This window comes from Pantoea sp. USHLN298 (assembly GCF_037149395.1).
Lineage (GTDB): Bacteria > Pseudomonadota > Gammaproteobacteria > Enterobacterales > Enterobacteriaceae > Pantoea > Pantoea astica.
Window position 1 is genome coordinate 229,264 of record NZ_JBBCRO010000002.1, and the last position, 230,686, is coordinate 459,949.

A 230,686-nucleotide genomic window follows, 5' to 3' on the forward strand; every position below is an offset into this window, starting at 1 on the left:
GCTTAGCAGGCAGTCTACGTTTTGCAGGAATTCCTCAGCCTTTGAATGAATGCCGGATGCCGCAACGTAATGGCAAAATTGCCCGATTAATCCCGCCAGGGATCACAAATTGCTCTTTGTCAGATTGCCGGACGCTTTTCGGGCTAAGTCGCTTATTATTCAGTGTTTTTTGTGATTTTGCTGTGTGGCGCAGCACATTATCAGCCTGGCTGCCATGCGCGCGATCATTTTGGCAAAAGAACAAAGAAGCCTTTCCTTACGGCGGCGAGGTTCGTATAAACTGGGGGAAATTGATCGGATTCAGGGATTAGGATGACGACGAAGTGGTTAACGCTGTTTCTTTCACGCGCAGTCAGCCAGGTGATGCTGGATGATCTGCGGGCGATTTTGCCCGCAGATGCCATGAAGGTTTTTGTCAACGGGCTGGATGAAACGCACTACGCCACCATTGAATGCGTGCAGGCTGAACAGCATTGTGCCTTGATCGCCGCAGCCATCGTCGTCTGGCGTCAGCTGGGACATGTTGAGCATATTGTGTTTAAAAAAGGGGAACTGCTGCGTGAGGTTAATGATGCGACGCAGTTTCAACTGTTTACCCTGTTGAAAACCCACCGCGCAGTGTTACAGCTGTCGTGATAAGATCGCCCGCCTTACCCTCTCTGTTATCAGCAGGAAAATAATGAGAATTGGCATCCTCTTTCCTATCGCCATTATCGTGGCGGGCGTAGGCTTTCTGGCCTGGTTTATTGGCAGTGGCCTGGCGATGCCGGGCTCCTGACGCCTAGCGCAGCTGGCTGTCTTTACTGCCCCGCCGGTTATATAAGCTGCTACTCTGCTGCTGCTTGTCCAGCTTCTCCTGACAGGATACGCAGTAGCGTACGCCTTTTAACGCTTTACGGCGCGCCTCGGGAATGGGTTCGCCGCAGAGTTCGCATTCGGTGGCGCTTTCGCCCTGACCGATTGACTGCCGGACACGTTCAATGCCGTCGTTGACGGTGCTGTCGATCTGCTCCTGTACTGCGCCTTCCGACGCCCATCCGTTTGCCATGATGTGATCCTCCTGTTACGGCTTCTCTCCTTTAAATCTATAACAATTTGCGGTTTTTGCCGTAAAACGCGCCGATTTCTGTGATTGGTTGCCAGCAGTTCTTCACGCCTGGCAATCAGGAAAAGGTAGACCCGCCGGATCTGTTTCACCCTGCTATCACATTATTGCAACGTACCGTTAGCGGAGAGTCCTGCGAATGACAACACATCATCAACATTACATCAATGGCGAGTTTATCGCCGATCACAATGATAAGTGGATTGAGGTGATTAATCCCGCCACTGAGGCGCTGCTGTCGCGCATCCCGCAGGGCAGCAAAGAGGATGCACAGCGCGCTATCCTCGCCGCCGAAGCGGCGCAGCCAGCCTGGGAAGCGCTGCCCGCAGTGGAGCGGGGTCGCTGGTTGCATAAGATCGCCACGGCGATTCGCGCACGCGAACCGCAGCTTACCGGGACCATTGTGGCGGAAGGAGGAAAAACGCAGGGGCTGGCGCAGACCGAAGTGCTGTTTACCGCAGACTATCTCGACTATATGGCTGAATGGGCCCGCCGTTACGAAGGTGAAATCATCAACAGCGACCGCGCCAACGAGAATATTTTCCTGTTTAAAAAAGCGATTGGCGTCACCACCGGTATTCTGCCGTGGAACTTCCCGTTCTTCCTGATTGCGCGTAAAGCCGCGCCAGCGCTGATCACCGGCAATACCATCGTTATCAAACCCAGTGAACTGACCCCGAATAACGCCGCTATTTTTGCTGAGATTTTACAGCAGATTGAGCTGCCCGCCGGAGTGATCAACTTTGTTTATGGCTATGGCCCGGAAGTGGGACAGGAGCTGGCGGCGAACCCGAAAGTGGGGCTGGTCAGCCTGACCGGCAGCGTGGGTGCCGGCATTGCGACCATGCAGGCAGCGGCGAAAAATGTCACTAAGGTGTCACTGGAACTGGGCGGTAAAGCACCGGCTATCGTGATGGAGGATGCCGATATCGATCTCGCGGTGCGGGCAATCGTCAGCTCCAGGATGATCAACAGCGGCCAGGTCTGTAACTGTGCAGAACGGGTCTATGTCCAGCAGGGCATCTACGATAAATTTATCACCGCCCTTACCGCCGCGTTCCGCCAGGTGAAACTGGGCGATCCGGCTCAGCACAGCGATATCGATATGGGCCCGCTGATTAATGCTGCGGCTCTGGCGCGTGTCGAACAGAAAGTGGCGGATGCGGTAGCGGCAGGCGCAACGGTGGTGCTGGGCGGCAAACGGGCTGGCGATAAAGGCTTCTTTTTTGAGCCAACGCTGATCACCGGTGTGCGTCAGGAGATGGAGATTATGCAGGAGGAGATCTTTGGTCCGGTGCTGCCGGTGATGGCCTTTAACACGCTGGACGAGGCGATCGCGCTGGCTAATGACTGCCAGTATGGCCTGACCTCCTCGCTCTATACTCAGAATCTGAACAACACGATGAAGGCGCTGCATCAGCTGAAGTTTGGCGAAACCTACGTCAACCGCGAAAACTTTGAAGCGATGCAGGGTTTTCATGCCGGCTGGCGTAAATCGGGTGTTGGCGGTGCCGACGGCAAACATGGGCTGGAAGAGTATCTGCAGACTCACGTCGCCTATCTTCAGTTCAGCTAAACAGCAAAAACGGGCCGTGATAGCGGCCCGTTTTGTTATTCCAGATGCTTACGGCTGCGCGACAGCGCCACACCGCTCAGGACGGCGACCGCCATCAGATAATAGCCTGGCGCCAGGCTGCTGCCGGTAGCGGCGATCAACATGCTGCAAATCAACGGCGCAAAACCGCCGAACACCGTCACCGCCACGTTATAACTGATTGCCATACCGCTGGCCCGGGTGGTGGCAGGAAACAGATCGGCCATCACCGACGGCACCGTCGAGAAGTAAACGGACTTCAGCAGCGCCATCCAGGCCACCAGCAGAATCAGCGTGGTCGGCGTGGTGTGATCGACCATGCCTTTAAAGGCCGGATAGATGGTCACCATCAGCAGTAACAGCGATCCCCACATCAGCGGCAGACGGCCAATACGCTCTGCCCACAACCCCATTACTGGCGTGACGACCGTCAGGATGATCCCCGCCACCAGCGTAGCGGTGAAGGCTACCGATCCCGACAAGTGCAGCGTCTTGGTGGCATAGGTCGGAATGTAGTTCAGCATGTAGTTGATGGCCGTTGAAATAACCATCACCCCAATCGCCAGCGTGATCAGCGCCTTCTGCCGACCGAACAGGGTTTTAAGCGGCGCACTGTGCTTCTCCTGCGCCACAAAACTGGCAGGCTCGTGAACGTGGCGGCGAATCCAGGCACCCAGCGGACCAATCAGTAAGCCAAAGGCAAACGGGATCCGCCAGCCCCACGCCTGAATTTCACTTTCACTCAGCCACTGCGTCAGCCCCAGCCCAAACGCCGACGCCATCAGCGTGCTCGCGCCCTGGGTGGCAAACTGCCAGCTGGCGATAAACGCTTTCCGTTCCGGAAAGTGCTCCACCAGAAAAGCGGTGGAACTGCCAAACTCGCCACCGGCTGAAAATCCCTGTATCAGCCGCGCCAGGATAATCAGCAGCGGCGCAGCCAGCCCAATGGTGGCGTAACCCGGCATAAAGGTGATGATCGCCCCGCCCAGCATCATCAGATTGATCGACAGCAGCAACGCCTTTTTACGACCGTGGCGATCGGCGTAGTTACCTAATACCAGCGCACCCAGTGGGCGGATAAGAAACGCAATACCGAAGCTGCCAAACGTCAGCAGCAGCGACACCGAGGGATCGCTGACCGGAAAGAAAGCGTGGGCGATATAGCTGGCGAAAAAGCCATAAACCGCGATATCAAACCACTCCAGCGCGTTACCAATACAGGTGGCAAACAGGGTTTTATGCAGGCTGGGCGTGATCCGTGGCGTGCTCTGCGCGATGCTGCTCATTGTCCACTCTCCTGCCAGTCACGGTGGCGGGCGATTAACAGCTGGCCCTCTTCACCCAGTTGCCAGAACAGCCGGGTCATGATCTCCAGCCCTTCGCGTGCGATTGAAGTCAGCATATGCTCATTGACCCCGTGCTGCCCGCAGGCCGGATAGGAGTGCGGCACCCACAGCGTTGGCAGGCCGAGGATATCGGCAAACACCTCATTGGGCAGCGATCCGCCAAGGTTGGGCAACAGCGCCGGTTTTTTACCGCTGCTGCGGGCCAGGCTGCTGAGCGCCCATGCCACCAGCGGGTCCTGCGGATTCAGCCGCGTCGCCGGCGAGCCGCGCATAAACTCCACGCTGACATTATCGAAACCGTGCTGACGCAGATGCTGGTCGATGTGCTGCGTCAGATTCTGCCAGTCGGTGCCGACCACAAACCGCAACTGGCAGACCGCCGTGGCGCGGCCCGGAATGGCGTTCATCGGCCGCGCCGGGTGACCGGTTTCAAACGCCAGCACCTCCAGCGTATTCCAGCCATATAACCGTTCGGCCGCGGTTAAACCCGGTTCACCCCAGTTTTCAGCCAGCGCCGGATCGCCCGGCATGCCCCCTGGCTCGATGTCACTGAGGATGTCGCGCACCGCTGGCGTCAGTGAGTCAGGCTTTAGCGCCGCCACCTGTAACACGCCCTGCGCATTCACCAGACAGGCCAGCGCATTCGCCAGTTGCGTGCCCGGATTGCTTAATAAGCCGCCCCAGTTTCCTGAGTGATAGGCGTTGTCGCGCGCCGTAATAGTCAGACGAAAGTTAGCGGCTCCGCGTGAGCCGAGGAACAGCGTCGGCCGCTCAGCATTAAGCCGCGGGCCGTCGGAGGCGATAAACAGATCGGCGGCCAGCAGCGCCTGCTGCTGCTGGCATATCTGCGCCAGTCCCGGCGAGCTGATCTCTTCCCCCATCTCAAACAGGATCTTGCAGTTAAAGCCCAGCCGGCCGCCGCGTGCCGCCATCACCTGTTCCAGCGCCGCCAGATTGATGCAGTGCTGGCCTTTGTTATCCGCGCTGCCCCGGCCATACCAGCGATCGCCTTCCGCGGTCAGTTGCCACGGTGATAAGTCCTGGCGCCAGTTCTCTGCATCGCCTGACACCACATCCCCATGACCGTAGCAAAGCAGCGTGGGCTGCGCCGGATCTTCTATCCGCACAGCGATCAGAAACGGTGGGCTCTGCGGCTGAGGATTATCAAAAAGGTGAAGCGTAAAACCGAGTGCCTCAAGCTGAGGCCCAATCTCAGCCTGCAGATAGTGCTGCAGTTCCGCCTGACGACCGGGATGCTGACTCTCCGTGATACAGGCAATGCGTCGGGCCAGCAGTTGCTGAAACCCCCCGCTGTCGAAATAGCGCATCGCCTGATTTACCGCCTGTTGCTCTGTCATGTTTGCCCTGTTTGTTTTTTTAATGGTCAGTTATCTTTGACAAACTTCGGGCTTTGCCACAATTATCAATTTATCGAGTGAGCTTTGCTTTTAAAGCAAAACCAGCCTGCCCCTTTTTAATGCGTCCGGTCGGTAAGGAGTGACCATGTTGAGCAGTGAAATCCGCTATTTTCTGGCGGTGGTGAACGGTGGTTCGCTCAGCGCGGCCAGTGAGCAGCTCTATGTTGCCGTCTCGGCCATCAGCCGCCAGATTCAGCGGCTGGAGGCGCAGGTGGGCGTTCCGCTGTTTGAACGTCATGCGCGCGGAATGGTGTTGAATGAGGCCGGGGAAATTTTCGCGCACCATGTGCGCAAGAGTCAGCTGGATATGGAATATGCGCTGGCGGAGATCAAGGGACTGAAAGCGGTACGCCGCACCCGCATCCGTATCGCCTGTACCGATGGCATGGCATTCAGCCTGCTGCCAGGCCTGCTGTCTGAGTTTCGCCTCGCCAATCCGGGCGTGCTGTTTGCGCTGAATGTCACTCACTCGCAGGGCGTGGCTGAAGCAGTGCGGGCCGGTGAATGCGACGTTGCGCTGCAGTTCAGCCTGCATCCGGAACGCAGCGTAGAGGTGCTCGGCTCATGGCCAGCGCCGGTGCTGCTGGCGATGCATCAGAGCCATCCGCTGGCGTCACGCCAGGTGACGCTGGCCGATCTCCATCGCTGGCCGCTGGCATTGCCGGGTCAGCACACCACGGTGCGGCAACTGTTTGATCTCACCTGTCAGATGAACGGCAGCGTGGTAGAGCCGGTGCTGACCTGTGATTATTTCGCCATGCTGTATCACTTTTTGCTGCGCACGCCGCAGGCGGTCACCATCTGTAGCGCGTTTACCCTGCTGTTTGAGCGCGAGTCGCAAAATCTGGTGTTGCGGACGATGGGGGTCGATCAGCTCAGCCAGCGTACCCTGCAACTGCAAACGGTATCAGGCCGCCAGCGTTCGGCGGCCCTGTCGCTGTTTCTGGATTTTTTACAGCAGCGGTTAAGCGAAATCGATCGGCAACTGCGGCAGGAATAACCGGTTAAAGCGCCCTGTTGTCCCGCTTGCGGTGGGCAACAGGGTCTCTGTTACTGCCTGATGTCGACCTGATAAAAGAGGTGTTTACCGAACGGATCGACCTGATAGCCGCTGACTGATTTACGTACCGGCTCGAAAATGGTCGAGTGCGCGATCATCACGGCCGGCATTTGATCGTGCATCATCTGCTGCGCCTGCAGATAGAGCGCGGTACGTTTGCCCTGATCCGGTTCGGCGCGGGCGGTGGTAATTAACTTTTCAAACGGCTGATAGCACCATTTTGACGAGTTCGAACCGCCCTGGGCCGAGGTACAACTATAGAGCGGGCCAAAGAAATTATCCGGATCGCCGGTGGCGGTGGTCCAGCCCATCAATGCCGCCTGATGCTCGCCGCTGCGGACCCGTTTCAGGTATTCGCCCCACTCATAGCTGACGATATTGGCTTTGATACCCACCTTCGCCCAGTCCGACTGGATCATCTCGGCCATGCGACGGGCATTGGGGTTGTAGGGCCGCTGGACCGGCATCGCCCACAGCGCAATCTCGGTGCCCGGTTTCACCCCCGCCTGTTGCAGTAACGCTTTGGCTTTTTCCGGATCGTAGTCGTAATCCTTCAGATCCTTGTCAGCGCTCCAGACGCCCGGCGGCAGAATATTTTTTGCCACCGTGCCGGTGCCTTTAAAAATCGCGTCGATGATGGCCGGTTTGTTGATCGCCATCGCCAGCGCCTGACGCACCTGGACATTGTCAGTGGGCGCTTTGGTGGTATTAAACGCCAGGAAACCGGTATTCAGTCCGGCTTTCTGTTCCAGCGTAATGTCCGGATTGGCGCGCATTTTCTCCAGATCGGCCGGATTGGGGAACGGCATCACCTGGCATTCGTTCTTCTCCAGCTTGGCATAGCGCACCGAGGCATCCGGCGTGATGCTGAACACCAGCCGATCCAGCTTCGCCTTGCCCTGCCAGTAATCCGGGAAGGCGCGGTACAGAATGCGCGAATCTTTCTGATACTGCACCAGCTCAAACGGACCGGTGCCGATCGGGTTCATATCCACTTTCTCCGGCGTACCGGCTTTCAGCATCTGATCGGCATATTCAGCGGAATGAATCGAAGCGAAATACCAGGCGAGGTCGGCCAGGAACGGCGCCTCGGGATGCGACAGCGTGAAGCGCACCGTATGGTCATCTACCCGATCAATCTGTTTGATCAGCGTCGACAGCTCCAGGCTTTCGAAGTTGGAATAGGTGCCGCCTGAGACGTTGTGGTAGGGATTCTTCGGGTCCATCTGGCGCATGAAAGAGAAAATGACATCGTCGGCGTTAAAGTCGCGGCCCGGTTTAAACTGCTTGTTGCTCTGGAATTTAACGTTTTTGCGCAGATGGAAGGTGTAGACGGTGCCGTCCGGAGTGATCTCCCAGCTTTCCGCCAGGCTGGGCACCAGCTCAGTGGTGCCCGGTTTAAAATCCACCAGGCGGTTAAACACCGGTACGGCGCTGGCATCGACGCTGGTGCCTGAGGTATAGAGTTGCGGGTTAAAATTCTCTGGCGATCCTTCAGAGCAGTAGACCAGCGTTTTAGCGTTAACGCTGGCCGCCAGCGTCATCCCAGCCGTAACAAGCGCTAAGGTGGCTATCTTCATTTTCATTATCATCCTCGCTTTGTATTGACTTCCGGTGATCAGAATACCTAAATGAATCATTCAGATGCTTCATTGATAGCACGATTCGGCACCATAGCGAACCCCGCACGTAGCTGACTAATAAGGAATAGTGATGACCGACAAACTTGAGACCCAACTCACCGAGCGTTTTTTCCGTTACCTTGCCGTCAGCAGTCAGAGTGATGCGAAATCGACCAGCCTGCCCAGCACGCCGAGCCAGCACGCCATGGCGGAACTGCTGGCGGCTGAGCTGCGTGAACTGGGGCTGGAACAGGTGGTAATTGATCAACATGCTACGGTAACGGCGGTGAAACGCGGTAACCGTCCCAACGCGCCACGCATCGGGTTCATTACCCATATCGATACCGTTGACGTTGGTCTCTCACCCGATATCAAACCGCAAATTCTGCGCTGGCAGGATGAAGATCTCTGCCTGAATGCCGGGGAGGATATCTGGCTGCGCCGCGACCAGCATCCGGAGATCGCCCCCTATATCGGTCAGGAGATCATTTTCAGCGACGGCACCAGCGTGCTGGGCGCCGACAACAAAGCGGCGGTAACCGTGGTGATGACGCTGATGGAAAACCTGCACGGCGATCATGGCGATATCGTGGTGGCGTTTGTCCCCGATGAAGAGATTGGCCTGCGCGGGGCCAAAGCGCTCGATCTGGAAACGCGATTCAATGTGGACTTCGCCTGGACCATCGACTGCTGCGAACTGGGCGAAGTGGTTTATGAAAACTTCAACGGCGCCGCTGCTGAGATTCGCTTCACCGGCGTGCCGGCGCATCCGATGTCAGGTAAAGGGGTGCTGGTTAATCCGCTGCTGATGGCCCATGACTTCATCAGCCAGTTTGATCGTCAGCAGACGCCGGAACAGACCGAAGGGCGTGAAGGCTATATCTGGTTCAATGAGATGCAGGCCAATGCCAGCCAGGCGATTGTGAAAGCCTCCATCCGCGACTTTGACCTCGCCAGCTTTGCCGACCGCAAGCAGCAGCTTCAGCAGCAGGCGCAGGAAATTGCCGCTCGCTATCCAACCGGTAAGGTCGAGATTACCCTCACCGATATCTACAGCAATATCAGCAATGCGCTGGGTGAAGATCGTCGGGCGATTGACCTGATTTTTAAGGCGCTTAGCGCGCTGGATATTGAACCGAAGGTGATTCCGATGCGGGGTGGCACTGATGGTGCGGCGCTGTCAGCTAAAGGCTTGCTGACGCCGAACTTCTTCACCGGCGCGCATAACTTCCATTCGCGTTTTGAGTTCCTGCCGCTGCCGTCGTTTGTAAAATCCTACCAGGTGGCCGAGAAGCTCTGTTATCTGGCGGCGGAGTAACAATCAAATCGGGCGCACTCTGCGCCCGATTCTGGCTTATGGCTTCACGCTGACATCAATGCCCGGAAAGTATTTCTCCGCCAGCTTTTTCAGCGTGCCGTCGGTTTGCACTTTGGCGATCGCCGCATCCAGCGACTGCTTGAGCTGGGTGTCATCTTTACGCAGACCAAAGCCGATCCCCGATCCCCGATCCCAGAATGGCATCATCTTCGACCGGCTTACCGATAAAGCCGAAGCCTTTACCCTGTGGTTTATCGAGGAAGCCCGACTGACCGGCAGCTGACATCACCAGCGTGCCATCCAGACGCCCGGCGACCATATCGTTATAGACCTGGTTCTGATCCTGATAGGAGGTGACGGTCACGCCCTGGGATTCCCAGTGCTTTTTGGCATAGGTTTCCTGAATCGAACCCTGCAGCACCCCGATATTCTTGCCCTTCAGTGATTCAGCGGTCGGTGCCAGCTTCTCGCCGGTTTTCGCCACCAGCATGGTGGGAATACGGTAGATGGGCTGGGTGAAACCGATGCTTTTGGCCCGCGCTTCGGTGATGTTCATCGCCGAGTTGATGGCATCAAACTTCTTCGCCTGCAGCGCCGGGATCAGCGCGTCGAAGCTGCTTTCCACCCAGTGACAGTTAAATTTACCGGCCTGACAAATGGCATTGCCCAGCTCGATATCAAAACCTTCCAGTTCCCCTTTGGCGTTGCGGCTTTCAAAAGGCGGATACTGCGACTCCAGGCCATAACGTAAATCCTGCGCCAGTGCCTGTACTGAAGCCATCATGCCGAGTGCCAGAAAGAGTGCGTTGCGTTTTTTCATTACTTACCCCGAAATTATTGTTTTAACCGATCGCTGTCCTGCTTCGCAGTGCGGCCGTCAGGCAACGTTTCCCGTTACTGCGGGAAGGCACACAGCGCCGCAGCGCCAGCCTGTAACGTCGCCTCATCTTTGGCAAAGGAAAGACGGATCAGTTTGTTGTCGGTGCCATCCATATAAAACGCCGACAGCGGGATAGTGGCTACCCGATGATCGACGATAAGACGTTTTACCATTTCGCTGTCCGGTTCGTCACTGAAATGTCCATAGCTGGCCAGCATAAAAAAGGAACCGGCGCACGGCAGCAGTTCAAACGGTGAATCCTGCAGCAGCGCAATCAGCCGATCGCGCTTTTGCTGATAAAACGCCGACAGCGACAGATAGTTTTCCGCGTTCTGCAGATATTGCGCGAAGCCGACCTGCATCGGTGTGTCGGCGGCATACATCATAAACTGATGGACTTTCACCAGCTCCGTCATCAGCTCTGCCGGTGCCAGACAGTAGCCGACCCGCCAGCCGGTAACGTGAAAGGTTTTGCCAAACGAAGAGACAATAACGCTGCGCGCCGCTAGCTCCGGATGGGTCGCCATGCCGCAGTGCCTGCGCCCATCAAACAAAATATGTTCATAAACTTCATCAGAGAGCACCACAATGTCCGTGTTACGCGTCAGTGCCGCCAGCTGATTAAGATCCTCTGGCGTCAGCACCTGAGCGCTGGGGTTATGCGGCGTATTGATGATGATCATCCGGGTGCGTGGCGTAATCGCAGCGCGCAACTGCTGCCAGTCAATGGCAAATGACGGCACCTGAAGTTTGAGGCCAATCGGCTTGCCGCCCTGCAACCGCACCACCGGTGCGTAGCTGTCAAAGGCTGGCTCAAAGAAAATCACCTCATCGCCCGGATGCACCAGCGCGGTAATCGCCATATAGATGCCCTGACTGGCGCTGCCGGTGATCAGCACTTCGCTGGCCGGATCATATTTCTGACCGTAGAGCGTCGCCACCTTGCTGGCTAAGGCTTCACGCAACGCCGGTAAGCCGGTCATCGACGCATACTGATTTTGGCCGTCACGCATCGCCTGACTGACCGCCTCGACCAGCGCCGGATCGCAGGGGAAATTGGGTGCGCCCTGCGACAGGTTAATCGCCTGATGCTGCGCTGAGAGCTGACCGATAACGCTGAAGATGGTGGTGCCAACATCTGGCAACTTTGAGTGGATGGCGACAGGCGTGTTCAGGGACATGATCTCTCCGTCAGAAGCATAGATAAGCGAATACGATAAATAGCTATTCAACGGGCTGTGACTTGAGTCGGCAAGCGAAATGTCGTCATAATAGCCATGATAAAAATGCATAGCTGAGGTTCTCTGTGTCGCGTTCAACCCTGCCGCTTAACGCCATTCACGCTTTTCTGGTGACGGCCCGCCACCTCAATCTGACCCATGCCGCCCGGGAGCTGTGCATAACCCAGGGCGCGGTCAGCCGCAAGATCGCGGCGCTGGAGCACTGGCTCGGCCTGAGTCTGTTTGATCGCCACGCCCGCGGCCTGCGCCTGACGCCGCAGGGCGCGGCGCTGCTGCCTGAATGGCGTCAGGGCTATGAACTGATCGCTCAGGCCGGCGAAAAAGCGCGCCGCACCCAGGCCAGTATTCGCCTTAAAGCGCCAACCTGTGCGATGCGCTGGCTGGTACCACGGTTGATGGCGCTGGAGCAACGGCAGCCGGAGCTGCATGTGGCGCTGACCACCACGCTGGATCATGCTTCTCAGCTTGATAACTTCGACGCCGCTATCGTTTATGGCAAACCCCGCCGTGATGCCATAACGCTGTTTGAGGAGTCGCTGACGCCGGTGATGGCGGCGGGAACGTCGCTACCCGATTCACCCGCAGAGCTGGCTGGCATGACCTTTTTGCATCCCACCGACGATATGCGCGACTGGCAATGCTGGCTACAGGGACAAGGGATCGCAGTGACGATGCAGCGCAATCAGCACTTTTCCACCATGGATCTGGCGATTAGTGCGGCGATTCAGGGATTTGGCGTGGCGATTGCTGACAGCAATCTGGTGGAGAGTGATATCGCCAGCGGCAGGCTGGTTAAACCCTTCGCTGGCGAGGTAAAAACCGGAGCGGCCTACAGTTTACTGCAGCGGCCGTCCGGAGAAGCGCCGCCGTTACTGGCGGAACTGGTGGCGTGGCTGGTTGAGGATCAGAAGGTCACCCAGTCGCCATTGTCAGCAGGCTTAGCCTGAGCGGTCGCCAGCGCCGGCGCTTTTGGCGCATTCGGCCTCAGCGGTGCGGCGGGCGCAGCCTGGCTCACGTTGCTGGAAAGGCGGAACTTCGCGACTGAGGCCTGTAACGCTTCGGTCTGCAGCGCCAGGGCGCTGGCGGCGGCCGAGACTTCCTCAACCAGCGAGGCGTTTTGCTGCGTCACGCTGTCCATTTCAGTTACGGCGGCCCCAACCTGCGAGATCCCCTTACTCTGCTCTTCCGAGGCGGCAGCGATCTGTTTCATGATCGCATCCACATCCTGCACCGATTTCAGAATGTTATTCATGGTGCCGCCGGTGGTGCCGACCAGCTCGGCCCCTTTTCCAACCCGCTGAACGGAATCTTCAATCAGAGTAGCAATCTCTTTGGCGGCGTTGGCGCTGCGCTGGGCCAGATTACGCACCTCAGAGGCCACTACGGCAAAACCGCGCCCCTGTTCACCGGCACGAGCGGCTTCTACCGCGGCGTTCAGCGCCAGAATGTTGGTCTGGAAGGCGATGCCATTAATCACGTTAGTGATCTCAGCAATTTTCTTCGAACTGCCGGAAATGCCGTTCATGGTGCTGACCACTTCGCTCACCAGCTGGCCGCCCTGTTGTGCGGTCGTGGTGGCGGTTTCCGCCAGCAGGCTCGCCTGACGCGCATTGTCGGCGTTAAATTTCACCGTCGCAGTCAGCTGCTCCATACTGGCCGCAGTCTGCTCCAGCGCCGCCGCCTGCTCTTCGGTACGCGAAGAGAGATCGTTGTTGCCCGCCGAGATTTCTGCCGCGCCGCGCGAGATGTTCTCGGTGCCGCTGCGAATCGCGCTGACCGCTTCACGCAGGCTATCCTGCATGGCACTCAGCAGTGGCACCAGTTTACCGACACAGTTGCGACCAAAATCGGCCACTGGCTGGCTCAGATCGCCGGTGGCGATAGTGGCAAAATGGTTACGGATAGTTTCCAGCGGCCTGACCAGCATCGCCACCAGATAGCGATCGGTGAACAACAGGATCAGCAGGCCGAGGATCACCGTTACGGTGATAATCATTTTGGTCAGTGCGGTTAAGCGGTCAACTTCAACCCGGGTATGATCCAGTACCTGTGCCGCGCCCTGATTGAATTTTTCAGCGCTGGCACCAAAGGCCCGGCTGAGCTGCGGCGTGACATTATTGGCCTGCTGACGATAGGCATCGGGTGAATCCTGACGGGCGAGTTGCAACTGCGGCGTGACGCCTTCATCCAGCAATTTCTGCCAGCTCTGTACCACGCTGTCGACCACATCCGGGTTCATTGGTCCCGGCGCCAGCTGTTTAAAGGTCGCCAGTTGCTGGGTCATGTTATCCAGCGCCTGCTGTACCGGCGCATAGGCATCATCGGACAGCGTTTTGCCGCCCGCCTTGCTGTCCATCACGCGCGACAGACGGGTGATAACGCGGAAATATTGATCGTTGCCTTTACTGAGCACCGTCATTTGCGCGACCAGATGACGGTCAACATCATTCCCTTCGCTCAGCGCGCCGAGAGAATGGATGCTGAATAACCCGACACCGCTCCACAGTAAGCAGAACAGGCCCAGAATGGAGAGCATCACAGCGCGAATGGTGAAATTTTTGAGCATTCCCATACCAAAATCCTATACACGTTGACCCGTAAGTGTCGGGCATAGGAGATCTATCGGCAGTGGATAGTGAAGATGTAACTCTTTTGTTATCTAAAATTTTACAGCGTCTTTAGCGCGGAGTTCTATTAATCTCTTTATTTTTCACAAAATTATGCGCGAATGGCATTGATAATCCCATTCGCGCAATTTGATGGTTAGCACGCTAATTAAAGGCGCACCATTTTGGTCATCAGCAATCGCAACAGCCGCATTCTGGCGCGCATAAAGTTCTTTTTGAGGACTAAACCACTGTGGCGCTCCTCACCCAGTGACATTGTCACATCTTCGCCGGGGTGCCAGGCTGGCCAGACAACCTCTCCTTCAAGCTGATGCTTATATTCGCTGGCATCGCAGGCGAAGCGGAACCAGTAGTCGCTGACGCGCGCGGCGAATGCCCGATCCTCCTCACTGAAGGGGCGATTTTCACTGGGATCGGGCATCTGACTCAGGGTATTAAGCACGTAGGGCACTTCATTGCCGTGCCAGGTCCCGTCCGGATAGAGATCGCGCGCATTCTCCGAAACATAATCGAACCAGTAACGCCAGCCAGGCATCCCGCTATTATGCTGGGCGCGCATCACCAGCCACGGCACCACGCTGAAGGCCATATCGCGCGCCACCGCACGACCGAGACGCCGATCGTCATGGAGGTCATACATCCACTTGAGCATCCGGTAAAGCACCCGATTTTTATCGCGCAGCTGATGCAGCACGGCGGTGCTATCGACGCCAAAATAGTCCAGCACGCTGGCTTCGTCGCTGTTACTGCCGGCCATTAACGGCAGCCGATGCTGCTTTGCCGCCAGAAAGGTTTTCAGCATCGGCTCAGGCAGCACCGCATCGCCGGAGATCGGCACCGGCTGGATCGCCAGCGCACCCTCCAGCGACCAGAAGGCATCAGCGGGTAAAGCACGCAACGCATCGGCACTGGCATCGGGCGGCAGGCCGAAATGGCGAGCCACCGCCATGCCCTGCTGGCGCGCTTTTTTCAGCGGGGTATCGGGTAAACTGTAGGCGCTCTGGACGATGCCTTTGTGAAACAGCCCTTCCGCCAGCGGCGAACAGCAGAGTGACAGCACGCTGCGCGCGCCTGACGATTCGCCAAACAGGGTGACATTACGGCGGTCGCCGCCAAACGCGGGAATATTACGCTGCACCCACTGCAGCGCGGCGATCTGATCAAGCAGACCAAAATTATTGACCGAACCGGCAACCGGATATTGCGCATCTAATGCCGGATGGGAAAAGAAGCCAAAATGGCCGAGTCGGTAATTGATGGTCACCACCACCGCGCCGCGCGAGGCCAGCGGCTTGCCGCTGTAAGGTGCCAGACCGCCCGCGCCGATGGTATATCCGCCACCGTGTAACCAGACCATCACCGGCAGCGGGGTAGCTGGTTCAACATCCGGGGTCCAGACATTCAGGTACAGGCAATCCTCACTAAATTCGCCCGGATCGCCACCCCCTACCGCCCGGCAATAATCACGGTTTTGCCAGCCTGAAGCGGCAAACTGTGTGGCATCACGCATGTTTTGCCACGGGGTTACCGGCTGCGGTGGACGCCAGCGCAGTGCGCCTTCCGGCGCGGCGGCATAAGGTATGCCTTTGAATACGAAAAGGTCGTCATCCATGCATCCACGCAACTCACCCTCTGCCGTCATGATCCGCAGACCTGTTTCGTTTTTCATTCCTGTTTCCCTGTTCAAACGTCTCTCCATTATTTGCAGGCCTTGAGACATTGTCCATGTCCGGAACAGATTTGCAGATTATGCCGAAGGTCGAAGCAAAGCACTGAACAACATTATCAAAAGGTTTGAATAGGCATCCGCCCGTTTTCTGTTTATATTTATTAACGCTTTCCAGAAAGTACCGGCATTGCTACGGTGCGGTAAAACAGGGATGGCAATATAAAAAAAGCCTGCACACAGTTAATTACAACAAATCATATCGGCGTAGCGCGGCGGTTGCGCTGCCACTTATCGCCTTTATAGTTAAATTTAATTTATTATTTTACGCCAGCATCAGGGAACACCCGTCCTACAGCAAACCTTATCTATCGCTTTGCTTATCCAGCTATTTTAACAGGGTATAACGTTGAGACTGCGCTATTCAGAGTCAGAACGAATGTGCAGATCGATTGCCGATGCGCAGCGGTTAAACGGGACAATCGACGATGGTCCCGTTTATTCCCTTCAGCGTGATCAGTTCATCACACCACATCGCAGCAGCGAACGTTGCTGACGTTGCGCATAAAGCGTCATTTCGTCTGTCACCGCACTGCCGAGCGCTGCTTCAAACGCCGCCCGGCTGGCCTGGCCGGTTGAACGCACCTGCGCGTGATCGCCGAGGTTTGACTGAAAAATGCCCGCTGCGCTGACCGGCAGAAAATCTTCGTAGATAATAGGTTCGGCAATGATGCGTCCTTGCGCGATCAGGCTGTCGAGCGTTTCGCCCCGGGCTGGCGGCGTTGCAATGCCCTTTTCGCTCAGACGATAGTGGAACCACGCCAGCGCCTGCTGCCGCAGCGTCTGTTCATCGTCGGGAAAATCCCGGAACACATCGGCAAGATGCTGCTGATGCTGCTGATTATCCTCGCCGCTACCTGCCTGTTGCAGTAACCGGTCGTACAGCGCCCGTCCCTTCGGGGTCAGCGCTGCGCCGCGCTGCTCGATTTCCCCAAAGCGTGCCGTGTGGCTGCCCTGATGACCGTCTTTAAAGATTATCGCCTCTTCCAGCGCTCTGAAGCTGGTCTGACGTAACAGAATCGGGACCTGACGACACGGCGGTCCCTCAATCAGGGTTTTGGGTTCGATTCCGCGTGATGGCATCAGTTGCTGAACCCGATCAATATCCAGCGTGCGGGGCGTCAGGTGATTAATATGGCACCCCGGGAAGCAGACGACGTCAGCAATCAGCCGGTGTTGTTGATTCAGTGCCTGGTAGGTCTGGCTATCAACGCTGCTGTGCGCGTGCCAGCGAAAGGTTTCCAGCGCTTCACTGACAAACTCTGCCGCCTGCTCAGCGGTGAATCCGCCCTGCTGCTGATGCAGTTGCAGCAGTTGCCGGCAGCGCGGTGTGAAAATGTCGCGCGCCGCCAGTATCGCTGCCGCTTTTTCACGTAATGCCACATCGTCAATCAGCTCAAGCCGCAGCAGAGAGGTAAAGACACGGAAAGGATTACGCCGCAGCGCAGCGTCATCGACCGGCCGGAAAGCGGTGGAATGCACCGGCACGCCCGCCTGTGAGAGATCGTAATAACCGACCGGAACCATTCCCATCACCGCAAATATCTGCCGCAGCGTGGTAAGTTCGCTGGCGCTACCGACGCGGATAGCGCCGTGACGCTCAATGTTAAGGCGGCTCAGATCATCGGCCGCTGTCAGGCGATCTTTTAGCGCGGGATCGGACTCCAGCGTGCGGTCATTAACCGCCATTACCAGTTGCATCAGCGTGCCGTATTGCGGCACCTCCTGCTGATACATGGCGGACATGGCCTGAGAGAAGCGGGTGCGGATTGCATCCGCACTGAGAAAGTTGTCCATCTGTTCCACCTGACACCGTGAGCGTTGTTGCTAATGTAATGCAACGCGTTGGCGCCAGCGGAAAAAATCACGAATTTGTGATCGGCTTAAAGCCGTAGCGGTTTTTCAGCACCAGCATCAGGGTGGTGATCACAGCGGGAATGGCCAGCAGCAGGAAGATAAAACTAAACGACCAGCCGAGCGACAGCATTTCTGCGCCGACAAAAGCGCTGAGAATGGCACCGACACGGCCGACGCCATGCATCCAGCTGGAACCGGTAGCACGGGCATGGGTCGGATAATAACTGGCAGATAAGGCGTTCATTCCGGTATTGGCCCCGTTGAAGCAGAAGCCGCTACAGAAAGCAATGCCGCTCATGATGCCCACTTCCGCCGGTGAAAAGCCGAGCGCCACAATGAACAGCCCACCGCAGAAGTAGATAGCGGCCAGCGCGAGGTTGGCATTGAAACGGTCCATCAGCCAGCCGGCAAACAGCGATCCCAGGGTTCCGCCGGCCTGATACATGGCGGTGATAATCGCCGCTTCGGTGACGGACATCCCCAGGGTGTTGACCAGTGACGGCAGCCAGCTGCCTATCAGATAGACCAGAAACAGCCCCATAAAATAGCCGCCCCACAGCATGGTGCTGCCAAACAGATAGCTGCGCGACAGGACGGTGCCGATGGCGCCCCGTGCCGCGACGCTGGCTTCCGGCGCATGAAAGGCGCTGTCCGGCTGGGTGGTGCCCGGCATCATCCGCTCAACGATGGCGTGAATGCGCGCGGCAGGCGCGCCACGGCTGATCAGAAAACGCACCGATTCCGGCAGACCCCGAATCAGAAAAGGCAGGATCAGTAACGGCAGAATCCCGCCGAGCAGCAGGACCGAATGCCAGTTGTAGCGAGGCAACAGCCAGGAGGCCGCAAATCCCCCACTGGCGGCACCAAAGGTGAATCCGCAAAACACCACGGTGATGATGAATGCCCGGCGTCGTTCTGGTGCGTACTCGGCTACCAGCGTCCCGACGTTTGGCATTGCTGCACCCAGCCCCAGCCCGGTAAGAAAGCGGAACAGCATCATCTGTTCGATATTGTGTGACAGCGCCGTTGCCAGCGTCCAGAGACCAAAAAAGAAGACGCTGAGAATAATCATCATCCGGCGACCATAGCGATCGGCCAGCGGCCCCGCGACCATCGCCCCGAGTGCGAGACCAATCAGCGCGGCGCTGATCACCATCCCCAGCTGATGCGTAGTCACGCCCCAGGCGGTTTTGAGCGTAGGCGCAATAAAGCCCATAATCGCGATGTCCATTCCATCGAGCGCCACCACAACAAAGCAGAGCGCAATTAACCGCTTTTGCCAGCGACTCAGCGCCTGCTGGTTAATGAGCTGGCGTACATCTACCGCCTCTACGCTGGACAATGAAAACTCCTCTCTGGCACCGGGATGTGACATCAGTTTTAGTAAAAAAAACGGCGCCAATGATAGCCGATCGTTAAGGTTATGACGTCAGATTTTTATATGATATTGAGAATTATTCAACTTTATATCGCTAAGCGGTTGATCTGACACATTCCCGATTTGGACTGCTTTCATCGCATTCTCATATGACACGTTTATTTTCAGCGGCTTACTCCCGAATCCTGTCGCCTTGCCTTATTTGTTAATATAATTTTGCAGCTAAGTTAACAAAATCCATTTTAAAAGGTTGCCTGTTAGCGGTGATTCTCATTAAGTTTGAGAGATGGAAAAAAATATCCTTTTCAATCAGCGCATTCGATTGCGCCATTTACATACCTTTGTTGCGGTCGCGCAGCAAGGCACGCTGGGCCGGGCGGCAGAAACGCTCAGCCTGAGCCAGCCTGCCCTGTCGAAAACCCTGAATGAGCTGGAAGAGCTGACCGGCGTGAGGCTGTTTGAGCGCGGCCGACTCGGCGCGCAGCTGACCACCATGGGAGAGCAGTTCCTGACTCATGCTGTACGGGTACTGGACGCTCTCAACCATGCCGGACAGAGTTTCAATGAGCAGCCTGCCGACCAGCCAGCCATCATCCGGCTCGGTGCGCTCACCACGGCCGCCATGGGGATGCTGCCGCAGATCCTCGATCGCTTTCATCAGATACAACCTAACACCACTATTCAGGTGGCAACCTTACATAATAACGTGCTGTTAGCCGGCTTACGGGCGGGTGAGTTCGACATAGGTATCGGCAGGATGGCAGACAGTGAAATGATGACCGGACTGACCTATGAGCTGCTGTTTCTCGAATCGCTGAAGCTGGTGGTGCGGCCCGAACACCCGCTTCTGAGTGACAATGTCACGCTTTCACGAGCGATGCAGTGGCCGGTTGTGATCTCACCCGAAGGCACCGCGCCCCGCCGTATTGCTCAGCAAATGCTGGACGAACAGGGCTGTTCACTGCCACCGCACTGTATCGAGACCTCTTCTACCTCACTGGCGCGCCAGCTGGCGCTGCGTTACGACTATATCTGGTTTGTGCCATCCGGCGCGATTAAGGAAGATCTTAACCACAACGCCGTCTGCGCCCTGCCGATTAACTCATCCGGGCCGGGCGAGCCGGTCGGCATTATTACCCGCACCGGCAGTCAGCTCAGCCTGAGCGCCGAAGTGCTGATGTCTACCATGCGCAAATTCCACAGCTAGCGGCTGCGTTTGGCGTGCCGCTCGCGGTTATCCAGCCGCGCTTTATCGGTCTTGCGCAGCCCGACATAGAGCGCGCCGGCACCGCCATGCTGCGCCTGGGCGACGCAAAAAGTCTGCACATCCTCAAACTGGGTCAGCCAGCGCGCCAGATAGCTGCGCACAATATTGGCGTGCGACTCATCCTCCCGGCCTTTGCCATGGATGATCAGCAGATTGCGTAATCCCTGCTTATGCGCCTGCACCATAAAGTTAAACAGCGCCTGACGACAGGTTTCGACCGGCTGACGCAACAGGTTGAGGCTGGCATCCAGCCGGTACTCGCCTTTCCGCAGTTTATCCAGCACGCCCTGCTGGATACCATCCGCCTTATACTCCAGCGGCGTGTTCAGCGGCACGATATCCAGATAGCCACGGGTCAGGAAATTCTCCTGTTCGGGATCGCACGGCGGATGGCGCGGCGCTTTGGTGGAAGGTGATTTCAGCCACAAGGTGCTGGTGGTGTCTTTTAACGGAGTGACATCTCCCATGGCGTCTCGAAAAAGATCGTTATCATCAAGGTTCATGGTTTTCTCACACCTGATTAAAATTGATGGAGGGCAAAACAGGCTCAGTCTGAAAGCGTAGCAAAAGCTGACGACACTGCGCTAATCCTCTTTTTCGCTGCTGCCGGGCAGATTAAATCCCGGTAGCAGATCATAAAAGCGGCAACTTTTCGTGACAGTGAGACGATGCGCCATTCTGAGAGCCCCGTCACATCTGCGTTTAGCGCCCTGTTGCACATCCATACTTTTTGTAAGCCTAAAACTGCTCGGATGAGTTCCCTTCAGCACAAAAAATGTTAAAATTGACCCCAGTCAATAATCGTCGAGCAAACCATTATGATCCCTGAAAAACGCAGCATTCGTCGTATTCAGTCGGGCGGTTGTGCCATTCACTGCCAGGATTGCAGCATCAGTCAGCTCTGCATCCCCTTTACGCTAAATGAACATGAGCTGGATCAGCTCGACAATATCATTGAGCGTAAAAAACCGATTCAGAAAGGGCAAACCCTTTTTAAAGCGGGTGACGATCTCAAATCGCTCTACGCCATTCGTTCCGGCACTATTAAAAGCTACACCATCACCGAACAGGGTGATGAGCAGATCACCGGTTTCCATCTGGCCGGGGATTTAGTCGGCTTTGATGCCATTATGGGTGCCAGCCATCCGAGCTTTGCTCAGGCACTGGAAACGGCGATGGTGTGCGAAATTCCGTTTGAAACGCTGGATGATCTGTCAGGCAAAATGCCGGCCCTGCGTCAGCAGATGATGCGACTGATGAGCGGTGAGATCAAAGGCGATCAGGACATGATTTTACTGCTGTCGAAGAAAAATGCTGAAGAGCGTCTGGCTGCGTTTATCTGGAATCTGTCACGCCGCTTTGGTCAGCGTGGTTTTTCCCAGCGTGAATTTCGTCTCACCATGACCCGAGGTGATATCGGTAACTATCTGGGCTTAACGGTAGAAACTATCAGCCGTCTGCTGGGCCGCTTCCAGAAATCAGGCATGCTGGCGGTTAAGGGTAAATACATTACCATTGAGAACCACGCCTTACTGGAAGAGTTAGCGGGTCAGAGCCATCAGGCTGCCTGATACCGGGCCGGATCAATAATTGTTATTTTATTGATCCGGCAGTAACTTTTTCACTTCTTCCGCTGTGCAACATAGGCTATCTTTAATCCAGTCGCTCTGGTTTAAGGAGAGTTCCTCATGTCCCAGTACCAAAATATTCTGGTCGCGATCGATGCCCAGCAAGACGACCAGCCTGCGCTGCGGCGTGCGGTCTATCTGAATCAATTCATCGGCGGCAAAATCAAAGCCTTTTTGCCCATCTATGATTTCTCCTACGAAATGACCACCCTGCTTTCGCCTGATGAACGCGCCTCGATGCGTCAGGGCGTGATCAGTCAGCGCACCGAGTGGATTCGCGAGCAGGCGCACGCCTATCTGGATGCCGGTGTTGAGATCGAAATTAAAGTGATCTGGCATAACCGCCCCTACGAAGCGATTATTCAGGAAGTATTGGCCCATCAGCATGATTTAGTGCTGAAAATGGCGCATCAGCACGACCGGCTGGAATCGGTTATTTTTACCCCGACCGACTGGCACCTGTTGCGGAAATGCCCGTGCCCGGTGTGGATGGTAAAAGACCAGCCGTGGCCGGAAGGCGGTAAAGCGATTGTGGCGGTCAACCTTGCCAGTGAAGAACCCCATCACGATGGCCTGAATCAGAAGCTGATCCGTGAAACGGTCAAGCTGGCGGAAACCGTGAATCACACCGAAGTGCATCTGGTGGGTGCCTACCCCATTACGCCCATCAATATCGCTATCGAACTGCCCGATTTTGATCCCAGCGTCTACAACGACGCCATCCGCGGCCAGCACCTGGTGGCAATGAAAGCGCTTCGGCAGAAATTCTCCATTGGTGAAGAGTTCACCCATGTGGCTAAAGGGTTACCTGAGGAAGTCATTCCCGATCTGGCCGTGCATCTGGGTGCGGGCGTGGTGGTGTTAGGGACTATCGGACGGACCGGCCTGTCTGCCGCTTTCCTCGGCAATACGGCGGAACAGGTGATTGATCATCTGCGTTGCGATCTGCTGGCGATCAAACCTGACGACTTCAAATCGCCAATCGATCTGGATGATGAAGAGGATGAGGAGGATTAACCCTCTTCAGAAAAGAATCGGGCGGCTTATCAGCCGCCCTTTTTTATTACAGCGCTTTCAGAATCGCTTCGACACTGGCTTTGGCATCACCAAACAGCATCTGGGTGTTCTCTTTGAAGAACAGCGGGTTCTGTACTCCGGCATAACCGGTATTCATTGAACGTTTAAAGACGATAACGTTGTGGGCTTTCCACACTTCCAGTACCGGCATACCAGCGATCGGGCTGCGTGGATCGTCCTGCGCGGCAGGATTCACCGTATCGTTAGCGCCAATCACCAGCACGGTATCGGTTTCGCTGAAGTCATCGTTGATTTCATCCATCTCCAGCACCACGTCATAGGGCACTTTGGCTTCCGCCAGCAGCACGTTCATGTGTCCCGGTAAACGCCCCGCCACCGGATGGATGCCAAAACGGACCTTGATCCCCAGCGCACGCAGCCGGGCAGTGATTTCGGCAACCGGATACTGCGCCTGCGCCACCGCCATCCCGTAGCCGGGCGTGATGATCACCGAAGAGGAGGCTTTCAGCATCTCAGCCGTTTCTTCCGCACTGATCTCACGGTGCTCACCTGCCGCTTCGCTCTCATCACTGCTGCCAGATTCGGTGCCAAAACCGCCGGCAATCACGCTGATAAAGGAACGGTTCATCGCCTTACACATAATGTAAGAGAGGATCGCACCGGATGAGCCAACCAGCGCACCGGTGACGATCAGCAGATCGTTGCTGAGCATAAAGCCCGCGGCGGCAGCGGCCCAGCCGGAGTATGAGTTGAGCATCGACACCACCACCGGCATATCCGCTCCGCCGATAGAAGCCACCAGATGCCAGCCAAACGCCAGCGCAATCAGCGTCATCAGCAGCAGCGCGAACACCTGTGCCACGGTACTCTCGGTGTTAACAAACCACAGCAGCAGCAGGAACGACACCACCAGCGCCAGCAGATTGAGCTTGTGGCGATGCGGCAGTGCCAGCGGCCGGGAGGAGATCTTACCGCACAGCTTGCCGAACGCCACCAGCGAGCCGGTAAAGGTCACCGCACCGATAAAGATGCCGATAAAGACTTCGCTCAGATGGATATTTTCCAGCACCGCTGGCAGCCCAGGAGCATGGTCGATGTAACTGTTGATGCCCACCAGTACCGCCGCCAGACCGACAAAGCTGTGCAGAATCGCCACCAGCTCCGGCATTTCGGTCATTTCGACTTTCTTCGCCAGACGCACACCAATCGCGCCGCCGATCACCATCGCCAGCAGGATCCACACCACGTTGCCGCTGTCGGGGCCAAAAATGGTCGCCACCAGCGCAATCGCCATGCCGCTGATACCGAAAAGATTGCCCTGCTTTGAGGTCTCATGTCGGGAGAGACCGGCGAGGCTACAAATAAACAGAATCGCAGCGACAATATAGGCTGCAGTTACTAATCCGCCAGACATGAATTACCCCTTACGAAACATTTTCAGCATGCGCTGGGTGACGGTAAAGCCACCAAAGATATTGATGCTGGCAATCAGCACTGCAATAAAGGAGATGAACGTGACCCAGCCACCGTGCCCCATCTGCAGCACGGCACCGATAACGATAATGCCGGAGATGGCATTGGTTACCGACATCAGCGGCGTATGCAGCGCATGGCTGACGTTCCAGACCACGTAGTAGCCGACCACGCAGGAGAGCGCAAAGACGGTGAAGTGCGACAGGAAATCAGCGGGCGCGACGTTGGCGAGGCAGCCGAACAGTACAATCGCCAGCGCAATCAGCAGATATTTCCGCCACGGTGAGACCGGTTTCGCCTCCACTTTTTGCACATTCTTAGCCGCAGCAGGTGCCGCCTGGGGTGCCGCCGACACCTGAATGGGCGGTGCTGGCCAGGTGACTTCGCCTTCGCGGATCACCGTGACGCCGCGCACCACAACGTCGTCAAAGTCGACCGTAATATTGCCATCTTTCTCTTTGCACAACAGCTTCATCAGGTTCACCAGATTGGTGCCGTAGAGCTGGGATGACTGGGTCGGCAAGCGGCTGGGCAGATCGGTATAGCCGATAATTTTCACGCCGTTCGGGGTAACGGTCACCTGGTTGGCGACGGTCAGCGCGCAGTTGCCGCCGTTTTGCGCCGCCAGATCGACAATGACGCTGCCCGGCTTCATGCTGGCCACCATCTCTTCGGTAATCAGCTTCGGTGCCGGTTTGCCAGGGATCAGCGCGGTGGTCACGATAATGTCCACTTCTCTGGCCTGGCTGGCGAACAGCGCCATCTCGGCCTTGATAAACGCCTCAGACATGACTTTGGCGTAACCATCACCGCTGCCTGCTTCCTCTTCGAAATCGAGTTCGAGGAATTCGGCGCCCATGCTTTGCACCTGCTCCTTAACTTCCGGTCGGGTATCAAACGCCCGGACAATTGCGCCGAGGCTGCCCGCCGCGCCGATTGCAGCCAGGCCGGCAACACCCGCACCAATCACCATCACTTTCGCCGGTGGCACTTTCCCTGCCGCCGTGATCTGACCGGTAAAGAAGCGGCCAAACTGGTGTGCCGCCTCAACGATCGCGCGATAACCGGCAATGTTGGCCATCGAGCTCAGGGCATCCAGTGACTGCGCGCGTGAGATACGTGGCACGGAGTCCATCGCCATCACCGTGACGCGGCGTGCCGCCAGTTTTTCCAGCAATGCAGGATTCTGTGCCGGCCAGATAAAGCTCACCAGCGTACTGCCTTCCCGCGTGAGCGCAATTTCCTCATCGTCCGGCGCGTTCACTTTGAACACGATATCGGATTGCCAGACCTGCTGGCTGTCGCTGAGGGTTGCGCCCGCTGCGACGTAGCTGTCGTCATCGAAACTGGCGCCCAGGCCAGCGTCATGCTCCACAGTGACGCTAAAACCCAGCTTGATCAGTTGCCCGACGGTCTGCGGCGTAGCGGCTACACGTGACTCGTTGAGCAATCGTTCTTTGGGTATTCCAATTAACATAGTGTTTCCTTTCATCGGTTAAAGGATGATGGCCTGAAGCCCGCACGTCATCAGCACAACTGAAACGCTGTTTCAGCTGCTTATGAATGAAATGCACTTATTTCAAAGTATTTATAACCTACTGAAAATGTGACAACCGATCCAGTTCGGCCTGGCAGAGTAGAGACATTCACCCAATTATTCAGTGTTAAAGATAAAAACCCGTGTTATCCCACTACTAAAGTGCGTCATCAGCAGATAATCTGCTATGCATAATCGTGTCAGGGCGCAGATCCGCTTAATAAAAACCTTTATTTAACAATGCATTAACTGTTATAGCACTATTACTTACCGGATTTAGCGATAAGCAGCCCCTTAATCGGGCCGTAAACGTCATTCGTGACAATCAGATGAATAAAGCCCGGTTGAATAACGCGATCTGACACAAAAAATCGCTGCGACAGTCTGTTTATAACATGCAATAATCAGCGGCTAATCTGTTATACATCAAGAGTCCAGCACGTTTTCGTACTCATTTTTGCGTAAGGCGAAGGATTATTTTTATGAAGCTGAAGAACACTATTCTGGCGTCCACCCTGTTATCGCTGCTGGCAGCTAACGCATTTGCCGCGCAGGAGTTAACGCCAGAAAAAGCGGCCGCGTTGAAGCCATTCGAACGTATTAATATCACCGGCCGGTTCAACGCGATTGGCGATGCTGCCGATGCGGTCTCTAAGCGTGCTGATGAAATGGGCGCGGCCTCTTACTATATTCAGGGCATTAACGACACAAACGGCAACAGCGGCAACTGGCGCGTCACCGCCGACCTGTATAAAGCCGATGCACCTGACGCGACGGTGTCAACCAGCTACCGTCGTTTCAACGGCATCAACGAGTTGCCGAAAGCCGAAGCCTATAAACTCGAACCTTTTGATACGGTGTCGGTGAGCGGTTTCTTCGCCAGCCAGCCTGACGTCAATGATGCGGTCTCCAAAGCCGCCAAAGAGAAAGGCGCGGCCTCCTTCTTTATTGTTCGCCAGATTGACGCCAACAACGGCGGCAACCAGTACGTCACCGCCTACGTCTACAAGGCCGATGCCAAAGAGCGTAAGGTGCAGACGCCAAACGCCATTCCGGCCGATTCAGAAGCGGGTAAAGCCGCATTGGCCGCCGGCGGTGCCGCGGCAGCTAACGTTGAAATCCCGGGCGTTGCCTCGTCAGAAACCCCAAGCAAAGGCGTGGGTCGTTTCTTTGAAACTCAATCCTCAACCGGCAAACGCTATACCGTCAATCTGCCAAACGGCAAATCAGTGCAGGAAGTTAACGCCATCACTGCCGCCCAGATGCAGCCGTTTGACACCGTTACCTTTACCGGACACTTTGGCACACCAACCGAGATCTCGGAAGAAGTGGCGAAGCGCGCCGCAGATAAAGGCGCCAAGTACTACCACGTCACCCGTCAGTGGCAGAACCAGAGTGGCGGTAACCTGACCGTGACCGCGGACATCTTTAAGTAATCCTGCCAGGGCGGCGCCCGCCGCCCTGCTGTTTGCATAATTCCTGTGCTGTTTTGCATATTCACGCATTGCCATCCCCTGCCGCACTTCGTAAAATCTGCCGCCTGTTTGACCGGATATTCTCATTGTTATTTGCCTGACGGCGACGATATACCTGAGATGAATACTGGTTTACCCAGCCATATATGCTAGCGGGAAGGTTGTTTTGGAGAAAAAATTAGGTCTCGGTGCCCTGACTGCGCTGGTGCTGAGTTCAATGCTCGGCGCAGGCGTGTTCAGTCTGCCGCAAAATATGGCCGCGGTGGCTGGCCCGGCCGCACTGCTGATTGGCTGGCTGATTACCGGCGTCGGCATTATTTTTCTGTCGCTGGCGATGCTGCTGCTGACCCGTCTCAAACCCGATCTGGATGGTGGCATCTTTACCTACGCGCGCGCCGGCTTTGGCGAGCTGATGGGCTTCTGTTCCGCCTGGGGTTACTGGCTGTGCGCGGTCATCGCTAACGTATCCTATCTGGTGATCGTCTTTTCCGCGCTCAGCTTCTTCACGGACAGCCCAGGCCATGTCATTTTTGGTGACGGCAATACCTGGCAGGCGATGCTCGGCGCATCCGTCCTGCTGTGGCTGGTGCACTGGCTGGTGCTGCGCGGCGTGCAAACAGCCGCCAGCATTAACCTGATGGCGACGCTGGGCAAACTGGTGCCGCTGCTGCTGTTTATTGTGCTGGCGGTGCTGGCGTTTAACTACGATCGGTTCCGCTTCGATTTCTCCGGCGTCACGCTGGGACAGCCGCTGTGGGAGCAGATTAAGCAGACTATGCTGATCACCCTGTGGGTGTTTATCGGGGTCGAAGGCGCGGTGGTGGTGTCAGCGCGAGCCCGGCAGAAAAAGGATGTTGGTCGGGCAACGCTGCTGGCGGTACTGGCAGCGCTGCTGGTCTACCTGCTGGTGACGTTATTGTCACTGGGCGTGGTGCCGCGTGCTGAGCTGGCGGAGATGCGCAATCCGTCGATGGCCGGATTAATGACCCGCCTGATGGGGAACTGGGGCGATGCGGTGATTGCCATCGGTTTGATCATTTCGGTCTGTGGCGCTTATCTGAGCTGGACCATTATGGCGGCCGAAGTGCCGTTAATTGCTGCGCAGCAAGGTGCCTTCCCGCGCAGCATTGCCCGGCAGAACAGACACAATGCGCCAGCCGCCTCACTCTGGCTGACCAACGGCAGCATTCAGCTCTGTCTGATCCTGATCGCGGTGACCGGTGCCAATTACAACAACCTGCTGACCATCGCCTCAGAGATGATCCTGGTACCCTATCTGCTGGTGGGTCTCTACCTGATCAAAGTGGTTCGTGGCCAGCATAAGCCGCTGGCAATGGCGGTGGGCATTGGTGCCAGCCTCTACGGCATCTGGCTGCTTTACGCATCCGGCCCGCTTCATCTGATGGCCTCAGTCATTCTCTATGCGCCAGGCTTATTGCTGTTTCTGTTTGCACGACGCGGCGGCCGCGCGGATATTGCGCTGACCTCACTGGAACGGATTGCGATGGGGCTGTTGATGGCGGCAACGCTGCCTGCGGTGTGGCAGCTGACGACTTAATGTGACTGTAACGGAATGGCGACGCACAGCAGGTCATCCTGCTGTGTCAGATTCAGCGGCTTGCGGTATTCCTGATGAATGGCATCCAGCTGCTCTGCAGAAAGCGGATAAGGCAGCTGAATATCAAAGCGGCTAATCTGTTGCTGTTCAGCCAGCGTAATTAAACGGGCAATGTTAATTTCGTCGCTGACCTGAGTGGAAATGATTTGTAATGCTAATTCTTTAAGCTGGTCATCACTCGCCTGTAAGCTGTGCGCAGATTTACGGGTTACCATGCCGAAAATCGGCATCACACCATAGATCGCATCGACGAAGCTCCAGCGTTTTTTGCAGGAAGCGGAAAGAAAATCACTGTAATTGAAGCAGATGCGGTCACTGTATATGGCTGATGCCAGCTCTTTATCAGACACACTCACGCTCCTCATATTAATCATTACGGTTCCGAACCTGGCGCAGAAAGGCCGCGGTTATGATGGCACATTTTGCCGGTTATATACCAGTGAGATAAGGATATTTCGTGCGATAGCGTAGAGCTCAGGACCAGGAAAAGATATGCTTTCGTTCATCCTTATTCCGCGCAGTGAACTATGAACAAAATCGTTTATGTAGAAGATGAACCCGAAGTGGGCGAGCTGATTGCCGCTTACCTGGGACGTCATGATATTGACGTCATTGTCGAGACGCGTGGCGATCGTGCCGAAGCGGTGATCGCGGAACAACAGCCGGACCTGGTGATGCTGGATATCATGCTGCCAGGCAAAGATGGCATGACCATTTGCCGCGACCTGCGAGCCAACTGGCAGGGACCGATTGTGTTGCTGACCTCGCTCGATAGCGACATGAATCATATTCTGGCACTGGAGATGGGCGCGCAGGATTACATCCTGAAAACCACTCCGCCCGCAGTGCTGCTGGCGCGCCTGCGTCTGCATCTGCGCCAGTCACTGCAGGGACAGCCGGAAGATACGCCGCCTGCCCCGGCCGCCAATCGGATGCTGCGCTTCGGCTCGCTGACTATCGATGCCCTGAATCGTCAGGTGACCCTGTTTGACGAGCAGATCGCCCTTTCCACCGCTGATTTCGACCTGTTATGGGTCCTCGCCAGCCACGCCGGACAGATCCTGAATCGCGATGCGCTGCTCAAAACGCTGCGTGGCGTCAGCTATGACGGTCTTGACCGCAGCATTGACGTTGCCATTTCGCGCCTGCGCAAAAAACTGCACGACAGCGCCACCGAGCCGTTCCGTATCAAAACGATTCGTAACAAAGGCTATCTGTTTGCGCCACAGGCCTGGGACACTCGCGTGCTATGAGAAAGCTTTTTATACAGTTCTACCTGCTGCTGTTTGTCTGCTTTCTGGTGATGACGCTGCTGGTCGGTCTGGTCTACAAATTCACCGCGGAGCGGGCGGGCCGCCAGTCGATGAACGACCTGATGGCCAGTTCACTCTATCTGATTCGCAGTGAACTGCGGGAGATTCCGCCGCGCGACTGGAATAAAACCATCAAGAGTCTCGATCTCGGGCTCTCGTTCGATCTGCACATTGAGCCTATGAGCAAATATCAGCTCGACGACGGCAATATGCGTCGGTTGCGCGCCGGTGAAATTGTCGCGCTCGACGATCAATACACCTTTTTGCAGCATATCCCGCGCAGCCACTACGTGCTGTCGGTCGGACCGATCCCCTATCTGTTCTACCTGCACCAGATGCGGCTGCTGGATATTGCGCTGCTGGTGTTTATCGGCATGTCGCTGGCGCTGCCCGTCTTTATCTGGATGCGACCGCACTGGAAAGAGATGCAGCGGCTGGAAAAAGCTGCTCAGCGCTTTGGCCGCGGTGAACTGGATGTGCGGACCCATTTTGACAGCACCTCCAGCCTGTTCCGGCTCGGCATCGCCTTTAACCAGATGGCGGAGAACATCAATACGCTGGTTGCCAGTAAGAAGCAGCTGATTGATGGCATTGCGCATGAGCTACGAACGCCGCTGGTTCGCCTGCGCTACCGGCTGGAGATGAGCGATAACCTGACGGATGGCGAGCGGGTGGCGCTCAACCGCGATATCGGCCAGCTGGAGAGCCTGATTGAAGAGCTGCTGACCTATGCCCGGCTCGACCGGCCTCGCGTCGACCTCAACCTGCGTTCGCTGGATCTGGCGAACTGGCTGCGCGAGCGGCTCGATGACTTTCGCGCCATCAATCCGCAGGTTCAGATGGATCTTGATCTGCCACAGCGGGAAAACACCGGCGTCTCCGATACCCGGCTGATGGAGCGGGTACTGGATAATCTGGTCAACAACGCGCTGCGCTATGCCAGTCAGCGGCTGCGAATTAGCCTGTGGTTTGACGGGCCAATGGGCTGCCTGCAGGTGGAAGATGATGGGCCTGGCATTCCGGCTGAAGAACGCCAGCGGGTATTCGAACCTTTTGTCCGGCTCGATCCCAGCCGCGATCGGGCAACCGGCGGATGCGGACTCGGACTAGCGATAGTGCACTCTATTGCGCAGGCGCTGAGTGGCCAGGTGACGATTGAGTCCAGCCCGCTCGGCGGGGCCAGCGTTCGCTTTTGCTGGCCGGTTGATCTACCCTTGCGGGAAATTCCGCTGCGTTAAACTATTACAAGGAGTCTTACATGGCCTCAGCGTATCAACAACTTAGCGCGACGTTTCAGCGCCTGTCGCGGTTTAATCACGTCACCGCCATCGCCGGCTGCGATATGCAAACCACCATGCCACCGGGCGGCAGCCGGGCGCGCGGTGAAGCGCTGGCTGAGATGAGCGTGTTGCAGCACCAGATTCTGACCGCCCCGCAAATCGGTGACCTGCTGCAACAGGCAGAGCAGCAATCCCTGAATGATGTGGAGCGCGCCAACCTCAATGAAATGAAGCGCGCTTATCAGCAAGCCAGCCTGTTACCGGATGCCTTTGTCGAGGCGAAGTCGCTGGCTGGTTCTGTCTGTGAACATGCCTGGCGCACCCAGCGTCCGGCCAATGACTGGCAGGGTTTTGCTGCCAACCTGAAAGAAGTCGTTCGCCTGAGCCGTGAGGAAGCGCAGTTGCGCGCAGAAGCTAACGGCTGTTCGCGCTATGACGCATTGCTGGATCTGTATGAGCCCGGCATGACCCGCGCCAGACTGGATGAGACCTTTGGCAAACTCAAACGCTGGCTGCCGCAGCTGTTACAGCAGGTGGTAGAGAAACAGGCGCAACAGCCCGTTGCGCTGCCGCAGGGACCGTTTGACCTGCCCGCGCAGCGCCAGCTTGGCCTGAGCATCATGGAAACGCTGGGTTTCGACTTTAACCACGGGCGGCTGGATGTCAGCGCACATCCCTTCTGTGGCGGCGTACCGGAAGATGTCCGCATCACCACCCGTTACAATGAGCAGGAGTTTCTCAGCGCCATGATGGGCGTGATCCATGAAACCGGTCACGCACGCTATGAGCAAAATCTGCCGCAGCAGTGGCGCGGTCAGCCGGTGGCGCTGGCCCGTTCAACTGCGATTCACGAATCGCAGAGCCTGTTTATGGAGATGCAGCTGGGCCGCAGCCGCGAATTTCTGCAGCGCATACTGCCGCAAATCATCACCACCTTTGGCGATCAGCCCGCGCTGCAGGCGGACAACTTCATCCGGCTGGCGCAGCAGGTGAAACCGGGGCTGATTCGGGTCGATGCCGACGAGCTCAGCTACCCGGCGCATGTGATTCTGCGTTATGAGATTGAGCAGGCGCTGATTGAAGGCGAGATTGAGGTTGAAGATATTCCGGCGCTGTGGGATGAGAAGATGCAGCAGTCGCTGGGCCTGGATACTCGTGGCAACTACCGTGATGGCTGTATGCAGGATATTCACTGGACCGACGGTGCCTTCGGCTACTTCCCGACCTACACCCTGGGCGCGATGTACGCCGCCCAGCTGTTCCAGGCGGTCAAAAAAGCGATTCCACAGCTCAGCGAGCTGATCCAGCACGGCGAACTGCAGCCGGTCTTCCACTGGCTGCAACAGAACATCTGGCAGCATGGTAGCCGCTTCTCAACCGATCAGTTACTGATTAACGCCACCGGCGAGCCCCTCAATCCGCTCTTTTTCCGTCAGCACCTTGAACAACGCTACCTGAATAACTAAACTTCGCGGCGGTCATCTGACCGCCCTTTTCCCGCCTTGTACAATCGGTTACACGCCGATACCAAACACCCACGGACACCCTGCATCGATTTCCCTATAGTCTCTTCACCGGCCCCGCAGTGGGCTACACATGAAAAAAAAGTCCGAGGAATTTGCAATGAAAAAATTATTTGCACTGGTTGTCGCCGCTGCTATGGGTATGTCTTCTGTTGCCTTCGCTGCTGAAACAACGGCTGCACCTGCCGCTGCACCTGCGACCACAACGACCGCAGCTGCGCCAGCAAAAACTGCACACAAAACTGAACACAAGAAACACAAAAAAGCGGTGAAAAAAGACGCAGCACAGAAAGCGCAGGCGGCTAAAAAAGTTCACCACAAAAAAGCAGTAAAACCGGCTGCGCAGAAAGCGCAGGCTGCTAAGAAAGTGCACCACAAAAAAGCCACCAAGCCTGCTGCCCAGAAAGCGCAGGCCGCTAAGAAAGTTCACCACAAAAAAGTGACTAAGCCTGCTGCACAGAAAGCCCAGGCGGCTAAAAAAGTGCACCACAAAAAAGCCACCAAGCCTGCTGCCCAGAAAGCGCAGGCAGCTAAAAAAGTTCATCACAAAAAAGTCGTTAAACCAGCGGCTAAGAACTAAGGTCGCCGTAGCGCGCCCGGCCACGCGTTAATGATTAAAAACACCCGGTTATGCCGGGTGTTTCTTTACTGGAGTGGATGAAATGGTGCGTCGCTATCGCTTCGAAATTATTCTGCTGATTATGATCCTCTGTGGCATTGTGGCAGCGAGCTTTTTTATTTAACGGTTGTAGCGTACTGATTAACCAATAAAACTCCCTTTTTTAGCGCCTAACGACTATAGTTATCGCAGTTGCCTGATAACAATAACGTTACTTTTTTCTCGCCATTGAGAGTTCTATGCGCCTGGCTATCTTGTTAATGGTTGGACTTTTCAGCTTTACCTCCTTTGCTCATGCCGATGACGACGACGACACGCCAACCGCGGCTGAAATCAAAATGCTGTTTTTCGGCAAAGATCATCGACAAGCCATCACCGATATTACCGCGGCGCCCTGGGATGCCATTGGTCAGCTGGAAACCGAAAGCGGTAACCTCTGCACCGCCACGCTGATTTCACCGCATCTGGCCCTGACCGCCGGACACTGCTTACTCGCGCCACCGGGCAATTTCGACAAGCCGGTTGCGTTGCGCTTTATGGCCAGTGATAAAGGCTGGCGTTATGAAATTCACGATATCGATGCCCGCGTCGAACCGTCGCTGGCTTCGAAGCTGAAAGCGGATGGTGAAGGCTGGATCGTGCCGAGTAATGCTGCCCCCTTTGATTATGGCATCGTGATTTTGCGCAATCCGCCCTCCGCTATTACGCCGATTCCGCTGTTTGACGGTTCACGCAGTGATTTAACCGCGGCGCTGAAGCAGACCGGCCGCAAAGTGACTCAGGCGGGTTATCCGGCCGATCATCTCGATACGCTCTATTCGCACAGTGACTGCCTGATTACCGGCTGGGCGCAGCGCGCCGTGCTGTCGCATCAGTGTGATACGCTGCCCGGCGACAGTGGCTCGCCGCTGCTGCTGAAAGGGGATAATGGCTGGCAGTTAATTGCGGTACAGAGCTCGGCACCGGCCGCCAAAGATCGCTATCTGGCCGACAACCGGGCGATTGCCGTCACCTCATTCAGAGATGAACTGGAAGCCTTAGCGCAGTAACAGTCTCTTCACGGGCAACAGAAGCCGGGGGCACGTCATCACTGACGCGCCCCCGTTTTTTATCAGCCCGCAATCTGCTCCATGGTCTGCAGAATGCGCTTGTCAGAGATCGGATAAGGCGTGCCGAGCTGCTGGGCAAAATAGCTGATCCGCAACTCTTCAATCATCCAGCGGATCGCCTTCACCTCTTCATCATCCTGGCGCTGCGGTGGCAATTTATTGCGCCACGCCTGGTATGCCTGCTCCACCGCCTGCACTTTCAACATCCGCGCCCGATCGCTGTGCGGATCGGCGGGCAATTTTTCCAGCCGCCGTTCGATGCCGTGCAGGTAGCGCAGGCTGTCGCCGAGGCGCTGCCAGCCATTGCCGGTGACAAAACCGCGATAGACCAGACCACTGAGCTGCGCCTTGATGTCGGATAGCGCCAGCGCCATCGTCATGTCGACCCGCCCTTTCAGCCGCTTATTGATGTTGAATACCGCCGTCAGGATCTGCTCGACCTGCTTAGCTATGGTCACCACGGTTTCATTCAGTTCACCGCGCACTTTATCCCGCAACGCCTCAAAGCCGGCCTGATCCCAGGCAGGTCCGCCCGCGTCGGCGATCAGCTTATCGATGCCACAGGCGATACAGTCGTCGATCAGCTCCATCACTTTGCCATACGGATTAAAGTAGAGACCGAGTTTGGCCTTGTTCGGCAGCTTTTCGTGCAGATATTTCACCGGCGACGGCACGTTCAGCAGCAACAGACGGCGCTGACCGCGCCACATCATTTTTTGCTGCTCCTGTTCGCTGTCGAACAGCCGGATGGCAACGCTCTCTTTCTCATCGACCAGCGCCGGCCAGGCTTTCACCTGATAACTGCCGCGCTTCTGCTCATAGCTGCGCGGCAAATCACCGAAGCTCCAGATATGCAGCCCGCTCTGTTCCAGCCCGTCATCCGCCACTTTCGACAACGTTTCCTGCACTTTGCCTTTCAGCTGCGCCTTGAGGGCGGTCAGATCTTTGCCTTCCAGCAGTTTGCGGTTGTGTTCATCTACCACCCGGAAGGTCATTTTCAGATGATCGGGCACCTGTTCCCACTGCCAGTTGTCCCGCTCCAGCGTGACGCCGGTCATGCGGCGAAACTCACGCGACAGCGCATCCAGCAGCGGCATCTCCATTGCGGTAACCCGGCCGAGAAACGCTTCGGCATAGTTAGGCGCCGGCACCAGATTGCGACGCAGCGGTTTAGGCAGCGACTTAATCAGCGCGATAATCAGTTCACGTCGCACGCCCGGGATCTGCCACTCAAAGCCGCTGTCATCCACCTGATTAAGCAGCGGCAGCGGAATATGCACCGTCACGCCATCGGCATCGGCACCCGGTTCAAACTGGTAGCTCAGCTTCAGCCTGAGATTGCCCTGATGCCAGAAGTTGGGATAGTCGAGCTGGCTGACCTTATCCGCGCCCTCTTTAATCAGCATCTGCTTATCAAAGTTCAGCAATTCCGCATTGTCACGGCTGGCCTGCTTCCACCAGCTATCAAAGTGCTTCGCTGAGACCACCTCTTTACCGATACGCTGATCGTAAAAGGCAAACAGGGTTTCGTCATCGACCAGAATGTCGCGACGGCGCGATTTATGCTCCAGATCTTCAACTTCGCTGCGCAGCTTCTGGTTGGTGCGGAAGAAGGCGTGACGCGTCTGCCAGTCACCTTCCACCAGCGCATGGCGAATAAACAGCTCGCGGCTCAGAGTCGGATCGATAGCGCCATAGTTAACCTTGCGCGCCGCCACAATCGGCAGGCCATACAGCGTCACTTTTTCGGTTGCCATCACCGCGCCCTGTGATTTCTCCCAGTGCGGTTCGCTGTAGCTGCGCTTGATCAGATGCTGCGCCAGCGGCTCAATCCATTCCGGCTCGATGCGGCCGGCGGTCCGGCCCCAAAGCCGGCTGGTCTCGACCAGTTCCGCCACCATGGTCCATTTTGGCGGCTTTTTAAACAACCCGGAGCCGGGGAAGATGGCGAAGCGGGTATTGCGCGCGCCGGTGAACTCCTGCTTATCCGCATCCTTCTGGCCGATATGCGACAGTAGCCCGCTTAACAGCGCGCAGTGGATCTCGCGCATGCCTGCCGGCTCGCTGTTGACCGGAATGCCCAGTTCGCGCACCACCTGCCGCAGTTGGGTGTAGATATCCTGCCATTCGCGCACCCGCAAATAGTTAAGGAAGTCACTTTTGCACTGGCGGCGGAACAGGTTACCCGACAGCGCTTTCTGCTGCTCCGCCAGGTAATTCCATAAATTGACGAAGGCCAGGAAGTCGGAATCTTTATCGGCGAATCGACGGTGTTTTTCATCTGACGCCTGCTTTTTCTCGGCGGGCCGCTCACGCGGGTCCTGAATCGATAAGCCCGCAGTAATGATCATCACTTCGCGGACGCAGCCAAATTTCTGTGCTTCCAGCACCATTCGCGCCAGACGAGGATCGACCGGCAACTGCGCCAGCTGGCGGCCTGAACCGGTCAGCCGGTAATGGCCATCGTCTTCATTCAGGGTCAGTGCGCCCAGCTCTTCCAGCAGGCGTACGCCATCCTGAATGTTGCGCTTATCGGGCGCTTCCACAAACGGGAACGCGGCGATATCACCCAGGCCCAGCGCGGTCATCTGCAGAATCACCGATGCCAGGTTAGTGCGAAGAATTTCCGGATCGGTAAACGCCGGGCGACTGAGAAAATCATCCTCAGAGTAGAGGCGGATACAGATCCCCTCTGACACGCGTCCACAGCGTCCTTTACGCTGATTGGCCGACGCCTGTGAAATCGGCTCAATCGGCAGCCGCTGCACTTTGGTGCGGAAGCTGTAGCGGCTGATGCGCGCCGTTCCCGGATCGATTACATATTTGATGCCCGGCACCGTCAGCGAGGTTTCCGCCACGTTGGTAGCCAGTACGATTCGCCGGCCGCTGTGCGACTGAAATACCCGGTTTTGCTCGGCATTCGACAGGCGGGCGTAGAGCGGCAGAATCTCGGTATGCGGCAGATCGCGTTTAATCAGTGCGTCTGCGGTATCACGGATCTCGCGCTCACCGCTCATGAAAATCAGGATATCGCCGCGACTCTCATGGCCCAGTTCATCCACCGCATCAAAGATCGCCTGCAGCTGATCGCGATCGCCATCATCCGCCTCTTCCACCACCGGCCGGTAGCGCACTTCCACCGGATAGGTACGGCCGGAAACTTCAATCACCGGCGCATTATTGAAATGCCGTGAAAAGCGCTGCGGATCGATGGTGGCCGAGGTAATGATCACCTTGAGATCGGGCCGGCGCGGCAGCAGTTCGCGCAGGTAACCCAGCAGGAAGTCGATATTCAGGCTGCGCTCATGCGCTTCATCAATAATGATGGTGTCGTACTGCATCAGCAGACGGTCCTGCTGTATTTCCGCCAGCAAAATCCCGTCGGTCATTAATTTAATCTGGGTCAGATCGCTGACCTGATCGTTAAAACGCACTTTATAGCCGACGCAGCCGCCAGGCGTGGTATCCAGTTCGTCGGCGATACGGTTGGCCACGGTACGGGCCGCCAGGCGGCGTGGCTGAGTATGTCCAATCAGCCCGGTCACGCCGCGTCCCAGCGCCAGACAGATTTTCGGTAACTGGGTGGTTTTACCGGAGCCGGTTTCGCCCGCCACAATCACCACCTGATGATCGCGTATCGCTTCAGCAATATCCTGCTGCTTCTGGCTGACCGGCAGATTTTCCGGGAAGGTGATGGCCGGCGTAGCCGCGCGGCGCTGGGCCACCCGCTGTTCGGCAGCGGCAAAATCCTGTTCCAGCTCGCTGGCGATGCCCTGCTGAGCGGCGGGATTTTTCACTTTCCTGGCGCCCTGTAAGCGGCGCTGCAGGCGCTGGCGATCGCGCAGCATTAACCCGTCAAGCCGTGACCAGAGTGAAGCCAGTGGGGAGGTATCGGGAGATGACATAATAATGACGTACCTTACTCAGACGCTGTCGCTGCTGTCGCAGCGCGCTGCAAGCCGGGATAACCGGCTGATTCAATAAAATAATTAGGCGCATCATAGCACATTTCGACCTGCGCCGGCGCGCGGCGCACGTTACGCTTATTCAATAAATTCGAACATTGACCTCGAAATATTGCGCTTTCACCGCGCCATTGATAACCGTAGAGTGTAAACCATTGAGCGGAAAGCCTTCCGCGTTACAGACAGGAAATCGCCATGAGCAAAGTTTTAGTTCTGAAATCAAGCATCCTCGCAGGCTACTCACAATCCAGCCAACTGGCTGACTTCTATGTCGAACAGGCAAAATCTCAGGGCAAAGAAGTGACCGTCCGCGATCTGGCGGCTAACCCGATTCCGGTACTGGATGGTGAGCTGGTCGGCGCGCTGCGTCCGTCTGACGCTCCCCTGTCGCCACGTCAGCAGGAGGCGCTGGCGCTGTCTGATGAGCTGATTGCAGAACTGCAGGCCCATGATGAAATCGTGATTGCGGCACCTATGTACAACTTCAACATTCCGACTCAGCTGAAGAACTATTTCGACCTGATTGCCCGTGCTGGCGTGACCTTCCGCTACACCGAAGCAGGCCCGGAAGGTCTGGTGAAAGGCAAGCGTGCGGTGGTGATCTCCAGCCGCGGCGGCATTCACAAAGATACCGCGTCCGATCTGCTGACCCCTTACGTGAAACTGTTCCTGGGCTTCATCGGCATCACCGACGTTGAGTTCGTGTTCGCTGAAGGTATCGCTTACGGTCCGGAAGTGGCCAACAAAGCCACCGCAGAAGCTAAAGACGCCATCCAGCAGATCGTTACTGCCTAATCATTTGATGCCGTTGTACTTGCCGGGCCCTGTGCCCGGCTTTTTTATGCCTGCTATTGCTCTTTTTTCAGCCACTGACCATTAATGCCGCGCACATATTCTCCTGCGGCGGCCCGGCTCACCAGCTTCTGACCGGCAATCGCGGCCACCTCGGCGGTGGTTAAATGGTTCTGCTCTGCTACCCGCTGATACTGCTGCTGTCGCCCCGCATTGATTTTCTCCGTCAGCGCCAGGGTTTCGCTGTCCTGCGCACGCGCGGCCAGATAGCCAGAAAGGGTTTCGCCGACCCGTCCCGACTGACGCGCCTCATCCAGCGTCAGCGCCCAGGCAGGCTGGGCGATCATCAGGGCAAGTAACAGGGCTACGCTGATGCGTTTCATACTCGCTCTCCTCAGAACAGATCGCTCTGGTTTTTCAATAACGCTTCCACGTCTTTATCCACTTTGATGTGAATCTCATGCTCGATTTTCACGTTCATGTTGATGGTGATCGGATCTTTCGGTGCCGTCACTTCAATGCGCGGCACGCAGCCGATCAGCGGCAGCCCGGCTGCCAGAACCAGTAATGCCCTGAGGCTCATGGTGTGGTGTCCTTGTTCGATGGCAGGGCGGCATGTTGCTCCACCCAGGATTGCAAATTATCGCCAAAGCGCAGACTGCGCCACAGCTGAAACAGATTTTCCTGATGACGATAGTTGAGATTCACGGTCTGCCGACGATTACTGAACTGGCTGACGCCCTGCACCTGGGCCTCCATGGTGAGATCGCCCACCGTATTCAGATTCAGCGTGGCCCAGGAGCGGGAGATTTCCATGTAGCGCAGCCAGTCCAGCGCCGCGCCGGTGGCGACATTATTGCGGGTGATCGCATCCGCCATATCTTTATCCAGCCGGAAGGTCAGCGGGCCACTGTTGGCGATCCACCCTTTCTCGATCAGCCAGCGCGGATGGTTCAGCCACAGCGGCAGTTCGCCGTTGATCCGGCCCGACATGGCAAACTGTTTCGGTTTAATCGCCGTCACCAGCTCACTCAGGCTGATATTGCGCAGCGACACGCGCGCCGGCTGATGCTGCGGCATCCGTAATGCCGGTAAGCTAATCTGACCGCCCAGCAGATCGAGACTCACCTCCTGTAAGGTCAGCGGCGCCTGTTCGCTCCACGGCCAGGCGCCCTGCAGATCGGCGCGTATATTCTGCATCGCAAACTGGTTTTTTATCTCAGCGATACGCAGCGATACCGGGCCATGCTGTCCAAACTGCCACTGCTGATCTTTCAGGCGGAACGGCAGCGAGAAATCGACGCCGTTAATTTCACTGTCCGGAGTCCAGAGACTGCCCGCTTTGACTATCCAGTGACCACCCGCCTGGAAACCCTGATCGCGCGCCGCCGAGAACGCCACCTGCGCCCGCAGCTCACCGCCGCGAATCTGCATTTTCAGATCCGGACTGAGTAAGGTCTGAAACACGGTCAGCGATTGCTGCGGCCACCAGGCTTCACCACGCAGCCGTTCGCCATCCCAGCGACCGTTGACCCGCACCGGACCCACCCTGCCAGCGTTGAGTGATCCTCGCCAGGTAAAGTTACCGGGATCGCGACCTTTCGCTTCGAAGTCGAGCGTCGAATCCGCCAGCCTGCCGCCATAACTGAATCGGGTGGCGCCCGCCTGTAGCCGGAAGCTGCCGTTGAAAGAGGGATTCTGCGCCGCGCGCTGCCAGTTGACCGGCGCAGTCAGCTTCAGCCGCGGCTTTTCCACCTGAACGCTGCCATAAGCGAGGTGGTTGAAGCCGGTGGAGAGCGTATCCAGATGAATCAGCGTGTCCCGCCAGCCGCCGGTGCCTTTAACATCCCAGCGCGCCTGAAGCGGCAGCATTTCACCTCCGCCCCAGTAACGCCAGTTCCATTCGCCTTTATCCGGCCAGAAATCGGTGGCGCGGCCATCCAGATGCAGCCGGAAATGACCAAAGCTGGGGTCGTGCGCATTCAGGATCGCCTGTAACCGCCCATCAATGCCCTGTGCGGAGATCCGGACGCCAGCCAGCGGCCAGCGCGCCTCATCCACCTCCAGCGTAGAGAGCAGACGACCCCGCAGGCGCAGCAGTGATTTGGGTTGTAACACCAGTTGCGGATCGAGCAGTGAGCCGCTGAGCAGACCCGGGATCGATCCATACAGCTGCAGCTCGGCCAGCTTGCTTTCGCCGGTCAGCTGAAAGGGCAAATGGCTGTCGGTCAGACTCAGATGCCCCGGACCGAGACCCAGCACCACGTTGCCTTTACCGCCGCGTCCCTGGGTTAACAGGTTAATCCGGCCGCTGATCTGGCTGGTTTCAAGGCCCGACTGCCAGTTATCCAGCGTCAGATTGATAAATCCGGAGAGCGGCTGACCGGCCAGCGGCCAGAAGTACTGGCCCTGCTCGATGCGGATCTGATCGTCGCCGATCTGCCACGGCAGTTGCAGCAGCGGCCGGACGTTATCCGGCATCGCCACACTGAGCACGCCCTGTTGCTGCTGCCAGTTAAGGGTCAGCTGCAGCGGATGCGGCAGCGCGGTCAGCGCCAGTTGCCCGGCGACTTCGCCGCTCACCGGCAGGCCGCTGGCGAAGGTCGGCAGCTCCAGATGGCCGCTGAGTGTAACCGGCTCAGGCAATGCGGGATGATTCAGCGTCAGGCGATTGATGGCGAGCTGCTGTCCGGTCAGCGTCGCCGCCAGTTGCAGATTTTCACCCTGATAACGGAGTTGCTGCTGATTTTTCTCTAAGGTCAGATCCAGGGCGCCGGCGTAAGCCTGCCACGGCGTAACAACCAGTTTCGCCAGGTGAACGTCGGCGCCCGGCAGCATCGCCTGCCACTCGGCCAGGGTTTTGGGTGCCGCCGAGGGGCCGTCAGCGGCAGGTAATTTTTGCAGGCAGTCGCTGTTCAGCGTCAGCTGTGCGGCATTCAGCTTCCAGCGGGAATTTTGCCAGCCGAGTGACACGTCATTCACTTCCGCCAGCGGACAATCCTGTGCCAGATAGCGAATAGCCGGAAACCACAGGCCGCCGTCCCGCCAGCGCGGCGAGCCGGAAAGCGCAATCCGGGTATCTGGCGGCAGCCAGATGCCGACTAACCGTGGCAGCCATTGGGTGATCGTCAGCAGTAAGCCCAGCAGCAGCAGAATCAGCGCCAGAATGGCCGCCAGCCGTCGCCGGAAAATCCGTGGCATCACAGCCATAATCCTTTTCCTTACAGTATCCTGACAATGATGATGGCATGTAACGTCCCGAAGGTGAAGGTCCCGCCCGCGCGCAAATCAGCGGTTAGAGCAAAGTCAGTCAGAAAACGTTATCCTTGTTTCACACCCGTACGCAGGAGCACAACGATGAAGATCGCGGTTTACAGCACCAAACATTACGATCAGAAGTACTTCGAACAGGTTAATCAGCAATTCGGTTTCGAACTGGTCTTTTTTGACTTTTTGCTTACCGAGAGCACGGCAAAAAATGCCGTCGGCTGTGATGCCGTCTGTATCTTTGTCAACGATGATGGCAGCCGCCCGGTACTGGAAGAGCTGGCGTCGCTGGGCGTGAAGTACATTGCCCTGCGCTGTGCCGGTTTTAATAACGTCGATCTGGCCGCCGCGGCGGAGTTTGGCCTGCCAGTCGTCAGGGTGCCGGCCTATTCCCCGGAAGCGGTGGCGGAACATACCGTGGGTATGATGCTCACCCTGAATCGTCGAATCCATCGCGCCTATCAACGCACCCGTGACGCCAACTTCTCACTCGACGGGCTGACCGGATTTAATATGCACGGTAAAACCGCTGGCGTCATCGGTACCGGTAAAATTGGTATCGCGACGATGCGGATCCTGAAGGGATTGGGTATGCACTTGCTGGCCTTTGATCCCTATCCCAGCGATGAAGCACTGGCTTTGGGTGCCGAATATGTCGATCTGAAAAGGCTGTTTGCCGAATCGCATGTGATTACGCTGCACTGTCCATTGACGTCAGAAAATTATCACCTGCTTAATGCCGAGGCGTTCAGCCAGATGCGTGATGGCGTGATGATCATCAACACCAGCCGCGGTAGCCTGATCGATTCCCAGGCGGCAATTGATGCGCTGAAACAACAGAAGATTGGGTCGCTTGGCATGGATGTGTATGAGAATGAACGCGATCTGTTCTTTGAAGATAAGTCGAATGATGTGATTCAGGACGATGTTTTCCGCCGTCTCTCTGCCTGCCACAACGTACTGTTTACCGGCCATCAGGCGTTTTTAACCGCCGAAGCGCTGACCGCCATCTCTGAAACAACCCTGAGTAATCTCAGCCAGCTCGATCGTGGCGAAAATTGTCCGAATCAACTCTCAGCCTGAACAGGCGGGCCGGAAACCTCCGGCCTGTCACTTAACGGGCGCAGCGTCCGCCGATCAACGCCTGCTCGTCGCAGCGACGACCATTCACCAACTGGCACATCCCGACCCGGGAGCCGTCCAGCTGATGTGAGAAAGCCAGCGTGCCGCCTGCATTGGAACAGGTACTTTCTGCCAGCGAGGACATCATCACCCGTGGCTGGATATGGGCGGCTGTCGCCTGTTGCGGTGGCTCGTTGTCATCACTGTTGCTGCTGCAGGCAGAGAGTAACAGAGCGGCACCGGCCAGCAATAAGGTGGCTGCTTTCATCAATCGGACTCCGGGAGTTGTGGTTAAAGGCCTGGTCAGCATATGTCAGGCAGCACAAGGGGTCGAGAGGTGAAACAGCTTTTTACAAAATTCTCCCGCGTCATTTGCAAGCAGAATTATCTTGTTTACCTGCTATCAGCGAATCGTCAGACTTCCTCTGCCATTCTTAAATCGGAGTAATGCCATGTTAATGGACATGTTAATTCGCATCGCCCTGGCAGGCATCCTTGGTGGCCTGATCGGAATGGAGCGCCAGATGCGCGCCAAAGAGGCGGGGCTGCGCACTCACATTCTGGTCGGCATCGGCAGCGCGATGTTTATGCTGGTGTCGAAATATGGGTTTGCCGACATGCTGACCAATGAGCATGTCGCGCTGGACCCGAGTCGCGTGGCGGCTCAGGTGGTCAGCGGTATGGGTTTCCTGGGCGCAGGCACCATCATGGTTCAGAAACAGGTGGTGAGAGGTTTAACCACCGCCGCAGGCCTGTGGGTGACGGCGGCGATTGGCCTGGTGATCGGTAGCGGGATGTATGAGATCGGCATCTACGGCACGGTGCTGGCGTTGGTAGTGCTGGAAGTCTTTCGCCGTCTCAGCCATTTTTTGATCGGCAAGCATCATACGCTGCTGGTGTTTCTCAAACCCAAAAGCGTGCCGCTGGTGTTACTGGTGATGCAACGCGAAGGGATTCGATACGGTAACGTGACGGTGGTCAATCGCGATGAAGAGAGCGGCCTGTGCGAACTCAGCATTCAGGTGACACTGTCACGCAAATCCAACGATGCGCACCTTTACGATAAGGTGATGGAGATCAAAGGGGTGCAGTCGCTGGAGATGATGTAGCTGCGCCTGACCGGGGTTGATGCGAGTAGAGATGTCAAAAGTGATGGGCAAAAATCACCGCGCATCAGGGTCGCGAACCGGCGGTAAAGCGCCTGCGGTTACGCAAAATTCACCTTCTCGTCACCCTTTTTCAATGACCTGAAACATGGAGCCGGGGGTAAATTGATGCCATAATTCGCCTTAATTGATCTACGTGATAATTCTGGCTGGAGACTAATGGCTTTTAATCCGGATAATGTTGACGATGCCCTGTCCGATGGCAGGCATAGAAATTACGGCATGATGCTTAAACTGATCGTCCCGGTTGCCATCGCCGTAGCGGTCGGCATCATGCTGATCGTTAACCATCGGGATTCTGTGAACAATGCGTTAGATACCGGCAACTGTCTGGTTGAGGACGGTATTCACGAATTTTTTGCCTCACTCAAGCTGTTCCTGCACCAGGCCTATCGCTGGATTTTTAAAGCCTGTGGGTAATAGAAATTAATGCAGTAAAAAATGAATTAAGCCGTGATGGTTTATCAATAGCAACACGCCAACATACATAATTGCAACATAGCATAATAGAAAAACAATCAGCGTAACGCTGAATTTGTATTTTTTGATTTTTTTTGCCTTCCCTGAATGAGTCATATTCTTTATACAGCAAAGCAGAGTATAGATTACGTTGCTGGTTATTTAACGTTTTCGTTAAAATTCTGTATTCACAAAACGTGCGCCGTGGCGTGTTTACAGATTTTTCCTGCGCCTGATGATTAAGTGACCCGTAACGGACAATATTACATACGCTATTGCAATAATGTATCCGCTCTGCGGGAGCGGGCAGCCCTTCCCTTGCGCCCAGCAGTGACGCCACCTGAACGCTGTTTAATCGCAGCATTATCGAGCACGCGGCCAGAAACCCAATTTAAACGTCATGGTCATAATTATAATTCAGGCTAATAAACAGCGTTTCAACAGCGCTGTTATATTCAACCTTACCGCTGCCCGGATATATCAGCCAGCCGGAAGTTATAGAGATACTGACTTTACCGAAAGCATGCTCTTTATAGTAAAAATATCTGTTTTTGATTTAAATCAATCCAGCCAGCTGCAGATTATTTTTTGTTGAGACCTTATTGAATGAATCTGGCGCACCCTGTTCGCTTTTATTAACGCGGTAACCGCCATGAAATACCTGTTCGTTCTGTTAATTGTTTTTATTAATGCGGGATGTGCCGCAAAAAAAACAGATGCCGTGAGCGCAGCCTGGCAGGCATCGATGCCCTCCTGCTCAGCACACAGCAGCGAGATCGATTGTCAGTGGAATAATGTGCCGGATCGCGATGGTTAACCGCGCACCTGACCCGAGAGCCGCGCTTATCCTTCAGCTGCGCTGAGCGGCTGGTGTCACCGCGACGGCTAACCTCTCTTACCTGGCGGGCGGTGCACGTTTATCTGCTGATTAGTTCACGCCAGCGCTGACAAGCGCGGCAACAATCCGTACCATACGCTGCATATTCGTGACACCGCAGAGAGTTGATCACCTGAACGCGAGCCCAGGCAGGCTGACCAGGTGCGATCTCTGGTTTTAGAGATAGGTAAAAATGCAAGATAATCAAACGGTTGAAAAGAAAGAACAGTACAACCTTAATAAGCTGCAAAAACGCCTGCGTCGCCATGTCGGCGAAGCGATCGCTGATTTTAATATGATTGAAGAAGGCGACCGCATTATGGTTTGCCTGTCCGGTGGTAAAGACAGCTATACCATGCTGGAAATTTTGCGCAGCCTGCAAAAAAGCGCGCCGGTCAATTTCAGCCTGATCGCGGTTAACCTCGATCAGAAGCAGCCGGGATTCCCGCAGCACATTCTGCCCGAGTATCTTGAATCGCAGGGGGTTGAATACCGGATTATCGAAGAAGATACCTACTCGATCGTTAAAGATAAGATCCCGGAAGGCAAAACCACCTGCTCGCTCTGCTCGCGCTTGCGTCGCGGTATTCTTTACCGCACTGCCAGCGAGCTCGGCTGCACTAAGATTGCCCTGGGCCACCATCGCGATGACATTTTGCAGACCCTGTTCCTGAACATGTTTTACGGCGGCAAAATGAAAGGCATGCCACCGAAGCTGATGAGCGATGACGGCAAGCACATTGTGATTCGCCCGCTGGCCTACTGCCGCGAAAAAGATATTATCCGCTTCTCTGAAGCGCGCCAGTTCCCGATCATCCCGTGCAACCTGTGTGGCTCTCAGCCGAACCTGCAGCGTCAGGTGGTGGCCGATATGCTGCGTGACTGGGATAAGCGTTATCCTGGCCGCATCGAGACCATGTTCAGTGCGATGCAGAATCTGGTGCCTTCACACATGGCCGATATCAACCTGTTCGATTTCAAAGGCATTAAGCACGGCGATGCGGTCGTCGACGGCGGCGATCTCGCCTTTGATCGTGAAACATTGCCGCTACAGCCTGCTGGCTGGCGCGCGGAAGACGAAGACGTGCCGGAGATCAGTGCGCGTCTGGATGTGGTGCAGATTAAGTAAGCCTTTTGCCACGATTAAGGGCGTGCTGTTAACAGCACGCCCTTTTTTTATATGTTCCGATGCGGTGGCGGGTCCATGACGGGTGGAAATTCCGGGTCCGGTGGCGGATCGGGCTGCGGTTGCGGCTGAGGAATCGGGTCAGGAATCGGGGTCGGATCCGTGGGGATAGGCTCGCTGTTAAGAATCGCGTTCATGCCGTGCTCCTTTTCTTGCGAATGGACTTTAAGCATAGGAAAGGAAACGCCTTACAGCCAGGCGGCAAAAAAAAAGCCGGCACAGTGGCCGGCGTGTTTCGAATTAAATGTGCTATGCATTAATTCTAAATCAGGAAGTAAGACAATATGGAGCGCAACGCCCATCGCTTGACGTTGCATTCACCTGCGAGAGAGATTTTGCGTCAGTCGCGGTTAAGGGTTATTGATGTCGATCAGCTTTTGTCGGCTTAGTGCCACTTTTGCACCGGATGCTGCTGCCAGCCCGCTACAGCCAGCGCCGTTTACGCAGGTAGCCTGCCACGCTGAGCGCCAGTATCACCAGCAGCAGACAGAAAATGGTGAAGCCATAATGCCATTCGCCACCCGGAATGCCGCCGAGATTGACGCCAAACAGGCCGGTCAGAAAAGTGGCAGGCAGAAAGATCATCGCCATCAGCGACATGGTATAGGTGCGGCGGTTCATCGACTCCGCCATCTGCGAAGCCACTTCATCCGCCAGAATGGCCGTGCGCGCCACGCCAGCATCGAGGTCATCCAGCCCGCGCCCGAGGCGATCGGCAATTTCCTGCATCCTTCGACGCTCGCTGTCGTCCATCCAGCCCAGCTTCTCACTGGCCAGCCGGGCATAGACGTCACGCTGGGGTGCCATATAACGCCGCATCACAATCAGCTGTTTACGCAGCAGGCCCAGTTCGCCACGCGCCGGCATCCGCTGATCGAGCAGCGCATCTTCCATTTCGATGATTTTGTCATGCAGCTCTTCGATAAACTCACTGGTGTGATCGGTCAGCGCATCGCAGACATCCACCAGCCAGCTGCCACAATCGATGGGGCCATTGCCGTTCTGCAGATCGGTCAGCACCTCATCCACCGCGAACACTTTACGCCGCCGGGTTGAGACAATCAGTTTGTCGTTGATAAACACCCGCATCGCCACCAGCTGGTCGGGACGCGCATCGCTGTTGTGGTTGACGCTGCGCAGCACGATCATAAAACCATCACCCAGCCGGCTGACGCGCGGACGCATGCTGTCACCCGCTAAGGCGTCACGCACGGCATCGGGGATCTGCGCTGTCGATTGTAGCCATTCGGCACTCTGCCGATGGGTATAGTTCAGATGCAGCCAGCAGGGACGCTCGCAGTGAATCACTTCATCTTCTGCAATCGGGATCAGACCGCCCTTTCCGTCCAGCTGGCAGGAAATGATGGCGTCCGATACCTGTAATGCTTTTCCGTCTATGACATCCACAACCGTGCCTCGCTATCAAAATCAATACGATACAGTCTAGCGTGGCGGCGTTGAGTTGCAATCATTGGGCTGTGTAGAAAGATGTCAGACAGCGGCCTGATGCCAGGCCGCATAAGGCTTAATGTTTTTCAATCCACAGTTCGCGGCTATAGGCCACATCTTCCGGGTTGGTGATCGGATAGCCTTTGACCCAGGGTTTGATCAGGCGGCCATTGGTGTACTGGTAGATGGGCGCAATCGGTGCCTGCTGAGCCAGTATCTGTTCGGCGCGATTGTAATCGCTGTTACGGGCCTGATCGCTGGACTCTTTACTGGCTTTCGCCAGCGCCGCATCGTAGTCGGCGTTGCTGAAGCGCGCAATATTGCTGCTATTGCCTGAGGTCAGCAGATTGAGGAAGGTAGAGGGTTCATTGTAATCTCCGACCCACGACGCCCGGATCACATCGAAATTACCGCTGTTGCGGCTGTCGATATAGGTTTTCCACTCCTGATTCTCCAGCGTGACATCAACCCCGAGATTCTTTTTCCACATTGAGGCCACCGCAATCGCGATTTTCTGATGGCTCTCAGAGGTGTTGTAGAGCAGTTTCAGGTGCAGCGGTTTATCCGGTCCGTATCCGGCTGCCGCCAGCAGCGCTTTGGCCTGCGCGTTCAGACTGTTTTGATCGTGCTGTTGCATAAATGACGGCAGCGGCCTGAAGCCCGCGGTGACGTCCGGTGTAAAATGCCACGCCGGTTTTTCACCGGTTCCCAGCACTTTATCCGCAATAATCTGCCGGTCGATCGACCATGTCAGCGCTCTGCGCACCCGCACATCGGCGGTAGGCCCTTTTTGGGTATTAAATGCGTAGTAGTAAGTGCCGAGCTGGTCCGGAGTATAAACCTGACCGGGCAAGGTTTTCTTCAACAGCGCATACATATTTTTCGGGAAGGATTCGGTGATATCAATGTCGTTAGAGCGATAACGTTTGGTGGCGCTCGACTCCTCATTAATCGGCACGAAGGTGACTTTGGTCAGCACCGAATGCGCATCATCCCAGTAGTGCGGGTTACGGGTCAGCACGATTTTCTCGTTCACCACCCGTTCGCTCAGCTGATAGGCGCCGTTACCCACCAGTTTACCTGGCGCGGTCCAGCTATCGCCCTGCTGTTCAATCACCTTCTGCGGCACCGGGAACAGGGCGACGTTGGCGACCAGCGCCGGGAACCACGGCACCGGCCGATCAAGCGTGACCTTCAGCCGGCTTTTATCCTGCGCCACTACTCCCAGCTTGTCGGGCGTCATCTCGCCTTTGGTGATGGCGGCCGCATTCTCAATGCCGCTTAACGCTGCAAACCAGGCAAAGGCCGAACTGTTGTTCGGATTCACCAGTCGCTGCCAGCTGTAGACAAAATCCTGCGCGGTGACCGGCTCGCCGTTGGACCAGCGGGCATTGTTGCGCAGGGTGAAAATCCAGGTTTTGTTATCGCTGCTGCTCCAGCTCTGCGCCACGCCCGGCACGATTTTGCCCTGCGCATCCTGATTGGTCAGCCCTTCAAACAGATCGCGAATGACCTGAATTTCCGGCAGCCCGACCGCTTTGAGTGGGTCAAGCGAGGCAGGCTCATCTTTGATATGGCGAACGATCTGCTGCTGGTCGGCGAGCTGGGCGCCGGCCGGCACATTTGCCGCCAGCGCGGGTGTGATGACGCTGCTCAGGCTGATCGCCACCAGCGTCATGCGAAAGGTCTTTACCATCATCACTCCTTTACCCCAAAGAGGCGCTGCCGCGGTCCGATGCCGACGCAGCTTGTCTTTTGGCACTTTATCGCAAATTGCTGATTGATAAATAGCTATTTTCCGCGCGCGGCTTTTCCGCTACTTTTAGGAAAACCCTTTCAAAGGAAATCACCATGTCGTCACTACATCCCCGACCGCTGCGCGGCAAACTGGACGTTCCGTATCAGCAATATGGCCGGTCAGTGCTGGGCGCACCGCTGCTGTGGTTCCCGGCCCCGCTGGGCGATGCCGACAGCGGCCTGATCCTCGCGGGCACCCACGGCGATGAGAATGCGGCGATCGCCACGCTCTCCGGCGCACTACGCACGCTGCCCGACGCGCTGCGTCGGCATCATGTGGTGCTGGCGGTGAATCCGGATGGCTGCCAGCTGGGATTGCGTGCCAACGCCAATGGCGTCGATCTGAACCGCAACTTTCCGGCGGCAAACTGGCAGTCGGGTGAGACGGTCTATCGCTGGAACAGCATGGCAGAGGCGCGCGACGTGGCATTATCCACCGGCAGTAATCCGGCGTCAGAACCGGAAACCCAGGCACTGTGCGCCCTGATTCATCAGCTCAAGCCGCGCTGGATTGTTTCGTGGCATGAGCCGCTGGGCTGCATTGACGATCCGCATCAGGCTGAGATTGGCGGCTGGCTGGCGGCCCAGACCGGCCTGCCGCGCGTCAGCAGCGTCGGTTATGACACGCCCGGCTCGTTCGGCAGCTGGTGCAAGGATCTCAGTCTGCCGTGCGTGACGGCAGAAATGCCGGTAATTTCAGTCGATGAAGCCACCGAAACTTATCTTGAGATGATGGTCAATCTGCTGCGCTGGCAGCAATAATCAGCTGACCGTTCTGCACTTTTATCGCCGGTTCCGCATCCACCGCCAGCCAGGTCGGGCCGTCCAGATCGGCGAAGCGGGTTTGCGGCACCAGCGGCAACGCGGCGCGAATGGCGCGTGAGGTGCAGAGCATACAGCCCAGCATCACGGCAAACCCCTGCTGCTGAGCGGCGTCAGCCAGCACCAGCGCCTCCGTCAGACCACCGGCTTTATCCAGCTTGATGTTGACCATCTCATAACGCCCGCGCAACGCAGGCAGGCTGTCACGCGTATGGCAGCTTTCATCTGCGCAGATCGGCAGCGGATGGATAAAGTTCTCCAGCGCGGCATCGTCGCCCGCCGGTAACGGCTGCTCCAGCATCGCCACGCCGATATCGGCCAGAAGCTGGCAGCGTGCCGCCAGCCCTTCCGCATGCCACGACTCGTTGGCGTCAACGATCAGCGTCGCCTGCGGCACTGCGGCGCGGATCGCCATTAACCGCTCGGTGATAAAATTATCGTCCAGTTTGATCTTCAGCAGCGTCGCACCGTGTTGCCACAGCGCCTGGGCGCTGCTGGCCATCGCTTCCGGGGTATCAATGCTGACCGTCTGGGCGGTGACCACTTCACGGGGCGCCACCACGCCGCTGAGCTGCCACAGCGTACGCTGCTGCTGTCGGGCAGCCAGATCCCACAATGCGCTGTCAATGGCGTTACGCGCCGCGCCCGCTGGCAATGCCTGTTGCAGCGCGTCACGCGTCATACCCTGCTGTAATGCGGACAGCTGGCTGGCGATTTGCGCCAGCACCGAGGCTTCGGTTTCGCCATAACGTGCGTAAGGCGTCGCTTCCCCGACACCTTTTACGCCCGCCTCTTCAATTTCAACCACCACCACTTTGACTTCAGTGCGGGTTCCACGGGCAATGACAAACGGCGTATGCAATGGCCAGGCTTCAGGATAACTTTTTACCGTTCTCATTGATTCTCCACAATGTACGACGCGGTGGCAGGCTGCCACGCTAAACTCAACAATTGAACTCGTAAACCCTTAACATTTATGTCATAAACAACGGTTATAGCTGTGGGTTAACCGTTTTAATGTCCCAACTCTTCACCATCAAAAGGAATCAGTATGTCTCAGACCGTTCATTTTCAGGGTAACGCAGTACCGGTTGCGGGTCAGTTTCCTCAGGCTGGCGATAAAGCCAAAGCATTCACGCTGGTAGCAAAAAACCTGGTCAACGTTGCGCTCTCTGAGTATGCAGGAAAACGCAAAATTCTGAACATTTTCCCGAGCATTGATACCGGCGTCTGCGCCTCCTCGGTGCGTAAATTTAATCAGGCGGCGGGCGAACTGAATAACACCGTGGTGCTGTGCATCTCTGCTGACCTGCCGTTTGCCCAGTCGCGCTTTTGTGGTGCGGAGAACCTCAGCAACGTGGTCACGCTCTCTACCCTGCGCGGTTCAGAATTTAAGTACGACTACGGTGTGGAAATTGCCGATGGTGCGCTGGAAGGCCTGACGGCACGCGCCGTGATTGTGCTGGATGAGGAAGATAAGGTGATTTACAGCCAGCTGGTGGATGAGATTACCACCGAGCCTGATTATGAAGCAGCGCTGGCGGCACTGAAGTAACACAGCAATAAAAAAAAGCGGATAACCCGGTTATCCGCTTCATGTTCGCCTCAGCAGGCAGCCTATTCGCTTTCGGTACGCTTCTGCCCCAGACCATATTCCCGTAACTTATTGGCAATGGCGGTATGGGATACGCCGAGCCGTTTTGCCAGTTTGCGGGTGCTGGGATAGGAGAGATAGAGCCGCGTCAGAATCGAACGTTCAAACCGGCTGGTGATCTGATCCAGCGTCCCTTCCAGCGCTTCATCCCCCAGCGACACATCCAGTGCCTGCTCCGGTAACACAATATCCTGAGGACGCAGTTCATAGCCCTCCAGTTGGGTTAACGCACGGTAGAGCGCATTTTTCAGCTGGCGCACGTTACCCGGCCAGGCATAGCGGGTCAGAAACGCATTGAGCTGTGGTGACAGACGCGGACGCGGCATTCCCTGTTCGTCGGCGAACCGGGCAACAAACATTTCGGTCAGCGGCAGAATATCCTGCGGACGATCGCGCAGCGGCGGCAGATGCAGGGTCAGCACGTTCAGCCGGTAAAAGAGATCTTCACGAAATTCGCCGCGCTGCACCAGTTCAATCAGGTTCTTCTGGGTGGCGCAGATGACGCGCACATTAACATGGACCTCATGCTCTTCACCGACCCGGCGGAAAGTGCCGTCATTGAGAAAACGCAGCAGTTTGGTCTGCATTCTCGGCGACATCTCCCCAATCTCATCCAGCAGCACCGATCCGCCGTTGGCCTGCTCAAAGAACCCTTTTTTGCCCTCCAGCGCGTTCGGATAGGCGCCCGCCGCATGACCAAACAGCTCACTTTCGGCGACGTCATCGGGCAGCGAGGCGCAGTTCAGCGCCAGGAACGGCTTTTTACCCCGAGCGCTACGCAGATGGCAGGCCCGGGCCAGCATATCTTTGCCGGTGCCGGTGTCACCAATGATCAGCAGCGGCGCATCGTGCATCGCCAGCTTGCGCGCCTGGTCCACCACCTGACGCATTTTTGGCGTCACCGCGACGATGTGGTCGAACTCCGATTCGTCCGTCACCACCAGGTTCTGCAACTGCTGCCCCATGCGGGCCGTGGATTTAAGCATGACCATTGCCCCGACCGGCTGGTCGTTCTGGTCCGCCTCACCTGCCAGATAGATAGGCCGCGCTTCCATCAGGAAGTCTCGTCCCTCAATCACCACATGTTGCGCCTGTGCTTCAACCCGCTCGCTCTCCAGCCAGCGCATAAAGTTAAAGCCGTTAATCAGGTTACCGGCACTGAAGTTACGCATCTTCTGTTCGTCAAGATTGAACAGGTTCTGCGCCGCCGGATTCGCCAGTTCAACTTTGCTTTTCAGATCGATCGAAAAGACCGGTTCCGGCATCGCCACCAGCAGCGCACTCAGCGCACGGTGCTCACGCTCAGACGGCATGTACGCCACGGTGCGCACATCTGTTACGCCCGGTGTACGCCGGATCTCCGCCATCAGATTACTGAAGGCATCAAATTCCAGCGCGGAGAAATTGAGATAGATACGGCCTAACGCCGCGATTTCGATACCGCGCAGATCGATGTTACGCGCAACCAACAGGTCGAGCAGCTCACGCGTCAGACCGATTCGGTCCTGACAGAACACTTCCAGACGCATTGCGATGGCCTTAATCAGGTTCAGATGAGGCGATGATACGCTAAGAAATGCGCCGGCAGAAAGGGCTCTGTCAGGAAAAGTTGACAGCCGGAAACCGTTTGGCTGGCTTTTGTACTGCCCGCTATCGGTTTCGGTAGTGAGCGGCATTGTCAGGTTACGTCAGTGATAAACTGTTGATTGCCGCCGACTTGCTGTATATTTCTCACAACCCCTTAATAATGATTAAAAAATGCTGACTTTTTTTGCAAAATACCTGACCGTTGGCGTGTTTAATACCCTGATACACTGGATGACCTTTTTTATCTGTCTCAGCCAGGGGTTATTACAATCCACCGCCAATGTCATTGCCTTTTGTCTGGCGGTCACCTTCTCGTTCTTCGTCAATGCCCGCTGGACCTTTAAGCAACAGGCTACCCCGTTCCGCTATATTCTGTATGTGCTATTTATGGGCGCAATGGCGTTTGGTGTTGGCTATCTTGCGGACCGGATCGGCCTTTACCCGCTGATTACGCTGGTCGTCTCTTCCGCATTGAGCCTGGCCTGTGGCTTTATCTTTTCCCGCTTCATCGTGTTTAAAGGAAATTAATGAAGATCTCTCTGGTGGTGCCGGTATTCAATGAAGAGCAGATGATTCCTCTTTTTTACGACGCCGTCAGGAAATATGCCGACTTTGCAGCATGGCAGGTTGAGATTGTCTTTGTTGATGATGGCAGTACGGATGCGACACGCACCCTGATCACCCAGCTTAGCCAGCAGGATCCGCTGGTCCGCTCCCTCTCTTTTATTCGCAACTTCGGTAAAGAACCGGCGCTTTTCGCCGGGCTGGAAGCCGCTACGGGTGAGGCCATCATTCCGATTGATGTCGATCTCCAGGACCCGATTACGCTGATTCCGCAAATGATCGCTAAGTGGCAGGCGGGAGCCGATATTGTGTTAGCCAAACGTATCGACAGAAGCGCCGATGGTCACCTGAAGCGTAAAACTGCCCATTGGTTTTACAAACTGCATAACTGCATCAGTCATCCCAAACTGGAAGAAAACGTCGGCGATTTCCGGCTGATGTCCCGGGAAGTGGTGGAGAACATTAAGCTATTGCCTGAAAAAAATTTATTTATGAAAGGCATTCTTAGCTGGGTGGGTGGAGAGACAGAAATTGTTGAATATGTCCGAACGGAACGGGTCGCGGGCAACAGTAAATTCAGCGGCTGGAAACTGTGGAATCTGGCCCTGGAAGGGCTGACCTCGTTTTCAACCCTGCCACTTCGGGTCTGGTCTTACCTCGGTTTTCTGGTCGCTACGCTGGCCTTCCTTTATGGCCTGTGGCTGATTATCGACAAGCTGCTGTTTGGCAATCCGGTGCCTGGCTATCCGTCGATTCTGGTTTCAGTGCTGTTTCTGGGCGGCGTTCAGCTTATCGGCATTGGCGTGCTCGGCGAATATATCGGCCGCATCTATATGGAAACGAAGAACCGCCCGCGCTACATTTTGCGAAAAAATAGTGAGCCAGGAAAGCGCCACGATTAACCACAAAGTTGGGGTGCCACAGGGCGGCAACCACCTGCAGTCTGATGATAAAAAGGATAGAAAATGATAAACAGCCAACAGGGATTAAGCCGCGGCAAAATAGTTGCGTTATTTGTGCTTGTTTTCCTTTTTGCGTACAGCCCGGCTTATTTAAGCCACTATGCCTATACCGATGACTGGACTAACCTCTACTGGGCTAATTTTGACCCGCGCAGTATTTTAAACTGGGATACGTTATCAGGGCGGCCGGTGTACGGCATTATCCAGTATGCCGCCTCTTTTATTGTGGATAGCGTTGAAAAACTGGCGCTGCTGCGCGCCGTTGCCATTATTCTGCTTATTTTTACCGGCTATTATTTCTACCGGCTGTGCCAGCAATATCACCTGTTTGAGAGTCAGGCGCAACGCATCACCTTTTCGCTGTTGCTTTGCCTGCTGCCCTCTTTCCAGGTTTACGTCGCCTGGGCCTCCTGCTTTCCCTATATCGCCGCTATTCTGCTGGCGGGTGCGAGCTACACTTTGTCGGTGAAACCGGGCGTGGCAGGACGGCTGCTGGCGATTTGCCTGCTGACGGTTGCCTTCTGTATTTATCAACCTGCCGCCATGACCTTCACCTTTTTTGCCTTACTGGATTTATCTCTCTCGGATCGCAGAATCGATAAAAAACGCGCCCTGATTTCCCTGCTGGTATTGGGTGCAGGCATGTTTGCCGCGTTGATTGCTTCGAAGGTGCTGCCCGTGCAGCTGTATGGACATACGCTACCGCGTTCTGCATTCAGCTACGATATTCCGGTCAAGCTAAAATGGTTCATTACCGAGTACCTGAAGAACGTTATCTGTCATTTTGATCTGGGGGCGAAAACCGTTTCCGTTATCGTCTCGTTAATCGTCATTGGTTTCGGATTGAAGAAAATCAAAGCGGCCGGCAACGATAAGTTTTACCTGGTCTTTATTTTACTGCTCATCGCCGCGCTGCCAAACCTGATCGTCAGTGAGAGCATGGCCGCTTACCGCACTCTGATTGCGGGGGCGCTGATCGCTGCCAGCCTGTTTATTGTCGGTCTGTTTGAAATCAGCCGTCGGTTAAAATGGAAAAAGCGCTTTTATGCCGTATTAGTGGTGATTGCCGCGTCACTGGCAATGAGCCATCTGATTAATGGCTATTCCAGACCGGCAGGTAAAGAGTTTGCTCTGCTTAATCAGGCTATCACCACTCAGGTACCAAAAGATTTTGACGGCGCGCTCTACTATCGTCTGACCGGGGAATATCTGCCGAAAGTGGCCACGTTGCGGAAGTATGATGATTTCGGCGGGCTGGGGCTCAGCATGTCATGGACCTTTGCGGGCATGGCGCATTTTGTCAGGCTGCAAAACGGAATGGCATTTACCCTGCCGGCTAATCCGGTCATCACTGATGAATCAGCCTGTCCGGGCAACTGCCGGGTGATCGATGCACAAGAAGTGCTGCGACAGCCACACTGAGGCAAAAAACAAGGCGCCAGGCCTGATGCTGGTCAGTTAAGGTTAAATTTGTAAAGGCTGTCACGGTCAGACGTGGCCGCTTTTTTTTGGGCGCGCGTGCCGCTCCGGGGCAGGCAATCCGCAGCGCTGAACATTAGCCAGGAGAGCCCGCAGGACGCGGGCGAAAAGCGGGGCGGCACAGGATGTGCCATCCCCGGCGGTCCGTCAGGCAGGCGAATGACGTGAAGGTACCGCGCAGCGGCGCGAGGACCGCCAGCCCCGGCGCGGCACCAGACTGCGTTATCACCTGCTGCTTAACTGACGAGCATTAGCAGGCCGCCTTGTGTTATTCCGTCACCACACCAGCTACGCGGGCTTGTTCCCGCCCTTCTGCAACGCCTCTTTCATCTGACTCAGCAGCTCGCGACGGAAATCGCCCAGCCGCGGCTTATCCTGCTCCAGCCACGGCAGCGGACGACAGAGTTCCATCGCCTTAATGCCCAGTCGTGCAGTCAGCAGACCGGCACCAATGCCCTGCGCGGCCCGCGTCGAGAGTCGGGCAGCGATATCCTGCGACATCCAGTCCATACCCACTTCACGCACCAGTTCCGACGCACCGGCAAACGCCATATTCAGCAGCACCAGCCGGAACAGGCGGATGCGACTGAAGTAACCCAGCTCAATGCCGTAAATCGCGGCGATACGATTGACCAGCCGCAGGTTACGCCAGGCGATAAAGGCCATATCAACCAGCGCCAGCGGACTAACGGCGATCATCAGCGTCGCTTCTGCCGCGTGGCGGCTGATTTCACGTCGCGCCTGTCGATCCAGCACCGGCTGCACCAGCTGGGCATATAACCGTACCACTTCGCTGTCGTTATGGGTTTCATGCAGCGAGGCCTGCCAGCGCTGTAATGCCGGATGCGCCTGATCCAGCTCCGCCTGCTGCGCCAGCTTCTCACAAAAAGCCCGGCCTTTGCCGATACCGTGGCTGTGCAGCAATTCGCGGCCGATATCGCGCTCTTCCGCCCGCTGACGGAGCTGGTAGAGACGACGCCACTCACCGGCCAGCGCGCCGACGCCCGCCAGCACGATCAGCCCGCCCGCCACGCCGCTGCCCAGCGAAAACCAGTCGCGCGCCAGCCAGGCGTCATGGGTCCACTGCACGCCCTGCGCGACGACGCTGACACCGAACAGGGCCACGCCGGTCATCACCAGTTTGCGCCACAAACTGCGCTTCGGTTTCAGCGCCGCTTCTACTGCACGTTCACCGGCGCCCTCTTCTTCAACGGCGGCCTCGTCATCCTGCACCGCCAGAAATGCCGCCTGCGCCTGCGGATCAAAGGTCTGCGCAGGCCGCAACGGCACCTCTGTCGCCTCATCCAGCGGGCGGGCAAAATCAATACGGGGCTTCAGCGGATCGCTCATCGCAATTTATCTCCTAACAAAAATTCCAGCGCAGCATCCATGCGGATATGCGGCAGCGGCCGGTCAACATCCAGCTGCTGTGGGCGGAATTGTTCAAACCGGAAACCCTGCTGCTGCCAGAAGGCATTGCCCGGCAGCCGCGGCGGGACGTCGCCCGGATAGACAGTCAGCGGTTCACCATCGCTCAGCCGATTACCGCGCAGCGCCGGGATCTTCTCACCCCGGTGATCCACCAGCCCGCTCTGCGTCGCCTGCACCGAGGCCAGCCCGATGCAGTCCATACTGATGCCTTCGAACGCGGCGTTCTGCCACGCATCCTGCACCAGCTGCTGCAACAGTGACACCATATTGCCGTGCTGATCGCTGGTGATATGGTCCGCTTTGGTGGCGGCAAACAGCAATTTATCGATCACCGGCGAAAACAGCCGCCGGAACAGGGTGCGCTGACCATAATGAAAACTCTGCATCAGCTGCGTCAGCGCCAGCCGCATATCATTGAAGGCTTGAGGTCCGCTGTTGAGCGGTTGCAGGCAATCGACCAGCACAATCTGGCGATCAAAACGCAGGAAATGATTTTTATAGAAGCCTTTCACTACGTGCTGACAGTAATAGTTAAAGCGCTGCTGCAGCATGCTGAAGTTACTGCCCTTGTCCGCCTGGGCCAGTTTGCTGAGCTGTGATTCGTCGATGGCCGGCCAGGGGAAAAATTGCAGCGCCGGTGCGCCAGCCATATCGCCGGGCAGGACAAAGCGGCCCGGCTGGATGAAGTGCAATCCTTCTGTTTTACAGCGGTGCAGATAATCGGTCCAGGCGGCGGCGATCTCCGCCAGCCGGTTTTCATCCGCGGGGGCGAACGGATCGAGTTGCTGGCAGAGCGTGCGCCACGGCTTCGCCCATTCAGCACGATCGCCAGTCAGCAGACCGTTCATCTGCCGCGACCAGGCGAGATAATCCTGGGCCAGCATCGGCAGGTCGAGCAGCCATTCACCAGGATAGTCCACGATTTCAAGATAGAGCGTGGCGGTTTCTTTCAGATGGCGCAGCAGCGAATCATTGGGCCGGTAGCGCAGTGCCAGTCGCATTTCGCTGACGCCGCGCGTAGGGGTTGGCCAGGCGGGCGGCGTGCTATAGAGCTGCGCCAGTCCTTCATCGTAGGTAAAGCGCGCCGTGCCCATATCGCGCTGGGGTACCCGCTTTACCCCGAGCAGGCGCTCATCCCGCACCACGGAAAACAGCGGCAAACGTGCGCCGCTGTGGACCGTCAGAAGCTGATTAACCAGCGAGGTGATAAAGGCCGTTTTGCCACTTCGGCTCAGGCCGGTGACCGCCAGGCGCAGATGACGGTCCACGCCGCGGTTCATTAATGCGATAAATTCAGTTTGCAGTCTTTTCATCTTTCTCCCTGATGAAGCGCGACGCCGCGCGGTTCATGACGCGTTTCAGTAGTGGCTCAAGCGCCAGCGCCAGTAACAGGCGTAACGGTCGACGGGCGACCGATTTCACTGCCCAGCCCGTCACACCCGCAGGCCCGTAGGTGACAGCATTGATAATGATGAATTTAGCCGCCGACTTCAACGCGGGTGCCGCGCGGTGGCGAAAAGCAGTGGATCGCGAAAAAGTCATCGACACCTCCAGAGGGTCAGCGAAAGGGCCTGCGACAGGCCCGGAGTAAGAAGAATCAAAGCTGGCGGAAGCGGCTACGCACGCTGAAGGTTTCAGACGTCACGTAGCGTTCCACATCGCGCACGCTGCGTTCGTCGCGCTGCAGTGCGCTTTCTAACTGGTCGAGCAGTTCGCTGGCGCTGGGCTGACGTGGGTTATCAGCGGCATTGGCCGGTTTAACATCCAGCACAAAGCCCAGCACGAAATAAGCGACCACGGTAAACATAAACAGGCCGAAAAACAGAGATAGCACCATGATAACGCGCAGTAAGCGCACCGGAATGTCGAGATACTCCGCCAGGCCCGCACAGACGCCCATCAGTTTACCTTCGTCAGGCTTACGCCATAACTTGCGGCCTTTCATCATGGTTGCCTCCAGTTAGGATGCTCTGCGTCCAGAATCGCCTCCAGCGCATCGATGCGTTCGCGCATCCGCTGCGCGTCCTGAGCAACGCGCTGCAGGCGCTGGATTTCGCTTTGCGACAGTTCCGAACCGCCGTTGCGTTTGTTGCTGTAATGCAGCCATAACCAGATCGGTGCCACGAACAACACGAAGATCGTTAGCGGTATGGCGAGAAAAAGTGCGCTCATTGACTCTCCTTAATCACTCATCGCAACGTCGATAATTATTCAGTGCGGTTCATTTTGGCTTTCAGCGCGTTCAGCTGCTGGCTGATTTCATCATCCGCTTTCAGGTCAGTAAACTGCTGATCCAGGGTTTTCGGTTTACCGAAACCGTGGCTTTCCGCTTCGGCTTCCATGTGATCGATGCGACGTTCAAACGACTCAAACCGCGCCATCGCTTCATCAATTTTACCGCTGTCCAGCTGACGACGAACGTCACGAGAAGAGGATGCCGCCTGATGACGCAGCGTTAACGCCTGCTGACGCGCCCGCGTTTCGCTCAGTTTCTTCTCCAGCTCGCTGATTTCACCTTTCATCCGCTCCAGCGTCTCTTCAACCTGGCTGACTTCCTGTTTCAGTGTGGCGATCAGGTCAGTGAGTTTCTGTTTTTCGATCAGCGCTGAACGGGCTAAATCATCTTTATCTTTACGCAGTGCCAGCTCAGCTTTTTCCTGCCATTCCGCCTGCTGGATCTCCGCCTGTTCAATCCGGCGTGACAGCTGTTTCTTTTCAGCCAGCGCACGCGCTGAGGTTGAGCGGACTTCGACTAAGGTGTCTTCCATTTCCTGAATCATCAGGCGGACCAGTTTCTGCGGATCTTCCGCACGCTCCAGCAGCGAATTGATGTTGGCATTAACGATGTCGGCGAAACGAGAAAAAATACCCATAATGATGTTCCTCTTTTAATGTGTCATGGCGTGTTGCGCTACATAGCTAATACAAGATGCGTGCCAATTTTATAATTATTTGATTTATAGCAATTTTTAAATTTTACAGCCCTTTAAGCTTGTTCTAATATAGTCAAAATGATTAAGGGGTGGCGAAATTCATCATGGCAGGAACTAACGATAACCTTCTCGGTGAGTCCAATAATTTCCTTGAGGTCCTGGAACAGGTGTCGAAGCTGGCACCACTGGAAAAACCGGTGCTGGTGATTGGTGAGCGCGGTACCGGCAAAGAGCTGATCGCCAGTCGTTTACACTATCTTTCCGATCGCTGGCAGGGACCGTTTATCTCGCTTAACTGCGCGGCGCTGAATGAAAACCTGCTCGACTCTGAACTGTTCGGTCATGAGGCTGGCGCGTTTACCGGTGCTCAGAAGCGCCATCTGGGCCGTTTTGAACGGGCGGACGGCGGGACGCTGTTTCTGGATGAACTGGCGACGGCACCGATGCTGGTACAGGAAAAACTGCTGCGGGTGATCGAATATGGTCAGCTGGAGCGCGTCGGGGGTAACCACTCTTTGCAGGTGAATGTGCGCCTGGTTTGCGCCACTAATGAAGACCTGCCCGCGCTGGCGGCGGCCGGAAAATTCCGCGCCGACCTGCTGGATCGTCTGGCCTTTGACGTCGTGCAACTGCCGCCGCTGCGTGAGCGGCGCAGCGATATCCTGGTGATGGCTGAACATTTTGCTATTCAGATGTGCCGTGAACTCGGCCTGTTGCTGTTCCCCGGATTTACGCCTCAGGCACAGCAGACGCTGCTGAGTTATCACTGGCCCGGCAACGTGCGTGAACTGAAGAATGTGGTTGAGCGTTCGGTGTATCGCCATAACAGCAGCGAGCAGCCGCTGGATAATGTGATTATTAATCCGTTCGCTTCACGTCCTGAACCGGTTGATGCCCTGCCGGTAAGCCGCCCGGATCACGATGGCGAACTGCCTTCGCTGCCGCTGGATCTGCGTCAGTGGCAGAATCAGCAGGAGCGCGATCTGGTAGAAACCAGCCTGCAACAGGCGCGATATAACCAGCGCCGCGCCGCCGGTCTGTTAGGCGTCACCTACCATCAATTGCGCGCCATGATGAAAAAACACGGCATTTCCAACGATAAATTATGAGGTTAAGACGGTAAGCAGCACGCCCTGTTTTCCGTCAGCCATCGTCCAGCGTCACTCCTCTTCGCCATAAAGCCTGTCGGTCATCATCGGCCTGGCCGTTAATCACCGCCAGGCCGCTCTGCACCTTTATTCCTTAATCACAGTGAAACCGAAAGGCGCTCTTTCTTTCACTTAATGCCTGTTTACTTATCAGACAGAATGACCGGTTTATTCTGTATAAATCCACACTAACAGCAGGCCTAACGGCTGGGTTATGATCTCAGCCTGCGGATGCGAAGTGGTACGACACGTTTCCTTTAACAGACCATGAGAGAAGAGTTATGGATGACGCGGATTTAGCGCAACAACTTGAACAGGCAATTATTACGGCGGCTCTGGTTAACCGCCAGCCGTCATTAACCAGCCCCGACGGGCTCTGTATCTGGTGCGAAGACCAGCCTGTGGTCGCCAGCACCGCGTTCTGCTCAGCAGAGTGTGGTGTGGATTATCATAAATATCAGCGCGAGATGCAGCAGCGTCACACAGAGAGCTGAGAGTTCAGACAGCAGCAGGTGATCGCTGCCTGAAAATAATCCTCACCCTGCTGAAGAGTGCTCTGTATTCAGGATGCGATCAGAGCGCTCTTCACTCATAACCCCCTGAGCCCATTCCCGGAAGATAAAGTGATAAAAGGACGTTGATAAAATGAAGAGTGAAAGCCAAAAAGGTTCGCAGGTTTATACGCCGCTCTCATTAAAAGCCTACGACTGGTGGGTGCTTAATATCTCAAACAGCTATGCCTGGCGGTGCGATACGGAGTCGGTGCTGCTTAAACACTTTCAACGCTTTTCCGGCGAAAAGCATATGGATATCGGCGTCGGCACCGGCTATTACCTCGCCAGGAGTCGGGTAAAACCGCGCAGTATCACCCTTGTCGATCTCAATCTTAACAGCCTGAATGCTGCTCGTGCGCGCATTGCGTCTCAATTCGAAACCCAGTGTTTACAGCACGATATATTGTTGCCGCTTCCTGATCCGATGCATAACGCTTATGACTCGGTCTCAATGTTCTATCTGCTTCACTGCTTACCCGGAAATATGACGTCGAAAGCGGCGGTGATAGCCAATGCCGCGAAGGCGTTGAAAGCTGAGGGTACACTCTATGGCGCGACAATTCTGGGCTCCGGCGTCAGCCACAATCAGTTCGGCACCGCGTTGATGAACCTTTATAACAAAAAAGGAATATTTTCAAACAGGCAGGATACGGCGGACGCGTTACACCAAATTCTCGAGACTCACTTCAGAGAAGTCGAGATCAAAGTTTGTGGCACCGTGGCGCTCTTTTCTGCAACCGGCAAAACGATGTGGTGAATAACAGGTTAATTGCTGCATCGCTGGAAGCCCGTATTCCGATCGGTCAGGCGGCTGTAGCGCTTCCCGAACGGAATACGCTACAGCCGCTGCGGCACATTCGCTGGCTCAGGTTATTTTCATTGCCAACTTAACGCAGCGTTGAGGGTTTGTTTCCCCGGCAAGGATTAACATAGCCCGCTGTGGTCCCGCCGCCAGCCCGTTATTAATTAACCATCAGAGTAAGCCGGTTTCAGGCAATAACTTGCAGCCGTTTGCGATGGCAGAATTGTTAATCGGCCACAGCTTATCGGCTTCCGCATTACACACCTGCTCAGGCTTTTTTTGCAAAGCCCTGAGTACCACGCCTGAATACCAACAGTGATGAACGCCCTCTGTTTTAAGAGAAGAATGATGAAACCGATATCCCTTTTTATTGCTTTATTTATTGTTTCAGCCTGCAGTTCTGGCGCATCACAGCGTGAAAATTCAGCAGAACACTATTGTCATCAGAAAGGCGGAGAACTGAAGGCTGAAAAAAGCCTTTTCGGTAAAACCGAATATTGTCTTTTACCTGACGGAACGCAGATCGAACACTGGCGTCTCTATCTTAAAGATCATCTGCTGCCGTAATGCCTGCCACTCCTGATGGCTATGGCTCAGGCTGGTCAGCAGAAGAGTTCGCATTATCCGTTTATCCAGAGACAGAGGTGACGACCCTTTTTTCAGCACCGGATAACTGACGTTAATATCGACAATGAGATTCCAAAGGCTGGCAGAATTGATCGGCATCAAAAAATAGCCGGTTCAAAACCTCGCTGTTTAACTGCGGTTGTCGCTGAGGCGTTAATAATGTTTTCCGTGAGTACGACCTCATCAATTAAATGTGTAAGCTAACACCAATTAAAGGCTTTCATCGGCATTCGGTGTCGCCCTGCAATCAGGGCGCTTTTTTTTTGCCATCAGATGAGAAAATGTTAATTCCGATAATTTATGCGCCGTCTGTTCTGTGATGCGTGATTAACGCTAACAGAGCGTTGATTTAGCAAAATCAACTAAAGAGCGACAGAGAAAAAAGGGTATTCAGGATGGAACTGACCGAAGAAGAAAAAGAAGCACTGGCCTTTTTTCTGTCAAAAAACTGGAGTGCGTTTTTCGAAAGCAGTCAGGATTTCATGTCTGTCGTTGCCCTGCATAAATTAGCCGCTAAATTTGCGCTCACAGAATAATTACGCTCGCCTGAATCGCTTGCTGATTCTCCGCCTTCTCCTCTTCCCGTCGATTAACCCAGGGTTCTGCGCCTGACAGGATCACATGATGCCGGCTTGTCATCAACGCCCGGCCCAACCCTTCTTAGGTTGGTAAAGCGCGCGCCAGCGCTGGCAAAAGATCCCGTTATCAAGGTACCCACAGAGGCCTGCTCTGCTTACTTCAGATCCACGCTCCTTTGTCGTGCCATTTACCCGCTATTTTCCCCTGACATCGGTAAGCCTTTTACCCGGTGCAGATGCCCACTGACCTCAGCCCTTTCCGATCGATATCGCATTGACCTGTCCCCTTCTTTCCGGATGAAAGGGGAGCCGCTGCGGTGTGATGCCGTACTCTGCGCAAAAAAAAGCGGATGACAAAAAAAAGCCCGCCAGAAGGCGGGCAACAATACTGGAAGCAATGTGAGCAATGTCGTGCTCTTCTCCGGTAGAGCCACCGTCGAAGTGCAAGGGAATAATAATCATTCTTATTATCATCTGTAAAGCGCTAATTGAGAATATTTCTCATTACCACACTCTCTGTGCGTTTTTTCTGCCGCTGTATTGATGAAAACCCGCCTGCACACCCTTTGGGATTTTGGGACATTGCCGGCTTTGCGATACACTCTGTTCAATGCCTCAAAATCGTTGAGTTCTATGTCAAAACTAATATGTTCGCTGTTGTTAAGCCTCGGCGTGTTGAGTGCGCCTGCATGGTCGGCCCCCGCCGGCGATATCCGCCAGAGCGGCTTTGTCTATTGCGTCAGCGGCACGCTTAATACCTTTAATCCTCAAATGGTCAGCAGCGGATTAACCGTCGATACCCTGGCGGCCCAGCTTTACGATCGCCTGCTGGATGTTGATCCCTACACTTATCGTCTGAAGCCCGATCTGGCGGCCAGTTGGGAAGTCCGGGACAACGGTGCGACCTATCGTTTTCATCTGCGCAGCGGCGTTCAGTTCCAGCAGACCAACCAGTTTAAACCGACCCGGCCGATGAACGCCGACGACGTGGTATTCAGTTTTGCCCGCATGTTCGATCGTCATCATCCGTGGCACAACGTCAACGGCGGTAACTACCCCTACTTCGATAGCCTGCAGTTTGCTGATTCAGTGCAGAGCGTGAAGAAACTGGATACCAATACGGTAGAGTTCCGGCTGAACAGTCCTGATGCCTCCTTCCTCTGGCATATGGCGACCCACTACGCACCGGTGCTGTCAAAAGAGTATGCTGACCAGCTGACGGCGCAAGGTCGTCAGGAAGAGATGGACCGCCAGCCGGTAGGCACCGGTCCTTATCAGCTCAGCGAATACCGCACCGGACAATACATTCGTCTGGCGCGTAATCCGCACTACTGGAAAGGCGTGCCGCGTCTGCAGCAGGCGGTGATCGATCTGGGCGCCGGTGGTACCGGTCGTTTATCTAAGCTGCTGACCGGTGAATGTGACGTGCTGGCCTATCCGGCGGCCAGTCAGCTCAGCATTTTACGCGACGATCCGCGCCTGCGTATGACGCTGCGGCCCGGTATGAATATTGCCTATCTGGCCTTTAACACCCGCAAGCCACCGCTGGACCGCCCTGAAGTGCGCCACGCGCTGGCACTGGCGATCAATAATGAACGACTGATGGAGTCGATTTACTACGGTACCGCCGAGACGGCAGCCTCTATTTTACCGCGTGCCTCATGGGCCTATGACAGTGACGCCCGTATCACGGAATACGATCCGCAGAAGTCCCGTCAGGAGCTGGAAGCGCTGGGCCTGACTGACCTGCATCTTCGACTGGTGGTGCCGTCATCCTCGCAATCATGGAATCCCAGCCCGCTTAAAACCGCGGAGTTATTGCAGGCCGATCTGGCGCAGGTCGGCGTCCGGCTGACCATCGTGCCGGTTGAAGGCCGTTTCCAGGAAGCCCAGCTGATGTCGATGAATCACGATCTCACCCTTTCAGGCTGGGCAACCGACAGCAACGATCCGGACAGTTTCTTCCGTCCGCTGCTCAGCTGCGCGGCGATTCGTTCCCAGACCAATTATGCGCACTGGTGCTCGCCCGCATTTGATGAAACTCTGCAGAATGCATTGTTAACACAGCAGCTGTCGGGACGCATCGACAGTTATGACAAAGCGCAGCAGATTCTGGCGCAGGAGCTGCCGGTTCTGCCGCTGGCGTCGTCGCTGCGACTGCAGGCGTTTCGCCATGACATTAAAGGCCTGGTGCTGAGTCCGTTTGGCAACGCCTCGTTTGCCGGGGTTTATCGTGAAGAAGGTGAGGAAAAGTAAGTGATCATCTATATTCTGCGCCGCCTGCTGCTGCTGCTGATTACGCTGTTTTTGCTGTCGCTGGTCAGCTTTAGCCTGAGCTATTTTACCCCGAATGCACCGCTGGAAGGCGCTGCGCTGTTTGACGCCTGGTGGTTCTGGTTCAAAGGCATGCTGCAGTTTGACTTTGGCGTTTCCAGCACCAATGGCCAGGAGATAGGTCTGCAGCTGCGGGAAGTCTTTCCGGCTACCATGGAGCTCTGCATTCTGGCCTTTCTGTTTGCTCTGCTGATCGGCATTCCGCTCGGCATCTGTGCTGGCGTGATGCGCAACAAATGGCCGGATAAAACCATCAGTGCGCTGGCGCTGATCGGCTTTTCAGCGCCTATTTTCTGGCTGGCGCTGCTGTTCACCCTCTTCTTCTCTCTGACGCTCGGCTGGCTGCCGGTATCAGGCCGGCACGATCTGCTCTATCCGGTGCAGAATGTGTCCGGCTTTGCGCTGATTGATGCCTGGCTCAGCCGCTCACCCTGGCGCCATGAAATGATTATCAGCGCCCTGACCCATCTGATTTTGCCGGTGACGGTACTGGCAATGGCCCCGACTACCGAAGTGATCCGCCTGCTGCGTAACAGCACCAGCGAAGTGATGGACAAAAACTATGTCAAAGCCGCTGCGACCCGAGGCCTGTCGCGCCTGACGGTGATCCGCCGCCATGTGCTGCACAACGCCTTACCGCCGGTCATTCCGCGTCTTGGCCTGCAATTTTCGACCATGCTGACGCTGGCCATGATCACTGAGATGGTTTTCAACTGGCCGGGTCTGGGCCGCTGGTTAATTAATGCGATTCGTCAGCAGGATTACGCGGCGATCTCCGCTGGCGTAATGGTGATTGGTGGGCTGGTGATACTGGTTAACGTCATCTCCGACGTGATTGGCGCCGCCATGAACCCGCTGAAACACAAAGAATGGTACGCCCTGCGATAGCGCGTTTCTGCGCTGCCTGTCGGATACTATTTTTGAACCCCATTCGCATTCGGCTGTTCAGGTCGGATGCGATATTTCTTAAACAATAGCTTTCTCTCTCTGGCCGTCGGTTATTGGGATTATCTGATTGCCTGCAGCCAGAATAGATCCTTTCCTGAGTGTCTGATGGATTTTTCAATTCACGCATCATGATGAGTCAGCATGGTTAGCCGCTTTTCGCAGAAATAAAGCAGAATCGGGCAATGTAATCTTTTTACTCTGATCGACATTAATGGCGCTAAAATAGTCAGCTTGCCAAATTGACAGCGCAGAGGCTTAGACGGTTTTTATCTGGACAATAATTCAGAAGTTAACAGCATGGGGAAACAGATATTGATAAGCCGGCACGGGATGAAAAAATAACGTCTTCAATGCGGCGATTGATTTACCAAAAAAAATATTCCTGCCGTGCGTGGCAGGAATATAAATTAATATCATGAGGGCGTGATTTTAAATTTTATGACGCTGATTATACTGCGTCTGGGATCATGCCGAAGGTGCCGTTTAACAGGCTCGCTTCAAAATCAGCCAGCAGTTGTACTGCACCAGCGGTGCTGTCCCAGCCGGTAATCAGACCAGTGAGTGCTGCGCCAACGCCACCGGCGATACCGCCGACAATACCGCCAACCAGCGCACCGAGAGAACCAATGCCTAAGATGCCGCCGCCGTTGCTGCCAACACGCGTGCCCAGCATTAAGCCGCCCCAGGTACCCGCAACGCCAAGCAGTGTTGCGCTCATTAAACCTTCAGCCAGGCCTGCACCGGAAATTGACTGACATTCATTAATAGATAATTCTCTCATCTTTTTACTTTCCTTGTTTTCCTAAAAGGAGCTTCATTATCTGTATTAGCAGAACGGGCACAATAGCAAAATATCCATACTCGGAACCATCTTAAACTTAAAATGCTATAGCTGGATAACTTAACAAGAATATTAACTTTCACTCCACATTTCATTACAATGATTGTTATTTTCCGGAATTTTTAATACTTACTTTTATCCCGTTAATGCAGGGAAATATCAGATAAAATAGCCTGAATGCTGCCCTGTCGAAAACTAAGATAAATCCCGTTAAAAATAAACCCTCCACCTGGTCAATTACGAGTGCCGACACTGAACAGCCGTGAGCGGATAAAATTAAGCTGACGTTCCGCCGGTTAAACTGAGTAGCTTTAAGCTGATGGATATTTCCCCGGATTATTTCATGGCTATTTTTTCATTTACGCCGCTACCGCCTGAATATAAGTCGCTCAGCCTGCTGTGACTGATTTTGTGCAGCAAAATTTGCTTCTGCCCTACCCGATACCCCGCCATCTGCCAGCCCACAATGCCCGGCCTGAAGTATTGATCGGCTGTTCTGGCCTGATGGGTGTCGCGGTTCCCTTGCCAGCGAATGGGAGTTAGACGGATAATCGTCACAGTGAGCGTAGGTCGCTGATGCTGTCCAGCCTGAACAACCGGAGAGTAGCCCCGCGCATTAATAATGCCTGACTGCCACAGGAAGTGGCCGTTTCTGCTGATGAGAGGCTTGTTGTCATGCGGGTTATCCTTCACCGGGCCGTTTGTAAACCCTAAGCATGCGGTAAAAGAAGTTATTCGGGCTAAAGCACGCTACACTACGTTTGAGCACAAAACAGAGCAAACCCTTGTTATGAATCAAAATTTCAATTCAGTTCCAACCTTGTCTCATCATTATCAGGCGATAATCTATGCTCTCCGATAATATCTATGCCGAAAAACGCCTGCCCAGCGCGTTTCGTCAGAGCTGGCACCATTTTTATCGCGATACCGCGGCGATGGTGGGCCTGTATGGCTTTGGCGCGTTGCTGCTGCTCTGTTTAACTGGCGCACTGATCGCGCCCTACGGTATTGATCAACAGTTCCTGGGTTATCAGCTGTTGCCGCCTTCCTGGTCACGCTATGGCGATGTGTCGTTTTTCCTCGGCACGGACGATTTAGGCCGCGATCTGTTGAGCCGCCTGCTGAGCGGTGCCGGCCCCACGGTCGGGTCGGCCATGCTGGTCACACTGTTTGCAACCTTCTGGGCGCTGGTGTTAGGCATACTGGCGGGCATGACGCACGGCGTGCGATCTGCCGTGATGAATCACGTACTGGATACGCTGCTGTCGATTCCTTCGCTGCTGCTGGCGATTATTGTGGTGGCCTTTCTCGGTCCCCGCCTGGAGCACGCCATGCTGGCGGTCTGGCTGGCCCTGATGCCTCGTCTGGTGCGGGAGATTTATAGCGCGGTTCATGATGAACTGGAAAAAGAGTATGTGGTAGCAGCCCGGCTCGATGGCGCCAGCAGTCGTAATATTCTGCGCTACGCCATCCTGCCTAACATTCTGCCATTATTGATCAGTGAGATTACCCGCGCCCTGTCGATGGCGATTCTGGATATTGCGGCACTGGGCTTTCTTGATCTGGGCGCACAGCTGCCTTCACCCGAATGGGGTGCCATGCTGGGGGATTCGCTTGAACTGATCTATGTCGCGCCCTGGACCGTCATGCTGCCTGGCGTGGCGCTAATGGTTAGCGTATTAATTGTTAACCTGCTCGGTGACGGCATTCGTCGCGCCGTCGAAGCGGGAGTGGAATAAATGCCGTTACTCGATATTCGAAATCTCACCATTGAATTTATGACTGCCGACGGGCCGGTCAAGGCGGTCGATCGCGTCAACCTGACCCTGAGCGAAGGTGAAATTCGCGGACTGGTGGGTGAATCAGGATCGGGCAAGAGCCTGGTGGCCAAAGCGATATGCGGCGTGACCAAAGATAACTGGCGCGTCACCGCCGATCGCATGGTGTTTGATGATGTGGATCTGCTGCGGCTGTCACCCCGCGATCGCCGTCGTATTGTCGGCCATAACGTTTCCATGATTTTTCAGGAGCCGCAATCCTGTCTCGATCCCTCCGAAAGCATTGGCCGCCAGCTGATGCAGGCGATTCCGCGCTGGACCTATAAAGGTCCGTGGCTGAAGCGCTTCTGGTTCTGGCGCAAAACCCGTGCCATCGAACTGTTGCATCGCGTCGGCATCAAGGATCACAAAGATATCATGCGCAGCTTTCCTTACGAGCTGACTGAAGGTGAGTGTCAGAAAGTGATGATCGCCATCGCGCTGGCGAACCAGCCGCGCCTGCTGATCGCCGATGAGCCGACCAACGCCATGGAGCCGACTACCCAGGCGCAGATTTTCCGCCTGCTGAGTCGCCTCAACCAGAATAACAACACCACGATTTTGCTGATCAGTCATGATCTGCGCACCATGAGTCAATGGGCCGATCGGATTAACGTGATGTATTGTGGTCAGACGGTGGAAACCGCCCAGAGCGACGATCTGATGACCACGCCGCACCATCCTTACACCCAGGCGCTGATTCGCGCCATGCCTGACTTTGGTCGCGCTCTGCCGCATAAAAGCCGGCTGAATACGCTGTCGGGGGCTATTCCATCGCTGGAGAGCCTGCCGATAGGCTGCCGGCTGGGACCGCGCTGCCCCTATGCGCAGCGAAAGTGCGTCGAAACGCCGCGCCTGGCGGGCAGTAAATCGCATCTTTACGCCTGTCATTTCCCGCTGAACATGGAGAGCCAGTAACATGGAAACCCTGCTGGAAGTGCGCAACCTGAGCAAAACCTTTCGCTATCGCACCGGGTTGTTTCGTCGGCAGCATGTCGAAGCGGTGAAATCGGTCAGCTTTACCCTGCGCGAAAAGCAAACGCTGGCGATTATCGGCGAAAACGGCTCCGGCAAATCGACGCTGGCAAAAATGCTCAGCGGGATGGTCGCACCGACCGAGGGCGAAATCCTGATTGACGATCATCCGCTCAGCTTTGGCGATTACGGCTACCGCAGCCAGCGTATCAGGATGATTTTTCAGGACCCGTCAACCTCACTGAATCCGCGTCAGCGGGTCAGCCAGATCCTCGATTTTCCGCTGCGGCTCAATACCGAGCTGACCGCCGAACAGCGGGAGAAACGCATTATCGCTACGCTGCGCCAGGTGGGATTGCTGCGCGATCACGCCGGTTACTATCCGCATATGCTGGCGCCCGGCCAGAAACAGCGTCTGGGCCTGGCGCGCGCGCTGATCCTGCAACCGAAAGTGATCGTGGCGGATGAAGCGCTGGCCTCGCTGGATATGACCATGCGTTCGCAGCTGGTCAATCTGATGCTGGAACTGCAGGAGAAACACGGCATCGCCTACATTTATGTTACCCAGCATCTCGGCATGATGAAGCACATCAGCGATCAGGTGCTGGTGATGCATCAGGGCGAAGTGGTGGAGCGTGGCGGAACCGCCGATGTGCTGGCCTCCCCGTTGCACGATTTGACCCGTCGGCTGATCAGCAGCCATTTTGGCGAAGCGCTGACCGCCGAAGCCTGGCGGCGAGAACACTGATAATTGCTGCCTCTCCCGCAATTTGCGGGCTGATTTACCTGATTTCAGACAGACGTGCTAGAATCCGCACGTCGATTAACGTCGGTCGCCTACTTTTTAAACAATGCGGCCGCCAACTACAATGACCATAAGGATTACAGCTATGGGTTTTCTTTCCGGTAAGCGCATTCTGATTACTGGCGTTGCCAGTAAACTTTCCATCGCCTACGGTATTGCACAGGCGATGCACAAACAGGGCGCAGAACTGGCTTTCACCTACCAGAACGACAAATTAAAAGGTCGTGTGGAAGAGTTTGCTAAAGATTTGGGCTCAGACATCGTTCTGCCGTGTGACGTTGCCGAAGATGAGAGCATCAAATCCCTGTTCACTGAACTGGCAAAAACCTGGCCGAAATTTGACGGTTTCGTTCACTCCATCGGTTTCGCCCCAGGCGACCAGCTGGATGGTGACTATGTGAATGCCGTAACCCGCGAAGGCTTCAAAATCGCGCATGACATCAGTGCATACAGCTTCGTTGCGATGGCCAAAGAGTGCCGCGCGATGCTGAACCCACAGTCTGCGCTGCTGACCCTTTCTTACCTGGGTGCTGAGCGCGCCATCCCGAACTACAACGTGATGGGTCTGGCGAAAGCGTCACTGGAAGCCAACGTCCGCTATATGGCGAATGCAATGGGTCCGGAAGGCGTTCGTGTTAACGCCGTTTCTGCCGGTCCAATCCGTACGCTGGCCGCTTCAGGCATTAAAGATTTCCGTAAGATGCTGGCTCACTGCGAAGCGGTCACCCCGATTCGTCGTACCGTGACCATCGAAGATGTCGGCAACTCAGCGGCATTCCTCTGCTCTGATCTGGCAGGCGGCATCACCGGTGAAATCGTTCACGTTGATGGCGGCTTCAGCATCGCTGCAATGAACGAACTGGAACTGAAATAAGTTTCTGAGGGCGAGCCTGGCTCGCCCTTCTCTTTCTTCTTCTCGCCCCATCCCCTTCAGACCTGATTTTCCTGTCGTTATACCGTAACGCTATTAATTATCACCGATCATTCTTTTGCCCTGGCCTGGCCTTCGGCGAGGATACCTCTGCCCTTCGGTCAGGCAATTTTTCAGATTCTGCCGCCTGCCTGCCGAACCAGAATTTTGCAAAAGGATTGATCATGGAACAACGCCGCTATCCGGGCCATAACCACTGGTTTTACGAGAGCCAGACCAGTCCACGCATCACGCAGGCCGCTCCGCTGGTGCCTGAAGCCGCTCACATTGATGACCGTTTCCTGCTGGGCTGCCTGACCGATGATGCGCAGATCGCGGCAGTGCTGCGCGCGAACCAGCCCGCTTTGCTGGCGGCGCGCGATCTGGCGCAGCTGCTGTTCCCCGACCGCATCACGACCTCGCTAACCCATACCCTGACGCTGTACGATCGCCTCAGCACCGCCCTGACCGTCGCCCAGGTGGCTGGCGTCCAGCGCTTGTGCAATCACTACTCGGCACGTCTTAATCCGCTGCCCGGACCCGATTCATCCCGTGAGAGCAACAATCGTCTGACCCAAATCACCCAGTACGCCCGTCAGCTGGCGATGCAGCCCGAGCTGATCACCGCCAGCGCCATTTCCGCGCTGGATGCCGTAGGCCTGACCGAGCCGGATATCGTTACGCTCAACCAGCTGATCGGTTTTGTCAGCTATCAGGCGCGCGTGGTCGCCGGACTACAGGCGCTGCAGGCCCAGCCGGTGCGCTGGCTGCCTGGTTCCACTCCCCCGCCGGATGCTGACCGCAGCGGCTTCGGTCAGCTGGCTGAGTGGCGTCCGGCGCTGAAACCGCTGGAGTTACGCTACGCCAGTGCCGAACAGCTGGCGGCGATCACCCGCAGTCAGGCGCTGCCGGGAATGCAGGATGCGGTGTGGCTACTGGCGCATGATGCGTCGGCGCTGTATGGCTGGGTGCAGTTGCGTCAGCAATTAGCGGCCGGTCAGCCGCTGGCTGAAGCGACCGCAGCACGGATACTCGGCAGCCGCCGGGCCTTTCAGCACCTGTCCGGCATCGAGGATTTGATTGAGGGCGTCGATGAGGCTGGCATCAGTGAGCCGCAGCGGCAGATTGTTGCGCTGGCCGCCCAGCTCACCCGTGCGCCGGAACGCTTCAGCGCGGCACATCTGCAACCGCTGGCGGAGGCAGGCTGGACCGCAGACGCCCTCTTTGGTGTGATTCAGTCAGTGGCGATCGGTAACTGGAACAGCCGGCTGTTTTATGCGCTGGGGGAAGTCAGGTAAAACCGTCAGACCGGTAGCTGCCCGCGCGCTTCATCAAAAAAGTGCTGGGCCAGCGGCGTGGCGCGTCCGGGTTCAGCTATCACCAGCGCCGCTTCGCGCGCCATCGGTTGCAGCTGGATGGGCCGCTGATGCAATCCCTGCAGCGAACCGGGCAACAGGTGACCCACCGGGGAGACCAGCAATCCCAGCCCGACCTGGGCGCACTGCATCAGTTGCATCACTGAGGCGCTTTCGACCACCACCCGCGGCACCAGCGCCGCCTCGCGAAACGCCATATCCAGATAACGCCGGAAATAACGGGTCGGCTCCGCCAGGCAGAGCGGTTGCTGCGCCAGTTCTTTCAGCGTGAGCGGAGCGCTCGCCACCAGCTGAGGAAAATGGTCGGGATGGAAGATCGCCTCAACGCCCCGATCGGCCAGCATCGCCGTCTGAAAATGGAGTTCACGCAGCGTGGCCATTTCAAAGAAGCCAATGCCGACATCCACGGTGTGGCTGTTGAGCGCCTCCAGCAGTTGATCGGCACTCAGCACCGCAATCCGGTAATCGAGCTGCGGATAACGCGCCTGCACCGCCTTTAACAGCAGCGGTAATGCCACGCTGCATTGTGGTACCACGCCGAGCCGCAATGTGCCGTTGACCCCATGCTTCAGCGACTCCACTTCCAGCTTCAGCCCCTGATAAACCGACACGATCTCCCGCGCCCACGCCAGCACGCGATCGCCTTCCGGGGTGAAACCGGCAAAGTTGTTACTGCGATTAATCAGCGACAGGCCCAGCTCGCGCTCCAGATTTTTCAGGCGCATCGAAAGCGTCGGCTGGGTGACAAAACTGGCTTCGGCGGCCCGGCCAAAATGGCGTTCGCGTTCGAGATTACACAGGTAAATTAATTGTTTTATGTCGATGTTAATGACCCGTCAGCAGGTTAGGTGAATCCACGATGTCTTATTTTATTTCGGGCGTTTACCCGATGATTCATTTCAATTTTAGCGGTTACGCGCGCATACGTCTTAACAGCAAGGATCATTCAGCCTGTCCTTGCACGCCTGACGATGGTTTTCAGCGCCAGCGCAATGAGTGCGAAACCGACCGGCAGCAAAAACCCATATCCCAGCACGCTGTAGAGCCAGATTCCTGCCACGCCGCCTGTGAGAAAGGATAACAGCGTCAGGCCGTGCAGCCGCAGGCGATCCAGATAGAGCGGCGCCTCTTTGGGAGAGACTTTGCGCCGTAACACCTCATACAGCATCGCCAGCTCAATGCCGATATCAGTCGCGGTGCCGGAGACGTGCGTAGTGCGAACCCGCGCATTTGAGATCCGGGTAACCACTGCATTTTGTAAGCCCATCAGGAAACTCAGGCTCATGATCAGCAGCACGCCAGGCGCATCCGGTGAAAAAAGGGTTTCAGCCACGCCCAGTGCCAGCAGCGCCGCGCCTTCGGCCAGGATCACCACGGCATAAATCGTGCGGATATTACGGCGACGTCCTGAATTAATGATCAGCGTTGAGATCATCGAACCGGCAATAAACAGGCAGACGATCGACAGAAAAAACAGGCCTGCCCCTAAATTGGCTTTTGCCAGATGATCGGAGAGCGAAGAGACGTTTCCGGTCATATTGGCGGAGAAAAAGCCGACAATCTCAAACGCCGCAGTGTTCAGCGCGCCTGCAGCCGCGGCCAGCGTACAGGCCAGACGACTATCCGCGCCGATACTGCGCGCATCTTCAGTGGTGATCAGCATGGAACCTACGCATCCTGGCAAACATGGCCGATATAATCCGCTGATTTTTCGTCGCAAACAAGCGGGCGACGCCGGCTAAACTCCCTCTCCTTGCGCACGGTCAGACCCGGTTCAGAAAGCTCTCTCGCCATGCAGTTCCCGCGCGGCGAGAGAGCGCGGGAGTGCCGGTTAGCGGGCTGACAGCCGGAAGGTGGAGACCGATTTCGTCAGATAGTGCACCTGCTCTTCCAGCGAAGCCGAGGCAGCGGCGGACTCCTGCACCAGCGCGGCGTTCTGCTGCGTCACGCTGTCCATCTCGGTCACCGCCTGCTCAATCTGTCCAATTCCGCGACTCTGTTCGTCCGAAGCGGTGGAGATCTGCTCCATCAGCTGATTAACCTGGCTGACCGAAGAGATGATGGCGCTCATGGCATCACCGGTGCGGCTGACCTGGTCAGAACCGGCGTGAATAATCGCCACCGATTCAGCAATCAGGCTCTCAATTTCTTTTGCCGCGACGGCGCTGCGCTGGGCCAGATTACGCACCTCACCCGCCACCACCGCAAAGCCACGGCCCTGCTCACCGGCTCTCGCCGCTTCCACGGCGGCATTCAGCGCCAGAATATTGGTCTGGAAAGCGATGCTGTCGATCACGGTGGTGATCTCTTCAATTTTTTTCGAGCTGGCATTAATCATCGCCATCGAAACCACCACCTCCTGCGACACTTTGGCACCGCTTTCGGCATTCTGCACCGCTTCACTGGTCAGGCGACAGGCCTCAAACACATTGCCGGTATTCTGTTTAACGGTAGCGCCCAGCTGCTCCATGCTGGCGGCAGTCTGGGTCAGCGCCGCAGCCTGCTGTTCGGTGCGCGAGGCAAGGTCGATATTACCCGCCGCAATCTCCTGTGACGCAGTCGAGACCGAACGGGTCGAATCACGCACCTGCAGGATAATGTCCGTCAGGGCGCTGCGCATCTGCTCCAGCGACGCCATCAGCTGCTGGATCTCGCTGCGTGAACCGGCTTTGACCGGCACGCTGCTATCCAGTACGCCGGCGGCAATCAGTTTACAGTGCGCCTGGGCCTGATTGAGTGGTGAAAGGACATAGCGTTGCATAAACAGGTAGATGGCAATAATGATGGCAAAGAACAGGATGCCAAAAACAGCCAGCAGCGTGATACCAGAGGTGAAATGGCTCTGCGCGTCGGTGTTGAGCTTTTTGGCGTAGGCTTCATGCTGGGCCAGCACCCGATCAAGGATGATTTCGTACTGCCGGTCAAGGCGCACCACGCTGGCGATCTGATTTTTAAACCGCACCTGATCATGCGCTTCGGCTGCATCAATCAACGGCTGAAGCCCCTGCTGACGGTAAGCCAGATAGGCCTGACGATAGGCATCGGCTTCCGCCTCTTCGCCCGGCAGACGCGGGGCTGCCATATAGGCTTCAAACGCAGCATCGGCCTTCGCCGCTACCGTTCTGACGCCCTCCAGAGAGGCCGCGTTTTGACCGTTGCTCTCTTCGATGGCTTTCATGTACTCCATCAGGCGCACGCGCAGCGTCCGACTGTGGTTAATCGGGTCGATGACCGACAGCACCACGCGGATCTCTTTATTGACGGCGTTTAACGACTGATTACTCTGCACCAGCAGCCAGGTGCTGATGGCTACGCTGGTCAGAAACAGCGCCAGCAGGAAAGAGAAAATCAGCAGAGAGGATTTTTTGAGTGACATAACAACTTCCGGAAAATGAACGAATGCTGTTATATCGGCCAGAAATTGTCCCCCATTAGGGTACGGCTTTTTTTAGTTACTTTAAGCCAGACGGCAGCCGGATAAAGAGATAAACAATCAGCGCCTGACAGCCCGATGGCCTCGGCCTGTCAGCGGGTTCCGAACACGGCTGCGGTTACGCCACGCCGAGCGCCATTTTCACCTGATTGGCGATCTTTTCCACCTGCGGTCCGTAAATGACCTGCACATCGTTGTCACTGACCCGGTTCACCCCATTGGCCCCGGTGCTCATCAGAGTCTGATCGACCACCTCTTTCATGTCTTTGACCCGCACCCGCAGTCGGGTAAAGCAGCAATCGACATCCTCAATATTGGCCTGACCGCCCAGCCCGCTGATGATCACCTGAGTGCGCTCATCCCCGCTGACCTGCTGGGGTTTCTCTTCATCCGACTCTCTGCCCGGCGTTTCAACGTTCATGCGGGTGATGACCAGGCGGAAAGCGTAGTAGTAGATCGGGGCGTAAACCACGCCCAGCGCCAGCGTCCACCACCAGTGGGTTTTTGCGCCGCCTAATATGCCAAATACCACCAGATCGATAATCCCGCCCTGCACGTTACCGATCATCAGATGCAGCATCGACATCAGCATAAACGAGAGACCGGTGAGAAACGCGTGCAGCAGATAGAGTACCGGTGAAACGAAGATAAAGCAGAACTCCAGCGGTTCGGTGATGCCGGTGGTAAATGAGGTCAGCGCGCCCGCCAGTACCAGCGCTTTCACCCGCTGCTTGTGCTCCGGCCGGGCGGTATGATAGATCGCCAGCGCGGCGGCAGGCAGACCAAACATCATCACCGGAATTTTACCCTGTGCCAGAAACTGAGTGGCGGTGCGCAGCGTGTCGTCCGGGATCATGCCCGGATGGGTCAGCGAGGTATTAAAGATGTTCAGCGCGCCGACAATCGTCTGCCCGTCCACTATCGCCATCCCGCCAATCGGGGTGAAGCGGACGGTTTCATTAAGAATATGGTGCAGGCCGGTTGGGATCAGGATGCGTTCAAACGCCCCAAGCAGAAAAGCGCCATACTGCCCGCTTTTGCCGATCATCTGGCCAATCCAGGCGATGCCGTTGCCGATGGTCGGCCAGATCATCGCCAGCAGCACGCCAATCAGCGGCAGGCAGACCACGGTCACGATCGGCACAAAGCGGCGGCCACCGAAAAAACTGATCGCCGTCGGGAGCTGTTGGGTATAGAAGCGATTATGCAGCGCCACCGTTACCAGCCCGGCGATGACCCCGCCCAGCACGCTCATGTTGTAGGTGAAGACGCCCAGCATCTCGATATATTCCGCCGACCGCATCATCGCGGTGGTCTGGTCCAGCCCGGCCTGCTGTAACGCCTCCGGTGTTGTGGTTGCCGCGGTAATCCCTTTCGCCGCCAGCGTGGCGTTGATGCCGACGTTCATGGCGATATAGCCGATCACGGCGGCAAAGGCAGCGGTGGGTTTTTCCGCTTTTGCCAGCCCGATGGCGCTGGCAACCGCAAAGAACACCGGCAGGTTAGCGAACAGCGCGCCAGCAACCTTGCGAATAAAACCAATAATCAACTGCGGCACCTGCATCTGGGCAAAAGCATCGCCAGTCACTGCCGGGTTTTGCATGGCTGCCGCCAGCCCGAGAAAGATCCCCGCCGCGGCGATCACCGAGATTGGCATCATTAACGCTTTGCCGAACGCATGGATCTGGCTGGTCAGCTGTTTCATCGAGTCGCGCCCTCTTCTGGTATGAACAGCAAGTATTAGCCCGTTGTGGTGAGAACTCCCGTTATCGGCAGGTTACAGGCGGGTAAAATTTGAGCAGCATCACAATTCTGGCCGATGCATGATAAACGGCAGCTATCGCACCATTAAGTCAATCAATTAGACAAGGTTTGATGATAATTGCACACTCCACTTCACCATCAGGCCATAACCTGATAACAAACTATCTACAATACTTCCTACTATAAAAAAGCCTGCACTCACTATGAAATTTAAACGCCAAATCAAACCCTATCGCGCGGCTGCGGGCGGCTGGGGTTCACTGGAAGCCACCACGCGTTTCGTTCTTGACAGCAAAGCGGCCCTGAAAAATATGCGCAACCTGATGCGCATGAATAAAGCGCGCGGATTTGACTGTCCGGGCTGCGCCTGGGGCGATGACAATAAAAGTACCTTCAGCTTCTGCGAAAACGGCGCGAAAGCAGTCACCTGGGAAGCGACCCGTCGCATCGTCGACACCGACTTTTTCGCTAAACACAGCGTGACCACGCTCTACACCCAGAGCGACTATTTCCTGGAGTATCAGGGGCGTCTGACCCATCCGCTGCGCTACAACGCCGAAACTGACCACTATGAGCCAGTCAGCTGGGACGACGCGTTTGCCCTGATCGCCCGTCACATCAAGGCGATGGATAACCCGGATCAGATGGAGCTTTACACCTCTGGTCGTGCCAGTAATGAAGCCTCCTGGCTTTATCAGCTGTTTGGCCGCCTGATGGGCACCAACAATTTCCCCGACTGCTCCAACATGTGCCATGAAGCCAGCGGTACCGGCCTGAAGCGCAGCATCGGCGTGGGCAAAGGCACTATCCGTCTGGATGATTTTGATCATGCCGATGCGATTTTCGTCTTCGGCCAGAATCCCGGCACTAACCATCCGCGCATGTTGCATAGCCTGCGTCACGCCGCCGATCATGGCGCGAAGATCGTGACCTTCAACACCCTGCGTGAGCGCGGTCTGGAACGCTTTGCCGATCCACAAAAACCGCTGGAAGTGGTGACCTCGATGTCCGGCACCATCAGCTCCTCCTACTATCAGCCGAATCTCGGCGGTGATATGGCAGCGGTGCGCGGCATGGTGAAATGCCTGCTGGAAACCCATCGCGCCCGCCTGGCGGCCGGTGAAAGCGGTCTGTTTGATCAAACCTTTATCAATGCCAAAACCAACGGTATCGAAGCCTATATCGAGGCCGTCGATAACACCGACTGGATGCAGATTGTGGCGCAGTCGGGGCTGACCCAGGCGCAAATCCGTGAAGCCGCGGCAATCTACCAGAGTGCCGATCGAGTGATCTGTACCTGGGCGATGGGCATTACCCAGCATAAGCACTCGGTTGATACGGTACGTGAAATCACCAACCTGCAACTGCTGTTTGGTCAGCTCGGCAAAAAAGGGGCGGGTCTCTGCCCGGTTCGTGGTCACAGTAACGTGCAGGGCAACCGCACCATGGGTATCGATGAGAAGCCGTCGCAGGCGTTTCTCGATGCGCTGGGTAACCACTTTAACTTCGAACCGCCACGCGCCCACGGTCACAACACCGTTGAAGCGCTGAATGCGATGCTGCGCGACGAAGTAAAAGTGCTGATTGCACTGGGTGGCAACCTGGCTGCCGCCGCGCCGGACTCACCGCGTACTGAAGAAGCGCTGTCACGCTGTGGACTCACCGTTCACATCAGCACCAAACTGAACCGCAGCCATCTGGTGCCGGGTCATGAAGGGCTGATCCTGCCGACGCTGGGCCGGACCGAACGTGACCGCCAGGCGACCGGCAACCAGTTCATCACGGTGGAAGATTCGTTCAGTATGGTGCACGCCTCTGAAGGGATTGGCATTCCGCTGGCGGAGACGCAGCGTTCTGAAACCGCGATTGTGGCCGGTATTGCTCATGCGGTGCTGGGTGATGAGAAAGTGAAATGGCTGGATCTGGCAGGCGATTACAACCTGATCCGCGAGCACATCGCCGCCACCATTCCGGGCTTTGCAGACTTTAACGCTAAATGTGATATTCCGGGTGGTTTCTATCTCGGTAACGCGGCGGCGGAACTGCGCTTCAATACCGCCAGTGGCAAAGCGGAGTTCAGCGCAGCAGCGCTGCCGTCTTCACTGTTCCCGAATCTGGATCAGGAGGTGCCCTTTACGCTGCAGACCCTGCGTTCCCACGATCAGTACAACACCACCATTTACGGCCTTGATGACCGTTACCGTGGCGTGTTTGGTCAGCGTGAAGTGGTGTTCATCAACCCGGACGATATGGCCGATCTGGGCTTCACCGAAGGCCAGAATGTCGATATTGAAACCCTGTGGAATGATGGCATTACCCGTCGCGTCAGCGGTTTCAAACTGGTGCCCTACAATATTCCGCGCGGCAATCTGGCGGCCTATTATCCGGAAACCAACCCGCTGGTACCGCTGAACAGCTTCGGCGATGGCAGCGGAACACCGACCTCGAAATCGGTGCCGGTGAAACTGGAACTGTCGTCGACGCTGGCGGACCAACGCATCGCCTGATTACGGTCATCTTAGCGCACCTGAAAAGCCGGCCTGTCCGGCTTTTTGCCTTGCCGCGCGGCGTCGATTCGCGTAAAACTGTCAGCCGCAATCAGGCAACGAAACGTAAAAATTATGTTCCAGGATAACCCGCTGCTCGCGCAGCTGAAAGAGAAGCTCCACTCGCAAACGCCTCGTGCTGAAGGCGTTGTTAAAGGCACCGAAAAAGGCTTCGGCTTCCTGGAAGTCGATGCGCAAAAAAGCTACTTCATTCCGCCACCGCAGATGAAGAAGGTGATGCACGGTGACCGTATCGTCGCCGTGATCCACAGTGATAAAGATCGTGAAAGCGCTGAGCCGGAAACCCTGGTTGAGCCGTTCCTGAGCCGCTTTGTTGGCCGGGTCCAGAAGAAAGACGATCGCCTGTCAATTGTGCCCGATCATCCGCTGCTCAGGGACGCTATTCAGTGCCGTCCGGTGCGCGGACTGACGCACGAGTTTGAGAATGGCGACTGGGCTGTCGCTGAAATGCGTCGCCATCCGCTGAAAGGCGATCGCGGTTTTTATGCCGAACTGACCGATTTCATTGTTAAAGCTGACGATCACCTCGCGCCATGGTGGGTGACGCTGTCGCGTCATAACCTGGAGCGTGAAGCCCCCGATGTCAGCTTTGGCGAGATGCTGGATGAGAATCTGACGCGTGAAGATCTGACCGCGCTCGATTTCGTCACCATCGACAGCGCCAGCACCGAAGATATGGATGATGCGCTCTACGTTGAAGCGCTGGAAGATGGCTCGCTGCGGCTGACCGTGGCGATCGCCGATCCGACTGCCTACGTGCCGGAAGGCAGCCAGCTGGATAAACTGGCGGCGCAGCGTGCGTTCACCAATTATCTGCCGGGCTTCAACATTCCGATGCTGCCGCGCCAGCTCTCTGATGATGTCTGCTCGCTGCGCCCACATGCGCGTCGTCCGGCACTGGCCTGTCGCGTCACCGTCGCGCCGGATGGTACGCCGGGTGAGGATCTGCAGTTCTTTGCCGCCTGGATCGAATCCAAAGCCAAACTGGCCTACGACGACGTTTCAGACTGGCTGGAAAACAGCGGTGACTGGCAGCCAGAAAGCGAAGCGATTGCTGAGCAAATCCGTCTGCTGCACCGTCTCTGTCTGGCCCGCAGCGAATGGCGTCAGACCCATGCGCTGGTGTTTAAAGATCGTCCTGACTACCGCTTCCTGTTGGGTGAGAAAGGCGAAGTACTGGAGATCGTGGCTGAACCGCGCCGCATCGCCAACCGCATCGTTGAAGAGTCGATGATTCTGGCTAACGTCTGCGCGGCAAAAGTGCTGCGTGACACGCTGGGCTTTGGTATCTACAACGTGCATGCCGGTTTCGATACCACCAATGCTGAACAGGCGGCCGCCGTACTGGCGACCCACGGCATCAGCGTCGATGCGCAGGCGATTACCACGCTGGAAGGGTTCCGCGTGCTGCGTCGCGAACTGGATGCCCAGCCGACGCAGTTCCTCGACAGCCGCATCCGTCGTTTCCAGACCTTTGCCGAGATCAGCACCGAACCGGGTCCGCACTTTGGTCTGGGTCTTGAAGCCTATGCCACCTGGACCTCACCGATTCGTAAATTTGGCGACATGATCAACCATCGTCTGCTGAAAGCGATCATCCGCGGTGACCAGATTGCCCGTCCGGATGAGGCGCTGACCGTCACCATGAGTGAACGCCGTCGCCTCAACCGCATGGCAGAGCGCGATGTCGGTGACTGGCTCTACGCCCGTTATCTGGCGCCGTTCGCCGCCACCGATCGTCGCTTCAGCGCGGAGATCATTGATGTGTCACGCGGCGGTATGCGTGTCCGTCTGCTGGAGTTCGGCGCGGTCGCGTTTATCCCGGCACCGTTTATCCACGCGGTGCGTGATGAACTGGTCTGCAGCCAGGAAAATGGCAGCGTACAGATCAAAGGCGAAGTGGTTTACCGTGTTACTGACGTTATCGACGTGACCATCGCCGAAGTGCGCATGGAAACCCGCAGCGTCGTGGCGCGTCCCGCCGTCTGAGTCTGAAATCCGGCGGGATAACTCCGGTTATCCCGCCGCTTCCCGCCCCGCTCTCTTTGCAAAAATGTTAAATTTGTTCCCCGCTTCACACTTCTCCATCGATTAACTTTCACTTACATTCCATTACATTAAGTTTGACTCGTTGTTTTCGATCGCATCTCTCTCGATCCTCACAAGGAGTTAGTCATGAAAAACGTCAAAACCGGCGCGATCTGGTTAGTGGTGGCGTTAATCGGCGCGGGCGCTTTCGCCATGCTGGCACTCAGCCGCGGCGAACACGTTAACGCCGTCTGGCTGGTAATTGCGTCTGTCGCCTGTTACAGCATCGCTTATCGTTTTTACAGCCTGTTTATCGCCCGAAATATTTTTGAACTGGATGACCGCCGCCTGACGCCCGCCGAGCGGCTGAATGACGGCCTCGACTATGTGCCCACCAACAAATGGGTGCTGTTTGGTCACCACTTTGCCGCCATTGCCGGGGCCGGTCCGCTGGTCGGGCCGATTCTGGCGGCTCAAATGGGTTTCCTGCCTGGCACCATCTGGATTCTGGTCGGGGTGATGCTGGCCGGTGCGGTGCAGGACTTTCTGATCCTGTTTATCTCTACCCGCCGCGATGGTCGCTCGCTGGGTGAAATGGCGCGTCAGGAGCTGGGGGCCTTTGCCGGTGTGGTCACCATGCTCGGCGCGCTCGGGGTGATGATCATCATTCTCTCCGCGCTGGCGCTGGTGGTGGTTAAGGCGTTAGCCAACAGCCCGTGGGGCCTGTTCACCATCGCCGCCACCATTCCTATCGCGCTGTTTATGGGCGTTTACATGCGCTTTATCCGTCCCGGAAAAATCGCTGAAGTGTCGCTGATTGGCTTTGTGCTGATGATGGCTGCCATCATTTACGGTGGCGACGTGGCACAGCATCCTTACTGGGGACCGTTTTTTACCCTGAAAGGCACCTCACTGACCTGGGTGCTGGTGATTTACGGCTTTATTGCCTCGGTGCTGCCGGTCTGGCTGCTGCTCGCTCCGCGTGACTACCTTTCGACCTTTCTTAAAATCGGTGTGATTGTTGGTCTGGCGGTGGGGATCGTTTTCGCCATGCCAGAGATGAAAATGCCAGCAGTTACCAAATTTATCGACGGCAGTGGCCCGGTCTTCTCCGGTGCGATGTTCCCGTTCCTGTTTATTACCATCGCCTGTGGGGCTATCTCCGGCTTTCATGCGCTGGTGTCGAGCGGCACCACGCCGAAGCTGGTGGAGCGTGAAAGTCATATTCGCTTTATCGGTTACGGCGCGATGCTGATGGAGTCATTCGTGGCGATCATGGCGCTGATTTGCGCCTCGGTACTGGACCCGGGCGTCTACTTCGCCATGAACTCACCGGCTGCGCTGATTGGTACCACGGTTGAGAGCGCTTCACAGGTAATCAACGGCTGGGGCTTTGTGGTGACGCCTGAGATGCTGAGCGGCATCGCCCGCGACGTCGGTGAAGGCTCGATTCTGTCGCGTGCCGGTGGCGCGCCGACGTTTGCCGTCGGCATGGCACACATCATCACCGACATTTTCAACAGCCGGGCGATGATGGCCTTCTGGTATCACTTCGCCATCCTGTTTGAAGCGCTGTTTATCCTGACCGCTGTGGATGCCGGGACCCGCGCCTGCCGTTTTATGGTGCAGGACCTGGTGGGCACCGTGGTGCCTTCGCTGGCAAATAACCGCTCGTGGCTCGGCAATATGGCCGGCACTACGGTCGCGGTGGCGGGCTGGGGCTTCTTTGTCTATCAGGGCGTAGTCGACCCGCTGGGCGGCATTAATACTCTCTGGCCGCTGTTTGGTATCGGTAATCAGATGCTGGCCTCAATGGCGCTGATCCTGGGCACCGTGGTGCTGTTTAAAATGAAAAAACAGCGCTACGCCTGGGTCACCATCCTGCCAACCATCTGGCTGTTTATCACCTCAATGACCGCCGGCTGGCAGAAAATCTTCCACGAGAAACCGTCGATCGGTTTTCTGGCGCAGGCCAGCAAATTCCGTAAAGGACTGGATGAAGGCGTGATGATTGCGCCAGCGAAAACCGTGGCCGATATGCAGACCATCGTCTTCAGCAATCAGATCAATGCCGTGCTGTGCGGCTTCTTTATGCTGGTGGCGGTGACGATGCTGATTGCCGCCTTCTTTGTGATTCGCAAAGCGCTGCGCAGCGATCTGCCAACCACCCATGAGTCAACCATTGCGCTGCGCAATAAGGCGGTACGTCATGTCTGATGCCATCCATCCGGTGCGTCGGCCACAGGGCGACTGGCAGATTCATCACTGCCAGTTTATGTCGGCACCTGCTCAGGCACCCTTTCGCTGGCGAACGCTGTGGCGCGGTCTGCAACAGTGCTTTCGCTTAATGGTCGGGGTGCAGGATTATCAAACGTACCTGCAGCATATGCGACTGCATCATCCCGCACAGCCGCCGATGAATGAGCGGGATTTCCATCGCTATTGTCTGGATGCCCGCTTCCCAGGTAAGGCCGGAAAACTGGGGAAATGCCCCTGCTGACGAGACGCAAAAGCCCCACATTGTTGGGGCTTTTTTGTGCCATTCGTATCTTGATAGTGAAATATATTTGGTTTGTACCTTGTGCTAACGTCGGATGATGAATACTGTTGCTAAAATAATGAGATAACGCCTGCAGTGCACTCCCCGGAGGAAGTTTCCATGACCGATGAACAAGGGCAAACGTTGTTGTACACCTTGTTTGGTACAACCAGCCCTCATTGGCGTCTGACCGCGGACAGCGATGCGCTGAATTTTGCCGAAGATGAGTCGTCACAAACCAATATCGCCCTGCCGCTCACGCCCGGCCAGGCTGCGATGATCCGGGCTATGCCGGTCATCACCTCAAGCATTAATCTGACCCTGCCGTTGCAGGGTGTTGCGGTGCCATTGCATCTGGTCGGCCGCAAAGTTAACCAATCTTCATGGGCCGGAACCGCGTCAGCCTGGGGCGACACCGCCGCAGTGGCGCGCGATTTGACATTGGGGCTTTCATTCGCCGAACAGGTGGTTTCCGAGGCCAATTCAGTGATCGTCATCCTCGATCAGCGCGGCAATATTCAGCGTTTTAACCGTCTGAGTGAAGAATATACCGGTCTGAATGAACATGAGGTGATTGGCCGGAATGTCTTTCAGCTGTTTATGACCAAACAGGAAGCGGCCTCCTCGCGACGTAACATTGCCGGCTTCTTCCGGGATGGTAACTCCTATGAGGTTGAGCGCTGGGTCAAAACCAAAAAAGGCCAGCGACTGTTCTTGTTTCGTAATAAGTTCGTTCACAGCGGCAGTGGCAAAAATGAAATTTTCCTCATCTGTTCAGGCACGGACATAACTGAGGAGCGCCGCGCCCAGGAACGGCTGCGGGTGCTGGCTAACACCGATACGGTGACCGGATTACCGAACCGCAACGCGATTCATCAGCAAATGAGCCAGGCGCTGGAGCAAGCCGGTGACGATCAGACCGGTGTGGTCTACCTCGATCTCGATAATTTCAAGAAAGTGAATGACGCCTACGGTCATATGTTCGGCGATCAGCTGCTGCAGGCGGTCTCACTGGCGATCCTTAGCTGTCTGGGTAAAGACCAGACGCTGGGCCGGTTAGGCGGTGATGAATTTGTGGTACTGGCCGAACACACCAGCCAGGCGGCGCTGGAGGCGATGTCTTCGCGCATCCTGGAGCGACTGCGTCAGCCGTTCCGCATCGGCCTGATTGAAGTCTACAGCGGCTGTTCCATCGGCATCGCCCTCGCCCCGATGCATGGCGAAGATCGCGAGAGCCTGATCCGCAACGCCGACACCGCGATGTATCACGCTAAAGAGAATGGCCGCGGCAAGTTTTGCGTCTTCGCCGCTGAGATGAATCAGCGGGTGTTTGAATATCTGTGGCTGGATACCAACCTGCGTAAAGCGCTGGAGCTGGACCACTTAATCGTGCACTACCAGCCTAAAATCGACAGTGACGGCAAAGTTCGCAGCGCCGAAGCGCTGGTGCGCTGGCTTTCACCGGAACGCGGTCTGGTCTCACCCGGCGATTTCATTCCCTACGCCGAAGAGTCTGGCCTGATTGTTCCGCTGGGTCGCTGGGTGATGCTCAATGTGCTGAAGCAGATTATCCTCTGGCGGCAGCACGGCGTGTTTCTGCGGGTCGCGGTTAACGTCTCAGCCCGTCAGCTGATCGATCAAAGTATCTACAGCGATTTGAAACAGGCGCTGATCGAAGCCGGTCTGGATGATTGTCCCATCGACATTGAGCTGACCGAAAGTTGTCTGATCGAGAATGAGACCGAAGCGCTGAAGCTGATGAAACAGTTTCAGGAGCTGGGCGCGCAAGTGCATCTTGATGACTTCGGGACCGGCTACTCTTCGCTGTCACAACTGGCGCGGGTCCCGATTAACGCGATCAAGCTCGACCAAAGTTTTATTCGCAATATTAACAAGCAGCCGGTTTCACAATCGCTGGTCCGTGCCATCGTCGCCGTCGCCAAGGCGCTCGATCTGCAGGTGATTGCCGAGGGTATTGAAACCCGCGATGAAGAGAAATTTATCCTTAAAAGTGGGGTGGATGGGCGTCAGGGCTATCTTTACGCAAAACCAATGCCCGCGGAGCAATTTGGGCATTGGCTGGCTAAGCATCCTGCCCGCGTGTAACGCTAATGACGGTTACTAGCCCGCTTTACGCAGTGATGCGCTGTGGCGGTTTTGTAACTGCACCAGACGTTCCATATAAGCGATATCTTTTGGTTCGATGGTAAAGGCGTAATCCACCCAGTCCTCAGTGATGTCCATCAGCTCAGCGCGTGACAGTTGCAGCACGCGCTGACGCGCTTTCAGCATCGCCCTTACGCCATTCAGTTTCGGACGTAAGGTGTCAATGAAGGTTCGGGTCGCACGATAGCTGTCGCCCGGCTGGAACACTTTATCGACCAGGCCACGGGTTTCGTACCATTCCGCACTGTGTGACTCTCCTTCACAGATCAGCTCTTCCGCCAGCTTCATTCCTGCCCGACGCGCCACCAGTGAATAGCCGCCCATGCCAGGAAACAGGTTAAACGCGATTTCCGGGAAGCCCATCCGCGCGTTGTTCTGCGCCAGAATAAAGTGGTGCGCCAGCGCCGCTTCAAAGCCGCCGCCTAACGCACTGCCTTCAATCATCGCCAGCGTGACAGCACCGGTGTCGAATCCCCGCGCCGCGGAGTGGATGCAGTCCACACAGGCACGAGCATACGCCCGCAGCGCTTCGCGCCGGTTATTACGAATGCACTCGACGAAGAAACGTAAATCGCCTCCGGCGTTGAACATCTGCGGTACCAGCGAGCCGGTGACCCAGAAATCGATTGGCAGACCGGAACGCTGCGCGGCATAGCTCAGGTTCATGATCTCCTCAATCAGCTCATGGTTGAAGCTGGGACGTGGCTGAGCGCGCAACATCATCCACATCGTGCGTCGGCCTTCCTCGTAATAGGCGACTAACTGAGTGGTGTTGCCGACTTCGGTAAATAATCTGCACGTTGCTTGGTTAATAACTGTCATTGTCTCATCCTCTGTTTATATTTGATGCGCTAAATACGCCACATCAGCGTAATGCAGAGTGAGTCAAGACCAAATGAGAGATTGATTTACAACACAAAATCCAGAGTGATCCCCGACTGGCGCGCCGGGGATTGATTAGGTGGGTTACTTAATGACAGCGCGCTGGTTGATGGCGACATGCATACGCTTAACGCGTTTTGAGTAGAGTGCGGTAATAATCGGCACCAGTACCGAAGTGACAATCACCGAGGTCGCTACCAGCGCGGTAGCAGCCGGGGCAATCGGTTTGAACTGCGGCAGCATTTCAGCGATCAGCACCGGTGTGGCCACCGCAGCGCCAGCGGTACTGGAAGCGGCCACGCCCGCCGTGCCGTCACCGCCGCCAATCAGCCGGTCGGCAAAAATCAACGGAATGCCGGTAATGATGATCACCGCGACGCCCAGCATAATGCCCAGCAGCCCGGTTTCGACGATCACCGCCAGGTTGATGGTGTTGCCCAGCGCAAACGCAAAAAACGGGATCAGGGTATGTACTGCTTTACCGAAGAATTCACGCAGTTCAGGATCAAGGTTCCCTAATGCAAAGCCCACCACAAACGGCAGCACCGCCCCGACAAACACATGCGGCTCGAATGAGGCAATTCCGGCGGTGCCCAGAATCACCATGGTCATTAACGGACCGGATTCCAGCGACATCAGCACAAAGGCGCCCGCTTCCTCTTTCGAGCCATATTGCTGCATGATCGAAGCGTAGAGCCCGCCATTGGTCATATCCATTGCCGCCACCAGCGCCAGGGTCGATAAGCCGGCAAACATCCCGACCTCAACGCCGTTCTCCGGCATTACCCGTGATGCGATGGCCGCGACGATCCAGGCGACGGCAATTTTAGTCAGCACCAGCGTACCGGACTTGCGTAACACGGTGCCGGTTGCGCTCAGCTTGATTGATGCCCCCATGCAGAAAAACCACACCGCCAGTATCGGTACCGTGCCGGTCATCAGGCCATTGGTGAAGGAACCAAAATACTTTCCGGCGCCCGGCGAAAAGGTATGACAGAGCGCGCCGATAAAGAGCGGAATCAACATCATGCCGCCAGGGATTTTGTCTATTGCACGTTTGATATGCATGTTAAGGTCACCTTTGCTATGCCAGAGGGAGGTGCAAAAAAATGCCCGAAGGCGATGCAAGCAAAATAGTGACTCAGCGTAACGAAAACAGTGATCGCCTCGATAAAATGAAACGCTGTTTTATTTTTATTGACAGGTTGTTTTGGTAAACATGATCGCGATCGCCATACCAGTTAAGCTGGCAATTAAAAAGGGATGCAGTGGGCGTAATGCCTGTCAGTTAAAGTTACATTATCAAAGGCTGTCACGGTCAAAAACGGCCGCTTTCTTGTGTGGGCTTGCGTGCCGGAGTGCGGGCCTGAGCACCGCTGCTGCTGCCGGACCGTCCTCGCGCCGCTCACGCGGTACCTTCGGCTTTGACGTCGTGCCGACGAACCGTTCGGGGATCGGCCTTCCCTGGCCGGCCCCGAACTCTCCACGCTTCCCGGCGTGGCGTTCTGGCCCAACGTCACGCCTCAGCGCTGCGGATAGCCCTTTCAGCAGCAGAGGCGCTCAGGCCTCTACCATCGTGCCCTTTTTAACAGCAGGCACTGAAGCTTCAGAGCAGGCGGGTGCCGCTCCGGGGCAGGCAATCCGCAGCGCTGAACGGAATGAGTCTGCCAGGAGAGCCCGCAGGACGCGGGCGAAAGGCGGGGCGGCACAGGATGTGCCATCCCCGGCGGTCCGTCAGGCAGAGGAATGAAGTGAAGGTACCGCGCAGCGGCGCGAGGACCGCCAGCCCCGGAGCGGCACCAGACTGCATTATCACAGGTCGCTTAACTGACGAGCACTAACGCAGTGGATGTCCAGATAGTTACTTCTGCCCGTACCAGGCGTTGTCGCCATGCTTACGCAAATAGTGCAGGTCGAGCAACGTTTGCTGAATCGGCGGCAGGTTAGCGGTCAGTTGCTGACTGAACAGCCCCATGTAAGCCACTTCCTCCAGCACCACCGCGCTGTGGACCGCTGCATGCGCATCTTTACCCCAGGCAAACGGACCGTGCGAATTGACCAGCACCGCCGGAATGGCGGCAGGAGAGAGCCCACGCCCGGCAAACGTCTCAATAATCACCTCGCCGGTGTTCCACTCATATTGCTGCTGAATTTCCTCATCGCGCATCGCCCGGGTACAGGGGATCTCGCCGTAAAAATCATCGGCATGGGTGGTGCCCCAGGCAGGGATCGGTCGTCCCGCCTGCGCCCAGATCGTCGCATGGCGCGAATGGGTATGGACGATACCGCCAACCTCCGGCCAGGCAAGATAGAGCGCGCGGTGGGTTGCGGTATCTGACGACGGCCGCTTATCCCCTTCCACCACCTTGCCGGTCGCCAGTTCCACCACCACCATATCGTCGCGCGTCATCACCTCGTAACGGACGCCGGAGGGTTTAATGACCATCAGGCCCTGATCGCGATCGACCGCGCTGACGTTACCCCAGGTGAACGTCACCAGATGGTATTTGGGTAGATCCAGATTCGCGTCCAGAACCTGTTGTTTAAGGTGTTCCAGCATCTCTTCTCTCCTGCTGACAATTGTCCTTAAATTTTGCGGAGTAACCCGCGAAAAGGTTATGGAGCAAATCGCTATAAACGCAGAGGGAATTAACTGTGAATGCAAAAATGTGTCGTGATTTCAGAATTGTCTATCTTCGTTATTGGCGAAGAATGAATAAAATTCTCTCAGGCAATGCGTGGACCTGATGGTCCTGCGTTGTGACTCATCCGCTACAGACAGTGGGTCGATGGTGGAGCCAGTTTCGATGCCGACAGGGAAGCGGCAATAATGGGCACACAAGCGGGCTGAGGAAATATCAGAGCTATACTTAGAGTGTTGCCTCTGTGAGCACATCAAAGGAGAAGTTATGACAATTACAATGAAACGAATCACCGCAGCAGTTCTGGCTACCACGTTAGTTGTCGCATTAAGCGGCTGCTCTAACTGGTCTAAACGTGACCGCAACACCGCGATTGGCGCAGGTGCGGGGGCGATTGGGGGTTCAGTATTGACTAACGGTAGCGCACTCGGCACAGTCGGCGGCGCTGCTGTAGGTGGTATTATCGGTCATCAGGTCCATTAATGACCGCATTAAAACAATAATCGGCTACGCTAAGCATCTACTTATCAGTCGGGCTACTTCGGTAGCCCGATTTTTTATTCAGCCGCCCGCCAGTTTGACTTTCATTCCTTTAGCTTCCAGCAGACTTTTCAGCAGGTCGCGTTTGTCGCCCTGAATTTCGATGATGCCTTCTTTCAGCGACCCGCCGCAGCCACACTTCTTTTTCAGCTCAGCTGCCAGTTGCGTTAATGCCGCATCATCCATATCAATGCCGCTGATCAGGCAGACACCTTTGCCTTTACGCCCGCTGGTCTGACGCTGAATGCGCACAATACCATCCCCTTTGGGTCGTTCAGCCTTTGGCTCCGGCTGTGCGATGCGTCCGCTGTCGGTTGAATAAACCAGTGGATTGTCATTTGCCATTAATTTTCCTCCAGACTGTGCAGAATAGCCTGCAACGCCGCAGCGGGATCGGCGGATTGGGTGATCGGACGCCCAATCACCATATAGTCCACACCTGCCTGCTTAGCCTGCAGTGGCGTCATGATACGACGCTGATCGCCGGCGTCACTGCCCGCCGGACGAATACCTGGCGTAACCAGCGCAAAATCCTGACCGATCACCTGTTTGAAACGGACCGCCTCGTGCGCTGAACAGACCACACCGTCGAGACCGCAGTCACGCGTCAGCTTCGCCAGTCGTTCAGCCTGTTCGGCCGGCGTAAGCGTAATGCCCAGCCCCAGCAGGTCTTCCTGATCCATGCTGGTCAGCACCGTGACGGCAATCAGCAACGGAGCATCTTTACCATAGGGTAGCAGCGCTTCGCGTGCAGCGTTCATCATGCGCGCCCCGCCGCTGGCGTGAACATTGACCATCCACACGCCTAATTCGGCAGCGGCGGCAACCGCATGGGCAGTGGTGTTGGGAATGTCGTGAAACTTGAGGTCGAGAAACAGCTCAAAACCGCGCTGCTGCAAGGTGGTAATCAGCGAAGGACCAAACAGCGTGAACATCTCTTTGCCCACTTTCAGTCGGCAACTGCGAGGATCAATCTGATCGACAAAACGCAGCGCGCTGTTGATATCGTGATAATCAAGCGCCACCAGAATCGGCGAAGCGGTCACGGTGTGGGGTGAAGGCATGGCATTTCCTCTGCAGTTGGCACCCGCGGGCGCGATAGACAAACGGCAAGCATTCTACCTGCGGCCTCCGGCCATCACAATCGCCATTCTTTGCCTGCCTGACAAAGAGTGTGCCGATGCCAGCTCTGCATTGATAGCAATCATTAGTATGTTGTAACTAATTGGGGCCCCAGGGAAGCCACAATCAGCCAGCTTTTACTGGCCGTCGAGGCCGCGAATCGGTTTAACGGATGACCAGGTGCGGCACGATGGGCAGTGCCAGTAGAGCGCATGGGCAGTGAAACCACACTTCTGACAGCGATAGCGCGGTTTGGTACGAATCTGTTCACCGACCATATCGCGCAGCACCATCAGGCTCTCTTTGGCGCGGCCATCCTCGGCTTCGTGCAGGTGAAAATCCATCAGGCGATGGAACACCCGCATAGTAGGATGGCGCTGGAGCTGGCGGTTAATGTAGTTCTGCGCCGCTTCCGGTCCCTGCTGTTGCTCAAGAATATCGGACAGATAGAGTTCAGCGGCAGCACCGGTGTTCTCTTCCACACAGCGTTGCAGAAATTCAGCCCAGGCTTCCGGTTGATTGAGCCGCTGAAAGCAGGTTTCAAGCATCGCCAGCGTTTCGCTCACCAGCTCTTTATCCTGATCCAGCACCCGTTGCAGATGGCCGACCGCTTTCGCGTAATCACCCTTCTCCATCAGAATCCGGCCCATCATTATCGAGATGCGCGCGCTCTGCCGATCGGCCGCCTCCCCTTTCTTCAGCAGCGTCATAGCGCGGTCAAGATCGTCACTGCTCATCGCCTGTAACGCCAGTTCGCAGTAGAAATGAGCGATCTCGATTTTCTGCTTCTCTTTCCCCAGCTTGACCAGCCGCTCCGCCACCTCGATCGCCTGCTGCCAGTCGCTGGTCGCCTGATGGATCAGCAGTAACTGCTGCAGCGCGCCGATACGGAAATCGGTTTCATCGGTGAGTTGCTTGAACATATCTTCTGCGCGATCGTACAGACCGGCCGCCATGTAGTCGCGACCCAGTTGCTGAATGGCCAGCAGACGTTGTTCATAGCTCAGGGAGGCACTTTCCATCAGCGCCTGGTGAATGCGGATAGCGCGGTCGACTTCACCGCGTGAGCGAAACAGATTACCCAGCGTCAGGTGGGCTTCAACGGTGCCGCTGTCCTCTTTCAACATATCAAGGAACAGGTCGACCGCTTTATCCTGCTGGTTAGAGAGCAGGAAGTTGACGCCAGCGACATATTCGCGTGACAGGCGGTTAGCTTCCTGTTGCTTGTCCTGCTGCGCGCTGCGGCGGCCCATATACCAGCCATACGCAGCCGCAACCGGCAGTAACAGAAACAGCAGCTCAAGCATCGATGTTTATTCCCGGCCAGCCGGTGACGATGGCACGGTTGCAACCACACTGCTCTGCTCAGTTTGCGCCTGCATGCGCTTAATTTTTCGATTGGCATTGGCCAGTGAGACGCGGGTACGTAACCAGAACAGACCACAGATCAGCCAGCCGAGCACAAAACCGGCACCAAACAGCGTTGCCAGTAAGGTCGAGATGCTGAACTCACCCTGCGCCAGCAGGTAGTTGAAGGTAATAACCTGGTCGTTATGCGCGCCTAAGGTGACGGAAATGATGAAAATCACCAATACCACTAAAAAAATCAGCAAATATTTCACAGTGCATCCTGTTGTGAGGTTGTCAGTAGAATTATGCCAAAACTCCAGCAAAAATGCTGCTCCCAGCAGCATCGGACGGCCCGCTTTTACGCCAGCCCGATCAATAATATGGGGACTTTGTGGTGAATTACAATCAGGGCTCCCGCTGTGCCACCTCTTTTTGCTCGGCAGGTGGCAGGGTTAACGGACCACAGACACGTTGTGCCAGCCAGGTCGCCAGGGTGACCAGTAGCCAGGAGAGAACCGTTGCCATTGCCAGATCCCGCGGCCAGTGCATCCCCAGCAGCAGACGACTGGCCATGACGCCCATCGCCCAGAGAAAAACGATCACCACGGTTTTGTAGTGGCGGCGCGGCCACAGCAGCCCTATCGCCAGCAGTGCCCAGCTGGCGGCAAACATGGTATGGCCCGAAGGAAACGCAAAGCCGGTCTCAAAGGCCCAGTGACGTTTCAGCCAGCCCGGAATCTGCGTTTCATCAGCAATCAACGCCGTCACCATCTCGCCACGCTGTTTGCGTTTCAGTTCATAGAATGCTTTATCATCCAGCCCGTGATGTTCTTCCAGCCAGATCACATAGGGACGCGGCTCCTGAACCTGTTCTTTAATAAAGGATTTGGTGTACTGTCCCGCCAGAATAGTGGCGTTCATGATCAGCAACAGCAGAATCGCTGGCTTCAGGCGAAAGCGCAGACACCAGAGAACCCAGGCGCTCAGCACCACGCTGGTGACAATTCCCCACGGGTTGGTGACCGTTTCGGTCATCCAGAACAACCCTTTTAATATCGCGTTGCTTTCGCCCGGTTGCCATTGCCAGCCGGATAACCAGACGCCGATCGGCATGATTAATAGCAGTAACATCCCGAAGGTGGTGCGACGCGAAATTTTATACATCCTTTTCCCTTATCTCGGTGACAAATCGCAAAAACAGCATAACTTTAGCTTAAAAAAGAATAACATAACCGTTATCGATTAGATAATCGTGCTTTATCACATCAATTGCTCTGACAGATTACCAGCCCGCCTGTGGGTTGTGGCACAATATTGCACGTTTGTCAGGCCACACTGGCCTGTGCGCTATCATGATGATAGTGCATCCTCTGAAGGTTCTGGAGAGTCACATGCAGCTTAAACGGGTGGCAGAAGCCAAACTGCCCACGCCATGGGGAGATTTCCTGATGGTCGGTTTTGAAGAATTGGCAACCGGACATGACCACGTTGCGCTGGTCTTTGGCGATATTAATGACAACGAGCCCGTGCTGGCGCGCGTGCATTCCGAGTGCCTGACTGGCGATGCGCTGTTCAGCCTGCGTTGCGACTGTGGCTTCCAGCTGGAAGCGGCGTTGAACGCCATCGCTGAAGAGGGCCGCGGCGCGCTGCTCTATCACCGCCAGGAAGGACGCAACATCGGGCTGCTGAATAAGATCCGCGCCTATGCGTTGCAGGATAAAGGCTACGACACGGTTGAAGCGAACCATCAACTGGGCTTTGCCGCCGATGAGCGCGACTTCACGCTGTGTGCCGACATGTTTAAATTGCTTGGCGTTAATGAAGTGCGTCTGCTGACCAACAATCCACGCAAAGTGGAGATCCTCAGTGAGGCGGGCATTAACATCGTTGAGCGTGTGCCGCTGGTGGTGGGTCGTAATCCTAAGAATGCCCACTATCTCGATACTAAAGCGGAAAAGATGGGGCATTTACTGCCGAAGTCGTAAAGAGAAAAGCCGGGTTTCCCCGGCTTTTTTATTAGTCCAGCATGTTCCGGATGACGTAGTGCAGAATACCGTCGTTGCGGTAATAGGTCAGCTCGTTACCGGTGTCGATGCGGCAGCGGGTATCCAGCTCCTCTTTACTGCCATCGGCACGGGTCAGGGTGACTTTCACCGTGCAGCCCGGCGCCAGCGCGCTCAGGTTTTCGACGTCAATATGTTCTTCACCGGTCAGACCCAGCGTTTTACGGCTTACGCCCTGTGGGAACTCCAGCGGCAGTATTCCCATGCCGATCAGGTTCGAACGGTGGATACGTTCAAAGGATTCGGCAATCACCACCCGGACGCCCTGCAGGCGCGGTCCTTTGGCCGCCCAGTCGCGGCTTGAGCCCGATCCATACTCTTTCCCGGCAATCACCGCCAGCGGAATGCCTTCCGCCTGATACTTCATCGCGGCATCATAGATAGCCAGCTGCTCGCCACTCGGATAGTGACGGGTGTAGCCGCCTTCCACGCCAGGCACCATTTCATTACGGATACGAATGTTCGCAAAGGTGCCACGCATCATCACTTCGTGGTTACCGCGACGAGAACCGTATGAGTTGAAATCGTTGCGCTCAACGCCGTGCGACAGCAGATAACGTCCCGCCGGACTTTCTGCCTTGATACTGCCGGCTGGCGAGATATGGTCCGTGGTGACGGAGTCGCCCAGCATCGCCAGTACCCGTGCCCCGCGAATATCCTGCACCGGCTTCGGCTCTTTCTCCATATCGTCAAAGAATGGCGACAAGCGAATGTAGGTTGAACCTTCGTCCCAGTCATAGGTCGCGGCTTCACTTACCTTGATCTCCTGCCATTCCGGCGTCCCGTCAAACACCTCGGCGTACTCTTTGTGGAACATGTCGCTGGTCACCTGCTGCACCGCAGTGGAGATCTCTTCCGGTGATGGCCAGATATCTTTCAGATAGACCGGCTGGCCACTGCGATCGTGCCCGATCGGGTCAGTTTGCAGGTTGATCTTCATGTTACCCGCCAGCGCGTAAGCCACGACCAGCGGCGGTGAGGCCAGCCAGTTGGTTTTGATCAGCGGATGGATACGGCCTTCAAAGTTACGGTTGCCTGACAGCACCGCGCCTACCGTGAGATCGCCTTCCTTGATCGCCGATTCAATTTCATCTTTCAGCGGACCCGAGTTACCGATACAGGTGGTACAGCCGTAGCCGACCAGATTAAAGCCCAGCTTATCCAGATAAGGGGTCAGCTGTGCGACCGCGAGATAATCGGAAACCACCTTAGAGCCTGGCGCAAGCGAGGCTTTCACCCAGGGCTGCCGCTTCAGGCCGCGCTCAACGGCTTTCTTCGCCAGCAAACCGGCAGCCATCAGCACGCTGGGGTTTGAGGTGTTGGTGCAGGAGGTAATAGCACTGATCACCACTGCGCCATCGGTAAGCGTATGGCTGAGTCCGGTGTCACTGTCGGTATAGTCGACGGTTTTGTGCGGCTTCTGCGCGTGATTGACCTCCAGCTCATTGCTGGCGTCAAACGCTGCCGGCACGTCGCCCAGAGAGACGCGATCCTGCGGGCGTTTCGGGCCGGCCAGGCTCGATTCAACCTCGCTCATATCCAGCGCCAGGGTACTGGTGAAACGCGGTTCATCGCCCGGATTACGCCACAGGCCCTGCGCTTTGGCATAGGCTTCTACCAGCGCGACCTGCTCAGCTTCGCGTCCGGTCAGCGTCATGTAACTCAGGGTCACTTCATCCACCGGGAAGAAACCACAGGTTGCACCATATTCCGGTGCCATATTGGCAATGGTGGCGCGGTCGGCCAGCGGCAGATCGGCCAGCCCGTCACCGTAGAACTCGACGAATTTACCCACTACGCCGTGCTTACGCAGCATCTGGGTAACGGTCAGGACCAGGTCGGTTGCGGTGATCCCCGCCCGGAGCTTACCGGTGAGTTTGAACCCCACCACATCCGGAATCAGCATCGAAACCGGCTGACCGAGCATCGCCGCTTCCGCTTCAATGCCGCCTACGCCCCAGCCCAGCACGCCCAGCGCATTGATCATGGTGGTGTGGGAGTCGGTACCAACCAGCGTGTCCGGCCAGGCATACTCTTCGCCATTCAGGGTTTCATGCCAGATCGCTTTACCGAGATATTCCAGGTTGACCTGATGGCAGATGCCGGTGCCCGGCGGAACCACGCGGAATTTATCAAAGGCTTTCTGACCCCAGCGTAAGAAAACGTAACGTTCATGGTTACGTTCCATCTCCAGCTGGACGTTCTGTTCGAATGCGTCATCATCGCCAAAATGGTCAACGGTGACCGAGTGGTCAATCACCAGATCAACCGGCGATAACGGATTCACCTTCGCGACATCGCCGCCCAGCCGGTTTACCGCTTCGCGCATCGCCGCCAGATCAACCACGGCGGGCACGCCGGTAAAGTCCTGCATTAATACCCGGGCAGGACGGTAAGCAATCTCCCGATCGGCATGCGCATCTTTTTGCCAGTCAACCAGCGCCTGAATATCTTCCGCAGTGACGGATTCGCCATCCTGCCAGCGCAACAGGTTTTCCAGTAAAACTTTCAGGGATTTGGGTAGGCGGTCAATATTGCCGAGATGTTGAGCAGCATGGGGAAGACTGAAGATGTGGTAGTTTTTATTGTCGACCTGCAGTATTTCCTGACTCTGCTCGCGTAGGGTAGACGACATAGCTCCTCCTTTATAATCGTGGTCTTTAAACCTCAGAGAGTTAAAGGTTTATGTTAAAGATAGACCACAATTTCGTTAACGTTTTGATTACAACACAAATTGCTACAATCGGCCGTAACGAAAATGCCCCGTCCGGAGACAGGGCATCAGAAAGAGGTGATTTAATTTAAATCAGAGGGTAATCCACACCGCCGCGGACCAGAACGCGAAACAGAAGGCATAAGCGCTAAGCCAGGACATTTTTATGATATTCATTGCGTTCACTCCTTCGCCAGAATGGGCGTACAAAGGCCTGCGTTCATCCGATATAGAGATGAAACCCGTTTGTGTCACTGAGTGTGGAGATGGGCTTTTAATTTGCCCGCCGGAAAGACCGGTAAGAAGAGCAGAAAGAAAATAAACGGTACAGCGAACAGCGTTATTTGGTTTTAGGGTCCAGGAACGACTCGATAAAGTGTCGCTGGTTATCACTCAAATCCCAGGAATCGGGGATAGACACTTTTTCGTCCTTTGCAAGCGGCTCTTTTCCTTTGCAGGAAGCCGGCTTGTGCTGACGCGCAGTCAAAGAACGTTTATGGCTGAGTGTATTTGCCCACATGGCTTTAGCCCCAGATACGCCAGATCATTAATGCAACAACCACCCAGAACAGCGCTGAGGCAGCGAATACGGTCAGCCAGGCTTTACGACGAGTATTGCCAGTGCGCTCAACCTTGGTGCTTTTAGCCGGGAAGCCCGGTTGTACAGTCAGTCGTGTATTCATAGTTTTTGATAATCACTCTCAACAAAATGATTGATAACAACGATTAAGATTTAGGAGGAATCCTAAACGCGTTAAGGCCAAAAATCCAGTTATTTTTATTGAGTAAAACGATTAACGCTATTAATCAATAAGGCCCAATAACGTGTGAAATCATTAACCGCGGAACAAACTTTTAATTAAACGATCACATTGTAAATTTGACTTAATTTCAAATCAGGACCATTCAAAACTAAAGAGCGGATTACAGAACCTGATATCTACCGGCTTTCCATCAGGTCTTAACTGGAGTATGGGAATATTCCTGGCGAGTCGCAAAGCGGCAAAGTAAAAAATGTGTAGTAATTCGCATTTAAGGAAGATCAATCCGAAAACATGTGACCGATGTTTCATTTACAAAAAAATAATAAAAAATTTTGAATCTTATCTGGCGCTAACCGCTAGCAATAAAAAAGGCTGCCAGAGGCAGCCCGGAAAAATCCTGTTGGTTTTCAACGTTACTTAAACGGCAGCTTGATGTCTTTAAACATTGCCTCAATGTCTTCGTTTGAGCGTAACGCCACGGCGGTATCGACCACGTCCCGCGTCAGGTGCGGTGCAAAGCGCTGAATGAAGTCATACATATAGCTGCGCAGGAAGGTACTGCGGCGGAAGCCAATCTTGGTGGTGCTGTTAGTAAAGATATCCGCCGCTTCAATACGAATCAGATCAGGATCGGAAACCGGGTCAACCGCCATGCTGGCAATCACACCCACGCCCAGGCCTAATCTTACGTAGGTTTTAATCACGTCAGCATCGGTGGCCGTAAAAACAATCCGTGGGGTTAAACCGGCACGATTAAATGCCGTGTCCAGTTCGGAGCGGCCGGTAAAGCCGAAGGTATAGGTGACCAGCGGATATTCCGCCAGCTCCTCAATAGTCACCTGCCCTTTTCCAGCCAGCGGATGATCTGATGTCACCACTATCGCCCGGTTCCAGTGGTAGCACGGCAGCATAATTAAATCGTCGTAGAGATGCAGCGCCTCAGTCGCGATCGCAAAATCAGCATTCCCTTTCGACACCGCTTCTGCAATCTGCGTCGGTGAGCCCTGATGCATATGCAGCGATACCCGCGGATAACGTTCAATGAAGCCTTTAATCACGCCCGGCAGCGCATAGCGTGCCTGCGTATGCGTGGTGGCCACATAGAGCGATCCTTTGTCCGGCCAGGTATGTTCACCGGCGACCGATTTGATCGCATCCACTTTAGAAAGCACTTCACGCGCAATACGGATAATCTCTTCACCGGCTGGCGTGACCTGCGTCAGGTGTTTACCGCTGCGGGCGAAGATCTGAACGCCCAGCTCATCTTCCAGCATCCGCACCTGTTTACTGATGCCAGGCTGCGAGGTATAGAGTCCTTCCGCCGTCGAAGAGACATTCAGATTGTGGTTAACCACTTCGACGATATAGCGCAACTGCTGTAATTTCATATCTGTTCCGTCCCGGTAAGTTACAGAGTCGCATCCCCGGTTGACGTATTGTCGCCTTAACAGGGTGAAGAAAAGCCATGCATCAGGAAAAGTCGGAAATGCTATAACAACTATATCATTTTAAGTGTGATTGTAGAACGGATTGGTATAAGGCTCAGAAAAAGGCCAGCGAGCGCTGGCCTGTGAGGATTACTTCTTCGCTTCCTGCCATTTGCCATCAATATAGAAGGCAGACCAGCCGGTCGCTTTGCCCTCTTTTTCAGAGGAGACATACTGCTGTTTGGTTTTGCGGCTGAAACGGACCAGGGTTTTATTCCCTTCCGGATCGGTCGCCGGCGCCTCGGCCAGGTATTTCAGCTTCTCTGGCAGACGATCGCTGAAGCGCTGCAACTCTTCCACCAGCGGCGCACGGGTTTCGCGCGATTTCGGGAAGGTGTTAGCGGCCAGGAAGACCCCGGCAGCACCGTCGCGCAGCACGAAATAGGCATCCGACTTCTCGCACGCCAGTTCAGGCAGCGGGACCGGATCTTCTTTCGGCGGAGCCACTTCGCCATTACGCAGAATCTTACGGGTGTTTTTACACTCGTCGTTGGTACAGGCCATGTACTTGCCGAAGCGTCCCATTTTCAGGTGCATCTCGGAACCACATTTCTCACACTCTACCACCGGGCCGTCATAGCCTTTAATGCGGAACTCACCCTGTTCGATCTCGTAGCCGTCACATTCCGGGTTGTTACCACAGACGTGCAGTTTACGCTCGTTATCGATCAGGTAGCTGTCCATGGCCGTGCCACACTTCTGGCAACGACGACGGGCGCGCAGGGCGTTGGTTTCAGCGTCATCCCCTTCCAGAATATTCAGAACTTCATTTTCCGGAATCAGGTTGATGGTCTGCTTGCAGCGCTCTTTCGGCGGTAACGCATAGCCTGAACAGCCGAGGAACACCCCGGTGCTGGCGGTACGAATACCCATTTTGCGGCCGCAGGTCGGGCAGTCAATCGAGGTCAGCACCATCTGGTTCGGCTGCATGCCGCCCTCTTCAGGATCTTTCTCTGCCCGCTCAAGCTGCTGAGTGAAATCGCTGAAGAAGTTGTCCAGTACCGCTTTCCACTGCGCCTGATTATTGGCGACCTGATCGAGGCTGTTTTCCATGTGAGCGGTGAAATCGTAGTTCATCAGCTCGCGGAAGTTCTCTTCCAGCCGATCGGTGACAATCTCACCCATTTTCTCCGCATAGAAACGGCGGTTCTCGACCCGCACATATCCGCGATCCTGGATGGTTGAGGTAATCGCCGCGTAAGTCGATGGACGACCAATACCGCGTTTCTCCAGTTCACGTACCAGCGAGGCTTCGCTGAAGCGCGCCGGAGGTTTGGTAAAGTGCTGGCCCGGCTGCAACTGCTGCAGATCCAGCACGTCGCCCACTTTAACGGCCGGTAACGTCCGATCTTCATCGTTTTTACGCAGCGCCGGCATCACTTTGGTCCAGCCGTCGAAACGCAGCGTACGGCCTTTGGCCTTGAGCTTAAAATCACCTGCCACTGCGGTAATGGTGCTGGAATCATACTGCGCTGGCATCATCTGACAGGCAACAAACTGGCGCCAGATCAGCTGATAGAGTTTTTGCGCATCCGCTTCCATATCTTTTAACTGTTCCGCCACCACTTCCACATCAGAAGGACGAATCGCTTCGTGCGCTTCCTGCGAGTTCTCTTTGCTGGCGTAAGTGTTGGCCGCTTCAGGCAGATATTTCTTGCCGAAGTGGCTTTCGATATAGCCGCGCGCCATGGCGACCGCATCCTGGCTCAGGTTGGTCGAATCGGTACGCATATAGGTAATGTGGCCCGCTTCATACAAGCGCTGCGCCATCATCATGGTTTTCTTCACGCCAAAGCCGAGACGGGTACTGGCGGCTTGCTGCAAGGTTGAGGTGATATAAGGCGCGCCCGGCTTGCTGCTGGTCGGCTTATCTTCACGATCGACAATCTCGTAGCGCGCTTTTTCCAGCAGCGAAACGGCCGCATAGGTCTCGTCGCGATTGACCGGGCGGAATGGCTTGTCACCTTTGTGGCTGACGTCCATTGACAGCTCGTCGCCTTTTGGCGTGGTCAGCGCAGCGTTAATTTCCCAGTATTCTTCTGGTACAAACGCTTTGATCTCGCGCTCACGCTCCACCACCAGTCGCACGGCAACGGATTGCACCCGTCCGGCGGAGAGGCCACGGGCGATTTTCTTCCATAGCAGCGGAGACACCATATAGCCCACCACGCGGTCCATAAAACGACGCGCCTGCTGAGCATTAACCCGATCGATATTCAGTTCGCCCGGCTTTTCAAACGCCTGACGAATCGCATTCTTGGTGATTTCGTTAAACACCACGCGGCTGAAACGCTTTTCGTCGCCACCGATCACTTCCCGCAGGTGCCAGGCAATGGCTTCCCCTTCGCGGTCAAGGTCCGTTGCGAGATAGATGTGGTCAGCGCTGGCCGCTAACGCTTTAAGCTCGGCAACCACTTTCTCTTTGCCAGGCAGGATCTGATAGTCCGCTTCCCAGCCGTGGTAAGGATCAACGCCCATCCGGCTGACCAGTGCCGCTTTCTCATCTTTTTTAACTTTTTTGACTTTTTTATCTGTCGAGGCGTCAGCACTTTTTTTGGCGGTTGAACCACTGGTCGGCAGATCCCGGATATGACCCACGCTGGATTTAACCACGTAGTCACTGCCGAGGTATTTATTGATTGTTTTAGCCTTTGCCGGGGACTCAACAATAACGAGTGCTTTACCCATATTTACCTTTACCTAATGAAAACATCCTGCTTAACGGGAGAGGATTGGATGCCCAAAAACCCATTGGGTTCAATATTGCTGCGCCTGTTTAACATTTCAAGGCGGAGGGGTCAATCTCAGATCAGACGACGTGGCGTTATGCAACTGCATGATAAAGAGCGCTTTTTCCATCTGACATAATCACACATCCCGGTGCAAAACCCCTGAAATCGGAATCGCCCACACTCTACCTGATAAAATCTGTTACGCAACTTAATTAGCACTCAGGATAAATTTCCGCCAACTTTTCAGCCGTTACGTCGATTTGTCACACAATGGGACACGCAAGTAATATAGAAAGGATTAAGGTGCTGTCAAAAAAGGAGCAAACAATGAAGACAATAACCCAGCCTATTTCACGCCAGGCATTGCTGGAAAAGGCCAATGCGCTGATTAAAGTGCACGACGATTATTTTGCCGGTATGCAGGCGGATGATGTGAGTCAGCAGGGTAACGTGCTGGTGTTTCGCGGCCCGTTTTTTCTGGATGCCGATGAACTGCCCACCGCCAGAACCACGGCGGTGTTCAACGTGTTTAAACATTTAGCCGTTGTATTATCTTCGCAATACCATCTGGAATAAAACACCAGGCACAGAGGCCTGATGCTCGTCAGTGAAGCGACCTGTGATAACGCAGTCTGGTACCGCTCAGGTGCTGGCGGTCCTCGCGCCGCTGCGCGGTTCCTTCACGTCATTCCTCTGCCTCACGGACCGCCGGGGATGGCACATCCTGTGCCGCCCCGCCTTTCGCCCGCGTCCTGCGGGCTCTCCTGGCAGACTCATTCTGTTCAGCGCTGCGGATTGCCTGCCCCTGATCGGCCCCAGCCTGCTCTGAGGCTTCAGTGCGTGCTGTTAAAAAGGGCACGATAGTGAAGGCCTGAGCGCCTCTGCTGCTGAAAGGGCTATCCGCAGCGCTGAGGCGTGACGCCGGGCCAGAACGCCACGCCGGGAAGCGTGGAGAGTTCGGGGCCGGCCAGGGAGGGCCGATCCCCGAACGGTTCGTCGGCACGACGTCAAAGCCGAAGGTACCGCGCAGCGGCGCGAGGACGGCCCGGCAGCAGCAGAGGTGCTCAGGCCCGCACTCCGGCACGCTGGCGCAAAAAAAAGCTGCCACGTCTGACCGTGACAGCCTTTGCAAATTTAAACATAACTGACCAGTCTCAGACACAGGCCGGGCCGGGTGTCAGAGCAGTGGCTTCTCGCCGCGCTGCCAGAGTTTCAGCAGCAGCCGCTCGGCGACCGATCCGGCACTGTGTGTGACACGGTCAATCATCTTGCGACGACGGGCGTAATGCACGCCCAGCACATTAAAGCGATCCATCTGACGAATAATCAGATCGTCGCTGGTGCCAACTTCATCAATCAGGCCAAGATCCAGCGCCTGCCGACCATACCAGTGCTCGCCGGTCGCCACTTTATCGATATCCAGCGTCGGGCGCATCTGATGAACGAACTGCTTAAACAGCAGATGGGTTTCATTCAGATCTTCCTGAAACTTTTCCCGGCCCTCATCGGTGTTTTCGCCAAACAGGGTCAGGGTCCGCTTATACTGGCCAGCGGTATGCAGTTCCACATCAATGTCGTTGCGCTTCAACAGGCGATTGAAGTTAGGGATCTGCGCCACAACGCCGATCGAACCGATAATTGAAAATGGCGCCGCCACGATACGATCGGCCACGCAGGCCATCATGTAGCCGCCACTGGCCGCCACTTTATCCACCGCCGCGGTGATGTGCAGACCGTGATCGCGCAGACGCTGCAGCTGAGATGCGGCCAGGCCGTAACCATGTACCACGCCACCAGGGCTTTCCAGCCGCAGCAGCACTTCATCGCCCGGCTGGGTGACAGCCAGCACCGCTGAAACTTCTTCACGCAGCGAGGTGACTTCGCTGGCATCCATGCTGCCTTTGAAATCGAGCACGTAAAGCGTGGGTTTACTCACCTCACTTTCACCCTGCTTCGCCGCCCGCTTTTCCGCCTTCGCTTTTAGCTTTTCTGCCTTTTTATGGTTTTTCAGCCACACTTTTTGCGCCTGCGGTTTCATCTTCGCCAGCTGCAGGTCCTCTTTCATCTGGGTGTAGTCCTCACCCAGATGCGTCAGCCGCAGTTGACCGCTCTGACCCCGTTTGCGCAACGCGGCATTCATCACAATCAGCACAATTGCCGCGATCGCGATGACCAGCGTCACCACTTTTGCTAAAAACAGTCCATAACTCGAAAGAAGATCCATTGTGTCGCCTTAGTAAACAGAGAATTAGAGACAATGGGCTAGTTTAACGGTTTTGCCCCCATCAGTCGCCTGAAATGCCAGCAGCTGGCACAGAATGCGCCGGTTGGCGATTGCGCCAATTCGCAAATTCAGGCATAAAGCGGAATCATGCTGTTTTCGCTGGAGGATCCCGCTGTGCATTATCAACCGAAAAGCGACCTGCTCAACCATCGCATTATCCTGGTCACCGGCGCGTCTGACGGTATTGGGCGCGAAGCGGCGCTGACTTACGCCCGCTATGGCGCTGAAGTGATCCTGATGGGCCGCAACGCCGACAAGCTGCAACAGGTCGAACAGACGATTAATCAACTCAACAAACGCCCTGCTCATTCGCTGGTGTTTGACCTGGCGGATGCCACGCCTGAACGCTGTCAGCAACTGGCTCACCAGCTGACACAGCAGTTCTCCCATCTTGATGGCGTGCTGCACAATGCCGGCATTCTGGGCGAAATTGTGCCGCTGGCTGAACTGGACCCGCAGATCTGGCAGCAGGTGATGAAAATCAATCTGGATGCCACCTTCTTTCTGACCCAGGCGTTGTTGCCGCTGCTGCTGAAATCGGAATCGGGCTCGCTGGTGTTTACCACCTCCAGCGTCGGCCGCACCGGTCGCGCGGGCTGGGGCGCCTATGCGGTCTCCAAGTTTGCGACCGAAGGCATGATGCAGGTGCTGGCCGATGAGTATAAAAACCACGCGCTGCGGGTTAACTGCATCAATCCCGGCGGGACACGCACTAAGATGCGCGCCAGTGCGTTTCCACAGGAAGATGCTGACAAGCTGAAAACCCCTGCCGATCTGATGCCGCTCTACCTTTATGTCATGGGCGACGACAGCCGGCGCAAAACCGGTATCAGTTTTGATGCTCAGCCGGGCCGGAAGCCGGGAGCGGCGGAATAATGGCCGACGATCGCCATCAGCAACGTCAGCAGCGGCTCAAAGAGCAGGTCGATGCCCGCATCGCGTCGGCCAGTGAGGTGCGTGGCATCCTGATGGTCTTTACCGGCAACGGTAAAGGCAAAACCACGGCCGCCTTTGGTACTGCCCTGCGCGCCTGTGGTCATGATAAGCGCGTCGGCGCGATTCAGTTTATTAAAGGGGACTGGCCGAACGGCGAGCGCAACCTGCTGGAACAGCATGGCGTCGAGTTTCAGGTGATGGCGACCGGTTTTACCTGGGAAACGCAGAATCGGGAAACCGATACTATCGCCTGTCTGGCGGTCTGGCAGCACGCCAGACGGATGCTGGCGGACCCGTCGCTGGATTTGGTGATCCTGGATGAGATCACCTACATGATCAGCATGGATTACCTGCCGCTGGAGGAGCTGCTTACTGCCCTGCAACAGCGTCCCGCCAGCCAAAGCGTTATCATCACCGGACGCGGCTGTCATCGCAGCATCCTGGAGATAGCAGACACCGTAACTGAAATGCGGCCGGTGAAGCACGCCTTTGATGCCGGCATTCAGGCGCAACAGGGCATTGACTGGTAGCAGAAAAAGAAAACGCAGCCCAGGGCTGCGTTTTTAGCAATCAGGCAACGGAATCGGAATTAACCGGAGTTACGTTTGCTGCCCGGATTGCGACGTGGCGCACGTGGCGTGCTGCTCACTTTGCTGTGGCGCTTCACCGCACGACGGATCTGGTTAGCTTTGGTGCGGCGACGATCTTTTTCTACCACCAGCTTGGTCACCGTTTCGTCATCCATGCCAACCAGGTTGCGCAGGTAGTTGACGGCCGGCAGGTCCAGCTCGGTCCAGCCGCCGCGAGGCAGGCCTTTTGGCAGGGTAATATCACCGTAGCGCACGCGCATCAGACGACTCACCTGCACACCCACCGCTTCCCATAAACGACGCACCTCACGGTTACGTCCTTCTGTCAGGGTGACGTTGTACCACTGGTTGATGCCTTCACCGCCGCCAAAACGCAGGGTTTTAAACGCCGCCGGGCCATCTTCCAGCTGAACGCCTTTACTCAGCTGACGAATTTTGTCGTCGTCGACCTGACCAAACACGCGCACCGCGTATTCACGTTCAACTTCACGGCTTGGGTGCATCAGGCGGTTCGCCAGTTCACCGTCGGTGGTGAACAGCATTAAACCGCAGGTATTCACATCCAGACGGCCGACAGCAATCCAGCGCGAACCGCGCAGGCGTGGCAGACGGTCAAATACGGTTGGACGGCCTTCCGGATCGCTACGCGTACAAAGCTCGCCTTCCGGCTTGTAATACGCCAGCACCCGGCAGACTTCCGCCGCCGACTCGGCGATGGAGACCAGATGGCCATCAATACGGATTTTCAGGGATTTGCTGCTTTCGACACGGTCACCGAGGGTGGCAATTTTACCATCGACGCTGACGCGACCGGCAGCAATCATCGATTCGATTTCACGACGCGAACCATGACCGGCACGCGCTAACACTTTCTGTAACTTCTCGCTCATTGAGCTTCCTCTTTGTCGCCTTCCCAGGCGTCACGGTAGGGTGGGAAATCTTTTTAAATCAATAGGTTAACTTAAAAAGTTTGGCCCATTATACAGACATTCACCCCTGATGTAACGCGCTTTGTGGTTAACGGAGTCAAATAAAGGATAGCCGGTTCCGGTTAACTTTCCGCCCGCTGCGCCAGCCGCGGCGGACACTCCATCGCGGGCGATATAATAAGTAAAGGTGGTGAATAAAACCGGGTTTTCAAAAACTTTATAGTTGGCGAAATTTAAATTTTCTGAACTATGTTACAAAACCAAGCAATCTGTCAGCAGGAAAAACATTCACGGTATCTTACACTTCCATCACTTTACAGGCACACCGTTTCATCTATGTTCATTCTGCAATTCAGCACAAAACACCACAGAATTGAGTTTAACTGTCATATACCCTGTGTTAAATGAAAATTAGTAGCTTAACCCCAAGGCAGATTTGTTTATTACCTTATTTTTCAGGGCATTTTAATTAGATAAGTTTTAATTAATTGTACAGAAAAATTATAGGTGTACACTTTGTGACTGAAGCAGTTAAAAAACGCAGAGCTGGCAGTAAAATAAGTTCGCGATAAAAATTAAATTTTAATGATTCATTAACAAAAATAGCCTTTTTAGATTAATCCAATAAACCGGCGCATCCGGAGTTGTTGCGTTAATACGGTTCAGTGATGAACCTTGATTGCATGTCAGAAGTCTTCACCAGGGATTTTCACGACATGCCTGAAAAAAGAATACCATCATGAGAAACCTCTTTCTGTGCCCAGCGTTTGCCGCGCTGGCGTTGACCGGGTGTTCCGTGGGCCATACTGAGTACAGTCGTACGGCGATGCAGCACGTAGATATGAGCGTGACCGGCATTCCGACGATTCTCGGTCTGGGTACCCTTGGCACCAGCATTCCGCTTACACCAGAATATAGCCTGACCGCCGCCCACGTCGCGAAAACCGCCGTGCAGCGCGTTAAGTCTTACCATCCTTATTGCGACCTGGCGATTATTTATCATAAGAATGATCCCGGCACCTTAACCCGCTTCCGCAGTAGCGATATTGGCGATCCGATAAAAATGTACGGATACAGTTTTATTTCCGCACTGCCGGTTGAATCTAAAGGGGTTAATTTAGCCCGCACCACTATTCGCAATGGCTGGAATAAAAGTCCCTGTATGGCAATGGCCTCTAATGCTGGCGTCGTGCAGGGAATGTCAGGCGGCGGTGTTTATAACAGTGATGAGACACTGGGCGGCGTGATTGTCGGTTATTCTGATGCCATTAAGAATGGCCGTAACGGGAAAGTGATCCTCAAAGACGTTTCACTTTATATTCCGTACGGCCAGTTTAAAGCCTGGCTGCAGAGCAATCTGGCCCAGACACCGACTCGCGGTGCCTGAGTCCGCTGCCTTACAGGAATGGACGGGTATCGCCTACGCCTTCACGCACAATTGCCGGCGCATCGGTGGTTAAATCGACCACCGTGGTCGGCTGTTGCCCCAGCGTGCCGCCGTCGATAATCAGATCGACCAGCTTGCCGATGCTGTGCTGAATCTCTTCCGGGTCAGACTCGGTAAAGTCATTGCCCGGCAGAATCAGCGAGGTGGACATCATTGGCTGATTCAGCGCCTCCAGCAGCGCCAGCGCCACCGGATTTGACGGCACGCGCAGCCCGATGGTTTTCCGCTTGTCATTCATCAAACGACGCGGCACCTCTTTGGTCGCCTTGAGAATAAAGGTGTAGTTACCGGGCGTGTTGTTTTTCAGCAACCGAAAGGCGGAGTTACCGACCTGAGAGTAAACGGAAAGCTCGGAGAGATCCCGGCACATCAGGGTAAAGTTGTGATTCCCGTCTAACTGCCGGATACGGCAGATGCGCTCCATCGCGCCCTTCTCTTCCAGTCGACAGCCCAGCGCATAACCGGAATCGGTCGGATAGACGATGACGCTGCCTTTATTAAGGTAGTCCACCGCCTGATTAATCAGACGTGGCTGTGGGTTATCGGGATGGATGTGAAACAATTGACTCATAGAAACCTCGTGTCACCTTTCCGTGGAGAGCTGAGCGGGTGCCAGTGCCGGGAAGCGTTCCCAGACCGGCTCAACCGCCGCGGGCAGCCATAACTTGCGGCCCAGTTCAATCCACGGGCAGGGTTGATGAAAATCAGAACCTTGTGATGCGGCCAGCGCATTGTCTCTGGCGTATTGCGCCAGTTGGGTACGCTCATTCGGTGCCTGCTGGCACTGGGCGACTTCCATCGCATCGCCACCGGCTTCACGGAAATGGGCCACCAGTCGCTTTAACCATTTCGCCGATAAGCCATAGCGTCCGGGATGCGCCAGTACCGCGCAACCGCCAGAATGATGAATCGCATCAATAGCTTGTTTAATTGTACACCATTGTGGCGGGACGTAGCCGGTTTTGCCGCGCGCCAGATAATTTTTGAATACCTGCGCCATGTTATCCGCTTTGCCCTGCTCCACCAGAAAGCGGGCGAAGTGACCACGGGTGATGACGCCGCCATCGGCCAGCCGCATTGCACCCGCCAGCGCGCCCGGAATGCGCGCTTTTTCCAGCCGCTCGGCAATCTGTTCCGCGCGCGCCTGTCGGCAGGCGTGCTGTCCGGCGAGAAAGCTGACCAGCGCCGGATGACGGATATCAATATTTAATCCCACGATATGAATTTCATGATTCTCCCACAGGGTGGAGACTTCAACGCCCGCCAGCACCTTTATCGGCAAGGCCTGATCGATAGCCGTTTGCTGCGCTTCTTCCACGCCGGCGACGCTGTCGTGATCGGTGATCGCCAGTACGCCTACGCGCATCTCAACCGCGCGCTGTACCAGCGCCGCAGGCGTCAGTAAGCCATCGGAAGCCCGCGTGTGGCTGTGTAAATCATAGACCGGGAAACGGGCGATATCGCTCAAGAGAACTCCTGCTGGAAACTAAACCGGCCAGCATGATAACGATTTTAGCCGTCAGTGAAAAAGTGTATTGACATTTCCGCCCTGAACCCGTTAACTAGTACACAAGTTCACACGTAACGGGTATTCAATCATGGCTGTTGTAATCACGCATTTTAACGGTTGGTGGCGCGATGTTCCCGAACACGGGCGACGTGGTCGTGCACACTTTGCGTAAACGCTGTGCAGATACCTGAGCCCGCCACCGAGCGGGCTTTTTTTTGAGCGAAATTCAGAGAAATCATCATGCCAATTGCGAAACCTACAGTGAAGTTGATTACCGGCAACGCGCCTTATCGCGAAGATCCGGCCGCAGTGTTTCATCAGTTATGCGGCGCACGTCCGGCAACCCTGCTGCTTGAATCTGCTGATATCGACAGCAAAAAGAATCTCAAAAGCCTGCTGATTGTCGACAGCGCACTGCGTATCAGCGCGCTGGACAACAAGGTGACCTTACAGGCGCTGTCGGAAAATGGTCGCGCGCTGCTGCCGCTGCTTGACGCCGCGCTGCCGGACTCGGTGGAGAATCAGGTCCGTCCCGATGGCCGCGAACTCACTTTCCCGCCGACCGCCGGGCAGCAGGATGAAGATGCGCGTCTGCAGGCGCTGTCGGTGTTTGATGCCTTGCGTCTGATCCCCCAGCTGGTTAATTCCCCCGCCGACGAGCGGGAAGCCGTGCTGTTAGGTGGCCTGTTTGCCTATGATCTGGTCGCCGGATTTGAAACCCTGCCCGCGCTGGATAATCAGCAGCGCTGCCCGGATTACTGCTTTTATCTGGCGGAAACGCTGCTGGTGATCGATCACCAGACCCGCAGCGCGCGACTGCAGGCCAGCCTGTTCTGCCCGTCCACCAGTGAATTTCAGCGCCTGCAACGCCGCATTGAGCAGCTGCATGGCCAGATGCTGCAGCCCGCGCCTGCCCTGCCGGTTCAGACGGTGGATCAGATGAGCCTGACCACCAGCCAGAGCGACGAGGAGTATTGTGAGGTAGTGCGCACCATGCAGGAGGCGATTCGCATCGGCGAAATCTTCCAGGTGGTGCCATCGCGCCGCTTCTCACTGCCCTGTCCTTCACCGCTGGCGGCTTACGACACGCTGAAAAACAGCAACCCCAGCCCCTATATGTTTTTCATGCAGGATCAGGACTTCGCCCTGTTTGGCGCGTCCCCGGAAAGTTCGCTGAAGTATGACGCCAGCTCGCGACAGATTGAGATCTACCCGATTGCCGGTACCCGTCCACGCGGACGTAAACCAGACGGTTCGCTGGATCGCGATCTCGACAGCCGCATTGAGCTGGAGATGCGCACCGATCATAAAGAGCTGGCGGAGCACCTGATGCTGGTCGACCTGGCGCGTAACGATCTGGCGCGTATCTGTGTGCCGGGCAGTCGCTATGTGGCAGACCTGACTAAAGTTGACCGCTATTCCTTTGTCATGCACCTGGTGTCGCGCGTGGTTGGCACCCTGCGCGAGGATCTGGATGTGCTGCACGCCTATCGCGCCTGTATGAACATGGGCACGCTGAGCGGTGCGCCGAAAGTCCGCGCCATGCAGCTGATCGCCGCGGCCGAAGGCACCCGCCGCGGCAGTTACGGCGGTGCGGTCGGTTATTTTACCGCCAATGGCGATCTCGATACCTGTATCGTCATTCGCTCGGCTTATGTAGAAGACGGCGTCGCGACCGTGCAGGCGGGCGCCGGTGTGGTACTGGACTCGAATCCGCAGGCGGAAGCCGATGAGAGCCGCAATAAAGCCCGCGCCGTGCTGCGCGCCATTGCCACTGCCCATCACTGCAAGGAGATCTTCTGATGGCCGATATTCTGCTGCTCGATAACATCGACTCATTTACCTATAACCTGGTCGATCAACTGCGGACCTTTGGTCATAACGTGGTGATCTACCGCAACAACCTGCCGGCCGCGCTGTTAATCGAACACCTGCAACGGATGGAAAATCCGGTGCTGATGCTGTCACCAGGCCCTGGCGCGCCAAAAGAGGCTGGCTGTATGCCGGAACTGCTGCGGGCGCTGCGCGGACGTCTGCCGATTATCGGTATCTGCCTCGGCCATCAGGCGATTGTTGAAGAATATGGCGGTCACGTTGGTCAGGCTGGCGAGATCCTGCACGGGAAAGCGTCCGCGGTGGTTCACGATGGCGAGGCGATGTTTGCCGGACTGAGCAATCCGCTGCCGGTGGCGCGCTATCACTCACTGGTCGGCAGCAACACGCCGGATGAGCTCACCGTCAATGCCAGCTACAACGGCATGGTGATGGCGGTGCGTCACGAAACCGACCGGGTATGCGGGTTCCAGTTCCATCCTGAATCCATCCTGACCACTCAGGGCGCGCGACTGCTTGAGCAGACGCTGGCCTGGGCGCTGGCGAAGTAACAGGGAGAATGACTATGCAACAGACACTGGAAAAACTTTACCAGGCGCAGACGCTGGATCAGGCTGAGAGTCATCAGCTGTTCAGCGCAATCATTACCGGTCAGCTGGAGCCAACCCAACTGGCGGCGGCGCTGATTGCGATGAAAGTCCGGGGCGAAACGCCGGAAGAGATTGCCGGTGCGGCGACCGCGCTGCTGGAAGATGCGAAACCCTTCCCGCGCCCCGACTACACCTTTGCCGATATCGTCGGGACCGGCGGCGACGGCAGTAACAGCATCAATATTTCTACCGCCAGCGCATTCGTGGCGGCGACCTGCGGCCTGAAAGTGGCGAAGCACGGTAACCGCAGCGTTTCCAGCAAGTCCGGCTCTTCCGATCTGCTGGCTGCGTTTGGCATCAATCTGGATATGCCGGCTGAACAGGCAAGACAGGCGCTGGACGATCTTAACGTCTGTTTCCTGTTTGCGCCGCAGTACCACACCGGATTTCGCCACGCTATGCCGGTGCGTCAGCAGCTGAAAACCCGGACGCTGTTTAACGTGTTGGGCCCGCTGATTAATCCGGCGCGCCCGCCGCTGGCAGTAATTGGCGTGTACAGCCCCGAGCTGGTGATGCCGATTGCGCAGACCCTGAAAGTGCTGGGTTATCAGCGTGCCGCCGTGGTGCATGGCGGTGGAATGGATGAAGTGGCGCTGCATGATGTTACCCACGTCGCTGAGCTGCGTGACGGGGAGATCACCCGCTATCAGCTGTCGCCAGAAGACTTCGGTTTTGGCTTCCATCCCAGGGAGGCGCTGGCTGGCGGCACGCCGGAAGAAAATCGTGACATTCTCACGGCTTTACTCCAGGGTAATGGCCAGCAGGCCCATGAGGAAGCGGTCGCCGTGAATGTGGCGATGCTGCTTAAAGTTTTCGGTCATGAAGATCTGCGTGAAAATGCACAGCGTGCGCTCAACGCTATCCGCAGTGGACAGGCTTACGAGCGCGTGGTCGCTCTGGCAGCAAGAGGATAACCATGCAAGGTACCGTGTTAGAAAAAATTGTGCAGGACAAAGCGATTTGGGTCGCAGCGCGTCAGCAGCAGCAGCCTCTTTCTACCTTTCAGAACAGCATTGAACCTGCCAGCCGTCATTTTTATGATGCACTACAGGGCGCGCGCACCGCGTTTATTCTGGAGTGTAAAAAAGCGTCGCCCTCAAAAGGCATTATTCGTGAGGATTTCGACCCGGCCGCCATTGCCGGAGTCTATCGCCACTATGCATCCGCGGTGTCGGTGCTGACCGATGAGAAATACTTTCAGGGCGACTTCGCGTTTCTGCCGATCGTCAGCGCCGCTATCACCCAGCCGGTGCTGTGCAAAGACTTTATCATCGACCCGTATCAGATCTATCTGGCGCGTTACTATCAGGCAGATGCGATTCTGCTGATGTTATCGGTGCTGGATGATGAACAGTATCGTCAGCTGGCAGCCGTCGCCCACAGCCTGAAGATGGGTATCCTGACCGAGGTCAGTAATGAAGAGGAGCTGGAGCGCGCCATAGCGTTACAGGCCAGAGTGGTCGGGATCAACAACCGCGATCTGCGCGATCTGTCGATCGATCTGAACCGTACCCGTCAGCTGGCTCCGCGCCTGTCGCACGGCGTGACGGTGATCAGCGAATCCGGCATTAACAGCTACGCCGACATTCGCGAGCTCAGCCACTTTGCTAACGGCTTCCTGATTGGCTCGGCCCTGATGGAAGAGCCCGATCTGACCGCTGCGGTGCGCCGGGTTACGCTCGGCGCCAACAAAGTATGCGGTCTGACCCGAGCGGAAGATGCTCGCGCCGCGTATGAAGCTGGTGCCATCTATGGCGGACTGATTTTCGCCGCCGGCTCACCGCGTCAGATTGATACCGGGACCGCCCGGACGGTGATGGCTGGCGCACCACTGCGCTACGTCGGCGTGTTCCGTAACAGCTCCGTTAGTGACGTTGTCACTGAAGCGACCGCCCTGTCGCTGTCAGCCGTCCAGCTGCACGGTCAGGAAACGCCCGATTTCGTCACCGAACTGCGCGCGGCGCTGCCCGCCGGGATCGAAATCTGGAAAGCGCTGCGCATTGAAGGCGTCTTACCCGAGCGCAACTGGCCGCACGTCGATCGCTACGTGTTTGATAACGGCGACGGCGGGACCGGTGAGCGCTTTGACTGGTCACTGTTGCAGGGCCAGACGCTGAATGATGTGCTGCTGGCCGGTGGCCTGAGCGCGGATAACTGTGTTGAAGCCGCGCAGCTGGGCTGTGCCGGTCTCGACTTCAACTCCGGGGTGGAAAGTGCGCCCGGCATTAAAGATGCCCGTAAAATCGCGGCGGTGTTTCAGACACTGCGCGCCTACTGATTTGCCTGGCCTGCTCAACGGCGGGCCTGAAAAAGGAAGATGAAAAATGACGTTACTGAATCCCTACTTTGGCGAATTTGGCGGGATGTATGTTCCGCAGATCCTGATGCCAGCGTTGCGCCAGCTGGAAGAAGCGTTTGTCGATGCCCAAAAAGATCCTGAGTTTCAGGCGGAATTTACCGACCTGCTGAAGAACTATGCCGGTCGTCCTACCGCCCTGACGCTGTGCAGGAACCTGACGAAAGGTACCAAAACCCGGCTCTACCTGAAGCGCGAAGATCTGCTGCACGGCGGCGCGCACAAAACCAATCAGGTACTGGGTCAGGCGCTGTTAGCCAAACGCATGGGTAAGAACGAGATTATCGCCGAAACCGGTGCCGGACAGCACGGTGTTGCCTCAGCGCTGGCCTGCGCCCTGCTCGGCATGAAATGCCGCATCTACATGGGTGCCAAAGACGTTGAGCGTCAGTCTCCTAACGTATTCCGTATGCGTCTGATGGGCGCGGAAGTGATCCCGGTACACAGTGGTTCAGCGACCCTGAAGGATGCCTGTAACGAAGCGCTGCGCGACTGGTCTGGCAGCTACGAAACCGCCCACTATATGCTTGGCACCGCCGCCGGTCCCCATCCGTTCCCGACCATTGTGCGGGAGTTTCAGCGGATGATCGGCGAAGAGACGAAAAAGCAGATCCTGGAAAAAGAGGGTCGTCTGCCCGACGCCATCATCGCCTGCGTCGGTGGCGGTTCGAATGCCATCGGCATGTTCGCTGACTTTATCGATGAAACCAGCGTGAAACTGATCGGCGTTGAACCGGCGGGTCACGGCATTGAAACCGGCGAGCATGGCGCACCGCTGAAGCATGGCCGCGTCGGCATCTATTTCGGTATGAAAGCCCCGATGATGCAGACCGAAGATGGCCAGATCGAAGAATCTTACTCGATCTCTGCCGGGCTGGATTTCCCGTCAGTGGGACCGCAACATGCGCACCTGAACAGCATTGGTCGCGCCGAATATGTCTCGGTTACCGATGATGAGGCGCTGGCCGCCTTTAAACAGCTGTGTCGTGCTGAAGGGATCATTCCGGCGCTGGAGTCGTCACATGCGCTGGCCCACGCCCTGAAGATGATTCAGGCCGAGCCGGACAAAGAGCAGCTGGTGGTGGTTAACCTCTCCGGCCGCGGCGATAAAGATATTTTCACCGTTCACGACATTCTGACCGCGCAGGGAGAAATCTGATGGAACGTTACGATCAACTGTTTAAACGTCTTTCAGCCCGTAACGAAGGGGCCTTTGTGCCTTTCGTCACGCTCGGCGATCCGTCACCGGCGCTTTCACTGCAGGTCATTGACGCGCTGGTGGAAGGCGGTGCAGATGCGCTGGAGTTAGGCATTCCTTTCTCCGATCCGCTGGCTGACGGCCCGACGATTCAGAATGCGACCTTGCGCGCCTTCGCGGCGGGCACCAATACTCAGCAGTGTTTTGAAATGCTGGCGACCATTCGCCGTAAATATCCGGACCTGCCGATCGGTTTACTGATGTACGCCAATCTGGTGTTCACCAACGGCGTGGATGCGTTTTATGCCCGCTGCGCAGAAGCCGGTGTGGATTCGGTGCTGGTGGCTGACGTCCCGGTGGAAGAGTCCGCTCCGTTCCGTCAGGCAGCGCTGCGTCATGGTGTGGCACCGATCTTCATCTGCCCGCCGAACGCCAGCGATACGCTGCTGCGGGAAATCGCTTCACACGGGCGCGGCTATACCTACCTGCTCTCTCGGGCTGGCGTTACCGGCGCGGACAACCGCGCCAGCCTGCCGCTGCAGCACCTGATCGAAAAGCTGCGTGAATACAACGCGGCCCCGCCGCTGCAGGGATTCGGTATCTCTGAACCGTCGCAGGTGAAAGAAGCCATCGCCGCCGGTGCCGCAGGTGCCATCTCCGGCTCGGCCATCGTCCGGATCATTGAAAAAAATCATGCGGAACCTGAGGTGATGCTGCGCGAACTGAAAAACTTCGTCAGCAGCCTGAAAGCCGCCAGCCGTTAATCTCGCCATCATGCCTTATCACACGATAAGGCATGATTTCTTTCCTTTTTTTACATCCCGCCATTTGCCCTTTTTGCAAAATCTGCACCACAATGTCAGAGCGCCGTTACGGTAACGTCGCATCCAATTTGTGACAGGGAGAGAAAGCAATGAAATTATTTAAAGTTGTGGCGGGTGCGTTGATGGCAGGTGTGGTTGCGCTGGCACTGAGCGCCTGTGCGCCAACCGCGACCAAAGAGGGTACCGGTGGCTATATTGATGACACCGTGGTCACCACCAAAGTGAAAGGTGAACTGCTGAAAGATGACTCGCTGAAATCGACTGAAATCAACGTAGAAACTTTTAAAGGTAAAGTTCAGCTGAGCGGTTTTGTCTCATCGCCACAGATGGCTAATCGTGCCGTACAGGTTACGCGCAGCGTGCCGGGCGTGAAGTCCGTAGTTAACAACATGCAGATTAAGTAATACCGGCTGTCATGATCAAAAAGGCCGCTGACTCAGCGGCCTTTTTCTCATCAGAAGCGGTAGCCTGCCCCGAAGAAGAAGACCCAGGGATCGATACGCATATTAATATTCTGCTGTTCGCCTGCCGCCTTAAATTTCACCTCAGTATCAATATCCATGTACCACACCGACGCATTCAGCATCCAGTCGCGGTTAATCTGATAATCGAGACCGACCTGGCCCGCGACACCCCATGAATCTTTGACGCTCAGATCGGTGAGTCCCGCATCACGGCCGGTCTGATTAAAGTCCGCATCATAAAAGGTGGTGTAGTTGATACCGACGCCAACATAGGGGCGCGCTTTGCTTTTGCTGTCGAAGAAATAGTATTGCGCCATCAGCGTCGGCGGTAACTGGCGTACCGTGGCCAGGGTGCCGGTCGGACCCAGTCCAACTTTATGACGGAACGGCGTGGCAGCCAGCAGTTCAACCCCGATATTGTCGGTTGCCATATAGGTAAAGGTCAGGCCCAGCTGGGTATCGTTGCTGGCGCTGAACTCCCCCATGCCAAGGACATTATCAGAGCCTTCGGTCGGACGTACCGTTGCACTGCCGGCACGCATAAAGAAGTCGCCCGCTTCATGGGCCATTGCCAGTTGTGGTAAAGCCAGAGCCAGCAGCATCGCGCATTTTGCCAGTTTCATCATCACTCCTTTGCTAAAGGTAAATGTATCCAACGTCATCATTTTTTTGTTGGCAAAGATTTAACGTGATTTACAGAAAATTGCACTCTGTTCGGTTGATATAAATTACTTAAAAAACAATGGATTGATTTAGATCAATTTTGGCCGTGGCTGACATCGGGAAATTCCCCTTGCTGAAAAATTTTGTCCGGCTTATTTTGCTGTTTCTGATTGTTGATTTTGGTTCGATGCCTCAGGAGTGGCGGGTGATCAAATGAGCGAAACCTCTAATCCTTGTGTCAGCTGTGGCGCCTGCTGCGCCCATTTCCGTGTCTCTTTTTACTGGGCTGAAGCCGACGATGCTGGCGGCCTGGTGCCAACCGAATTAACCGAACCGCTGAGCCTGCTGATGCGTAATATGCGCGGCACCAACGATCGTGCGCCGCGCTGCGTCGCCCTGCAGGGCGAGATTGGCGGCTGCGTCTCCTGCGGCATTTATGAGCAACGGCCAACGCCCTGTCGGGAGTTTGCGATGTCGGGCGAAGAGGGTGTTGCCAATGACGCCTGCGATCGCGCCCGCGCCCGTTACGGTCTTCCCGCCCTTTTTCACCCATCTTTACCTGTTATGACAGAAAGTTATCTCTCGCCGGGTGCCCGCGAGCTGCCAGAACATGTACAATCGCCGGGTTAATTAACCCGGTTCCTCCAAGGAGTGTACATGTCTATCACGGCAAGCTCGTTATACCGTGACACAGGAAATTTTACCCGCCATCAGCTGGTCACCTTACTGTTGATGTCGCTGTTGACCGCTTTCATCACCGTTATGCTGGTCCATGTGCTGACGCCTGGCGCCGATCAGATGGCGATTCTGCAGCAGGGTGATGACAGTGCCAGTTCGTTGTTTGAGATGGTGCAGAATATGTCACCTGAACAGCAGCAGGTGCTGCTGCGCGCCTCCGCGGCGGGGACGTTCGCGGCGCTGGTGGGTAATACGCTGTTACTCGGCGGGATGTTGTCTCTGATCCCGATGGTCTCTTCCGGTCAGCGGGTCAGTGCGCTGCGTGCCATTGGCGCCTCTGCGCCTTTACTGCCAAAGCTGTTACTGCTGACCTTCCTGATCACGCTGGTGGCGCAGCTGGGCTTTATGGTTCTGGTGGTGCCGGGTATTCTGCTGACGATTCTGTTGTCGCTGGCGCCGGTGATGCTGGCGAGCGAGAAGATCGGCGTGTTCGCCGCCATGCGTGCCAGTATGCGAATGGCCTGGAAGAATGCGAAGCTGATCGCGCCCGCCATTCTTCTCTGGCTGCTGGCAAAAGTGGTGGTGATGCTGTTTTTCTCATCGCTGACCGTGCTGCCGATGAACGTTTCCTCAGTGATCTTTACCGCTGCAGGTAACCTGGTTTCGGCCATGTTAATCATCTATCTCTACCGGCTTTATATGCTGTTACGTTGATGAGCGGTGCGCCTGCGGGCGCATTGGTCCCCAATTCAGCCCTGACTGGAATGACTATGAAGCAGTTACTCGATTTTCTCCCTTTGGTGGTCTTTTTCATCTTCTACAAGCTGTACGACATCTTTGTTGCCTCAGGCGCGCTGATTGTCGCGACCGGTCTGGCTTTAGTGGTCAGCTGGTTGCTCTATCGTAAGCTGGAGAAGATGACCATTTTCACCTTTGTGCTGGTCGCCGTATTTGGCACGCTGACCCTGGTGTTCCACAACGATGAATTTATTAAGTGGAAAGTGACGGTGATCTACAGTCTGTTTGCCGTTGCGCTGCTCTACAGCCAGTGGTTTATGAAGCAGACGCTGATCCAGAGCATGCTGGGCAAAGAGTTACAGTTGCCCGATCCGGTCTGGCGTCGGCTTAACACTGCCTGGGCGCTGTTTTTCCTGGTCTGCGGCCTGGTGAATATCTACGTTGCCTTTTGGTTATCTCAGGCGTTTTGGGTTAACTTTAAGGTGTTTGGTCTGACCGGCCTCACCTTACTGTTTACCCTGATTAGCGGGCTCTACATCTGGCGACAGATGCCGCAACAACAACAAAAATAATCACTCTGCCCGGTACGCCGGGCATTTTTTTAGCGATCACCTGCAGAAGAAATGAAAGCAATGGGCGAAAAACATAAATTGCCGCAAGGCGAAATGGTGTTACGTACGTTAGCCATGCCAGCAGACACCAACGCCAACGGCGATATCTTTGGCGGCTGGCTGATGTCACAGATGGATATGGGCGGAGCCATTCTGGCTAAAGAGATTGCTGAAGGCCGGGTCGTGACGGTGCGGGTTGATGGCATGTCCTTTCTGAAACCGGTGGCGGTGGGCGACGTGGTTAGCTGTCATGCGCGCTGTATCCGTACTGGTAACAGCTCAATGACCATCAATGTCGAAGTCTGGATCAAGAAGGTGTCGTCTGAACCGATTGGTCAGACCTACTGTGCCACCGAAGCGGTCTTTATCTATGTCGCGGTAGATAATGACGGCAATTCGCGTCCACTACCTGCCGGGCGTGCTAACCAGCAACCCAGCGACTAGCCGGACATCTGGCGGTCAGGCACAGTGTCACTGACCGCCAGCTTTTTTATTCGATGCTGGCACCGCCACTCATCTTGAAGACAACGTTCATGGTCACCTGTCCCGGACGACCGCTCTGGTAACGCCACTGCTTCATCGACTCCTTGACTGCCCGTTCAAACATATTGCGGGGTTCCGCAGAGAGGACCTGAATATTCTCCACCCGTCCCTCGCTGTTCACATCAAATTTCACCCGCACCCGACCCTCAATGCGAAGCGCTCGTGCACGCTGTGGATAGCCTGGCTTGCTGACGCTCAGCGCTTTCGGCCCGCCTGAAGCCGTCTGGCTCGCTGACGGCGTCGATTTCGGCGCAGTTGTCGGCTTGTTCTGAGTCGCCGGCAGGTCCTGTTTAAACGGATCGGCCTGCGGTTTGCTCTCCTGACGCGGTTTTACCTCGCGTTTAGGTTGCTCACGTTTATGTTCCGGCTTGGGTTTCGGTTTGGGTTTTGGCTTAGGTTCTGGCTTCGGAATCGGTACCGGTTCCGCCTTAGGCGGTTCCGGAGCGGGCTGAGGTTCAGGGACCGGTTCCGGTTCTGGCTGCGGTTCAGGTTGCGGCGCCGGTGGTTCAACCACGGCTGGGGCAGGTTGTGGCTGAACTTCAGGAGCGACAAGGCTGACACTGATAGGCTGCGACGCCTTAGGCACTTCAGTCACCTGATGGAATGAGGCGTAAAGAATTCCGGCAATGACGGCACCATGCAAAGCGACAGACAATAACATGGAGACAGGCGTGCGTTTGGGTAATGGCATAGTCAGCGTGGTCATAACAGTCGCAGTCATTAAATGAAGAGCCGATTTTAAATGCAAATAGCAATCAGTTTCAATAACTCCCGCCATCTCACCGAAAGAAAAGCGCTTTTTAGCCCTTTATGCTGAGCCGTCAACGGGTCAGAGGTTTCGTTTGCACTCTGATAAGCAATCCCTTAACGTGTTGCGAAATTCTGAAGAGTTAATGGGAGCTCCCAAGTGCTTTACGTCATTTATGCAGAAGACACCGCAGATTCACTGGAAAAACGTAATGCCGTGCGCCCTGCCCATCTGGCGCGCCTGAAACTACTGCATGAAGAAGGACGCCTGATCATTGCGGGTCCGATGCCTGCCGTCGACAGCAACGATCCGGGCGTGGCCGGCTTTACCGGTTCAACCGTGATTGCCGAGTTCCCGTCACTTGAAGCGGCACAATCCTGGGCAGAAGATGATCCCTATATTGCCGCTGGCGTTTATAAACAGGTGGCCGTTAAACCGTTCAAACGCGTTTTCTGATCGCGAATGCGCGCTGATAAATGGCTTCGGTGCGGCGCACCGGGGCCTTTTTTGTTTTTCGGGTAAAGCAACGATGCAAATGATCATTCTGGCGCTGCTGGTGCCGATCGTGGGGCTTATCGCGACCGCCCTTTACTTTTGGCGCAGCCAGGGCTGGCGCAATAAAAAACATCTGATTGTGATGTTAATTGTGCTGGCAGCGGTGCTGCAACTGGTGAACATGATCCTGATGATGCGGGTTGAATCTGGTGCAGCGGGCTGAAGAGATCAGCCGTTACGCGTTAAAAAAAACCGCCCACCGGCGGTTTTTTTACTGGTAAGGCACAGCGATGGCGTTAATCAAAGACGTTATTGATGATCGCGGTGACCACCGCCGTACTTAGCGCAATCAGTACCAGGTTATCCCCCACCATTTTCCATTCGTAACCGGGATAAGAAGGCAGACCCTCCAGCATACCGCGCGGCACCGAGCGTTTAGCGATACCAGGCGGCAACGGTTTACCGCGCGCGAGATTTTTAGCAATTCCCGGCGGCAAAGAGGAGTAGCCGGTCAGTCCCTGCTGTCTGGCCAGATCACGCGCGAATGAATAACTGATGTCGGCTTCTGCCCGCCAGGGATCGCCGCCCTTATTCTTTTTACCCTGTGACTTATCGTGTTTCCCCTCGCCCTTATTGCCATGCCCTTGTGCATGACCATTGCCCTTTCCATTGCCGTTTCCGTTGCCGTTACCATTGCCTGGATTGGCCAGCAGCGCCGGTGAGGTGAACAGCAAACAGAGGGTTAATGCGATGACGCCAGACCTTGCCAGATTTTTCATTGTCCTGCTCCCAAAGGTATACGATTTAAATTTAACCCTGGACCTGAAAAGCGGCAATCTGGCGAGTTCTTAAAAGCGTCCTGACACGCAAAATTGAGGGTCACCGACACTCAACGCTCGCCCCACAGGCAGAAGTCCACGGAATAACGGATAGCGCCACAGGCTGCCTCCGCCTCACCGATACAGCTACGCTAAACAATAGCCGAAGCGCAAGCCGGTATACCTCGTCTGATTACAGGGCGACAGGCCATAATCTGGGATCAGCAGGGTTCAGTCGCTGGTTAAAAATGTAAATTTTTTTGACCTGATCGCTCAGGTATTCTTGACTGAAAAGACTTATCACCCCAACAGGAGAGGCCGTCATGACCGAATTACTGCATATCATGTCTGTCAGCGCGATTGTTGCAGGCATCTATTTACTGGACTGATCCTGTGCGGATTCGGGCGGGAAAAACGAAAGCCCTGCCGGGCTGGCAGGGCTTCGATCTTCCGTGAGGGATGAATGATTGGACCACGAAAAACGATCACGAAAGATGGCTATTTTCTATAAAAAGCCCGCGCGGTTGTCAAGCATGCCAGAGGCGTTCATCACCGCGCTGTGCGGCTGATTTCAGGCGACGCACAACGACTGCGGCTCTGTTTAGTTGCGATCCAGCAGCAGCCCAATCAGTGCATGATAATGATGCTCTTCTTCTGCACTGGTTACCGTCTGTAAACGGCTCACCAGTCGGGTGCAGATGGCCTTACGGTTAAGACTGCGACCGGAACGCACGATCTCTGTCACCACAGCGCCCAGAATGGCCTGTTGCGCTGGCAGGGCCGCACTGCTGAGATAAGCGGAGATATCAGAAACTGAGGCCGGAATTCTTACGTTGGCTTGCATGATCAACCCTCACAGAGTTCATTAGATGTCATAAACGATGCGATAAAGTTATACAACTAACCATTACTTGTACAGGTATTTGGCCAGTAATTTACGCTAAATCCGTGGGTAAGGTAATAATTTAAAGCCAAACAGTCACTTATGTAACTGTAAAGTTGTACAGCTTTGCCCATACTGAGCGTATAAGGCCAGATTAAGCCCCGTTACGGTGAGGTTGACCCGGCACGCAGCGAAAAATGTTGCGCCATCAGACATTTTTTTTTGGATAAACAGGAATTATCTCTTATCGCTGTCTACATTTATGACTTCTTTATTACACCTCTGAAGCTCAGAATGAACGCTACAGCACAGTCGCAGGCTCATTATGCATAAAACTTATAATATTCAGGGCGCCTCAACTTTAGTCGATCAGCTGTTATCACGGGTGCAGGCGATTGCCGATCCGAAAACCGAAGTGTTGAGTGGCTATCCGGCAAACTGCTCTGCCTGGTTAACCATCTATTATCATCGCAAAACGGGCAAGTGGTCTTTTGAGTGGTATGACCGCGCCGGTTGCCGCCGTCCTGTTGGGCTGGGTAGCCCGGCGGATTGCCTGATGCGTGAGGTGAGCGATCGCGGTGCCTCGCAACAAGAACATCTGCAGGCGCGCGACTTTCTGGCCGATCTGGGATTTTTCGAAGCCTGATTCCGCCAGCGTCTTACCGCGCTGGCGAATAGGGGCCGCTGCCGGCAGCAGCCCGTTACGCAGTACTAAATATGCTGCGTAATAAACAGGATGGAGCGACGCTGCTGCTGCGCCAGCTGATGGCGAATGCTGTGAATGCGTTTATAGCGTCGTGACTGCCCTTCCAGCCAGCGTGAACGGCGTCGTTGTACCTGGCGTAACATTCTCCAGCGCGCCACTTCATTTCTGCTTCGTCTCATCACTTCCTCTCTGACATCGAATTCACGCGCACGCATTATAAAGATCTTATCGCCAATGCCAAATCGGATCTGATCGTTATGGCACAGGATAAAGGGTTTCGCTGACCGTGATCTGCACGTAAACTTGCCAGACGAAAGCGCGAACGGGATGTCCACTTAATGACCACTTTTTACACCCTGATCAGCTGGTTACTGCTGTTTGGCTACTGGCTGCTGATCGCCGGTGTCACGCTGCGAATACTGATGAAGCGTCGTGCCGTGACCTCGGCAATGGCCTGGCTGCTGATTATCTATATTCTGCCGCTGGTGGGGATTATCGCCTACCTGTCGTTTGGCGAACTGCATCTGGGTAAACGTCGCGCAGAACGGGCTCGTACCATGTGGCCATCGACGGCCCGCTGGATGACCGATCTGAAGCAGTGTCGTGAAATCTTTGCCACTGAACACAGCGATGTCGCCCGTTCGCTGTTCGAACTCTGTTATCACCGTCAGGGCATCGCCGGGGTGAAAGGTAATCAACTGCAGCTGCTCACCAGCGCCGATGATGTAATGCAGGCGCTGATTCGGGATATCCAGCTGGCGCGGCATAATATCGAGATGGTGTTCTATATCTGGCATCCCGGCGGCCTGGCGGATGAAGTCGCCGAGTCGCTGATGGCCGCCTCACGCCGCGGCGTCCACTGCCGGCTGCTGCTCGATTCGGCCGGCAGCGTGACCTTTTTCCGCAGCCCGTGGGTTGGCATGATGCGCAATGCAGGCATTGACGTGGTTGAAGCGTTACAGGTCAGCCTGCTGCGCGTCTTCCTGCGCCGGATGGATCTGCGCCAGCATCGAAAAATTGTCTTAATCGATAACTACATCGCCTATACCGGCAGCATGAACCTGGTGGACCCCCGCTTCTTCAAACAGAGCGCGGGCGTCGGTCAGTGGATCGACCTGATGGCGCGAATGGAAGGTCCGGTCGCCACCGCCATGGGAATTGTCTTTAGCTGCGACTGGGAGATTGAGACCGGAAAACGCATTCTTCCGCCGCCGCCCGATCGCAATATTATGCCGTTTGAGCAGGAGAGCGGCCATACGGTGCAGGTGATCGCCTCCGGTCCCGGCTTCCCGGAAGATATGATCCACCAGGCGCTGCTGACGGCGGTCTATTCCGCCCGTGAGCAGTTGATCATGACCACGCCCTACTTCGTGCCAAGCGACGACCTGCTGCACGCCATCTGTACCGCAGCGCAGCGCGGGGTGAATGTCAGTATTATTGTCCCGCGCCATAACGACTCCCTGCTGGTAGGCTGGGCCAGCCGCGCCTTCTTCAGCGAACTGCTGGAGGCGGGCGTGAAAATTTATCAATTTGAAGATGGTCTGCTGCACACCAAAAGCGTCCTGGTCGATGGACAACTCAGCCTGGTCGGCACGGTAAATCTTGATATGCGCAGCCTGTGGCTCAATTTTGAGATTACACTGGTGGTAGACGATGCCGGATTTGGCAGCGATCTGGCCTGTGTGCAGGATGACTATATTGCCCGTTCACGCCTGCTGGATGGCCAGCGCTGGTCAAAACGTGCCTGGTGGCAGCGCATCGTCGAACGACTGTTTTACTTCTTCAGCCCTTTACTGTAAAACGAGCCAGATTGTGTAAACGGCCTCAGGCAGACAGGACAGACCATGGATTTAAACAACCGCCTTACTGAAGACGAAACGCTGGAACAGGCTTACGATATTTTTCTTGAGCTGGCAGGCGATAATCTCGATCCGGCAGATATCATCCTTTTTAATCTGCAGTTTGAAGAGCGCGGCGGTGCCGAGCTGTTCGATCCGTCAGAAGACTGGAAAGATCACGTCGACTTCGATCTGAATCCTGACTTTTTTGCGGAAGTGGTGATTGGGCTGGGTGAAGCGGATGGTGAGCCGATTAACGACGTCTTTGCACGCGTGCTGCTGTGCCGTGAAAAAGACCACAAGCTGTGCCATATCCTGTGGCGTGAATAGTCGTCACCGTGATAAAAAACGCCGGGCAATTGCCCGGCGTTTTGCTTTATAACGGATCGACTTTCAGGCAGGAGACCGCATGGCGGAAACTGCCTTCCAGCAGCGGCCGGGTTTTGGCGCACTCCGGACCGGCAATCGGACAGCGGGTGCGGAATACGCAGCCCGACGGTGGATTGATCGGTGACGGCAGTTCCCCTTCCAGCAGCTGGATCTGCTTATTCTTTTCCAGATCCGGATCGGGAATCGGCACCGCCGACATCAGCGCTTTGGTGTAGGGATGCTGCGGATTGCTGTAAACCTCGCTGTAGGTGCCCAGCTCGACCGCATGACCGAGATACATCACCAGCACGCGGTCAGAGATATGTTTTACCACCGCCAGGTCGTGGGCAATAAAGATCAACGACAGCCCCATCTCGCGCTGCAGCTGCTGCAGCAAATTAACCACCTGCGCCTGAATCGACACGTCGAGCGCTGACACCGGTTCATCACAGATAATCAGCTTCGGCTCCAGAATCAGCGCACGTGCGATACCAATACGCTGGCACTGGCCGCCGGAGAACTCATGCGGATAGCGGTTGATCAGGTTGGGCAGCAAACCGACCTTCATCATCATATTTTTAACGCGATCTTTGACTTCCTGACGCGCCATTTTCGGATGATAGGTCCGCAGCGGTTCCGCAATGATATCGCCGATAGTCATGCGTGGATTGAGCGAGGCCAGCGGATCCTGGAAAATCATCTGGATGTCGCTGCGCGCCTTGCGCCACTCCTCTTCGCTCTGCCCCAGCAGATCGCGTCCCAGCCACGCCACCCGACCCTCAGTGGCTTTCACCAGGCCGATGATGGCGCGGGCCAGCGTCGATTTACCGCAGCCTGACTCGCCAACCACACCCAGCGTTTCCCCTTCATACAGGCGCAGGCTGACGCCATCCACCGCTTTCAGGGTCTTTGACGGCTGCCAGAACCACTGCTTGCCATCTTTAATATCGAAATGCACCTTGAGGTCGGCGATTTCCAGTAACACTCTTTTTTCCGCTACGGCGCTCATACTAATTCCTCCACCGGCTTAAAGCAGGCACGTAAACGCCCATCGCCGAACGGTTCCAGCGGCGGCGCTTTGGCACAGATATCCATCGCGTGTGGACAACGCGGCTGGAACGGGCAGCCCACCGGCAGACGCAGCAGGTTCGGCGGATTACCCGGAATGGTGGTCAGGCTCTCCCCTTCGGCATCCAGCCGCGGCACCGCATTCAGCAGGCCGATAGAGTAAGGATGCGCCGGCTGATAGAAGACGTCACGGGCGCGACCATACTCCATGGTGCGTCCGGCATACATCACCAGCACCTTGTCGCAGATCCCGGCAACCACCCCCAGATCGTGGGTGATCATGATGATGGCGGTGTTGAACTCGCGCTTGAGGTCGTTGAGCAGCGTCATGATCTGCGCCTGTACCGTCACGTCGAGCGCGGTAGTCGGTTCATCGGCGATCAGCAGCTTTGGCCGGCACAGCAGCGCCATGGCGATCATCACACGCTGGCGCATCCCGCCGGAAAACTCATGCGGATACATTTTCATGCGCTTACGCGCTTCGGGCATTTTTACCGCATCCAGCATTCTCACCGACTCTTCAAATGCCTGGGCGCTGTTCATGCCCTTGTGCAGCTTCAGCACTTCCATTAACTGCTCGCCGACCCGCATGTAAGGGTTAAGCGAAGTCATCGGGTCCTGGAAGATCATCGCAATCTGCTCGGCACGCAGCCGGTTTAGCTGGTTCTCGGGCAGATTCAGGATCTCTTTACCATTGAACAGCGCAGAGCCGCCAATGCGGCCATTTTTCGCCAGCAGCCCCATCAGGGCGAACGCGGTCTGCGACTTGCCGGAACCGGATTCACCGACAATGCCCAGCGTCTCACCGGCACGCAGCGAAAAGTTAAGATCGTTGACGGCGGTGACATCGCCGTCGTGTGTGCCGAAGGTGACACGTAAATCTTTCACCTGCAGTAACTGATCGCTTCCCGCGCGGGCCGCCATTGCTGGCTGAAATTCATGAATGGTCATCGGGAAACTCCTTAGCGATCTTTCGGGTCGAGGGCATCACGCAGGCCATCGCCGATAAAGTTGAAACAGAACAGCGTCACGACCAGAAAACCGGCCGGATAGAGCAGTAACCACGGCGACACTTCCATCGAGTTCGCGCCGTCGCTGAGCAGTGCGCCCCAGCTACTCAGCGGCTCCTGCGTCCCCAGGCCAAGGAAGCTCAGGAAGGATTCAAACAGAATCATGCTCGGCACCAGCAGCGAGGCGTAAACCACCACCACGCCCAGCACGTTCGGCACGATGTGGCGCAGCACGATTTTCCAGGTGGAGACGCCGCCAACGTGGGCCGCTTCAATGAACTCTTTGCGCTTCAGGCTCAGGGTCTGTCCACGCACGATACGCGCCATATCGAGCCACGACACCATGCCGATAGCGGCAAAGATCAGCAGGATATTTCGGCCAAAGAAGGTCACCAGCAGGATAACGAAGAACATAAACGGGAACGAGTTGAGGATCTCCAGAATACGCATCATCACCGAGTCGGTTTTGCCACCAAGGTAGCCGGCAACGGAACCGTACAGGGTACCGACGATCACCGCGATCAAGGCGGAAGCCACACCGACCATCAGTGAAATCCGGCCGCCAATGGCGACCCTGACCAGCAGATCGCGCCCCGAGGAGTCGGTGCCAAACCAGTGCCCGGACGTGGTATCCGGCGCAGCGGACATCATGGCCCAGTCCGTGTCGTCGTAGGTGAACTGTGACAGCATCGGCGCAATGATCACAAACAGCGTAATCAGCAGCAGCACCAGCAGGCTGAGTGAGGCCGCACGGTTATGGATAAACCGACGACGGGCGTCCTGCCACAGACTGCGCCCTTCCACTTCCAGCTTCTCACTGAACGCATCCAGAGCTTCGCTGTTTTTCTTACTTAACATCATGGCGAACTCCGCAATCAGTAACGAATTTTCGGATCGATGACGGCATACAGCACGTCAACAATCGCGTTAAACAGAATGGTCAGTAACCCCACCAGAATGGTCAGGCTCATCACCAGTGAGTAGTCGCGGTTCAGCGCGCCGTTCACGAACAGCTGACCAATGCCCGGCAGACCGTAGATCGACTCAATCACCATCGATCCGGTGATAATGCCGACAAAGGCCGGTCCCATATAGGAGATGACCGGCAGCAGCGCAGGTTTCAGCGCGTGCCGCAGCACGATGCGGCGCAGCGGCAGCCCTTTTGCACGGGCGGTGCGGATAAAGTTGGAGTGCATCACTTCAATCATCGATCCGCGGGTAATACGCGCGATGCTGGCGATATAGGCCAGTGACAGCGCGACCATCGGCAACAGCATGTAGTTCCACTGTCCGCCATTCCAGCCTCCGCCGGGCAGCCATTTCAGGGTGATGGCGAACACCAGCACCAGCAGCGGCGCCACCACGAAACTCGGTATCACCACGCCGGTCATTGCCACCCCCATCACCGCGAAATCCCACAGGCTGTTCTGTTTCAGCGCAGCAATAACCCCGGCAGTGACCCCCAGCACCACCGCCAGCAGAAAGGCGGCCAGACCGAGTTTGGCTGAAACCGGAAACGCATGGGCAACCAGATAGTTAACCGAATAATCTTTGTATTTAAATGAGGGGCCGAAATCGCCGTGCGCCAGCTGCACCAGGTAATCGACATACTGCTTACCAATCGGATCGTTGAGGTGATATTTCGCCTCAATGTTAGCCATGACTTCCGGCGCAAGGGTGCGCTCACCGGTAAAAGGACTACCGGGTGCCAGTCGCATCATAAAGAAGGAGATGGTAATCAGAACGAACAGCGTCGGGACCGCTTCAAGCAAGCGACGCAGGATGAATTTTAACATTGCCGTACCTACCAGGCTGTTGCTTCACAACAAATAAAAAAACGTAAAGGCGGCGCAGACGCGCCGCCACTGTCGATAGCCTGTGTGCTATTAGTGTTTAATGATGTAGAAGTTCTTATCGAGCGTTTTATCGAGCGGGTCTTTACCGTTATAACCGCCGACATACGGTTTCACCAGACGTGTATTCACGTAGTAGTAAACCGGTACGATGGTGCTGTCTTTATCCAGGATCTGCTCGGCTTTCTGATACTCCACCGCACGGGCTTTTTCATCGGCTGCCTTAATCGCCCCACGCACCACTTTATCGTACTCGTCGCTCTTATAGTGCGAGGTGTTACTGCTGCTGTTGGAGACCATGGTATTCAGGAAGGAGGTCGGTTCGTTGTAGTCCGCACACCAGGCCGCGCGTGAAACATCGAAGTTACCCTGATGACGGGTATCCAGGAAGGTTTTCCACTCCTGGTTTTCCAGCTTGATGTTCACACCGATGTTTTTCTTCCAGATCGACGAGGCGGCAATGGCCAGCTTCTTATGCAGATCGGAGGTGTTGTAGAGCAGGTTAAAGGTCAGCGGCTTGTCGGCAGTGTAACCCGCTTCAGCTAACAGCTTTTTCGCCTCTTCATTACGTTTGTCCTGCGACCATTTGAACCAGTCTGGTGGCAGAATATCCATGCCGTCGGTGGATGGCGGCGTGTAGCTGTAGGCGGGTATCTGACCCTGCGCCAGCACTTTATTCACCATGATGTCACGATCCAGACCCAGCTTCAGGGCGGCGCGCACGCGCGGATCGGTGAAAGGTGCTTTCTGATTGTTAATTTCGTAGTAGTAGGTGCAGAGGTAAGGATCGACGTGCAGCTCTTTACCGTTGTCACGCTGTAACTTTTTAAACAGCTCAATCGGCAGGTTGTTATAGGTCATGTCGCTGCCGTTCTCGGAGAAGTAACGGTTAACGTCGCTGACTTCAGAACTGATTGGCAGGAAGGTGACTTTGTTCAACACGGTGTGTTCGTTGTCCCAGTAGTTTGGGTTACGCACCAGGGTGATACGCTCGTTAATTACGTGCGCGTCCAGTTTAAAAGCGCCGTTGCCGACCCAGTTCTGTGGCTGAGTCCACTGATCGCCAAACTTCTCAATCGCCGGTTTGTAGACCGGTGACATGACGGAGTTGATCAGCAGCTTATCAAAATAGGGAACCGGCTCACTCAGAGTGACTTCCAGCGTGTGATCATCAATGGCTTTGACGCCCAGATCGGTAATCGGTTTTTTACCGGCGATGATCTCATCGACATTCAGGATATGACCATATTGCGGATAGCTGGCGTAAGGTGAGGCGGTTTTCGGATCGACCAGGCGCTCCCAGCTGTAGACGAAGTCCTGCGCAGTGACCGGCTCGCCATTGGACCATTTCGCATTTTTGCGCAGGTGGAAAGTCCACACTTTAAAATCTTTGTTTTCGTAACTTTCCGCCACGGCGGGGACCGGTTTGCCGTTGCTGTCATTGACCAGCAGACCTTCGTAAAGATCGCGCGCTACGTTATCTTCCGGTACGCCTTCAATTTTGTGCGGATCAAGCGACTGCACCTCATCGCCATTGCCGCGAACCAGTTCCTGTTTTGCGGCCAGCTCAACGCCCGCAGGCACCGTTGCCGCTAAAGCTGCATTCCCAGCCAGTGCACTGATTGCAGCGAAGACGCCCGCTGCAATCAGGCTTTTTTTCGTGATGTTGTTCATTATTACACTCCAGTTTTATTATCGTCACCGGGGCGATTAGCTGCCCCGGCGTCCCCCGTCTCGGGATCCCCGGCTGGTTAACCTGAGGATAGTGACCGCATTACGTGGTCTGCACGATCGCGCGCTCCCCGGCTGTCTCGCCGGGTAAGCGTGCGGCTCAGTGTTGTTTGATGAAATAGTATTTCAGGTCTGTCATGTCCTGCGGGTCTTTGCCCGTAAAGCCGCCAACCCAGGGCTTCACCAGGCGCACACTCACGCGGTAGTAAACTGGCACAATTGGTGAGTCTTTGTCGAGTTGAGTTTCAGCCTGCTGATAGAGGCTGGCGCGCTGCGCGTCACTCCCGGCAGTAAGGGTCTCAGCCATCAGACGGTCAAACTCCGGGCTACTGTAAAACGCGGTATTGATCGAAGCGTTGCTGATCAGCATGTTGAGGAAGGTCGATGGCTCATTGTAATCGGCACACCAGGTAGCGCGAACCACGTCATACTGCGCCTGATGGCGGGTCTCCAGCAGGGTTTTCCACTCCTGATTCTGTAGCGTCACTTTCGCCCCAAGGTTCTTCTGCCACATGGAGGCAGCCGCGATCGCCTGGCGTTTGTTCTGATCGGAGGTGTTGTAGAGCAGCGTGAAAGTTAACGGATGGCTATCATCAAACCCTGCCTCTGCAAGTAACTTTTTCGCCGCCTGATTGCGCTGCGCCTGGCTCTCTTTGAACCATTCCGGTGGGGTTAAATTAATCCCGGCGGTAAAAGGTGGCGTCAGGCTATAGGCCGGAATCTGTCCCTGCCCCATGATCTTGTTGGCTATCACCTCGCGGTCGAGGGTCATCTTGATCGCGGCACGGACCCGCGGGTCGTTAAACGGCGGCTTTTTATTATTAATTTCATAGTAAAAAGTGCAGAGCAGCGGACTGACTTTGACCTGCTCGCCCAGCTCTTTCCGCAGTTTGCCGAACATTTCTGGCGGGATTACGCTGTTGGTCATGTCGGTGCCACCGCTGCGATAGCGATTGATATCGCTGTTCTCAGAGGCTATCGGCAGGAAGGTGCCCTGCTCAATCACCGTATGGCTGTTATCCCAGTAGTGTGGATTGCGCTTCAGCACAATTTTTTCGTTAACTATCCAGTCGCTCAGGGTATACGCGCCGTTGCCGACATAGTGACCCGGCCTCGTCCAGGCCTCGCCCCACTGTTTGATCGCCGGGCCATAAACCGGCTTCATCGCGGTATGCGCCAGCATCGCCACCAGATAAGGCACCGGCTCGCTCAGGGTAATTTGCAGATGATGAGCATCCAGCGCCTTAACACCGAGCTGATCGGGTGACATTTTACCGGCCAGAATGGCGTCAATGTTGGCGAAGTGCGCCGCCTGTAAATAGCTGGAATAAGGAGAAGCGGTGTTGGGATCCGCCAGACGTCGCCAGCTATAGACGAAATCTTCGGCGGTGACGGGTTGGCCGTTGCTCCATTTCGCGTCATCACGCAGGGTAAAGGTCCACTGCCTTCCCTGCTGGTTTTGCCAGCTCTTCGCGACACCGGGCACCACGTTGCCGCTGTTATCGGTATTCACTAACCCATCGAGCAGGTTAAGAATGATATTGGATTCGGGCACGCCTTCGGTTTTATGGGGATCAAGTGACGCAACCTCAGTGCCGTTATTGATCACGATCTGCTGCTGCGGTGCCAGAGGGGTTCCGGACGGCACCGTAGCGGCGTAAGCCGGTGAAAAGGCGATTAACAACGTTAATGCAATTTTTGACCGTTGCTGCTGCAATTTTTTCATCCCAGTCATGCGAAAGCGCCAACCTTTTATTAAGTATCCCGATAGGCTTAAGCAAAAAGCGTTCTCACTTTGGGCTTTCGGTGAAAATTTTTACGTTGCGTCAAAAATTATCAGAAGCCGTTAATGGGCGCCAAAGCAAAATAGCTAAAATGTTAACTAATTCTCTTTTATCATGAGTTTTCTGGAAGCGGAAGTGTTAATTTTCAACTAGAAAATATCTTATCGATTTGAAAAATAGAGATTTTAGATAAAAAACTCTGTTAGCAGGCGCAGACGGCGGCGTTAATGCGCCATTCTGGTACTTATTCGGAGGCAGTGCAAAGAGTCGCGATCAATGCACGCCCGTCAGCATAACGGGCGTGATTTGTCAGGCTAAGCGGTAAATATTAAGAAGATTATCATGTGAAAATCATGACATTTTAATCGCATCAGCGGTGAGAATTGCGTCGGCCAGTAATGAAAGTGATAATCGGCTGAATCTATTAAGCCGGATGAATAATTGCTTTATTATGGTGCAATAAAACCGGAGTTTGCACCATAATGCGTCACATTTTCATTTCGCCCGCTGAAATAAGTAACCTGTTAATTCAGCAAACCGGGGAAAATGGCTTTCATCCCGGTGACCACAAACTCAATACCCAGCGCCATCAGCAACAGCCCCATAATACGGGTGATGACGTTGATACCGGTCTGACCCAGTACCCGAACCATCAATGGCGCGGCACGGAACAGGAGCCAGCAGCAAAAGGCAAACAACGCAATCGCCAGGCTGAACCCGAGCAGATTGAGCCAGCTGTGGTAGCGGGTACTCCAGACGATGGTCGAACTGATGGCACCCGGTCCGGCCATCAGTGGCAGCGCCAGCGGGACCACCCCAACGCTTTCGCGAATCGCGGTTTCTGATTTTTCCTGCTTATTCTGCTTATCTTCACCCAGCTTGCCGCTGATCATCGACATGGCAATAGTGACCACCAGGATGCCGCCAGCGATGCGGAACGAGTCAATCGAGATGCCGAAAATATGCAAAATCCCATCGCCGAGAAACAGCGATGTCCACAGAATGATCGCCACCGCGAGGTTAGCCGTCAGATTGGTTTTATTACGCTCAGTTACGCCCTGATAGCGGGTCATGCTGATAAAGACCGGAATAATCCCTACCGGGTTAACCAGCGCAAAGAGACCGACAAAAAATTTTATATAGCCTGATAAATCTAATAGCGCAGGGTTCACGACAGACTCCGTACCACGGGGGAGGAAAACGCGCCTAATGTAAGTGAAAACGCGCCCTGATGCCAGATGTGCAGACAGCTATTTATTCTGCCAATCGCCCTGCGTTTTAGCGCATTTTACCAGACAATAAAAAGCTGCTGGTTTTAGCCGCTGCAAGCCAGCTGCCCAGAGGCGTAACCGGTTTTAGCAAGCAGGCGCTGAAAAGTGCGGCTGAAAGGTGTCAGCTTGGGTTTAAATTGATCTGCATCAAAATTGCCCTACCTCAAACCAGGTAATCTTTTCGCAACGGAAGTATTAACGGTATCGATGTTCATCATCGCTGCTGTGAGAGCAGACTAGTTTAGTAAACAGTTGAAAATCCGGGCGTTCTGGCCCAATCCGACGCGCTAGCCAGGCGGGACTATACTCAGGACGCAGGATTGTTTACTAAAAAAGTTTAACTTCCTTCAGGAGAACACCATGGCCGTTACTAATGTCGCTGAACTTAATGCACTGGTTGAACGTGTAAAAAAAGCACAGCGTGAATACGCCAACTTTTCCCAACAACAGGTTGACGCCATTTTCCGTGCTGCCGCGCTTGCCGCCGCAGATGCCCGAATTCCCCTTGCTAAAATGGCCGTTGCCGAATCCGGCATGGGCATCGTCGAAGATAAGGTGATCAAAAATCATTTTGCTTCTGAATATATCTATAACGCTTACAAAGATGAAAAAACCTGCGGTGTGTTAGCCACCGACGACACCTTCGGTACCATCACTATCGCTGAGCCTATTGGTTTGATCTGCGGTATCGTTCCGACCACTAACCCCACTTCCACCGCCATTTTTAAAGCCCTGATCAGCCTCAAAACCCGTAACGGCATTATCTTTTCACCCCATCCTCGTGCCAAAGACGCCACCAATAAAGCGGCGGATATCGTGTTGCAGGCAGCCATCGCGGCCGGCGCACCTAAAGATATTATCGGCTGGATTGATGCCCCTTCAGTTGAGCTCTCTAATCAGTTAATGCATCACCCTGACATCAACCTGATTCTGGCAACCGGTGGTCCAGGCATGGTGAAGGCGGCTTACAGCTCCGGTAAACCTGCCATCGGTGTCGGTGCCGGTAATACACCTGTAGTGATTGATGAAACAGCCGATGTGAAACGCGCTGTCGCCTCTATCCTGATGTCGAAAACCTTCGATAACGGTGTGATCTGCGCCTCTGAGCAGTCAGTGATTGTGGTTGATTCGGCCTATGATGCGGTGCGTGAACGCTTTGCCAGTCACGGCGGCTATATGCTGCAGGGTGCTGAGTTAAGTGCAGTGCAGAACATCATTCTGAAAAACGGTGGTCTGAATGCCGCCATCGTCGGTCAGCCAGCGTTTAAAATTGCTGAGATGGCGGGCATTACCGTTCCTCCGAGCACCAAGATTCTGATTGGTGAAGTGCAGCTGGTGGACGAGTCTGAGCCTTTTGCCCACGAAAAACTGTCACCGACGCTTGCGATGTATCGGGCGAAAGATTTCCACGACGCGGTTAATAAAGCGGAAAAACTGGTGGCGATGGGCGGCATCGGTCACACCTCCTGTCTCTATACTGACCAGGACAACCAGACTGAGCGCGTGCACTATTTCGGCGACAAAATGAAGACCGCACGTATCCTGATCAATACCCCGGCTTCTCAGGGCGGTATCGGCGACCTCTACAACTTTAAACTGGCACCTTCTCTGACGCTGGGTTGTGGTTCATGGGGCGGTAACTCCATCTCTGAAAACGTCGGTCCGAAACATCTGATCAATACCAAAACTGTCGCCAAGCGAGCTGAGAATATGTTGTGGCATAAACTTCCTAAATCCATCTACTTCCGTCGGGGCTCTCTGCCAATTGCGCTGGAAGAGGTGGCTACGGATGGCGCCAAACGTGCGTTCATCGTCACTGACCGCTTCCTGTTCAACAACGGCTATGCAGACCAGGTGATCCGCGTACTGAAAGCGCACGGCGTTGAGACAGAAGTGTTCTTTGAAGTGGAAGCTGACCCGACGCTGAGCATCGTGCGTAAAGGCGCAGAGCAGATGAATAGCTTCAAACCTGACGTGATTATCGCGCTGGGCGGCGGTTCACCGATGGATGCGGCGAAAATCATGTGGGTGATGTACGAGCATCCGGAAACGCATTTTGAAGAGCTGGCGTTACGTTTCATGGATATCCGTAAACGTATCTACAAATTCCCGAAAATGGGCGTGAAAGCGCGCATGGTAGCGATTACCACTACCTCCGGTACCGGTTCAGAAGTGACGCCGTTTGCGGTCGTGACCGATGATGCTACCGGCCAGAAATACCCGCTGGCTGACTATGCATTAACCCCGGATATGGCGATTGTCGATGCCAACCTGGTGATGGATATGCCGCGTTCGCTCTGCGCCTTCGGCGGTCTGGATGCGGTTACTCACGCTCTGGAAGCCTATGTTTCAGTGCTGGCGAATGAATACTCTGACGGTCAGGCGTTGCAGGCACTCAAATTACTAAAAGAGAATCTGCCCGCCAGCTATGCTGAAGGTGCGAAAAATCCGGTAGCGCGTGAACGTGTGCACAATGCAGCCACCATCGCCGGTATCGCCTTTGCCAACGCCTTCCTTGGGGTTTGTCACTCCATGGCGCATAAACTGGGTTCAGAGTTCCATATCCCGCACGGCCTGGCTAACTCGCTGTTAATCGCCAACGTCATTCGCTACAACGCGAACGACAACCCGACTAAACAGACTGCTTTCAGCCAGTATGACCGTCCGCAGGCACGTCGTCGCTACGCAGAAGTGGCCGACCACTTAGGCCTGTCGGCACCGGGCGACCGCACCGCGCAGAAAATTGAAAAACTGCTGGCGTGGCTGGATGAGCTTAAAACCCAACTGGGTATCCCAACCTCTATTCGCGAAGCGGGTGTGGCAGAAGCGGACTTCCTGGCGAAAGTGGATAAGCTGGCAGATGATGCCTTTGATGACCAGTGTACCGGCGCTAACCCACGTTATCCGCTGATTGCTGAGCTGAAACAAATTATGCTGGACACCTATTATGGCCGCGAATTTGTTGAGCCCTTCTCCAGCGTCGCTGAAGCCGTGGCCGAACAGCCAGTTAAAGGCGTGAAAGTCGAGAAGAAAGCGAAAAAAGTCTGACCGATGCGTTCTGACCGATAAGTAAATAAAAACCCGCTGCGGCGGGTTTTTTTATGCCTGTCACCACACCATCAGTTGAGCGGTGTCTGAGCGCCATAGATCGCCTGCAACGACCCCTGCTCTATCGCCTGTTTGTAATGTTTGCGACACACCGAGATATAGCGTTCATTGCCCCCAATCACCACCTGCTCTCCTTCGCTAAAGGGTTTACCCTCGCTGTCGAGCCGCAGCACCATGCTGGCTTTGCGGCCACAGTGGCAAATTGTCTTCAGCTCCACCAGCTTGTCTGCCCATGCCAGCAGATACTGGCTACCGGTAAACAGCTCCCCGCGGAAATCTGTTCTCAGGCCATAGCAGAGCACCGGGATGTCGAGATTATCCACCACGTCGGACAGGGCTTTGACCTGCTCACGGGTCAGGAACTGACTCTCATCGACCAGCACGCAGTGAATAGCCTGCGCAGCATGTTCGCTGGCGATATCGCGGTAGAGCGACGTCTCTGCGTTATAGAGCAAGGCAGGCGACGAGAGACCAATGCGGGAGCTTACCGTGCCAGCGCCGAAGCGGTCATCAATTTCCGCGGTATAGACCAGCGTCCGCATACCGCGTTCCTGATAGTTATAAGAGGACTGAAGTAAGGCGGTCGATTTTCCTGCATTCATCGCAGAGTAGTAGAAATAGAGTTGAGCCATAGCAGCGGGTTCTTCATCAGGACTAAACGGAATGGCGCGCATATTAGCATAAAGTGCCGCCAAACCGAGGGGATTGGCCGCTGAATAGTGATCAAACGGAGCCGCATTGCTGGCATACCGTCGCCCTGCTGGCTTCACGGCGCGCAGCCGGGCTGGGTTTAGCCAGCCACCGCAGGCGGCAATTTTCACCCCCTTCATTAATGTATTAAATTTACTTCTTTTAAAACCGGTGAAGAAATAGTCTTAAACAAGGAAAAAGTAAATTTCTCTGAAGCATGACTTTTGTTTCGACTCTATTTATATATTTACTGACGCTATATTTTTTAAATTGTGTTGAAGTTATTTATTACCGCCTCTACTATTGTCGGGCAAAACAACTTTTTTATTATTCAGAGACCAGGACAATGAGCGAAGCACTAAAAGTTCTTAATAATATCCGTACGCTGCGTGCCCAGGCCAGAGAGTATCCGGTAGACTCGCTGGAAGAGATGCTGGAAAAGCTTGAAGTGGTGGTAAAAGAACGCCGCGAAGAAGAGTCGCTGACTCAGGCGGAAAGTGCCGAGCGCGCACGTAAACTGAATCAGTATCGTGAAATGCTGCTGGCGGATGGCATTGACCCGAATGAATTGCTTAGCTCTCTGTCAGATATGAAGGGTGCAGGAAAAGGTAACCGTTCAGTACGTCCGGCAAAATATCATTACGTTGATGAAAAAGGCGAATCCAGAACCTGGACCGGTCAGGGCCGCACACCCGCCGTGATTAAAAAAGCGCTGGAAGAACAAGGCAAACAGCTGGACGACTTTTTACTTTAATATCCCTAACCTCGCTGAAAATCAGCGGGGCTGACGCTGAAGGTAATAAGCGTTAAACGAAAAAAAAGGAAGCGCTGGCTTCCTTTTTTATTTTGCATCAGACCTGATAAAAATCCCGATACCAGTCAACAAAGCGCTTCACGCCCTCTTCCACGCTGGTCTGTGGCTTAAAGCCAATTGCCTTAAACAGCGCTTCCGTATCTGCGCTGGTCTCCAGCACATCACCCGGCTGCATCGGCATCAGGTTCTTGATGGCCGTAATACCCAGCGCTTTCTCGATGGCTTCAATATAGCTCATCAGCGTTACCGGCTGGCTGTTACCGATATTGTAGACGCGGTAAGGTGCCGAACTGGTGGCTGGCGAGCCGTTTTCTACCGTCCACTTTTCATCCGCCTCGGGAATAACATCCTGCAGGCGAACAATGGCTTCAGCAATGTCATCAATATAGGTGAAATCGCGTTTCATCTGGCCCTGGTTATAAACATCAATCGCTTCACCGGCAATCATCGCCCGGGTGAATTTAAATAATGCCATATCCGGCCGGCCCCACGGACCATAAACGGTAAAGAACCGCAGTCCGGTCGTCGGCAACTGGTAGAGATGCGAGTAAGTATGTGACATTAACTCGTTGGCTTTCTTGGTCGCCGCATATAACGAGACCGGATGGTCAACGCTATCTTCGGTTGAGAAAGGCATTTTACGATTCAGGCCATAAACAGAGCTGGAAGAAGCATAAAGCAGATGTTCGATTTTATGATGGCGACAGCCCTCAAGAATGTTGAGGTGACCAATCAGGTTGGCATCGGCGTAGGCATGTGGGTTGTCGATGGAATAGCGAACGCCTGCCTGAGCGCCTAAATGAATAACGCGCTGGAATGAATGCTGCTGAAACAGTGACGCCATAGCGTCACGGTCAGCCAGATCCATTTCAATAAAGCTAAACGCAGGATCGGGTTTGATCAGGTTAAGGCGAGCATGCTTAAGATTTACGTCATAATAATCATTCAGGTTGTCGATTCCGACAACCTGGTGACCGGCGGCCAGCAGACGTTGGCTAACATGAAAACCAATAAAGCCTGCGGCGCCGGTGACCAGAAAGTTCATAAATCCCTCGTTAATTACGCAATTTGAATAGACGCTCCGCGGCCGATTGCATAATAAACGAATCCGCGTTTGCTGGTACGCTCTGGATCATACAGGTTACGACCATCAAAAATCACGGGTTCTTTCAGTGCATTTTTGATGACGTCAAAGTCAGGCGCACGGAAGTTTTGCCACTCCGTACAGATGACCAGGCCGTCAGCGCCCTGCAGTGCCGCTTCTTTGGTTCCCATCAGCTTCAGATCGCTGCGGTGACCGTAAATGCGCTGCGCTTCATCCATTGCTTCCGGATCGAATGCCTGAACAGAGGCACCCGCTTCCCACAGCGTTTCCATCAGTACACGGCTGGAGGCTTCACGCATATCGTCAGTATTCGGCTTGAATGACAGACCCCAGAGCGCAAAGGTCTTGCCGCTCAGATCGTCACCGAAATGGCGCTTGATGAAGGTTGGCAGCTTGGTCTTCTGGCTGTCATTGACATCTTCCACCGCCTGCAGCAGGCGAGGCTTGTAGCCGATAGACTCAGCGGTACGGATCAGCGCCTGCACATCTTTCGGGAAGCAGGAACCGCCGTAGCCACAGCCCGGATAGATGAAGTGGTAGCCAATGCGGGGATCGGAGCCGATACCCTGACGGACTTTTTCAATATCCGCGCCTAAGCGCTCAGCCAGGTTGGAGATCTCGTTCATAAAGCTGATTTTGGTCGCCAGCATGCAGTTCGCGGCGTACTTGGTCAGCTCTGCGCTACGGATATCCATCATGATCATACGATCGTGGTTACGGTTAAACGGCTCGTAGAGCTCGCGTAACAGTTCAACCACTTCGTCATTATCGGTGCCGACAACGATGCGCTCAGGACGCATGCAGTCATTCACTGCCGCGCCTTCCTTGAGGAATTCAGGGTTCGAGACCACATCAAAAGTGATGTTAGCATCACGCGCCTGAAGCGCTTCCGTCATCACAGCACGTACTTTGTCTGCTGTGCCAACCGGAACGGTTGATTTGTCGATAACCACTTTGTGATCGTTCATGTATTGCGCAATGGTGCGCGCTACAGCAGTCACATATTTCAGATCGGCAGAGCCGTCTTCATCCGGGGGCGTACCGACTGCAATAAACTGCATAACACCATGGTTTACGCCCATTTCAGCATCAGTGCTGAACTTGAGACGACCCGCTTCGTAATTTGACATTACCAGCGGCGTTAAACCTGGTTCGAAAATAGGAATGATGCCTTTTTTCAGATTTTCGACTTTCTTTTCGTCGACATCAATGCAGAGAACGTCATGTCCGACTTCGGCCAACACCGCAGCCTGAACCAGACCGACATAGCCGATACCAAATACAGTGACTTTCATCGAGTTATCCTGTGTTTATGAATTACTTTTTGTTGCCAACTGCGCCATCGAGCCATTCAGAAAAATCTTTGCCCAATACCGGATGACGAACACCGTACTCAACGAAAGCCTGCATGTAGCCCAGTTTGTTACCGCAGTCATGGCTCACACCTTTCAGGTGATAAGCTTCAACGGTCTCTTTTTCCATCAGCATAGCGATAGAATCAGTCAACTGAACTTCGCCGCCTGCACCTGGAGGCGTTTTTGCCAGCAGTGGCCAGATGTCAGAGGAGAGAACATAACGACCCACTACGGCCAGGTTTGATGGCGCTTCTGTCGCTTTAGGCTTCTCAACCACACCGACCATAGGTGCGCTGTCGCCTGGGTTCAGTTCTGCGCCCTGGCAATCGACCACACCGTAAGCGGTTACGTCAGCAACCGGCTCAACCATGATCTGGCTGCGGCCAGACTCTTCATAACGGCTCAGCATCTCTGCCAGGTTATCTTTGGTTGGGTTAGATTCGTATTCGTCGATGATGACGTCTGGCAGGATGACCGCAAAGGGCTCATCACCGATCAGTGGGTGTGCACACATTACAGCGTGACCCAGACCTTTAGCGATGCCCTGACGGACCTGCATGATGGTGACGTGTGGCGGACAGATTGACTGGATTTCATCCAGCAGCTGACGCTTAACGCGTTTTTCCAGCATAGATTCCAGTTCGAAGCTGGTATCGAAGTGGTTTTCGATGGCGTTTTTAGAGGAGTGGGTCACCAGAACGATTTCGTTGATGCCCGCAGCAATACACTCGTTAACGACATACTGGATTAACGGCTTATCAACCAGCGGTAACATCTCTTTCGGAATTGCTTTAGTGGCTGGGAGCATGCGCGTACCCAGACCCGCTACCGGGATTACCGCTTTTTTTACTTTGGACTTATAGGCAGACATTAAGATACCTCTCTTATAGGCCGTTCAAGTTAATACTTGATATGTCGGTTTAAATTCGGAAATGAGTATATCAGTTAGTATCGAACGGATTTATCCTGGAAGAACTGAAACCGTCGAAATTAAGACTATTACCCAAGTGTAAAGCTAACTTCTGGCCCTGTCTCCAGCGCCAGATTAAATTAATTTTTGTGGTTTATTCTTCAGCCGATAACATCAGGCGAATGCGTCCGCCCGCGCCCCAGACGTGGCATTGCCAGTTATCTGCGCGCTGGCTGATCTGGTTAAGATGGGTGCTTCCCATCGTGCCAAGCGGGACACCATTACTGAGCTGAATCTGATGGGCATGAACATGCAGCGTGGCGTTTAAACCGGCTGAAACCAGGATGAGATTTTTTAAACCACGATGGTAGTAACCCACCAGTAACGGGAACTGGCCGCTGAGGTTGGCCTGACGCAGCAGCAGATTGACCTGTCTGAGCAGACCATTGAGCTCCGGTAACCGCTGTTTTTGCCCTGACAACTGCTCCTGCAACAAGCCATTGAACAGCGCCCGCAACAGAAGCGCAGCCAGCACGCCATTGTCGCCAGCCCGGGTTACATCCAGACAGTAAAACGCCAGGTCTTTATCAGAGAGGGCTGCGATATCGAGCACCAGACCAGGCTGCTCGGCCATGGTGAGCTGGCGATAGTTGACCCGACAGTTCGCAATGGTTTGTTGCACCGGCGGCTGGAGCTGCTTGAGCAACTTGGCGGCGGCTTTCGGATCGCGTACCAGCGCATCCCAGTCCTGGAACAGCTGCTCATCCTCCTCCACTTTAGAGGTGAACATTGAGGGATAGAGGCATTCATAGACCGCTTCACGGAAGCGTTCAAAATTTTTCAGTGGCTTGAGCAGCACATCCTGCACCCCAAGCCGCAGCACATGCGCGATATCGGACATGTTTTCAGTGGCCGAGATGATCAAAATGGGCACCGCATTGCCACGGGTACGGATATGCTCCACGAACTGAATGCCACTCATGCGCGGCATCTCCAGATCGCAAATTATCAGGTCGACAGTATGCTGCTGTAGTTGTGCAATTGCTTCCAGACCATCTTCCGCTTGTAACGTCACAGCACCCATCGATAACAAAAATTGGTCCAGCAACGAACGGAAAACAGCCTCATCTTCGACAATGAGTATCTTTTTGCCGATTAGTGGTTTTTCCATTCTTTCCCCCTGCGTACCAGATATTTCAATAGTGGTTCATAAAACGCAGTTGCGCCTTTCAGAATTGCCCGAAGTAACATCTGTGAATGAACAACCTGATTATCTGCCACGGACCAGTGGTAACAGTTCATCCATTTTCTTCTCAACGGCGGCCTTGCCTGCCTCGATAGCCTCTTCAGCCCGGTGAAAGTCCAGCGTCGAAATTTGCGGACAGACGGGCTGGATCAGGACATCGGGCGGATCGCCTGCCATACGATTTCGCTTCAGGCGATTTTCCAGCACCTGGATAGAGGTGGTCATAATCTCCATCGCTCCCGGTGTCTGGGACGCACGACGCTGGCTAAAATTCACCAGACGCTGTCTCAGCTTTCCGCTCCAGCTCAATGCCACCGCAGCGGCTTCTTCTTCACTGTTCTGAGGTGTCACGGAAAACAGATCCTGCTGCATCAGGTGCGCGTCATGCTGTAGATCAACGGCAATAACAATGTCTGCGCCCAGGGCACGCGTTAACGAAACGGGCACCGGATTGACGACGGCGCCATCCACCAGCCAATACCCATTGTAGCCCACGGGCGGTAATAAGCCTGGCATACTACAGGATGCGCGCACCGCCTGATGTAAATCGCCTTCGGTCAGCCACAGTTCCCGACCGGTACTGAGGTTGGTGGCGACCACGCCAAAGGGTTTACCGCAGGTTTCAATGGTGTCGTTGGGGATTAACTGCCGGACATGATTAAACACCCGCTCGCCGCGCAACAAGCCACCGCGCTGCCACGACACATCCATCAGGCGAATGACATCCCAGTAGCGAAACGCGCTGACCCATTTTTCCATTAGCGGCAAGCGGTTATTGACATAGGCTGAGCCCACCAGCGCGCCGACGGAACAGCCAGCGACGACATCCACTTCAATTCCGGCGTGCTCAAGGGCTTTGATGACCCCGATATGCGCCCATCCTTTGGCCGCTCCAGAACCCAGAGCCAATCCAATTTTTACCTTTCTCATCTGTATCTGGTCCTGCCGTCAATACATAGCGTCACAACGTGGGGTCAGCTAACATAGCGCGCTGGTTATTCCGACTCATTACTCTCAGGAGATCACGTGTCAGACATCTGCCCATGTTGTAGCGGAGAGCAGTATAGCGTATGTTGCGAGCCCTTTCTCAAGGGTACCCAAATTCCTGTTACAGCTGAACAACTTATGCGTTCACGTTATTGTGCGTATGTTCAGCAGAATGCAGATTATCTGGTTGCCACCTGGCATCCTGCCAAACGTCAGCCGGCGCTGGCAGGGCTTTTATCCGAAAGTTTTCCGGGTACCGAATGGCTTAGCCTGAATGTAACTCGTTGTAATCATGGAAGCCATGAGAATGAGGCTTTCGTTACCTTTTTTGCGCGATACCGCGAGAAAATGACCATTCAGGCCATTCATGAGTGTTCACGCTTTCTTCGTGAGGATCAACGCTGGTACTATGTCGACGGAACGACGCCGCCGATTGGCCGCAACGATCGCTGCCCATGCGGCACCGACAAAAAATACAAAAAATGTTGTGGCTGAGCCGCTGACGGCCGCAACGGTTCTACCCTTAAATGCTTTGACAGGACTCTGATTGAGATGCAAGCGCAAACCATGCAAAGAAAAGTTTTACGTACCATTTGTCCCGATGCAAAAGGTCTGATCGCCAAAATCACCAATATTTGTTACAAGCACGAGCTGAATATCGTGCAGAACAACGAGTTTGTTGATCATCGCACCGGGCGCTTTTTCATGCGCACAGAGCTGGAAGGGATTTTTAACGACAACACACTGCTGGCCGATCTTGATAGCGCCCTGCCGCAGGGTTCGGTGCGTGAGCTGCACAGCGCTGGCCGCCGCCGCGTGGTTATCCTGGTGACCAAAGAGGCGCACTGCCTTGGCGATCTGCTGATGAAGAGCGCTTTTGGCGGTCTGGATATGGAGATTGCCGCAGTTATTGGCAACCATGACACGCTGCGTTCACTGGTAGAGCGTTTCGATATCCCGTTTGTGCTGGTCAGCCATGAAGGCCTGACACGTGATGAGCATGACAACCGGATGGTGGAAGAGATCGACCGCTATCAGCCCGACTATGTGGTGCTGGCAAAATATATGCGCGTCCTGACGCCGTCGTTCGTCCAGCGTTACCCTAACCAGATTATCAACATTCATCATTCGTTCCTGCCCGCCTTTATCGGTGCTCGCCCTTACCATCAGGCGTACGAGCGCGGCGTGAAAATTATCGGCGCCACCGCGCACTATGTGAACGACAACCTTGATGAAGGTCCGATCATTATGCAGGACGTCATTAATGTCGATCACAGCTACACCGCCGAAGAGATGATGCGTGCCGGCCGTGACGTCGAGAAAAACGTGTTAAGCCGTGCGCTTTACAAAGTGCTGGGGCAGCGCGTCTTTGTCTACGGCAACCGAACGATTATTCTTTAATCACCCCGGACGCTGAATTGCCTGCAGATTCAGCGCTACGGGCAAAAAGTGGGCAAACAGTTGCTGTTTTGCCGATGGGCGCTTTACACCCCTATCGCATTTGGTATGATGCGCCCCGCTTTAAGACAGAAAGATTCAGGCCATGGTGGGATTCCCGAGCGGCCAAAGGGAGCAGACTGTAAATCTGCCGTCACAGACTTCGAAGGTTCGAATCCTTCTCCCACCACCATCTGAATCTGAATCGTCTTTTTGCCAGCATTAGCTATCCCAGGTGGGATTCCCGAGCGGCCAAAGGGAGCAGACTGTAAATCTGCCGTCACAGACTTCGAAGGTTCGAATCCTTCTCCCACCACCATCTCGCATGTTGCACTCAATTCCCGGACTGATATCAACGCTTCCTGTTCTGCCTGACACGCCCTCACCTTCTGCCCGCTTTTGCACAATCTTCCCCTCTTCTGCCATGACTTTATGCGTAAAAATCGCTACCATTCCAGCCTATTACTCGCTGAAAAATGGTCAATCCCATGAAATTTGTTTCATTCAACATCAATGGCTTGCGCGCCCGTCCGCATCAACTCCAGGCGCTGGTCGAGCAACATAACCCGGACGTGATTGGCCTGCAGGAAACAAAAGTCCACGACGATATGTTTCCGCTGGAAGAGGTGGCGAAGCTCGGTTACAACGTCTTCTATCACGGACAGAAAGGCCATTACGGCGTTGCCCTGCTGACAAAGGTGCAGCCGGTGGCGGTACGCCGTGGCTTTCCCGGTGATGATGAAGATGCCCAGCGCCGGCTGATTATGGCCGAAATCCCCAGCCCGATCGGCGATATCACCGTGATCAACGGCTATTTCCCGCAGGGAGAAAGTCGCGACCATCCAACCAAATTCCCGGCTAAAGAGAAATTTTATCGCGATCTGCAGCGTTTTCTGACCGAGGATTTACCCGCCGATAAACCGGTTCTGATCATGGGTGACATGAATATCAGCAGCACCGATCTCGACATTGGTATCGGCGAAGAGAGTCGCAAGCGCTGGTTGCGTACCGGTAAATGTTCCTTCCTGCCGGAAGAGCGTGAATGGATGGATCGGTTGATGGGCTGGGGGCTGGTGGATACCTGGCGGGCGCATAATCCAGAAACCACCGATCGTTTTTCGTGGTTCGATTACCGCTCGAAAGGATTTGATGATAACCGTGGGCTGCGTATCGATCTGGTGCTGGCGAGTAAAAACCTGGCGTCACACTGCGTTGAGACCGGCATCGATTATGAGATCCGCTGTATGGAAAAACCATCGGACCACGCGCCGATCTGGTCCACCTTTAGCTTCTGACTGCGCGCTGAACTGAAGAACGCGTGGCGCAATGCCACGCGATGCTTATTTAACGATTTTCCAAATCAGATTATTGGTGCCTAACGAATGCTCATCGCGGGCGCACTGCAGCAGTACCCCTTCTGACTTGACTACCGAGCCTTCGCTGTAGTTACGATCCTCAAAGATACAGCATCTGATACAGTCCGGCTGACGCCGTTGCCCCTGGGTCCAGACTTCCGGCGGCAGGTCCACCACCACGTCGGTATTGACGCCATTATCGCTGACCGGTGGCGGCTGATGACGACTGTTAGCCTGCACTGCACCGGCGGTCAGCGACAAAGCCAGTACCATTAATAGTGAATAACGCCTCATTCCGTCTCCTTGACTTTACGCTTTGTTTTGCGCACCGGACGCTTTTGCCCGGTGGACGGTAATCCCCGAAACGCATGCACCGCAGGCTGCTGCCGCGCCTGATGGATCAGCCCGGTCAGGGTCTGCACCAGCGGCTGCATAAACTCATCATAGCGGCAGGCTTTTTCGCTGATGCGGGTCAGGGTCGATTCCCACTGTGCCGTCATATCCGGACGGGCAGCCAGATCGGGTAAAGAGTGAATCAGGGCGCGGCCAGCCTCAGTTGAGTGAATATAGCGCCCCTTTTTCACCAGGAAGCCACGGCGAAACAGCAATTCGATAATGCCGGCTCGCGTCGCTTCCGTCCCTAAACCATCGGTCGCACGCAGCACTTTCTTTAATTCTTTATCCTGAACGAAGCGGGCAATCCCGGTCATAGCGGAAAGAATGGTGGCATCGGTAAACGGGCGCGGTGGCTGAGTCTGCTTCGCCAGCACCTCGCCACGCTCACACAGTAGTTCATCCCCTTTGGCGACCACCGGCAGCGGCATACCATCATTCTCTTCATCACGCTCTTTGTTACCGAGCAGCGCCCGCCAGCCCGCCTCCGCCAGAAAGCGCGCTTTGGCGACGAATTTGCCGCCCGCGATCTCCAGCTCAATGATGCATTTACGGAACACCGCATCCGGGCAGAACTGCATCAGATACTGGCGTGCCACCAGCGCATAGATATTTTGCTCATTTTCGCTGAGCTTTACCGAACCGGCGCGCGCGGTCGGGATGATGGCGTGGTGCGCATCGACCTTTTTGTCATCCCAGCAGCGATTACGGCGATCGGCATCAAAATCCGCCGGTGGCGTCAGCTGCGGCTGATGGGCCTGAATGGCATTCAGGACTGCGTGACGCCCCGCAAAATGCTCTTCCGGCAGATAACGGCTATCAGAACGCGGATAGGTAATTAGCTTGTGGGTTTCATACAGCCGCTGACAGGTATCGAGCACCGTCTGCGCACTCAGGCCGTAACGCTTCGCCGCCTCAATCTGCAGGCTGGATAAGGAAAACGGCAAGGGTGCGCCTTCGTTTTCGCGCTTATCGCTGTAGGCGGTCACCGCTGCCGGCTGGCCGGTAATGCGCGCCACAACGTGATCGGCCAGCGCCCGCTTCAGCAGACGCCCCTCTTCATCCTGCCACGGTTCACAGGCCTCGCTCGGTACCCAACTGGCGACAAATCGTACCTCGTCAGGCGTGACGATATGGGCTTTCACCTCGAAATAATCTTTCGGCAGGAAGTTCTCAATCTCTTCGTCGCGTCGTACCACCAGCCCGAGCACCGGTGTCTGTACCCGTCCCACTGACAGCACGCCATCATAGCCGGCATTACGTCCCAGCAGCGTCCAGGCGCGGGTCATGTTGATCCCGTAGAGCCAGTCAGCGCGCGCACGCGCCAGTGCCGAGACGCAGAGCGGAATAAATTCCCGATTTTCACGCAGGCGGTTAACCGCGCGATCCACCGCCTGTGGATTGAGATCGTTGATCAGACAGCGCTGTACCCGGCTGCGTTTTTCGGCCGGCAGGTTCAGATAGTCGAGCACCTCATCCACCAGCAGCTGACCTTCCCGATCCGGGTCACCGGCATGGACGACTTCACTGGCCTGCGCCAGCAGGCCCTCCACCACTTTTAACTGCTTCGCCACCGACGGGCGCGGCTGGAGCCGCCATTTTTCCGGAATAATCGGCAGGTCGGCCAGCGACCAGCGCGCATAGCGGCTGTCGTAGCTGTCGGGCTGCGCCTGCTCCAGCAGATGTCCGACACACCAGGTGACCACCTGATCGTTACCACAGGCGATATATCCATCACCGCGTCGATGGGGTTTTGGCAGCACATCGGCGATAGCACGCCCAAGACTGGGTTTTTCCGCAATAAACAAACGCATTGAATCAGGTAATCCTTAACATCAGGGAATAACAGGGATAACCGATTGGTAGCTGTCGGCTGCAATCATGGCGGCTATGTTAGCCTGGCAAGACGTCTGGCGTAAGCGTCACAGGCTGGGTTAGCGATCATTCGCACAGGAACCGTTCAATCAGCAGGGCCAGAGAAAGCCCTGCATGGTGGGAAAGGATCGGGATCAGAAGTAACTGACGAAAGGCGCGGTGTCGGGCGGGAGTACCGTGGTGCTGGATTTGAGCTGTGGCGTGCCTAAATAGAGGAAGCCGACAATGGCATCCTGCTCCCGGCAGCCAAATGCCTGACGCACCGCCACGTCGTCAGTCCAGGGGCCGCTGCGCCAGATACCGTTGTATCCCTGTGCTGCCGCGGCCATCTGCATTGCCATCACGGCACAGCTGGCTGAGGCGATCTGCTCCCAGCGCGGTACTTTCGGGTGCGGTTCACAGTGTGCCACCACGGTGATGATCATCGGTGCGCGAAACGGCGACTGACTGGCCTTGTTGATCGCCTTCTCATCCAGTTGTTTATCGCGTGCCGCCTGCTCCAGTAGCTGACTCAGCCGATCGCGCCCCTCATTCTCAACAATAATAAAGCGCCAGGGTTGCAGCGTGCCGTGATCCGGTGCGCGCATACCGGCGCGCAGAATATTTTCCAGCGCCTCGCCGGCGGGTGCCGGTTCGGTCAGACGTGACGCCGAACGACGGTTAACCAGTAACTCCAGTGCATCCATGTTTTTTCTCCCGATCGTATTAATGTTGCAGTAATCCTGGCACAGGCAGATTTTTTGTAACAGTCAGCGGTGAATTCCTGCTGACTTTTAGCACGCTGCTCTTTAGGATGAGCTCGTCGGGGAAGCCTGGTACGCGCGGCGGCCACTTCCGGCTACATGAATATGGAGAGTCTGATGCGCACATTGTGGCGAATAATTGCAGGTCTGTTTCGCTGGACCTGGCGGGTATTAAATTTTGTCAGGGAATTTATCCTGAATATTTTTCTGATTTTGTTGATTGTGGCAGGTGTCGGCATCTGGTTGCAGGTCAGCGGTTCGGGTAACAGCTCGGCACCCATGCAGCAAGGCGCGCTGCGGGTCGATCTCAGCGGCGTGCTGGTGGATAAGCCTTCGGTCAGCAATCGCCTGAGTAAAATTGGCCGTCAGTTGCTGGGTGCCAGCAGTGACCGCCTGCAGGAAAATTCGCTGTTTGACGTGGTCGATGCGATCCGTCAGGCCAAAACGGACAGCAACATCAAAGGTATGGTGCTGGATTTGCGCGACTTTGCCGGTGGCGATCAGCCTTCGCTGCAGTATGTCGGTAAAGCGCTGCGTGAATTCCGCGACAGCGGCAAACCGATTTATGCGCTGGGCGACAGCTATAGCCAGGCGCAATATTATCTCGCCAGCTACGCCAGCAAAATCTACCTGTCGCCACAGGGCGCGGTCGATCTGCACGGTTTCGCCACTAATGGTTTGTATTACAAAACCCTGCTGGAAAAACTGAAAGTCACCTCACACGTGTTCCGCGTCGGCACCTATAAATCCGCGGTCGAACCCTTCCTGCGTGACGATATGTCTCCTGCCGCGCGCGATGCGGATAGCCGCTGGGTGGGTCAGCTGTGGCAGAACTACCTGAATACCGTCTCAGCGAATCGCCAGATTACGCCAGAGCAGCTGTTCCCGGGTGCCACGGCGATGATTGCCGGACTGAACGCCGTAAAAGGTGATACCGCGCAGTATGCGCTGGATAATAAGCTGGTGGATGTGCTGGGTTCCCGTGCCGCCGCCGATCAGGAGCTGGTGAAAACCTTTGGCCTGGATAAGCAGAGCAACGATTATCGCAGCGTCAGCATCTATGACTACAGTGTCAAACCGGCCTCGACGCAGCAGGATGGCAACATTGCGGTGGTGCTGGCCAGTGGCGCGATCATGGACGGTGAAGAGACGCCCGGAAACGTCGGAGGTGACACCACTGCCGCACAAATCCGCGATGCGCGTCTCGATCCAAAAATTAAAGCCATCATTCTGCGGGTGAACAGCCCTGGCGGCAGCGTGACGGCCTCCGAAGCGATTCGTGAAGAGCTGGCGGCCGCCCATGCAGCCGGTAAGCCGATCGTGGTCTCAATGGGCGGTATGGCCGCTTCCGGTGGCTACTGGATTTCAACCCCCGCTAACTACATCGTGGCGAATCCGAGCACCCTGACCGGCTCTATCGGTATTTTTGGCGTGATCAACACGCTGGAAAACAGCCTGGATGCGATAGGCGTGCACACCGACGGTGTCGCCACCTCGCCGCTGGCAGATATCTCCACCACCAAAGCGTTGCCAACCGAAGTTCAGCAGCTCATGCAGCTGACCATCGAAAACGGCTACCGCAACTTTGTTGGTCTGGTGGCGAAGTCACGCAACAGGACGCCGGAGCAGATCGACGCCATTGCGCAGGGTCATGTCTGGACCGGTAGCGACGCTAAGGCCAATGGTCTGGTCGATGCGCTGGGTGACTTTGACGATGCGGTGAAGAAAGCCGGTGAACTGGCGAAGGTCAGCAAACCGCAGCTGAGCTGGTATCAGGATGACCCGAGCTTCTTTGATATGATGCTGAACCAGGTGAACGCCTCGGTGCGCGCCGTACTGCCGGATCCGCTGAAAGCCTGGCTGCCGGCGCCGATGCTGGATGTGATGAGCGCGATGAAAGCGCAGCCCGGACTGTTCGATCACCTCAACGATCCCCAGAACCGTTACGCCTTCTGCCTGAACTGCGGCGACGTGCGGTAAGTCAACATTGCGATAAACCTCGCAGCCCGGCCATGGGTCGGGCTGCATTTCCTCGCCATTCCCCTTATACTGCGCGTTTTACGGCAAGTCTGAGTTCTCTAATGCAAAAGAAAAACATCTACGTAGCCTACACTGGCGGTACCATTGGTATGCAGCGCTCGGCGCAGGGATATATTCCGGTCTCCGGTCATCTGCAGCAGCAGCTGGCTAACATGCCGGAGTTCCACCGCCCCGAAATGCCTGATTTCACCATTCATGAGTATCAGCCGCTGATCGACTCTTCTGATATGACGCCGCAGGACTGGCAGTCTATCGCCGAAGATATCCGTCAGAATTACGATCGCTACGATGGTTTTGTGATTCTGCATGGCACCGATACTATGGCGTTTACCGCGTCAGCCCTCTCCTTCATGCTGGAGAATCTGGCTAAACCGGTTATCGTCACCGGTTCGCAGATTCCGCTGGCAGAGCTACGTTCAGATGGGCAGCAGAACTTATTGAACTCACTCTATGTCGCGGCAAATTATCCGATCAGCGAAGTCTCGCTGTTTTTCAACAATACGCTCTATCGTGGCAACCGAACCACCAAAGCCCATGCCGATGGCTTTAACGCTTTTGCCTCGCCTAACCTCTCTGCGCTGCTGGAAGCCGGTATTCATATCCGCCGCCTGAATACGCCGGCCGCCCCACAGGGTCAGGGCGAACTGATTGTTCACACGATTACGCCGCAGCCGATTGGTGTCGTCACCATCTATCCCGGCATCTCGGCAGATGTGGTGCGCAACTTCCTGCGTCAGCCTGTTAAAGCGCTGATTCTGCGCTCTTACGGCGTCGGTAATGCGCCGCAAAATGCCGAGTTTCTGGCAGAGCTCCAGCAGGCCAGCGAGCGCGGAATTGTGGTGGTGAATCTGACGCAGTGTATTTCAGGCAAGGTCAATATGGGTGGCTACGCCACCGGCAATGCGCTGGAGCATGCTGGCGTTATCAGCGGTTCGGATCTGACGGTTGAGGCAGCGTTGACCAAGCTGCACTTTTTACTCAGCCAGAACCTCTCTGCCGATGAAATACGCGGCAAAATGCAGCAAAATTTGCGCGGCGAACTGACAGAAGACTGAGACGGAGCGACTTGTAATGAAACGCGCACTCATCATTATTGATATCCAGAATGATTTTTGCCCTGGCGGCCCGATGGCCGTTCACCAGGGCGACCAGACCGTTGACATCGCCAACCGTTATGCCCGCACCTTTCATCAGAACGGGGAATGTGTGGTGGCGCTGCAGGACTGGCATCCCGCCGATCACGGCAGTTTTGCCTCAGTCTCTGGCGAACCGGTCTACACGCTCGGCGAGTTAAATGGCCTGGCACAGATCTGGTGGCCCGATCACGGTATTCAGGGATCGGCTGGCGCTGATTTCCATCCCGGACTGGACCGCAGCTTGTTCGATGCGATCTTCCATAAAGGTCAGGATCAGGACGTGGACAGCTACAGCGCCTTTTTCGATAACGGCCATCGCCGTAAAACCGAACTCGACAGCTGGCTGCGCGAACGCGGCATTACCCATCTGGTGATGCTGGGGCTGGCGACTGATTACTGCGTGAAATACAGCGTGCTGGACGCGCTGGAGCTGGGCTATCACGTCGAGGTAGTGAAAGAAGGCTGTCGCGGGGTGAATCTCAACCCTGAGGACAGCGAGATCGCCTTTGCACAAATGACCGCGCAGGGCGCGATTCTGATATGAAAAAAGGCCGCATCACTGCGTAATGCTCGTCAGTTAGGGTTACATTTGCAAAAGCTGTCACGGTCAAACGTGGCAGCTTTTTTTCTGGGCGGGCGTGCGGGCCTGAGCGCCCTTTTTAACCACACACACTGAAGCCTCGGAGCAGGCTGATGCCGATCAGGGGCAGGCAATCCGCAGCGCTGAACATTAGCCATCAGAGTCCGCATGACGCAGGCGAAAGGCGGGGCGTCACAGGATATGCCATCCCCGGCGGTGCGTCAGGCAGGCGAATGAAGTGAAGGAACCGCACAGCGGTGCGAGGAGCGCCAGCCCCTGAGCGGCACCCGACGGCGTTATCACCGGTCGCTTAACTGGCCAGCATTACGGCGTCGTGCCAGTTTTCTGCCAGGATGCGGGTCAGCCATTAGCGGTGACCCGACTCCCTCAGTGCAGCTGGATGCGGGTGACGTCTGAATCGATACCAAACTCTTCTTTGAGTTCTCTTTTCGACTTCGTCACCATCTCACCGCCCTTGCCGATGGTCATGTGTTGCGGGCTGTCGTTATGCCGCGCCTGCCACATCATGACCAGCTGCAGGCAGTTTTCACGCTGCTCCTGCGTCAGCGCTACGCCATCCGGCCATTTACCAATCTCCACCGCGGTCGCCAGTCGCTGATAGACTTCTGGCGTCATTGCGGCAAGCATCGCTTCCAGTTGCTGCTTCATCGCTTTTATCCTTTCGTCTGCTCACCCTGCTCATCGGTGAAATTCAATGAGGCAGAGTTAACACAATAGCGTTCCCCGGTCGGCTGCGGGCCATCCGGGAAGACATGTCCCAGATGCGCATCACACTGACCACAGCGGATCTCAATGCGCTGCATGCCGTGTGAGTCATCTTCAATATAACGAATTGCGTCGTCGCTCACCGGCTGATAAAAGCTCGGCCAGCCACAACCTGAATCATATTTGGTCTCTGACAGAAACAGCGGCGCGTTGCAGACCAGGCAGTGATAAATACCTTCCTGTTTGTTATGCAGCAGTGCGCCACTGTAAGGCGGCTCCGTTCCGCGATGCTGGGTAACATAACGCTGCATTTCTGTCAGCTGCGAAATTTTTGCTTCGGGTGCGGTGTCTTTAGCCATTTTTAAGATTCCGGAAGGGTGCCAATCTGAAAATTTCGACTACTATTCTAACAAATGATCAACATAAGACGGGTCTTTTTTCGTGCTCACCCTTTCAGTCCGACTCTCACAGCCCGGATTTGTGACTTCGATCACCTTTTATCCGGGGCATCCCTATATATTCGGCGATTGATTAAACGAAGCGCGATACAATTGGCGGTACGCAAGCGGTTGCGCATCGAATAATTCCTCTCAGGCGAATTGATTTGTCGCAACAATTGACACGATTCCGCTTGACGCCTGGTAAGGTTTTTGTAATTTTACAGGCAACCTTTTATTCACTAACAAATAGCTGGTGGAATATATGACTATCAAAGTAGGTATCAACGGTTTTGGCCGTATCGGTCGCATCGTTTTCCGTGCTGCTCAACAGCGTTCTGACATCGAAATCGTTGCAATCAACGACCTGCTGGACGCGGATTACATGGCGTACATGCTGAAGTATGACTCTACGCATGGTCGTTTCGACGGCACCGTAGAAGTTCAGGATGGCGCACTGGTTGTTAACGGCAAGAAAATCCGTGTTACCTCTGAGAGAGATCCGGCTAACCTGAAGTGGGACGAAGTGGGCGTTGACGTTGTTGCTGAAGCAACCGGTATCTTCCTGACCGACGAAACCGCACGTAAACACATCACTGCAGGCGCGAAGAAAGTTGTTCTGACCGGTCCTTCTAAAGATGACACCCCAATGTTTGTTCGCGGTGCAAACTTCGACAAATACCAGGGCCAGGACATCGTGTCTAACGCATCGTGCACCACTAACTGCCTGGCGCCACTGGCAAAAGTGATCAACGACAAGTTTGGTATCGTTGAAGGTCTGATGACCACCGTTCACGCCACCACCGCGACTCAGAAAACCGTTGATGGCCCGTCTCACAAAGACTGGCGCGGCGGCCGCGGCGCGTCTCAGAACATCATCCCTTCTTCAACCGGCGCAGCGAAAGCAGTGGGTAAAGTCCTGCCAGAACTGAACGGCAAACTGACCGGTATGGCATTCCGCGTACCAACCCCTAACGTCTCCGTTGTTGACCTGACCGTGCGTCTGGAAAAAGCGGCTTCTTACAAAGAAATCTGTGCGGCTATCAAAGCGGCTGCAGAAGGTGAGATGAAAGACGTGCTGGGCTATGTTGAAGATGATGTGGTTTCTACTGACTTCAACGGCGAAATCCTGACTTCAGTGTTTGACGCTAAAGCCGGTATCGCGCTGAACGACAACTTTGTGAAACTGGTTTCCTGGTACGACAACGAAACTGGCTACTCAAACAAAGTTCTCGACCTGATTGCGCTGGTTTCTGCTAAATAAGGCAGCCAGACATCATTGAGAATAAGGGCGACTTCGGTCGCCCTTTTTTTGATCCGCTCAGGAAGGAATCGAACATGCAAGATAAACTGTTTTCTCTGCCGGTCGTTACCCAGATCTCCCCTTACCTCTCGCAGCGTCAGGTCGGCGAACTGCCGGCGATTGTCGTCAGTCATCCGAAAGTGCGTGCAGCCATTACGCTGCAGGGTGCTCATCTGATCGCCTGGCAGCCCAGCGGTGAGCAACCGGTTCTGTGGCTCAGCGATAAGAGTCTGTTTTCGCCCGGCAAAGCCATTCGCGGCGGCGTACCAATCTGCTGGCCCTGGTTTGGTCCGGCAGGTGAACCGGCACACGGTTTTGCCCGCAATCAGCCGTGGACGCTGTCTGCCCATGATGAAAATGAAGATGGCGTGATGCTGACGCTGGTGCTGGAAAGCAATCCTCAGACGCTGAAGCTATGGCCACATGAGTTCACTCTCATCGCCCGTTTCCGGCTGGGTCAGCACTGTGAAATTGAACTGGAAGCGCATGGCGATTTTGAAGCCACCGCCGCCCTGCACAGCTATTTCACCGTCAGCGATATCAGCGGCATTGAAGTGTCGGGCCTGGGTGAAACCTACATCGATAAGGTGAATCAGGGCGAGATCGGCAGCAGCGACGGCAAGCAACGCTATCCAGGCCGGATTGATCGCATTTTTACCGCGGCTGAAGATTGCTCAGTGATTAACGATCCAGCTGCACAGCGCCAGATCGAGGTCTATCACCACCATCACAGTGACGTTGTGACGTGGAATCCAGGAGTTGAGCTCTCCTGCAGCATGGCCGATATGCCGAATGAAGGTTATAAGACCATGGTTTGCGTTGAGACAGCGCGCATCAATAAGCCGCTGCGCAGTGCAGGCGAAAAACCGGCCCGCCTGGCGACCACCTTCCGCCTGAAGAAAAAGCTCAGCGGCGACGCAGTTAAGGCTTAAACCACGTCGAGCGGTAACTTATGCTGCGGTGCCGGATAACGCTGGTTGACGAGGGTGAGATCGTCGTCAGTCAGCACCACGTTCAGCGCCGCCGCATTTTCCTCTACGTGAGCGACAGAACTGGCTTTAGGGATAGCAATAACGCCAGGCTGACGGATCACCCAGCTAAGCAGGAGCTGGGCCACGCTAATGCCCTTTTGCTGTGCAAGCTGCACCAGTTGCGGGTCGCTGAACAGGCTATCGCGCAGCCGTCCGGCCTGCGCCAGCGGACAATAGGCCATAATCGGCAGGTTACGCTGCTGGCAGGCGGGTAACAGATCATATTCAATGCCCCGTGAGCCGAGATGGTAAAGCACCTGATTGGTCGCGCACTGCGTCCCACCCGCTTCATCCCACAGCTCAGCCATGTCATCGGTATCGAAATTAGAGACGCCCCAGTAGCGGATTTTACCCTGCTGCTGCAACTGTTCCATCGCCCGCACCGTCTCTTCCAGCGGGATATTACCGCGCCAGTGCAGAAGATAGAGGTCGAGGTAGTCCGTTTTCAGCCGCTGCAGGCTACGCTCACAAGCCTCGATGGCATCGTGTTCACCGGCATTCCACGGGTACACTTTTGACACCACCAGCGCCTGATCACGACGACCCTGTAACGCTTCGCCGACCACCTCTTCGGCTGCGCCGTCGGCATACATCTCGGCGGTATCGATCAGGCGCAGACCACACGCCAGCCCGTGCTGAAGTGCAGCGACTTCCGCCGCGCGCTGAGCGGGATTCTCGCCCATATACCAGCTGCCCTGACCAATCACCGGCAGATCGCTGTGGCCGGCAAAATTCATGATGTTGCGCATTTCGCTCTCCCGCCCCATGCTGAGGCCCCATAAAAGAACAGAGGGCATAAAATGCCCTCTTTTAGTGCGTTATCAGAAACTGTAACTGACGCCGGTCCAGAGTGTCGCCTGGCCGCTTTTGTCGATCATCGGGCTATCTTTGATTTCGCTGTCGAAACGGGTATAGCGGCCGACCACGCCGACGTTCCACTGCGTCGAAATCTGATAGCTGGCGCTCAGTTCAACATAAGGTGACCAGCTGTCATCCGGATTGTAACGGCTGATGCCGGTGCGGGCGCTTTCATGGCCGGAAACACCGTAGTAATAGCGGTTTTGATTGGCACTGTTCCACATCGCACCAATGCCTGGCGTCAGACTGAAGTCGCCCATTTCAAAGCGATAGAGGTAAGTTAAATCCCAGATCATGCCGTTGCTGTTGTTCAGCACGTCGCCCAGCAGTGCGGTACGAACGATACCCCAGTCGGCTGTGTGACGGTATGTTGCGCCCGCCATCAGGGTCATGCGGCGTTTATCCAGCCCTTTCATGTCGCCCAGGTCGTTGTCGCTGGGCTTGTACTCCTGCGGTGAACCGAGCAGCGTCAGTGACAGCTGGTTCTGAGGATCTTTCCACAGGTAGTAACCGCCCTGCAGGCTACGAAACCAGAAGTTCTCACCCTCGTAATTGATTACCGGAACCGGCAGATAACGGTCCTGGCCGCCGCGATAAGGCGACTCGGCATAGATGACTGAAGCCCCGACCGAAAGCGGTGCGGCATTTACGCCGCCAGAGAGTAAATAACAAGGTAAAAGTGCAACAAGCGCCTTAAGTTTGAATTGGTTCACAATTTATTCATTCCATAAATATAACAATCAAACATGAAGTCTAACGTTTTTTTGCGACTGGATTAACTTATATCGAAATCCTTTAAGCGCCCAGCCGTAGAAAGTGGCATTAAAGGTTAAAATCACGTTAAGTTAACTCATCAGAGGCGCATACCGGCCTCACCTCAGACTGATTATGCTGTTGATCTCACCCTCATTCACCCACAGCCATGGAGGAAATTTCTTAGAAGCCATCTACAGTTAGAAGTAAGACCAGACAATATGTACGAGCAGAGTAACCAGTAAAGTTGTGTATCCCGATAAAAATGATCAGGTTGGCATAAGGGTTGCTGTACTCAATAGAGAATATCTTCCGGGAGCTGCATGAGCCTCTAATTACGCTCCTTACCTGTGCTAAAAACGAAAGGACGGGCATCGCTATGAATATATTCGATCACTATCGTCAGCGTTATGAAGCTGCCAAGGACGAAGAGTTCACACTGCAGGAATTTCTTGCCATCTGTAAGCAAGATCGCAGTGCATACGCCAACGCTGCAGAGCGACTGTTAATGGCAATCGGTGAGCCAGTAATGGTCGACACTGCTCAGGAGCCACGCCTTTCCAGAATATTCTCCAACCGTGTGATGGGACGCTATCCGGCGTTCGAGGAGTTTTACGGCATGGAGGAAGCGATTGAACAGATCGTCTCCTACCTGAAACATGCCGCTCAGGGACTGGAGGAGAAGAAGCAGATCCTTTATCTGCTGGGGCCGGTCGGCGGCGGTAAATCCTCGCTGGCTGAGCGGCTTAAATCGCTGATGCAGCGCGTCCCTATCTATGTGCTGAGCGCAGATGGCGAACGCAGCCCGGTCAATGACCATCCGCTCTGTCTGTTTAATCCGCAGGAGGATGCGCACATTCTTGAAAAAGAGTATGGCGTGCCGCGCCGTTACCTTGGCACCATCATGTCGCCGTGGGCCGCTAAACGCCTGCACGACTTTGGTGGTGACATCTCCCGCTTCAAAGTAGTGAAAGTCTGGCCGTCGATTCTTGAGCAACTGGCGATCGCGAAAACCGAGCCAGGCGACGAGAACAACCAGGACATTTCGGCGCTGGTCGGTAAAGTGGACATCCGCAAACTGGAAAACCACGCGCAAAACGATCCTGATGCGTATGGTTACTCTGGCGCACTGTGCCGCGCGAACCAGGGCATCATGGAATTTGTCGAGATGTTCAAGGCACCGATTAAAGTGCTGCATCCGTTGCTGACCGCCACCCAGGAAGGTAACTACAACGGGACCGAAGGGATCTCAGCGCTGCCGTTTAACGGCATCATTCTGGCGCACTCCAACGAATCTGAATGGGTCACTTTCCGTAATAACAAAAACAATGAGGCGTTCCTTGACCGTGTTTACATCGTCAAAGTGCCTTATTGCCTGCGAGTCTCTGAAGAGATCAAAATTTACGAGAAACTGCTGAACCACAGTGAGCTGGCAACATCGCCATGCGCCCCTGGTACGCTGGAAACACTGGCTAAGTTCTCGATTCTGTCGCGCCTGAAAGATCCGGAAAACTCCAGCATCTACTCCAAAATGCGGGTCTATGACGGCGAAAGCCTGAAAGATACCGACCCGAAAGCGAAATCGTGGCAGGAGTATCACGATTACGCCGGCGTTGATGAGGGCATGAACGGTCTGTCGACCCGTTTCGCCTTTAAGATCCTGTCACGGGTCTTCAACTTCGACCATGCCGAAGTGGCGGCCAACCCGGTTCACCTGTTCTATGTGCTTGAACAGCAGATCGAGCGTGAGCAGTTCCCGCAGGATCAGGCGGAAAAATACCTTGAGCACCTGAAAGGTTACCTGATTCCAAAATATGCGGAGTTCATCGGCAAAGAGATTCAGACCGCTTACCTGGAATCCTATTCCGAGTATGGTCAGAACATCTTTGATCGCTACGTCACCTATGCCGACTTCTGGATTCAGGATCAGGAATATCGCGATCCCGATACCGGTCAGCTGTTTGACCGCGAATCGCTGAATGCGGAACTGGAGAAGATTGAGAAGCCTGCGGGCATCAGTAACCCGAAAGATTTCCGTAATGAGATCGTCAACTTCGTGCTGCGCGCGCGGGCACACAATAACGGTCGCAATCCGAACTGGACCAGTTACGAGAAATTGCGCACCGTGATTGAGAAGAAAATGTTCTCAAATACGGAGGAGCTGCTGCCGGTCATCTCATTCAATACCAAGACCTCGACCGATGAGCAGAAGAAACATGATGATTTCGTCGATCGCATGATGGAAAAAGGCTATACCCGCAAACAGGTACGCCTGCTGTGTGAATGGTATCTGCGTGTGCGTAAATCGTCCTGATAAAAGTCTGTAAGCAAGCCGGTATTGCGGTACCGGTCATCTAAAGGTCGGGCATGCCCGACCTGCTTGCAATGTAGTTTGGGGGAACACTATGGCCTATTTCATCGATCGCCGGCTTAACGGTAAAAACAAGAGCGCGGTCAACCGCCAGCGTTTCTTGCGCCGTTATAAGTCGCAAATCAAGCAGTCGATCTCCGAGGCCATTAACAAACGCTCGGTTACCGACGTCAGCAGCGGTGAATCTGTTTCAATACCCATTGATGACATCAATGAGCCGATCTTCCATCAGGGACGCGGCGGGAATCGTCACCGCGTGCATCCCGGAAACGACCATTTTGTGCAGAATGACCGCATTGAGCGACCTCAGGGTGGCGGTGGCGGCGGCAGTGGTCAGGGCAACGCCAGCCAGGATGGTGAAGGTCAGGATGAATTTGTTTTTCAGATCTCGAAAGATGAATATCTCGATCTGCTGTTTGAGGATCTGGCTCTGCCCAATCTGCGCCGGAATCAGCATCGTCAGCTGAATGAATACAAAACCCACCGCGCCGGTTACACCTCCAACGGCGTTCCTGCCAACATCAGTGTGGTGCGTTCGCTGCAGAACTCGCTGGCGCGCCGCACGGCGATGACGGCAGGTAAACGCCGGATGCTGCACGAGCTGGAAGAGACGCTCAGCATGGTGGAAAAATCGGAACCGGCACAGCTGCTTGAGGAGGAGCGGCTGCGTAAGGATATCGCCGAATTACGCGCGCGCATCGAACGCGTGCCGTTTATCGATACCTTTGACCTGCGTTATAAAAACTTCGAGAAACGCCCGGAGCCTTCCAGCCAGGCAGTGATGTTCTGCTTAATGGACGTTTCCGGTTCCATGGATCAGGCGACCAAGGATATGGCGAAGCGTTTCTATATTCTGCTCTATCTGTTCCTGAGCCGGACCTACAAGAACGTGGATGTGGTCTATATCCGCCATCACACTCAGGCGAAAGAGGTGGATGAACAGGAGTTCTTCTATTCGCAGGAGACCGGCGGTACCATCGTTTCCAGCGCCCTGAAGTTGATGGATGAGGTGGTCAAAGATCGCTACGATCCGGCGCAGTGGAATATCTATGCGGCGCAGGCCTCGGACGGCGACAACTGGGCCGATGATTCGCCGCTGTGTCACGAAATCCTGGCGAAGAACATCCTGCCGGTGGTGCGTTACTACAGCTATATCGAAATTACCCGCCGCGCGCATCAGACCCTGTGGCGCGAGTATGAACATCTGCAGGCGATGTTCGATAACTTCGCGATAGAGCATATTCGCGAACCGGAAGATATCTATCCGGTGTTCCGTTCTCTGTTTCATAAACAGGCGACCGAAGCCTGATCAACCAAGCCGGCTTATCACCGGCTTGTTTTTTATCTGCCGAATAACCTGCTAAAAGAGTGGCTTTTCTGCCGCTTGCCTGCCAACTCCCTCATTCTTCACATTAATCTGATTCCATAAGCCAGTTAACAATTGGTATAATTTTCATTTTGACCATGACAACTCTTTGATAAAACATTATCTTTTAGGGATAGCATGGACATTTGTCACCCTTTGCAGCCACGCAACGCCATAACTCAGGAGCCCGGGTTTGAACCACACCATTGTTTACAGTCTGTTTATCATCGGTTCCGTGCTGGTAGCCTCGAGCATTTTGCTCAGCTCTTTCTCCTCACGCCTGGGTATTCCTATCCTGGTTATCTTCCTGGCGCTGGGTATGCTGACCGGCGTGGATGGCATCGGCGGCATCGCCTTTGATAACTACCCCGCCGCTTACCTGATCTCTAACCTGGCGCTGGCTATCATCCTGCTGGATGGCGGGATGCGAACCAAAGCCAGCTCGTTTAAGGTAGCGCTGGGGCCCGCCCTGTCGCTGGCTACCGTCGGCGTGATGATTACCGCGGGCTTAACCGGCGTGGTGGCCGCCTGGCTGTTTAATCTCGATATGATGCAGGGCTTTCTGATTGGCGCGATTATCGGTTCTACCGATGCGGCGGCGGTATTCTCGCTGCTGGGCGATAAGGGCCTGAACGAGCGCGTCAGCTCAACCCTGGAGATTGAATCGGGCAGCAACGACCCGATGGCGGTGTTTCTGACCATTACCCTGATTGAGATGATTGAGCAAGGCCAGACCGGGCTTGACTGGATGTTCCTGGTTCACCTGGTGCAGCAGTTCGGGCTGGGCATTGTGTTAGGCCTCGGCGGCGGCTGGGCGCTGCAGCAGTTAATCAACCGCATCAGCCTGGCGGGCGGGCTCTACCCGCTGCTGGCGTTGAGCGGCGGTATTCTGGTGTTCGCCCTGACCACGGTGCTGGAAGGCAGCGGCATTCTGGCGGTCTATCTGTGCGGCTTCCTGTTGGGTAACAGCCCGATTCGTAACCGTCACGGCATCCTGCAGACCTTCGACGGCATGGCCTGGCTGAGTCAGATCGGGATGTTCATCGTGCTCGGCCTGCTGGTGACGCCTTCTGATTTGTGGCATATCGCCGTGCCGGCGATGATTCTGTCGCTGTGGCTGATTCTGGTGGCGCGCCCGCTCTCGGTGTTTATCGGCCTGTTGCCGTTCCGCAGTTTTACCACCCGCGAGCGCTTCTTTATCAGTTGGGTCGGCCTGCGCGGTGCCGTGCCGATTATTCTGGCGGTGTTCCCGATGATGGCCGGACTGGAGAACGCCTCACTTTATTTCAATATCGCCTTCTTTGTGGTGCTGGTCTCGCTGATGCTGCAAGGTACCTCACTGGGCTTTGCCGCGAAAAAAGCCAAAGTGGTGGTCCCGCCAACGGCCTCACCGATCAGTCGGGTAGGCCTGGATATCCATCCGGAGAATCCGTGGGAGCAGTTCGTTTATCAGCTCAGCGCCGACAAATGGTGCGTCGGTGCCGCGCTGCGCGATTTACAGATGCCGCGTGAAACCCGGATTGCGGCGCTGTTCCGCGACAATGTGCTGATGCATCCCAATGGCGGCACTCGCCTGAAAGAGAACGACGTTATCTGCGTGATTGGCCGCGAGCGCGATTTGCCGGCGCTGGGCAAGATGTTCAGTCAGTCGCCGCCGGTTTCGCTCGATCAGCGCTTCTTTGGTGACTTTATCCTTGATGCGGAAGCCCGGCTGCGTGATGTGGCGCAGATATACGGTCTGGAACTGGACGAGGAGACCAATGACCAGCAGTCGCTGGGGCAGCTGATGCTGAGTATGCTGGGCGGCGCGCCGGTGGTTGGCGATCAGGTGGAATGGAACCAGCTGACCTGGACCGTGGCCGAGAAAGAAGATAACCGTATTGTGAAGATTGGTGTGCGCCCGGCTGAAGAGAAGGAATAATCCTAATCATTCTGCCCCGTTATTTTCTGCTGATGCACTAAGCTAAGAGTTCAAGCCCGCTTAAACAGGAGAAATGAATGGGACACGTGGTTAAAATTGGTCGTTATGAGATTGTGGATGCCGATCTTGACAGTGAGAACCCCGACACCGTCAGCATCCCCTGTGATACCAATCCCGGCTTAATTACGCAACTTGATGGCTGGGATCGTGACACCAGCATTCCGGCCTGGATCGACGGGGAACCGGTCAATCTGCAAATTGGTCATTATGATAAACAGCAGGACCGCTGGATTTTAAAGAAGCCCGCCTGAGTTGACTTCACTACCGCCGGTCGAGAGATTTGGCGGTAATTCCTAAAAACAGTCTTAAACAGTTTGGTTATAACCACCCCTTCTCTTATTTTATCCTTATTAAACAAAGAATTATAACTTTAAAACTTTAATCAGTTTTAACGTTTTCAGATTTTTTCCGTATTAACTCTGTCAAATAACTCCTGCATACTCTTACTCAACGCTGCAATATTTCGTGAGTGACATCACGCTTTATCCGTCACTCTTTTCGCAGCTTCTTTTGGCTGTACTGACTGCAACAGACTGAAAATGATTTTTTAATTTTTTCAGTAGCCCACTCCTGAGCGCGTACTTGATTCTGGTCAGGCCATCTTTTACTTGAGAAAGAGAGCAGGTTTTATGGCAAGTACATTGATAATGAATAACCCGAGCCGCTCCTGGAGCGGAACGCGAAAAAATATCATCGTAAAGTTCGCCCTGAGTTTTTCCGATCTGATTGCACTTAATCTGGCGTTGTTTTTATCGGCCGCCACTGTTCAGGGTATTTGGGGAGAGCTGGATACATTTATTCCCCCGCAACAAATTGAATATCGTTTTGTTGCACAATTTATTATGTCCGTCATGTGTACCGGCTGGTTCTGGGTACGCCTGCGCCACTACACCTATCGCAAACCTTTTTGGTTCGAGCTGAAAGAGATCGTTAAGACACTTTTCGTTTTCTCCCTGCTCGATCTCGCCCTGATCGCTTTTTCGAAGTGGGATTTCTCCCGCATGGTGTGGGTGTTCAGCTGGACTTATGCCCTGCTGCTGCTGCCGTTGATGCGTGCCGTAGTGAAGCGCGCGATTAATAAAGCCGGTCAGTGGCAGAAAGAGACGATCATTATCGGCTCCGGCCGGAATGCCACCGAGGCCTACGCGGCGCTGCAAAGCGAAGAGATCCTGGGCTATAACGTACAGGCGTTTATCTCGGTAGACGATGTGCCCGCCGAGCAAAGCGTTAATGGCGTCCCGGTTATCACCTGGAAAGATATTAACTGGCAAACCATCGACCGCGACAACGTGCAGTTCATTGTGGCGATGGAGTATGAGCAGCAGCCTATGCGTGATCGCTGGCTGAAGTTCCTGTCGAAGATGAACTGTCGTTCCGTCTCGGTGATCCCGACCCTGCGCGGTGTGCCGCTCTATGGTACCGATATGTCATTTATCTTCAGCCATGAAGTGATGATCCTGCGGGTCAGTAATAATCTGGCTAAGCACTCCTCGCGGTTCCTGAAGCGCGCCTTTGATATTATTGTCGCGTCAATGCTGCTGCTGTTCCTCGGCCCGATTTTTGCCCTGCTCTGCTACATGGTGAAGCGCGATGGCGGCAATGCTATCTATGGCCATGAGCGCGTCGGTCAGGATGGTAAAAAGTTTAAGTGCCTGAAATTCCGTTCCATGGTGACCAACTCGAAAGAGGTGCTGGAAAATCTGCTGGCCACCAGCGAAGCTGCGCGTATTGAGTGGGATAAGGACTTCAAACTTAAAAACGATCCGCGCATCACCAAAATTGGTGGCTTCCTGCGTAAAACCAGCCTCGATGAGTTGCCGCAGCTGTGGAACGTCATCCGTGGCGAGATGAGCCTGGTGGGACCGCGCCCGGTGATTGAAGCGGAACTGGAGCGCTATGCCGGTGATGTTGATTACTATCTGATGGCGAAGCCTGGCATGACCGGTTTGTGGCAGGTCAGCGGACGTAATGACATTGATTACGATACCCGCGTCTACTTTGACTCCTGGTATGTGAAAAACTGGGCGTTGTGGACCGATATCGCCATCCTGTTTAAAACCGCTGGCGTGGTACTGCGTCGTGATGGTGCCTACTAACTGACAGTAAGCGATGCCTGTTTCGCACAGGCATCGCAACTTCCGCATCTTCTCCTCTATCTTTTTTTGTTGTGAATCATTACCCTCTGCGGCTCGTTTTTTAACAGAACGTTCACCCTCTGGTCGTTATGCAAAAATTTACTCTACTGTTATTGAGCCTGGTGTTGCTGGCACCTTTAGGCATTGATCTCTATTTGCCCACGCTGCCGCAGATTGCGGAAGGGCTGAATACGCCGGTTAACCTGGTGCAGACCACCATCCCGCTGTTTCTGCTGGTGATGGGGCTGGGACAACTGGTGACTGGCCCGCTGGTGGATAACTATGGCCGTAAGCCGATTGCCCTGCTGGGCCTGGCGCTCTACATCGCTGGCAGCGCCATTGCCGCTACCGCCACCTCATTTCCGCTGTTTCTGCTTGCCCGTCTGGTGCAGGGCTGTGGCGTCTGTTGCAGCGCGGTCGTCGCCTTCAGCGGCGTACGCGATCGCCTGAGCGGTGATGAGGCGGCACGCGCCTATGGCTTTCTGAATGGCGCATTAAATATCGTTCCGGCACTGGCTCCCCTGCTGGGCGGCCTGCTGGCCAGCGCGTTCGACTGGCGCGCGCCCTTCTGGTTCCTGTGCGGCTACGGCGCGCTGATTATGCTGCTGGTCATTGTCTGGCTGCCCGAAACGCGCCCGGCCGATACCCTGCGGGTGAAAGGATTGCCGATTGCGCAGTATGCCGCCATTTTACGTCAGCCTCGCTTCCTGGCGTTTGCCTTTGCCAACGCGGGCGCACTGGGCATGGTGCTGACCTATGTCTCTCTGGCTCCGCAGGTATTGATGACCGAAGGCGGCTTATCACCGATTGAGTTCTCTTTTGCCTTTGGTGCCAACGGCTTCTGGATCATGTTCGTCAGCGTCTTCGTCAATAAAACCATCCGCAAAGCGGGACGGCCTTTCTGTCTGGCGATGGGCTTTGTCACGATGCTGCTGGGTGCGCTGTTGCTGCTGGCGGGAATGATGCTGTTTCCGGCATCGATGCAGAGCCATTGGGCGTTGTATATGTTTCCGGTCGCGGTTTCGGTGGCGGGTCTGGCGTTCACCGTCGGTCCCGCGACCAGCTATGCGCTGGAGCCCTATCAGCAACAGGCTGGCGTGGCATCCGCGCTACAGGGATTTATTCAGATGGCGGGCGGTGCGGCAGGCAGCCTGGTGATTGTGGCGCTGCCGCTGGCTGAGAAGCTCTCGCTGAGTCTGATGATGCTGCTGGGTGCCATGCTGGCGTTGATCGCCTGGCGCTGCAGCCGGAAGATGCGCGGCCGGGTGACCGCGCTTAATCACTCTTAACTGAGCTGAACCGGAACGCGAGGTGCCAGCGCACACATCAGCTCGTATCCGACCGTTCCGGCCGCTTTTGCCACCTGATCGATCTTCACCTGTTCGCCCCATAACTCCACCCGCGAGCCGATGCCGGCTTGCGGACAGGGCGTTAAATCGACGGTGATCATATCCATCGACACCGCGCCTACCACCTGCGTCATCACGCCATCGACGCTGACCGGTGTGCCGTTGGGTGCGTGACGTGGGTAACCATCCGCATAGCCACAGGCTACCACGCCAATCCGCTGCGCCTGCGCCGCATGATAACGGTAGCCATAACCGACGCCATCGCCCGCCTGTAACTGCTGGATACCGATGATCTCACTGCTCAGCGTCATTACCGGCGTCAGTCCGCTGCCGGCAACATCCTGCCAGTCGCCGCTCGGTGACGCGCCATAGAGAATAATACCGGGACGAACCCAGTCATAATGCGCCTCCGGGTGCCACAGCGTGCAGGCGGAGTTAGCGAGCGATCGCGGACAGGTCAGCCCCTCAGCCGCCTGTTCAATACGCTGCAGCGGAGCGATTAAGCCGTCGGGATTTTCCGCATCCGCGAAATGGGCCATCAGCGTTATCTCAGCCACGTTGTTAAGCGCGCGCAGTTTTTGCCACGCCGCATTAACCTGCTCAGGGCGAAAGCCCAGCCGGTTCATGCCGCTGTTGACCTTGAGATAGATATCGATCGGTGCCGACAGCGTTGCATTAGCCAGCGCTTTAATCTGCCAGTTACTGTGTACGCTGGTGGTGAGACGATAGCGATCGATCAGGTGCAGATCGTCCGGCTGAAAAAAGCCTTCCAGCAGCAGGATCGGCTTTTTCCAGCCCTGCTCGCGCAACAGAATCGCCTCTTCCAGATTCAGCAGCGCAAAGCCGTCGGTGGTAGCCAGACTTTCCCAGACGCGGGCCAGACCATGACCATACGCGTTAGCCTTAACCACCGACCAGACGCGGGATGCAGGTGCGGCCTGGCGAACCACCGCCAGGTTATGCCGTAATGCCTGCTGATTAATGGTAGCGACAATCGGACGTGACATCCTTCCTCTCCCTGAAAGCTTAACGAGTAGCGTTGGCGTTACGCAGCGGCGCGGCGCTGGCCACAAAACCGGGTAAGTAACGGAACACCGACAGGTCATCGGCGGCAATCGCCGGTTGAATACCGGAGATCAGATCGGCAAGAAGCTGACCCGAACCGCACGCCATTGTCCAGCCCAGCGTCCCGTGACCGGTATTGAGCCAGAGGTTAGACACCGGTGTGGCACCGACAATCGGCGTGCCATCGGGCGTCATTGGACGCAAGCCGGTCCAGAAACTGGCCTGGGCCAGATGACCGCCTTCAGGATAGAGATCACTGACCACCATCTCCAGCGTTTCCCGCCGTGCTTCAGTCAGTCTGGTGTTAAAACCAACAATTTCCGCCATTCCGCCGACCCGAATACGATCGTCAAAACGGGTTACCGCAACTTTGTAGGTTTCATCGAGAATAGTTGAGACCGGCGCAGCATCCGGATTTTTAATCGGGATGGTGAGTGAATAGCCTTTCAGCGGATAGACGGGAATATCCACCACGTTACGCAGCAGCGCGGTGGAATAGGAACCCAGCGCCACAACATACTGATCCGCTTTAACGATCTCCTCGCCACACTTCACGCCGTAGATGCGGTTACCGTCACGCAGCAGATGATCAATCGGTGTCCCGAAGCGGAAAACCACGCCCGCCTCCTCAGCCATTTTTGCCAGCCGCTGAGTAAATAGCTGACAGTCGCCAGTTTCATCGTTAGGCAGGCGCAGACCGCCGGTCAGTTTATGCTGGGTGGCGGCCAGTGCCGGCTCGACGCGCGCCAGCTCATGTGCCTGCAGCAATTCGTAGGGCACGCCCGCGTCACGCAGCACCGCGATATCTTTGCTGGCACTGTCGTACTGCTGTTGCGTACGGAACAGTTGCAGCGTGCCGCCCTGCCGTCCTTCATACGCGATGCCGGTTTCAGCACGCAGGGCTTTCAGGCAATCACGGCTATATTCAGCGATGCGTACCATTCGGCTTTTATTCTGCTGATAGTGGTTGATATCGCAGTTACGCAACATCTGCCACATCCACTCCAGCTGGAAGCTGCTGCCATCCAGCCGCACCGCCAGCGGTGCATGACGCTGGAACATCCACTTAACCGCTTTCAGCGGTACACCCGGTGCAGCCCAGGGTGCCGCATAGCCCGGCGAAATCTGACCGGCATTGCCTGCGCTGGTCTCCAGCGCCGCGGCAGGCTGACGATCGATAACCGTCACCTGATGTCCGGCACGCGCCAGATACCACGCGCTCGCCACACCCACCACACCACTTCCCAGAATCACAACGTGCATATGTCCCCCACCGGCATGTAAAAGCATAATTCACTATTCATCAGGCGACATTCAGCGGATCCACTCAGCGGAAATCACCTCTAAATTCCAGCAACTATTTCACATCTTTTTTACTTAGCAGGTAACTAAAATCATATCAGGCGGCAAAATACAGAGATTTATGCGCCATATCACTCCTGGCCAGAAATAAATGACAACAACAGCAGTTAAATCTGCTTTTGGCAGGAGAATCATTCAACCCCATACAAACAACTTATAAACAGGATTATATGCTGGATTTTAAAATCATGGTCGAGTTAAAGGCTATTAAATTCCACGTCATTCCACTATGAATGATTTTCTGCCAAAGAATTCATTTGAGTTCGCATTTCGGATAAGCGACAGTGGGCTATCATTGTTGTGTTCGCTCAGTTTTTTTCGGGTTCCCTTTCTCAGGATGAAGCCTTAAATAACCGGAACGGGTTGCCTTTCGGGTCAGCCAGTTTGCAAAAAAAGAGGTGCGCTATGACGACAATCTTTGACGATCCCATCAAGGACAGCAAACGACTCAATGACGGACCAGACTGGACATTCGAACTACTGGATGTCTATTTAGCCGAGATCGACCGCGTGGCGAAACTCTACCGGCTCGATACCTATCCGCACCAAATCGAAGTGATCACCTCTGAGCAGATGATGGACGCTTATTCCAGCGTCGGTATGCCGATCAATTATTCCCACTGGTCATTCGGTAAAAAGTTTATTGAAACCGAACAGCGCTACAAGCATGGTCAGCAGGGGTTAGCCTACGAGATTGTGATTAACTCCAATCCCTGCATCGCCTATCTGATGGAAGAGAACACCATGACCATGCAGGCGCTGGTGATGGCGCACGCCTGTTACGGTCACAACTCTTTCTTCAAAAATAATTACCTGTTCCGCAGCTGGACGGATGCCGGTTCGATCGTTGATTACCTGCTGTTTGCGAAGAATTACATCAGTGACTGCGAGGAGCGTTACGGCGTTGAAGAAGTCGAACGGCTGCTCGACTCGTGCCATGCGCTGATGAACTACGGCGTTGACCGTTATAAACGGCCGCAGAAGATCTCGCTGCAGGAGGAGAAAGCGCGACAGAAGAGTCGGGAAGAGTATCTGCAGAGCCAGGTGAATACCCTGTGGCGCACCCTGCCACGGCGTGAAAAAGAGACGGTACAGGTTGAAGCGGCGCGTTATCCCTCTGAACCGCAGGAGAACCTGCTCTACTTTATGGAGAAGAACGCGCCGCTGCTGGAGCCGTGGCAGCGTGAGATCCTGCGCATCGTGCGCAAAGTGAGCCAGTATTTCTATCCGCAAAAGCAGACTCAGGTGATGAACGAAGGCTGGGCCACGTTCTGGCACTACACCATCCTGAATCATCTGTATGACGAAGGCAAAGTGTCGGAACGCTTTATGATGGAGTTCCTGCACAGTCACACCAACGTGGTGTTTCAGCCGCCCTATAACAGCCAGTGGTATAACGGCATTAACCCCTATGCTTTAGGCTTCGCGATGTTCCAGGACATCAAGCGTATCTGTCAGTCACCCACCGAAGAAGATCGCTACTGGTTCCCGGATATTGCCGGTTCGGACTGGCTGGAAACTCTGCACTTCGCGATGCGTGAATTTAAGGACGAGAGCTTTATCAGCCAGTTCCTGTCGCCGAAAGTGATGCGCGATTTCCGCCTGTTTACCGTGCTGGATGATGACCGCAATAACTTTCTTGAGATCGCCGCTATTCACGATGAAGCCGGTTATCGGGCCATTCGCCAGCAGCTCTCTGCACAGTACAACCTGAGCAATCTTGAACCGAACATTCAGGTCTACAATGTGGATTTGCGCGGTGACCGCTCACTGACGCTGCGCTATGTGCCGCAAAGCCGCACGCCGCTGGATAAGAGCCGGCGCGAAGTGCTGAAGCATGTGCATCGTCTGTGGGGCTTTGACGTGATTCTGGAACAACAGAACGAGGATGGCAGCGTCGAATTGCTGGATCGTAATCCGTCACGCGGCTCGCCGCTGTGACTTTAAAAAAACCGGACGCGGTCTCTGATGCTCGTTAGTTAAGCGATCGGTGATAGCGCAGTCTGGTGCTGCTCAGGGGCTGGCGGTCCTCGCGCCGCTGCGCGGTACCTTCACGTCATTCCTCTGCCTGACGGACCGCCGGGGATGGCACATCCTGTGCCGCCCCGCCTTTCGCCCGCGTCCTGCGGGCTCTCCTGGCTAATGTTCAGCGCTGCGGATTGCCTGCCCCTGATCGGCCCCAGCCTGCTCTGAAACTTCAGTACGTGTTGTTAAAAAGGGCACGAGCGTGAAGGCCTGAGCGCCTCTGCTGCTGAAAGGGCTATCCGCAGCGCTGAGGCGTGACGTTGGGCCAGAACGCCACGCCGGGAAGCGTGGAGAGTTCGGGGCCGGCCAGGGAGGGCCGATCCCCGAACGGTTCGTCGGCACGACGTCAAAGCCGAAGGTACCGCGTGAGCGGCGCGAGGACGGCCCGGCAGCAGCAGCGGTGCGCAGGCCCGCACTCCGGCATACTCACCCAAAAAAAAAGCTGCCACGTTTAACCATGACAGCCTTTGCAAATTTAACCTTAACGGACGAGCCTGAGGCGAGATGCCCGGCTTTTTAGCGTTTACTGCTGAGATCGTCTGGCATACTTTTCTGCATACTGTGCCAGATTTCACCGCTGCGACGCCCGTAGTGGCGCACCGCATCTACAATTTCATCCTGGCCCGGCTCTTTGTCACACAGCGCCAGTAACGAGAGATAAAAATCACGCGCCACCTGACGAGCTTCCGGATTAGAGAAGTAGTGACGACCGACGCGGGTATAGAGCCCTTTCAGTCCATTCAGGATCAGACCGTAAATCGGATTCCCTGAAGCAAAGGCCAGACCGCGGAACACCCGATAGTCGAGTTCAGTGTAGGCATCCGCCTGATCGTCGGCACTGGCGACGGTCTCCAGCACGGCACGCGCTTTCTCCGGATGGTGGCGCAGCGCGCGACTGATAAAGATGGAGGAGATGTTGGTGCGAACCGACAGCAGGTTATCGATTAACACCGGCACGCTGTCGTGATCGAGACGGGCGAGCGTTTCCAGAATGTTCAGTCCGGACGTTTCCCAGAAGTCGTTAACCCGGGTCGGTTTTCCGTGCTGAATGGTGAGCCAGCCATCACGCGCCAGCCGCTGCAACACTTCACGTAATGTGGTGCGCGTAACCCCAATCAATTCAGAAAGCTCACGTTCAGCAGGAAGAATCGACCCTGGCGGAAAGCGGCTGTTCCAGATGCTTTCAATAATATACTCTTCAGCAAATCCCGCTGGACTCTGAGCCTTTATGACCATAGCAGTGTGTTCTCGTTGCTTTCTTAATCGTAATGGGCACTCATCATACCAGACGCCCTATAGCGGATATAGCCTGCGCAACTATTTAAACCGGATGCAGGTACCATTTTCAGGCCTGCCTCACGGCGAATTTGCCGCGATTTGCGCCAGACCCTGCTAAAGATTATTCTTTGCAGCAAAATCGATACACAACAACAGGATACTTATTCCGATGGATATGACTTATGGGCAGGCGTTAAAACGGAACTTTCTTGGCCAGTCTCCCAACTGGTATAAGGGATTAATGCTGGCTTTTCTGATCGTTAATCCATTAATTTACGCTTTTGTCAGCCCGTTTGCTGCGGGTTGGTTATTAGTAGCAGAGTTTATTTTCACCCTGGGTATGGCGCTTAAATGCCATCCGCTGCTGCCTGGCGGTCTGCTGGCGCTGGAAGCTATTTTCATCGGCATGGCCAGCGCGGAGCAGGTTAAAACCGAGCTGGCAAACAACCTGGAAGTGCTGCTGCTGTTAATCTTTATGGTGGCCGGCATTTTCTTTATGAAGCAGCTGCTGCTGTTTGTCTTTACCCGGCTGCTGCTGTCGATTCAGTCAAAAGTGCTGCTCGGCGTCACCTTCTGCCTGGCCGCCGCCTTTCTCTCCGCCTTCCTTGATGCCCTAACGGTGCTGGCAGTAGTGATCAGCGTCGCCGTCAGTTTTTATCAGATCTATCACCGCGTCGCCTCCGATCCACAAAATCAGCATCACCCGCTGGCACAACGTGAGACGCTGGAGCAGTTTCGGGCATTTCTGCGCAGCCTGATGATGCAGGCGGGCGTCGGTACCGCGCTGGGTGGCGTGATGACCATGGTCGGCGAGCCGCAAAACCTGATTATTGCCCATGCCGCCAGCTGGGACTTTACCCAATTTTTCCTGCGTATGGCGCCGGTGACCGTTCCGGTGCTGCTATGCGGCATCCTGACCAGTGTGCTGGTGGAAAAGTGTAAATGGTTTGGCTACGGCGTAACCCTGCCCGCCAGCGTACGTCAGTTGCTGGAGGAGAGCGAAAAACAGGAGGCTGCCCAGCGTACCCGTCAGGACACCATCAAACTGTGGATTCAGGCGGCAATTGGGATCTGGCTGATTATCGCGCTGGCCTTTCATCTGGCCGAAGTGGGACTGATTGGCCTGTCGGTGATCATTATGGCGACCGCGCTGTGCGGCATCACCGATGAGCACACCATCGGCCAGGCATTCACTGAAGCCCTGCCTTTCACGGCGCTGCTGACGGTGTTCTTTGCGATTGTGGCGGTGATCATTGAGCAACAGCTGTTTGCGCCGCTGGTCTCATTCGTTCTCAGCGCGGAGCCTGAGGCCCAGCTCAAATGGTTCTACGTCTTTAATGGCCTGCTCTCTTCCATTTCCGATAACGTTTTTGTCGGGTCGGTGTATATCAATGAAGCACGTCATGCCTTTGATCGCGGCGCGATTGACGCGCAGCAGTTTGAGTTGCTGGCGGTAGCGATTAATACCGGTACCAATCTCCCTTCGGTCGCTACCCCGAACGGTCAGGCGGCGTTCCTGTTCCTGCTGACTTCAGCACTGGCACCGCTGATTCGCCTCTCATATGGGCGGATGGTCTGGATGGCACTGCCGTTTACGGTGGTCCTGTCGCTGGTCGGCTATCTGTCTATCCATTTTCTGCTGCTGCCGCTGACTGACAGTATGCTCAACATGGGATGGTTGTTACCGCCACACTGATCAACGCTTTCCCTGGTCTGGATCAGGTTCAGGTCATATTTGAACATGATTTTTCCCTGGCCCAGGCTGGTTTGACGGCGCTTTTGGTTTACACTGCGTGACATTGACGTTTACAGGGAATGCAATATGTTACGATATCTGAATCAATGTTCTCGCGGTCGTGGAGCCTGGTTATTACTGGCCCTGACGGCGCTGGCGCTGGAACTCACTGCGTTGTGGTTCCAGCATGTTATGGGGCTCAAACCCTGTGTGATGTGTATCTATGAGCGCAACGCGCTGTTCGGCGTGATGGGTGCCGGTCTGGTCGGTGCCATTGCGCCAAAAACGCCATTAAGACTGGCTGCGCTGGCGTTGTGGATATACAGCGCCTGGCAGGGTCTGCGTCTCTCCTATGAACACACCATGATTCAGCTGCATCCCAATCCTTTTACCACCTGTGATTTTGCTGCCCGCTTCCCGAGCGGCTTACCGCTGGATAAGTGGCTGCCGTCCGTGTTCCTCGCCAGCGGTGATTGCGCAGATCGCAGCTGGAGCTTCCTGACGCTCAGTATGCCGCAGTGGATGATTGTGGTGTTCGCCGGTTATCTGCTGGTGGCGCTGCTGGTGCTGATTGCTCAGCCGTTTAAAGCCAAACGTCGCGATCTCTTTAGCCGCTGACGCCATAAAAAAGGCTGCCATCGGCAGCCTTTTTTAATTCTTTCCGGGCTTAGCCGTTGCGGTCTGGTCGATCAATGATGTGATCTTCCCAGTCGCGTACTTCACTCTCCCGCACCGCAATATATCGCACCGAAATGCGCTGGGCGTGCATCGCATTTTTTGAGCCTGCACGCAGCGGATGCCACGCAGGCAACGGCTTGCCCTCACCCAACAGGCGATAGGCGCAGGTGCGCGGCAGCCAGTTGAACGTGGTGAGGTTTTCCCGCGTCAGCTTGATGCAATCCTCTTCATATTCAAAGCGACGCTCATAGTTGCGGCACTGGCAGGTTTTGATGTTGAGCTGGTTACAGGCGACGTTGGTGAAGTAGATCTCATCGGTATCCGCATCCTGCAATTTGTTCAGACAGCACTGCCCGCAACCATCACACAAGGATTCCCATTCCTCATCGCTCATTTGTGCCAGGCGTTTGTGTTGCCAGAAAGGGGTGTCAGTCATGATGATTGTCCGGGTTTAGCGTAAACCGCACCTTATAAAGCCTCTGGTGCGGCGATGCAAGTTTTTACAGAACGCGCGTGCTGATGCCGTGACCGGCCAGTGACACTTCCAGCGTGTCGCCGGAACGCATCGGACCGACCCCTTCCGGCGTTCCGGTCAGGATCACGTCGCCAGCGCGCAGGGTGAAATACTGACTCATGTGCGCAATCAGCGGCAGGATTTTATGGATCATATCCGCGGTAGAACCGTGCTGGCGCACCTCGCCATTGACCCGCAGTTTCAGTTCAGTATTTTGCGGATCGTCACTAAATTCGGCCACCGGGATAAAGCCGGAAATCGGACAGGAGTTATCGAATCCCTTGGATTTTTCCCACGGCTGTCCGGCTTTTTTCAGTCCGGCCTGCAGGTCACGCAGCGTCAGGTCGAGCGCCACACCATAACCCGCAATCGCCTGCGCCACATGCGCTTCAGATGCCTGCTTCAGGGTCGCGCCGATCAGCACGGCCAGTTCAACTTCATGATGGACTTCGCCAAACGCATCCGGAATCGAGAGCGGCTGGCGTAAATCACACAGAGCGGTTTCCGGCTTGATAAAAATCACCGGCTCAGTTGGCGTGGCACTGCCCATTTCCTTGATGTGTTTCGCATAGTTGCTGCCAACGCAAACCACTTTGCTGACCGGAAAATCCAACAGAGCGCCTTGCCAGTTACGATGCTGATACATGCTCATCCCCTGCGTAGGTTAGGTGTGATGCCAGCGTGGCTGGCGGGTTGATGTTTGCTGATGAGTTGATCGAAATGCCAACCTCATCGCCTGATAATAAGACGCTTTTTGCGGTCAGGTGAGCAGAATTTGTCAAAAAGCGTGAATCAGAGCGCGGAAGTGATGAATAAATGCACAAATGACGCTAAATATCAGGCAGGCGATTTAAAAATAACTGGATAGATAAGCAGTACGTTTAATTTTAGCGGGGACAAAAAAATATTAAACCTGACGGCTTCAGCGCGACAGGATTAATATTTACAGATGAATCCGAATTAAACTTTTTTATCGGTCTGTAGATGAAGGGTAAGCAGACTTTCTATCGGCGGCGGCAGTTGTAAATAATAGCCCTGCTCACTCAATCCCTGCTTAACTTTATTGATATCCGCATTAGCCAGCCTGTCGCGGCCCGCCAGCTTCAGCACCATTGCCAGCTGAGGCTTGCCAAAGCCTTTCAGCAATTCGGGCGGTACGCGAGAAAAATCGTCTTTTTTTTCAACATAAAGATAAGTCTGGTCGCGCAGTGGGCTTCTGTAGATCACACAAAACATATTTTTTACTCGAATTAACCAGCGTTGAGGCTTGTCTGAATATAGCTGTAACTATAACATGCTTGCAGAACTTCGAATATTCACCGTTGGCGCTTTAATGATGATTTTATCGTCGCTTAGCCAACGGTAGTGAAAACAGGACTGAGTCGGGACAGATGTCGCAAACGCCAATCGAATTCAAAGGTAGCAGTTTCACCCTATCTGTCGTCCATCTGCATCACCACGATCCCGCGGTGATTCGTAAGGCACTTCAGGACAAGATTGACCAGGCTCCGGATTTCCTGAAAAACGCCCCGGTGGTGCTGAACGTTGCGGCTTTAAGTGCCGATATTAACTGGAAGCAGCTACAGCAGGCGATTATCGCCACCGGTTTGCGCATTGTCGGCGTGAGCGGCTGTAAAGATGATGCGTTGAAACGCATGATTTCACGCGCAGGCCTGCCGGTTCTGGCGGAGGGCAAAGAGGCGAAAAGCCGCAGCGATGCTCCCGCACCTGAACCTCAGCCGGTGGTGGCTGAACCGCTGGCGGCCAAAACCCGCATCGTGAATACCCCGGTGCGTTCTGGTCAGCAAATTTATGCCCGTGACGCGGATTTAATCATCACCAGCAGCGTCAGTGCCGGTGCCGAACTGGTTGCGGACGGCAACATTCATATTTACGGCATGATGCGCGGTCGGGCGCTCGCCGGCGCTGGCGGAGACCGGGATTGCCAGATTTTTTGTACCAATCTGGCGGCAGAGCTGGTCTCGATTGCTGGCGAATACTGGATCATGGATCAGATCCCCGAAGCTTTTTTTGGTAAAGCGGCGCGCCTTTGCCTGCAGGATGGCGCGCTCACCATCCAGACACTTAATTAGGCCCCTTTTCTTTTGTTAAGGAAATCAACATTTATGGCACGCATTATTGTAGTTACATCCGGTAAAGGGGGCGTTGGTAAGACCACGTCAAGCGCGGCCATCGCCACCGGTTTAGCGCAGAAAGGCAAAAAAACGGTCGTTATCGATTTCGATATCGGTCTGCGTAACCTGGATTTGATCATGGGTTGTGAACGACGCGTGGTCTACGATTTCGTCAACGTGATTCAGGGCGATGCGTCGCTGAATCAGGCGTTGATTCGCGATAAGCGCACCGAGCAACTCTACATTCTGCCTGCGTCACAGACCCGCGATAAAGATGCCCTGACCCGCGAAGGTGTCGAAAAAGTCCTCAACGATTTAGCGGCGATGGAGTTTGATTTTATCGTCTGCGACTCTCCGGCAGGGATTGAAACCGGCGCGCTGATGGCGCTCTACTTCGCTGATGAAGCGATTATCACCACCAACCCGGAAGTCTCGTCGGTGCGTGACTCTGACCGTATTCTCGGTATTATCTCTTCCAAGTCCCGTCGCGCAGAAAACAGCCAGGAGCCGGTTAAGGAGCACCTGCTGCTGACCCGCTATAACCCTGGCCGGGTGAACCGTGGCGATATGCTGAGCATGGAAGACGTGCTGGAAATCTTACGCATTCCTCTGGTCGGCGTGATTCCGGAAGATCAATCGGTGTTACGTGCCTCTAACCAGGGCGAGCCGGTGATCCTCGATGGTGAATCAGATGCTGGCAAAGCCTATGCCGATACCGTTGAACGGTTGCTCGGTGAAGTACGCCCCTTCCGCTTTATTGAAGAAGAGAAGAAGGGTTTCCTGAAACGCCTGTTCGGGGGATAAACCATGGCATTACTCGATTTCTTTTTATCCCGGAAGAAGAACACTGCCAATATAGCCAAGGAAAGGCTGCAGATTATTGTGGCAGAACGCAGAAGGGGCGACAGTGAGCCCCACTATCTTCCGCAGCTCAAGCGCGACATTCTGGAAGTGATTTGTAAGTATGTCAAAATCGATCCGGAAATGGTCACGGTTCAGCTCGATCAGAAAGGTGACGACATCTCTATTCTGGAGCTGAACGTCACGCTACCGGAAACGGAAGAAGTGACTAAATGACGCTGACCGTTTCCTGAATTTCCCCTGCGCAGTAGCAGGGGAAATTTTATCGGTCACACTCCGGCCAGAATCTCATCAATGCCGGGTTTCAGCAGTTCCCCGCGCCATCCGGTCAGTAACTCCGGCTGACGTCCCTGTGGCTTCAGGCCCCAGTGCTGGCTCAGCACTTGGTTGATCTGACGCCGTGACGCCAGTAACTCCTGGCTGAATCCGCTCTGCTCGCTGACCTGCTGTACCAGCGCTTTCATCGCTTTGAACACCTGCTTGTAATGCGGATGGTCGATCAGATTGCCAAGCGCGGCGGGCAATTCACTCTCATCCAGCGCCTGGGCTTCTGCCACCAGCGCCACCAGGGTTTTGCCGTGGAAACGGATCTCGTGCCCTGACAGGCCGAGATGGTCCAGTTCGCCCAGCGAACCTGGCATAAAGCGCGCCACTTTCCACAGATGCTCTTCACGCACCACAAAGTTAACCGCCATATCTTTTTCACGCGCCAGTTTCAGACGCCACGCGGCCAGCCGCTGCAGCGCCGCCAGCTGACGCGGACGCAGTTGCCAGGCATTGGTGATCTCACGCCACGCTTCCTCAGGTGCCAGAGTATCAAGACGACGCTGACAGAGGTTGTCACACTCACTGAGTGCGGCAGCCATGTTGCCGGCCGCCTCAGTCTGCACCATCAGCTGACGAGCAATGGGCAGCAGATAGTGAACATCGGCTGCCGCATACTGACATTGACGCTCGGTGAGCGGGCGCGCTAACCAGTCGGTACGCGACTCACTCTTGTCCAGCTCGACCTGGGTAAAGTGGGCCACCATTGAGGCAAAGCCCCAGGAAAGCGGCTGGCCGGAGAACGCTGCCAGAATCTGGGTATCGATCATCGGCTGTGGCAGCACACCAAAACGGTGCAGGAACACTTCCAGGTCTTCGCCACCGGCGTGCAGGAATTTGGTCACCGCGGTATCAGTGAGTAAGGCAATAAACGGCGACCAGTCACGGATCGCGAGGGGATCGATCAGCACAAGCTGGTGGTCATCGAACAGCTGGATCAAACCGAGTTGCGGGTAGTAGGTCCGGGTGCGGACAAATTCAGTATCCAGCGCGACAGCCGATTGCTGGCGCGCTTTCTGGCAGACTTCAGCCAGCTGTTCATCCTGGTCGATCAGAGAGTAGTTCACGTCTGGTTTTTTCCACCGCAGCTAACAACGTGCGGCGCTCCATGTTAAAAAAGTAAAAACGCCGGACATGCCGGCGTCTGACCTGAATCTTTCCAGCGCTTAGCTTGCGCTGGGTTTCACTTCGTCGCGCAATTCGCGGCGCAGAATTTTGCCAACGTTGGTTTTTGGCAGCTCCTCACGAAACTCGATGATTTTTGGCACCTTGTATCCGGTCAGCTGACGGCGGCAGTGATCAAGCAACTCCTCTTTGGTCAGTGAGGGATCTTTCTTCACCACGCAGACTTTGACCGCCTCGCCGGAAAGATCGCTGGGCACGCCGATAGCGGCCGCTTCACGCACTTTGGGATGTTGCATCAGCACATCTTCGATCTCATTCGGATAGACGTTAAAGCCGGAGACCAGAATCATATCTTTTTTACGATCGACGATGCGAATAAAGCCTTCCTGATCAACGGTAACAATATCGCCGCTGTGGAGCCAGCCATTTTTCAGCACTTCCTCGGTGGCATCCGGACGCTGCCAGTAGCCGAGCATCACCTGAGGACCGCGGATACAGAGCTCGCCCGGTTCACCCGGTGACACCTCATTACCATTATCATCAACGATCAACACGTCGGTTGAGGGAACCGGTAAACCAATACTGCCGGTGTGACAGCTGATGTCGTAAGGGTTCACCGATACCAGCGGTGAACACTCGGTCAGGCCGTAGCCCTCCAGCAGATAGTGGCCGGTCAGCTTTTCCCAGCGTTCTGCCACCGCTTTCTGCACCGCCATCCCGCCACCGGCTGACAACCGCAGCGTACTGAAATCGAGCTTATTGAACTGCTCATCGTTCAGCAGAGCGTTAAACAGGGTATTGACGCCGGTAATAGCGGTGAAGGGAAATTTCGCCAGCTCTTTCACAAAGCCGGGAATATCGCGTGGATTGGTGATCAGCAGATTCTGCCCGCCCAGTTCCAGGAACAGCAGGCCATTTACCGTCAGAGCGAAGATATGATAAAGCGGCAACGCCGTGACTACGCACTCTTTACCGTCACGCAGCACTTTACCGTAGGTGGCTTTGGTCTGTTCAAGGTTGGCCTGCATATTGCGGTGAGTCAGCATCGCGCCTTTAGCAATGCCGGTGGTGCCGCCGGTGTATTGCAGAAAAGCGAGGTCGTCATTGGTCACCGTCGGCCGCTGATAAGTCAGCGTGGCGCCGGCCTCCATCACCTCACGAAATGAGATCGCGCCTGGCAGATGGTATTTGGGCACCAGTCGTTTGACATATTTAACCACGAAATTAACCAGCGTAGCTTTTACCGGCGCCAGCTGATCGCCCATCCGGGTCAGGATCACATGGCGAACAGCGGTTTCTGCCACCACTTTTTCCAGCGTGTGGGCAAAATTCGACACAATAACGATGGCGCTGGCACCGCTGTCATTCAGCTGATGCTTGAGCTCGCGCGGCGTATAGAGCGGGTTGACGTTGACCACCACCATGCCAGCACGCAGCACACCAAACAGTGCCACCGGATACTGCAGCAGGTTCGGCATCATCAGGGCGACCCGGTCGCCCGCTTTCAGTCCCAGTTGCTGTTGCAGATAAGCGGCGAAAGCGCGACTTTTCTCTTCCAGCTGGCGGTAGGTCATCTTCTGACCCATGTTCCAGAAGGCAGGTTGATCGGCGTAGCGTTTTGCGGCCTGCTCAAACAGATCCACCAGCGAAGTATAACGATCTGCACTTATTTCGGCAGGCACATCTGCCGGGTAGCGTTTCAGCCAAACCTTATTCAAGGATCCACCCCGATAATCATGTTGTATTTCCATCGCTGCCTCAGCCAATCTGGTTTGTTAACAATATTTTAACTGATTGTACCAGTTTGCCTGCTTCGGCATGTTGAGGTTGCGAAGTCCATCACTAAATTTCGTGCTGTTAAAACAGCCAAATAAAAAGCCCGGCGGCGAGCAGCGCTACCGGGCTAAAAAAAGGGCACTACGGGTTACTCAGTCAGAATCGTTTCTACCTGGGCCGGGCCGCTGCTGTACATTCCCCAGTAGGGATTCGGTCCCCAGTAGCCAGGGCGATGACGCGTCGGGCCATACCAGATCCACGGATCGATCGGCTGCGGCGGTGTCGTCACCTGTCGGGTGAGATGCCAGCGCTGATAACCCCGCACGTCAATCACCACAAATTTGTAATTCGCCTCACCGATTTTACCCGGCTCGGTGCCTTTGATGGTTCCCAGCACCGTGACAAACTGATCTTTCACATCCACGGGATCAACGAAACCGTGGATGTCGGCATAGATACGCCCTACCGAAGCGGCTCCCAGCCGGGGCCGGGCACTCTCATCCAGCGGCTGCGTGGCGATCTCCAGCCGGGTTTTGCCATTGAGGTTGGTGACATTCACGACTTTGCCGCCAAAACGCGATTCCTGGCCGGTATAGATGGCCGGATCGTTCATTACCCGCAACAAATCCTGTTGCGGTTGTGGTGAACTGCCCTGCAGCGTGTCAGGAATCGACACACAACCTGTTAAAACCAGCGTACAGGTCAGTAGCAGACCCGTTAGCCCTTTAGCGCACATAGACATAGGCGTTCTCCAGTTACGTAATGGCTTAGACTGGACGCATAACAATAAGTTGCGTGCGATCTAGCGGCCTGGCAACTTTTTCCATGCCACTTCATTACGCAGATAAGTTGGCTCGGCATTTTCCGGCTGCAGCGTCTTGCCCTGCTGCAAGGCAATGACGGCCAGCGGCAGCATATCTTCTGCCGCCGGTAGCGTGACCTCACTGGCATGCAGCGTCAGCGCATGACCCTGCTGCAGTGCAGGATAGGCTTGCCAGCCGGTACCGGCAGTCATCCATTCGCCGGACAGCGCCTGCATCCTGGCCAGTGCGGCCTCAGGGGATAATACGCTTTCGCTGGTTTCGCCCTGCCAGACACCATTTTCGTCACGCTGATACTCGGCCCAGTAGACCTCCCCCATTCGCGCATCAATGGCGGCTAAAACGCGGGTCGCGCCCTGCAGACGCCAGGCACCTTCAGCCAGCGTAGCCAGGGTAGAAATGCCGATCATCGGCAGCGCTGCACCCAGCGCCAGCCCTTGGGCGATACCAATACCGATGCGTACGCCGGTAAAACTGCCGGGACCGCGGCCAAAGGCCAGCGCGTCGAGTTGCGTCAGGTCGAGCTGCTGCGCCAGCAGTAACTCTTCAATCAGCGGCAATATGCGCTGCGTATGATCGCGCGGGGCGATCTCAAATCGGGCATCAATCTGTTGCTGATTCAGCAAGGCCGCTGAACAGGCTTCTGTCGCCGTATCCAGCGCTAAAATTCGGGCTGACATGACCACCTCAGGAGAATGAAAACGGCGCGCATCTTACCATAAAATCAGGCGTCCGGTTGCTGACGTACAAAGGCGATGGCGCGTGCAATGTCGCGGGTGCGCGGCGTCGGCGGCAGACTGTTGAGAAACAGCGCACCGTAAGGACGCGAAACCAGCCGCTGATCGCAAATCACCAGAACGCCACGATCGTCGGTATCCCGGATCAGTCGCCCGACGCCCTGCTTCAGCGTGATCACCGCATCCGGCAGCTGCACGTCGTTAAACGGATCGCCGCCGCGGATGCGGCAATCTTCCATCCGCGCCTTCAGCAACGGATCTTCCGGTGAGGTAAACGGCAGTTTATCGATGATAACCAGCGAGAGCGCGTCGCCGCGTACGTCGACGCCTTCCCAGAAACTGCTGGTCGCCACCAGTAAGGCATTGCCTTTGTCGATAAACTGCTTCAGCAACTGACCTTTGCTGGTTTCACCCTGCACCAGTACCGGCAGCGTCATAGAGGCGCGAAACTCCGCCGCCAGCTCACGCATCATCAGATGCGAGGTACAGAGAAAGAAACAGCGCCCTTTGTTGGCATCAATCAGCGGTTTCATCATGGCAGCCAGCTGACGAGCGCCGCCGGGCCGGTTAGGTTCAGGCAGGTTGCGCGGCACGCACAACAGGGCCTGCTGCGCATAATCGAACGGGCTGTTGAGAATCAAACTTTTTGCGGCGTTGACGCCCAGCCGCTCGGCGAAGTGATCCATCTTCTCATCCACCGCCAGGGTGGCCGAAGTGAAGATCCATGCGGCTTTACGGTTATCCATCACTTCACGGAAGCGTTCAGCCACTGACAGCGGCGTCAGGGCGAGGATAAAGTGACGCGAAGTGCATTCATACCAGTAGCTGTAGCCCGGCTCGTTGATGGCGCGCAGCCGCTTCAGCCGGCCACGATAGAGCGCCGCCCGTTCAAACGCCGCATCAAGCAGCGCTGAACGTCCCAGCGACAGTTTGATCACGTCGTAACAGAGCTCAAGCGCATCATCCAGCAGCGTGAACATGCGCAGAATAGTGTTATCGCTCAGCAGTTCGCGCAGATTGCCGCGGTAGCCTGGATCGCCTAATGACAGGCGAAAGTCCTGCGCGCACTGCGCCAGGCGATCGGCGGACTTCTGCAGTTGCTGCACGTCACGCACTTCGGTGCGGTAGGCGGTAATAATATCTTTTGCCAGGTCGAGCAGTTGCCGGCTGGAGAGCTGCTGGCCGAAATACTGGCTGGCGATATCGGGCAGCTGATGGGCCTCATCAAAGATCATCACATCCGCTTCCGGGATCAACTCACCGAAGCCGCCCTCCTTGACCACCAGATCGGCGAGAAACAGATGATGGTTTACCACCACCACATCCGCATCCATGGCCCGCTTACGTGCCTTCACGACAAAGCACTCTTTATAGCGCGGGCAGTCGGTGCCCAGACAGTTATCGTTGGTGCTGGTGACCAGCGGCCAGACCGGGCTGTCTTCCGTCACGCCGGCGCAGCTGCTGATATCGCCATCCACCGTCTGCGACGACCAGCTACGTAACGTCACCAGGTCGGTCAGCGCCTGGACAGTAAGATCCCCGCCCGCCATCGATTGCTGCTCCAGCCGCTCCAGACAGAGATAGTTGGAGCGCCCTTTCAGCAAGGCGGTTTTCCCTTTAAATTTGAGTGCATCGATCATGGTGGGCAGATCGCGTCCATACAGCTGATCCTGCAGGGCTTTCGATCCGGTCGAGACGATCACTTTCTTGCCGGCCCGCAGCGCGGGTGCCAGATAAGCATAGGTTTTACCGGTGCCGGTACCCGCTTCGACCACCAGTTCGCCCTGCTCTTTTACGGCGTCGGAAACCGCCTGCGCCATCTCACGCTGCGCTTCGCGCGGCTTAAAGCCCGCTATCGCCTGCGCCAGCGCGCCATCAACTGCAAAATCGTCTGCCACATACCCTCTCAAAGAACGGCAAAAACACTGTAATTATGTCAGTATTAAATTCACAAAGCAAAATGGAGGGTAATCAGCAGGTTAATCCTTTGCAGCGCGCTGAGCAGCGGCTTCCGCCAGCGCTGCTGGTATCAGGAAGACATGAAAAAGGCGGCTCGTGGCCGCCTGAAGAACGCGTCTGCTACGCCCGATGGGATATCGGGCATTGAGGCAGTCAGCCCGCGATCGGCAATCAGGGATTATTCAACAATCATACGACCATTCAGATGCTGCAACGGACGATTATTGGTGGTTTTGAGTGCCTGTTTAAAGGCGTCAAGCTGAGCCTGGGAGAGCGTCACCGGCTGTTTCAGCACCAGCCAGCGTATCCCTTCACTGCAGGGTGGCGTAGTCAGTGAACCACTGAAACGATAATAGTGCAGGTCTTCCGGGAACAGGGCGCGTAAATCGACTTCACGATCAATACTGTTCTGCTGATTTTCCTCTTTCGGCATGGCAGCAATTAACGGTACCAGCGCCGGATTTTCTTTTCCTACTTCAAACATCACCGCGACAACAGCCAGATCGCCATCCTCTTTACTGTGTACAAAGTGGGCTTCCAGTGGAAAGGTGTGACCATTGATCTGGTTTTCACTCGGCGTGTGGAAGTGATACTGCCTGAGGATAAATTTTTCATTATCCAGCACAAAGGTGTCTTCATCAGCGACAGTGACCTGAATGGTATGACCGTTGTTGATCACTTTCTCTGCTGAGCTAAGGTAATGCAGATTCAGCGGCTGTAAATGTCCTTCAATTGGATCTTTAATGTTGATGGGTGACTGAGACTTGCCTTCATGGCAGATGTGGAAATCGTTGGTTAACTGACTCCAGTGCTCCGGACCCGCCTGACCTTCATACGTCCAGTGCGGAGCCTCAGCACTTACTGCGCTGAAGGTGGACAGCGCCAGAACCAGACTGAACATCCCCTTTAATTTCATTTCTTAATCCCTGTTTTATCGTCTTAATGCCGGAGCGAAAAATGATATTCCTGTTAACTTTGAGACGGCAAGCGAATAGCAGAGGCAGAGCCGGTTTCAGCCGATATAGTCGGTCCCGAATGCGCATTAAAGATAATTTTTGTTAACAATGTCGGCGCTAATAAACAGGCTGGCTACCCTGCCGGGATGAGAGTGACGCGCCCTTAACGGTTCATTGAGCCAGCTGGCTACCGGCGGTTCAGCAGAAACAACAAAACCGCCTCGGCGGCGGTTTTGTCGGGATAACGCATTGATGTTGTTGCATCTACTGCCTGCGGATCAGGCTAGTTATGCAACGTCGGGCGAACAGGGCCGATTAAATATCTTTTTCTAACGGGTCCTGGCCGGGCTCCTCATCCTCTTCTTCATCTTCCGGATAGATTTCAGCGTCATCTGGCAGCGGTTCATCGTAATCAGGACGTTCAGACATAATTACCTCCGGTGATAAATAGCAGTGCTGCTATTTGATCTCAGCATAGTTAACCGGCACCTTCTCCCGCCCGTTTTTGGCTGGAACTGTGAGCTAAGCGGAAATAAACCGGCGGCCATTACCGCTAATGATGAATATACAATGCCCCGGCCAGCATCAGAACAAACAGCACGGCAAAGGTGATGAAGCCCTGCTTTGCGCCACGCGACAACCCGACAAAGGCTGAGACCACAATAAACAGCAGCGTCAGCGCGCCTGCCATGACCCAAAAAAGATACTGCGTATTCGCCATGCTTTGATCCTCATCCTGTGGCGCCATTTACGGCTGATTTATATCATTTTTCCGTGCCGGGTGCGCCCCTTCTGTTGAACGCGGCACGGGTCTGCGCCCTTCACTGCGCCAGACAGTGTGATGCAGCTACCAAATGCGAGGGATTGCAGCGAGGAAATAAGTGCACAGATTATAATCATGACATCAGCTTACCTTTCGCCTGCGCGCCGGTAAGGTGATGCGCCGTCGGCAGATTCCTGCAGACCGCCTCTACCGCACTGCCTGTCTCAGGCGGAGGAACGTTATGACTCATTTCCGCATCGGTTCTCTTTTCGGCGTCCTGCTGATTTGTGGTTGTCAGGCGCCGACACCGGAACAAGCCCGGCTGAATCAGCCGCTATTCCAGGGACAAAGCGCCCGCACGGTGCCACAGCTCAGCGACTGTATTTATCGCGGCTGGTCCACCACCGAAGTCATCGCCAGAGATAACACCACCCATACTCAGCCGCAGGGTGAACAGATCACCATCCTGACCTGGGAAGATTCGATCTTTGCCGATGTGACGCCACAGCCACAGGGTGCGGAGGTGAAATTTTTCACCACCTTCAATATGGCGCCTCAGGTAATGGCTGACCGGCAGGCTATCGTCAGGCGCTGCCTGTGAGGCGAAGAGATGACAGCAGCATAAGGAATGTGCCAGGCTAATGCCCATCAAACCAGGGAGAAAAAGATGAGTATTACCCGCATCGATCCGGAACATCGTATGTCCGAAGCTGTGATTCACAACGACACTATCTATTACACCAGCGTGCCGGAAAATCTGGATGCTGATGCTGAAGCGCAGACAGCCAATGCGCTGGCGGTGATTGATGCCCTGCTGACGCGACTGGGCAGCGATAAGAGTAAGATACTGGACGCCACCCTGTTTCTGGTGGACAAAGCGGACCTGCCCGCAATGAACCGCGCCTGGGACGCCTGGGTTTCCCCGGATAACGCGCCAGTACGCTGCACGGTTCAGGCAGGTTTAATGAACCCGAAATATAAAATCGAAATAAAGATTATCGCCGCACGCTAAGCTCGCCGGGCGTTATTCTTCCTCGTCTTCGTCTTCGTCTTCGTCGTCGAACATCGCCCGGACCTGTTCACCTTTATGGTTTTGTCGAATTTCCTGAGCCACCTGGGCGATCGCTTCGCCGCTCGACAGGCCTCCCGCCATCAGTTCCTGAATGCGTTCGACGGCCTGTTGCTGTTGCTCATGAGAGAGAGCCGGTAATCCTTTAAACATGTTTCACTCCTGCTTTGGGGCAGCGATTATCACACGCGGAACAAACAGGTGCCAGTCGGGAAAAAATATGGCAGTCTGGCGACCTCTTTGCTTGCTGATTTGTCTGCCTGATGATTGTTAAAACCCTCAGCCTTGATTATACCCCGGATGCGCTCAATCAGCGTTTTGCCCCGATTGCCGATCAGCCTTGGGCCATGCTGCTCTCTTCTGCCAATGCCGACCACAGCGACAACCGGTTTGACATTCTAACCGCCGATCCCCGCGCCACGCTGGTGACCCGGGGTGACATCACGCAGATTACCGATGCCAGCGGCACAATTGAGTCCCGCGAAGATCCGCTGTTGCTGCTTCAGCAGCAGTGCGATGCGCTAGGTGTGACGCCCGTTGCCAATGCGACCCTGCCGTTTCAGGGAGGCGCGCTGGGCCTGTTCGGCTACGATCTGGGCCGCCGGTTTGAGCAGTTGCCGCAGCAGGCGCAGGCCGATCTCACTACCCCGGATATGGCGGTGGGCATTTATGACTGGGCATTAATCGCCGATCACCATCGTCAGACGCTGACGCTGCTGGCCTTGCAGGATATCGAGGCCCGTGCCGCCTGGCTGGCGCAGTGGCCTGAGCGTGACGCCGTCCCGTTCAGCCTGACCAGCCGCTGGCAATCCAACCTGGATTACGCCGCCTACGCCGCGCGTTTTTCCGCTGTTCAGGCCTATATCCAGGCGGGCGACTGTTATCAGGTCAATCTGGCCCAGCGTTTTCAGGCCGGTTATCAGGGCGATGAATGGCAGGCATTTTGTGCGCTGAACCGCGCCAATCGCGCACCGTTCAGCGCCTTCCTGCGTCTGCCGCAAAGCGTGATCCTCAGCCTGTCGCCGGAGCGCTTTCTGTCGCTGAATGAAAAACAGATCGAAACCCGACCGATCAAAGGCACCCGTCCACGCTGTGCCGATCCCGTCGCCGATCGGCAACAGGCCGACGCGCTGCAAAATGCAGAGAAAGATCGGGCCGAAAATCTGATGATCGTCGATCTGCTGCGCAACGACATTGGCCGTGTGGCCGTGCCGGGCTCCGTCAGCGTGCCGGAACTGTTTGTAGTTGAACCCTTTCCAGCCGTACACCATCTGGTCAGTACGGTGCGGGCGCAACTGCCGGACACATTGCAGGCGACCGATCTGCTGCGCGCCTGTTTCCCCGGTGGCTCCATCACCGGCGCACCGAAAATCCGGGCGATGGAAATTATCGATGAGCTGGAACCGCATCGTCGGAATGCCTGGTGCGGCAGTATTGGCTATCTCAGCCTGTGCGGCCGCATGGACACCAGCATCACCATCCGTACGCTGATTGCTGAAGGCCAGCAACTTTACTGCGCGGCGGGCGGTGGCATCGTCGCCGACAGCGAACCGGAAGCGGAATATCAGGAGACGCTGGATAAAGTGAGCCGCATTCTGCCGGCGCTGGCTCAGGGGGTCTGAATGGCGCTGACGCTTGACACGTTTCGCAGCCGTTTCCTGTTGCAGCCGCCGCAACATAATACACAACGCCTTGCCGGACGGCACGCCGCCGTGCTGGTACCAATTGTGGCGCGGCCTGAACCTGGCCTGTTATTGACGCAACGCTCCCATGCGCTGCGCAAACATGCTGGCCAGGTCGCGTTTCCTGGTGGTATGCAGGATGAGTCCGACGCCTCGCTGATCGCCACCGCCCTGCGGGAAGCCCAGGAGGAGGTGGGTATCGACCCGCAGCAGGTCGAAGTGCTGGGTACGCTGCCTGCCGTCACCAGCAGTACCGGCTTTCAGGTCACGCCGGTGCTGGGGATCATCCCGCCCGATCTCCGGCTGCAGATCAATCCGGATGAAGTGCGAAGCGCCTTTGAAATGCCGCTGGCCGAAGCCTTACGGCTCAGCCGCTACAGCGCGCTGGAGGTCCACCGGGCGGGCGTACGTCATCCGGTCTGGCTCTCCCGCTACCAGGATTATCTGGTCTGGGGCATGACCGCCGGCATTATCCGTTCGCTGAGCGAGCAAATTGCGTTCTGACGCTCACTTTCGCCCTTTACCTGCCCGATTCCGGCCTGCTGAGCCGCTGGCCGCGCTATAATTTTTTCTATCGCTTTTAATAAGTTTATTTCATGCGAAAAGCTGCTCTTTTCCCCGGCATGACTATTACTATTAGCGCCATAAACTGCCCCGGCAGACTGAGAATAATTTGTGAGGAGTGTCACCTGTGATTAGTGTTTTCGACATGTTCAAAGTGGGTATTGGCCCATCAAGTTCGCACACTGTCGGCCCGATGAAAGCGGGAAAGCAGTTTGTGGATTTGTTATCCGAACAGGGAAAGCTGCAGGAGGTGACGCGCATTGCGGTGGATGTTTACGGCTCGCTGTCGCTGACCGGTAAAGGCCACCATACCGATATCGCCATTATTATGGGTCTGGCGGGTGAATCCCCTGACACCGTCGATATTGATGCCATCCCCGCTTTTATTAAAGATGTCGCAGAGCGCGAACGTCTGCTGCTGGCCAAAGGGGCGCATGAGGTTGATTTCCCGCGCGAGGGCGGCATGGTGTTCCGCAGCGAAAACCTCTCACTGCATGAAAACGGTCTGCGCCTGCTGGCCTTCGCCGGTGACCTGCTGATTCTGTCGAAAACCTACTACTCGGTGGGCGGCGGTTTTATCGTCGATGAGGAGCATTTCGGGCAGTCGGCGCTGGATGAAGTCTCGGTTCCCTGGCCGTTTCACTCCGCCAAAGATCTGCTGGCGCACTGCCGCGAAACCGGGCTGTCGTTATCCGGGCTGGTGATGAAAAATGAACTGGCGCTGCACAGCCGCGACGAGATCCACGCCTACTTCGCCACCATCTGGCAGACCATGCAGGCCTGTATCGATCGCGGTCTGAATACCGAAGGCGTGCTGCCTGGTCCGCTGCGCGTGCCGCGTCGTGCTGCCTCTTTGCGTCGCTTGCTGATCTCCTCCTCTAAGCACTCTAACGATCCGATGATCGTTATCGACTGGATCAATATGTTCGCGCTGGCGGTGAATGAAGAGAATGCGGCCGGTGGCCGGGTGGTCACCGCGCCGACCAACGGCGCCTGCGGTATCGTGCCGGCGGTCCTCGCCTATTACGATCACTTTATTGAGCCGGTCACGCCCGATATTTTCCTGCGCTACTTCCTCGCATCTGGCGCCATTGGCGTGCTGTATAAAATGAATGCCTCAATCTCCGGTGCGGAAGTGGGTTGCCAGGGCGAAGTGGGTGTCGCCTGTTCGATGGCGGCTGCCGGTCTGGCGGAACTGCTGGGCGGCAGCCCGGAGCAGGTCTGCGTGGCTGCGGAGATCGGCATGGAACATAACCTGGGTCTGACCTGTGATCCGGTCGCGGGCCAGGTGCAGGTCCCGTGCATTGAGCGTAACGCGATCGCCTCGGTTAAAGCGATTAACGCCGCACGCATGGCCCTGCGCCGCACCAGTGAACCGCGCGTCTCGCTGGATAAGGTGATCGAAACCATGTATGAAACCGGCAAAGACATGAACGCCAAATACCGTGAAACGTCACGCGGCGGTCTGGCAATTAAAGTGCAATGCGATTAAGCGAAACGTTTCACTGTTTAATTATTGCGCAACTGTAATAAAATCCGCATCCTGCGCTATCTCAGCGCAGCCTAAACCGGTAGAGTGATTTCCGCGCGACCGTCCTGGTCGCGCAACATTTCAGACCCGCTTTTCTGCTTTCCGGCCTCAATGTTGATTAGGCCGTGCCGATAACAACCCCGTTATTTTTGGCTTTTTTCTGGTTTTTTGGGAAGGTGGTTACTGATGCTCATGGCCCAGCAATTTGTTGGACAATTCAGACGCAAGCGTTTGCTGATTGCGCTGGCAATCGCCACCGTGGTGCTGATTCTGACGCTGGCATTTCGTTATATAGAAGAGAAGTCGCGAATTGAGCAGCAGGCGATGGATTTCGCCGATAAAGCCATTCTGCGTTTTGACCGGATGTTCTCACCGCTTGATGTCTCTGCCAATAACACGCTCGGGCTGGTGGGTGTACCCTGTCGGGACGTGCGCTTCCCGCTGATTGAGAAAATTTCAGCGTTGCAGACGGTACGCGCCATGCTGCTGGTCGATAATGACGCGATTTACTGTTCCAGCATCTTTGGCCCGCGAGCCATTCCGTTTAGCGACACCTATCCGGATCTGGCCTTTAACGGCCAGCGGATGACGCTTGCCACGGATAATTATTTATTAAAGGGTTCGCCAATACTATTGCTGTGGACGCCGAGAAGCCTGGATAATCGCTCGGGTATTTTGCAGGTGGTTAACATCGAAATGATGAGTAATTATCTGCTGGAGCCGCAGTTGCCGTGGGTGGAGCGCGCCGTCTTCAACGTTAACGGGGAGAGTCTGGAATATGGCAATCCGCTGATTGAACCGACGCAGCCGTCCGAAGATGAAGTGACCTATAACCAGGCCTCGCTACGCTACCCTTATTCCCTGACGCTGTATGGTCCTTCACCGACCCGGCTGGCACTGCACACGCTGCCGTCGCAGCTGCCGCTGGCGCTGCTGCTTAGCCTGCTGATGGGGTATATCGTCTGGCTGGCCACCGCCAATCGCATGAGTCTGAGCTGGCAAATCAGCTATGGCATCACCGCCAATGAGTTCATGGTCTATTGCCAGCCGCTGATTAACGCCAGAAGCGGTGAGTGTGACGGCATTGAGTTACTGCTGCGCTGGCATAATGCCCGTCAGGGCTGGATCGCGCCTGATGTCTTTATTCCGCTCGCAGAACGACAGAACCTGATTAAGCCGCTCACCCGTTTTGTGCTGAATGAGGTGGTGAAGCAGTTGCCCCATCTGCCCAACTGCCCGGGTTTCCACATCGCGATTAACGTGGCGGCCAGTCATTTTCGCGATCGCGCCATCCTGCAGGATCTGCAAAACCTGTGGTGGCCAGCTAATCCGATACCGAAACTGGTGGTTGAATTAACCGAACGGGATGCCCTGCCGGTGGTCGATCAATCGGTTATCGCGCAGCTGCATGAGATTGGCGTGCGGCTGGCGATTGATGACTTCGGCACCGGCCACAGCTCGCTCTCCTACCTCAAGGACCTGAAGCCCGACGTGCTGAAGATCGACAAAATCTTTACCGCCGCTATCGGCACCGACGCGATTAACGCCACCGTGACCGATATGGTGATTTCTCTGGCGCAGCGCCTGAATATCAGTCTGGTCGCGGAAGGGGTCGAGACCGCAGAACAGGCCGCCTATCTGCGGGCGCGCGGCGTTGATCATCTGCAGGGCTACTACTACGCCCGCCCGATGCCGATCGGTGATTTTCCCGGCTGGCTGGCCAGGCACCAGCCAGACGTTGAACCGTTATCCGTCTGACGGCAGCGGCGCAACCCGCCTGCCCCGTGTCAGGCCGCAGAGAATTAAAAAAGCCGCTGCATCCCTGCAGCGGCTGACCAGATTGAAGCGAGCTGACGTTACCCTAACGGCGCTTGCGGTAATACCTCAGCGCCTGTCGCCTTAACGCTCTTCCTCTTCATCCAGCGGCTGATCTTTGGTGACCCGCACCAGATCGATACGGTAGTCGGTCGCTTCGATAATCCGGAAGTGCAGCGGTGTGATATCGATGACGTCGCCTGGCTGCGGTAACTGCCCTTTCTGAGCAATCAGCAGGCCCGCCAGCGAGGCGTGATCTTCATCCGGATCGACCAGTTCATGGAAGTCGAGCAACTGTTGCAGCGAGTGCAAATCGGTGCCGCCTTTGACTAACCAGCCGTCGCCATCGGCGATGATATCCGGCGTTTCATCCTCATCCGGAAATTCACCGGCAATCGCTTCCAGCACGTCCAGTGGCGTAATCAGGCCCTGCACCACGCCAAACTCGTTGGTCACAATCACAAAACTGCCTTTGGCCCGGCGCAGTACGCCCAGCAGGTTGATCGGGTCCAGCGTTTCCGGCACCACGATGGTCGGCGTATTGGCGGCAAAGGTCGCCACATCGACGCCGTGCTCCAGCGCCACCAGTAGCTCTTTGGCCCGCACCACACCTACAATTTCATCCAGCTCACCGCGACAGACCGGGAACAGGCTGTGCGGCGTATCCAGCAGCTGAATACGGATCTCATCCACCGGACGATTCGCATCCACCCAGGAGATCTCACCGCGCGGCGTCATGATGCTGCGAATCGAACGGGACGCCAGCGTCAGCACACCGTTAATCATATAGCGCTCTTCATCTTTAAACGCTTCCTGCGGCATCGCTTCGGTGAGCGCGGATTCATCGTTACTGCTGCTGCTCGCCGTCTGGGCACGATTGCGACCGCCCATCAGCCGCAGAATCGCCTCTGCGGTTCGTTCACGCATCGGCCGATGCGACTGATGGCGAATAAAGTTCCGGCGGGCAATCTGGTTAAACAGCTCAATCAGGATCGAGAAGCCAATCGCCGCATAGAGGTAACCTTTAGGAATATGGAAACCAAAGCCTTCTGCCACCAGTGACAGGCCAATCATCAGCAGGAAGCTCAGGCAGAGCACCACCACGGTCGGATGGGCATTCACAAAGTTGGTTAACGGCTTAGAAGCCAGCAGCATCACACCCATGGCGATCACCACGGCGGTCATCATCACCGGCAGATGGTTCACCATACCCACGGCGGTTATCACCGCATCCAGCGAGAATACCGCATCCAGCACCACAATCTGCGTCACCACGGCCCAGAAACTGGCATAACCCCGATTACCCGAACCGTCGAGCTGGCGGTTCTCCAGCCTTTCATGCAACTCCATCGTCGCCTTAAACAGCAGGAACAGACCACCCGCCAGCAGGATTAAATCCCGTCCGGCAAAGCTGAAATCGCCTACGCTGAATAGGGGCGTGGTGAGCGTCACCATCCAGGAGATCAGCGACAGCAGGCCCAGACGCATCACCAGCGCCAGCGACAGGCCGATCAGCCGTGCTTTATCACGCTGCTTCGGCGGCAGCTTATCCGCAAGGATGGCAATAAAGACCAGGTTATCGATACCCAGCACGATTTCCAGTACCACAAGCGTCAGCAAACCCGCCCAGATTGAGGGGTCGAATAGAAATTCCATTAATGACTCCCGAACGAGGAACAGTGTGAACCGATGCGTGTCAGCGCGTTAAAGCGTGACAGAGGGACAATCGGAAAAGCGGTGAAAACGCCCGCAGGCGATAGATGACGCGCCGGGAGGCGCAAAGAACAGGTTAAGCGACGTCGGTGACGATCCATAAAGGTGGGCTGAGGCCCGTTACTCCTGAATAATAAACAGATCGTTAATGTATCAGGTCGCGCTATGGCGTCAAAAAATTTTCTTATTTTTACAATCTGCAGATCAAATGACGGAGCGCATTTAATTGCAGGTTCGGTTAATCAGGCTGCGAATAGCAGACAGCCATCACATAATTTATTTTTTCGATCACTAAAATAAATCGCGACTTTACGACCTTATCGCGGTTACCCGATGATTTTCCGGCACTATCCGGAACCCTCGGGATCAGAATTTTCACATAACCGAAGCGGTAACTCATACAGTTCATTGACTCAGATGAGCATCTCAAGCGAACGGAGGTAGCAAGTGACCATTGCGATTGTAATTGGTACACATGGCTGGGCAGCGGAACAACTGCTTAAAACGGCAGAAATGCTGTTAGGCGAGCAGGAAAATGTCGGATGGATCGACTTTGTGCCGGGCGAAAATGCAGAAACGCTGATTGAAAAGTATCAGGCGCGGCTGGCGGAGCTGGATACCGCGCAGGGCGTGCTGTTTTTAGTCGATACCTGGGGAGGCAGTCCCTTTAATGCGGCCAGCCGCATTGTGGTGGATAAGCCCGATTATGATGTGGTGGCTGGCGTTAATATCCCGATGCTGGTCGAAACCCTGATGGCGCGCGATGACAACCCCACTTTCGACGAACTGATTGCCGTGGCGGTTGAAACCGGCCGTGAAGGCGTGAAGGCGCTGAAAGCCAAAGAAGCGGCCCCTGCGCCGGCGGCAGCAAAACCGGCGGCAGCACCGGCACAGCCGGCCAAACCGATGGCACCGGGTGACCATATGAAAATCGGGCTGGCACGTATTGATGACCGCCTGATCCATGGTCAGGTGGCGACACGCTGGACCAAAGAGACCAACGTGCAGCGCATTATCGTGGTCAGCGATGAGGTGGCTAACGATCACGTGCGTAAAACGCTGCTGACGCAGGTTGCGCCGCCGGGCGTCACCGCACACGTCGTGGATGTCGATAAGATGGTGCGGGTGTGGAATAACCCGAAATATGGTCAGGATCGGGTAATGCTGCTGTTTACCAACCCTACCGATGTACTTCGGGTGGTGGAACAGGGTGTTGATATTAAAACCGTCAATATTGGCGGTATGGCATTCCGTCAGGGCAAAACCCAGGTGAACAATGCCGTCTCGGTTGATGAAAAGGACATTGCCGCGTTTCGTAAACTGAATGAGCGCAATATTGAACTGGAAGTCCGTAAAGTTTCCAGCGACCAGAAACTGAAAATGATGGATCTGATTGCGAAGGTTAATTCGTAACGCAGTGCCGTCTGCGCCTGCTTCGCCAGGCTCATTTTCGTTATCCTGCTGAGGACAAGAAGTATGATGGAAATAACCTCGCTACAAATCATTTTGATCTTTATTGTCGCCTGTATTGCCGGTATGGGCTCGATTCTGGATGAGTTCCAGTTTCACCGCCCACTGGTCGCCTGTACGCTGATTGGTGCCGTATTAGGAGATATGAAAACCGGGATTATCATCGGCGGTACGCTGGAGATGATTGCACTGGGCTGGATGAACATCGGTGCCGCTGTTGCGCCGGATGCCGCACTCGCCTCCATCATCTCGACCATTCTGGTTATCGCTGGCGGTCAAAGCGTCGGTGCCGGTATTGCACTGGCGATCCCGCTGGCGGCGGCCGGACAGGTGCTGACGATTATCGTACGTACCATTACCGTGGCGTTCCAGCACGCTGCTGATAAGGCGGCCGAGAAAGGGAATCTCACCGCTATCTCCTGGATCCATGTCTCTGCCCTGCTGCTGCAGGCGATGCGTATCGCGATTCCGGCACTGATTGTGGCGATTTCTGTCGGAACCAGCGCGGTTCACGCCTTACTCAGTTCGATTCCTGACGTTGTCACCAATGGCCTGAACATCGCCGGCGGGATGATCGTGGTGGTTGGTTACGCGATGGTCATCAATATGATGCGCGCAGGCTACCTGATGCCGTTCTTCTATCTGGGCTTCGTGACCGCGGCCTTCACCAACTTTAACCTGGTCGCGCTTGGCGTTATCGGTGTGGTGATGGCGGTGCTCTACATCCAGCTCAGCCCGAAATACAACCGGGTCGCTGGCGCGCCTGCAGGCCCAGCCAGTGCTAACGATCTCGATAACGAACTCGATTAAGGAACAGGTGAGAACATGGTTGATATTACCAAAGTCGAAAAGAAACTCACGCCGGGTGACGTCCGTGCTGTCTTTATGCGCTCTAACCTGTTTCAGGGATCGTGGAACTTTGAACGTATGCAGGCGCTGGGCTTCTGCTTCTCGATGGTGCCGGTGATCCGCCGTCTCTATCCGGAAAACAATGACGAACGCAAACAGGCGATCAAGCGTCACCTCGAATTTTTTAACACGCACCCTTACGTGGCGGCCCCGGTGCTGGGCGTGACCATGGCGATGGAAGAGCAGCGTGCCAATGGCGCTGCGATTGATGATGGTGCCATTAACGGTATCAAAGTGGGTCTGATGGGGCCGCTGGCCGGGGTCGGCGATCCGATCTTCTGGGGAACGGTACGTCCGGTGTTTGCAGCGCTGGGCGCAGGCATTGCGATGAGCGGCAGCCTGCTCGGCCCGCTGCTGTTCTTTGTGCTGTTTAACCTGGCGCGCCTGCTGACCCGCTATTACGGCGTGGCCTATGGTTATCGCAAAGGGATCGATATCGTCAGCGATATGGGCGGCGGTTTCCTGCAAAAACTGACGGAGGGCGCCTCGATACTGGGCCTGTTTGTCATGGGCGCGCTGGTGAACAAGTGGACGCACGTCAACATTCCACTGGTCGTCTCGCGCATTACCGACTCAACCGGCAAAACCACTGTCACCACGGTGCAGTCGATTCTCGATCAGTTGATGCCGGGCGTGGTGCCGCTGCTGCTGACCTTCGCCTGTATGTGGCTGTTACGCCGTAAGGTCAATGCGCTGTGGATTATCGTCGGCTTCTTCGCCATCGGTATCTTCGGTTACTGGATCGGACTGCTCGGCCTGTAATGCCAGCCGGTCGGGAGCCCAGGCTCCCGACTTTTTTTAGCGTGGTGAGCTGAGCCCTGACGGGCTGATCTCACCCTGTTTGAGGAGGTTCCATGTCATTGACCGACATGTTGATTGCAGGCTGTATTGCCGCCCTGCTGCTGTTTGCGATTTACGATGAGGTGATTCTGCCGCGTCGTCGCGGGCCAACCCGCTTACGGGTGGCGCTGCAGCGGCGACACAAAATCGACAGTCTGATCTTCATTGGTCTGCTGCTGATTCTGCTGTGGAATAACGTCAGCCATCACGGCCCGCAGCTCACCACGTCTTTACTGATGGTGCTGAGCTTTCTGGCGTTCTGGCTGTTCTGGTTACGCCGGCCAAAACTGCTGATGAAAAACGGCGGCTTGTTTTATGCCGGCGTCTGGATCGATTACCGGCGGATTCAAGGGATGAATCTTTCTGAAGATGGCATTCTGGTGATCCAGCTCGAACAGCGTCGGCTGCTGGTAGCGGTGCAGCAACTTGACGATCTGGAGCGCATCTATAACACCCTGGTGGAGGCGCGTTAGTCGCGCTGCCACAGCGTCAGGGTGAAATCGGCGTCACAGTTGAACTGGTCGCTCTGCTGCAACGTTTGCCAGACCTCATCACGCGCTCGCCAGGCGAAAGGCGTCATCTGCAACAGCGTGGTGGCCGCCGCGCCGGTCAGCGCCATCGGATAACGCAGCGAATGCTGCGCCAGCAGGTGAAAATCGGGATAGGTTTTTTGTTCCGCCGCGTGCAACTGCACCTCGCGATAGATCAATGCTTTAAACTGCTGCAGATGGTGCGGGCCGGGAGTAACGGTAAGCACGATGCCGCCGGGCTTCAGCACCCGCGCCAGCTCCGCTTCATTACAGGGTGCGTAAATCCGCACTATGGCATCCAGCGACTGGCTGGCAAAGGGTAAGCGCTGGCTGGAGGCCACGCAGAACAGCACCTCAGCGTAGCGCTTTGCCGCCAGCCGGATCGCCATTCTGGCAACGTCCAGCCCGTAAACCTGACCCGTCTCGCTGTTGGCTGCCGCCAGCGCCGCGGTGTAATAACCTTCGCCACAGCCAATATCAAGAATCTGGCTGCCCGGCTGGGAGAGCGTCGGGGCCAGCAGGCTGACCACCTGGTCGCGCAGCGGCTGATAATAGCCCGCCTCCAGAAATTCACGCCGTGCCTGCATCATTTCCGCGCTGTCACCCGGCTCACGCGAACGTTTATGCTGAACGGGCAGCAAATTGACGTAGCCCTCTTTCGCCTGGTCAAACTGATGACGGTTTTCACAGCGCCAGCTGCGCTCAGTCAGGATAAGAGGGGAATGGCAAAGGGGGCAGATCAACGACATGAGGCACTCCGGCAGCAGATAACGCGCCGCAGTGTACCCTTTACGTTTGCGCATCGGAAGCATAAAGAAAGCCCCGGCGAATTCGCCAGGGCTTTAAGATTCCGTGTCGAGGTGCAGTGCACCGAGTCGGAGTCGAATCAGATAGCAGTAACGTTTACTGCTGCCGGGCCTTTCTGGCCGTCCTGAATTTCGAACTCAACGCTTTGGCCTTCGGCCAGGGTTTTGAAACCATTGCCCTGGATAGCGGAGAAGTGTACGAACACATCTTTGCTACCGTCAGCAGGCGTAATGAAACCAAAACCTTTAGACTCGTTGAACCACTTAACCTGACCTTTAATCTTTGCCATTTTGCAAATTCCTTTGAATGTTTATTTAGCCCGAAGGCTGACCTACAGAGAAACCAGAGACGTTACTGAATGAGGCACTAATTAAGGTTCGGCAAGGAAGCGGTATTCAACGTCAACGTCTTTACTCGTAACTTCTTTACTGAAGATGCCATGCATAAACAGAACTGTACCTCGTTTAACCCACGAATTGTTATCACATATCCTTAAAATAATGGCAAGCCATTTTTAAACGAGGTGAGAAGCTTTGTCCACAATTGCCAGAGTGCTCACAATGAATGTTCCGTCTGGTACAGAAGACGCGCTTTTCGGCCCGATGAAATAAAGACTTCCGCTATTCCACCAAATGCCTTCGCAGTCGCAGTAGCCTGCGCTTCTGCGCCCGGCTTCGGCTAAACTGATGGATACCATAAGAAATTATTATTTCACAAATATGGCAAACGCTAAAAGAATAAGCGAAGCGGTAGACCACAAAAGTGATTAACGCAGCGCCAATCCTGTACAGCGCACCTTATTTAGTACAAATATAAAAAGCACGTTGCACCAAAAACAGGATTCATCATTTTGTGCTGCGCCAAATAAAAGCATCAGTTCAGATTTTACTTATTAGAAATTTTGCTTTTGAAGTGAAAAATTGATGTCAGATAAAACAGAGGCTGATTAAAATCATTTCCTCTGCTTTAGGATTATTCCTGGTCGGTATTATCCAGTGCCCGGCTTTCCCCTATTCGCCAGGCAGAAAAACAGGTCTCCTTCTCCCCTGCCCGCTGCAGCGCACGGTTCAGTTCGGCCGGTGGGACATCTAAAGATTCATCAGCCAGTTCAAACACGCCCCAGTGGATCGGAACCGTTAACGGCCTGCCTGCCGCCTGCCAAAGCGCAACAGCCTGATCCGGGTCCATATGCTGGCTCGCCATGAACCATTTTGGTGCCCAGGCTCCGATGGGTAAAGCCGCAAGGTTGAAGGGTCCGATACGGGTCGCAATCTCCAGCAAATTGTCACTGTAGCCGCTATCGCCCGAAAACCAGAAACGCAGCCCTGCCGAACGAATGACCCAGCCGCACCAGAGTGAACGATTGCGATCGCGCAGCGTTCGCATACTCCAGTGGCGCGCCGGTACCGCATCAATGTAGAGATCGTCAATCTGCAGCGACTGCCACCAGTCCAGCTGCTCCACCTTTCTGGCACCCTGACGGCTGAACCAGACAGCCAGGCCGAGCGGCACCACAAATCTGACCTGCGGAAACCGCCGGATAATCTGTTTAATCGTCGGGGTGTCGAGATGATCGTAATGATTATGTGAGACCAGCACCAGATCGAGCTGCGGTAAATCGCGGATGTGCAACGGTGCAGGCGTCCGGCGCGGCGGCCCGGCAAAACGCAGCGGTGAAGCCCGCGGCGATAACGCGGGATCGATCAGGATATAGCGCTGGTTAATCCGAAGTAACAACGCAGCATGTCCCAGCCACCAGATGCGGTCATCGCTGCCGCTCAGATCGGCCGGTTGCCACCACCGCGCGGTAAAGCCGGCATAGCCCTGCTGCGGCGGCAGTGGCAATCCCTGCGCTTTACGCTCACGACGCCAGCGTTGCAGATCGCCGGGCTGACGCGCTTCGGGTTCCGGATTGCGAAAGCCCTCAGGCGTGTGATGCGCTTTACTGCTGTCATACCACGGATTTTTCCAGGCCATCCAGCCTCCCTGCGGGAATTAACGTTCCGGGATCAGACGGATGAAATCGCGTTTATCCTGATCTTCCTCAGTTTTTTTGCTCTCTGAACCCGGCTGCGCCTCAACCAGACGGCGTAACAGCAGGTTCTGCTTCTTCTGCTCTTCCAGCAGCAATTCGAGTAAATGAATCTGCTCACCGGCGCGCACGCTGGCCCGGTTGACAAAGAACCAGACGATAAAGGCCACAATCAAAATTATCACCAGCAGACCATAACTGACCAGTGGTCCCGAATTTGCGGCTAACTCATTCATAACTGCCTCATACACCTTAGTGGAAAGTCTGAAAACACGACAACCGCCCATTCTACCCTCAGGCCTGGTAAAAGATAATGGCTTTGCGCGAATACAGAATTTACCGTTTCAGTTATCTCTGATCGATCCGGCCAGAAAAGCGAGGCATGCTGGTACAATCACGACCAGCAGCAATATGTGGATCGCTGCGTTATCTGTCACAAGGAGACAAAATGAAACTGTTGATTCGGACAATAGGTTTACTGGCGGTCATCTGGCTGGCGATGCTTTTTACCGGTTACGGCGTATTGACCGGCAGCACCAAAAACGCAGCGGGTCTGGGATTGCAGTGCAGTTATCTTACCGCTCGTGGCCTTATCAGCGCGCAATATCTGCATACTGACAGTGGCGTAATCGGCGTTACCGATTGTCCGTTACTGAAGAAGAGCGGAGAAGTGATTGATAACTGATTTTTGAAACGGCGGGCGCAGTGGCCCGCTGTTGTCAGAAGTCGTAGTGATGAAATCCCATTTCTGCTGACAGAGTGCGTGCTGCGCGGTGCAGCATGGCCACATAGTCCTGTCTGGCGTCTTCTGAAAAACGGATGGTCGGGAAGGAAATACTCAGTCCGGCGATCACCACGCCAAAGCGATCAAACACCGGTACCGCGATGCAGCGTAATCCCTCTTCCTGCTCTTCATTATCTTCGCCGTAACCCTGGATTTTAACCTGATCCAGCGTCTCAAGCAGCGCCTCTGCGCTTAACAGCGTATTGGCGGTGCTGCGTTTGAACTCAACGTCGCGCAGGATCTCTCTCACTTCCTGACGATCGCGCCAGGCGAGCAGCACTTTACCAATGGCGGTGGTATGCAGCGGATTACGCCGGCCGATGCGTGAATACATGCGCAGGTTGTAGAGTGAATCAATTTTGTGGATGTAGACAATGCTGTCCTCTTCCAGCGCCCCGAGGTGAATCGTCTCTTTGGTCAGGCGCGACAGCTCCCGCATCTGCACGTCGGCGCTGCGGATCAGATCGACGTTCTGCAACGCTTTTGCGCCCAGCTCAAACAGCTTCAGGGTCAGCGAATATTTTTCACTCTCCCCTTCCTGAGTAACGTAACCCAGCGACTTCATGGTTTGCAGAAAACGGTAAACGGTACTTTTCGACATCATCACGCGCTGCGCGAGTTCCGTAATACCGTGATCGCGCTCTTCACCCAGTGCCTGCAAAATACCGAACACTTTAAGTACCGAGGAGACTGAATCGGGCTGTTTGTCATTTTCAGCAGAGGACATCGCGCACCTTGTTAAACCTGTTTCAAAAAAAATGGAACGGACTGTCAGTATAGAGCGAGGCTGGCGACGGCGGAAATGATTTCGCGCCTCAGCCGCCTTTATCGATCAGAATCGTGACCGGTAAGACGCCAGCAACACCGCGTCGTGCGGTGCGTTTCCGGCACTGGCCCAGCCGCGGAAAACCAGGCATTCCGCCGGTCTGGGTGAGTGGCAGCCGGGATCAGCGGATGAAGCATGAGCGCCGCAGAGGCCGCTGCCGGCGCTAAGACATATTTTAAGACAACTTTTTGTCACGTTGCGCGCTGCTTTTTCATGGCAATTTCATTAGCATGGTGATATTCACCCTCTTTAGTAATTACCTTATGCCGACCTCTACTCCGCAAGACGGACTCCCTGTTGCCCAGCGCTACTGGGCGATTCTGACCATCGCGCTGGGCATCACCATGGCCGTGCTGGATGGTGCGATTGCCAACGTGGCGTTACCGACCATTTCCCGTGAACTGAATGCCAGTCCGGCGGAATCGGTATGGATCGTCAATGCCTACCAGATTGCGATTATCGTTTCGCTGCTGTCGCTGTCGTTTCTGGGCGATATGCTGGGCTATCGCCGTGTTTATCAGGCCGGGCTGGCGCTGTTTATTGCAACCTCGCTGTTCTGCGCCCTCTCTACCTCGCTGAATATGCTGACCTTTGCCCGTGTGCTGCAGGGCTTTGGCGGCGCGGCCCTGATGAGCGTGAATACTGCGCTGATACGCATTATTTATCCGCAGCGCTACCTTGGCCGCGGAATGGCAATCAACTCGCTGATTGTGGCGGTATCGACCGCAGCCGGCCCGACTGTGGCCGCGGCGATTCTCTCCGTTGCCAGCTGGAAATGGCTGTTTCTGATTAACGTGCCGCTGGGCATAATTGCGCTGTGGCTGGCGCTGCGTACCTTGCCGGATAACCCGCAGAAAGCGACCTCGCAGAAGTTTGATATTCCCAGCGCTATTATGAATGCGCTGTTTTTCGGCCTGCTGATATCCGCTTTAAGCGGCTTTGCTCAGGGTCAGAATGGCTGGCTGGTGCTGGCGGAATTGGTGGCGTTGCTGCTGGTGGGGCTGTTCTTTATTCGACGTCAGCTGAACATGGCGGTCCCGCTGCTGCCGGTGGATCTGCTGCGTATCCCGATTTTCAGCCTGTCGATGGGCACCTCGGTCTGTTCATTCTGCGCGCAGATGCTGGCCATGGTGTCATTGCCGTTCTTCCTGCAGAACGTGCTGGGCCGCGATGAGGTGACAACCGGTTTGCTGCTGACGCCCTGGCCGCTGGCGACCATGGTGTTTGCCCCGATAGCCGGACGACTGATTGAGCGCGTCCATGCCGGCCTGCTTGGCGGTATCGGTCTGGCGATGTTTGCGGCCGGACTGTTTCTGCTGGCGATGCTGCCGGTCCAGCCTACCGATGCGGATATTATCTGGCGGATGATGCTATGCGGCGCAGGTTTTGGCCTGTTTCAGTCCCCCAATAATCACACCATTATCACCTCTGCACCGCGTCACCGCAGCGGTGGTGCCAGCGGAATGCTCGGCACCGCCCGCCTGCTGGGTCAGAGCATCGGTGCGGCACTGGTGGCGCTGATGTTTAACCTGTTTGACCAGAGCGGCACCCATGCTTCTCTGCTGCTGGCCGGTGGCTTTTCAAGCGTGGCGGCGGTGGTCAGCCTGTCACGCATGACCCAGACCCGCGCCGCGGCATAAAAAAAGGCGACCCGAGAGGGTCGCCTTCATACTGTCATCACGCTTACTTCAGATACTGACCGCTGCGCAGGGCTTCAATACGCTTATCTAACGGCGGATGCGACATAAACAGCTCGCTGAACGATTTGCCTTTACCGTTAATACAGAACGCCATCATGCTGCTGGGTTCCTGCGGTTCATAGCTGGTTTTCAGGCGCTGCAACGCTGCAATCATCTTCTCACGACCCACCAGCTTCGCAGAACCGGCGTCGGCATGAAATTCACGGTGACGTGAGAACCACATGGTGATGATGCTGGCAAGAATACCAAACACCAGTTCCAGCACCATCGATACCGCAAAATAGACCAGCGGATTACCGTTGCTGCTCTCTTCACCATCACGGTTACCGGACATAAAGCCCGCCGCGATCTGCGCCAGAATACGTGAAACAAAGATCACAAAGGTGTTCACGATACCCTGAATCAGCGTCATGGTGATCATGTCGCCGTTGGCGATGTGGGAGATTTCGTGTGCCAGCACCGCTTCCGCTTCGTCACGGCTCATGTTTTGCAGTAAGCCAGTGGAAACGGCTACCAGCGAGGCGTCACGCCGTGCACCGGTTGCAAAGGCGTTGATGTCCGGCGCGTGGTAGATCGCAACCTGCGGCATCGCAATACCGGCCTGCTGCGCCTGGCGTCCAATGGTCGTCATCAGCCAGCGTTCCGTTTCGTTACGCGGCTGTTCAATCACTTCACCGCCAACCGAACGCAGTGCCATCCACTTCGACATCAGCAGTGAAACAAACGCACCGCCAAAGCCAAACAGACCCGCCATGATCATCAGGCCCTGAACACTGCTTGACTGGATCCCTGTCAGGCTGAGAATCAGCCCGAAAACCAACATCACAGCCAGGTTGGTCATCAGGAAAAGAGCAATACGCATCATATTTGTTAATCTTCCTCAGTGGTTCACGCGCATGTGCGCGGATACATATCCTATGTCCATTGTGCCGCTTTTCAAGCGACCTTAACGTTTAAGTGTCTAAAAAGACATAACTTTACACTTTGTCATCTTCGCCGCTCAGCATCGCTGCTGCATCGGTTTACTGACGCTTATCAAAGATGACCGGCACGCGATTTTTCCAAAAAAAAAGCACCGCTGAACGGTGCTTTTTCATCGCGACGGCGGCTTATTTAGCCGCAGGCGCGTCGGGCTGAGATTTATCGAGCTGCGCCAGGTCGTTGGCAATCTTCACCGTCTCATCAAGATACGGGTCCGGCTCTTTATAATCCTTCGGCAGTTCATCGAGGTTTTTCAGCGGTTTTTTGCCTTCGGCCTGATAACGGGCATTGATCCGCTCCAGTCGCGACGCATCATCTTCGTGATTCTCTTTCTCACGCTGAGCGAGATTGAGCGACACGATGTTGCGTTTATCTTTCAGGGCATTGTAACGGGCAATGTCCTTCATGATGTACTGGAACTCACGATCCTGAGCGATGCGATCGGCATGCTGACGGGTCAGCTGCGGTACCAGCGGTTTCACATCGCCGGTTTTGACGTAGGTCGCCGCATTGATGCTGTCCCACGGCAGCGCATTGTCCTCGAACTTCTCACCGGTTTCAGCCGCTTCTACGCCGGTTGGCATCAGCAGATCGGGCGTAACGCCTTTACGCTGCGTACTGCCGCCGTTGATGCGATAGAACTTCTGAATGGTGTAAGAGACCGAGCCCAGCGCTGGCCATTCCGGGCGCAGCATCTGATCGTAGATGCGGTTCAGCGAGCGATACTGCTGAACGGTGCCTTTACCAAAGGTCGGCTCACCGACAATCACCGCGCGGCCATAATCCTGCATTGCCGCCGCGAAAATCTCTGAGGCTGAGGCACTGAAGCGATCGACCAGCACCACCAGCGGGCCTTTATAGTAGACCACGCCATCGTTGTCGCTGTCTTCGCGCACCCGACCGTTGTTATCACGCACCTGCACCACCGGGCCACTCGGAATAAACAGGCCGGAGAGTGAGACGGCTTCGGTCAGCGCGCCACCACCGTTGGTACGCAGATCGATCACCACGCTATCCACGTTCTGCTTTTGCAGTTTCTGCAGCTGCACTTTAACGTCATCAGTCAGGCCGACATAGAAGCCGGGAATATCGAGTACGCCGACTTTCTGCTTACCAACATTCCGCACGCTCATTTTCACCGCCCGATCTTCAAGACGGATCTTCTCACGCGTCAGCGTGACGGTGCGGGTTTTGGTGCCTTTACCGGCAGGCAGCACTTCCAGACGGACTTTGCTGCCTTTCGGGCCTTTAATTTTTGCTACTACGTCATCCAGACGCCAGCCAATCACATCTTCGATAGGCTTGCCAGGCTGACCCACACCAACGATGCGGTCACCCACGGTAATGGCTTTACTTTTCGCAGCCGGACCGCCCGCCACCATGGAATTGATCACGGTGTAGTCGTCATCCATCTGCAGCACCGCGCCGATCCCTTCCAGCGACAGGCTCATTTCGGTATTGAACTGTTCGGTGTTGCGCGGTGAGAGGTAGCTGGTGTGAGGATCGATTTCGTGGGCGAAGGCGTTCATCGCCAGCTGGAACACATCTTCACTGTTGCTCTGCGCCAGACGACGGATCGCGAAGTTATAGCGCTTGGTCAGCACATCGCGAATCTCTTTCTCGTCTTTACCGGCCAGCTTCAGGCTCAGCTGGTCATATTTAACCTTGGCATCCCACAGCGCGTTCAGCTCAGACTGATCTTTCGGCCAGGGTGCTTTGGCGCGGTCAATGTCGATGGTGTCGTTGCCGCTAAAATTCATCGGGCGAGCCAGCACCGTCAGCGCATACTGATAGCGCTCAAAGCGGCGTTTCTGGGCCAGATTGTAGAGATCGTAAAACAGGTCCAGCTTACCGCTGCGCAGCTCATCGCCGACGGTGGTTTTTCTGCTGGCAAACTGGGCCACATCCGAGGCCAGCAGCACGTTATGGCTGTAATCGAGCATGTTCAGGTAGCGATCAAAAATTTTCGCTGAAAAGTCCTGATTAAGATCGAACTGGCGGTAGTGGGAACGGGTAAAGCGTGACGTGACGCGCTCACTGACCGTCGGGTCCTGCGCATCCTCATGTAACTGGGGGATCTGGTCGGCGCGGGTAATATTCTCCGCGCCAAAGGAAGGGCCTGACAACAGCAGGCCCGCAATAAGTCCAATTTTAAAAAGGGTGTTCATGCCGGGGTCAGCCTCCGTTTCAGAACTGCAAGTGTTCTGCGCGCACAATCATTGCCATGCCGGAAGCGAGCTGGACCCGAACGCCGTCTTTCGATACTTCAAGAACGGTCGCGTCCATCGCACTTTTGCCTGCTTTAACTTTAATACTCTGGCCGGGCTGCAAAGTTGAGGTATCAGTGATGGGTCGGGCTTGCTGCTCCGGGCGTGGGGCCGGTTTGCGGTGCTGTGAGGCGGTCGGGCGTTCTGCTGCGGTCTGCGGACGCGGTTTACGCGCGGCGTCGCCTTCGGCAGGTTTACGCGCAGCCGGCTTGCGTGGACGACGCGGTGCGGCGCCCTCTTCGCTTTCGCCTGCTTCACGACGTGCGGCACGCTGCTGATCACGCTGCGCCTGAACACGCGCTTTGGCGTCTTCCAGTTGCTTACGTGCATGCTCTACGTGTTGCTCATCCAGCACGCCACAGGCGTTACCGTCAAGATCGACACGGGTCGCACCGGCTTTGATGCCGTACAGATAGCGCCAGCTGGAGGTATAAAGGCGTAAGGCAGAACGCAACTGCGTTTTGCTCAGATTCATTTCGCCCTGAACACGCTCGACCAGATCCTGAAAGATACCGATCTTGAGCGGACGCGCTTCACCTTCAGCGCTAAAGCAGTGCGGAAAGCGCTCCGCCAGAAAGCTGATGACTTCTTTACTGCTATTCAACTTAGGTTGATTTTCCATGAAATTTCCTGATTACAACGGGTTTGCCGACCAGCGCAGGCATGAACAGGCGACATTATAATGACAACATCGCTAAATGCCATGTGATCCAGTCGATTAGCTGCGCGTCAGCTGCAGATATTTTTCTAAGTCGCTGTTCGCAAGCACTTCACAAAGCCCATCAGTAAGTGTGACCAGCCCCGATTCGTCGTCGCTGTCAAAGCGATTGTATTCCACACTGTCGATGTCCAGCACCCCAACCACAGTGCCATTCACTTTCAGAGGAATCACAATCTCAGCATTACTGGCTGCGTCGCAGGCGATGTGTCCCGGAAAAGCATGCACATCATCTACGCGTTGCACTTTCTCTTCGGCCAGCGCGGTACCGCATACGCCTTTACCGACCGGAATACGCACACAGGCAATTTTGCCCTGGAACGGCCCCAGCACCAGCGTATCCGCTTCCGTCAGCAGGTAGAAACCTGCCCAGTTCACGCCTTCGAGACGTTCATACAACAGCGCGCTAAAGTTACCCATTGCGGCGAGGAACGCCGTTTCTCCCGCCAGCAAGGCGCGCATATCGCGATTCAAATCGGCGTAAAAGGCAGTTTTGTTCATTATTTGACCGTTACCAATGACATCTGAGCAGGGTTATTTCCCGCTCGTTAAAAATAAGCACTAAATATCCAGAGCCACAAGGTGAATCATAGCGTTAGTTACTATACCCTTAGCATTCTGTGGATCGAAGCGTGATGCCCGAGACAGGCACACAGGCGCTGTCTTAACGACCGATATGTGTTACTTACGATGAGCGAAGATTGCATCACCCTATGAAAATTCACGCTATCAGCCAGACATTGCCTCACGCACGTTATCAGCGTTGTCCGCAATGCGATACCCTTTTTTCCTTACCGGATGTGAAATCGCATCAGTCGGCCCATTGCCCGCGCTGCAATGCAGAAATTCTCAGCGGCCGCGACTGGTCAATGACCCGATTAATGGCGATGGCCGCCACGATGATGGTATTGATGCCATTCGCTTTTTCTCTGCCACTGGTGGATATCCGGCTGCTTGGCATGCGGATTAACGCCAGCGTGCTGGAAGGCGTGATCCAGATGACCCAGCAGGGTGATGTGCTGACCGCCTCAATGGTGGCGTTTTGCACCATCGGCGCACCGGTCACGCTGGTGGCGGGCATCTGTTACCTCGGTATCGGTCATCGGCTGGGAATGAACTTACGTCCGGTGCTGTTGATGCTGGAGAAGCTCAAAGAGTGGGTGATGCTGGATATCTACCTGATCGGTATCGCCGTTGCCTCAATCAAAGTGCAGGACTACGCTTCGCTGGAGCTCGGCTACGGCCTCGCCGCCTATATTGCCCTGACGGTGCTGAGTGTGCTGACGCTGATCCATCTCAACATTGAGCAGCTGTGGGATCATTTCTATCCGCAAAGCCCCGGCAATGTCGCACGCGATGACCTGCAGGTCTGTCTCAACTGCCACCACACCGGCGTGCCGGATGCGCGGGGGCGCTGTCCGCGCTGCCACACGCCGCTCGACTTCCGCCGCCGTCACAGCCTGCAAAAATCCTGGGCGGCGCTGATTGCCTCTATCGTGCTGCTGATCCCGGCCAACCTGATGCCGATTTCAGTGGTTTACCTCAATGGTTCACGGCGCGAAGACACCATTTTCTCCGGTATCGTTTCGCTGGGCTCCGGCAATATTCCCATCGCGGCGATCGTATTTATCGCCAGTATTCTGGTGCCGTTCACCAAAGTGCTGGTGATGCTGACGCTGCTGCTAAGCATCCACTTCCGCTGCGAACAGGGGCTGAAAACCCGAATCCGGTTACTGCGATTTGTCAACTGGGTTGGCCGCTGGTCAATGCTCGATCTGTTCGTGATTTCGTTAACCATGTCGCTGGTCAACCGTGACCAGCTGCTGGCTTTTACCATGGGACCGGCAGCGCTGTTTTTTGGTGCCGCCGTGATCCTGACCATTATGTCTGTTGAGTGGCTGGACAGCCGCCTGCTCTGGGATGCACATGCAACAGGAAACGCCGACTACACCGACTAACGCCACGCTGCGCAACAAGCGTAAAATTTCGCCCTTCTGGCTGCTGCCGATCATTGCGATGCTGATCGCCTGCTGGCTGCTGTGGACCAATTATCAGGAGCGCGGCACCACCATCACCATCAATTTCCAGACGGCGGATGGTATCGTGCCGGGCCGCACACCGATTCGCTATCAGGGTGTGGAAGTGGGTACCGTGCAGGGCATTAATCTGAGCGATGACTATCGCAGCATTCAGATCAAAGCCAGCATCAAGAGCGACATGCGTGATGCGCTGCGTGAAGATACCCAGTTCTGGCTGGTCACGCCGAAGGCATCTCTGGCGGGCGTATCGGGGCTGGATGCGCTGGTCGGCGGTAACTATATCGGCATGATGCCGGGCAAAGGCAAGCCGAGCGAAGCCTTTACCGCCCTGGATACCCAACCCAAATATCGGGTGAATACCGGCGAACTGCTGATCCACCTGCATGCCCCCGATTTAGGATCGCTGAGCACCGGCTCGCTGGTCTATTACCGGAAAATTCCGGTGGGTCGGGTCTATGACTACAGCATCAACAACAAAACCGATGGCGTGGCGATTGATGTGTTAATCGATCGTCGCTTTACCAATCTGGTGAAAACAACCAGTCGCTTCTGGAACGTGTCGGGCGTCAATGCTGATGTCAGCCTGAGCGGCGCCAAAGTGCAGCTGGAGAGTCTGGCGGCGCTGGTTAACGGTGCGGTGGCCTTTGACTCACCTGACGATGCGCAACCGGCTAAAGCGGATCAGAATTACCAGCTCTATCCCGATCTGGCCCACAGCCAGCGCGGGGTGCTGATCACCCTCGACCTGCCTGACGGCAAAAATCTCAAAGCGGGCAGTACGCCGCTGATGTATCAGGGCCTGGAAGTCGGCACTCTGACCAAACTCAATTTGCAGGACGGCGGTAAAGTCACTGGCGAGCTGACCATCGATCCTTCCGTGGTGGGCCTAATGCGCAGCGGCACCCGCATTGAGATGCGTAGCCCGAAAATCAGCCTGACTGATACCAGCCTCAGCGCGCTGCTGACCGGTAACACCTTTGAACTGGTGCCGGGCGAAGGCCCGCCGCAGCAGCACTATACCGTGCTGGCGTCGAATGAGTCGCTGCTGCAGAGGCCCGACGTGCTGACGGTAAAACTCAGCGCGCCGGAAAGTTACGGCATCGATCAGGGCCAGCCGCTGATGCTGCACGGGATGCAGATTGGCCAGGTGATGTCGCGCTCGCTGGATGAAAATGGCGTCAACTTCGTGGTGGCGGTCAATCCGGAAAACCGCGAACTGGTGCATGGCGACAGCAAATTTATCGTTAACAGCCGGCTGGATGTGAAATTCGGACTGGATGGGATGCAGGTGCTGGGAGCCAGCGCCCGTGAGTGGGTTGATGGCGGTATTCGCCTTGAGCCCGGTCAGAAAGGACAGCCGAAAACCCGCTATCCGCTGTTTGCCGATGCGGAAAAAGCCAAAGAAGGGATTATTGGTGACGCACCGTCAACCACCCTTACGCTGACCGCCACCAGCCTGCCCGACGTGCAGGCCGGTTCCATCGTGCTCTACCGCAAGTATCAGGTCGGTGAGATTGTGAAGGTGACGCCACGCGCCGATGCGTTTGATATTGCGGTGCATATTCAGCCGGAGTACCGCAAGCTGCTGACCAGCGAAAGCGTCTTCTGGGCGGAAGGCGGCGCGCGGGTACAGCTGAACGGCAGCGGCCTGACGGTACAGGCTTCGCCGCTTAACCGCGCGCTGAAAGGCGCGATCAGCTTCGATAATATGAGCGGTGCGCTGTCAGCCAAAGGCGACAAACGCATCCTCTATCCGTCGGAAACTGCGGCGCGCGCAGTGGGTAGCCAGATCACGCTGCATACCTTCGATGCCAGCAAGCTGTCGGCCGGTATGCCGATTCGCTATCTCGGCATTAATGTCGGCCAGGTGGAGTCGCTGTCGCTGAGCAGCGATAAAAATCAGGTGGTGGCGAAAGCGGTGCTCTATCCGGAATATGTGGATGATTTCGCCCGCCTCGGCAGCCGTTTCTCGGTGGTGTCACCGGAGATCTCCGCGACCGGCGTGAATCATCTGGAAACGCTGCTGCAGCCTTACGTCAACGTCGATCCCGGCAAAGGACGCGCGGCGCGCACTTTTGAACTGCAGGAGAGCACCATTACCGATTCGCGCTATCTGAACGGTCTGAACATCTACGTCGATGCTACCGAAGCCGGATCGCTGTCGCTGGGAACGCCGGTGCTGTTCCGTGGGGTGGAAGTGGGTACCGTGACCGGCACCTCGCTGGGTAACATGGCTGACCGGGTGCAGATTGCGCTGCGTATCAGTAAGAAATATCAGCATCTGGTGCGTAACAACTCGGTCTTCTGGCTGGCGTCAGGCTATAACCTCGACTTTGGTCTGATTGGCGGCGTGGTGAAAACCGGCACCTTCCAGCAGTTTATCCAGGGCGGCATCCAGTTTGCCACACCGCCAACCGTGCCGCTGGCACCACAGGCGAATCCGGATAAACACTTTCTGCTGCAGGATGAAGCGCCGAAAGAGTGGCGGAGCTGGGGAACGGCGATCCCCTCTCCACGCTAAGCTAGCCTGAAACGGGCAGCCTGGCTGCCCGTTTCCTTTCTCCATGCTACACTGCCGCCTTTGCCTTAACTGGAATGTGCCCGTGTCAGACTCCTCTTCGCTTTTCCCCGCTGATTTTCTCGCGTTAATGCGTCAGAACCTGCCTGATGATGCCAGCTTCGAACAATTTATCGCCATCAGCCAGCAACCGCTGCGCCGCAGCCTGCGCGTCAATACCCTGAAAATCAGCGTGGCCGACTTCCTTACTCAGACCGCGCCCTATGGCTGGCAACTGACGCCGGTGCCGTGGTGCAGCGAAGGATTCTGGATCAGCCGTGAAGATGAGAGCCTGCCGCTCGGCAGCGTAGCTGAACACCTCAGCGGCCTGTTCTATATTCAGGAAGCCAGTTCGATGCTGCCGGTTACCGCGCTGTTTGATGCACAGCCTGAGGTCACGGCAGTGATGGACATGGCCGCCGCGCCCGGATCGAAAACCACCCAGATTGCCGCGCGGATGAATAACCAGGGCGTCATTCTGGCGAATGAGTTTTCCGCCAGCCGGGTTAAAGTGCTGCACGCCAATATCAGCCGTTGCGGCGTCAGCAACAGCGCCCTTACCCACTTTGATGCCCGGGTTTTCGGCCCGGCGCTGCCGGAACAGTTTGACGCGATACTGCTCGACGCGCCCTGCTCTGGCGAAGGCGTGGTGCGAAAGGATGCTGATGCGCTGAAAAACTGGACGCTGGAGAGTACCGCACAGATAGCCGCCACTCAGCGCGACCTGATCGACAGCGCCTTTCACGCGCTGAAGCCCGGCGGGACGCTGGTCTATTCAACCTGCACGCTCAATCAGATCGAGAATCAGCAGGTCATCGCCTGGCTGCTACAGCGCTATCCCGATGCCGTCGAGGTGATGCCGCTCGATCAGCTGTTTGAGGGTGCCGCGCAGGCTGCAACGCCTGAGGGCTATCTGCACGTCTTTCCGCAGCTGTTCGATAGCGAGGGCTTTTTCGTGGCGCGGTTGCGCAAAACCGCCCCGGTTGAGCCGCTGCCTGCGCCGACTTACAAAGTCGGTAAGCTGCCGTTCTCCCACCTCAGCCGCAAGCTGGAAAGCGAAATCCGGCAGGCCGCTGCCGCTGTCTCGATCAAATGGGATGACTCACTGGAACTGTGGCAACGCGATAAAGAGATCTGGCTGTTCCCCGCCGCCGTGACACCGCTGCTGGGTAGAGTGCGCTTCTCGCGGATTGGCCTGAAACTGGCCGAAACCTTTGCTAAAGGCTATCGCTGGCAACATGAAGCGGTGATCGCGCTGGCCCAACCCGCACCGGAACAAACGTTTGAACTCAGCGCCGCAGAGGCTGAGGAGTGGTATCGCGGCCGCGATATCTATCCGGAAACGGCGGTAACGCGTGATGAGATGATTGTCACCTGGCAGCGGCAACCGCTGGGGCTGGCGAAAAAAGTCGGGAGCCGGATTAAAAACAGTTATCCGCGCGAACTGGTGCGTGACGGGCGTCTGTTCCGCTAGGTCACTGCAGCTGAATCAGCGTCAGGTGATTGCCAAACACCGCGCCGGTATCGATGTAATGCAGATTATCCACCTCCAGCGGCTGCTGGAGGGGCGTGTGTCCGAAGTAAAAAGCGTCGGCGCCTTCAATCGCGCCCCGCTGACCCGATTCTATCGCCTGCAGCCGGCGGCGACTCCACACCACATCCTGCCAGTTAAGCGGTTTTTCCCAGCCGTAGCGGGCTGAAGGATAATCGGCATGGGCCACCACGATAATGCGCTGCTCAAGCTGCAGATGCAGAATCAGCGGCAGTTCACGACAGCGCAGCAGAGCGTGACGCGCACTGATCATCGCCGCACCGCGCAGTTGCCAGAACCAGTCACCGCCGTTCATCTGCCAGAGCGCCACGTCGTGACCCTGTAACGCCGACAGCGCCATCTCCTCATGGTTACCGCGCACACAGCGAAACCAGGGTTCGTCAAGCAGTGCCAGACAACCCGCGCTCTCTTCACCCCGATCGATTAAGTCACCGGTACACAGCAGTAAATCCTGTTGCGGATTGAACTGATGACGCAATAACAGCGCATCGAGTTCGCGACGACAGCCGTGCAGATCGCCGACAATCCAGATCCTGTCCCAGTTTTCACCGTTGAGATAGTGATAGTGCATAGTGTGACCTTCAGCGGAGGATTAAGGACGATAGCTGAAGTATAGATCGGGGCGATGGGCTGCGCGGCAACAGAGAGCCAGTCAGGCGCCAGAAAAGGATTGTCCCTTCCGGCGCTTATCTCCGGCACTCAGTAAAGGTGGTAGCTCTGTCAGGGACGACCTGCATCATAGCGATATCGCCGCCTTAAGACTATTCTGTACAGAAAATAACCCGTGTCATTTGGGCCAGAAACGGCTCAGGAGCGGGTTTTAGCCGGAAATTTTACCAGCTTTTCTGCCGGACGAATCGGCCGCCGCACCAGTTCACCGCCACAGTTGGGGCAGAGATGGTTCAGTGACTGTTCGGCGCACGCTGCGCAAAAGGTGCATTCAAACGAGCAGATGCGCGCCTCGGTCGAGGCTGGCGGCAAATCGGTGTCACAGCGTTCACAGTTGGGGCGAAGTTCCAGCATGGTGTTTATCCAGACGAAGACGAGTTCACCAGCTTCGCCTGGCGAGGCGCGATTGTCGAGCCTCTCATCTGAGCAATCACTGGAACTTATCGGGATCGCTGGCGGCGACCGGTGCCGCCACGCCCCGACTGTGGTTATTTTAACGGCGCATCTTCGCGCTGATCTTCCCCCTCTTCCTGCTCTTCGTCCGGCTCAGGCTCGCTGTTGCCCATTGATGCCTGGATCACCTCCTCTTCCAGCGTGGGGATCAACGCCGCACCCAGCGGTGAGGTGGCGAGGCTATCCGGCATCACCACATGCGGCAATGGCACTTCAGTAGTGGGCAGCGGTCCTGGGGCTTTGACATAACTCAGTCCGGCAATCACCAGCGCGCACAGGCTAAAGAACAGGTAGAGCATATTGCTGCCAAATGGCTGTATCAGCGCCCCGATCACCAGCGGGCCAATACTGGCACCAATGCCAAACGCCATCAGCAGACAGGCGGTTAACGAGACCCGCCGTTCAGCAGCGACCTGATCGTTCGCCAGCGCCACCTGCAACGGATAGAGCGAAAACTGCATCATACTGGCGACAAAGGCGATGCCGATCATCCAGTTAAAGGTCAGATGCGGCAACAGCACCAGCGGCACGCAGGCCACGGCAAACAGGATAGCCATGCAGAACAGCAGCCGCTGACGGTCATAACGATCCGACAGCCAGCTGAGCGGAAACTGCGACACCAGCCCGGCAAAGATAGTCAGGCTCATAAAGTAGCCGGTCTGGCTGGTGGTAAAGCCTTTACTGCTGCCGTAAACCGGCGCCAGACCATAAAAAGCACCGATGACCATGCCGGTCACCAGCGTGGTCCCGAGCAGTTTAGGAATGGTGCGAATGAAGTAGCCGAGCTCCATCGGCGCGGGCGACATTGGCTGAACATGGGTACGGGTGGTGAGCGCAATCGGCACCAGACAGAGAGCAAAACAGAGCGCCACAATCAGCAGCGTGCTGACGTCAAAGCCGCTTTGCAGGCTGAGGATCACCTGCCCGCCGCTCAGACCGAGATAGGTGGCGACCATGTAAAAACCAAAAATCACGCCGCGCTGCGACGATTCCGCCTGATCGTTGAGCCAGCTCTCCAGCACCATGTACTGACACATCATGCACAGCCCGATAATCAGGCGCAGGAAGACCCACAGCGGAATAAAATCAGTCAGCCCGTGACCAATGACCGAGGCGGTAATAATCCCGGCACAGGCAACGTAGGCGCGAATATGACCAACGCGGGCGATCAGGTTGTGCCCGACTTTGCCGCCAATCACCAGCCCGATGTAGTTAGCGGCGATAATCGCACCGATCAGCGCGCCATTGACCTGCTCACTGGCGAGCCGGAGTGAAACATAGGTGGTTAACAGGCCCGACCCCAGCAGCATCAGCAGCGTGGTGGTGTACAACGGCAGAAACGTACTGAATATTTTACGCATACGACTCCCTGTCTACAGCTGGCAGGCATCAGGCCAGTAAGCCCTGAATATAGCCGATTTGTCACCGATGCGACGCAGGATCGCCGCACCGGCGATAAAAAAAGCCCGTAAACAACAGAGTTTACGGGCTGACAGTTACATGCTCGGGAAGGTGATATTACTGCCCGGCGCCTCACGGTTGAGATGGATAAAGTTCAGGTGGCGCTCATACTGATCGAGAATATCGATGATCACCTGCTCTTTGCTGTAGTCCATCAAATCGTTACCCTGGCTGCCCTCCAGCAGGAAGGTTTCCAGCCGGTAATAGGTCGATTTACCGCTGCGGGCGCGATAGGTAAAGCCCGGAACCGAGTATTGCTGCGGCCAGACCTGATAGACAAAATCCTGCTCTTCGCCAAGGTGGACGCGCAGGTCCAGATAGCCAATCGGATTGTTATCATCCGGTGCCACTTTTTCCAGCGTGACGCCACCACCGCGCAGCTCCAGCTCTTTCGCCACTTCCTGCATCGCCGGATAGATGGTGTTTTCCATCATCTGCTGGGTATAACGCGAGCCAGGATAATTCATCAGGCGCGACAGGCGCTTTTTCCAGGTCAGACGATCGGTGGCATGGGCCAGATAAGGTGCCGTATCACGCGTGGCACTGGCGCGACGGTGGTCCTCCACCTTCAGCGATTTATACAGTCCGGCCATCACAAAGAAGATGACGAAACTGAACGGCAGTCCCATGATCACCGTGGTGTTCTGCAGCGCAGAGATCCCGTTGGTCATCAGCATACTCAGCGTCAGTACCCCGATCGCAATCGACCAGAAAATACGCAGCCAGTTTGGCGCATCGCTGTTGATATCCTTCAGCTTTGAGGTGAAGTTACCCAGCACCAGCGAACCGGAGTCGGCCGAGGTGACGTAAAACAGCATCCCGGTAATGGTCGCGACCGAGGCACTGAGTTTAAATGCCGGGTATTGCGCCAGCAGGCTATAGAAACCGCGTTCGGCATGGGCCATCACTTCCTGCGCGAAACCGGCATTACCGTGAATGATCTGGTAGAGCGCGGCGTTGCCAAATACCGACAGCCACAGCAGCGTAAAGGTAAACGGAATGATCAGCGTACCGAGCACAAACTCGCGGATAGTACGACCCCGGGAGATACGCGCCAGGAACAGCCCGACAAACGGTGACCAGGCGACCCACCATGCCCAGAAGAACAGCGTCCAGCTATTCATCCATTGCGTCGGTCGATCAAAGGCAAAGGTATTGAGCGTCATGCCCATGAAGCGGTTGATGTAATCGCCGACGTTCAGCACCAGTGCATTCAGCAGAAATTCGGTATTACCGAAGAACAGCACAAACAGGATCAGGCCCAGCGCCAGCACCACGTTCAGCTCTGACAGGATACGAATCCCTTTGTCGACGCCGGAGGTCACTGAAATCGTGGCGATCACCACCGACAGCACAATCAGCGCCGTCTGCGCGGTCAGCCCTTCCGGAATATCAAACAGCACTTTCAGCCCGTAATTGAGCTGTACCACCCCAATGCCGAGCGTGGTGGCGATACCAAAAATGGTGCCGACCACCGCAGCGATATCCACGGTATGTCCAATCGGGCCGTAGATACGTTTACCAAATATCGGATAGAGCGCCGAACGAATGGTCAGCGGCAGGTTATAGCGATAGCTGAAGTAGCCGAGCGCAATGCCCATCAGCGCATACATCGACCAGCCGGTCAGGCCGTAATGGAACAGCGTCCAGACCATCGCCTGGCGTGCGGCCTCCAGCGTCTGCCCCGCCCCTTCCGGCGGCTGCATGTACTGGGTCACCGGTTCGGCGACCGAGAAGAACATCAGGTCGATACCGATACCGGCGGCAAACAGCATTGCCGACCAGCTCAGCACGCTAAATTCGGGTTTGGACTGCTCCGGCCCCAGTTTGATCGAGCCAAACCGTGAACAGGCCATGTAGAGCACAAACACGATGTAGAGCGTAGCAGCCAGCATGTAGTACCAGCCGAAGGTCGCGGAGACCCAGTTCACCGCCGAGAGGATCCAGCCGCCGGCCAGATCGCTGTAGAGAATCGTCACAAGTGAAAACGTCAGAATCAATCCGGCAGAGGTGTAGAACACAACGGGATTGAGTCTGTCTTTTTCACCGGCAGGTGGATTATTCATCGATTACCTCTGGTTAGTTTTCCTGAAAATATGCAATGGGTAAATGTCGCCGCCTGCGGCTGACGCGCCGTGCGGCCTGTTGTTGTACTCTCTTTTCCTGATTTGCCGCTTCGGCAAACGAGTCTATTTTAGCACTCAATGCCGTTGCGCTTTCGCTACATTTAAAGAACAGCATCCTAACAACTTTTCTTTTTATATTGAACGTGCAATCAAAAAAAGTTTTAATAGGCACTCGATTTGAGGGTGGAGCTGGAGCTATGCCAAAGGTGGGGATGCAGCCGATACGACGTCGGCAATTGATTGATGCGACCCTGAGCACGATTAACGAAGTGGGGATTAACGATGCCACCATCGCCCAGATTGCCCGCCGTGCGGGTGTGTCGACCGGCATCATCAGTCACTACTTCAAAGATAAGAACGGCCTGCTGGAAGCGACGATGCGTGATGTGACGCGCCAGCTGCGCGATGCGGTTTCAGCCCGGCTGCAGCCGCTGGCTGATGCCCCGGCAGAGCAGCGTCTGCGGGCAATCGTCGACGGCAATTTTGATGAAACCCAGGTGCACAGCGCCGCGATGAAAGCCTGGCTCGATTTCTGGGCAAGCAGTATGCATCAGCCCCAGCTGAATCGACTTGAGCGGGTCAGCAGTCGACGACTTTACTCGACGCTGGTCGCCGAATTTCGCCGCGAACTGCCGCTGGAACAGGCGCGTCTCGCCGCACATGGGCTGGCCGCCCTGATCGACGGCTTATGGTTACGCGCCGCGCTGAGCGGGAAGCCGTTTAAGCCGGTGGTAGCCCGCACACTGACTACCCAATTCATCCGTCAGCAACTGGCTGGCGAGCACGAATAACGGAAGGAGATAACATGTCCCGATTTACCGAGCAGAAACTCTATATCGATGGCGCTTACGTTGCCGCGACGTCTGGCGAAACGTTCCAGACCATCAATCCGGCCAACGGCGAGGTGCTGGCCGAGGTTCACGCTGCCGGTCAGCAGGATGTTGATCGCGCCGTTGCCGCAGCCAGAAAAGGCCAGAAAATCTGGGCCGCGATGACCGCCATGGAGCGTTCACGCATTTTGCGCCGCGCCGTCGATATTCTGCGTGAACGTAACGATGAACTGGCTGAGCTGGAGATGCTGGATACCGGTAAACCGCTGAGCGAAACCGCCAGCGTCGACATCGTCACCGGCGCGGACGTGCTGGAATATTACGCCGGTCTGGTACCGGCGCTGGAAGGTCAGCAGATCCCACTGCGTGACACCTCTTTCGTCTATACCCGCCGTGAACCGCTGGGCGTGGTCGCCGGTATCGGTGCCTGGAACTACCCGATTCAGATCGCGCTGTGGAAATCCGCACCCGCACTGGCGGCCGGCAACGCGATGATTTTCAAACCCAGCGAAGTCACGCCACTGACCGCATTGAAACTGGCGGAAATCTACACCGAAGCGGGCCTGGCGGACGGCGTATTCAACGTGTTGCCGGGCATCGGCTCGGTCACCGGCCAGTTGCTGACCGAACATCCGGGCATCGATAAAGTGTCGTTTACCGGCGGCGTAGTCAGCGGCAAAAAAGTAATGGCTAACGCGGCGGGATCGACGCTGAAAGAGGTCACCATGGAGCTGGGCGGTAAATCGCCGCTGATCATCTTCGACGACGCGGACCTCGATCTGGCGGCTGACATCGCCATGATGGCGAACTTCTACAGTTCCGGCCAGGTCTGCACCAACGGTACCCGAGTGTTTATTCCGACAAAACTGCAGGCGGCGTTCGAAGCCAAAATCAGCGAGCGCGTCGCCCGCATCCGGGCCGGCGATCTGCGCCAGCCGGAGACCAACTTTGGCCCGATGGTCAGCTTCAGCCATCGCGATAACGTGATGCGCTACATCGAATCCGGCATTGCTGAAGGCGCGCGGCTGCTGTGCGGCGGTAAACGCCTGACCGGTGGCGAATTCGATCAGGGTGCCTGGGTGGCCCCAACGGTGTTCACCGACTGCCGCGATGAGATGAAGATCGTCCGTGAAGAGATCTTCGGACCGGTGATGTCCATCCTGAGCTACGACAGCGAAGAAGAGGTGATCCGCCGCGCCAACGACACCGACTTTGGTTTGGCTGCCGGTCTGGTGACCCAGGATCTGAACCGGGCGCACCGCGTGATCCACCAGATCGAAGCTGGCATCTGCTGGATCAATACCTGGGGCGAATCGGCGGCGGAAATGCCGGTCGGTGGCTACAAGCACTCCGGCATTGGACGCGAAAATGGCCTGATGACGCTGCAAAGCTATACCCAGGTGAAGTCAGTGCAGGTTGAGCTGTCGCGTTTTCAGTCCGTATTTTAATCATTAAAACCTGAGGAACGATGAATGGAATTTGATTACATCATTATTGGAGCCGGATCCGCAGGGAACGTTTTGGCCACCCGTCTGACCGAGGACAGCAACGTGAATGTGCTGTTGCTGGAAGCGGGCGGCCCGGATTATCGATTTGATTTCAGGACCCAGATGCCTGCGGCGCTGGCCTATCCCTTGCAGGGAAAACGTTATAACTGGGCGTACGAAACCGAACCTGAGCCTTACATGAACAATCGCCGCATGGAGTGTGGTCGCGGCAAAGGTCTGGGCGGTTCGTCGCTGATTAACGGCATGTGTTATATCCGCGGTAATGCGATGGATCTCGACAACTGGGCCACCGCGCCCGGTCTGGAGCACTGGAGCTATCCCGACTGCCTGCCCTACTACCGTAAAGCGGAAACCCGCGATATCGGCCCGAATGAGTTCCACGGCGGTGACGGTCCGGTTTGTGTGGCGACGCCAAAAGCGGGCAATAACGTGCTGTTTGAAGCGATGATTGAAGCCGGTGTGCAGGCGGGTTATCCGCGCACCGACGATCTCAACGGTTTCCAGCAGGAAGGTTTTGGTCCGATGGACCGCACCGTGACGCCGCAGGGACGCCGTTCCAGCACCGCGCGCGGCTACCTGGATCAGGCTAAAGGCCGGCCAAACCTGAAAATCATCACCCATGCCACCACCGATCGGATTGTGTTCGACGGCAAACGTGCGGTCGGCGTGGAGTATCTGCAGGGTGACAGCAACAGCATCAACAAAGTGACCGCGCGTCGCGAGGTGCTGTTGTGCGCTGGCGCCATCGCTTCGCCGCAGATCCTGCAGCGTTCCGGCGTCGGTTCGCCTGAACTGCTGAAGCAGTTTGATATCCCACTGGTGCACGATCTGCCAGGCGTGGGTGAAAACCTGCAGGACCATCTGGAGATGTATCTGCAGTATGAATGCAAAGAGCCGGTGTCGCTCTATCCGGCCCTGAAATGGTGGAATCAGCCGAAAATCGGTGCCGAATGGATGTTCAACGGCAGCGGAATTGGCGCCAGCAACCAGTTTGAAGCGGGCGGCTTTATCCGCAGCCGTGAAGAGTTCAGCTGGCCGAATATTCAGTATCACTTCCTGCCGGTGGCGATTAACTACAACGGTTCGAATGCGGTCGATGCACACGGTTTCCAGTGTCACGTCGGCTCAATGCGCTCACCGAGCCGTGGTCACGTTC

208 protein-coding genes, 2 tRNA genes, 3 pseudogenes and 1 other annotated feature (1 of these 214 cut by a window edge) are annotated in these 230,686 nt (G+C 55.5%); of the genes and pseudogenes, 107 read left to right on the forward strand and 106 right to left on the reverse strand.

The annotated features are described in order from the left end of the window. The first annotated feature begins 312 nt into the window (after window positions 1–312). Together WFK59_RS05730 and WFK59_RS05735 are read left to right on the forward strand one after the other, a co-directional pair. The gene (locus WFK59_RS05730) at window positions 313–636 is read left to right on the forward strand and encodes a hypothetical protein (RefSeq protein ID WP_336755264.1); all 324 of its coding nucleotides are present in this window, start codon (window positions 313–315) and stop codon (window positions 634–636) included. Window positions 637–679: 43 nt separating this feature from the next. Next, a complete protein-coding gene (locus tag WFK59_RS05735; protein ID WP_008925225.1) occupies window positions 680–778 on the forward strand; it encodes a YoaK family small membrane protein in 99 nt (32 codons plus the stop codon). A gap of 3 nt (window positions 779–781) precedes the next feature. Here WFK59_RS05735 and WFK59_RS05740 read toward each other — a convergent pair whose 3' ends face one another. Then, a complete protein-coding gene (locus tag WFK59_RS05740; RefSeq protein WP_233984241.1) occupies window positions 782–1,048 on the reverse strand; it encodes a DksA/TraR family C4-type zinc finger protein in 267 nt (88 codons plus the stop codon). Between the two features lie 196 nt (window positions 1,049–1,244). Here WFK59_RS05740 and aldA point away from each other — a divergent pair, with 196 nt between their 5' ends. Continuing rightward, a complete protein-coding gene (gene aldA, locus WFK59_RS05745) occupies window positions 1,245–2,681 on the forward strand; it encodes an aldehyde dehydrogenase (protein ID WP_336755266.1) in 1,437 nt (478 codons plus the stop codon). A gap of 35 nt (window positions 2,682–2,716) precedes the next feature. Here aldA and WFK59_RS05750 read toward each other — a convergent pair whose 3' ends face one another. Both WFK59_RS05750 and WFK59_RS05755 read right to left on the reverse strand, forming a co-directional pair. After that, window positions 2,717–3,985, reverse strand: a complete 1,269-nt coding sequence (locus tag WFK59_RS05750) for an MFS transporter (RefSeq protein ID WP_336755267.1) — start codon at window positions 3,983–3,985, stop codon at window positions 2,717–2,719. Next, the gene (locus WFK59_RS05755; RefSeq protein ID WP_336755268.1) at window positions 3,982–5,403 is read right to left on the reverse strand and encodes a M20 family metallopeptidase; all 1,422 of its coding nucleotides are present in this window, start codon (window positions 5,401–5,403) and stop codon (window positions 3,982–3,984) included. Before WFK59_RS05755 ends, WFK59_RS05750 begins: the two co-directional genes overlap by 4 nt. Before the next feature lie 145 nt (window positions 5,404–5,548). Between WFK59_RS05755 and WFK59_RS05760 the strand changes: the two genes are divergently transcribed. Beyond that, complete coding sequence (locus WFK59_RS05760) at window positions 5,549–6,463, forward strand: LysR family transcriptional regulator (RefSeq protein ID WP_336755269.1); 915 nt, start codon at window positions 5,549–5,551, stop codon at window positions 6,461–6,463. A gap of 50 nt (window positions 6,464–6,513) precedes the next feature. Here the strand turns inward: WFK59_RS05760 and WFK59_RS05765 are convergent, their stop codons facing one another. Next, window positions 6,514–8,109: an ABC transporter substrate-binding protein gene (locus WFK59_RS05765; RefSeq protein WP_233984236.1), complete on the reverse strand. Its 1,596-nt coding sequence runs from the start codon at window positions 8,107–8,109 to the stop codon at window positions 6,514–6,516. Window positions 8,110–8,236: 127 nt separating this feature from the next. On the opposite strand from WFK59_RS05765, the gene pepT reads away from it, so the two are divergent. Continuing rightward, on the forward strand, window positions 8,237–9,463 hold the full coding sequence (pepT, locus tag WFK59_RS05770; RefSeq protein WP_336755270.1) for a peptidase T: 1,227 nt from the start codon (window positions 8,237–8,239) through the stop codon (window positions 9,461–9,463). Between the two features lie 36 nt (window positions 9,464–9,499). Here pepT and WFK59_RS05775 read toward each other — a convergent pair. Together WFK59_RS05775 and WFK59_RS05780 are read right to left on the reverse strand one after the other, a co-directional pair. Next, window positions 9,500–10,283: pseudogene (locus tag WFK59_RS05775) on the reverse strand (transporter substrate-binding domain-containing protein). Window positions 10,284–10,357: 74 nt separating this feature from the next. Next, complete coding sequence (locus WFK59_RS05780) at window positions 10,358–11,524, reverse strand: methionine aminotransferase (RefSeq protein WP_233984233.1); 1,167 nt, start codon at window positions 11,522–11,524, stop codon at window positions 10,358–10,360. Window positions 11,525–11,649: 125 nt separating this feature from the next. Here WFK59_RS05780 and WFK59_RS05785 point away from each other — a divergent pair, with 125 nt between their 5' ends. Beyond that, window positions 11,650–12,531 (forward strand): LysR substrate-binding domain-containing protein, encoded by an 882-nt coding sequence (locus WFK59_RS05785; RefSeq protein WP_336755271.1) that lies wholly within the window; start codon window positions 11,650–11,652, stop codon window positions 12,529–12,531. On the opposite strand, the gene WFK59_RS05790 is transcribed toward WFK59_RS05785, so the two are convergent. The 4 genes from WFK59_RS05790 to WFK59_RS05805 all read right to left on the reverse strand — a co-directional run bounded on the left by WFK59_RS05790 (window position 12,489) and on the right by WFK59_RS05805 (window position 19,136). Beyond that, window positions 12,489–14,156, reverse strand: a complete 1,668-nt coding sequence (locus tag WFK59_RS05790; RefSeq protein WP_233984231.1) for a methyl-accepting chemotaxis protein — start codon at window positions 14,154–14,156, stop codon at window positions 12,489–12,491. The genes WFK59_RS05785 and WFK59_RS05790 overlap by 43 nt on opposite strands. Before the next feature lie 203 nt (window positions 14,157–14,359). Further along, window positions 14,360–15,880 (reverse strand): carboxylesterase/lipase family protein, encoded by a 1,521-nt coding sequence (locus WFK59_RS05795; protein WP_336755272.1) that lies wholly within the window; start codon window positions 15,878–15,880, stop codon window positions 14,360–14,362. Between the two features lie 513 nt (window positions 15,881–16,393). Beyond that, on the reverse strand, window positions 16,394–17,734 hold the full coding sequence (hglS, locus tag WFK59_RS05800) for a 2-oxoadipate dioxygenase/decarboxylase HglS (RefSeq protein ID WP_336755273.1): 1,341 nt from the start codon (window positions 17,732–17,734) through the stop codon (window positions 16,394–16,396). Window positions 17,735–17,801: 67 nt separating this feature from the next. After that, the gene (locus WFK59_RS05805; protein ID WP_336755274.1) at window positions 17,802–19,136 is read right to left on the reverse strand and encodes an MFS transporter; all 1,335 of its coding nucleotides are present in this window, start codon (window positions 19,134–19,136) and stop codon (window positions 17,802–17,804) included. A 322-nt stretch (window positions 19,137–19,458) separates the two neighbouring features. On the opposite strand from WFK59_RS05805, the gene WFK59_RS05810 reads away from it, so the two are divergent. Continuing rightward, window positions 19,459–20,379 (forward strand): LysR substrate-binding domain-containing protein, encoded by a 921-nt coding sequence (locus WFK59_RS05810; protein ID WP_233984227.1) that lies wholly within the window; start codon window positions 19,459–19,461, stop codon window positions 20,377–20,379. On the opposite strand, the gene smrA is transcribed toward WFK59_RS05810, so the two are convergent. Continuing rightward, entirely contained in the window at window positions 20,376–20,942 is a 567-nt protein-coding gene (smrA, locus tag WFK59_RS05815) for a DNA endonuclease SmrA (protein WP_336755275.1), read from the reverse strand. The two genes, WFK59_RS05810 and smrA, sit on opposite strands and share 4 nt — an antisense overlap. A gap of 315 nt (window positions 20,943–21,257) precedes the next feature. Here smrA and WFK59_RS05820 point away from each other — a divergent pair, with 315 nt between their 5' ends. Beyond that, window positions 21,258–22,010: an FNR family transcription factor gene (locus WFK59_RS05820; protein ID WP_094119513.1), complete on the forward strand. Its 753-nt coding sequence runs from the start codon at window positions 21,258–21,260 to the stop codon at window positions 22,008–22,010. 117 nt (window positions 22,011–22,127) lie between these two features. Further along, on the forward strand, window positions 22,128–23,084 hold the full coding sequence (gene uspE / locus WFK59_RS05825; protein ID WP_159859383.1) for a universal stress protein UspE: 957 nt from the start codon (window positions 22,128–22,130) through the stop codon (window positions 23,082–23,084). 46 nt (window positions 23,085–23,130) lie between these two features. Here uspE and pntB read toward each other — a convergent pair whose 3' ends face one another. Both pntB and pntA read right to left on the reverse strand, forming a co-directional pair. Next, window positions 23,131–24,519: a Re/Si-specific NAD(P)(+) transhydrogenase subunit beta gene (gene pntB, locus WFK59_RS05830; protein ID WP_233984225.1), complete on the reverse strand. Its 1,389-nt coding sequence runs from the start codon at window positions 24,517–24,519 to the stop codon at window positions 23,131–23,133. A 3-nt stretch (window positions 24,520–24,522) separates the two neighbouring features. After that, entirely contained in the window at window positions 24,523–26,055 is a 1,533-nt protein-coding gene (pntA, locus tag WFK59_RS05835; protein ID WP_336755277.1) for a Re/Si-specific NAD(P)(+) transhydrogenase subunit alpha, read from the reverse strand. A gap of 542 nt (window positions 26,056–26,597) precedes the next feature. Here pntA and ydgH point away from each other — a divergent pair. Both ydgH and WFK59_RS05845 read left to right on the forward strand, forming a co-directional pair. Then, a complete protein-coding gene (ydgH, locus tag WFK59_RS05840) occupies window positions 26,598–27,551 on the forward strand; it encodes a DUF1471 family protein YdgH (protein WP_233984223.1) in 954 nt (317 codons plus the stop codon). Between the two features lie 205 nt (window positions 27,552–27,756). After that, the gene (locus WFK59_RS05845) at window positions 27,757–29,148 is read left to right on the forward strand and encodes a basic amino acid/polyamine antiporter (protein WP_336755278.1); all 1,392 of its coding nucleotides are present in this window, start codon (window positions 27,757–27,759) and stop codon (window positions 29,146–29,148) included. On the opposite strand, the gene WFK59_RS05850 is transcribed toward WFK59_RS05845, so the two are convergent. Further along, window positions 29,145–29,558: a hypothetical protein gene (locus WFK59_RS05850; RefSeq protein ID WP_233984221.1), complete on the reverse strand. Its 414-nt coding sequence runs from the start codon at window positions 29,556–29,558 to the stop codon at window positions 29,145–29,147. The two genes, WFK59_RS05845 and WFK59_RS05850, sit on opposite strands and share 4 nt — an antisense overlap. A gap of 177 nt (window positions 29,559–29,735) precedes the next feature. On the opposite strand from WFK59_RS05850, the gene rstA reads away from it, so the two are divergent. The 5 genes from rstA to WFK59_RS05875 all read left to right on the forward strand — a co-directional run bounded on the left by rstA (window position 29,736) and on the right by WFK59_RS05875 (window position 34,992). Beyond that, window positions 29,736–30,461 (forward strand): two-component system response regulator RstA, encoded by a 726-nt coding sequence (gene rstA / locus WFK59_RS05855; RefSeq protein ID WP_233984220.1) that lies wholly within the window; start codon window positions 29,736–29,738, stop codon window positions 30,459–30,461. Further along, window positions 30,458–31,759, forward strand: a complete 1,302-nt coding sequence (gene rstB, locus WFK59_RS05860; protein ID WP_233984219.1) for a two-component system sensor histidine kinase RstB — start codon at window positions 30,458–30,460, stop codon at window positions 31,757–31,759. The genes rstA and rstB overlap by 4 nt, the downstream gene beginning before the upstream one ends. Before the next feature lie 20 nt (window positions 31,760–31,779). Beyond that, window positions 31,780–33,267 (forward strand): carboxypeptidase M32, encoded by a 1,488-nt coding sequence (locus tag WFK59_RS05865; protein WP_336755279.1) that lies wholly within the window; start codon window positions 31,780–31,782, stop codon window positions 33,265–33,267. A gap of 157 nt (window positions 33,268–33,424) precedes the next feature. Then, on the forward strand, window positions 33,425–33,904 hold the full coding sequence (gene asr / locus WFK59_RS05870; RefSeq protein WP_336755280.1) for an acid resistance repetitive basic protein Asr: 480 nt from the start codon (window positions 33,425–33,427) through the stop codon (window positions 33,902–33,904). 278 nt (window positions 33,905–34,182) lie between these two features. Next, window positions 34,183–34,992: a trypsin-like serine peptidase gene (locus WFK59_RS05875; protein WP_233984216.1), complete on the forward strand. Its 810-nt coding sequence runs from the start codon at window positions 34,183–34,185 to the stop codon at window positions 34,990–34,992. A 62-nt stretch (window positions 34,993–35,054) separates the two neighbouring features. On the opposite strand, the gene hrpA is transcribed toward WFK59_RS05875, so the two are convergent. Next, on the reverse strand, window positions 35,055–38,957 hold the full coding sequence (gene hrpA, locus WFK59_RS05880) for an ATP-dependent RNA helicase HrpA (RefSeq protein ID WP_336755281.1): 3,903 nt from the start codon (window positions 38,955–38,957) through the stop codon (window positions 35,055–35,057). Between the two features lie 255 nt (window positions 38,958–39,212). Between hrpA and azoR the strand changes: the two genes are divergently transcribed. Continuing rightward, window positions 39,213–39,812 carry an FMN-dependent NADH-azoreductase gene (gene azoR / locus WFK59_RS05885; RefSeq protein ID WP_336755282.1) on the forward strand — a complete coding sequence of 200 codons (600 nt, stop codon included), beginning with the start codon at window positions 39,213–39,215 and terminating at the stop codon, window positions 39,810–39,812. A 53-nt stretch (window positions 39,813–39,865) separates the two neighbouring features. On the opposite strand, the gene WFK59_RS05890 is transcribed toward azoR, so the two are convergent. The 3 genes from WFK59_RS05890 to WFK59_RS05900 are packed head-to-tail and all read right to left on the reverse strand — an operon-like array spanning window position 39,866 to window position 43,019. Continuing rightward, the gene (locus WFK59_RS05890; RefSeq protein ID WP_233984213.1) at window positions 39,866–40,192 is read right to left on the reverse strand and encodes a YdbL family protein; all 327 of its coding nucleotides are present in this window, start codon (window positions 40,190–40,192) and stop codon (window positions 39,866–39,868) included. A gap of 11 nt (window positions 40,193–40,203) precedes the next feature. Further along, window positions 40,204–40,392, reverse strand: a complete 189-nt coding sequence (locus WFK59_RS05895) for a YnbE family lipoprotein (protein ID WP_031376780.1) — start codon at window positions 40,390–40,392, stop codon at window positions 40,204–40,206. Next, entirely contained in the window at window positions 40,389–43,019 is a 2,631-nt protein-coding gene (locus tag WFK59_RS05900; protein ID WP_336755283.1) for a YdbH family protein, read from the reverse strand. The genes WFK59_RS05895 and WFK59_RS05900 overlap by 4 nt, the downstream gene beginning before the upstream one ends. A 147-nt stretch (window positions 43,020–43,166) precedes the next feature. On the opposite strand from WFK59_RS05900, the gene WFK59_RS05905 reads away from it, so the two are divergent. Then, window positions 43,167–44,159, forward strand: a complete 993-nt coding sequence (locus tag WFK59_RS05905) for a 2-hydroxyacid dehydrogenase (protein WP_336755284.1) — start codon at window positions 43,167–43,169, stop codon at window positions 44,157–44,159. Between the two features lie 31 nt (window positions 44,160–44,190). Here WFK59_RS05905 and WFK59_RS05910 read toward each other — a convergent pair whose 3' ends face one another. After that, window positions 44,191–44,466 carry a putative hemolysin gene (locus tag WFK59_RS05910; RefSeq protein ID WP_233984211.1) on the reverse strand — a complete coding sequence of 92 codons (276 nt, stop codon included), beginning with the start codon at window positions 44,464–44,466 and terminating at the stop codon, window positions 44,191–44,193. Window positions 44,467–44,650: 184 nt separating this feature from the next. Between WFK59_RS05910 and WFK59_RS05915 the strand changes: the two genes are divergently transcribed. From WFK59_RS05915 to ttcA, 4 genes are all read left to right on the forward strand, one after another. Beyond that, entirely contained in the window at window positions 44,651–45,307 is a 657-nt protein-coding gene (locus WFK59_RS05915; protein WP_336755286.1) for an MgtC/SapB family protein, read from the forward strand. A 216-nt stretch (window positions 45,308–45,523) separates the two neighbouring features. Continuing rightward, window positions 45,524–45,784: a hypothetical protein gene (locus WFK59_RS05920; protein ID WP_336755287.1), complete on the forward strand. Its 261-nt coding sequence runs from the start codon at window positions 45,524–45,526 to the stop codon at window positions 45,782–45,784. A gap of 691 nt (window positions 45,785–46,475) precedes the next feature. After that, a complete protein-coding gene (locus WFK59_RS05925) occupies window positions 46,476–46,640 on the forward strand; it encodes a hypothetical protein (RefSeq protein ID WP_233984208.1) in 165 nt (54 codons plus the stop codon). A 253-nt stretch (window positions 46,641–46,893) separates the two neighbouring features. Then, the gene (gene ttcA / locus WFK59_RS05930; protein WP_336755288.1) at window positions 46,894–47,829 is read left to right on the forward strand and encodes a tRNA 2-thiocytidine(32) synthetase TtcA; all 936 of its coding nucleotides are present in this window, start codon (window positions 46,894–46,896) and stop codon (window positions 47,827–47,829) included. A 480-nt stretch (window positions 47,830–48,309) separates the two neighbouring features. On the opposite strand, the gene zntB is transcribed toward ttcA, so the two are convergent. Next, entirely contained in the window at window positions 48,310–49,293 is a 984-nt protein-coding gene (zntB, locus tag WFK59_RS05935; protein ID WP_233984206.1) for a zinc transporter ZntB, read from the reverse strand. Between the two features lie 118 nt (window positions 49,294–49,411). Continuing rightward, a complete protein-coding gene (locus WFK59_RS05940; protein ID WP_233988171.1) occupies window positions 49,412–51,031 on the reverse strand; it encodes a peptide ABC transporter substrate-binding protein in 1,620 nt (539 codons plus the stop codon). Between the two features lie 155 nt (window positions 51,032–51,186). Here WFK59_RS05940 and mpaA point away from each other — a divergent pair, with 155 nt between their 5' ends. Then, on the forward strand, window positions 51,187–51,894 hold the full coding sequence (gene mpaA, locus WFK59_RS05945) for a murein tripeptide amidase MpaA (protein WP_336755289.1): 708 nt from the start codon (window positions 51,187–51,189) through the stop codon (window positions 51,892–51,894). Here mpaA and ycjG read toward each other — a convergent pair. Then, on the reverse strand, window positions 51,869–52,852 hold the full coding sequence (gene ycjG, locus WFK59_RS05950; RefSeq protein ID WP_336755290.1) for an L-Ala-D/L-Glu epimerase: 984 nt from the start codon (window positions 52,850–52,852) through the stop codon (window positions 51,869–51,871). The two genes, mpaA and ycjG, sit on opposite strands and share 26 nt — an antisense overlap. A 153-nt stretch (window positions 52,853–53,005) precedes the next feature. Here ycjG and tpx point away from each other — a divergent pair, with 153 nt between their 5' ends. Beyond that, window positions 53,006–53,509: a thiol peroxidase gene (gene tpx, locus WFK59_RS05955; RefSeq protein WP_094119490.1), complete on the forward strand. Its 504-nt coding sequence runs from the start codon at window positions 53,006–53,008 to the stop codon at window positions 53,507–53,509. 62 nt (window positions 53,510–53,571) lie between these two features. Here tpx and tyrR read toward each other — a convergent pair whose 3' ends face one another. Then, the gene (tyrR, locus tag WFK59_RS05960) at window positions 53,572–55,137 is read right to left on the reverse strand and encodes a transcriptional regulator TyrR (RefSeq protein ID WP_233988105.1); all 1,566 of its coding nucleotides are present in this window, start codon (window positions 55,135–55,137) and stop codon (window positions 53,572–53,574) included. Window positions 55,138–55,366: 229 nt separating this feature from the next. Here tyrR and WFK59_RS05965 point away from each other — a divergent pair, with 229 nt between their 5' ends. From WFK59_RS05965 to WFK59_RS05975, 3 genes are all read left to right on the forward strand, one after another. Further along, the gene (locus WFK59_RS05965) at window positions 55,367–55,723 is read left to right on the forward strand and encodes a GtrA family protein (protein ID WP_233988104.1); all 357 of its coding nucleotides are present in this window, start codon (window positions 55,367–55,369) and stop codon (window positions 55,721–55,723) included. Then, entirely contained in the window at window positions 55,723–56,661 is a 939-nt protein-coding gene (locus WFK59_RS05970; protein WP_233988103.1) for a glycosyltransferase family 2 protein, read from the forward strand. The genes WFK59_RS05965 and WFK59_RS05970 overlap by 1 nt, the downstream gene beginning before the upstream one ends. A 63-nt stretch (window positions 56,662–56,724) precedes the next feature. Further along, the gene (locus WFK59_RS05975; protein WP_336755291.1) at window positions 56,725–58,143 is read left to right on the forward strand and encodes a hypothetical protein; all 1,419 of its coding nucleotides are present in this window, start codon (window positions 56,725–56,727) and stop codon (window positions 58,141–58,143) included. A gap of 345 nt (window positions 58,144–58,488) precedes the next feature. On the opposite strand, the gene WFK59_RS05980 is transcribed toward WFK59_RS05975, so the two are convergent. Genes WFK59_RS05980 through pspA form a run of 6 tightly spaced genes read right to left on the reverse strand, consistent with a single transcriptional unit; the run spans window position 58,489 to window position 62,504 of the window. Then, window positions 58,489–59,550 (reverse strand): YcjF family protein, encoded by a 1,062-nt coding sequence (locus WFK59_RS05980; RefSeq protein WP_233988101.1) that lies wholly within the window; start codon window positions 59,548–59,550, stop codon window positions 58,489–58,491. Then, window positions 59,547–60,944 (reverse strand): YcjX family protein, encoded by a 1,398-nt coding sequence (locus tag WFK59_RS05985; RefSeq protein WP_293001945.1) that lies wholly within the window; start codon window positions 60,942–60,944, stop codon window positions 59,547–59,549. The genes WFK59_RS05980 and WFK59_RS05985 overlap by 4 nt, the downstream gene beginning before the upstream one ends. Continuing rightward, a complete protein-coding gene (gene pspD, locus WFK59_RS05990) occupies window positions 60,925–61,173 on the reverse strand; it encodes a phage shock protein PspD (RefSeq protein ID WP_233988099.1) in 249 nt (82 codons plus the stop codon). Before pspD ends, WFK59_RS05985 begins: the two co-directional genes overlap by 20 nt. A gap of 55 nt (window positions 61,174–61,228) precedes the next feature. Then, window positions 61,229–61,579, reverse strand: coding sequence for an envelope stress response membrane protein PspC (gene pspC / locus WFK59_RS05995; protein WP_094119483.1), 351 nt, complete (start codon window positions 61,577–61,579; stop codon window positions 61,229–61,231). Beyond that, entirely contained in the window at window positions 61,576–61,803 is a 228-nt protein-coding gene (pspB, locus tag WFK59_RS06000) for an envelope stress response membrane protein PspB (protein WP_031377770.1), read from the reverse strand. Before pspB ends, pspC begins: the two co-directional genes overlap by 4 nt. Window positions 61,804–61,838: 35 nt before the next feature. Then, window positions 61,839–62,504: a phage shock protein PspA gene (gene pspA / locus WFK59_RS06005; protein WP_233988098.1), complete on the reverse strand. Its 666-nt coding sequence runs from the start codon at window positions 62,502–62,504 to the stop codon at window positions 61,839–61,841. A 164-nt stretch (window positions 62,505–62,668) separates the two neighbouring features. Between pspA and pspF the strand changes: the two genes are divergently transcribed. The 5 genes and pseudogenes from pspF (at window position 62,669) to WFK59_RS06025 (ending at window position 66,231) form a co-directional block, all read left to right on the forward strand. Beyond that, complete coding sequence (gene pspF / locus WFK59_RS06010; RefSeq protein WP_233988097.1) at window positions 62,669–63,673, forward strand: phage shock protein operon transcriptional activator; 1,005 nt, start codon at window positions 62,669–62,671, stop codon at window positions 63,671–63,673. 320 nt (window positions 63,674–63,993) lie between these two features. After that, complete coding sequence (locus WFK59_RS06015; protein ID WP_233988096.1) at window positions 63,994–64,206, forward strand: hypothetical protein; 213 nt, start codon at window positions 63,994–63,996, stop codon at window positions 64,204–64,206. Between the two features lie 151 nt (window positions 64,207–64,357). Then, a complete protein-coding gene (locus tag WFK59_RS06020) occupies window positions 64,358–65,023 on the forward strand; it encodes a class I SAM-dependent methyltransferase (protein WP_336755292.1) in 666 nt (221 codons plus the stop codon). Between the two features lie 393 nt (window positions 65,024–65,416). Further along, window positions 65,417–65,557, forward strand: a pseudogene (locus WFK59_RS22070) (hypothetical protein); the annotation flags it as partial. A gap of 533 nt (window positions 65,558–66,090) precedes the next feature. Then, window positions 66,091–66,231 (forward strand): hypothetical protein, encoded by a 141-nt coding sequence (locus tag WFK59_RS06025; protein ID WP_233988094.1) that lies wholly within the window; start codon window positions 66,091–66,093, stop codon window positions 66,229–66,231. Window positions 66,232–66,522: 291 nt separating this feature from the next. Here WFK59_RS06025 and WFK59_RS06030 read toward each other — a convergent pair whose 3' ends face one another. Continuing rightward, window positions 66,523–66,735: a hypothetical protein gene (locus tag WFK59_RS06030; protein WP_336755293.1), complete on the reverse strand. Its 213-nt coding sequence runs from the start codon at window positions 66,733–66,735 to the stop codon at window positions 66,523–66,525. Between the two features lie 171 nt (window positions 66,736–66,906). On the opposite strand from WFK59_RS06030, the gene sapA reads away from it, so the two are divergent. Further along, window positions 66,907–68,529, forward strand: a complete 1,623-nt coding sequence (gene sapA / locus WFK59_RS06035; protein WP_336755294.1) for an ABC transporter substrate-binding protein SapA — start codon at window positions 66,907–66,909, stop codon at window positions 68,527–68,529. Next, complete coding sequence (gene sapB, locus WFK59_RS06040) at window positions 68,530–69,495, forward strand: putrescine export ABC transporter permease SapB (RefSeq protein WP_233988088.1); 966 nt, start codon at window positions 68,530–68,532, stop codon at window positions 69,493–69,495. 508 nt (window positions 69,496–70,003) lie between these two features. Here sapB and WFK59_RS06045 read toward each other — a convergent pair. Further along, complete coding sequence (locus WFK59_RS06045; RefSeq protein ID WP_262287681.1) at window positions 70,004–70,336, reverse strand: colicin V synthesis protein; 333 nt, start codon at window positions 70,334–70,336, stop codon at window positions 70,004–70,006. Between the two features lie 396 nt (window positions 70,337–70,732). Next, entirely contained in the window at window positions 70,733–71,089 is a 357-nt protein-coding gene (locus tag WFK59_RS06050) for a hypothetical protein (RefSeq protein ID WP_336755296.1), read from the reverse strand. A gap of 155 nt (window positions 71,090–71,244) precedes the next feature. Here WFK59_RS06050 and sapC point away from each other — a divergent pair, with 155 nt between their 5' ends. The 5 genes from sapC to WFK59_RS06075 all read left to right on the forward strand — a co-directional run bounded on the left by sapC (window position 71,245) and on the right by WFK59_RS06075 (window position 76,201). Beyond that, the gene (sapC, locus tag WFK59_RS06055) at window positions 71,245–72,135 is read left to right on the forward strand and encodes a putrescine export ABC transporter permease SapC (protein ID WP_336755298.1); all 891 of its coding nucleotides are present in this window, start codon (window positions 71,245–71,247) and stop codon (window positions 72,133–72,135) included. Beyond that, complete coding sequence (sapD, locus tag WFK59_RS06060; RefSeq protein ID WP_233988083.1) at window positions 72,136–73,131, forward strand: putrescine export ABC transporter ATP-binding protein SapD; 996 nt, start codon at window positions 72,136–72,138, stop codon at window positions 73,129–73,131. 1 nt (window position 73,132) lies between these two features. Beyond that, the gene (gene sapF / locus WFK59_RS06065) at window positions 73,133–73,936 is read left to right on the forward strand and encodes a putrescine export ABC transporter ATP-binding protein SapF (protein ID WP_233988082.1); all 804 of its coding nucleotides are present in this window, start codon (window positions 73,133–73,135) and stop codon (window positions 73,934–73,936) included. Between the two features lie 142 nt (window positions 73,937–74,078). Further along, the gene (fabI, locus tag WFK59_RS06070; protein WP_094119473.1) at window positions 74,079–74,867 is read left to right on the forward strand and encodes an enoyl-ACP reductase FabI; all 789 of its coding nucleotides are present in this window, start codon (window positions 74,079–74,081) and stop codon (window positions 74,865–74,867) included. A gap of 221 nt (window positions 74,868–75,088) precedes the next feature. Continuing rightward, a complete protein-coding gene (locus WFK59_RS06075) occupies window positions 75,089–76,201 on the forward strand; it encodes a CMD domain-containing protein (protein WP_336755301.1) in 1,113 nt (370 codons plus the stop codon). Window positions 76,202–76,206: 5 nt separating this feature from the next. Here the strand turns inward: WFK59_RS06075 and WFK59_RS06080 are convergent, their stop codons facing one another. The 4 genes from WFK59_RS06080 to WFK59_RS06095 form a co-directional block, all read right to left on the reverse strand. After that, the gene (locus tag WFK59_RS06080; protein WP_233988170.1) at window positions 76,207–77,103 is read right to left on the reverse strand and encodes a LysR family transcriptional regulator; all 897 of its coding nucleotides are present in this window, start codon (window positions 77,101–77,103) and stop codon (window positions 76,207–76,209) included. Between the two features lie 122 nt (window positions 77,104–77,225). After that, window positions 77,226–77,942, reverse strand: coding sequence for a YoaK family protein (locus WFK59_RS06085; protein WP_336755302.1), 717 nt, complete (start codon window positions 77,940–77,942; stop codon window positions 77,226–77,228). Window positions 77,943–78,110: 168 nt separating this feature from the next. Further along, window positions 78,111–79,655, reverse strand: a complete 1,545-nt coding sequence (locus WFK59_RS06090) for a methyl-accepting chemotaxis protein (RefSeq protein WP_233988077.1) — start codon at window positions 79,653–79,655, stop codon at window positions 78,111–78,113. Between the two features lie 175 nt (window positions 79,656–79,830). Next, the gene (locus tag WFK59_RS06095; RefSeq protein ID WP_336755303.1) at window positions 79,831–81,417 is read right to left on the reverse strand and encodes a PTS transporter subunit EIIC; all 1,587 of its coding nucleotides are present in this window, start codon (window positions 81,415–81,417) and stop codon (window positions 79,831–79,833) included. A gap of 262 nt (window positions 81,418–81,679) precedes the next feature. On the opposite strand from WFK59_RS06095, the gene WFK59_RS06100 reads away from it, so the two are divergent. The 5 genes from WFK59_RS06100 (at window position 81,680) to pdeR (ending at window position 90,716) form a co-directional block, all read left to right on the forward strand. After that, window positions 81,680–83,983: an FdhF/YdeP family oxidoreductase gene (locus WFK59_RS06100; protein ID WP_336755304.1), complete on the forward strand. Its 2,304-nt coding sequence runs from the start codon at window positions 81,680–81,682 to the stop codon at window positions 83,981–83,983. Window positions 83,984–84,097: 114 nt separating this feature from the next. Continuing rightward, complete coding sequence (locus WFK59_RS06105; protein WP_336755305.1) at window positions 84,098–86,032, forward strand: exoribonuclease II; 1,935 nt, start codon at window positions 84,098–84,100, stop codon at window positions 86,030–86,032. Between the two features lie 186 nt (window positions 86,033–86,218). Further along, window positions 86,219–88,288, forward strand: coding sequence for a carbon starvation CstA family protein (locus WFK59_RS06110; RefSeq protein ID WP_233988072.1), 2,070 nt, complete (start codon window positions 86,219–86,221; stop codon window positions 88,286–88,288). Continuing rightward, window positions 88,281–88,571: a YbdD/YjiX family protein gene (locus WFK59_RS06115; RefSeq protein WP_336755307.1), complete on the forward strand. Its 291-nt coding sequence runs from the start codon at window positions 88,281–88,283 to the stop codon at window positions 88,569–88,571. Before WFK59_RS06110 ends, WFK59_RS06115 begins: the two co-directional genes overlap by 8 nt. Before the next feature lie 159 nt (window positions 88,572–88,730). After that, window positions 88,731–90,716, forward strand: a complete 1,986-nt coding sequence (gene pdeR / locus WFK59_RS06120; protein ID WP_233988070.1) for a cyclic di-GMP phosphodiesterase — start codon at window positions 88,731–88,733, stop codon at window positions 90,714–90,716. Window positions 90,717–90,731: 15 nt separating this feature from the next. On the opposite strand, the gene WFK59_RS06125 is transcribed toward pdeR, so the two are convergent. The 3 genes from WFK59_RS06125 to araD all read right to left on the reverse strand — a co-directional run bounded on the left by WFK59_RS06125 (window position 90,732) and on the right by araD (window position 94,218). Continuing rightward, window positions 90,732–91,598: a crotonase/enoyl-CoA hydratase family protein gene (locus WFK59_RS06125; RefSeq protein WP_031374543.1), complete on the reverse strand. Its 867-nt coding sequence runs from the start codon at window positions 91,596–91,598 to the stop codon at window positions 90,732–90,734. 144 nt (window positions 91,599–91,742) lie between these two features. Next, window positions 91,743–92,726 (reverse strand): 2-keto-3-deoxygluconate transporter, encoded by a 984-nt coding sequence (gene kdgT, locus WFK59_RS06130; protein ID WP_336755308.1) that lies wholly within the window; start codon window positions 92,724–92,726, stop codon window positions 91,743–91,745. 793 nt (window positions 92,727–93,519) lie between these two features. Further along, on the reverse strand, window positions 93,520–94,218 hold the full coding sequence (gene araD, locus WFK59_RS06135) for an L-ribulose-5-phosphate 4-epimerase (RefSeq protein ID WP_336755309.1): 699 nt from the start codon (window positions 94,216–94,218) through the stop codon (window positions 93,520–93,522). Window positions 94,219–94,567: 349 nt separating this feature from the next. Between araD and osmB the strand changes: the two genes are divergently transcribed. Next, window positions 94,568–94,783, forward strand: coding sequence for an osmotically-inducible lipoprotein OsmB (osmB, locus tag WFK59_RS06140; RefSeq protein ID WP_031374546.1), 216 nt, complete (start codon window positions 94,568–94,570; stop codon window positions 94,781–94,783). A 78-nt stretch (window positions 94,784–94,861) separates the two neighbouring features. Here osmB and yciH read toward each other — a convergent pair whose 3' ends face one another. The 5 genes from yciH to pgpB form a co-directional block, all read right to left on the reverse strand. Next, the gene (gene yciH / locus WFK59_RS06145) at window positions 94,862–95,185 is read right to left on the reverse strand and encodes a stress response translation initiation inhibitor YciH (RefSeq protein WP_233988067.1); all 324 of its coding nucleotides are present in this window, start codon (window positions 95,183–95,185) and stop codon (window positions 94,862–94,864) included. Then, window positions 95,185–95,904, reverse strand: a complete 720-nt coding sequence (gene pyrF / locus WFK59_RS06150) for an orotidine-5'-phosphate decarboxylase (protein ID WP_336755310.1) — start codon at window positions 95,902–95,904, stop codon at window positions 95,185–95,187. Before pyrF ends, yciH begins: the two co-directional genes overlap by 1 nt. 195 nt (window positions 95,905–96,099) lie before the next feature. Next, complete coding sequence (gene lapB, locus WFK59_RS06155) at window positions 96,100–97,269, reverse strand: lipopolysaccharide assembly protein LapB (RefSeq protein WP_233988065.1); 1,170 nt, start codon at window positions 97,267–97,269, stop codon at window positions 96,100–96,102. Window positions 97,270–97,275: 6 nt separating this feature from the next. After that, a complete protein-coding gene (locus tag WFK59_RS06160; protein WP_336755311.1) occupies window positions 97,276–97,584 on the reverse strand; it encodes a LapA family protein in 309 nt (102 codons plus the stop codon). Window positions 97,585–97,717: 133 nt separating this feature from the next. After that, window positions 97,718–98,476, reverse strand: a complete 759-nt coding sequence (gene pgpB, locus WFK59_RS06165; RefSeq protein ID WP_336755313.1) for a phosphatidylglycerophosphatase B — start codon at window positions 98,474–98,476, stop codon at window positions 97,718–97,720. Window positions 98,477–98,703: 227 nt separating this feature from the next. On the opposite strand from pgpB, the gene ribA reads away from it, so the two are divergent. Continuing rightward, the gene (gene ribA, locus WFK59_RS06170; RefSeq protein ID WP_010244482.1) at window positions 98,704–99,297 is read left to right on the forward strand and encodes a GTP cyclohydrolase II; all 594 of its coding nucleotides are present in this window, start codon (window positions 98,704–98,706) and stop codon (window positions 99,295–99,297) included. A 31-nt stretch (window positions 99,298–99,328) separates the two neighbouring features. Here the strand turns inward: ribA and acnA are convergent, their stop codons facing one another. The 4 genes from acnA to topA all read right to left on the reverse strand — a co-directional run bounded on the left by acnA (window position 99,329) and on the right by topA (window position 107,027). After that, window positions 99,329–102,010 carry an aconitate hydratase AcnA gene (gene acnA, locus WFK59_RS06175; protein ID WP_233988062.1) on the reverse strand — a complete coding sequence of 894 codons (2,682 nt, stop codon included), beginning with the start codon at window positions 102,008–102,010 and terminating at the stop codon, window positions 99,329–99,331. A 602-nt stretch (window positions 102,011–102,612) separates the two neighbouring features. Next, window positions 102,613–102,771 (reverse strand): YmiA family putative membrane protein, encoded by a 159-nt coding sequence (locus WFK59_RS06180; RefSeq protein ID WP_071778593.1) that lies wholly within the window; start codon window positions 102,769–102,771, stop codon window positions 102,613–102,615. A gap of 494 nt (window positions 102,772–103,265) precedes the next feature. Next, complete coding sequence (cysB, locus tag WFK59_RS06185) at window positions 103,266–104,240, reverse strand: HTH-type transcriptional regulator CysB (RefSeq protein ID WP_233988060.1); 975 nt, start codon at window positions 104,238–104,240, stop codon at window positions 103,266–103,268. A 189-nt stretch (window positions 104,241–104,429) separates the two neighbouring features. Continuing rightward, window positions 104,430–107,027, reverse strand: coding sequence for a type I DNA topoisomerase (gene topA, locus WFK59_RS06190; RefSeq protein ID WP_233988059.1), 2,598 nt, complete (start codon window positions 107,025–107,027; stop codon window positions 104,430–104,432). Window positions 107,028–107,398: 371 nt separating this feature from the next. Between topA and WFK59_RS06195 the strand changes: the two genes are divergently transcribed. Then, entirely contained in the window at window positions 107,399–107,647 is a 249-nt protein-coding gene (locus tag WFK59_RS06195; RefSeq protein WP_336755315.1) for a DUF2498 family protein, read from the forward strand. Between the two features lie 601 nt (window positions 107,648–108,248). On the opposite strand, the gene sohB is transcribed toward WFK59_RS06195, so the two are convergent. Then, complete coding sequence (gene sohB, locus WFK59_RS06200) at window positions 108,249–109,295, reverse strand: protease SohB (RefSeq protein ID WP_233988057.1); 1,047 nt, start codon at window positions 109,293–109,295, stop codon at window positions 108,249–108,251. A 174-nt stretch (window positions 109,296–109,469) separates the two neighbouring features. Between sohB and WFK59_RS06205 the strand changes: the two genes are divergently transcribed. Beyond that, entirely contained in the window at window positions 109,470–110,231 is a 762-nt protein-coding gene (locus WFK59_RS06205; RefSeq protein WP_336755316.1) for a YciK family oxidoreductase, read from the forward strand. Beyond that, the gene (gene cobO / locus WFK59_RS06210) at window positions 110,231–110,821 is read left to right on the forward strand and encodes a cob(I)yrinic acid a,c-diamide adenosyltransferase (RefSeq protein ID WP_336755317.1); all 591 of its coding nucleotides are present in this window, start codon (window positions 110,231–110,233) and stop codon (window positions 110,819–110,821) included. The genes WFK59_RS06205 and cobO overlap by 1 nt, the downstream gene beginning before the upstream one ends. Window positions 110,822–110,880: 59 nt before the next feature. Here cobO and rluB read toward each other — a convergent pair whose 3' ends face one another. Further along, window positions 110,881–111,771 carry a 23S rRNA pseudouridine(2605) synthase RluB gene (gene rluB, locus WFK59_RS06215; RefSeq protein ID WP_094120565.1) on the reverse strand — a complete coding sequence of 297 codons (891 nt, stop codon included), beginning with the start codon at window positions 111,769–111,771 and terminating at the stop codon, window positions 110,881–110,883. A 778-nt stretch (window positions 111,772–112,549) separates the two neighbouring features. On the opposite strand from rluB, the gene WFK59_RS06220 reads away from it, so the two are divergent. Then, a complete protein-coding gene (locus WFK59_RS06220; protein WP_233988054.1) occupies window positions 112,550–113,197 on the forward strand; it encodes a serine protease in 648 nt (215 codons plus the stop codon). Window positions 113,198–113,207: 10 nt separating this feature from the next. Here WFK59_RS06220 and WFK59_RS06225 read toward each other — a convergent pair whose 3' ends face one another. Continuing rightward, on the reverse strand, window positions 113,208–113,828 hold the full coding sequence (locus WFK59_RS06225) for an L-threonylcarbamoyladenylate synthase (protein ID WP_233988053.1): 621 nt from the start codon (window positions 113,826–113,828) through the stop codon (window positions 113,208–113,210). 12 nt (window positions 113,829–113,840) lie between these two features. Then, window positions 113,841–114,725: an RNase RNM gene (gene rnm, locus WFK59_RS06230; protein ID WP_233988052.1), complete on the reverse strand. Its 885-nt coding sequence runs from the start codon at window positions 114,723–114,725 to the stop codon at window positions 113,841–113,843. Window positions 114,726–114,879: 154 nt separating this feature from the next. Then, window positions 114,880–114,984 (forward strand) — a sequence feature (Trp leader region). Window positions 114,985–115,007: 23 nt separating this feature from the next. Between rnm and WFK59_RS06235 the strand changes: the two genes are divergently transcribed. The 6 genes and pseudogenes from WFK59_RS06235 (at window position 115,008) to WFK59_RS06260 (ending at window position 122,032) form a co-directional block, all read left to right on the forward strand. Next, window positions 115,008–116,570 (forward strand): anthranilate synthase component 1, encoded by a 1,563-nt coding sequence (locus WFK59_RS06235; protein WP_233988051.1) that lies wholly within the window; start codon window positions 115,008–115,010, stop codon window positions 116,568–116,570. After that, window positions 116,570–118,164, forward strand: a pseudogene (gene trpD, locus WFK59_RS06240) (bifunctional anthranilate synthase glutamate amidotransferase component TrpG/anthranilate phosphoribosyltransferase TrpD). The gene WFK59_RS06235 and the pseudogene trpD overlap by 1 nt, the downstream one beginning before the upstream one ends. Before the next feature lie 2 nt (window positions 118,165–118,166). Next, the gene (gene trpCF / locus WFK59_RS06245) at window positions 118,167–119,528 is read left to right on the forward strand and encodes a bifunctional indole-3-glycerol-phosphate synthase TrpC/phosphoribosylanthranilate isomerase TrpF (RefSeq protein WP_233988050.1); all 1,362 of its coding nucleotides are present in this window, start codon (window positions 118,167–118,169) and stop codon (window positions 119,526–119,528) included. A gap of 46 nt (window positions 119,529–119,574) precedes the next feature. Continuing rightward, window positions 119,575–120,765 carry a tryptophan synthase subunit beta gene (gene trpB / locus WFK59_RS06250; protein ID WP_233988049.1) on the forward strand — a complete coding sequence of 397 codons (1,191 nt, stop codon included), beginning with the start codon at window positions 119,575–119,577 and terminating at the stop codon, window positions 120,763–120,765. Next, a complete protein-coding gene (gene trpA, locus WFK59_RS06255; RefSeq protein ID WP_233988048.1) occupies window positions 120,765–121,568 on the forward strand; it encodes a tryptophan synthase subunit alpha in 804 nt (267 codons plus the stop codon). Before trpB ends, trpA begins: the two co-directional genes overlap by 1 nt. A gap of 149 nt (window positions 121,569–121,717) precedes the next feature. Further along, the gene (locus WFK59_RS06260) at window positions 121,718–122,032 is read left to right on the forward strand and encodes a BON domain-containing protein (RefSeq protein ID WP_233988046.1); all 315 of its coding nucleotides are present in this window, start codon (window positions 121,718–121,720) and stop codon (window positions 122,030–122,032) included. A 50-nt stretch (window positions 122,033–122,082) separates the two neighbouring features. On the opposite strand, the gene ompW is transcribed toward WFK59_RS06260, so the two are convergent. Next, window positions 122,083–122,718 carry an outer membrane protein OmpW gene (gene ompW / locus WFK59_RS06265; protein ID WP_233988045.1) on the reverse strand — a complete coding sequence of 212 codons (636 nt, stop codon included), beginning with the start codon at window positions 122,716–122,718 and terminating at the stop codon, window positions 122,083–122,085. 250 nt (window positions 122,719–122,968) lie between these two features. On the opposite strand from ompW, the gene WFK59_RS06270 reads away from it, so the two are divergent. From WFK59_RS06270 to yciA, 4 genes are read left to right on the forward strand one after another with little or no spacing between them, the layout of a single operon-like run. Beyond that, window positions 122,969–123,385: a YkgJ family cysteine cluster protein gene (locus WFK59_RS06270; protein ID WP_233988044.1), complete on the forward strand. Its 417-nt coding sequence runs from the start codon at window positions 122,969–122,971 to the stop codon at window positions 123,383–123,385. A 27-nt stretch (window positions 123,386–123,412) separates the two neighbouring features. Beyond that, window positions 123,413–124,147 (forward strand): YciC family protein, encoded by a 735-nt coding sequence (locus WFK59_RS06275; RefSeq protein ID WP_233988043.1) that lies wholly within the window; start codon window positions 123,413–123,415, stop codon window positions 124,145–124,147. A 56-nt stretch (window positions 124,148–124,203) separates the two neighbouring features. Further along, window positions 124,204–124,743 (forward strand): septation protein A, encoded by a 540-nt coding sequence (locus tag WFK59_RS06280; protein ID WP_233988042.1) that lies wholly within the window; start codon window positions 124,204–124,206, stop codon window positions 124,741–124,743. A gap of 60 nt (window positions 124,744–124,803) precedes the next feature. Beyond that, a complete protein-coding gene (yciA, locus tag WFK59_RS06285; RefSeq protein WP_094120552.1) occupies window positions 124,804–125,226 on the forward strand; it encodes an acyl-CoA thioester hydrolase YciA in 423 nt (140 codons plus the stop codon). Window positions 125,227–125,272: 46 nt separating this feature from the next. Here the strand turns inward: yciA and tonB are convergent, their stop codons facing one another. Continuing rightward, window positions 125,273–126,031: a TonB system transport protein TonB gene (gene tonB / locus WFK59_RS06290; RefSeq protein ID WP_233988041.1), complete on the reverse strand. Its 759-nt coding sequence runs from the start codon at window positions 126,029–126,031 to the stop codon at window positions 125,273–125,275. A gap of 201 nt (window positions 126,032–126,232) precedes the next feature. On the opposite strand from tonB, the gene WFK59_RS06295 reads away from it, so the two are divergent. Continuing rightward, window positions 126,233–126,529 carry a YciI family protein gene (locus WFK59_RS06295; protein WP_233988040.1) on the forward strand — a complete coding sequence of 99 codons (297 nt, stop codon included), beginning with the start codon at window positions 126,233–126,235 and terminating at the stop codon, window positions 126,527–126,529. A gap of 73 nt (window positions 126,530–126,602) precedes the next feature. Then, on the forward strand, window positions 126,603–126,791 hold the full coding sequence (locus WFK59_RS06300; RefSeq protein WP_233988039.1) for a hypothetical protein: 189 nt from the start codon (window positions 126,603–126,605) through the stop codon (window positions 126,789–126,791). 73 nt (window positions 126,792–126,864) lie between these two features. Here WFK59_RS06300 and WFK59_RS06305 read toward each other — a convergent pair whose 3' ends face one another. Together WFK59_RS06305 and ycgZ are read right to left on the reverse strand one after the other, a co-directional pair. Then, entirely contained in the window at window positions 126,865–127,347 is a 483-nt protein-coding gene (locus WFK59_RS06305; RefSeq protein ID WP_336755320.1) for an anti-virulence regulator CigR family protein, read from the reverse strand. A gap of 640 nt (window positions 127,348–127,987) precedes the next feature. Beyond that, entirely contained in the window at window positions 127,988–128,230 is a 243-nt protein-coding gene (gene ycgZ, locus WFK59_RS06310) for a regulatory protein YcgZ (protein WP_233988037.1), read from the reverse strand. Window positions 128,231–128,594: 364 nt separating this feature from the next. Between ycgZ and WFK59_RS06315 the strand changes: the two genes are divergently transcribed. Beyond that, the gene (locus tag WFK59_RS06315) at window positions 128,595–128,915 is read left to right on the forward strand and encodes a hypothetical protein (RefSeq protein ID WP_233988036.1); all 321 of its coding nucleotides are present in this window, start codon (window positions 128,595–128,597) and stop codon (window positions 128,913–128,915) included. A 65-nt stretch (window positions 128,916–128,980) separates the two neighbouring features. On the opposite strand, the gene WFK59_RS06320 is transcribed toward WFK59_RS06315, so the two are convergent. Beyond that, window positions 128,981–129,154 (reverse strand): YciY family protein, encoded by a 174-nt coding sequence (locus WFK59_RS06320; RefSeq protein ID WP_233988035.1) that lies wholly within the window; start codon window positions 129,152–129,154, stop codon window positions 128,981–128,983. A 159-nt stretch (window positions 129,155–129,313) separates the two neighbouring features. On the opposite strand from WFK59_RS06320, the gene cls reads away from it, so the two are divergent. Together cls and WFK59_RS06330 are read left to right on the forward strand one after the other, a co-directional pair. Beyond that, window positions 129,314–130,774, forward strand: a complete 1,461-nt coding sequence (cls, locus tag WFK59_RS06325) for a cardiolipin synthase (RefSeq protein ID WP_233988034.1) — start codon at window positions 129,314–129,316, stop codon at window positions 130,772–130,774. Between the two features lie 45 nt (window positions 130,775–130,819). Further along, window positions 130,820–131,143: an HI1450 family dsDNA-mimic protein gene (locus WFK59_RS06330; protein WP_233988033.1), complete on the forward strand. Its 324-nt coding sequence runs from the start codon at window positions 130,820–130,822 to the stop codon at window positions 131,141–131,143. A gap of 46 nt (window positions 131,144–131,189) precedes the next feature. Here WFK59_RS06330 and oppF read toward each other — a convergent pair whose 3' ends face one another. The 7 genes from oppF to WFK59_RS06365 all read right to left on the reverse strand — a co-directional run bounded on the left by oppF (window position 131,190) and on the right by WFK59_RS06365 (window position 139,800). Then, window positions 131,190–132,191, reverse strand: coding sequence for a murein tripeptide/oligopeptide ABC transporter ATP binding protein OppF (gene oppF, locus WFK59_RS06335; RefSeq protein ID WP_233988032.1), 1,002 nt, complete (start codon window positions 132,189–132,191; stop codon window positions 131,190–131,192). Further along, entirely contained in the window at window positions 132,188–133,201 is a 1,014-nt protein-coding gene (locus WFK59_RS06340) for an ABC transporter ATP-binding protein (protein ID WP_233988031.1), read from the reverse strand. The genes oppF and WFK59_RS06340 overlap by 4 nt, the downstream gene beginning before the upstream one ends. 11 nt (window positions 133,202–133,212) lie before the next feature. After that, a complete protein-coding gene (gene oppC, locus WFK59_RS06345; protein ID WP_233988030.1) occupies window positions 133,213–134,121 on the reverse strand; it encodes an oligopeptide ABC transporter permease OppC in 909 nt (302 codons plus the stop codon). A 14-nt stretch (window positions 134,122–134,135) separates the two neighbouring features. After that, entirely contained in the window at window positions 134,136–135,056 is a 921-nt protein-coding gene (gene oppB / locus WFK59_RS06350; RefSeq protein ID WP_233988029.1) for an oligopeptide ABC transporter permease OppB, read from the reverse strand. Between the two features lie 90 nt (window positions 135,057–135,146). Beyond that, window positions 135,147–136,787 carry an oligopeptide ABC transporter substrate-binding protein OppA gene (gene oppA, locus WFK59_RS06355; protein WP_233988028.1) on the reverse strand — a complete coding sequence of 547 codons (1,641 nt, stop codon included), beginning with the start codon at window positions 136,785–136,787 and terminating at the stop codon, window positions 135,147–135,149. Between the two features lie 157 nt (window positions 136,788–136,944). Next, entirely contained in the window at window positions 136,945–138,570 is a 1,626-nt protein-coding gene (locus WFK59_RS06360) for an ABC transporter substrate-binding protein (RefSeq protein WP_233988027.1), read from the reverse strand. 582 nt (window positions 138,571–139,152) lie between these two features. Next, window positions 139,153–139,800 carry a YchE family NAAT transporter gene (locus tag WFK59_RS06365; protein WP_233988026.1) on the reverse strand — a complete coding sequence of 216 codons (648 nt, stop codon included), beginning with the start codon at window positions 139,798–139,800 and terminating at the stop codon, window positions 139,153–139,155. A gap of 459 nt (window positions 139,801–140,259) precedes the next feature. Here WFK59_RS06365 and adhE point away from each other — a divergent pair, with 459 nt between their 5' ends. Next, the gene (gene adhE / locus WFK59_RS06370) at window positions 140,260–142,947 is read left to right on the forward strand and encodes a bifunctional acetaldehyde-CoA/alcohol dehydrogenase (protein WP_233988025.1); all 2,688 of its coding nucleotides are present in this window, start codon (window positions 140,260–140,262) and stop codon (window positions 142,945–142,947) included. 71 nt (window positions 142,948–143,018) lie between these two features. On the opposite strand, the gene tdk is transcribed toward adhE, so the two are convergent. After that, a complete protein-coding gene (gene tdk, locus WFK59_RS06375; protein ID WP_094120539.1) occupies window positions 143,019–143,639 on the reverse strand; it encodes a thymidine kinase in 621 nt (206 codons plus the stop codon). A 404-nt stretch (window positions 143,640–144,043) separates the two neighbouring features. Between tdk and hns the strand changes: the two genes are divergently transcribed. Then, window positions 144,044–144,451 carry a histone-like nucleoid-structuring protein H-NS gene (gene hns, locus WFK59_RS06380; protein ID WP_233988024.1) on the forward strand — a complete coding sequence of 136 codons (408 nt, stop codon included), beginning with the start codon at window positions 144,044–144,046 and terminating at the stop codon, window positions 144,449–144,451. Window positions 144,452–144,548: 97 nt separating this feature from the next. Here the strand turns inward: hns and WFK59_RS06385 are convergent, their stop codons facing one another. The 5 genes from WFK59_RS06385 to rssA form a co-directional block, all read right to left on the reverse strand. Further along, a complete protein-coding gene (locus tag WFK59_RS06385) occupies window positions 144,549–145,556 on the reverse strand; it encodes an NAD-dependent epimerase (protein ID WP_336755324.1) in 1,008 nt (335 codons plus the stop codon). Between the two features lie 14 nt (window positions 145,557–145,570). After that, window positions 145,571–146,911: a UDP-glucose dehydrogenase family protein gene (locus WFK59_RS06390; protein ID WP_233988022.1), complete on the reverse strand. Its 1,341-nt coding sequence runs from the start codon at window positions 146,909–146,911 to the stop codon at window positions 145,571–145,573. Between the two features lie 22 nt (window positions 146,912–146,933). Beyond that, window positions 146,934–147,842: a UTP--glucose-1-phosphate uridylyltransferase GalU gene (galU, locus tag WFK59_RS06395; protein ID WP_094120536.1), complete on the reverse strand. Its 909-nt coding sequence runs from the start codon at window positions 147,840–147,842 to the stop codon at window positions 146,934–146,936. A 193-nt stretch (window positions 147,843–148,035) separates the two neighbouring features. Continuing rightward, the gene (rssB, locus tag WFK59_RS06400) at window positions 148,036–149,052 is read right to left on the reverse strand and encodes a two-component system response regulator RssB (RefSeq protein ID WP_094120535.1); all 1,017 of its coding nucleotides are present in this window, start codon (window positions 149,050–149,052) and stop codon (window positions 148,036–148,038) included. A gap of 99 nt (window positions 149,053–149,151) precedes the next feature. Next, complete coding sequence (gene rssA, locus WFK59_RS06405; protein ID WP_233988020.1) at window positions 149,152–150,057, reverse strand: patatin-like phospholipase RssA; 906 nt, start codon at window positions 150,055–150,057, stop codon at window positions 149,152–149,154. 96 nt (window positions 150,058–150,153) lie between these two features. Here rssA and WFK59_RS06410 point away from each other — a divergent pair, with 96 nt between their 5' ends. The 5 genes from WFK59_RS06410 (at window position 150,154) to xthA (ending at window position 152,846) form a co-directional block, all read left to right on the forward strand. Further along, window positions 150,154–150,609: a YchJ family protein gene (locus WFK59_RS06410; RefSeq protein ID WP_233988019.1), complete on the forward strand. Its 456-nt coding sequence runs from the start codon at window positions 150,154–150,156 to the stop codon at window positions 150,607–150,609. A 57-nt stretch (window positions 150,610–150,666) separates the two neighbouring features. Next, the gene (purU, locus tag WFK59_RS06415) at window positions 150,667–151,515 is read left to right on the forward strand and encodes a formyltetrahydrofolate deformylase (protein ID WP_233988018.1); all 849 of its coding nucleotides are present in this window, start codon (window positions 150,667–150,669) and stop codon (window positions 151,513–151,515) included. Window positions 151,516–151,659: 144 nt separating this feature from the next. Beyond that, a tRNA-Tyr gene (locus WFK59_RS06420) sits at window positions 151,660–151,744 on the forward strand. Window positions 151,745–151,785: 41 nt separating this feature from the next. Beyond that, window positions 151,786–151,870, forward strand: a tRNA-Tyr gene (locus WFK59_RS06425). Between the two features lie 169 nt (window positions 151,871–152,039). Beyond that, window positions 152,040–152,846, forward strand: coding sequence for an exodeoxyribonuclease III (xthA, locus tag WFK59_RS06430; RefSeq protein ID WP_336755326.1), 807 nt, complete (start codon window positions 152,040–152,042; stop codon window positions 152,844–152,846). Between the two features lie 45 nt (window positions 152,847–152,891). Here the strand turns inward: xthA and WFK59_RS06435 are convergent, their stop codons facing one another. From WFK59_RS06435 to WFK59_RS06445, 3 genes are all read right to left on the reverse strand, one after another. After that, complete coding sequence (locus WFK59_RS06435; protein WP_233988016.1) at window positions 152,892–153,200, reverse strand: YnjH family protein; 309 nt, start codon at window positions 153,198–153,200, stop codon at window positions 152,892–152,894. Next, window positions 153,197–155,113 carry a DNA topoisomerase III gene (locus WFK59_RS06440; protein WP_233988015.1) on the reverse strand — a complete coding sequence of 639 codons (1,917 nt, stop codon included), beginning with the start codon at window positions 155,111–155,113 and terminating at the stop codon, window positions 153,197–153,199. Before WFK59_RS06440 ends, WFK59_RS06435 begins: the two co-directional genes overlap by 4 nt. A gap of 195 nt (window positions 155,114–155,308) precedes the next feature. Continuing rightward, the gene (locus tag WFK59_RS06445) at window positions 155,309–155,860 is read right to left on the reverse strand and encodes an NAD(P)H nitroreductase (RefSeq protein WP_233988014.1); all 552 of its coding nucleotides are present in this window, start codon (window positions 155,858–155,860) and stop codon (window positions 155,309–155,311) included. 174 nt (window positions 155,861–156,034) lie between these two features. Here WFK59_RS06445 and sppA point away from each other — a divergent pair, with 174 nt between their 5' ends. The 3 genes from sppA to pncA all read left to right on the forward strand — a co-directional run bounded on the left by sppA (window position 156,035) and on the right by pncA (window position 159,637). Then, window positions 156,035–157,897, forward strand: coding sequence for a signal peptide peptidase SppA (gene sppA, locus WFK59_RS06450; RefSeq protein ID WP_233988013.1), 1,863 nt, complete (start codon window positions 156,035–156,037; stop codon window positions 157,895–157,897). Window positions 157,898–157,998: 101 nt separating this feature from the next. After that, window positions 157,999–159,012 (forward strand): asparaginase, encoded by a 1,014-nt coding sequence (ansA, locus tag WFK59_RS06455; protein WP_233988012.1) that lies wholly within the window; start codon window positions 157,999–158,001, stop codon window positions 159,010–159,012. A 16-nt stretch (window positions 159,013–159,028) separates the two neighbouring features. Continuing rightward, window positions 159,029–159,637, forward strand: coding sequence for a bifunctional nicotinamidase/pyrazinamidase (gene pncA / locus WFK59_RS06460; RefSeq protein ID WP_233988011.1), 609 nt, complete (start codon window positions 159,029–159,031; stop codon window positions 159,635–159,637). Between the two features lie 423 nt (window positions 159,638–160,060). Here the strand turns inward: pncA and WFK59_RS06465 are convergent, their stop codons facing one another. Together WFK59_RS06465 and msrB are read right to left on the reverse strand one after the other, a co-directional pair. Then, on the reverse strand, window positions 160,061–160,342 hold the full coding sequence (locus tag WFK59_RS06465; protein ID WP_233988010.1) for a YeaC family protein: 282 nt from the start codon (window positions 160,340–160,342) through the stop codon (window positions 160,061–160,063). A 5-nt stretch (window positions 160,343–160,347) separates the two neighbouring features. After that, entirely contained in the window at window positions 160,348–160,758 is a 411-nt protein-coding gene (msrB, locus tag WFK59_RS06470) for a peptide-methionine (R)-S-oxide reductase MsrB (RefSeq protein WP_159859181.1), read from the reverse strand. Window positions 160,759–161,101: 343 nt separating this feature from the next. Here msrB and gapA point away from each other — a divergent pair, with 343 nt between their 5' ends. Beyond that, window positions 161,102–162,100 (forward strand): glyceraldehyde-3-phosphate dehydrogenase, encoded by a 999-nt coding sequence (gapA, locus tag WFK59_RS06475; RefSeq protein WP_069728542.1) that lies wholly within the window; start codon window positions 161,102–161,104, stop codon window positions 162,098–162,100. 74 nt (window positions 162,101–162,174) lie between these two features. Next, on the forward strand, window positions 162,175–163,071 hold the full coding sequence (locus WFK59_RS06480; protein WP_233988009.1) for a D-hexose-6-phosphate mutarotase: 897 nt from the start codon (window positions 162,175–162,177) through the stop codon (window positions 163,069–163,071). Here the strand turns inward: WFK59_RS06480 and WFK59_RS06485 are convergent. Then, window positions 163,068–163,919 (reverse strand): aldo/keto reductase, encoded by an 852-nt coding sequence (locus WFK59_RS06485; protein WP_336755329.1) that lies wholly within the window; start codon window positions 163,917–163,919, stop codon window positions 163,068–163,070. The genes WFK59_RS06480 and WFK59_RS06485 overlap by 4 nt on opposite strands. Before the next feature lie 72 nt (window positions 163,920–163,991). Next, window positions 163,992–164,741 carry a MipA/OmpV family protein gene (locus tag WFK59_RS06490; RefSeq protein WP_336755330.1) on the reverse strand — a complete coding sequence of 250 codons (750 nt, stop codon included), beginning with the start codon at window positions 164,739–164,741 and terminating at the stop codon, window positions 163,992–163,994. Window positions 164,742–165,160: 419 nt separating this feature from the next. On the opposite strand from WFK59_RS06490, the gene yeaG reads away from it, so the two are divergent. From yeaG to WFK59_RS06520, 6 genes are all read left to right on the forward strand, one after another. Then, on the forward strand, window positions 165,161–167,095 hold the full coding sequence (yeaG, locus tag WFK59_RS06495; protein ID WP_233988006.1) for a protein kinase YeaG: 1,935 nt from the start codon (window positions 165,161–165,163) through the stop codon (window positions 167,093–167,095). A 91-nt stretch (window positions 167,096–167,186) separates the two neighbouring features. Next, window positions 167,187–168,461, forward strand: a complete 1,275-nt coding sequence (locus WFK59_RS06500) for a YeaH/YhbH family protein (protein ID WP_233988005.1) — start codon at window positions 167,187–167,189, stop codon at window positions 168,459–168,461. 250 nt (window positions 168,462–168,711) lie between these two features. Further along, the gene (locus WFK59_RS06505; protein ID WP_233988004.1) at window positions 168,712–170,439 is read left to right on the forward strand and encodes a potassium/proton antiporter; all 1,728 of its coding nucleotides are present in this window, start codon (window positions 168,712–168,714) and stop codon (window positions 170,437–170,439) included. A gap of 77 nt (window positions 170,440–170,516) precedes the next feature. Beyond that, the gene (locus WFK59_RS06510; protein WP_094121422.1) at window positions 170,517–170,750 is read left to right on the forward strand and encodes a DUF1480 family protein; all 234 of its coding nucleotides are present in this window, start codon (window positions 170,517–170,519) and stop codon (window positions 170,748–170,750) included. Between the two features lie 378 nt (window positions 170,751–171,128). Next, the gene (wbaP, locus tag WFK59_RS06515; protein WP_233988003.1) at window positions 171,129–172,595 is read left to right on the forward strand and encodes an undecaprenyl-phosphate galactose phosphotransferase WbaP; all 1,467 of its coding nucleotides are present in this window, start codon (window positions 171,129–171,131) and stop codon (window positions 172,593–172,595) included. 128 nt (window positions 172,596–172,723) lie between these two features. After that, on the forward strand, window positions 172,724–173,923 hold the full coding sequence (locus WFK59_RS06520; protein WP_336755334.1) for a multidrug effflux MFS transporter: 1,200 nt from the start codon (window positions 172,724–172,726) through the stop codon (window positions 173,921–173,923). On the opposite strand, the gene dadX is transcribed toward WFK59_RS06520, so the two are convergent. Together dadX and WFK59_RS06530 are read right to left on the reverse strand one after the other, a co-directional pair. Then, window positions 173,920–174,990 (reverse strand): catabolic alanine racemase DadX, encoded by a 1,071-nt coding sequence (gene dadX, locus WFK59_RS06525; RefSeq protein ID WP_336755336.1) that lies wholly within the window; start codon window positions 174,988–174,990, stop codon window positions 173,920–173,922. The two genes, WFK59_RS06520 and dadX, sit on opposite strands and share 4 nt — an antisense overlap. Before the next feature lie 19 nt (window positions 174,991–175,009). Next, window positions 175,010–176,311, reverse strand: a complete 1,302-nt coding sequence (locus WFK59_RS06530) for a D-amino acid dehydrogenase (RefSeq protein WP_336755338.1) — start codon at window positions 176,309–176,311, stop codon at window positions 175,010–175,012. Window positions 176,312–176,815: 504 nt separating this feature from the next. Here WFK59_RS06530 and WFK59_RS06535 point away from each other — a divergent pair. Continuing rightward, complete coding sequence (locus WFK59_RS06535; protein WP_233987999.1) at window positions 176,816–178,351, forward strand: SpoVR family protein; 1,536 nt, start codon at window positions 176,816–176,818, stop codon at window positions 178,349–178,351. Between the two features lie 600 nt (window positions 178,352–178,951). Here WFK59_RS06535 and fadR read toward each other — a convergent pair. Continuing rightward, window positions 178,952–179,671, reverse strand: a complete 720-nt coding sequence (gene fadR, locus WFK59_RS06540; RefSeq protein ID WP_233987998.1) for a fatty acid metabolism transcriptional regulator FadR — start codon at window positions 179,669–179,671, stop codon at window positions 178,952–178,954. Between the two features lie 211 nt (window positions 179,672–179,882). Between fadR and nhaB the strand changes: the two genes are divergently transcribed. After that, window positions 179,883–181,409: a sodium/proton antiporter NhaB gene (gene nhaB, locus WFK59_RS06545; protein WP_233987997.1), complete on the forward strand. Its 1,527-nt coding sequence runs from the start codon at window positions 179,883–179,885 to the stop codon at window positions 181,407–181,409. A gap of 126 nt (window positions 181,410–181,535) precedes the next feature. Then, window positions 181,536–182,066, forward strand: a complete 531-nt coding sequence (gene dsbB / locus WFK59_RS06550) for a disulfide bond formation protein DsbB (RefSeq protein ID WP_233987996.1) — start codon at window positions 181,536–181,538, stop codon at window positions 182,064–182,066. Between the two features lie 49 nt (window positions 182,067–182,115). Here the strand turns inward: dsbB and WFK59_RS06555 are convergent, their stop codons facing one another. The 3 genes from WFK59_RS06555 to WFK59_RS06565 form a co-directional block, all read right to left on the reverse strand. Further along, window positions 182,116–182,562 (reverse strand): YcgN family cysteine cluster protein, encoded by a 447-nt coding sequence (locus WFK59_RS06555; RefSeq protein WP_233987995.1) that lies wholly within the window; start codon window positions 182,560–182,562, stop codon window positions 182,116–182,118. A gap of 64 nt (window positions 182,563–182,626) precedes the next feature. Beyond that, window positions 182,627–183,286 (reverse strand): fumarylacetoacetate hydrolase family protein, encoded by a 660-nt coding sequence (locus WFK59_RS06560; protein WP_233987994.1) that lies wholly within the window; start codon window positions 183,284–183,286, stop codon window positions 182,627–182,629. A 314-nt stretch (window positions 183,287–183,600) separates the two neighbouring features. After that, window positions 183,601–183,876 carry a YcgL domain-containing protein gene (locus tag WFK59_RS06565; protein WP_233987993.1) on the reverse strand — a complete coding sequence of 92 codons (276 nt, stop codon included), beginning with the start codon at window positions 183,874–183,876 and terminating at the stop codon, window positions 183,601–183,603. Window positions 183,877–184,031: 155 nt separating this feature from the next. Here WFK59_RS06565 and minC point away from each other — a divergent pair, with 155 nt between their 5' ends. Genes minC through minE form a run of 3 tightly spaced genes read left to right on the forward strand, consistent with a single transcriptional unit; the run spans window position 184,032 to window position 185,852 of the window. Then, window positions 184,032–184,733, forward strand: a complete 702-nt coding sequence (gene minC, locus WFK59_RS06570) for a septum site-determining protein MinC (RefSeq protein WP_233987992.1) — start codon at window positions 184,032–184,034, stop codon at window positions 184,731–184,733. Between the two features lie 33 nt (window positions 184,734–184,766). Next, window positions 184,767–185,579 (forward strand): septum site-determining protein MinD, encoded by an 813-nt coding sequence (gene minD / locus WFK59_RS06575; protein WP_031374621.1) that lies wholly within the window; start codon window positions 184,767–184,769, stop codon window positions 185,577–185,579. Between the two features lie 3 nt (window positions 185,580–185,582). Further along, complete coding sequence (gene minE, locus WFK59_RS06580) at window positions 185,583–185,852, forward strand: cell division topological specificity factor MinE (RefSeq protein ID WP_031374622.1); 270 nt, start codon at window positions 185,583–185,585, stop codon at window positions 185,850–185,852. A 53-nt stretch (window positions 185,853–185,905) separates the two neighbouring features. Here minE and rnd read toward each other — a convergent pair whose 3' ends face one another. The 7 genes from rnd to WFK59_RS06615 form a co-directional block, all read right to left on the reverse strand. After that, window positions 185,906–187,027 carry a ribonuclease D gene (gene rnd, locus WFK59_RS06585; protein ID WP_233987991.1) on the reverse strand — a complete coding sequence of 374 codons (1,122 nt, stop codon included), beginning with the start codon at window positions 187,025–187,027 and terminating at the stop codon, window positions 185,906–185,908. Window positions 187,028–187,126: 99 nt separating this feature from the next. Further along, entirely contained in the window at window positions 187,127–188,803 is a 1,677-nt protein-coding gene (gene fadD / locus WFK59_RS06590; RefSeq protein WP_233987990.1) for a long-chain-fatty-acid--CoA ligase FadD, read from the reverse strand. A 206-nt stretch (window positions 188,804–189,009) separates the two neighbouring features. Further along, window positions 189,010–189,603 (reverse strand): Slp family lipoprotein, encoded by a 594-nt coding sequence (locus tag WFK59_RS06595; RefSeq protein ID WP_233987989.1) that lies wholly within the window; start codon window positions 189,601–189,603, stop codon window positions 189,010–189,012. 60 nt (window positions 189,604–189,663) lie between these two features. Beyond that, window positions 189,664–190,362, reverse strand: coding sequence for a tRNA (adenosine(37)-N6)-threonylcarbamoyltransferase complex dimerization subunit type 1 TsaB (tsaB, locus tag WFK59_RS06600; RefSeq protein ID WP_233987988.1), 699 nt, complete (start codon window positions 190,360–190,362; stop codon window positions 189,664–189,666). Between the two features lie 44 nt (window positions 190,363–190,406). Further along, window positions 190,407–192,317, reverse strand: coding sequence for an ATP-dependent DNA helicase (locus WFK59_RS06605; protein WP_233987987.1), 1,911 nt, complete (start codon window positions 192,315–192,317; stop codon window positions 190,407–190,409). 239 nt (window positions 192,318–192,556) lie between these two features. Further along, window positions 192,557–193,294: a carbonic anhydrase gene (locus tag WFK59_RS06610; protein ID WP_336755340.1), complete on the reverse strand. Its 738-nt coding sequence runs from the start codon at window positions 193,292–193,294 to the stop codon at window positions 192,557–192,559. A 593-nt stretch (window positions 193,295–193,887) separates the two neighbouring features. Continuing rightward, window positions 193,888–194,055, reverse strand: coding sequence for a hypothetical protein (locus WFK59_RS06615; protein ID WP_233987985.1), 168 nt, complete (start codon window positions 194,053–194,055; stop codon window positions 193,888–193,890). A gap of 283 nt (window positions 194,056–194,338) precedes the next feature. Here WFK59_RS06615 and WFK59_RS06620 point away from each other — a divergent pair, with 283 nt between their 5' ends. Beyond that, a complete protein-coding gene (locus WFK59_RS06620; RefSeq protein WP_233987984.1) occupies window positions 194,339–194,698 on the forward strand; it encodes a hypothetical protein in 360 nt (119 codons plus the stop codon). A 66-nt stretch (window positions 194,699–194,764) separates the two neighbouring features. Then, window positions 194,765–195,109: a RidA family protein gene (locus tag WFK59_RS06625; protein WP_233987983.1), complete on the forward strand. Its 345-nt coding sequence runs from the start codon at window positions 194,765–194,767 to the stop codon at window positions 195,107–195,109. Between the two features lie 12 nt (window positions 195,110–195,121). Here WFK59_RS06625 and WFK59_RS06630 read toward each other — a convergent pair whose 3' ends face one another. Continuing rightward, window positions 195,122–195,319 carry a YoaH family protein gene (locus WFK59_RS06630; protein WP_233987982.1) on the reverse strand — a complete coding sequence of 66 codons (198 nt, stop codon included), beginning with the start codon at window positions 195,317–195,319 and terminating at the stop codon, window positions 195,122–195,124. Window positions 195,320–195,429: 110 nt separating this feature from the next. Between WFK59_RS06630 and pabB the strand changes: the two genes are divergently transcribed. From pabB to WFK59_RS06650, 4 genes are all read left to right on the forward strand, one after another. Next, entirely contained in the window at window positions 195,430–196,788 is a 1,359-nt protein-coding gene (pabB, locus tag WFK59_RS06635; protein WP_336755342.1) for an aminodeoxychorismate synthase component 1, read from the forward strand. Then, on the forward strand, window positions 196,789–197,352 hold the full coding sequence (locus WFK59_RS06640) for a CoA pyrophosphatase (protein WP_336755343.1): 564 nt from the start codon (window positions 196,789–196,791) through the stop codon (window positions 197,350–197,352). It begins immediately after the preceding gene. Window positions 197,353–197,539: 187 nt separating this feature from the next. Next, a complete protein-coding gene (locus WFK59_RS06645) occupies window positions 197,540–198,904 on the forward strand; it encodes an L-serine ammonia-lyase (protein WP_336755344.1) in 1,365 nt (454 codons plus the stop codon). Between the two features lie 225 nt (window positions 198,905–199,129). Beyond that, window positions 199,130–200,701, forward strand: coding sequence for an EAL domain-containing protein (locus WFK59_RS06650; protein WP_336755346.1), 1,572 nt, complete (start codon window positions 199,130–199,132; stop codon window positions 200,699–200,701). A gap of 141 nt (window positions 200,702–200,842) precedes the next feature. Here WFK59_RS06650 and WFK59_RS06655 read toward each other — a convergent pair whose 3' ends face one another. Continuing rightward, entirely contained in the window at window positions 200,843–202,414 is a 1,572-nt protein-coding gene (locus WFK59_RS06655) for a TerC family protein (protein ID WP_233987977.1), read from the reverse strand. 504 nt (window positions 202,415–202,918) lie between these two features. On the opposite strand from WFK59_RS06655, the gene manX reads away from it, so the two are divergent. The 4 genes from manX (at window position 202,919) to WFK59_RS06675 (ending at window position 206,163) form a co-directional block, all read left to right on the forward strand. Beyond that, window positions 202,919–203,884: a PTS mannose transporter subunit IIAB gene (gene manX, locus WFK59_RS06660; RefSeq protein WP_233987976.1), complete on the forward strand. Its 966-nt coding sequence runs from the start codon at window positions 202,919–202,921 to the stop codon at window positions 203,882–203,884. Between the two features lie 66 nt (window positions 203,885–203,950). Further along, window positions 203,951–204,751: a PTS mannose/fructose/sorbose transporter subunit IIC gene (locus tag WFK59_RS06665; RefSeq protein ID WP_031374634.1), complete on the forward strand. Its 801-nt coding sequence runs from the start codon at window positions 203,951–203,953 to the stop codon at window positions 204,749–204,751. A gap of 15 nt (window positions 204,752–204,766) precedes the next feature. Beyond that, window positions 204,767–205,612 (forward strand): PTS mannose transporter subunit IID, encoded by an 846-nt coding sequence (locus WFK59_RS06670; RefSeq protein ID WP_031374635.1) that lies wholly within the window; start codon window positions 204,767–204,769, stop codon window positions 205,610–205,612. Window positions 205,613–205,704: 92 nt separating this feature from the next. Then, window positions 205,705–206,163 (forward strand): DUF986 family protein, encoded by a 459-nt coding sequence (locus WFK59_RS06675; RefSeq protein ID WP_233987975.1) that lies wholly within the window; start codon window positions 205,705–205,707, stop codon window positions 206,161–206,163. On the opposite strand, the gene rlmA is transcribed toward WFK59_RS06675, so the two are convergent. From rlmA to WFK59_RS06700, 5 genes are all read right to left on the reverse strand, one after another. After that, window positions 206,160–206,969 carry a 23S rRNA (guanine(745)-N(1))-methyltransferase gene (rlmA, locus tag WFK59_RS06680; RefSeq protein WP_336755347.1) on the reverse strand — a complete coding sequence of 270 codons (810 nt, stop codon included), beginning with the start codon at window positions 206,967–206,969 and terminating at the stop codon, window positions 206,160–206,162. The genes WFK59_RS06675 and rlmA overlap by 4 nt on opposite strands. A 137-nt stretch (window positions 206,970–207,106) precedes the next feature. Further along, window positions 207,107–207,316: a transcription antiterminator/RNA stability regulator CspE gene (gene cspE, locus WFK59_RS06685; protein ID WP_003852684.1), complete on the reverse strand. Its 210-nt coding sequence runs from the start codon at window positions 207,314–207,316 to the stop codon at window positions 207,107–207,109. 81 nt (window positions 207,317–207,397) lie between these two features. Next, complete coding sequence (locus tag WFK59_RS06690; RefSeq protein ID WP_143811575.1) at window positions 207,398–207,472, reverse strand: DUF2627 domain-containing protein; 75 nt, start codon at window positions 207,470–207,472, stop codon at window positions 207,398–207,400. Between the two features lie 527 nt (window positions 207,473–207,999). Continuing rightward, a complete protein-coding gene (locus WFK59_RS06695; RefSeq protein ID WP_336755348.1) occupies window positions 208,000–209,004 on the reverse strand; it encodes an MBL fold metallo-hydrolase in 1,005 nt (334 codons plus the stop codon). An 18-nt stretch (window positions 209,005–209,022) separates the two neighbouring features. After that, complete coding sequence (locus WFK59_RS06700; protein WP_233987972.1) at window positions 209,023–209,295, reverse strand: YebO family protein; 273 nt, start codon at window positions 209,293–209,295, stop codon at window positions 209,023–209,025. A gap of 212 nt (window positions 209,296–209,507) precedes the next feature. On the opposite strand from WFK59_RS06700, the gene WFK59_RS06705 reads away from it, so the two are divergent. Next, complete coding sequence (locus tag WFK59_RS06705; protein WP_233987971.1) at window positions 209,508–209,744, forward strand: YobH family protein; 237 nt, start codon at window positions 209,508–209,510, stop codon at window positions 209,742–209,744. Between the two features lie 34 nt (window positions 209,745–209,778). Here WFK59_RS06705 and kdgR read toward each other — a convergent pair whose 3' ends face one another. Next, entirely contained in the window at window positions 209,779–210,570 is a 792-nt protein-coding gene (kdgR, locus tag WFK59_RS06710) for a DNA-binding transcriptional regulator KdgR (RefSeq protein ID WP_233987970.1), read from the reverse strand. A gap of 362 nt (window positions 210,571–210,932) precedes the next feature. On the opposite strand from kdgR, the gene WFK59_RS06715 reads away from it, so the two are divergent. Continuing rightward, window positions 210,933–212,309 carry an MFS transporter gene (locus WFK59_RS06715; protein WP_336755350.1) on the forward strand — a complete coding sequence of 459 codons (1,377 nt, stop codon included), beginning with the start codon at window positions 210,933–210,935 and terminating at the stop codon, window positions 212,307–212,309. 43 nt (window positions 212,310–212,352) lie between these two features. Here WFK59_RS06715 and htpX read toward each other — a convergent pair whose 3' ends face one another. The 4 genes from htpX to WFK59_RS06735 form a co-directional block, all read right to left on the reverse strand. Beyond that, window positions 212,353–213,234, reverse strand: a complete 882-nt coding sequence (gene htpX / locus WFK59_RS06720) for a protease HtpX (RefSeq protein WP_233987968.1) — start codon at window positions 213,232–213,234, stop codon at window positions 212,353–212,355. A 244-nt stretch (window positions 213,235–213,478) separates the two neighbouring features. Next, window positions 213,479–215,518: a carboxy terminal-processing peptidase gene (gene prc, locus WFK59_RS06725; RefSeq protein WP_293002763.1), complete on the reverse strand. Its 2,040-nt coding sequence runs from the start codon at window positions 215,516–215,518 to the stop codon at window positions 213,479–213,481. A gap of 19 nt (window positions 215,519–215,537) precedes the next feature. Then, a complete protein-coding gene (proQ, locus tag WFK59_RS06730) occupies window positions 215,538–216,239 on the reverse strand; it encodes an RNA chaperone ProQ (RefSeq protein WP_046288277.1) in 702 nt (233 codons plus the stop codon). A gap of 96 nt (window positions 216,240–216,335) precedes the next feature. Next, on the reverse strand, window positions 216,336–216,836 hold the full coding sequence (locus tag WFK59_RS06735; RefSeq protein ID WP_233987966.1) for a GAF domain-containing protein: 501 nt from the start codon (window positions 216,834–216,836) through the stop codon (window positions 216,336–216,338). A 212-nt stretch (window positions 216,837–217,048) separates the two neighbouring features. On the opposite strand from WFK59_RS06735, the gene yebS reads away from it, so the two are divergent. Genes yebS through rsmF form a run of 3 tightly spaced genes read left to right on the forward strand, consistent with a single transcriptional unit; the run spans window position 217,049 to window position 222,405 of the window. Further along, on the forward strand, window positions 217,049–218,293 hold the full coding sequence (gene yebS / locus WFK59_RS06740) for a membrane integrity lipid transport subunit YebS (protein WP_262287673.1): 1,245 nt from the start codon (window positions 217,049–217,051) through the stop codon (window positions 218,291–218,293). Next, entirely contained in the window at window positions 218,262–220,895 is a 2,634-nt protein-coding gene (locus tag WFK59_RS06745) for a PqiB family protein (RefSeq protein WP_336755354.1), read from the forward strand. The genes yebS and WFK59_RS06745 overlap by 32 nt, the downstream gene beginning before the upstream one ends. 43 nt (window positions 220,896–220,938) lie before the next feature. Beyond that, the gene (rsmF, locus tag WFK59_RS06750; RefSeq protein ID WP_442956299.1) at window positions 220,939–222,405 is read left to right on the forward strand and encodes a 16S rRNA (cytosine(1407)-C(5))-methyltransferase RsmF; all 1,467 of its coding nucleotides are present in this window, start codon (window positions 220,939–220,941) and stop codon (window positions 222,403–222,405) included. A 1-nt stretch (window position 222,406) separates the two neighbouring features. On the opposite strand, the gene WFK59_RS06755 is transcribed toward rsmF, so the two are convergent. The 4 genes from WFK59_RS06755 to WFK59_RS06770 all read right to left on the reverse strand — a co-directional run bounded on the left by WFK59_RS06755 (window position 222,407) and on the right by WFK59_RS06770 (window position 227,132). After that, window positions 222,407–223,054, reverse strand: a complete 648-nt coding sequence (locus WFK59_RS06755) for a metallophosphoesterase (protein ID WP_336755357.1) — start codon at window positions 223,052–223,054, stop codon at window positions 222,407–222,409. A 236-nt stretch (window positions 223,055–223,290) separates the two neighbouring features. After that, window positions 223,291–223,506, reverse strand: a complete 216-nt coding sequence (locus WFK59_RS06760) for a DUF1272 domain-containing protein (RefSeq protein ID WP_336755358.1) — start codon at window positions 223,504–223,506, stop codon at window positions 223,291–223,293. A 134-nt stretch (window positions 223,507–223,640) separates the two neighbouring features. After that, window positions 223,641–224,966 carry an MFS transporter gene (locus WFK59_RS06765; RefSeq protein WP_233987960.1) on the reverse strand — a complete coding sequence of 442 codons (1,326 nt, stop codon included), beginning with the start codon at window positions 224,964–224,966 and terminating at the stop codon, window positions 223,641–223,643. Between the two features lie 135 nt (window positions 224,967–225,101). Further along, window positions 225,102–227,132 (reverse strand): choline transporter, encoded by a 2,031-nt coding sequence (locus WFK59_RS06770; protein ID WP_233987959.1) that lies wholly within the window; start codon window positions 227,130–227,132, stop codon window positions 225,102–225,104. Window positions 227,133–227,389: 257 nt separating this feature from the next. On the opposite strand from WFK59_RS06770, the gene betI reads away from it, so the two are divergent. The 3 genes in view from betI to betA are tightly spaced (at most 24 nt apart) and all read left to right on the forward strand, a layout consistent with a single transcriptional unit that may run on beyond the window. Further along, window positions 227,390–227,983 carry a transcriptional regulator BetI gene (betI, locus tag WFK59_RS06775; protein ID WP_233987958.1) on the forward strand — a complete coding sequence of 198 codons (594 nt, stop codon included), beginning with the start codon at window positions 227,390–227,392 and terminating at the stop codon, window positions 227,981–227,983. A 14-nt stretch (window positions 227,984–227,997) separates the two neighbouring features. Continuing rightward, a complete protein-coding gene (gene betB / locus WFK59_RS06780; RefSeq protein WP_336755360.1) occupies window positions 227,998–229,470 on the forward strand; it encodes a betaine-aldehyde dehydrogenase in 1,473 nt (490 codons plus the stop codon). A gap of 24 nt (window positions 229,471–229,494) precedes the next feature. After that, window positions 229,495–230,686, forward strand: the 5' portion of a protein-coding gene (gene betA, locus WFK59_RS06785) for a choline dehydrogenase (protein ID WP_262287672.1). Its footprint extends 491 nt past the window's final position; only the first 1,192 of its 1,683 coding nucleotides appear in the window; its start codon is at window positions 229,495–229,497; the stop codon falls past the right edge of the window.

Bases quoted from the DNA above. Each gene is read 5' to 3' on its own strand.
- WFK59_RS05925 (WP_233984208.1), top strand. From the start codon at position 46,476: ATGAAATACCTGTTCGTTCTGTTAATTGTTTTTATTAATGCGGGATGT.
- WFK59_RS06435 (WP_233988016.1), bottom strand. From the start codon at position 153,200: ATGAGGCGTTATTCACTATTAATGGTACTGGCTTTGTCGCTGACCGCC.
- betB (WP_336755360.1), top strand. From the start codon at position 227,998: ATGTCCCGATTTACCGAGCAGAAACTCTATATCGATGGCGCTTACGTT.
- sapF (WP_233988082.1), top strand. From the start codon at position 73,133: ATGGAAACCCTGCTGGAAGTGCGCAACCTGAGCAAAACCTTTCGCTAT.
- nhaB (WP_233987997.1), top strand. From the start codon at position 179,883: ATGGATATGACTTATGGGCAGGCGTTAAAACGGAACTTTCTTGGCCAG.
- yciH (WP_233988067.1), bottom strand. From the start codon at position 95,185: ATGGCAAATGACAATCCACTGGTTTATTCAACCGACAGCGGACGCATC.
- ompW (WP_233988045.1), bottom strand. From the start codon at position 122,718: ATGATGAAACTGGCAAAATGCGCGATGCTGCTGGCTCTGGCTTTACCA.
- WFK59_RS05980 (WP_233988101.1), bottom strand. From the start codon at position 59,550: ATGAGCGATCCGCTGAAGCCCCGTATTGATTTTGCCCGCCCGCTGGAT.
- rlmA (WP_336755347.1), bottom strand. From the start codon at position 206,969: ATGTCGTTGATCTGCCCCCTTTGCCATTCCCCTCTTATCCTGACTGAG.
- tdk (WP_094120539.1), bottom strand. From the start codon at position 143,639: ATGGCTCAACTCTATTTCTACTACTCTGCGATGAATGCAGGAAAATCG.
- minD (WP_031374621.1), top strand. From the start codon at position 184,767: ATGGCACGCATTATTGTAGTTACATCCGGTAAAGGGGGCGTTGGTAAG.
- dadX (WP_336755336.1), bottom strand. From the start codon at position 174,990: ATGTCACGTCCGATTGTCGCTACCATTAATCAGCAGGCATTACGGCAT.
- WFK59_RS06115 (WP_336755307.1), top strand. From the start codon at position 88,281: ATGTCTGATGCCATCCATCCGGTGCGTCGGCCACAGGGCGACTGGCAG.
- WFK59_RS06315 (WP_233988036.1), top strand. From the start codon at position 128,595: ATGCATAAAACTTATAATATTCAGGGCGCCTCAACTTTAGTCGATCAG.
- proQ (WP_046288277.1), bottom strand. From the start codon at position 216,239: ATGGAAAATCAACCTAAGTTGAATAGCAGTAAAGAAGTCATCAGCTTT.
- ribA (WP_010244482.1), top strand. From the start codon at position 98,704: ATGCAGCTTAAACGGGTGGCAGAAGCCAAACTGCCCACGCCATGGGGA.
- pgpB (WP_336755313.1), bottom strand. From the start codon at position 98,476: ATGTATAAAATTTCGCGTCGCACCACCTTCGGGATGTTACTGCTATTA.
- WFK59_RS06745 (WP_336755354.1), top strand. From the start codon at position 218,262: ATGCAACAGGAAACGCCGACTACACCGACTAACGCCACGCTGCGCAAC.
- rstB (WP_233984219.1), top strand. From the start codon at position 30,458: ATGAGAAAGCTTTTTATACAGTTCTACCTGCTGCTGTTTGTCTGCTTT.
- WFK59_RS06025 (WP_233988094.1), top strand. From the start codon at position 66,091: ATGGAACTGACCGAAGAAGAAAAAGAAGCACTGGCCTTTTTTCTGTCA.
- rssB (WP_094120535.1), bottom strand. From the start codon at position 149,052: ATGGAAAAACCACTAATCGGCAAAAAGATACTCATTGTCGAAGATGAG.
- acnA (WP_233988062.1), bottom strand. From the start codon at position 102,010: ATGTCGTCTACCCTACGCGAGCAGAGTCAGGAAATACTGCAGGTCGAC.
- WFK59_RS06340 (WP_233988031.1), bottom strand. From the start codon at position 133,201: ATGACCATTCATGAATTTCAGCCAGCAATGGCGGCCCGCGCGGGAAGC.
- galU (WP_094120536.1), bottom strand. From the start codon at position 147,842: ATGTCTGCCTATAAGTCCAAAGTAAAAAAAGCGGTAATCCCGGTAGCG.
- pntB (WP_233984225.1), bottom strand. From the start codon at position 24,519: ATGTCTGGCGGATTAGTAACTGCAGCCTATATTGTCGCTGCGATTCTG.
- WFK59_RS06180 (WP_071778593.1), bottom strand. From the start codon at position 102,771: ATGAATACACGACTGACTGTACAACCGGGCTTCCCGGCTAAAAGCACC.
- htpX (WP_233987968.1), bottom strand. From the start codon at position 213,234: ATGATGCGTATTGCTCTTTTCCTGATGACCAACCTGGCTGTGATGTTG.
- WFK59_RS06465 (WP_233988010.1), bottom strand. From the start codon at position 160,342: ATGAAGCAGCAACTGGAAGCGATGCTTGCCGCAATGACGCCAGAAGTC.
- hrpA (WP_336755281.1), bottom strand. From the start codon at position 38,957: ATGTCATCTCCCGATACCTCCCCACTGGCTTCACTCTGGTCACGGCTT.
- WFK59_RS06500 (WP_233988005.1), top strand. From the start codon at position 167,187: ATGGCCTATTTCATCGATCGCCGGCTTAACGGTAAAAACAAGAGCGCG.
- WFK59_RS06510 (WP_094121422.1), top strand. From the start codon at position 170,517: ATGGGACACGTGGTTAAAATTGGTCGTTATGAGATTGTGGATGCCGAT.
- WFK59_RS05865 (WP_336755279.1), top strand. From the start codon at position 31,780: ATGGCCTCAGCGTATCAACAACTTAGCGCGACGTTTCAGCGCCTGTCG.
- ycjG (WP_336755290.1), bottom strand. From the start codon at position 52,852: ATGAGAACGGTAAAAAGTTATCCTGAAGCCTGGCCATTGCATACGCCG.
- oppC (WP_233988030.1), bottom strand. From the start codon at position 134,121: ATGATGTTAAGTAAGAAAAACAGCGAAGCTCTGGATGCGTTCAGTGAG.
- WFK59_RS06700 (WP_233987972.1), bottom strand. From the start codon at position 209,295: ATGAATGAGTTAGCCGCAAATTCGGGACCACTGGTCAGTTATGGTCTG.
- WFK59_RS06445 (WP_233988014.1), bottom strand. From the start codon at position 155,860: ATGGATGCACTGGAGTTACTGGTTAACCGTCGTTCGGCGTCACGTCTG.
- WFK59_RS06610 (WP_336755340.1), bottom strand. From the start codon at position 193,294: ATGAAATTAAAGGGGATGTTCAGTCTGGTTCTGGCGCTGTCCACCTTC.
- WFK59_RS06440 (WP_233988015.1), bottom strand. From the start codon at position 155,113: ATGCGTTTGTTTATTGCGGAAAAACCCAGTCTTGGGCGTGCTATCGCC.
- rstA (WP_233984220.1), top strand. From the start codon at position 29,736: ATGAACAAAATCGTTTATGTAGAAGATGAACCCGAAGTGGGCGAGCTG.
- kdgT (WP_336755308.1), bottom strand. From the start codon at position 92,726: ATGCATATCAAACGTGCAATAGACAAAATCCCTGGCGGCATGATGTTG.
- WFK59_RS05735 (WP_008925225.1), top strand. From the start codon at position 680: ATGAGAATTGGCATCCTCTTTCCTATCGCCATTATCGTGGCGGGCGTA.
- WFK59_RS06595 (WP_233987989.1), bottom strand. From the start codon at position 189,603: ATGTCTATGTGCGCTAAAGGGCTAACGGGTCTGCTACTGACCTGTACG.
- yebS (WP_262287673.1), top strand. From the start codon at position 217,049: ATGAAAATTCACGCTATCAGCCAGACATTGCCTCACGCACGTTATCAG.
- WFK59_RS06220 (WP_233988054.1), top strand. From the start codon at position 112,550: ATGAGAAACCTCTTTCTGTGCCCAGCGTTTGCCGCGCTGGCGTTGACC.
- adhE (WP_233988025.1), top strand. From the start codon at position 140,260: ATGGCCGTTACTAATGTCGCTGAACTTAATGCACTGGTTGAACGTGTA.
- WFK59_RS05985 (WP_293001945.1), bottom strand. From the start codon at position 60,944: ATGAAAAGACTGCAAACTGAATTTATCGCATTAATGAACCGCGGCGTG.
- WFK59_RS06665 (WP_031374634.1), top strand. From the start codon at position 203,951: ATGGAAATAACCTCGCTACAAATCATTTTGATCTTTATTGTCGCCTGT.
- ansA (WP_233988012.1), top strand. From the start codon at position 157,999: ATGCAAAAGAAAAACATCTACGTAGCCTACACTGGCGGTACCATTGGT.
- WFK59_RS05910 (WP_233984211.1), bottom strand. From the start codon at position 44,466: ATGAAAGCAGCCACCTTATTGCTGGCCGGTGCCGCTCTGTTACTCTCT.
- pdeR (WP_233988070.1), top strand. From the start codon at position 88,731: ATGACCGATGAACAAGGGCAAACGTTGTTGTACACCTTGTTTGGTACA.
- oppB (WP_233988029.1), bottom strand. From the start codon at position 135,056: ATGTTAAAATTCATCCTGCGTCGCTTGCTTGAAGCGGTCCCGACGCTG.
- WFK59_RS05790 (WP_233984231.1), bottom strand. From the start codon at position 14,156: ATGGGAATGCTCAAAAATTTCACCATTCGCGCTGTGATGCTCTCCATT.
- rluB (WP_094120565.1), bottom strand. From the start codon at position 111,771: ATGAGCGAGAAGTTACAGAAAGTGTTAGCGCGTGCCGGTCATGGTTCG.
- WFK59_RS05895 (WP_031376780.1), bottom strand. From the start codon at position 40,392: ATGAGCCTCAGGGCATTACTGGTTCTGGCAGCCGGGCTGCCGCTGATC.
- osmB (WP_031374546.1), top strand. From the start codon at position 94,568: ATGACAATTACAATGAAACGAATCACCGCAGCAGTTCTGGCTACCACG.
- WFK59_RS06655 (WP_233987977.1), bottom strand. From the start codon at position 202,414: ATGGAATTTCTATTCGACCCCTCAATCTGGGCGGGTTTGCTGACGCTT.
- cysB (WP_233988060.1), bottom strand. From the start codon at position 104,240: ATGAAATTACAGCAGTTGCGCTATATCGTCGAAGTGGTTAACCACAAT.
- araD (WP_336755309.1), bottom strand. From the start codon at position 94,218: ATGCTGGAACACCTTAAACAACAGGTTCTGGACGCGAATCTGGATCTA.
- prc (WP_293002763.1), bottom strand. From the start codon at position 215,518: ATGAACACCCTTTTTAAAATTGGACTTATTGCGGGCCTGCTGTTGTCA.
- WFK59_RS06125 (WP_031374543.1), bottom strand. From the start codon at position 91,598: ATGACAGTTATTAACCAAGCAACGTGCAGATTATTTACCGAAGTCGGC.
- azoR (WP_336755282.1), top strand. From the start codon at position 39,213: ATGAGCAAAGTTTTAGTTCTGAAATCAAGCATCCTCGCAGGCTACTCA.
- pspA (WP_233988098.1), bottom strand. From the start codon at position 62,504: ATGGGTATTTTTTCTCGTTTCGCCGACATCGTTAATGCCAACATCAAT.
- pspC (WP_094119483.1), bottom strand. From the start codon at position 61,579: ATGATGAAAGGCCGCAAGTTATGGCGTAAGCCTGACGAAGGTAAACTG.
- WFK59_RS06535 (WP_233987999.1), top strand. From the start codon at position 176,816: ATGACGACAATCTTTGACGATCCCATCAAGGACAGCAAACGACTCAAT.
- WFK59_RS06560 (WP_233987994.1), bottom strand. From the start codon at position 183,286: ATGTATCAGCATCGTAACTGGCAAGGCGCTCTGTTGGATTTTCCGGTC.
- dsbB (WP_233987996.1), top strand. From the start codon at position 181,536: ATGTTACGATATCTGAATCAATGTTCTCGCGGTCGTGGAGCCTGGTTA.
- WFK59_RS06675 (WP_233987975.1), top strand. From the start codon at position 205,705: ATGTCATTGACCGACATGTTGATTGCAGGCTGTATTGCCGCCCTGCTG.
- sohB (WP_233988057.1), bottom strand. From the start codon at position 109,295: ATGGATCTTCTTTCGAGTTATGGACTGTTTTTAGCAAAAGTGGTGACG.
- tonB (WP_233988041.1), bottom strand. From the start codon at position 126,031: ATGACCACGCTGACTATGCCATTACCCAAACGCACGCCTGTCTCCATG.
- WFK59_RS06565 (WP_233987993.1), bottom strand. From the start codon at position 183,876: ATGTTTTGTGTGATCTACAGAAGCCCACTGCGCGACCAGACTTATCTT.
- WFK59_RS06620 (WP_233987984.1), top strand. From the start codon at position 194,339: ATGACTCATTTCCGCATCGGTTCTCTTTTCGGCGTCCTGCTGATTTGT.
- WFK59_RS05915 (WP_336755286.1), top strand. From the start codon at position 44,651: ATGTTAATGGACATGTTAATTCGCATCGCCCTGGCAGGCATCCTTGGT.
- pspB (WP_031377770.1), bottom strand. From the start codon at position 61,803: ATGAGCGCACTTTTTCTCGCCATACCGCTAACGATCTTCGTGTTGTTC.
- cobO (WP_336755317.1), top strand. From the start codon at position 110,231: ATGGCCGACGATCGCCATCAGCAACGTCAGCAGCGGCTCAAAGAGCAG.
- WFK59_RS06075 (WP_336755301.1), top strand. From the start codon at position 75,089: ATGGAACAACGCCGCTATCCGGGCCATAACCACTGGTTTTACGAGAGC.
- WFK59_RS06280 (WP_233988042.1), top strand. From the start codon at position 124,204: ATGAAGCAGTTACTCGATTTTCTCCCTTTGGTGGTCTTTTTCATCTTC.
- WFK59_RS05820 (WP_094119513.1), top strand. From the start codon at position 21,258: ATGATCCCTGAAAAACGCAGCATTCGTCGTATTCAGTCGGGCGGTTGT.
- pabB (WP_336755342.1), top strand. From the start codon at position 195,430: ATGATTGTTAAAACCCTCAGCCTTGATTATACCCCGGATGCGCTCAAT.
- WFK59_RS06485 (WP_336755329.1), bottom strand. From the start codon at position 163,919: ATGCGCAACATCATGAATTTTGCCGGCCACAGCGATCTGCCGGTGATT.
- hns (WP_233988024.1), top strand. From the start codon at position 144,044: ATGAGCGAAGCACTAAAAGTTCTTAATAATATCCGTACGCTGCGTGCC.
- WFK59_RS05740 (WP_233984241.1), bottom strand. From the start codon at position 1,048: ATGGCAAACGGATGGGCGTCGGAAGGCGCAGTACAGGAGCAGATCGAC.
- WFK59_RS05905 (WP_336755284.1), top strand. From the start codon at position 43,167: ATGAAGATCGCGGTTTACAGCACCAAACATTACGATCAGAAGTACTTC.
- WFK59_RS05975 (WP_336755291.1), top strand. From the start codon at position 56,725: ATGATAAACAGCCAACAGGGATTAAGCCGCGGCAAAATAGTTGCGTTA.
- WFK59_RS05900 (WP_336755283.1), bottom strand. From the start codon at position 43,019: ATGGCTGTGATGCCACGGATTTTCCGGCGACGGCTGGCGGCCATTCTG.
- ycgZ (WP_233988037.1), bottom strand. From the start codon at position 128,230: ATGCAAGCCAACGTAAGAATTCCGGCCTCAGTTTCTGATATCTCCGCT.
- pepT (WP_336755270.1), top strand. From the start codon at position 8,237: ATGACCGACAAACTTGAGACCCAACTCACCGAGCGTTTTTTCCGTTAC.
- minE (WP_031374622.1), top strand. From the start codon at position 185,583: ATGGCATTACTCGATTTCTTTTTATCCCGGAAGAAGAACACTGCCAAT.
- WFK59_RS06555 (WP_233987995.1), bottom strand. From the start codon at position 182,562: ATGACTGACACCCCTTTCTGGCAACACAAACGCCTGGCACAAATGAGC.
- WFK59_RS05760 (WP_336755269.1), top strand. From the start codon at position 5,549: ATGTTGAGCAGTGAAATCCGCTATTTTCTGGCGGTGGTGAACGGTGGT.
- kdgR (WP_233987970.1), bottom strand. From the start codon at position 210,570: ATGTCCTCTGCTGAAAATGACAAACAGCCCGATTCAGTCTCCTCGGTA.
- WFK59_RS05810 (WP_233984227.1), top strand. From the start codon at position 19,459: ATGGAAAAAAATATCCTTTTCAATCAGCGCATTCGATTGCGCCATTTA.
- sapD (WP_233988083.1), top strand. From the start codon at position 72,136: ATGCCGTTACTCGATATTCGAAATCTCACCATTGAATTTATGACTGCC.
- sapC (WP_336755298.1), top strand. From the start codon at position 71,245: ATGCTCTCCGATAATATCTATGCCGAAAAACGCCTGCCCAGCGCGTTT.
- WFK59_RS05795 (WP_336755272.1), bottom strand. From the start codon at position 15,880: ATGAAAAACGAAACAGGTCTGCGGATCATGACGGCAGAGGGTGAGTTG.
- rssA (WP_233988020.1), bottom strand. From the start codon at position 150,057: ATGAGAAAGGTAAAAATTGGATTGGCTCTGGGTTCTGGAGCGGCCAAA.
- WFK59_RS06615 (WP_233987985.1), bottom strand. From the start codon at position 194,055: ATGGCGAATACGCAGTATCTTTTTTGGGTCATGGCAGGCGCGCTGACG.
- WFK59_RS06695 (WP_336755348.1), bottom strand. From the start codon at position 209,004: ATGGCCTGGAAAAATCCGTGGTATGACAGCAGTAAAGCGCATCACACG.
- tsaB (WP_233987988.1), bottom strand. From the start codon at position 190,362: ATGTCAGCCCGAATTTTAGCGCTGGATACGGCGACAGAAGCCTGTTCA.
- WFK59_RS06705 (WP_233987971.1), top strand. From the start codon at position 209,508: ATGAAACTGTTGATTCGGACAATAGGTTTACTGGCGGTCATCTGGCTG.
- WFK59_RS06195 (WP_336755315.1), top strand. From the start codon at position 107,399: ATGAAGACAATAACCCAGCCTATTTCACGCCAGGCATTGCTGGAAAAG.
- WFK59_RS06045 (WP_262287681.1), bottom strand. From the start codon at position 70,336: ATGAGAGAATTATCTATTAATGAATGTCAGTCAATTTCCGGTGCAGGC.
- WFK59_RS06300 (WP_233988039.1), top strand. From the start codon at position 126,603: ATGCAAATGATCATTCTGGCGCTGCTGGTGCCGATCGTGGGGCTTATC.
- msrB (WP_159859181.1), bottom strand. From the start codon at position 160,758: ATGGCTAAAGACACCGCACCCGAAGCAAAAATTTCGCAGCTGACAGAA.
- WFK59_RS06225 (WP_233988053.1), bottom strand. From the start codon at position 113,828: ATGAGTCAATTGTTTCACATCCATCCCGATAACCCACAGCCACGTCTG.
- WFK59_RS05890 (WP_233984213.1), bottom strand. From the start codon at position 40,192: ATGAAACGCATCAGCGTAGCCCTGTTACTTGCCCTGATGATCGCCCAG.
- hglS (WP_336755273.1), bottom strand. From the start codon at position 17,734: ATGGACAACTTTCTCAGTGCGGATGCAATCCGCACCCGCTTCTCTCAG.
- rsmF (WP_442956299.1), top strand. From the start codon at position 220,939: ATGCTACACTGCCGCCTTTGCCTTAACTGGAATGTGCCCGTGTCAGAC.
- lapB (WP_233988065.1), bottom strand. From the start codon at position 97,269: ATGCTTGAGCTGCTGTTTCTGTTACTGCCGGTTGCGGCTGCGTATGGC.
- trpB (WP_233988049.1), top strand. From the start codon at position 119,575: ATGACGTTACTGAATCCCTACTTTGGCGAATTTGGCGGGATGTATGTT.
- oppF (WP_233988032.1), bottom strand. From the start codon at position 132,191: ATGAGCGCCGTAGCGGAAAAAAGAGTGTTACTGGAAATCGCCGACCTC.
- WFK59_RS06625 (WP_233987983.1), top strand. From the start codon at position 194,765: ATGAGTATTACCCGCATCGATCCGGAACATCGTATGTCCGAAGCTGTG.
- yeaG (WP_233988006.1), top strand. From the start codon at position 165,161: ATGAATATATTCGATCACTATCGTCAGCGTTATGAAGCTGCCAAGGAC.
- WFK59_RS06385 (WP_336755324.1), bottom strand. From the start codon at position 145,556: ATGAACTTTCTGGTCACCGGCGCCGCAGGCTTTATTGGTTTTCATGTT.
- WFK59_RS05755 (WP_336755268.1), bottom strand. From the start codon at position 5,403: ATGACAGAGCAACAGGCGGTAAATCAGGCGATGCGCTATTTCGACAGC.
- WFK59_RS06760 (WP_336755358.1), bottom strand. From the start codon at position 223,506: ATGCTGGAACTTCGCCCCAACTGTGAACGCTGTGACACCGATTTGCCG.
- tpx (WP_094119490.1), top strand. From the start codon at position 53,006: ATGTCTCAGACCGTTCATTTTCAGGGTAACGCAGTACCGGTTGCGGGT.
- WFK59_RS06235 (WP_233988051.1), top strand. From the start codon at position 115,008: ATGCCAATTGCGAAACCTACAGTGAAGTTGATTACCGGCAACGCGCCT.
- oppA (WP_233988028.1), bottom strand. From the start codon at position 136,787: ATGAACAACATCACGAAAAAAAGCCTGATTGCAGCGGGCGTCTTCGCT.
- WFK59_RS06275 (WP_233988043.1), top strand. From the start codon at position 123,413: ATGTCTATCACGGCAAGCTCGTTATACCGTGACACAGGAAATTTTACC.
- purU (WP_233988018.1), top strand. From the start codon at position 150,667: ATGCAAGCGCAAACCATGCAAAGAAAAGTTTTACGTACCATTTGTCCC.
- WFK59_RS06090 (WP_233988077.1), bottom strand. From the start codon at position 79,655: ATGTCACTCAAAAAATCCTCTCTGCTGATTTTCTCTTTCCTGCTGGCG.
- WFK59_RS06735 (WP_233987966.1), bottom strand. From the start codon at position 216,836: ATGAACAAAACTGCCTTTTACGCCGATTTGAATCGCGATATGCGCGCC.
- WFK59_RS05750 (WP_336755267.1), bottom strand. From the start codon at position 3,985: ATGAGCAGCATCGCGCAGAGCACGCCACGGATCACGCCCAGCCTGCAT.
- WFK59_RS05875 (WP_233984216.1), top strand. From the start codon at position 34,183: ATGCGCCTGGCTATCTTGTTAATGGTTGGACTTTTCAGCTTTACCTCC.
- WFK59_RS06100 (WP_336755304.1), top strand. From the start codon at position 81,680: ATGAAATTTAAACGCCAAATCAAACCCTATCGCGCGGCTGCGGGCGGC.
- betI (WP_233987958.1), top strand. From the start codon at position 227,390: ATGCCAAAGGTGGGGATGCAGCCGATACGACGTCGGCAATTGATTGAT.
- WFK59_RS06095 (WP_336755303.1), bottom strand. From the start codon at position 81,417: ATGAAACAGCTGACCAGCCAGATCCATGCGTTCGGCAAAGCGTTAATG.
- asr (WP_336755280.1), top strand. From the start codon at position 33,425: ATGAAAAAATTATTTGCACTGGTTGTCGCCGCTGCTATGGGTATGTCT.
- WFK59_RS06110 (WP_233988072.1), top strand. From the start codon at position 86,219: ATGAAAAACGTCAAAACCGGCGCGATCTGGTTAGTGGTGGCGTTAATC.
- WFK59_RS05940 (WP_233988171.1), bottom strand. From the start codon at position 51,031: ATGGTAAAGACCTTTCGCATGACGCTGGTGGCGATCAGCCTGAGCAGC.
- cspE (WP_003852684.1), bottom strand. From the start codon at position 207,316: ATGGCAAAGATTAAAGGTCAGGTTAAGTGGTTCAACGAGTCTAAAGGT.
- WFK59_RS06015 (WP_233988096.1), top strand. From the start codon at position 63,994: ATGGATGACGCGGATTTAGCGCAACAACTTGAACAGGCAATTATTACG.
- aldA (WP_336755266.1), top strand. From the start codon at position 1,245: ATGACAACACATCATCAACATTACATCAATGGCGAGTTTATCGCCGAT.
- pspF (WP_233988097.1), top strand. From the start codon at position 62,669: ATGGCAGGAACTAACGATAACCTTCTCGGTGAGTCCAATAATTTCCTT.
- WFK59_RS06530 (WP_336755338.1), bottom strand. From the start codon at position 176,311: ATGCACGTTGTGATTCTGGGAAGTGGTGTGGTGGGTGTGGCGAGCGCG.
- gapA (WP_069728542.1), top strand. From the start codon at position 161,102: ATGACTATCAAAGTAGGTATCAACGGTTTTGGCCGTATCGGTCGCATC.
- WFK59_RS06390 (WP_233988022.1), bottom strand. From the start codon at position 146,911: ATGAAAGTCACTGTATTTGGTATCGGCTATGTCGGTCTGGTTCAGGCT.
- WFK59_RS06320 (WP_233988035.1), bottom strand. From the start codon at position 129,154: ATGAGACGAAGCAGAAATGAAGTGGCGCGCTGGAGAATGTTACGCCAG.
- WFK59_RS06715 (WP_336755350.1), top strand. From the start codon at position 210,933: ATGCCGACCTCTACTCCGCAAGACGGACTCCCTGTTGCCCAGCGCTAC.
- WFK59_RS06105 (WP_336755305.1), top strand. From the start codon at position 84,098: ATGTTCCAGGATAACCCGCTGCTCGCGCAGCTGAAAGAGAAGCTCCAC.
- topA (WP_233988059.1), bottom strand. From the start codon at position 107,027: ATGGGTAAAGCACTCGTTATTGTTGAGTCCCCGGCAAAGGCTAAAACA.
- pncA (WP_233988011.1), top strand. From the start codon at position 159,029: ATGAAACGCGCACTCATCATTATTGATATCCAGAATGATTTTTGCCCT.
- smrA (WP_336755275.1), bottom strand. From the start codon at position 20,942: ATGAACCTTGATGATAACGATCTTTTTCGAGACGCCATGGGAGATGTC.
- WFK59_RS06650 (WP_336755346.1), top strand. From the start codon at position 199,130: ATGCTCATGGCCCAGCAATTTGTTGGACAATTCAGACGCAAGCGTTTG.
- WFK59_RS06030 (WP_336755293.1), bottom strand. From the start codon at position 66,735: ATGATTATTATTCCCTTGCACTTCGACGGTGGCTCTACCGGAGAAGAG.
- WFK59_RS06270 (WP_233988044.1), top strand. From the start codon at position 122,969: ATGAGCGAAACCTCTAATCCTTGTGTCAGCTGTGGCGCCTGCTGCGCC.
- xthA (WP_336755326.1), top strand. From the start codon at position 152,040: ATGAAATTTGTTTCATTCAACATCAATGGCTTGCGCGCCCGTCCGCAT.
- WFK59_RS06755 (WP_336755357.1), bottom strand. From the start codon at position 223,054: ATGCACTATCACTATCTCAACGGTGAAAACTGGGACAGGATCTGGATT.
- trpCF (WP_233988050.1), top strand. From the start codon at position 118,167: ATGCAAGGTACCGTGTTAGAAAAAATTGTGCAGGACAAAGCGATTTGG.
- WFK59_RS05780 (WP_233984233.1), bottom strand. From the start codon at position 11,524: ATGTCCCTGAACACGCCTGTCGCCATCCACTCAAAGTTGCCAGATGTT.
- fadR (WP_233987998.1), bottom strand. From the start codon at position 179,671: ATGGTCATAAAGGCTCAGAGTCCAGCGGGATTTGCTGAAGAGTATATT.
- sppA (WP_233988013.1), top strand. From the start codon at position 156,035: ATGCGCACATTGTGGCGAATAATTGCAGGTCTGTTTCGCTGGACCTGG.
- WFK59_RS06520 (WP_336755334.1), top strand. From the start codon at position 172,724: ATGCAAAAATTTACTCTACTGTTATTGAGCCTGGTGTTGCTGGCACCT.
- ydgH (WP_233984223.1), top strand. From the start codon at position 26,598: ATGAAGCTGAAGAACACTATTCTGGCGTCCACCCTGTTATCGCTGCTG.
- WFK59_RS06305 (WP_336755320.1), bottom strand. From the start codon at position 127,347: ATGAAAAATCTGGCAAGGTCTGGCGTCATCGCATTAACCCTCTGTTTG.
- WFK59_RS06360 (WP_233988027.1), bottom strand. From the start codon at position 138,570: ATGAAAAAATTGCAGCAGCAACGGTCAAAAATTGCATTAACGTTGTTA.
- mpaA (WP_336755289.1), top strand. From the start codon at position 51,187: ATGTCGTCACTACATCCCCGACCGCTGCGCGGCAAACTGGACGTTCCG.
- WFK59_RS05970 (WP_233988103.1), top strand. From the start codon at position 55,723: ATGAAGATCTCTCTGGTGGTGCCGGTATTCAATGAAGAGCAGATGATT.
- uspE (WP_159859383.1), top strand. From the start codon at position 22,128: ATGTCCCAGTACCAAAATATTCTGGTCGCGATCGATGCCCAGCAAGAC.
- WFK59_RS06260 (WP_233988046.1), top strand. From the start codon at position 121,718: ATGAAATTATTTAAAGTTGTGGCGGGTGCGTTGATGGCAGGTGTGGTT.
- WFK59_RS06630 (WP_233987982.1), bottom strand. From the start codon at position 195,319: ATGTTTAAAGGATTACCGGCTCTCTCTCATGAGCAACAGCAACAGGCC.
- cls (WP_233988034.1), top strand. From the start codon at position 129,314: ATGACCACTTTTTACACCCTGATCAGCTGGTTACTGCTGTTTGGCTAC.
- WFK59_RS05730 (WP_336755264.1), top strand. From the start codon at position 313: ATGACGACGAAGTGGTTAACGCTGTTTCTTTCACGCGCAGTCAGCCAG.
- minC (WP_233987992.1), top strand. From the start codon at position 184,032: ATGTCGCAAACGCCAATCGAATTCAAAGGTAGCAGTTTCACCCTATCT.
- WFK59_RS05965 (WP_233988104.1), top strand. From the start codon at position 55,367: ATGCTGACTTTTTTTGCAAAATACCTGACCGTTGGCGTGTTTAATACC.
- fabI (WP_094119473.1), top strand. From the start codon at position 74,079: ATGGGTTTTCTTTCCGGTAAGCGCATTCTGATTACTGGCGTTGCCAGT.
- wbaP (WP_233988003.1), top strand. From the start codon at position 171,129: ATGGCAAGTACATTGATAATGAATAACCCGAGCCGCTCCTGGAGCGGA.
- pyrF (WP_336755310.1), bottom strand. From the start codon at position 95,904: ATGCCTTCACCCCACACCGTGACCGCTTCGCCGATTCTGGTGGCGCTT.
- WFK59_RS06020 (WP_336755292.1), top strand. From the start codon at position 64,358: ATGAAGAGTGAAAGCCAAAAAGGTTCGCAGGTTTATACGCCGCTCTCA.
- WFK59_RS06480 (WP_233988009.1), top strand. From the start codon at position 162,175: ATGCAAGATAAACTGTTTTCTCTGCCGGTCGTTACCCAGATCTCCCCT.
- WFK59_RS06085 (WP_336755302.1), bottom strand. From the start codon at position 77,942: ATGCTGATCACCACTGAAGATGCGCGCAGTATCGGCGCGGATAGTCGT.
- pntA (WP_336755277.1), bottom strand. From the start codon at position 26,055: ATGTTAATTGGAATACCCAAAGAACGATTGCTCAACGAGTCACGTGTA.
- WFK59_RS06770 (WP_233987959.1), bottom strand. From the start codon at position 227,132: ATGAATAATCCACCTGCCGGTGAAAAAGACAGACTCAATCCCGTTGTG.
- WFK59_RS06765 (WP_233987960.1), bottom strand. From the start codon at position 224,966: ATGCGTAAAATATTCAGTACGTTTCTGCCGTTGTACACCACCACGCTG.
- WFK59_RS06330 (WP_233988033.1), top strand. From the start codon at position 130,820: ATGGATTTAAACAACCGCCTTACTGAAGACGAAACGCTGGAACAGGCT.
- WFK59_RS05765 (WP_233984236.1), bottom strand. From the start codon at position 8,109: ATGAAAATGAAGATAGCCACCTTAGCGCTTGTTACGGCTGGGATGACG.
- WFK59_RS05920 (WP_336755287.1), top strand. From the start codon at position 45,524: ATGGCTTTTAATCCGGATAATGTTGACGATGCCCTGTCCGATGGCAGG.
- WFK59_RS06670 (WP_031374635.1), top strand. From the start codon at position 204,767: ATGGTTGATATTACCAAAGTCGAAAAGAAACTCACGCCGGGTGACGTC.
- trpA (WP_233988048.1), top strand. From the start codon at position 120,765: ATGGAACGTTACGATCAACTGTTTAAACGTCTTTCAGCCCGTAACGAA.
- WFK59_RS06640 (WP_336755343.1), top strand. From the start codon at position 196,789: ATGGCGCTGACGCTTGACACGTTTCGCAGCCGTTTCCTGTTGCAGCCG.
- tyrR (WP_233988105.1), bottom strand. From the start codon at position 55,137: ATGCGTCTGGAAGTGTTCTGTCAGGACCGAATCGGTCTGACGCGTGAG.
- sapA (WP_336755294.1), top strand. From the start codon at position 66,907: ATGTCAAAACTAATATGTTCGCTGTTGTTAAGCCTCGGCGTGTTGAGT.
- yciA (WP_094120552.1), top strand. From the start codon at position 124,804: ATGGGCGAAAAACATAAATTGCCGCAAGGCGAAATGGTGTTACGTACG.
- ttcA (WP_336755288.1), top strand. From the start codon at position 46,894: ATGCAAGATAATCAAACGGTTGAAAAGAAAGAACAGTACAACCTTAAT.
- pspD (WP_233988099.1), bottom strand. From the start codon at position 61,173: ATGACTTTTTCGCGATCCACTGCTTTTCGCCACCGCGCGGCACCCGCG.